The 194113-nt window shown below is 42.8% G+C and carries 174 protein-coding genes and 5 tRNA genes (1 of these 179 only partly in view); 57 read left to right on the top strand and 122 right to left on the bottom strand.

What is annotated here, in order from left to right; all coding sequences use genetic code 11:
• Positions 1-422 precede the first annotated feature (422 nt).
• A complete protein-coding gene (gene pssA / locus EYR97_RS02835; protein WP_131092304.1) occupies positions 423-1223 on the bottom strand; it encodes a CDP-diacylglycerol--serine O-phosphatidyltransferase in 801 nt (266 codons plus the stop codon).
• A 374-nt stretch (positions 1224-1597) separates the two neighbouring features.
• Here pssA and xdp1 (EYR97_RS02830) point away from each other — a divergent pair, with 374 nt between their 5' ends.
• The 3 genes from xdp1 (EYR97_RS02830) to prsT all read left to right on the top strand — a co-directional run bounded on the left by xdp1 (EYR97_RS02830) (position 1598) and on the right by prsT (position 6418).
• Complete coding sequence (xdp1, locus tag EYR97_RS02830) at positions 1598-2530, top strand: exosortase-dependent surface protein XDP1 (RefSeq protein WP_404840943.1); 933 nt, start codon at positions 1598-1600, stop codon at positions 2528-2530.
• A gap of 167 nt (positions 2531-2697) precedes the next feature.
• Positions 2698-3516 carry an exosortase-dependent surface protein XDP1 gene (gene xdp1, locus EYR97_RS02825; protein ID WP_131092303.1) on the top strand — a complete coding sequence of 273 codons (819 nt, stop codon included), beginning with the start codon at positions 2698-2700 and terminating at the stop codon, positions 3514-3516.
• 103 nt (positions 3517-3619) lie between these two features.
• The gene (gene prsT / locus EYR97_RS02820; protein ID WP_242634855.1) at positions 3620-6418 is read left to right on the top strand and encodes an XrtA/PEP-CTERM system TPR-repeat protein PrsT; all 2799 of its coding nucleotides are present in this window, start codon (positions 3620-3622) and stop codon (positions 6416-6418) included.
• Positions 6419-6423: 5 nt separating this feature from the next.
• Here the strand turns inward: prsT and dld are convergent, their stop codons facing one another.
• From dld to rluD, 4 genes are all read right to left on the bottom strand, one after another.
• On the bottom strand, positions 6424-8163 hold the full coding sequence (gene dld / locus EYR97_RS02815) for a D-lactate dehydrogenase (RefSeq protein ID WP_131092301.1): 1740 nt from the start codon (positions 8161-8163) through the stop codon (positions 6424-6426).
• A gap of 115 nt (positions 8164-8278) precedes the next feature.
• Positions 8279-10855: an ATP-dependent chaperone ClpB gene (clpB, locus tag EYR97_RS02810; RefSeq protein WP_131092300.1), complete on the bottom strand. Its 2577-nt coding sequence runs from the start codon at positions 10853-10855 to the stop codon at positions 8279-8281.
• Positions 10856-11094: 239 nt separating this feature from the next.
• Positions 11095-11823: a peptidoglycan editing factor PgeF gene (pgeF, locus tag EYR97_RS02805; RefSeq protein WP_131092299.1), complete on the bottom strand. Its 729-nt coding sequence runs from the start codon at positions 11821-11823 to the stop codon at positions 11095-11097.
• Positions 11824-11827: 4 nt separating this feature from the next.
• Positions 11828-12811, bottom strand: coding sequence for a 23S rRNA pseudouridine(1911/1915/1917) synthase RluD (gene rluD / locus EYR97_RS02800; RefSeq protein WP_131092298.1), 984 nt, complete (start codon positions 12809-12811; stop codon positions 11828-11830).
• A 189-nt stretch (positions 12812-13000) separates the two neighbouring features.
• Between rluD and EYR97_RS02795 the strand changes: the two genes are divergently transcribed.
• Positions 13001-13765 (top strand): outer membrane protein assembly factor BamD, encoded by a 765-nt coding sequence (locus tag EYR97_RS02795; protein ID WP_131092297.1) that lies wholly within the window; start codon positions 13001-13003, stop codon positions 13763-13765.
• 75 nt (positions 13766-13840) lie between these two features.
• Here the strand turns inward: EYR97_RS02795 and EYR97_RS02790 are convergent, their stop codons facing one another.
• From EYR97_RS02790 to EYR97_RS02780, 3 genes are all read right to left on the bottom strand, one after another.
• Complete coding sequence (locus tag EYR97_RS02790) at positions 13841-14626, bottom strand: cupin domain-containing protein (protein ID WP_131092296.1); 786 nt, start codon at positions 14624-14626, stop codon at positions 13841-13843.
• Positions 14619-15230 carry a sigma-70 family RNA polymerase sigma factor gene (locus tag EYR97_RS02785; RefSeq protein ID WP_131092295.1) on the bottom strand — a complete coding sequence of 204 codons (612 nt, stop codon included), beginning with the start codon at positions 15228-15230 and terminating at the stop codon, positions 14619-14621. Before EYR97_RS02785 ends, EYR97_RS02790 begins: the two co-directional genes overlap by 8 nt.
• A 127-nt stretch (positions 15231-15357) precedes the next feature.
• The gene (locus EYR97_RS02780) at positions 15358-15933 is read right to left on the bottom strand and encodes an LON peptidase substrate-binding domain-containing protein (protein ID WP_131092294.1); all 576 of its coding nucleotides are present in this window, start codon (positions 15931-15933) and stop codon (positions 15358-15360) included.
• 282 nt (positions 15934-16215) lie between these two features.
• Between EYR97_RS02780 and EYR97_RS02775 the strand changes: the two genes are divergently transcribed.
• Genes EYR97_RS02775 through EYR97_RS02755 form a run of 5 tightly spaced genes read left to right on the top strand, consistent with a single transcriptional unit; the run spans position 16216 to position 20639 of the window.
• Positions 16216-16626 carry a nuclear transport factor 2 family protein gene (locus EYR97_RS02775; protein ID WP_131092293.1) on the top strand — a complete coding sequence of 137 codons (411 nt, stop codon included), beginning with the start codon at positions 16216-16218 and terminating at the stop codon, positions 16624-16626.
• A gap of 16 nt (positions 16627-16642) precedes the next feature.
• A complete protein-coding gene (locus EYR97_RS02770; protein WP_131092292.1) occupies positions 16643-17371 on the top strand; it encodes an SDR family NAD(P)-dependent oxidoreductase in 729 nt (242 codons plus the stop codon).
• Between the two features lie 3 nt (positions 17372-17374).
• On the top strand, positions 17375-18640 hold the full coding sequence (locus EYR97_RS02765; protein WP_131092291.1) for an NAD(P)/FAD-dependent oxidoreductase: 1266 nt from the start codon (positions 17375-17377) through the stop codon (positions 18638-18640).
• Positions 18637-19380, top strand: a complete 744-nt coding sequence (locus EYR97_RS02760; RefSeq protein ID WP_131092290.1) for a DUF1365 domain-containing protein — start codon at positions 18637-18639, stop codon at positions 19378-19380. Before EYR97_RS02765 ends, EYR97_RS02760 begins: the two co-directional genes overlap by 4 nt.
• A gap of 2 nt (positions 19381-19382) precedes the next feature.
• Positions 19383-20639, top strand: coding sequence for a cyclopropane-fatty-acyl-phospholipid synthase family protein (locus tag EYR97_RS02755; protein WP_131092289.1), 1257 nt, complete (start codon positions 19383-19385; stop codon positions 20637-20639).
• A gap of 14 nt (positions 20640-20653) precedes the next feature.
• Here the strand turns inward: EYR97_RS02755 and EYR97_RS02750 are convergent, their stop codons facing one another.
• Together EYR97_RS02750 and pomA are read right to left on the bottom strand one after the other, a co-directional pair.
• The gene (locus EYR97_RS02750; protein ID WP_131092288.1) at positions 20654-21586 is read right to left on the bottom strand and encodes a flagellar motor protein MotB; all 933 of its coding nucleotides are present in this window, start codon (positions 21584-21586) and stop codon (positions 20654-20656) included.
• Positions 21586-22347, bottom strand: coding sequence for a flagellar motor protein PomA (pomA, locus tag EYR97_RS02745; RefSeq protein ID WP_131092287.1), 762 nt, complete (start codon positions 22345-22347; stop codon positions 21586-21588). The genes EYR97_RS02750 and pomA overlap by 1 nt, the downstream gene beginning before the upstream one ends.
• Positions 22348-22730: 383 nt before the next feature.
• On the opposite strand from pomA, the gene xseB reads away from it, so the two are divergent.
• From xseB to dxs, 3 genes are read left to right on the top strand one after another with little or no spacing between them, the layout of a single operon-like run.
• Positions 22731-22973 (top strand): exodeoxyribonuclease VII small subunit, encoded by a 243-nt coding sequence (gene xseB / locus EYR97_RS02740; protein ID WP_131092286.1) that lies wholly within the window; start codon positions 22731-22733, stop codon positions 22971-22973.
• A gap of 32 nt (positions 22974-23005) precedes the next feature.
• The gene (locus EYR97_RS02735) at positions 23006-23896 is read left to right on the top strand and encodes a farnesyl diphosphate synthase (protein ID WP_131092285.1); all 891 of its coding nucleotides are present in this window, start codon (positions 23006-23008) and stop codon (positions 23894-23896) included.
• A gap of 32 nt (positions 23897-23928) precedes the next feature.
• Entirely contained in the window at positions 23929-25806 is a 1878-nt protein-coding gene (dxs, locus tag EYR97_RS02730) for a 1-deoxy-D-xylulose-5-phosphate synthase (RefSeq protein ID WP_131092284.1), read from the top strand.
• 133 nt (positions 25807-25939) lie between these two features.
• Here the strand turns inward: dxs and EYR97_RS02725 are convergent, their stop codons facing one another.
• From EYR97_RS02725 to lpxD, 10 genes are all read right to left on the bottom strand, one after another.
• On the bottom strand, positions 25940-26440 hold the full coding sequence (locus EYR97_RS02725; RefSeq protein WP_131092283.1) for a phosphatidylglycerophosphatase A: 501 nt from the start codon (positions 26438-26440) through the stop codon (positions 25940-25942).
• 36 nt (positions 26441-26476) lie between these two features.
• Positions 26477-27442: a thiamine-phosphate kinase gene (gene thiL / locus EYR97_RS02720; RefSeq protein ID WP_131092282.1), complete on the bottom strand. Its 966-nt coding sequence runs from the start codon at positions 27440-27442 to the stop codon at positions 26477-26479.
• 48 nt (positions 27443-27490) lie between these two features.
• Positions 27491-27913 carry a transcription antitermination factor NusB gene (gene nusB / locus EYR97_RS02715; RefSeq protein WP_131092281.1) on the bottom strand — a complete coding sequence of 141 codons (423 nt, stop codon included), beginning with the start codon at positions 27911-27913 and terminating at the stop codon, positions 27491-27493.
• Positions 27914-27925: 12 nt separating this feature from the next.
• Positions 27926-28399 (bottom strand): 6,7-dimethyl-8-ribityllumazine synthase, encoded by a 474-nt coding sequence (ribE, locus tag EYR97_RS02710; protein WP_014998929.1) that lies wholly within the window; start codon positions 28397-28399, stop codon positions 27926-27928.
• A 278-nt stretch (positions 28400-28677) separates the two neighbouring features.
• Positions 28678-29778 carry a bifunctional 3,4-dihydroxy-2-butanone-4-phosphate synthase/GTP cyclohydrolase II gene (gene ribBA / locus EYR97_RS02705; RefSeq protein WP_131092280.1) on the bottom strand — a complete coding sequence of 367 codons (1101 nt, stop codon included), beginning with the start codon at positions 29776-29778 and terminating at the stop codon, positions 28678-28680.
• 22 nt (positions 29779-29800) lie between these two features.
• A complete protein-coding gene (locus tag EYR97_RS02700; RefSeq protein ID WP_131092279.1) occupies positions 29801-30463 on the bottom strand; it encodes a riboflavin synthase in 663 nt (220 codons plus the stop codon).
• Positions 30464-30483: 20 nt separating this feature from the next.
• Positions 30484-31623: a bifunctional diaminohydroxyphosphoribosylaminopyrimidine deaminase/5-amino-6-(5-phosphoribosylamino)uracil reductase RibD gene (gene ribD, locus EYR97_RS02695; protein ID WP_131092278.1), complete on the bottom strand. Its 1140-nt coding sequence runs from the start codon at positions 31621-31623 to the stop codon at positions 30484-30486.
• A 29-nt stretch (positions 31624-31652) separates the two neighbouring features.
• Entirely contained in the window at positions 31653-32102 is a 450-nt protein-coding gene (gene nrdR, locus EYR97_RS02690) for a transcriptional regulator NrdR (RefSeq protein WP_131092277.1), read from the bottom strand.
• 91 nt (positions 32103-32193) lie between these two features.
• Positions 32194-33450, bottom strand: coding sequence for a serine hydroxymethyltransferase (gene glyA, locus EYR97_RS02685; RefSeq protein ID WP_131092276.1), 1257 nt, complete (start codon positions 33448-33450; stop codon positions 32194-32196).
• Between the two features lie 159 nt (positions 33451-33609).
• Positions 33610-34638 carry a UDP-3-O-(3-hydroxymyristoyl)glucosamine N-acyltransferase gene (gene lpxD, locus EYR97_RS02680; protein WP_131092275.1) on the bottom strand — a complete coding sequence of 343 codons (1029 nt, stop codon included), beginning with the start codon at positions 34636-34638 and terminating at the stop codon, positions 33610-33612.
• A 314-nt stretch (positions 34639-34952) separates the two neighbouring features.
• Here lpxD and ettA point away from each other — a divergent pair, with 314 nt between their 5' ends.
• Both ettA and EYR97_RS02670 read left to right on the top strand, forming a co-directional pair.
• Complete coding sequence (gene ettA, locus EYR97_RS02675) at positions 34953-36620, top strand: energy-dependent translational throttle protein EttA (protein WP_131092274.1); 1668 nt, start codon at positions 34953-34955, stop codon at positions 36618-36620.
• 128 nt (positions 36621-36748) lie between these two features.
• Positions 36749-37156, top strand: a complete 408-nt coding sequence (locus EYR97_RS02670) for a PilZ domain-containing protein (protein WP_131092273.1) — start codon at positions 36749-36751, stop codon at positions 37154-37156.
• Between the two features lie 25 nt (positions 37157-37181).
• Here the strand turns inward: EYR97_RS02670 and radA are convergent, their stop codons facing one another.
• Entirely contained in the window at positions 37182-38549 is a 1368-nt protein-coding gene (radA, locus tag EYR97_RS02665) for a DNA repair protein RadA (RefSeq protein WP_131092272.1), read from the bottom strand.
• A gap of 186 nt (positions 38550-38735) precedes the next feature.
• Between radA and EYR97_RS02660 the strand changes: the two genes are divergently transcribed.
• The gene (locus EYR97_RS02660) at positions 38736-41240 is read left to right on the top strand and encodes a PilZ domain-containing protein (protein ID WP_131092271.1); all 2505 of its coding nucleotides are present in this window, start codon (positions 38736-38738) and stop codon (positions 41238-41240) included.
• Between the two features lie 184 nt (positions 41241-41424).
• Here EYR97_RS02660 and serB read toward each other — a convergent pair whose 3' ends face one another.
• Positions 41425-42417: a phosphoserine phosphatase SerB gene (gene serB, locus EYR97_RS02655; RefSeq protein WP_242634853.1), complete on the bottom strand. Its 993-nt coding sequence runs from the start codon at positions 42415-42417 to the stop codon at positions 41425-41427.
• A gap of 131 nt (positions 42418-42548) precedes the next feature.
• Here serB and EYR97_RS02650 point away from each other — a divergent pair, with 131 nt between their 5' ends.
• Positions 42549-43211: a hypothetical protein gene (locus EYR97_RS02650; RefSeq protein ID WP_131092269.1), complete on the top strand. Its 663-nt coding sequence runs from the start codon at positions 42549-42551 to the stop codon at positions 43209-43211.
• Positions 43212-43221: 10 nt separating this feature from the next.
• On the opposite strand, the gene EYR97_RS02645 is transcribed toward EYR97_RS02650, so the two are convergent.
• The 10 genes from EYR97_RS02645 to rpoE all read right to left on the bottom strand — a co-directional run bounded on the left by EYR97_RS02645 (position 43222) and on the right by rpoE (position 52287).
• A complete protein-coding gene (locus EYR97_RS02645) occupies positions 43222-44022 on the bottom strand; it encodes a TatD family hydrolase (RefSeq protein ID WP_131092268.1) in 801 nt (266 codons plus the stop codon).
• A gap of 41 nt (positions 44023-44063) precedes the next feature.
• Positions 44064-44702: a pyridoxamine 5'-phosphate oxidase gene (pdxH, locus tag EYR97_RS02640; protein WP_131092267.1), complete on the bottom strand. Its 639-nt coding sequence runs from the start codon at positions 44700-44702 to the stop codon at positions 44064-44066.
• A gap of 134 nt (positions 44703-44836) precedes the next feature.
• Entirely contained in the window at positions 44837-45781 is a 945-nt protein-coding gene (era, locus tag EYR97_RS02635) for a GTPase Era (RefSeq protein ID WP_242634852.1), read from the bottom strand.
• Positions 45768-46454, bottom strand: coding sequence for a ribonuclease III (rnc, locus tag EYR97_RS02630; protein ID WP_131092266.1), 687 nt, complete (start codon positions 46452-46454; stop codon positions 45768-45770). The genes era and rnc overlap by 14 nt, the downstream gene beginning before the upstream one ends.
• The gene (gene lepB / locus EYR97_RS02625; RefSeq protein WP_131092265.1) at positions 46454-47356 is read right to left on the bottom strand and encodes a signal peptidase I; all 903 of its coding nucleotides are present in this window, start codon (positions 47354-47356) and stop codon (positions 46454-46456) included. Before lepB ends, rnc begins: the two co-directional genes overlap by 1 nt.
• Positions 47356-49152: a translation elongation factor 4 gene (lepA, locus tag EYR97_RS02620; protein ID WP_131092264.1), complete on the bottom strand. Its 1797-nt coding sequence runs from the start codon at positions 49150-49152 to the stop codon at positions 47356-47358. The genes lepB and lepA overlap by 1 nt, the downstream gene beginning before the upstream one ends.
• 188 nt (positions 49153-49340) lie before the next feature.
• On the bottom strand, positions 49341-49790 hold the full coding sequence (locus EYR97_RS02615) for a SoxR reducing system RseC family protein (RefSeq protein ID WP_131092263.1): 450 nt from the start codon (positions 49788-49790) through the stop codon (positions 49341-49343).
• A gap of 65 nt (positions 49791-49855) precedes the next feature.
• Positions 49856-50953 carry a MucB/RseB C-terminal domain-containing protein gene (locus tag EYR97_RS02610; protein ID WP_242634851.1) on the bottom strand — a complete coding sequence of 366 codons (1098 nt, stop codon included), beginning with the start codon at positions 50951-50953 and terminating at the stop codon, positions 49856-49858.
• Between the two features lie 73 nt (positions 50954-51026).
• On the bottom strand, positions 51027-51611 hold the full coding sequence (locus EYR97_RS02605; protein ID WP_131092262.1) for a sigma-E factor negative regulatory protein: 585 nt from the start codon (positions 51609-51611) through the stop codon (positions 51027-51029).
• A 97-nt stretch (positions 51612-51708) separates the two neighbouring features.
• Positions 51709-52287: an RNA polymerase sigma factor RpoE gene (gene rpoE / locus EYR97_RS02600; protein WP_131092261.1), complete on the bottom strand. Its 579-nt coding sequence runs from the start codon at positions 52285-52287 to the stop codon at positions 51709-51711.
• Positions 52288-52484: 197 nt separating this feature from the next.
• Between rpoE and nadB the strand changes: the two genes are divergently transcribed.
• Complete coding sequence (nadB, locus tag EYR97_RS02595; protein WP_131092260.1) at positions 52485-54182, top strand: L-aspartate oxidase; 1698 nt, start codon at positions 52485-52487, stop codon at positions 54180-54182.
• 330 nt (positions 54183-54512) lie between these two features.
• Here nadB and EYR97_RS02590 read toward each other — a convergent pair whose 3' ends face one another.
• The 3 genes from EYR97_RS02590 to EYR97_RS02580 are packed head-to-tail and all read right to left on the bottom strand — an operon-like array spanning position 54513 to position 56172.
• The gene (locus EYR97_RS02590; protein ID WP_131092259.1) at positions 54513-55397 is read right to left on the bottom strand and encodes a MaoC/PaaZ C-terminal domain-containing protein; all 885 of its coding nucleotides are present in this window, start codon (positions 55395-55397) and stop codon (positions 54513-54515) included.
• A gap of 24 nt (positions 55398-55421) precedes the next feature.
• Complete coding sequence (locus EYR97_RS02585; RefSeq protein WP_131092258.1) at positions 55422-55886, bottom strand: protein YgfX; 465 nt, start codon at positions 55884-55886, stop codon at positions 55422-55424.
• Positions 55887-55920: 34 nt separating this feature from the next.
• Complete coding sequence (locus EYR97_RS02580) at positions 55921-56172, bottom strand: succinate dehydrogenase assembly factor 2 (protein WP_014950112.1); 252 nt, start codon at positions 56170-56172, stop codon at positions 55921-55923.
• Positions 56173-56379: 207 nt separating this feature from the next.
• Between EYR97_RS02580 and EYR97_RS02575 the strand changes: the two genes are divergently transcribed.
• Both EYR97_RS02575 and EYR97_RS02570 read left to right on the top strand, forming a co-directional pair.
• The gene (locus EYR97_RS02575) at positions 56380-57405 is read left to right on the top strand and encodes a folate-binding protein YgfZ (protein ID WP_131092257.1); all 1026 of its coding nucleotides are present in this window, start codon (positions 56380-56382) and stop codon (positions 57403-57405) included.
• 65 nt (positions 57406-57470) lie between these two features.
• Positions 57471-57956: a peptidylprolyl isomerase gene (locus EYR97_RS02570; RefSeq protein WP_131092256.1), complete on the top strand. Its 486-nt coding sequence runs from the start codon at positions 57471-57473 to the stop codon at positions 57954-57956.
• A 60-nt stretch (positions 57957-58016) separates the two neighbouring features.
• On the opposite strand, the gene EYR97_RS02565 is transcribed toward EYR97_RS02570, so the two are convergent.
• The gene (locus EYR97_RS02565; RefSeq protein ID WP_131092255.1) at positions 58017-58355 is read right to left on the bottom strand and encodes a P-II family nitrogen regulator; all 339 of its coding nucleotides are present in this window, start codon (positions 58353-58355) and stop codon (positions 58017-58019) included.
• Positions 58356-58357: 2 nt separating this feature from the next.
• The gene (gene nadE, locus EYR97_RS02560; RefSeq protein ID WP_131092254.1) at positions 58358-59194 is read right to left on the bottom strand and encodes an ammonia-dependent NAD(+) synthetase; all 837 of its coding nucleotides are present in this window, start codon (positions 59192-59194) and stop codon (positions 58358-58360) included.
• Positions 59195-59576: 382 nt separating this feature from the next.
• Between nadE and EYR97_RS02555 the strand changes: the two genes are divergently transcribed.
• Entirely contained in the window at positions 59577-60161 is a 585-nt protein-coding gene (locus EYR97_RS02555) for a GspH/FimT family pseudopilin (RefSeq protein WP_242634850.1), read from the top strand.
• Here the strand turns inward: EYR97_RS02555 and EYR97_RS02550 are convergent.
• Positions 60158-60553, bottom strand: coding sequence for a type II secretion system protein (locus EYR97_RS02550; RefSeq protein ID WP_131092253.1), 396 nt, complete (start codon positions 60551-60553; stop codon positions 60158-60160). The genes EYR97_RS02555 and EYR97_RS02550 overlap by 4 nt on opposite strands.
• A gap of 78 nt (positions 60554-60631) precedes the next feature.
• Between EYR97_RS02550 and EYR97_RS02545 the strand changes: the two genes are divergently transcribed.
• The 4 genes from EYR97_RS02545 to EYR97_RS02530 are packed head-to-tail and all read left to right on the top strand — an operon-like array spanning position 60632 to position 62939.
• A complete protein-coding gene (locus EYR97_RS02545) occupies positions 60632-61183 on the top strand; it encodes a GspH/FimT family pseudopilin (protein WP_131092252.1) in 552 nt (183 codons plus the stop codon).
• Positions 61177-61779, top strand: coding sequence for a potassium:proton antiporter (locus tag EYR97_RS02540; protein ID WP_131092251.1), 603 nt, complete (start codon positions 61177-61179; stop codon positions 61777-61779). The genes EYR97_RS02545 and EYR97_RS02540 overlap by 7 nt, the downstream gene beginning before the upstream one ends.
• Positions 61769-62629: a hypothetical protein gene (locus EYR97_RS02535; protein WP_131092250.1), complete on the top strand. Its 861-nt coding sequence runs from the start codon at positions 61769-61771 to the stop codon at positions 62627-62629. Before EYR97_RS02540 ends, EYR97_RS02535 begins: the two co-directional genes overlap by 11 nt.
• The gene (locus EYR97_RS02530; protein WP_131092249.1) at positions 62619-62939 is read left to right on the top strand and encodes a hypothetical protein; all 321 of its coding nucleotides are present in this window, start codon (positions 62619-62621) and stop codon (positions 62937-62939) included. Before EYR97_RS02535 ends, EYR97_RS02530 begins: the two co-directional genes overlap by 11 nt.
• Here the strand turns inward: EYR97_RS02530 and EYR97_RS02525 are convergent.
• From EYR97_RS02525 to murJ, 11 genes are all read right to left on the bottom strand, one after another.
• A complete protein-coding gene (locus tag EYR97_RS02525; protein WP_131092337.1) occupies positions 62916-63377 on the bottom strand; it encodes a type IV pilin protein in 462 nt (153 codons plus the stop codon). The genes EYR97_RS02530 and EYR97_RS02525 overlap by 24 nt on opposite strands.
• Before the next feature lie 4 nt (positions 63378-63381).
• Entirely contained in the window at positions 63382-67452 is a 4071-nt protein-coding gene (locus EYR97_RS02520; protein ID WP_131092248.1) for a PilC/PilY family type IV pilus protein, read from the bottom strand.
• Between the two features lie 8 nt (positions 67453-67460).
• A complete protein-coding gene (locus EYR97_RS02515; protein ID WP_131092247.1) occupies positions 67461-68024 on the bottom strand; it encodes a PilX N-terminal domain-containing pilus assembly protein in 564 nt (187 codons plus the stop codon).
• Complete coding sequence (locus tag EYR97_RS02510) at positions 68021-68905, bottom strand: PilW family protein (protein WP_181409123.1); 885 nt, start codon at positions 68903-68905, stop codon at positions 68021-68023. Before EYR97_RS02510 ends, EYR97_RS02515 begins: the two co-directional genes overlap by 4 nt.
• On the bottom strand, positions 68902-69552 hold the full coding sequence (gene pilV, locus EYR97_RS02505) for a type IV pilus modification protein PilV (RefSeq protein ID WP_131092246.1): 651 nt from the start codon (positions 69550-69552) through the stop codon (positions 68902-68904). Before pilV ends, EYR97_RS02510 begins: the two co-directional genes overlap by 4 nt.
• A 369-nt stretch (positions 69553-69921) precedes the next feature.
• Entirely contained in the window at positions 69922-70866 is a 945-nt protein-coding gene (gene ispH / locus EYR97_RS02500; protein WP_131092245.1) for a 4-hydroxy-3-methylbut-2-enyl diphosphate reductase, read from the bottom strand.
• A gap of 2 nt (positions 70867-70868) precedes the next feature.
• Positions 70869-71336 carry an FKBP-type peptidyl-prolyl cis-trans isomerase gene (gene fkpB / locus EYR97_RS02495; protein ID WP_131092244.1) on the bottom strand — a complete coding sequence of 156 codons (468 nt, stop codon included), beginning with the start codon at positions 71334-71336 and terminating at the stop codon, positions 70869-70871.
• Between the two features lie 14 nt (positions 71337-71350).
• Positions 71351-71893: a signal peptidase II gene (gene lspA, locus EYR97_RS02490; RefSeq protein WP_131092243.1), complete on the bottom strand. Its 543-nt coding sequence runs from the start codon at positions 71891-71893 to the stop codon at positions 71351-71353.
• Positions 71886-74705 carry an isoleucine--tRNA ligase gene (ileS, locus tag EYR97_RS02485; protein WP_131092242.1) on the bottom strand — a complete coding sequence of 940 codons (2820 nt, stop codon included), beginning with the start codon at positions 74703-74705 and terminating at the stop codon, positions 71886-71888. Before ileS ends, lspA begins: the two co-directional genes overlap by 8 nt.
• 178 nt (positions 74706-74883) lie before the next feature.
• Positions 74884-75804 carry a bifunctional riboflavin kinase/FAD synthetase gene (gene ribF / locus EYR97_RS02480; protein ID WP_131092241.1) on the bottom strand — a complete coding sequence of 307 codons (921 nt, stop codon included), beginning with the start codon at positions 75802-75804 and terminating at the stop codon, positions 74884-74886.
• A 128-nt stretch (positions 75805-75932) separates the two neighbouring features.
• A complete protein-coding gene (gene murJ / locus EYR97_RS02475; RefSeq protein ID WP_131092240.1) occupies positions 75933-77492 on the bottom strand; it encodes a murein biosynthesis integral membrane protein MurJ in 1560 nt (519 codons plus the stop codon).
• 483 nt (positions 77493-77975) lie between these two features.
• Between murJ and rpsT the strand changes: the two genes are divergently transcribed.
• A complete protein-coding gene (gene rpsT / locus EYR97_RS02470; protein WP_014950134.1) occupies positions 77976-78239 on the top strand; it encodes a 30S ribosomal protein S20 in 264 nt (87 codons plus the stop codon).
• Positions 78240-78330: 91 nt separating this feature from the next.
• Here rpsT and EYR97_RS02465 read toward each other — a convergent pair whose 3' ends face one another.
• From EYR97_RS02465 to EYR97_RS02455, 3 genes are read right to left on the bottom strand one after another with little or no spacing between them, the layout of a single operon-like run.
• Positions 78331-79083, bottom strand: coding sequence for an SDR family oxidoreductase (locus EYR97_RS02465; RefSeq protein ID WP_131092239.1), 753 nt, complete (start codon positions 79081-79083; stop codon positions 78331-78333).
• Entirely contained in the window at positions 79083-80210 is a 1128-nt protein-coding gene (locus EYR97_RS02460; RefSeq protein WP_131092238.1) for a phosphotransferase family protein, read from the bottom strand. The genes EYR97_RS02465 and EYR97_RS02460 overlap by 1 nt, the downstream gene beginning before the upstream one ends.
• Before the next feature lie 21 nt (positions 80211-80231).
• A complete protein-coding gene (locus EYR97_RS02455; protein ID WP_131092237.1) occupies positions 80232-81056 on the bottom strand; it encodes an SDR family oxidoreductase in 825 nt (274 codons plus the stop codon).
• 440 nt (positions 81057-81496) lie between these two features.
• Here EYR97_RS02455 and EYR97_RS02450 point away from each other — a divergent pair, with 440 nt between their 5' ends.
• Entirely contained in the window at positions 81497-82846 is a 1350-nt protein-coding gene (locus tag EYR97_RS02450) for a flagellin (RefSeq protein ID WP_131092236.1), read from the top strand.
• A gap of 238 nt (positions 82847-83084) precedes the next feature.
• On the opposite strand, the gene EYR97_RS02445 is transcribed toward EYR97_RS02450, so the two are convergent.
• Complete coding sequence (locus EYR97_RS02445; RefSeq protein ID WP_131092235.1) at positions 83085-85103, bottom strand: hypothetical protein; 2019 nt, start codon at positions 85101-85103, stop codon at positions 83085-83087.
• A gap of 244 nt (positions 85104-85347) precedes the next feature.
• On the opposite strand from EYR97_RS02445, the gene EYR97_RS02440 reads away from it, so the two are divergent.
• Entirely contained in the window at positions 85348-86145 is a 798-nt protein-coding gene (locus EYR97_RS02440; RefSeq protein WP_131092234.1) for a UDP-2,3-diacylglucosamine diphosphatase, read from the top strand.
• A 144-nt stretch (positions 86146-86289) separates the two neighbouring features.
• On the top strand, positions 86290-88008 hold the full coding sequence (locus tag EYR97_RS02435; RefSeq protein ID WP_131092233.1) for a lysophospholipid acyltransferase family protein: 1719 nt from the start codon (positions 86290-86292) through the stop codon (positions 88006-88008).
• Between the two features lie 138 nt (positions 88009-88146).
• Here the strand turns inward: EYR97_RS02435 and dapE are convergent, their stop codons facing one another.
• Positions 88147-89367, bottom strand: coding sequence for a succinyl-diaminopimelate desuccinylase (gene dapE, locus EYR97_RS02430; RefSeq protein WP_258313183.1), 1221 nt, complete (start codon positions 89365-89367; stop codon positions 88147-88149).
• 237 nt (positions 89368-89604) lie between these two features.
• Between dapE and EYR97_RS21815 the strand changes: the two genes are divergently transcribed.
• Positions 89605-89775: a hypothetical protein gene (locus EYR97_RS21815; RefSeq protein ID WP_181409122.1), complete on the top strand. Its 171-nt coding sequence runs from the start codon at positions 89605-89607 to the stop codon at positions 89773-89775.
• Positions 89776-89805: 30 nt separating this feature from the next.
• On the opposite strand, the gene EYR97_RS02425 is transcribed toward EYR97_RS21815, so the two are convergent.
• From EYR97_RS02425 to EYR97_RS02370, 12 genes are all read right to left on the bottom strand, one after another.
• Positions 89806-90699 carry a sensor domain-containing diguanylate cyclase gene (locus tag EYR97_RS02425; RefSeq protein ID WP_131092231.1) on the bottom strand — a complete coding sequence of 298 codons (894 nt, stop codon included), beginning with the start codon at positions 90697-90699 and terminating at the stop codon, positions 89806-89808.
• Positions 90700-91043: 344 nt separating this feature from the next.
• On the bottom strand, positions 91044-92936 hold the full coding sequence (locus EYR97_RS02420; RefSeq protein WP_131092230.1) for a SurA N-terminal domain-containing protein: 1893 nt from the start codon (positions 92934-92936) through the stop codon (positions 91044-91046).
• Positions 92937-93236: 300 nt separating this feature from the next.
• Positions 93237-93509, bottom strand: a complete 273-nt coding sequence (hupB, locus tag EYR97_RS02415) for a nucleoid-associated protein HU-beta (protein ID WP_012518978.1) — start codon at positions 93507-93509, stop codon at positions 93237-93239.
• Between the two features lie 306 nt (positions 93510-93815).
• Positions 93816-96170: an endopeptidase La gene (gene lon, locus EYR97_RS02410; protein WP_131092229.1), complete on the bottom strand. Its 2355-nt coding sequence runs from the start codon at positions 96168-96170 to the stop codon at positions 93816-93818.
• 656 nt (positions 96171-96826) lie between these two features.
• Positions 96827-98101, bottom strand: a complete 1275-nt coding sequence (clpX, locus tag EYR97_RS02405; RefSeq protein WP_131092228.1) for an ATP-dependent protease ATP-binding subunit ClpX — start codon at positions 98099-98101, stop codon at positions 96827-96829.
• A 74-nt stretch (positions 98102-98175) separates the two neighbouring features.
• The gene (gene clpP / locus EYR97_RS02400) at positions 98176-98805 is read right to left on the bottom strand and encodes an ATP-dependent Clp endopeptidase proteolytic subunit ClpP (protein WP_131092227.1); all 630 of its coding nucleotides are present in this window, start codon (positions 98803-98805) and stop codon (positions 98176-98178) included.
• Between the two features lie 98 nt (positions 98806-98903).
• Positions 98904-100208: a trigger factor gene (gene tig, locus EYR97_RS02395; protein ID WP_131092226.1), complete on the bottom strand. Its 1305-nt coding sequence runs from the start codon at positions 100206-100208 to the stop codon at positions 98904-98906.
• A gap of 338 nt (positions 100209-100546) precedes the next feature.
• Positions 100547-100623: transfer RNA gene (locus EYR97_RS02390), tRNA-Pro, on the bottom strand.
• Positions 100624-100665: 42 nt separating this feature from the next.
• A tRNA-Leu gene (locus tag EYR97_RS02385) sits at positions 100666-100750 on the bottom strand.
• Between the two features lie 6 nt (positions 100751-100756).
• Positions 100757-100832, bottom strand: a tRNA-His gene (locus EYR97_RS02380).
• A gap of 93 nt (positions 100833-100925) precedes the next feature.
• Positions 100926-101002: transfer RNA gene (locus tag EYR97_RS02375), tRNA-Arg, on the bottom strand.
• Positions 101003-101025: 23 nt separating this feature from the next.
• A tRNA-Pro gene (locus EYR97_RS02370) sits at positions 101026-101102 on the bottom strand.
• Positions 101103-101522: 420 nt separating this feature from the next.
• On the opposite strand from EYR97_RS02370, the gene folD reads away from it, so the two are divergent.
• From folD to EYR97_RS02340, 6 genes are all read left to right on the top strand, one after another.
• Positions 101523-102377 carry a bifunctional methylenetetrahydrofolate dehydrogenase/methenyltetrahydrofolate cyclohydrolase FolD gene (gene folD / locus EYR97_RS02365; protein WP_131092225.1) on the top strand — a complete coding sequence of 285 codons (855 nt, stop codon included), beginning with the start codon at positions 101523-101525 and terminating at the stop codon, positions 102375-102377.
• Between the two features lie 161 nt (positions 102378-102538).
• Positions 102539-103138: a DUF1415 domain-containing protein gene (locus EYR97_RS02360; RefSeq protein ID WP_131092224.1), complete on the top strand. Its 600-nt coding sequence runs from the start codon at positions 102539-102541 to the stop codon at positions 103136-103138.
• Between the two features lie 125 nt (positions 103139-103263).
• Positions 103264-103974 carry a tRNA (N6-threonylcarbamoyladenosine(37)-N6)-methyltransferase TrmO gene (tsaA, locus tag EYR97_RS02355; RefSeq protein ID WP_131092223.1) on the top strand — a complete coding sequence of 237 codons (711 nt, stop codon included), beginning with the start codon at positions 103264-103266 and terminating at the stop codon, positions 103972-103974.
• A 352-nt stretch (positions 103975-104326) separates the two neighbouring features.
• Positions 104327-106045: a proline--tRNA ligase gene (locus tag EYR97_RS02350; protein WP_131092222.1), complete on the top strand. Its 1719-nt coding sequence runs from the start codon at positions 104327-104329 to the stop codon at positions 106043-106045.
• A gap of 36 nt (positions 106046-106081) precedes the next feature.
• On the top strand, positions 106082-106924 hold the full coding sequence (locus tag EYR97_RS02345; protein ID WP_131092221.1) for an MBL fold metallo-hydrolase: 843 nt from the start codon (positions 106082-106084) through the stop codon (positions 106922-106924).
• 31 nt (positions 106925-106955) lie between these two features.
• Positions 106956-107975, top strand: coding sequence for a phospholipase A (locus tag EYR97_RS02340; RefSeq protein ID WP_242634848.1), 1020 nt, complete (start codon positions 106956-106958; stop codon positions 107973-107975).
• Positions 107976-108058: 83 nt separating this feature from the next.
• On the opposite strand, the gene EYR97_RS02335 is transcribed toward EYR97_RS02340, so the two are convergent.
• The 12 genes from EYR97_RS02335 to guaB form a co-directional block, all read right to left on the bottom strand.
• On the bottom strand, positions 108059-108958 hold the full coding sequence (locus tag EYR97_RS02335; RefSeq protein WP_131092334.1) for a histone deacetylase: 900 nt from the start codon (positions 108956-108958) through the stop codon (positions 108059-108061).
• Between the two features lie 155 nt (positions 108959-109113).
• Positions 109114-110736, bottom strand: coding sequence for a methyl-accepting chemotaxis protein (locus EYR97_RS02330; protein ID WP_131092220.1), 1623 nt, complete (start codon positions 110734-110736; stop codon positions 109114-109116).
• Positions 110737-111002: 266 nt separating this feature from the next.
• Entirely contained in the window at positions 111003-111125 is a 123-nt protein-coding gene (locus EYR97_RS22115) for a hypothetical protein (protein ID WP_258313182.1), read from the bottom strand.
• A 31-nt stretch (positions 111126-111156) separates the two neighbouring features.
• The gene (locus EYR97_RS02320; protein WP_165477961.1) at positions 111157-112416 is read right to left on the bottom strand and encodes an SGNH/GDSL hydrolase family protein; all 1260 of its coding nucleotides are present in this window, start codon (positions 112414-112416) and stop codon (positions 111157-111159) included.
• Positions 112403-113056, bottom strand: coding sequence for a carbamoyltransferase C-terminal domain-containing protein (locus EYR97_RS02315; RefSeq protein WP_207308034.1), 654 nt, complete (start codon positions 113054-113056; stop codon positions 112403-112405). Before EYR97_RS02315 ends, EYR97_RS02320 begins: the two co-directional genes overlap by 14 nt.
• Positions 113057-113068: 12 nt before the next feature.
• Positions 113069-114184: an SGNH/GDSL hydrolase family protein gene (locus tag EYR97_RS02310; protein ID WP_165477960.1), complete on the bottom strand. Its 1116-nt coding sequence runs from the start codon at positions 114182-114184 to the stop codon at positions 113069-113071.
• The gene (locus EYR97_RS02305) at positions 114171-116009 is read right to left on the bottom strand and encodes a carbamoyltransferase (protein ID WP_131092217.1); all 1839 of its coding nucleotides are present in this window, start codon (positions 116007-116009) and stop codon (positions 114171-114173) included. Before EYR97_RS02305 ends, EYR97_RS02310 begins: the two co-directional genes overlap by 14 nt.
• An 8-nt stretch (positions 116010-116017) precedes the next feature.
• Positions 116018-116167, bottom strand: coding sequence for a DUF5989 family protein (locus tag EYR97_RS22015; protein WP_219996016.1), 150 nt, complete (start codon positions 116165-116167; stop codon positions 116018-116020).
• A gap of 14 nt (positions 116168-116181) precedes the next feature.
• Entirely contained in the window at positions 116182-116580 is a 399-nt protein-coding gene (locus EYR97_RS02300; RefSeq protein ID WP_131092216.1) for an SxtJ family membrane protein, read from the bottom strand.
• A gap of 76 nt (positions 116581-116656) precedes the next feature.
• Entirely contained in the window at positions 116657-116875 is a 219-nt protein-coding gene (locus EYR97_RS02295) for a hypothetical protein (RefSeq protein WP_131092215.1), read from the bottom strand.
• A 721-nt stretch (positions 116876-117596) separates the two neighbouring features.
• Positions 117597-119174: a glutamine-hydrolyzing GMP synthase gene (gene guaA / locus EYR97_RS02290; protein ID WP_131092214.1), complete on the bottom strand. Its 1578-nt coding sequence runs from the start codon at positions 119172-119174 to the stop codon at positions 117597-117599.
• Positions 119175-119339: 165 nt separating this feature from the next.
• Positions 119340-120809, bottom strand: coding sequence for an IMP dehydrogenase (gene guaB, locus EYR97_RS02285; protein WP_131092213.1), 1470 nt, complete (start codon positions 120807-120809; stop codon positions 119340-119342).
• 100 nt (positions 120810-120909) lie between these two features.
• Here guaB and xseA point away from each other — a divergent pair, with 100 nt between their 5' ends.
• Both xseA and EYR97_RS02275 read left to right on the top strand, forming a co-directional pair.
• Positions 120910-122268 carry an exodeoxyribonuclease VII large subunit gene (gene xseA, locus EYR97_RS02280; protein ID WP_131092212.1) on the top strand — a complete coding sequence of 453 codons (1359 nt, stop codon included), beginning with the start codon at positions 120910-120912 and terminating at the stop codon, positions 122266-122268.
• Positions 122269-122367: 99 nt separating this feature from the next.
• Entirely contained in the window at positions 122368-123354 is a 987-nt protein-coding gene (locus EYR97_RS02275) for a hypothetical protein (protein WP_131092211.1), read from the top strand.
• 206 nt (positions 123355-123560) lie between these two features.
• On the opposite strand, the gene der is transcribed toward EYR97_RS02275, so the two are convergent.
• The 25 genes from der to trmJ all read right to left on the bottom strand — a co-directional run bounded on the left by der (position 123561) and on the right by trmJ (position 149578).
• Complete coding sequence (gene der / locus EYR97_RS02270) at positions 123561-125006, bottom strand: ribosome biogenesis GTPase Der (protein WP_131092210.1); 1446 nt, start codon at positions 125004-125006, stop codon at positions 123561-123563.
• Between the two features lie 266 nt (positions 125007-125272).
• A complete protein-coding gene (gene bamB / locus EYR97_RS02265) occupies positions 125273-126532 on the bottom strand; it encodes an outer membrane protein assembly factor BamB (RefSeq protein ID WP_131092209.1) in 1260 nt (419 codons plus the stop codon).
• 44 nt (positions 126533-126576) lie between these two features.
• On the bottom strand, positions 126577-127197 hold the full coding sequence (locus EYR97_RS02260) for a tetratricopeptide repeat protein (protein WP_131092208.1): 621 nt from the start codon (positions 127195-127197) through the stop codon (positions 126577-126579).
• Between the two features lie 14 nt (positions 127198-127211).
• Positions 127212-128492: a histidine--tRNA ligase gene (hisS, locus tag EYR97_RS02255; protein WP_131092207.1), complete on the bottom strand. Its 1281-nt coding sequence runs from the start codon at positions 128490-128492 to the stop codon at positions 127212-127214.
• A 77-nt stretch (positions 128493-128569) separates the two neighbouring features.
• The gene (ispG, locus tag EYR97_RS02250) at positions 128570-129688 is read right to left on the bottom strand and encodes a flavodoxin-dependent (E)-4-hydroxy-3-methylbut-2-enyl-diphosphate synthase (RefSeq protein WP_131092206.1); all 1119 of its coding nucleotides are present in this window, start codon (positions 129686-129688) and stop codon (positions 128570-128572) included.
• Between the two features lie 8 nt (positions 129689-129696).
• Positions 129697-130767, bottom strand: coding sequence for a RodZ domain-containing protein (locus EYR97_RS02245; protein WP_131092205.1), 1071 nt, complete (start codon positions 130765-130767; stop codon positions 129697-129699).
• A gap of 6 nt (positions 130768-130773) precedes the next feature.
• Positions 130774-131874: a type IV pilus biogenesis/stability protein PilW gene (pilW, locus tag EYR97_RS02240; RefSeq protein WP_131092204.1), complete on the bottom strand. Its 1101-nt coding sequence runs from the start codon at positions 131872-131874 to the stop codon at positions 130774-130776.
• 23 nt (positions 131875-131897) lie between these two features.
• Entirely contained in the window at positions 131898-133016 is a 1119-nt protein-coding gene (locus EYR97_RS02235) for a bifunctional tRNA (adenosine(37)-C2)-methyltransferase TrmG/ribosomal RNA large subunit methyltransferase RlmN (protein ID WP_131092203.1), read from the bottom strand.
• 526 nt (positions 133017-133542) lie between these two features.
• Positions 133543-133974 carry a nucleoside-diphosphate kinase gene (gene ndk, locus EYR97_RS02230; RefSeq protein ID WP_012519000.1) on the bottom strand — a complete coding sequence of 144 codons (432 nt, stop codon included), beginning with the start codon at positions 133972-133974 and terminating at the stop codon, positions 133543-133545.
• A 224-nt stretch (positions 133975-134198) separates the two neighbouring features.
• Entirely contained in the window at positions 134199-134609 is a 411-nt protein-coding gene (locus EYR97_RS02225) for a SufE family protein (RefSeq protein ID WP_131092202.1), read from the bottom strand.
• Between the two features lie 49 nt (positions 134610-134658).
• A complete protein-coding gene (gene sufT / locus EYR97_RS02220; RefSeq protein WP_131092201.1) occupies positions 134659-135192 on the bottom strand; it encodes a putative Fe-S cluster assembly protein SufT in 534 nt (177 codons plus the stop codon).
• Between the two features lie 38 nt (positions 135193-135230).
• Positions 135231-135587, bottom strand: coding sequence for an iron-sulfur cluster assembly accessory protein (locus EYR97_RS02215; protein WP_131092200.1), 357 nt, complete (start codon positions 135585-135587; stop codon positions 135231-135233).
• 9 nt (positions 135588-135596) lie between these two features.
• Positions 135597-136814: an aminotransferase class V-fold PLP-dependent enzyme gene (locus tag EYR97_RS02210; RefSeq protein ID WP_131092199.1), complete on the bottom strand. Its 1218-nt coding sequence runs from the start codon at positions 136812-136814 to the stop codon at positions 135597-135599.
• Positions 136811-138067 carry a Fe-S cluster assembly protein SufD gene (gene sufD / locus EYR97_RS02205; protein WP_131092198.1) on the bottom strand — a complete coding sequence of 419 codons (1257 nt, stop codon included), beginning with the start codon at positions 138065-138067 and terminating at the stop codon, positions 136811-136813. Before sufD ends, EYR97_RS02210 begins: the two co-directional genes overlap by 4 nt.
• Positions 138064-138825 carry a Fe-S cluster assembly ATPase SufC gene (sufC, locus tag EYR97_RS02200; protein WP_131092197.1) on the bottom strand — a complete coding sequence of 254 codons (762 nt, stop codon included), beginning with the start codon at positions 138823-138825 and terminating at the stop codon, positions 138064-138066. Before sufC ends, sufD begins: the two co-directional genes overlap by 4 nt.
• 3 nt (positions 138826-138828) lie before the next feature.
• Positions 138829-140265 (bottom strand): Fe-S cluster assembly protein SufB, encoded by a 1437-nt coding sequence (gene sufB / locus EYR97_RS02195; RefSeq protein ID WP_131092196.1) that lies wholly within the window; start codon positions 140263-140265, stop codon positions 138829-138831.
• A 303-nt stretch (positions 140266-140568) separates the two neighbouring features.
• The gene (locus EYR97_RS02190) at positions 140569-141735 is read right to left on the bottom strand and encodes an IscS subfamily cysteine desulfurase (protein WP_131092195.1); all 1167 of its coding nucleotides are present in this window, start codon (positions 141733-141735) and stop codon (positions 140569-140571) included.
• A gap of 19 nt (positions 141736-141754) precedes the next feature.
• The gene (iscR, locus tag EYR97_RS02185) at positions 141755-142240 is read right to left on the bottom strand and encodes a Fe-S cluster assembly transcriptional regulator IscR (protein WP_131092194.1); all 486 of its coding nucleotides are present in this window, start codon (positions 142238-142240) and stop codon (positions 141755-141757) included.
• A gap of 175 nt (positions 142241-142415) precedes the next feature.
• Entirely contained in the window at positions 142416-143531 is a 1116-nt protein-coding gene (locus EYR97_RS02180; protein WP_131092193.1) for a nucleotidyltransferase family protein, read from the bottom strand.
• Complete coding sequence (locus EYR97_RS02175; RefSeq protein ID WP_242634847.1) at positions 143528-144385, bottom strand: HprK-related kinase A; 858 nt, start codon at positions 144383-144385, stop codon at positions 143528-143530. The genes EYR97_RS02180 and EYR97_RS02175 overlap by 4 nt, the downstream gene beginning before the upstream one ends.
• Positions 144386-144393: 8 nt before the next feature.
• A complete protein-coding gene (locus EYR97_RS02170; RefSeq protein WP_131092192.1) occupies positions 144394-144597 on the bottom strand; it encodes a hypothetical protein in 204 nt (67 codons plus the stop codon).
• A 78-nt stretch (positions 144598-144675) separates the two neighbouring features.
• Positions 144676-145575 carry a hypothetical protein gene (locus EYR97_RS02165; RefSeq protein ID WP_131092191.1) on the bottom strand — a complete coding sequence of 300 codons (900 nt, stop codon included), beginning with the start codon at positions 145573-145575 and terminating at the stop codon, positions 144676-144678.
• Between the two features lie 220 nt (positions 145576-145795).
• The gene (locus EYR97_RS02160; protein ID WP_131092190.1) at positions 145796-147364 is read right to left on the bottom strand and encodes a hypothetical protein; all 1569 of its coding nucleotides are present in this window, start codon (positions 147362-147364) and stop codon (positions 145796-145798) included.
• Between the two features lie 617 nt (positions 147365-147981).
• Positions 147982-148806 carry a serine O-acetyltransferase gene (cysE, locus tag EYR97_RS02155; protein WP_131092189.1) on the bottom strand — a complete coding sequence of 275 codons (825 nt, stop codon included), beginning with the start codon at positions 148804-148806 and terminating at the stop codon, positions 147982-147984.
• A 4-nt stretch (positions 148807-148810) separates the two neighbouring features.
• Entirely contained in the window at positions 148811-149578 is a 768-nt protein-coding gene (gene trmJ, locus EYR97_RS02150) for a tRNA (cytosine(32)/uridine(32)-2'-O)-methyltransferase TrmJ (protein ID WP_131092188.1), read from the bottom strand.
• A 350-nt stretch (positions 149579-149928) separates the two neighbouring features.
• Between trmJ and suhB the strand changes: the two genes are divergently transcribed.
• Positions 149929-150705 (top strand): inositol-1-monophosphatase, encoded by a 777-nt coding sequence (gene suhB / locus EYR97_RS02145; protein ID WP_131092187.1) that lies wholly within the window; start codon positions 149929-149931, stop codon positions 150703-150705.
• 255 nt (positions 150706-150960) lie between these two features.
• On the opposite strand, the gene EYR97_RS02140 is transcribed toward suhB, so the two are convergent.
• On the bottom strand, positions 150961-152364 hold the full coding sequence (locus tag EYR97_RS02140; RefSeq protein ID WP_242634846.1) for an acyltransferase: 1404 nt from the start codon (positions 152362-152364) through the stop codon (positions 150961-150963).
• Positions 152365-152403: 39 nt separating this feature from the next.
• On the opposite strand from EYR97_RS02140, the gene EYR97_RS02135 reads away from it, so the two are divergent.
• Positions 152404-153219 carry a LytTR family DNA-binding domain-containing protein gene (locus EYR97_RS02135; protein WP_242634845.1) on the top strand — a complete coding sequence of 272 codons (816 nt, stop codon included), beginning with the start codon at positions 152404-152406 and terminating at the stop codon, positions 153217-153219.
• A gap of 58 nt (positions 153220-153277) precedes the next feature.
• Here EYR97_RS02135 and EYR97_RS02130 read toward each other — a convergent pair whose 3' ends face one another.
• The 7 genes from EYR97_RS02130 to EYR97_RS02100 form a co-directional block, all read right to left on the bottom strand.
• Positions 153278-154408, bottom strand: coding sequence for an acyltransferase (locus EYR97_RS02130; RefSeq protein ID WP_131092185.1), 1131 nt, complete (start codon positions 154406-154408; stop codon positions 153278-153280).
• 235 nt (positions 154409-154643) lie between these two features.
• On the bottom strand, positions 154644-155585 hold the full coding sequence (secF, locus tag EYR97_RS02125) for a protein translocase subunit SecF (RefSeq protein ID WP_131092184.1): 942 nt from the start codon (positions 155583-155585) through the stop codon (positions 154644-154646).
• A gap of 10 nt (positions 155586-155595) precedes the next feature.
• Positions 155596-157440, bottom strand: coding sequence for a protein translocase subunit SecD (secD, locus tag EYR97_RS02120; protein WP_131092183.1), 1845 nt, complete (start codon positions 157438-157440; stop codon positions 155596-155598).
• Between the two features lie 55 nt (positions 157441-157495).
• Positions 157496-157834, bottom strand: a complete 339-nt coding sequence (yajC, locus tag EYR97_RS02115) for a preprotein translocase subunit YajC (protein WP_131092182.1) — start codon at positions 157832-157834, stop codon at positions 157496-157498.
• A 24-nt stretch (positions 157835-157858) separates the two neighbouring features.
• Complete coding sequence (gene tgt / locus EYR97_RS02110; protein WP_131092181.1) at positions 157859-158971, bottom strand: tRNA guanosine(34) transglycosylase Tgt; 1113 nt, start codon at positions 158969-158971, stop codon at positions 157859-157861.
• A gap of 209 nt (positions 158972-159180) precedes the next feature.
• Positions 159181-160227, bottom strand: a complete 1047-nt coding sequence (gene queA / locus EYR97_RS02105; RefSeq protein WP_131092180.1) for a tRNA preQ1(34) S-adenosylmethionine ribosyltransferase-isomerase QueA — start codon at positions 160225-160227, stop codon at positions 159181-159183.
• A 371-nt stretch (positions 160228-160598) separates the two neighbouring features.
• Entirely contained in the window at positions 160599-160856 is a 258-nt protein-coding gene (locus EYR97_RS02100) for a DUF6471 domain-containing protein (protein WP_131092179.1), read from the bottom strand.
• A 343-nt stretch (positions 160857-161199) separates the two neighbouring features.
• Here EYR97_RS02100 and EYR97_RS02095 point away from each other — a divergent pair, with 343 nt between their 5' ends.
• The 9 genes from EYR97_RS02095 (at position 161200) to EYR97_RS02055 (ending at position 167842) form a co-directional block, all read left to right on the top strand.
• Complete coding sequence (locus tag EYR97_RS02095; protein ID WP_131092178.1) at positions 161200-161589, top strand: DUF2170 family protein; 390 nt, start codon at positions 161200-161202, stop codon at positions 161587-161589.
• Positions 161590-161612: 23 nt separating this feature from the next.
• Positions 161613-162293 carry a PspA/IM30 family protein gene (locus EYR97_RS02090; protein WP_131092177.1) on the top strand — a complete coding sequence of 227 codons (681 nt, stop codon included), beginning with the start codon at positions 161613-161615 and terminating at the stop codon, positions 162291-162293.
• 152 nt (positions 162294-162445) lie between these two features.
• On the top strand, positions 162446-163501 hold the full coding sequence (locus tag EYR97_RS02085) for a potassium channel family protein (protein ID WP_181409121.1): 1056 nt from the start codon (positions 162446-162448) through the stop codon (positions 163499-163501).
• 14 nt (positions 163502-163515) lie between these two features.
• The gene (locus EYR97_RS02080; protein WP_131092176.1) at positions 163516-164160 is read left to right on the top strand and encodes a YjfK family protein; all 645 of its coding nucleotides are present in this window, start codon (positions 163516-163518) and stop codon (positions 164158-164160) included.
• Between the two features lie 15 nt (positions 164161-164175).
• Complete coding sequence (locus EYR97_RS02075; protein WP_131092175.1) at positions 164176-164592, top strand: DUF350 domain-containing protein; 417 nt, start codon at positions 164176-164178, stop codon at positions 164590-164592.
• Positions 164593-164602: 10 nt separating this feature from the next.
• Positions 164603-165337, top strand: a complete 735-nt coding sequence (locus EYR97_RS02070; protein ID WP_131092174.1) for a DUF1190 family protein — start codon at positions 164603-164605, stop codon at positions 165335-165337.
• 2 nt (positions 165338-165339) lie between these two features.
• Complete coding sequence (locus EYR97_RS02065) at positions 165340-166506, top strand: glutathionylspermidine synthase family protein (protein ID WP_131092173.1); 1167 nt, start codon at positions 165340-165342, stop codon at positions 166504-166506.
• A 33-nt stretch (positions 166507-166539) separates the two neighbouring features.
• Positions 166540-167079 (top strand): rhomboid family intramembrane serine protease, encoded by a 540-nt coding sequence (locus EYR97_RS02060; RefSeq protein ID WP_131092172.1) that lies wholly within the window; start codon positions 166540-166542, stop codon positions 167077-167079.
• 61 nt (positions 167080-167140) lie between these two features.
• Complete coding sequence (locus EYR97_RS02055; RefSeq protein ID WP_131092171.1) at positions 167141-167842, top strand: VC0807 family protein; 702 nt, start codon at positions 167141-167143, stop codon at positions 167840-167842.
• A 176-nt stretch (positions 167843-168018) separates the two neighbouring features.
• Here the strand turns inward: EYR97_RS02055 and EYR97_RS02050 are convergent, their stop codons facing one another.
• From EYR97_RS02050 to EYR97_RS02040, 3 genes are all read right to left on the bottom strand, one after another.
• Positions 168019-168987: a trypsin-like serine protease gene (locus EYR97_RS02050; protein ID WP_131092170.1), complete on the bottom strand. Its 969-nt coding sequence runs from the start codon at positions 168985-168987 to the stop codon at positions 168019-168021.
• A 244-nt stretch (positions 168988-169231) separates the two neighbouring features.
• Complete coding sequence (locus EYR97_RS02045) at positions 169232-170713, bottom strand: alkaline phosphatase (RefSeq protein ID WP_131092169.1); 1482 nt, start codon at positions 170711-170713, stop codon at positions 169232-169234.
• Between the two features lie 147 nt (positions 170714-170860).
• Complete coding sequence (locus tag EYR97_RS02040) at positions 170861-171814, bottom strand: chemotaxis protein CheV (RefSeq protein WP_131092168.1); 954 nt, start codon at positions 171812-171814, stop codon at positions 170861-170863.
• Between the two features lie 443 nt (positions 171815-172257).
• Between EYR97_RS02040 and EYR97_RS02035 the strand changes: the two genes are divergently transcribed.
• From EYR97_RS02035 to EYR97_RS02025, 3 genes are all read left to right on the top strand, one after another.
• Positions 172258-173853 carry an isocitrate lyase gene (locus EYR97_RS02035; protein WP_131092167.1) on the top strand — a complete coding sequence of 532 codons (1596 nt, stop codon included), beginning with the start codon at positions 172258-172260 and terminating at the stop codon, positions 173851-173853.
• 393 nt (positions 173854-174246) lie between these two features.
• Positions 174247-175191 carry a LysR family transcriptional regulator gene (locus EYR97_RS02030; protein ID WP_131092166.1) on the top strand — a complete coding sequence of 315 codons (945 nt, stop codon included), beginning with the start codon at positions 174247-174249 and terminating at the stop codon, positions 175189-175191.
• A gap of 98 nt (positions 175192-175289) precedes the next feature.
• Positions 175290-177473: a malate synthase G gene (locus tag EYR97_RS02025; protein WP_131092165.1), complete on the top strand. Its 2184-nt coding sequence runs from the start codon at positions 175290-175292 to the stop codon at positions 177471-177473.
• 176 nt (positions 177474-177649) lie between these two features.
• On the opposite strand, the gene EYR97_RS02020 is transcribed toward EYR97_RS02025, so the two are convergent.
• Positions 177650-178666: an NAD-dependent epimerase gene (locus tag EYR97_RS02020; protein WP_131092164.1), complete on the bottom strand. Its 1017-nt coding sequence runs from the start codon at positions 178664-178666 to the stop codon at positions 177650-177652.
• A gap of 121 nt (positions 178667-178787) precedes the next feature.
• Positions 178788-179429, bottom strand: coding sequence for a S1C family serine protease (locus EYR97_RS02015; protein WP_242634844.1), 642 nt, complete (start codon positions 179427-179429; stop codon positions 178788-178790).
• Between the two features lie 156 nt (positions 179430-179585).
• Here EYR97_RS02015 and EYR97_RS02010 point away from each other — a divergent pair, with 156 nt between their 5' ends.
• Together EYR97_RS02010 and EYR97_RS02005 are read left to right on the top strand one after the other, a co-directional pair.
• Positions 179586-180335 carry a YdcF family protein gene (locus tag EYR97_RS02010; RefSeq protein WP_131092162.1) on the top strand — a complete coding sequence of 250 codons (750 nt, stop codon included), beginning with the start codon at positions 179586-179588 and terminating at the stop codon, positions 180333-180335.
• 15 nt (positions 180336-180350) lie between these two features.
• Positions 180351-181412: a GNAT family N-acetyltransferase gene (locus EYR97_RS02005; protein ID WP_131092161.1), complete on the top strand. Its 1062-nt coding sequence runs from the start codon at positions 180351-180353 to the stop codon at positions 181410-181412.
• A gap of 47 nt (positions 181413-181459) precedes the next feature.
• Here the strand turns inward: EYR97_RS02005 and EYR97_RS02000 are convergent, their stop codons facing one another.
• The 5 genes from EYR97_RS02000 to wecB all read right to left on the bottom strand — a co-directional run bounded on the left by EYR97_RS02000 (position 181460) and on the right by wecB (position 187193).
• A complete protein-coding gene (locus tag EYR97_RS02000) occupies positions 181460-182545 on the bottom strand; it encodes a glycosyltransferase (RefSeq protein ID WP_131092160.1) in 1086 nt (361 codons plus the stop codon).
• 147 nt (positions 182546-182692) lie between these two features.
• The gene (locus EYR97_RS01995) at positions 182693-183751 is read right to left on the bottom strand and encodes a FemAB family XrtA/PEP-CTERM system-associated protein (RefSeq protein ID WP_131092159.1); all 1059 of its coding nucleotides are present in this window, start codon (positions 183749-183751) and stop codon (positions 182693-182695) included.
• On the bottom strand, positions 183744-184787 hold the full coding sequence (locus EYR97_RS01990; protein WP_131092158.1) for a hypothetical protein: 1044 nt from the start codon (positions 184785-184787) through the stop codon (positions 183744-183746). The genes EYR97_RS01995 and EYR97_RS01990 overlap by 8 nt, the downstream gene beginning before the upstream one ends.
• Positions 184788-184815: 28 nt before the next feature.
• Positions 184816-186066, bottom strand: a complete 1251-nt coding sequence (wecC, locus tag EYR97_RS01985) for a UDP-N-acetyl-D-mannosamine dehydrogenase (protein ID WP_131092157.1) — start codon at positions 186064-186066, stop codon at positions 184816-184818.
• Positions 186066-187193, bottom strand: a complete 1128-nt coding sequence (wecB, locus tag EYR97_RS01980) for a non-hydrolyzing UDP-N-acetylglucosamine 2-epimerase (RefSeq protein ID WP_131092156.1) — start codon at positions 187191-187193, stop codon at positions 186066-186068. Before wecB ends, wecC begins: the two co-directional genes overlap by 1 nt.
• 259 nt (positions 187194-187452) lie before the next feature.
• Between wecB and EYR97_RS01975 the strand changes: the two genes are divergently transcribed.
• The 4 genes from EYR97_RS01975 (at position 187453) to EYR97_RS01960 (ending at position 192374) form a co-directional block, all read left to right on the top strand.
• A complete protein-coding gene (locus EYR97_RS01975) occupies positions 187453-187878 on the top strand; it encodes a polysaccharide deacetylase family protein (RefSeq protein ID WP_131092155.1) in 426 nt (141 codons plus the stop codon).
• A gap of 68 nt (positions 187879-187946) precedes the next feature.
• Positions 187947-188408 (top strand): polysaccharide deacetylase family protein, encoded by a 462-nt coding sequence (locus EYR97_RS01970; RefSeq protein WP_165477959.1) that lies wholly within the window; start codon positions 187947-187949, stop codon positions 188406-188408.
• A complete protein-coding gene (locus EYR97_RS01965; protein ID WP_131092153.1) occupies positions 188401-189648 on the top strand; it encodes a glycosyltransferase in 1248 nt (415 codons plus the stop codon). Before EYR97_RS01970 ends, EYR97_RS01965 begins: the two co-directional genes overlap by 8 nt.
• Positions 189649-189746: 98 nt before the next feature.
• Complete coding sequence (locus EYR97_RS01960; protein ID WP_131092152.1) at positions 189747-192374, top strand: hypothetical protein; 2628 nt, start codon at positions 189747-189749, stop codon at positions 192372-192374.
• A gap of 279 nt (positions 192375-192653) precedes the next feature.
• Here the strand turns inward: EYR97_RS01960 and EYR97_RS01955 are convergent, their stop codons facing one another.
• Positions 192654-194113, bottom strand: partial view of an acyltransferase family protein gene (locus EYR97_RS01955; RefSeq protein WP_131092151.1) — the 3' portion only. 508 nt of this gene lie beyond the right edge of the window; only the last 1460 of its 1968 coding nucleotides appear in the window; its start codon lies off the right edge, out of view — the gene reads right to left on this strand; it ends in the stop codon at positions 192654-192656.

The raw sequence follows: 194113 nt of genomic DNA, 5'->3' as shown, positions 1-194113 counted from the left end.
ATTACTAGCTTTGCTAGCTGCCTCTCCCGAAGCGGATGCGTATCTTACAGCGCATCTTTTTTTTGTCAACAACTAATTTAAAATATTTATTTCAATCAGTTATTGAGCCTTTCAAGTAACCCCATTGCTTCGGCGTTCCCTTGTAAGGAGGCGCGCATTTTACGTATATTCATGATTAGGTCAACAGCCTTTTTCAAAAAAACATAAAAAAAGCGACCATTCGGTCGCTTTTTACACACAACGGTCAAATAACCATCAAGAGACTGTGTGTTTAGCCATTCTCGATGCGATTTATCTTTAACTAGCTAACTATTAACACAGAAATCTAACACTCAGAAATCTTCACTTAAATAAACCGCTACTCGAAACAATAAGAACACTCATTACATGTCAATGCTTCTTTAATCAGCATTGACGTTGTCTTATTTGTTTTCGTCTACCTTTTCCTGTGCGCAGTTTTTGTTATTGATGAAGTCAGCGTCTTCTTCGTGATCGCCGACTACATCGTGTAGCGTGACTTTATCAACAGTTCTAAATGTGTTGATTGGGCCTGCTAATGCATAAAGAGCAAAAACTAAAAACAACACTAACGCCGGTTCAGTAGCTACAACCACAAAGATAAGTAATACCAATAAGAGTGCAACAAAAGGCACTTTGCCATGCCAGTTTACTTCTTTAAAGGAATTGTATTTGAAGTTACTTACCATCAATAGACCAGCAAGGCCTGTAACAGCAGCTACTATTAAACCGTAGTCGCTACCCACGGCATCGTATTCGACACCGACCCATACAAGGCCAGATACAACAGCAGCTGCTGCAGGACTGGCAAGACCTTGGAAAAATCGCTTATCAGCTATTCCAACTTGTGTATTAAAACGAGCTAAACGCAACGCCGCTCCAGCTACATAAATAAATGCGGCTAACCATCCAAGTTTACCTAATTCAGTCAACCCCCAATTATAAGCAACTAACGCTGGGGCCATACCGAATGAAACCATATCGGCCATAGAATCATACTCGGCACCAAAATCACTTTGCGTGTTAGTCATACGTGCTACACGACCATCTAAGCCATCAAAGATCATGGCAACAAAGATAGCAACAGCAGCAGCTTCAAAACGACCGTTCATAGATGAAACAACGGCAAAAAAGCCAGAAAACAAACCTGCAGTTGTTAACAAATTGGGAAGTAAGTATATCCCTTTACGTTTCTGTTCAGACATATGTCCTCGTACTTCTATATATAATGTAGTAATTATTTCATAGATATCGGCTAACGCATAGTAATGTAGACGACGCTATATTCATTACTACTTTCTCATTCGTCCTAACGCCTATTTGATCACATAATAACAAGGTATGCTACTACATACGTAAAATTGATCATTATTCATATATCCTAAAAGTCCATGTTGAAAATTAGTAAGTTATCTGTTCACTACGCAATGAGACGATTGTAAAACGACTGCGTAGTATAAGTTGCGAAATTGTTCATTAAGTTAAGCATAAAGCTAAATACTTAGGTCAATTTAATAACGTAGCTAGAAGAAGATAGCTTGCCCGAGAAGTGGTAACGCTTCAAAAGAGGAATGCAATGATGATCATTCTACAAAAACGTCTTTTGCTTACGTTGTTGATAACTAGTGGTATTTGCTTCACTGCTAGTTCGCATGCTACCTATAATCATCACGATTACTCACATTGCGGTGGTTCTAACAACAGTCAAAATTCAGATTGTAATTCCCCTCTTGGTGAAAATACTTATGACTTAGTTGATGATGGTGTCTATGAAGGAACTAATCCTTCTGTTTCTTCAATTAATATAAATGGCGTAAACATCTCACTGTCTGCATTTTCAGATACGCAAGGCCTATACAACGAAGCTGTTGTAGGCGCTGATTTACAGAAAATCTCAAACACATGGGCTTATGGAGTCACCAATAATGATGAAGCCTATTACAATGGCGGTGCTGATCATGCCATAGACAATATCAATTATTATTATCAGGGAAGCTATGCCTCACATCAAAGTGGCATGACAAACGTTGAGCGCGATTATGATTTCATTTTGTTGTCCTTTGACCAAGCAGTTACACTCACTGGGGCAAGCTTTTCGTGGTTGTATAGCGATAACGATAGTCAAGTTTCTGTCGCTGCGCTTAACAACATCTCAGGTTTAACTTCGGGTATTAACACTTGGAGTGATATCGTGGCGGATGCTCTTACTTCTGCGTCATTTGATATTGAAAACTGTGATTACTTGGATCATCGCTCTGACTTCAATTTCTCTGAATCAGCGCAGTATTGGTTGGTTGGCGCCTATAATACGGTATTTGGTAACATTGGTGGCTATGTGGGCAACGATGCGTTTAAACTAGCGAATATTGGCTTTGACATAACTCCAACACCTGATGCGAATGAAGGGTCTACCCCTGTAAATGCGCCTAGCACTATTGGCCTTTTAATGGCATGTTCACTTTTCGTTGCTTGGCGTCGTAAGACGCCCGGCCAGCATAAAGGTTATCGTTAGAGGCATCTTTATACACCTTTCGCTCTCTTTATTACTCTCGCTAACTGTCAATATTCTTTACGACTCTGTACTTTCTCCCTTTTTTATTGCGTAAAATCATGAACATAAAATCTGGCACAAAATTCGCATGAGAAAATATTAGTAGTGATGTAGTAGAGTCAATCATAATGTTTAGAATTTTGTTGTCGTGTCTTTTGCTTTGTGCTGGTAGTGCTTGGGCTACTGATTCTTCACTAGCAGAGCACAGTTACAGCTACGACTTTGACGAAGTAAATGTTAATGTCGACCCCACAATAGGCAACGTTGTTAACGTAAACGGTGTATCTGTGTCAATATCTGGTTGGGCAGATAGCGCGCAGCTTGTTCATGGCGATTCAGGTCAATTCGACCGCGTAATTAGTGCAAACTTACAAGAAGTTCCAGGGTATGGTTGGGCTGTTAGAAACTCCTATGAAGATGAAAACTGGCATCAAACCGTAGACAATACGAGCTCAAAAGGATGGCAAGACTATGACTTTATTCTTTTCAGTTTCAGTAGTGCTGTAACCCTCACTAATATAGACTTTGGATGGGCGCCTACACAAGAAGGTTCGCAAGAAGTTTCTGTGGCAGCCCTTGGCACTAGTGGATTGAATGCGTTAACAGGGCAACAATCTACATGGTCAAATATCATAGCTGATGCATTGAGTAGCTCGTACTCGCTCACGCATATTGGCAATAACCAGCACACCACTGAGCTTAATTTCACAGAAACTGCAAGGTATTGGTTAGTCGGTGCTTACAATACGGTATTTGGATCTGTAACGGGCGGCTCTACGTTTAATGACCGATACAAAATTTCTGGGATCAACTTTACCAAACCTTCAGTTTTAGATCCTGACGATAATTCGACGCCTGTTAATGCGCCAGGCACTTTAGCAATTATGTGCTTGAGTTTGTTTATCTTTGCACTAAAGCGCAAAAAAGTTTCGCGTCTTACTGTTTGAATATTTTGAAAAAGCACGTATTTTAAAAAGGTGGCCTTGGTCGCCTTTTTTTATATTTTTTCATGCAGTATCGTAATCTTTTAAGGTAAATATGGCTTTGCTAGTGAATAAAAGCGTGATTAAGCGCACTGTGTTCCCCCTCCTTGTCACTTCATTTATTGCGTCATTTACTTACGCTACAACATCAGAAGACTACGAGCTCGCCCTTACTGCATTCAACGATGCAGCTTACGACGAAGCCTACATTCATTTAAAAAACAGTTTACAAAAAGACCCTGAAAATTTATCAGCCAAAATTCTCATGGGCGAAATATTACTAATTAATGGTTATTTAAGTGCGGCAGAAATGGAGTTTGTGGAAGCGTTAGAAATGGGCGCTGACATCAATTTATTAGCAGAGCCGCTAGGAAACACCTGGCTGTTTCTTAATAAGTATCAAAGTATTGTCGACTTTTCTGATACAAATAAGCTTTCTGGTGATGCGTTGCGAGAATGGCTACTTATTCGAGCGACAGCATGCATTCGTTTAGAAAGATTAGAGTGTGCGCTACGCGACTACAATACCATTATTGCACGTTCACCTAATTTCGTTCGTGCTATCAATGGGTTAGCATCTATAGCGCTACAGCGAGAAGAGCTGGTCAATGCCGAGAATTTAATTGGGCAAGCCATGGCTGTAGAACCAGAAAACGCGATTACATGGCGTTTAAAGGGTCAGTTGGCGTACCGTAAAGGCAATCGCCAAGAAGCAACTGAGCATTTGCAAAAGGCACTCAATTTTAACCGTGATGACCCTATAGCTTTGCGAAATCTTGTCGATTTGTACTTAGAAGTTAAAGACTACGACTCAGCCAAGCTTTTCGTCGAAGAGATTATTGAGGATACTCCCAATGATCCACTGGCTATCCTTCTTAACAGCTGGTTGAAAAGCCGTGACAACCATCAAGCTATTGCCAATGATAAGTTAAAAGAACTTAATGAATTTATGGCTCAGCTTGATCCTGAACTTATTACTTCACAACCCATGTTGCTCTACATCAGCGGACTCACCAACTTTTTCAACAGTAACTTAGAACAAGCAACCAAAGACTTTAGTACTTACTTACAAAAAGAACCTGAAGATCTTCAAGCTGTATTAATGCTAAGTCAGGTCTACATGGCGACACAACAAGACAAACAAGCATTGATTTTATTAGAGCGCTACCAAAACGAACTAATGGAAAAAATTGATGCTGCCTTGTTACTAGGAGATCTATTTATAAGACAAGGCCAAGCATTTAAGGCTGATCGCTTGCTACGAAATTTAGTAGAAAAATACCCTGAAGAAGGAAAGTTGCAGCTTTTCAAAATAAAGCTGATGGCTGCAAGAGGACAACAAGACGAAGCACTGCGCATACTAGACCTTAATTTTCCTTCGTATCAGGATAATGCAGGCTTTCTCTTCACCTATGCTTTGATGCAATTGCAAGCGGGCAATTTTGAAGAAGCATTTCAAGGTGCTGAAAGATTATCAGCACTATTTCCCGAAGAAGCCGAAATTTACAATTTAAGGGCGGGTATTCTTATTCGACAGGAAAAGTTGGAAGAGGCAAAGCGCAATATTGAAAAAGCGCTCCTATTAAACCCTACGTTGTTTCCGGCTAAATTTAACTTGGCTGCTACTGAAAGCCGCCTAGGTAATATAAACACATCAAATACACTTATAAGCGAGCTACTAGCACTGTCACCACAGCACAGTGAAACGTTAATGTTAAGGGCATTTAACCACACTAAAGAGGGTGAGCTAGAACAAGCAAAACAAATTTACTTAGATTTATTAACGCTCTCTCCTTCCAATAGTGGCGCGAGAGAAAAGCTCTCTATGCTTTATCAGCAGATGGGTGATACCTCAGCGGCGCTCTACCACTTAGATCTTTTGTTAAAAGACAACTTTGACAACCCTAATTATTTACTACGCAAAGCAGCGTTACAAATCAGAGAGAAACACAACGTTGAGGCAGAAAAAACGCTAAATATTGCTAGGAATTTTATTAATTCTGAACCAAATAGATTGGTTACTTTTGCAAATCTAGCGCATGCCATAAAAAGCGATGACGCAGCCAAAAATGCCCTAGCGCGAGCTATGAGTCTTGCTCCTGACAACACATCAATAGCCTTACAATATACAAGCTTTTTATTAGATATTAATGACAACGAAGAAGCAGACAAAATACTTAAGTCATTAAGCGCTTCTCGCAGTAAGAGCCCTATTTATCATTTTCTTCAAGGCCGCCTTCAAGCCAATAGAGGCAATAGTGAGCAGGCTGTCAATGCGTATCAAAAAGCATTAGATATCGACCCCACTTTTGTACAAGCACTTTCCGCTATGTATAACTACGCCTTAGTAGAACAACATGTCGATATTTTCTTATCCACTGCACGACGTTTAGCCTCAGACGAAAGTGGCGCAGTATTAGCAAAGCATTTACTCGCTCAGTACTTGTTTTTTATTAGAGAGTTTGAAGAGTCTAGCACGCTGTATCTTGAGTTGATTGAGGAAGGCACTGTTTTAAACCCAGCGGAAGTGTACAACAGGCTCGCCATTATGAGCTTAGAGAATACAGTTACTGATGCTAAACAATACATTATTCAAGCCTATGAACTTCAACCTAATTCGGCAAAAATTTTAGATACTTTTGGCTATATCAAGGCGCTTGAAGGTGATTATGAAGGTAGTTTAAGGATGCTACGTGATGCTTTTGCACGAGATGCCAAAGATCCCAATATTCGCTATCACCTAGGTTACACATTGGCAAAGCTCAATCGAATTGATGAGGCCAAGAAAGAGCTTACTTTCGCTGTTAACGTAGAACGCCCTTTCTTTATGCGGCCTCAAGCTAAGCGCCTTCTTGATAGCTTATAAAACTGTTATAGACAGCACGAGCAATTTCGCTTGTGCTTTTCTAGCATGCCTACACCTGGGTTGAAGGTGTTGGTCGGATCTAAGCTTTCGTAGAAGCGTTGCAAGGCATCATCTGCCTTGTAAAGATGACCCACATTATGCTCCGCAGGGTATTTTGCCCCCTTGCTATCAAGTTGTTTCAGCATATCGGCTTTTACTTTCTTTGCGTCACTGCCTTTTTTGAGTATGTAATCTTGGTGAAATACATGACAGAAGAAGTGCCCATAATACAGTGACTTATCTATGTGTTTTTCTATATGTTCGGGTAACTGTTCCACCCATGCATCATCGTTGCGTCGAAGTGCAATGTCCAAAGCCAGTATATCACCCACCGTCTTGTAGTTGAGAGTTTGATACCTTACCGCGGCACCTGCAGCAGCAAATCGCAATAGAAATGCCTTACTCGCTTCTTCGGCAGTACAGCTTAGAAAGTTACCTAAATTGCTCTTTACTTCAATGCCTTTATCACTTCGACTGTCGTTAGCCTTCTGAAACAATGCTGTAAAATAGCGCTCAGCTTCTTCAATACCACCATCACTCATTTTCACAATAAGGTGGTGCTCATACTCGTCGCGGTACACACGTAAACGTGGGGGTAAATGATCGGGGAAAAGCTGACTAACGCCTTGTAAGATGCGGTCAGACAATGACGAAGGTAAAAAAGGCGCCTTCTCTAACAAAGCATCAATACGCCCTTTTGCCGCAAACATTTTGGGTAGGAATGTTGTACCCAGACGCTCAATACTCAGAAATGTGTCTTTACCGTATTTGTCTGCTATATCAAACATATCTCTATGCAAATATTCACCCACCTCAGGTAGATGTTTAAATTGTTGGAGCATGTCACGGCGAATTTGGGTTAATACTTGCGGGTTGTTCACACCAATATAGAAAGTCTTTTCCCGTTTGGGTATAGCAAATGTATCTAACATAACGGCAAAAACAGCTAATTTCCCTGCGCAGCCACTGGCTTCATATAACTTTGAAGGGTCGGCATTAAAACGACTTGGCGAGTGTGCATCTACATCTCGTACACGTTGTTCATAATCACTGGCTGAGGCTTTTTTTTCACCAAGTACTATTTGCTTATTAAAATTCTCCGAAGATAAATTATTGAGTATCTGCTCTGGGGTCTCCCCTAAATCAATACCCAAATGATTGACCAGATGCAGCTCGCCATGACAATCGACCTGCGCATAAAGTGCAAGCTCGGAATAAGCTGGTCCACGTTTGACTAAAGCGCCACCAGAATTATTGGCAATCCCACCCACTATAGATGCGCCCAAACACGACGAACCGATAACAGAATGTGGCGCTCTTTGAATTGGCTTTAATAGCCCTTCAAGTTTATGTAACGTAGCCCCCGGAAAGCTAAGAACCTGTAGCCCGTTGTTAATAAGAATAAGCTTATCCATAGCGAGGGTATTAATAATGACCACAGGTCTGTCGTAATCATCACCACTTGGGGTTGAACCTTCGGTTAGCCCAGTTTTGGCCGCTTGCATTATGATAATGCAGTTCGTTTGAACACAAGCTTTCAATACTTGCCAGTATTCCTGCAGGGTTTGGGGAAAGACCACGGCTAATGCACTGCCCTCTCCTGAGCGCCACCCTTTTCTGTAATGCTTTGTTCCCTGCTGTGAAGTTGTAATTCCCCGCTCTCCCACAGCCTGTTGTAACAGCTTAACAATATGGGAATGACTCATGGGGGAACTCCGTAGTAACGCAATGAAATGAAAAGGTAATACCAATCACAAAAAAAGAGCGACCCTTTCCTGTCGCTCTTTTTAGATTGCAATAGCTAGACGATCTTAAGAATGTTTACTCACTGACTACAAACAAGCCACTTTCGTCTGCATCAATACGTATAGTGGAATCAGGGAGCAATTCCCCTGCTAACAGTTTCTGTGCAAGTGGGTTTTCTACCTGAACTTGTATTGCACGTTTTAATGGACGGGCGCCAAATACTGGGTCAAAGCCAGCTTCTGCTAACGTGTCCATCGCGGCAGAAGACAATGTAAGCTTGTAACCCTTTTCAACCAAGCGCGCGCGTAGTGAAGCAAGTTGGATCTTGGCAATAGATTTAATTTGCTCTTTACCCAATGGATGGAACACCACTATGTCATCAACACGGTTAATAAATTCAGGTCTGAAATGCTGACCTACCACCTGCATGACAGATGACTTCATTTCATCATACTGATTTTCATTGTGTTTATCTTGAATGATGTCTGAACCTAAATTAGAGGTCATAATGACAACCGTGTTTTTAAAGTCTACCGTGCGCCCTTGCCCGTCAGTTAAACGACCATCATCAAGCACCTGCAGTAAAATATTAAACACATCAGGGTGCGCTTTCTCTACTTCATCAAGTAAGATGACCGAATAAGGTTTGCGGCGCACAGCCTCTGTCAAATATCCGCCTTCTTCATAGCCTACATAGCCCGGAGGCGCTCCCACTAATCGCGCAACTGAATGCTTTTCCATGAACTCAGACATATCAATGCGGATCATGGCGTCTTCTGTGTCAAACATAAAGCCAGCTAGCGCTTTACACAGTTCAGTTTTCCCTACCCCCGTTGGGCCTAAGAACAGAAAAGAGCCAATGGGCCTGTTCGGATCAGCAAGACCAGCTCGAGAGCGGCGAATAGCATTTGATACGGCTTGCACAGCTTCTTCCTGCCCTACCACACGCTTGTGTAACACGTCTTCCATTCGCAATAATTTGTCGCGCTCACCTTCTAGCATTTTAGCCACGGGGATCCCGGTCCAACGAGACAATACATCAGCAATTTCTGCCTCAGTGACTTTGTTCTTGAGTAGTATTGTTTCCCGCGTTTCATTTTCAGCCGCTTGTTCTAACTTGGCTTCCAGTTCAGGAATACGACCATACTGAAGCTCCGACATCCGATTGAGATCTGACGCTCTACGCGCAATCTCTAAATCCAACTTGGCTTGTTCCAGTTCGCCTTTAATGGTTTGTGTGCCCTGCATGGCATCTTTTTCATCAAGCCATACTTTTTCTAGTTCGGCGTATTTCGTTTCTGCTTGTTCCCGTTCTAGCTCAATCATTTCTAAGCGTTTATGACTGGCATCATCGGTTTCTTTGGCCAAGGCCTGTTCTTCTAACTTGAGCTGAATAATACGGCGCTCTAGCCTGTCCATATCTTCAGGCTTAGAATCAATTTGCAGCCGAATACTTGATGCTGCCTCGTCAATCAAATCGATAGCTTTATCAGGTAGCTGCCTGTCGCTGATGTAACGGTGTGACAAGCTTGCAGCGGCAACAATCGCAGGGTCAGTAATGTCAACAGAGTGATGAAGCTCATAGCGCTCTTTTAGTCCGCGCAATATGGCAATAGTGTCTTCAACACTTGGTTGTTCGACCAACACCTTTTGGAAGCGACGCTCAAGTGCTGCGTCTTTCTCGATGTATTGACGATATTCATCAAGCGTTGTGGCACCGACACAGTGAAGCTCACCGCGTGCGAGTGCAGGCTTTAACATATTGCCCGCATCCATCGCGCCGTCGCCTTTTCCTGCGCCCACCATGGTATGTAATTCATCAATAAACAGAATGACACGCCCTTCCTCTTTGGCCAGTTCATTCAATACCGCTTTCAATCTCTCTTCAAATTCTCCGCGGTATTTGGCACCGGCAACCAATGCGCCCATGTCTAAAGAGAGCACGCGCTTGTTTTTCAAGCCTTCTGGAACTTCACCGTTAATAATACGCTGGGCAAGTCCTTCAACAATGGCCGTTTTACCTACACCGGGCTCACCAATAAGCACTGGGTTATTTTTCGTGCGGCGCTGCAGAACTTGTACAGTGCGACGAATCTCATCATCTCGACCAATAACGGGGTCAAGCTTTCCTTGCTCCGCACGTTCGGTTAAATCCGTGGTGTATTTTTCGAGCGCTTGGCGTACGTCTTCTGCATTAGGATCGGTTACCGTTTGTCCGCCACGCATGTCGTCAATAGCCGCTTCAATGACATCTTTGGTGATATTCAGGCTTTTAAATATTTCCCCTAGACGCCCTTTGTCTTGTAGTGCCGCAAGCACAAAAATTTCAGACGTGATGTATTCATCTTTACGCTGCTGGGCAATTTTGTCGCAAAGGTTAAGTAATATCCCGCTGTCTTTACTTAGCTGAACATCACCACCAATACCGTCGACACGAGGTAAACGTTCAATAGCTTGACTAAGTGCAGAGCGCAATGCATTAACGTTGATGTTTGCTTGATCTAACAAAGGTCGTACCGAACCGCCTTGTTGATTTAGCATGGCCGTCATTAAATGAACGGGTTCGATATATTGATGATCTCGGCCCAATGCGAGTGATTGAGCATCGGAAATAGCGAGCTGAAATTTACTGGTAAATCTATCTAGTCTCATAATCTCAACCTAAAACATGAATCATTATTAATGTTCTATTTATGGGAGCTGGTGAATTATGATTCAAGTGTGAGATTGAAAAGTCGATGTAAAAAGTAGCAAATTCGCCCAAAAACTTGATTTAGAACAAACATAGCAGTAGCGCTAAAAATTTCAGCCTAACAAGCTCTTAGCCTGAGAGTACTGTTTTCTCCTTAGTAGAGGGGTTATCGGCAAAAATATCGAAAAGTCGTTATTTGCTATTTCAAACCAATAACACTGACAATACGCCCAGTGTTCGGCTTATGATGGTGTGTGGCATGTCGATGAGAGTAGAACAAATCTTCACGGCAATATGTACAAAGTTGACTTTGGGTTACATTAGACACCCCAAGCGCTTTTAATTGATATTCAGCAATTAAAGGCAAGTTGAGCAGATATTTATTGCTTGCTTGCCCTTGTTTGATTGCCGTTGGGTAGCGCTTGAACACGCTTGCCAAGTAGGCATCTACCTCGTAACACGCCCCACATATTGCAGGGCCAATCCACGCCATTAATTCACCCTGTGCAATATCAAAAGCTGTAACTGCATTCTCAATAATGTGGTTTTCCAGCCCTTTCCAACCAGCATGCACAACAGCCACCTGAGTTCCTTTAACATCACACAAGAGTATGGGAACACAGTCGGCGGTCATTACGGCACAAAAGTGCATACTTGATGTAGAAAACGCGGCATCAGCTTGTACGTTTTGGGTTGGCAGGCGCGCAACGCGGTTGCCGTGAACTTGTTCTAACCAAGTTATTTTTTCGCTATGTGGCAAAAGGCTTCTATTAGCCTGAACGTGATGCAAGTTATCGCCAACATGCGCGCCAACGTTCAAGCCAACAAAGTCGCCTTCACTCACCCCACCGGCTTTAGTTGTAGTATAAGCAACAATGCTTTCAGGGCATTGCCATTGTGGAGTGATCAAAGCCAGTGGTAACGTCATTGCCTTACAGCATATCTTGTGGGTTATCGATCGTGTCTTGCTTCACTGCTTTTAGCAAATCTTGCATATCTTGTGGCAATGGCGCCTTCCATGTCATCCACTCTTCTGTTTCAGGGTGAAATAACGAAAGCTGCGCAGCATGTAGTGCTTGACGTTGAAAGCCTCGCAAAGCAGCGATAAAGTCATCAGACGCCCCTTTCGGTAAACGCGGACGACCACCATAAACCTGATCACCAAGTAAAGGATGCTTAATGTGCGCCATATGAACACGAATTTGATGGGTACGCCCCGTTTCTAACTTAAGTCGTAAGTGCGTGTAAGCTCTAAACTTTTCAATAACGCGATAGTGCGTTACCGCGGGCTTACCCATTTCTCTAACAGCCATGTGCGTACGCTTTGTTGCATGGCGGCCAATTGGCGCATCGACAATGCCACCAGCAACCATTGTGCCCAGAGCAACGGCTTCATATTCTCGGCTCATTTCTCTGCGCTGAAGTTGATCAACAAGGTGTGTCTGCGCGGGAATGGTTTTCGCCACCACCATCAGACCTGTTGTGTCTTTATCGAGACGATGAACAATCCCTGCACGGGGCACTTTATCAATGTTTGGCACATGATTAAGCAGTGCGTTTAAAACAGTACCACTTGGATTACCGGCACCTGGGTGCACTACTAAGTCAGCAGGCTTGTTGATAACAAGAATATGCTCGTCTTCGTAAACGATATTTAGCGCAATATCTTGTGCTTCACTGGTAACTTGCACGTCCATTTCGGCTTGCACTGTAACCAGTTCATCCATCTGCATTTTGTGGCGAGGAATAGTAATTACCTCGCCGTTAACTGCTACGCAACCGTCTTGGATCCAAGTTTTTAACTTAGAACGTGAATATTCAGGGAACAAATCAGCTAAAACCTGATCTAACCGTAAACCAAAATGCGCAGCTTCTGTTGTAGCTTCTAATTGTATTGTGTTGAGCGACTGTGTCATAACACCATTGATTACGTCTAAAAAAGAGTATTATAACAAGTATTCACGCTGTACACTGCGTTGTTTACGTTTTTGTATGGTTTTTCTTACCGTTAGTACGTTAGAATGCATTCAAAGTGTTGTTGTTTAACACATGAGCTTAGACAGCGAAGTATTAAAAACACTGTTTAGCAGGAAAATAGAATTATTATGAAATCATTTCGTTTACTGGCCCCCGTACTATTAGGTGCCATGGTATCTGTTGCAGGATGCAGCTCTTCAGACCCAGAAGAGAAAGCCGTTTTAGCTAATATGGGTGCACAGCAACTGTATGACAGAGCGAAAACCAGCATGGAAGTGGGCAACTTCAGTGCCGCTGCTCAAACGTTGAGTGCTTTAGATTCACGCTATCCATTTGGCCCATTGTCTCACCAAGTGCAGCTCGATCTAATTTACAGCTACTACAAGTCAGGTAAGCCCGAAGAAACATTAGCGACTGTCGACCGCTTTATTCGCCTTAATCCAAATCACTCTGATGTAGATTATGCGTATTACATGCGCGGATTGACTAACATGGAATCTGACAGCAACTTATTCCAAGAGCTAATGAATATCGATCGTACAGATAGAGACCCTTCCAAGTCTCGCCAAGCGTTCGAAGACTTCCGTCGCCTTATTCAGCAATACCCTGAAAGTAAATATGCGGCCGACGCTAAACAGCGCATGGTTTATATCAAAGACCGCCTAGCCAGATACGAAATTGCTATTGCGCGCTTCTACATGCGAAGAGAAGCCTACGTTGCTGCGGCTAATCGTGGTCGTTATGTTATTGAACATTTCCCTAATACCACACAGGTTCAACAAGCACTTGAGATTATGGTCTCGAGTTACGAGCAACTAGGTTTAACCGAATTGCGTGATAATGCAATGAAGACATTAAAGCTTAACTACCCTGATAGCGATTTCATTAGCTAGTTTTGCCTTAGAATTTTGAATATAAAAAAACGCACTGTTTATCAGTGCGTTTTTGTTTGAACAATGTTATTTATTTTATCTAAAAAACAAATGACTGAATGGGTTTAACAACCTGGCGAGGCCCGAAGTGAAATGTAATGGCTGATCAACAATACTAAACACCAAACAACCCTCATTGCCTTCAGCTTTGGGAGTATGAGTTTTCTCTCCATCCATATAAATGAAGTCTCCGGTGTCGTAATGACTTAGTCCATCACTGAATTCACCGTCAATAACCAGCGTGTATTCGGTTCCGCGGTGCGTATGTTCAGGTACACTTCCGCCACTTCCCATAAATATAAAATTCGCCACGCCTTGGTTGCCTAAATCAACTGGCGCTTGCCATAACTTACCAACCAGACCTGACCAATTTCCTGTTTTCTCGATATACCTATGCAATGTTTTAGGTAGCGTGAAAACACGACCATCGAGTTCGATCGATGTCGTTCTTTCTACGCCGTTACTAACATCGACACCATTAATTCTGACAGTTTTTGAGGATGTTTCTTTTGATATTAACCTGTTCCCCGCGCTATCAAGCAAGCTCCTATTTAAGCCACCATCGGCTTGATGTGCTGCGGGCATTTGCATAATTTGAGACATCATCAATGACATTGCAGATGCAGAGTTGAATGAATCATCTAACGCTAAGGTCGGCTCTGTAAACGCTTTAGAAGCCACCTCTTCAGTTTCCTTTTCAACAAAAGCGCTACATTGGCTACACATATCACAATGGGCAGCCACCATTAACGCAATTGCTGGACTCAACTTACCTTCTACAAATTCTTTTAACTGTTCAGCAGTCGGGTGAAACTTAATCATCGTCGCTTAGCATGACCTTTAAACGTTGAAGCGCCAAACGGGTTCTAGACTTAACCGTACCTAATGGTATAGACAATTCGTCAGCAACTTCTTGTTGAGATTTTCCGTCTATATAGATTGCTTCAATCACTGCCTTTTGCTTTTTGGGCAGAGCTTCAAACAAGTGTCCAATCTGTTCTAACGTTACTTGCTCGTCGAGTGGCGCTTCATTTACATCAGCTGTTTGTTCGCACAATACTGGCCACAAATCGTCAGAACAAACATCCTCTTTGCGATTTTGAAGCTTGCGTAACATGTCGAAGCGGATATTTCGTGCGATAGTGAAAATCCACGTAGAAGGAGAACCTTTCTCAGCATTAAACAGGTGCGCTTTTTGCCAAACATTAGACATGGTGTCTTGCACCAGTTCCATCGCTAGTGCTTCGTTACCCATTTGTTTTAAGGCGTAAGAGCGCAAACGGGGGGCGAAGTAATTAAAAACGCGAGCAAAAGAAGGTTTGCATCGCTCTTGTGCTACAGCTACGAGGTAATCCGACATTTCATTAGCACAGTCTTTTGGTTTAACTGTGCTGTTACTCTGTTCCAATGGAATTCCAACTAACATATATTTTGTCCGCCTTTCCGTTTTGGTTCATTAATTCTACGACTTTTCGGCTTAGAGCGTTTGCAAATTTCGCGCAAATTAAATTACGATTTTGTAATGTTTGTAATCTTAGTTTTCTATGCACCTTCTAAGCAATTAATGCTGAAAGGTAATTAAGCAAGCTTATGCAATTTTTCTGCGACAGAAAATACTGCTTTTGTGCACCATCTACGGGAAGTAATTCCAACCATCTGTTCAATACCCAATTCGGGCATCCAAATTGTGGCGACTCGTAAAGCTTTGCCAGTTCATCGTAATTTTTGAATACCTCTTTAAGCCTTTCGTCCATAGGGGCCATCTGTTGAGCTGATATTTCACACTGCCAGGGCGTTAAATCTTTACACAACCCTGTACGTAAGCCATCTTCGTCAGAAGAAATGTGCGAAACCTCAACTAAATGTGAACCAGCAACCTTTATGCCAAGCAACCCATCTTCGAGTAAGTCAAAGTCTATAACGTGGGCGAATGTGCCTATGGGGTAAATATGTTCGTTTTTCGATTTGTCACCGCTTGAATTGAGCATGCACATCACAAACCCAGTGCCGTTAGCGCACGCGTCTTTCACCATTCGCACATAACGAGGCTCAAAAATGCGTAGCGCCATCCTCCCCTCCGGGAGAAGGTGAGCTGATAATGGAAATAAAGGAAAACGTTCTTCACTCATAATAAAAACTTCCGATAACACAAAAACATCTACGAGAGTGGGAATGAATTGGATCGAATGTGAAAAAATTTCACACTTTGTTTATTCGTCGTGATCTCTTCTATGAAAGCCAATGTAAATGTAAGAAGGGCGCATAAGTGTTTGTTCAAACACTTATCAAAATGCAGTTACTTTTAAAACACTACTATAGGCAATCACTGTATAGATATTCCATCCGCAACGTATTGAAGTTTGGGCTGCTGTGGAAATTGCTTAATTGCATATGAAGATAAGAGATAGAGTATGGATGTAATTACACGTTTTCGACACACCTACCGCGATTTATGTCAAGTTGAGCCTGACGCGCTAAATAAGCTCTATACAGATGACATTGTGTTTATTGACCCTATCACTACCCACCGAGGCTTACCTGAGGTACAAGAGTATTTTAGTAATCTTTTAGTGCACGCGAAATCTTGTGAATTCGATATTAGCGACATACTGGAAAGTAAAAGCAAAACATCGGAAATTACACATGTGGCCAACTGGACAATGACACTCGTTTCAAAACAGAAAAGCAAACTCATTACCTTGGACGGTACTACTCAGCTTAGTGTTAAGAATGATTTAATTGTTTATCACAAAGACTACTACGATTTGGGGGAAATGGTTTATGAACACATTCCCCTATTGGGATTTGTGATAAAAAAATAAAACGGAAATTGGCTTCATGAAGACAATACTCATTACAGGCGCTACGTCTGGTATAGGCAAAGCCCTAGCCATACATGCGGCAAGTCGTGGCTACAAGGTCATTGCGTGTGGACGAAATCAGGAAGCGCTAAATTCGTTAAAAGAAAATCCAAACATCGATATCGCTCAATTCGATGTAACATCACTTGAAGAGACACAAGAAGCCTTCACTTCTTTGCAATTCGACGTCGCCGTACTTAACGCAGGTACATGTGAGTATGTGGATGTTGACACCTTTGAATCTGACATGTTTCGACGTGTCTTCGAGCCAAATTTTTTTGGGGTAGTTCATTGTGTAGAGGCCATGCTTCCCACGCTGCGCAAAGGGAACAAAATAGTCATCGTTGACAGTATGGCACGTTTGCTTCCATTCACCCGTTCACAGGCATATGGAGCCAGCAAAGCCGCGTTGCACTATTTTACCAAGTCACTGGAGGTGGACCTACATCCAAAAGGCATTGAAGTGCAATGCATCTCTCCCGGTTTTGTAGAGACGCCATTGACTGACAAAAATGATTTTGAGATGCCAATGAAGATTTCCGCTGAGGACGCGGCCATCGCTATGCTTAAAGGCATTGAGAGCAACAGTTCATCCGTTTTTTTTCCAAGAGTGTTTGGCTTAATTTTGCGCTTCATGCACATTTTGCCTACACCAATTCAAAAGCGCCTTTCATTGGCAATGACAGATAAAAAACAAGAGAAGTAAACAATGACCAAAAAAATTGCCATAATTGGAAGCGGTATTTCAGGCTTAACTTGTGCGCACTTACTGAATAAACAACACGATATCACCGTTTATGAAGCCAACGACTATATTGGAGGCCATACTGCGACTAAAACCATTACCGATAATGGTGAAACCCATAACATCGATACTGGTTTTATTGTTTTTAATAACTGGACTTACCCAAACTTCATTAAACTTATCAATTCACTAGGCATAGATTATCAAGAAACAGAAATGAGTTTTTCGGTCACCGCCGAAAAAGCGAACCTTGAGTACAATGGAAACAACCTAAACAGTTTATTCGCACAACGAAGAAATATATTTCGCCCACGCTTTTGGCGGATTGTGAACGATATTCTGAAGTTTAACAAAGCCTGCAAAGCCATGGTGGCAGAAGAGCGCGACACATCGAGCCTTTCGTTGCAAGACATCATTGATGAACTAAAACTAAGCGACGATTTTGCAAATTACTATATTTTACCCATGTGCGCTGCGATTTGGTCGAGCAGTTTAGAGCAAACACGAGGGTTTCCACTGACCTTCTTCTTGAAGTTTTTTAATAACCACGGCTTATTAAATATCACTGATCGACCGCAGTGGTACACAATCAAAGGCGGTTCAAGCGCTTATATTCCTCCTTTAATCGCGCCATTCAAATCGAAAATTAAGCTTTCCACAGGTGTTACATTAGTTACGCGACAAAACGATCGTTGGGAAGTAACAGATACAAACGGCGAAAAATCGTTGTATGAGGATGTCATCTTTGCCTGCCATAGCGACCAAGCTCTTGCCATGCTTGCCATGCCTACCCAAAGTCATATCGATATATTGGGCGCTATTCCGTATGCCAGTAACGATGTAGTAATGCACAAAGACATTGGGCAACTCCCCAAACGTCCTCTGGCATGGGCAAGTTGGAACTATCGATTAAAAGAAGACATGAATGAAGAGGCACGTCCCGCCTCGGTAACCTACAATATGAATATATTGCAGCGCTTACAGGCTAACAGCACGTATTGCGTTACCTTAAATAATACCGACAGTATCAATGTATCAAGCATTTTAGGGCAATATGACTACGCTCATCCTCAATACAGTGCCAATATGGTAGAAGCACAGCAGCGTCGCCATGAAATATGTGGTGTTAATAATCTGCATTTCTGCGGTGCGTATTGGTATAACGGTTTTCACGAAGATGGCGTGAGAAGTGCTTTGGATGTGTGTCAGCGATTTGGTGAGTCACTGTGATAGAAAGCGCAATATATCAGGGCAAGGTGTATCACCAAAGGTTTAAGCCCACTCAACACAAGTTCGACTACGACATCTATTTGTTTTGGCTAAAGCTCACCGGAAATGAACTTGAGGAACTATCATGCGCGCTTACGCATTTTAGTCACGTCAAAAGAGCACGAGCACGTTTTAAACGAGAAGATTACTTAGGCGAAAAACATGTTCCTTTATCACAAGCGGTACTGGAAAAAATGAACACGCTAAGTGACTTTGAAATTATTGACGGCGATATCTTTATGTTAGGTCAACTTCGTATGTGGGGTTGGTATTTTAGCCCAGTAAATTTTTACTATCGTCGCAACCAAGAAGGTGTATATACCCATTTACTAGCCGAAGTAAGTAACACGCCTTGGAACGAACGTCATTACTATCTTGTCGACCTAGCACTTCAACACGATACCCGAAAGGCATTTCATGTATCACCCTTTAACCCTATGGACATGACCTACCAGTGGAAAATTGAACAACCGTCTCATACACTTACATTAACAATGAACTGCGTTCGAGAGGAAAAAGAGTTCAGTGCAGGTATAAAGTTAACAAAATTTAACTTAGATAATGTGAATCTAGCCCGTGCTATGAAACGTATACCCAGCATGACAATTAAAACAGTGTCGGGAATTTATTGGCAAGCACTTAAGCTTTTCCTCAAAAAAACGCCACTGTATACACATCCAAAAAAGGGTCAGGAACAATAATAATGTCTTTCGGTGAATCTGTTCTACTATCCACATCAGAGGTCTCTTTTATTGATAAGACCTGTCGAAGCCTATTTTTGCAGTGCTTAAAAAAGCTGCCCTTAGGTAGTCTAATTATTCAAGAACAGGGAGATCTCATTGCACAGTTTGGTGACAATAAAGATGACCTGCGTGCTACGGTGAACATTCTTGATGTTGGAGCGTATCGCAAGCTTCTTCTCGGTGGTAGTGTCGGTGCTGGTGAAGCTTATATGGATGGCTTGTGGGATAGCGATGATGTAACTGCAGTGATCCGCATTTTTGCTCGTAATCTTCCCACCCTCGATGAGTGGGAAAATAAGTTTAAGTGGTTGACCTTACCCATCAACAAACTTCAACACTTCGCCAGACGTAATACGAAAGACCAGGCGAAGCGAAATATAGAGGCGCATTACGATTTGGGCAATAAGCTTTACACCCGCTTTTTAGACCCGACCATGATGTATTCTTCCGCAATCTATCCTGATCACAATGCAACGCTAAACCAAGCGCAGAATTACAAGCTCAAGACGATTTGTGACAAGCTTCAGTTAAATAGCAACGATCACCTTATGGAAATTGGTACTGGCTGGGGCGGCTTAGCGGTGTATGCAGCGAAAAACTACGGCTGTCAAGTCACCACAACGACTATCTCTGAAGAACAGCACGCTTGGGCGAAGGCGTGGATTGCAAAAGAAGGACTTGAAGATAAGATTACGTTGCTCAAGAAAGATTATCGTCTTTTGGAAGGGAAATACGACAAACTGGTTTCTATTGAAATGATTGAAGCAGTAGGCAAGCAGTTCTTGGGCAATTTCTTTGAAAAATGTTCATCACTACTTAAAGAGGACGGATTGATGCTCCTTCAGTCTATCACCATTGATGATAGACGTTTTGACAGCTATGCAAGCAGTGTCGATTTCATCCAAAAATACATTTTCCCAGGCGGTTTCCTTCCGTCACAATATCAGCTTAATGCGCACCTTAAGAAGTATTCAAACCTGATGATACGAGATTTGCATGACATTGGTATAGACTATGCCAAAACATTAAATCACTGGTATGAAGAATTTATCACTGCAAAGGACGCACTACTTAAAGATGGGTACGATGAACGTTTTGTGCGTATGTGGACATATTACTTAAAATATTGCGAAGGTGGTTTTCTAGAGCGAACCATCAGTACCGTGCAGCTCGTATTATCAAAGCCACATTTTCGAGATGAGCTCGCCAGAGCGTAGTTGGGGTACATTATTCAATTTTCTTCCACCACCGAGATAGGTTTTGACAACATTGGCTTTCCTTGGTTGATGTTAATTTCAACCCGTCTATTTTTAGCCCTATCTTCAGATGTGACAGCATTTTCAACCACAGGGTCGGTATCTGCTTTACCGACCACCGACATTCTGCTCTCGTCAAATCCAGGCGCGGTGCGCATGGCCTCAGCCACTGCAACAGCGCGCTGAGCTGACAAGTCCCAATTTGAGCGATATAGCTCATTGGCAATGTGTTGACCATCGCTGTGCCCCGATATTTCAAGCTCTCCAGGAACTTCTGCGAGGATGACACCAATTTTACGCAAAATAGGTTGGAACTGAGGCTGCAAAAAAGCCGAACCTGCTGAAAACGATCCATTCTCTTGAATACGAATAGTTATCTGCTGGCCTAATGACTCCATTTCTACAGACCCGTCAAGTATTTGCTTCTGCAATTGTTGGGCAATTTTTTTCATTAGTTCGGCTGTTTGAGACTGATCAGAGCTTTGCTCAGCTGATGATGAAGACTCGTTCGCCGTTTGTTGCGACTGTCCACCACGTTGCTCACCCCGTTGCTTCTGACGACCGCCTGCAGAGTCTTCATCGCCCGCTTGAAACTCCAACATCTGTTGGGTCATTTCTATAGTTTGCTGCTGAATGGTTTCAATAGGCGTCGGGTCTGGCTTCCCGGGGCGAAATTCCATGGCGATGACGCTGGTGCCTTTGGGAATGTCTTTAACTTCGATTTTATTTTGTACGCCAAAAGCAAACTTCATCGAGCCGGCAATTTGTTTAAACTTCAACACATCCATTTCTGAAAATGCCAATAGCAATACGAAAAAGCACATCAATAACGACATTAAGTCAGCAAAAGTCCCCATCCATGCAGGCAGACCTTCGGGGGGACATTTGGGGCATTCTTCGTCGGCCATTACTCTTCCTCGGCAGCACCACGTTTACTGGCTGCTAGATAGTTTTTCAATATACCTTCGATTACCCGAGGGTTTTGCCCATCGGCAATACCTACGATACCGTCTAACACTAAACTCTGATTGAGTTTTTCCTCTGCTGCGCGGTTACCTAATTTAACGGCGATAGGCAGGCAAATAACGTTCGCGAGAAAGGCACCATATAACGTCGTTAACAAGGCTACGGCCATTGCCGGTCCTATCGCTTTGGGGTCATCCATGTTCGACAACATAGCCACAAGACCGATAAGTGTACCAATCATGCCCATGGCAGGTGCTACATCACCCATTCCTTTGAATATGGAAATACCAAAGTCGTGGCGGTCGGTGGTCATGGAAATATCTTTTGCTAAGGTTTCTCGCACGACTTCAATATCATGACCATCTACCAGCATATCTACGCCCTTTTGCATGAAAGGGTTGGAGATTTCAGCCTCTTCTAGCGCCAAAAAGCCACCTTTGCGTGCTGCATCTGCCATTTCCACAATTTTTTCAATCAATTCTTCTGGCGTATCAATTTTAAACATGAACGCCTTACCCGCTACTTTACCTGCACCAAAAAATTGGCCCAATGTAAACTGAGATAGGACAACAAATAGGGTTCCACCAAATACAATTAAGGTCGAAGGCACGTCGATAAACATGCTCATGCTGCCACCCATCAACATTGCCATCACAACAAAGCCGATGGCACCCAACATACCTATGACGGTTGCTAAATCCACTCACTCATCCCCATTTATGCGCAGTCAGTGCTATTAATGTTCATTTATTTTATCGGCAAAGTATTAAAATACTAAAACGACATTATTGAAAAATATCATATTTATACGACATTGATGAAGTTTACTCGTCGCTATAACAATTTTAACTTTACCCGATTACTATAGCCAACATTGCTCTATTACGAATATACCTATATTTAATTTTTTGCGTACTCTTTTTAATCTCATATTATTGAGTTAACGCAAACCTACCACATAGCAGGTTAACATTTGCACTCTCAGTAGGTCTTATCCGCAATATACAGACAAACCATTTGACCCCTGTGCTACCCTCGGTTAATGTGCGCGGTACACCTATTTTGGCCAATAAACTGAGTGTTTATATGACGACGGAAAAAAAATCAGCATCTTTTGAAGAAACCTTATCAGAGCTTGAAACCATCGTTAAAGAGATGGAAAACGGAGATTTACCGCTCAACCAAGCACTAGAAAAATTTGAGCGTGGTATTGCGCTTTCTCGCCAAGGCCAACAATCACTGGAACACGCTGAGCAAAAAGTTAAGATCCTGTTGAACGAACAAGGTGAAGAAACGCTTAGAACGCTTCCTGAGAGTGAACAACCTTAACAGGTTTACTTTTACATTATCCGGTTACTTTAATGAACTTTTCTGCTTTGCATCAGCAAGTGAAAACACAGACTGATGCGTCACTTCTGTCGTTAATTGATGATTTACCCGACTACGCACCACGTTTAAAAGAGGCCATGCGTCACGCGCTTCTCGCAGGGGGAAAGCGCATGCGTCCGTTGCTTGTTCAAGTGGTCGGCAACACATTAGACGTCCCTAAAAAAGATCAAATGGCCATCAGCATGGCCATTGAATGTATCCATGCTTATTCGCTGGTTCATGATGATTTACCCGCCATGGATGATGACGACTTACGTCGTGGTCTACCCACATGCCATATTGCATTTGATGAAGCCACGGCCATATTGGCTGGCGATGCGTTGCAGGCTCTTGCGTTTAGTATTTTAGCAGATTCCCCTCTCAGTGAAGTTGGAGAATCAAAACGCGGGCAGTTACTGTCTGTATTAGCCAAAAGTGCCGGTTATGTAGGCATGTGCGGTGGGCAAGCTATCGATTTAGCCAGTACAGGGCAAACTATTACCCTTGAACAATTAAAAACGCTGCACAAATTAAAAACGGGCGCGTTGTTGAAAGCCTGTGTTGAAATGGTGTCAATTGTAAGCGAAACCCTAAGTGAACAAGCCCAACAAGATTTAATGGCGTTTGCGTCCGATATTGGGTTGGCGTTTCAAGTTCAAGACGATATTTTAGATGTTGAAGGCAGTAGCGAGCAGTTGGGTAAACCAGCGGGTTCAGACGAAGCCTTGGGAAAAAACACATTCCCTGCTAAATTGGGCCTTGAAGGCGCGAAAAAAGAGTTAGACGCCCTACATCAGAATGCGCTTCAAGCATTGGCGCGTTTACCCTACAATACAGACAGTTTAATTGCGTTTAGCGAGCTATTGGTAAAACGAGACCACTAGCCACGCGCCATGTTGAAAAAGATAATAAGTAAATGAGTTTAGATCTCCAACATTACCCAACGCTTGCGCTTGCGCAAACACCGGACAAATTACGACAGTTACCACAAGATAAGCTACGAGAACTGGCTGATGAACTGCGTGAATACCTACTTAACTGTGTAAGCCAGACCAGTGGACACTTTGCTTCCGGCCTTGGCACGGTTGAGTTAACGGTAGCTTTGCACTATGTCTACAACACGCCATTTGACCGTTTGTTATGGGACGTCGGTCATCAGGCCTATCCCCATAAAATTTTAACAGGTCGCGCTGAGCGAATGAGTACCATTCGTCAAAAGAATGGACTACATCCCTTTCCCTGGCCGCCAGAAAGCGACTACGACACATTCGCCGTTGGCCATTCGTCCACCTCTATTAGTGCGGCATTAGGTATGGCTGTCGCCTCTGAAAAAGAAGGCAAAGACAGAAAAGTAGTTGCGGTAATTGGTGATGGGGCCATGACTGCGGGTATGGCATTTGAAGCGCTAAACCATGCTGGCGATATTAAGAAAGACATGGTGGTTGTTCTTAATGACAATGAAATGTCTATTTCTGAAAATGTAGGCGCACTTAATAGTCATTTAGCACGCTTATTAACCGGTAACTTTTTTAACTCTATTCGCGATGGCGGCAAGAAGCTTTTAAGCAATGTTCCTCCGATTAAGGAATTTGCAAGCCGTGCTGAAGAGCACATTAAAGGCATGGTCGTGCCAGGCACCATTTTCGAAGAGCTAGGTTTTAATTATATTGGCCCCATTGACGGTCATGATGTTAACGCGGTTGTCGATACGCTGCGCAATATGCGTAAGTTCGAAGGTCCTCAGTTGTTGCACGTGGTGACCAAAAAAGGCAAAGGCTATGCCGTTGCAGAAGAAGATCCAATTAAATTTCACGCAGTACCTAAGTTCAACCCTGCTGACAATGCGTTGCCAAAGTCAAAGCCTTCTGCCCCCACCTATTCTGCTATTTTTGGTCAATGGTTATGCGATATGGCGAAAAGTGATCCCAAACTTATGGCCGTTACGCCTGCCATGCGCGAAGGCTCAGGCATGGTTGAGTTTTCTCAGCGTTTTCCAGAGCAGTATTTCGATGTTGCCATTGCAGAACAACACGCTGTCACATTTGCCGCAGGTTTAGCTAAAGACGGATTGAATGCAGTTGTTGCTATTTATTCGTCATTTTTGCAACGTGCCTATGATCAGCTGATCCATGATGTAGCGATACAAAACCTCCCTGTTTTATTTGCTATCGACCGCGCGGGTATTGTGGGTGCTGATGGCCCAACACACCAAGGCGCGTTTGATATTGCGTTTTTGCGCTGCATTCCTAATTTGGTGATCATGGCACCTTCAGATGAAAACGAATGCCGCCAAATGCTCTACACTGGGCATATGTTGCAACAACCTGCAGCCGTGCGTTATCCACGTGGTGCAGGCATGGGGATCACGCCTGATGAGGAAATGACAGCTATCGACATTGGTAAATCACGTATTTGCCGCCAGTCAATCAAAGATTCTGAAAAGCGCATCGCTATTTTAAACTTTGGCTGTTTACTTCCCTATGCTTTAGAGGCAGCTGAAATACTAGATGCCACTGTAGTTGATATGCGTTTTGTCAAACCACTAGACGGTGAGGCGGTACTCAATGCTGCCGAAAAACACGCTGCACTAATAACACTAGAAGATGGCTGTATTATGGGCGGTGCGGGAAGCGCAGTGCTTGAGCATCTTCAGCAAAACGGCGTGTTAAAGCCTGTTAAGATGCTTGGATTACCTGACAGCTTTATATTACAAGGCACGCAGCAAGAAATGTATAAAGAGCACGGCATCGATGCCGACGGTATTGTAGAAGCTGCAAACAGCTTACTTAAATAGGCTGGCTTAAATAGGCTGGCTTAAATAGATTTGGGTTCAACAAATTTACTAAAGCAACTCTCTTTATTTTCTATAAGTAAACGACTACAAAAATGCCCGCAAACCGCGGGCAGTTTTTTGTACGCTCACAATATCATATAAAGCTTAATGCACTTGGCCATAACAAAGCGATAACATGCAAGCATCCGCAGGCCATTGCACCCGCTAATAAATCATCCAACATAATGCCTGTACCACCGTGTAAACGCTTGTCTATAATACCTATAGGCCAAGGTTTGAGAATATCGAACAAGCGAAATAGTACGAGGCCAATAAATAGGCTTGAGGCGGAAATAGGTACAAAAAGAAAAGTTACAAACATACCTGCTATTTCATCCCACACAATCGAACCGTGATCGTGTACTTGCATGTCATCAGCCGTTTTACCGCAAAGATAAATTCCAACAACAGAAAAGATAAGCGTGAGCGCGATAAACGACAGCGTTGAAACGTAAGCACTAGCTAGAAGTAAGGGAAGCGCAGCCAACGAGCCAAATGTACCGGGCATAACTGGCACTAAGCCGCTTCCAAAACCAAGAGCAAGAAAATGTACTGGGTTCTTCATACTGACTCTAGCTCGAAACTCAGGTTGCATTGTCCTTACTCTCAATAACTAATTTTAAATGGGTAGCTAAAAGCTATGCTCGTAACCCGAAGGGTTTTGCGGTGTAAACTTCTCGTTATTATGCATAAGTGATAGTACACCCGCCTGACCAGTTAATTGGCCAATACATGTGGCCTTAACATTGGTACTGGCTAATGACGTTTCTAAGCTACCACGCTGTTCCTCACCCACGGTAAAGATGAGTTCATAATCATCACCGGCTGACAGCGCATACTCAATGGCTTGTTCTGGTGAAACAGCACTGGTAAGTGCACGAGATAATGGCAATCGATCTACATGAATTTTTGCACCACACTCTGAAGCCTTAAGAATATGCTTAAGGTCAGACAATAAGCCATCAGAAATATCGATACAGGACGTCGCGATACGACGAATGGCCGTTCCCACAGCAACCCTAGGCGTAGGGAAATAATGGCGATTAATTAGCACATCTTTGGCTTCACCCGAAACGTTAAGCGCATTTTTGAGAATGTCTAACCCTGCCCCAGCATCGCCAAGTGTACCGGTAACGTATACCCAGTCGCCCGGCTTAGCATTGCTTCGTGTTAACTCTGAACCCGGAGGAATAAAGCCTTGTGCAGTAATAGTAAGCGCCATCGGCCCTTTTACCGTATCACCACCGATAAGTTCTACCGAGTAATATTGAGTTAACTCGTATAAGCCCGCTGCAAAATCATCAAGCCAAGTTTCATCTACTTCAGGTAATGACAAAGACAAGCTTATCCAAGCGGGCTCTGCGCCCATAGCAGCTAGATCACTTAAATTCACAGCGACGGCTTTGTAGGCAACAGACTTCGCAGGTGCATTATTTAAAAAATGCACTCCTGATACAAGCGTATCGGTAGTGACGGCTAGCTGTTGATTTTCTGGAACCGTTGTTACAGCACAGTCATCACCTATACCTATAACAACATCTTTGCGTTTGTGGCCACTGTTTGAAAAATAGCGGCCGATAAGATCGAATTCTTTCACGGTAATTATTAAACCCTTTCAGCGGCGCTCCCTGCCCCTATTTGAAGGTTAGTTGCGCTCGTCTTTACGCAACGTGCGCACGGCTTTATCCAATGCGCCATTAATGAACTTATGGCTTTCTTCGGCACCAAAAGCCTTAGCAAGTTCAATTGCTTCATTAATAATTACACGATAAGGCACATCCATGCGTTCGGTCAGCTCAAGTGTTGCAATGCGCAAGATCGCTTTTTCGATAGCGTCTAATTCTTCAGGCAAGCGACCTAGATACGGCTTGATGGTGTCATCTAGCTTACTAGCGTTGTGCGCGACACCACGCAGCAAAGCTTGGAAATAAGCCATATCTACTTTTTGCATGTCGTTACTGGTCGCAAGGGCCAGTTCAACTTGCTGAATATCATTGCGACTCATTTGCCATGAATATACACCTTGCAAGGCTAATTCACGGGCTTTACGACGAGCTGAAACTTTCACTTAATGTTTACCTTAAAGCTTTTCAACAGCATCAATAACGTTAACCATTTCCAGCGCGCCTAGTGCAGCTTCTGCACCTTTGTTGCCCGCTTTCGTACCCGAACGCTCGATTGCTTGTTCAATTGAATCTGTTGTGATGACACCAAACGCTACCGGTACACCGTATTCTAGAGATACTTGCGCTAAGCCTTTATTACATTCGCCTGCGACAAAATCAAAATGAGGTGTACCACCGCGAATAACCGCACCTAATGCGATGATAGCGTCAAATGACTTTTTCTCGGCAAGTTTCTTTGCCACAACAGGTAGCTCATAAGCACCAGGTACACGAACCAAGGTGATATCGTCATCACTTACTTCACCGTGACGCTCTAGTGTGTCTAATGCACCTTCTAGCAAGCTTTCTACTACAAAGCTATTAAAGCGTGATACAACGATAGCAAACTTTTTACCGGTTGCTCTGATATTACCTTCAATTACCTGCATGGATTCATTCCTCGAGAAAAAACGGCGCGAAGTATACCACAACTGCGCCTAAACTAAATCTATTGTTTGTTTAACTTTATTTTGTACTTTTGACTAAATCTGGTTGGGGTAGCAAGCTCGGTTGTGAACACGCGGTAAATACATCCCTGTACGCTCCGCCACCGCATCCATGCGGTGGAGGGTTCAAAACCGAGCTCGCTACCCCACTTTAATGCACTAAATGTTTACCGCGGAAATACCCTCTCCACTCTAGCTAACATCCCGCCTTCAGCTAAGCGCTAGTCGTGCACGTACTCTACTACTTCAAGGCCGTAGCCTGAGAGTGCATGATATTTAATTGGTTTACTAAGCAGACGCATTTTGTGTACGCCCATTGACGCCAATATTTGGCTACCTACGCCAATTGTGCGCGATGAACCTTGCCAATCAGCACCTGCTGGGCGTTCACCTCTATCCTCAGCTGCAAAGCGGCGAACTTGTTGTTCAATATGCTCTTCTTTGCCCAGTAAAACCAACACGCCACCTTCTTGTGAGATTTTTCGCATGCCATCTGCTAGCGTCATAGAGCGATGAATACCACGGGTCGAACCAAGCAAATCACTAAATGTATTGTGTAAATGTACACGCACTAACGTAGGAATATCAGAGGAGATCTCACCCTTTTTCAAGGCAAAATGGAGTTGGTTATCAATACTGTCTTTAAACGTGTGTAATTCGAAATCACCGTATTCTGTAGGTATGTTGCACTGCGCCACTTTCTCAATGGTCGTTTCGTTTAAATTTCTGTATTCGATAAGATCGGCAATGGTGCCTATCTTCAAATTGTGTTTCTGCGCGAATAGTTCAAGTTCAGGGCGACGGGCCATTGAGCCATCTTCATTGAGAATTTCAACGATAACACCCGCTGGCTCTAGCCCAGCCAATCGTGGAAGATCAACACCTGCTTCGGTGTGACCTGCACGGTTCAACACACCACCGTCTTTTGCAATAAGCGGGAAAATATGACCAGGCTGAACAATATCTGATGCTTTTGCATCTTTAGCCACTGCAGCTTTAATCGTTGTGGCACGGTCAGCAGCTGAAATACCAGTGGTTACCCCTTTTGCAGCTTCTATAGAAACTGTAAAGTTAGTTGAGAACTGCGCTTCGTTTTTATCCACCATCAAAGGCAGATTAAGTGTGCGACAACGCTCTTGCGTCATTGGCAAGCAAACAAGGCCTCTTGCATGAGTAACCATAAAATTAATAGCTTCCGGCGTGATATGCTCGGCCGCCATAATCAGGTCACCTTCATTTTCTCTGTCTTCATCATCCATCAAGATAACCATCTTACCTTGACGAATGTCTTCAATAATTTCTTGTGTCGTGTTAAATGCCATAGTGTGTGTGCTTCTTGTAGGGTTATTTTCTTAAAAATCCATTCTCGGCCAGAAAGGCCATATCAATGCCTTTACTTTTAGGCTCTGCGGCTTTCTCGCCTAACATCAAGCGCTCTAGGTAACGAGCAATGACATCGACTTCTAAATTAACCGCCGTACCGACTTTGTACGTTCCCATAATAGTTTCTTTCAGCGTGTGCGGTATTATCCAAAGCATAAACTCGGAACCGTTCACTTGATTCACCGTAAGGCTAATGCCATCTACGGTAATACTGCCTTTGTGGGCAATGTACCTCGCAAGCTCGTCAGGTGCTTTAACCCAAAACTCGATGTAATCGGTGTGTTTTATAATTTGTGTAACTTCACCTACACCGTCCACGTGTCCAGAAACAATATGACCACCGAAGCGATCAGTTGGTCGCATCGCTTTTTCTAAATTCACAACTGAGCCGGCAGAATAATGCGCAAACCCTGTTAGTTTTATGGTTTCGGCTGAAACATCAGCGCAGTAATAGTCATCACCCATATCGGTAACGGTTAAACAAACACCGTTTGTTGCAATACTATCCCCAAGTGCAACATCCGACATATCTAGGGTCGATGAAGCGACAGTTAAACGAATATCACTGCCTCGATTGTCTAACTTTTGAATTTTACCTAAAGCCTGAATAATTCCAGTGAACATAGATTTCCTCTTTGGCGCTTCTAGCGGCCCATATCGCGATAGTCAGGACGAAAGATAAACTTAATATCGTTACCCACTTGACGATTTTCAATAAGCGTTAGTGAAATAGATTGGTCTAGCGACGTAAATGCCGGTAATGTAACCATGCTTTGGCCCTTATCACCTAAAATTTTTGGCGCTTGATAGCAAATAAGCTCATCAACCAACTGGTGTTCCAATAGCGCGCCCACTAGCCCAGGGCCAGCCTCAACCCATACTTCATTAAATTGTTTATCGCCAAACGCTTGCATCAGAGATTCAAGATTAACTTTACCCGCATTTTCTGCGACCTGAAGGTACTTCTGTGACGCGGTATCTGGGTGTGCGGTTGGTGTTGCAATAAAAGTGGTGTGTCCGTCGTTGAGAATTTGATAATCGCCACGTATGGCATCATTGCTATCAATAATGACTCTGGCAGGTTGGCGTATTACCTCAAGTGGGTAAGCTTTAAATTGCGCTTCAGATCCCCTTACCAATAAGCTTGGATCATCTGCCTTTACAGTACCCGAGCCTGTCAGCACTACACAACTTTGAGCTCGGTAGCTTTGTACATCTCTTCTCGCTTCTGGGCCCGTTATCCATTGGCTAACACCATTTTGCAAAGCAATTTTACCATCTAAACTAATACCAAGTTTGGCGCGCACATAGGGCTTGCCCGTAAGCATTCGCTTGATAAATCCTAGATTAAGCGTTGCAGCTTCAGCCGCCATCACATCACTTACAACTTCAATCCCTGCATCTTGTAACTTTCTAATGCCGTTACCGCTAACGTTTGGGTTTGGGTCGGTCATCGCCACCACAACACGTGCTACCTGCGCATTTACCAGTGCCTCCGCACAAGGCGGTGTGCGGCCGTAATGACTACACGGTTCTAATGTGACATAGGCAGTTGCACCTTTTGCGCCTTGCGTACGGGCCTGTTTTGCTTGAGCGAGTGCATGAACTTCGGCGTGAGGAGTGCCTGCTTGAACATGGAAGCCTTCTCCGATGCATTCATTATTCTCATCAACAATGACACATCCGACGCGAGGGTTTGGTGAGGTGGTGTACCACCCTTTTTTTGCGAGTTGAATGGCTCTGGCCATCCACTTATAGTCGTTCTTTATGGTAGCCTGATCCACTGTTATTCCTGTGATAAGCGCAAACCGTTCTAATCGCCTAGTCGCGCTATCTCTTCGCCAAATTCACGAATATCCTCAAAAGAACGATACACTGAGGCAAAGCGAACGTATGCCACCTTATCGAGTTCCTTTAATGCTTTCATGATTAACGTACCGAGAAGCTCACTGGCGACCTCGCGCTCTCCGGTAGCGCGTAACTCAGATTTAAGCGATAAGATGCACTGCTCTACTTTTTCAGTGCTAACGGGGCGTTTTTCCAGTGCTCGTTGTAAACCTGCACGCAATTTATCTTCGTTAAACGGCTCTCTTGAGCCATCCCGTTTGATGACGCGAGGCATAACTAATTCAGCACTTTCAAATGTTGTGAAGCGTTCATGGCAAACGATGCATTCGCGACGCCTGCGCACTTGGTGACCTTCTGCAACTAAGCGAGAATCAATAACTTTCGTTTCTTGCGCTGAGCAAAAGGGGCAAAACATAAAAATTCCTTAACAATTGCGTACTTAGGTATTGAACCATACTTAGTTTTCATTACTACCAAAGTACGCAATAAAAGACAAACCTATTTACTTACTTGTAAACAGGGAATTGCGCGCAAAGAGCAACGACTTCGCCTTGAACACGCTTGATAACAGACTCATCACCCATGTTGTCAAGAATGTCACAGATCCACGTTGCAACCTTCTTCGCTTGCTCTTCTTTAAAACCACGGCGCGTGATAGCAGGGCTACCAATGCGAAGACCACTAGTTACAAATGGCGAACGAGGATCGTTTGGCACTGAGTTTTTGTTTACCGTGATGTTAGCAGCACCAAGTGCAGCGTCAGCATCTTTACCTGTAATGTCTTTATCGATAAGATCAAGCAAGAACAAGTGGTTATCAGTACCGCCTGACACGATGTTGTAGCCGCGCTCTTGCATTACAGACACCATAGCTTTGGCATTTGCGACCACTTGCTGTTGATACACTTTAAATTCAGGCTGAAGTGCTTCTTTGAACGCAACCGCTTTCGCTGCAATCACATGGCATAATGGGCCACCTTGATTACCAGGGAAAACCGAGCTATTAAGCTTCTTATAAATATCTTCATCGCCACACGCCGACAGGATAAGACCACTGCGCGGCCCCGCTAACGTTTTATGCGTAGTAGTAGTCACCACATGCGCATGTGGTAGCGGGTTAGGATAAACACCCGCGGCTACTAGACCTGCAACGTGTGCCATATCAACAAGAAGATATGCACCCACACTGTCAGCAATTTCACGGAACTTAGCCCAATCAACAATACCTGAATAAGCAGAGAAACCACCAATGATCATTTTTGGCTTGTGTTCTTTTGCCAATGCTTCTACTTGCGCATAATCAATTTCGCCAGTTTCTTTGTTAAGACCATATTGAATAGCATTGTAGGTTTTACCAGAGAAGTTAACGTGAGAACCATGCGTTAAGTGACCACCTTCAGAAAGGCTCATACCCAATACGGTATCGCCAGCATTTAACAATGCCATGAATACAGCTGAGTTTGCTTGAGAACCAGCGTGTGGTTGCACGTTAGCATAATCTGCACCAAACAACTCTTTAGCGCGATCGATAGCCAGTTGTTCTACCACGTCTACATGTTCACAACCACCGTAATAACGCTTGCCCGGATAACCTTCTGCATATTTATTGGTCAACTGTGAACCCTGCGCTTCCATCACGCGTGGACTACAATAGTTTTCAGAGGCAATCAGCTCGATGTGGTGTTCTTGACGCTCAACCTCTTTTGCCATTGCATCGGCTAATTCAGGGTCAAAGTCAGCTATGTTCATTTCGCGAGAAAACATGGGGGCTCCTTAACTGCGGTGTTTATGTGACGTTAAATTACGCACGGATAGCTTAATTTGAGGCCATATTCTAGTCATTTTCAGGGTCTTGTATACCGCTTTATGGCCAAATTAATGTAAATGGCGCAGGTTTAACGAAATACCTGCGCCAGAGTGAGATCAGACCTGTTTTTCAAGTGCCTTAACGCGGTCGAATAAACTGCCAATTTTTTGCAGTCTAACCGCATTCTTACGCCACTCTCGATTTGTCTGTGCTGGCTGCCCTGATGAATAGACACCAGGAGACGTAATATCCTGTACAATCATGGTATAACCCGTAACTTGTACGTTATCACAAATGCTGATGTGACCGTTAATGCCCACACCACCACCAATAATAACGTGCTTACCGATATGACAACTGCCCGCTATCCCCGTTGCACCGCAGATACAAGAGTGATCACCAATGATGCAGTTGTGGCCAATTTGCACCTGATTGTCAATAATAACGTTGGTTCCTATCAACGTATCTTCCATGGCACCTCTATCAATACTGGTACTTGCCCCAATTTGACTATCATCACCAATGCGCACTGTTCCCGTTTGAGGAATAGTCAACCAAACGCCTTTATCATTGGCAAACCCAAACCCTGCCGCTCCAATAACTGTTTGACTGTGAATAGTAACGCGCTTTCCAATAACCACATCGTGGTAAATGGTTACATTAGGATGAATAGTGGTGCCTTCACCAACATGTGTGCCCCTGCGAATAACAGTATTGGCACCAATTGAAACCCTGTCACCTAAAACCACATTATCTTCAATAATAACGTTGTGGCCCAGCGATACATCGCAGCCAATACGTGCTGAAGGCGCAATTACTGCGCTATCTGCAACGCCAGTGGCTACCGCAGGTGTAGTATCAAACAACTGCGCAATTCGGGCAAAAGCGGCATGAGGATTCGCCACCACTAGCGCAGGGACTGCGCAGGCACCTTGCAAGCTTTCGTGAAGAATAACTGCACCAGCGTTTGTATCTTTCAGTTTTGGCTTGTATTTTGGATTAGTTAAAAATGAAATTTGGTGTGTAGCTGCACCTTCAAGTGTGCCCACCGCAGAAATGACAACACTGCCATCTCCCTGAACAGCACCGCCAACATGATTAGCAAGCTCTTCCAAACTGTATGTACGTTTATTCATAGCAGTCATGCATTGTTACCTGTTCGGATCTATCGTTGATTGTTTTTAGGTGCATATCCATAGCGCTTCATTCAAAGATGGAATATCTAGGGTGTTTTAGCGCTACATCGGCAAATATGTCACCTTATATAGCGCTAAAGTGTACCTTAAATCGCGGTAAGCACCGACGGTTAAATCACACTTTTGACAGCAAGTGGTCAAAATACCAGCAAGAACAATAGTGAATGGCGTTCGCCACTGGCACAAACTATAGTCTTACGAGTAGAATACACTCCTAATTAATACCCTATTTCATTTTTACCGCTTTCTAGCGAGGATAGCGCATGGCTCAATACGTATACAGTATGCATCGCGTGGGAAAAATTGTTCCCCCGAACAGACATATTCTTAAAAATATTTCACTTAGCTTCTTCCCTGGCGCCAAAATTGGTGTGCTAGGTCTAAACGGTGCGGGTAAATCAACCTTACTTCGTATCATGGCTGGTGTAGATACCGACATTGAAGGTGAAGCGCGTCCACAACCAGGCTTGAAAGTTGGCTATCTACCGCAAGAGCCTCAATTGGACGAATCGAAAGATGTGCGCGGTAACATTGAAGAAGCGGTTGCTGACGTTAAGCACGCTTTAACACGTTTAGACGAGGTTTATGCAGCCTACGCTGACGCAGATGCTGATTTTGACGCACTGGCGAAAGAGCAAGGTGAGTTAGAAGCCATTATTCAAGCTAAAGACGGTCACAATCTTGAGAATGCATTAGAGCGCGCAGCCGATGCACTTCGCTTACCACCATGGGATGCCGACGTAAGTAAACTCTCTGGTGGTGAGCGCCGCCGTGTTGCACTTTGCCGCTTGCTGCTTGAAAAGCCTGAAATGCTTTTACTCGACGAACCAACTAACCACTTAGATGCAGAATCTGTAGCATGGTTAGAACGTTTCCTTCACGACTATGAAGGCACCGTTGTGGCAATTACCCACGATAGATACTTCCTAGATAATGTGGCAGGTTGGATTCTAGAACTTGACCGTGGTGAAGGTATTCCATGGGAAGGTAATTATTCATCATGGCTTGAGCAAAAAGAAAACCGCTTACAGCAAGAAGAACGCGCCGAAACTGCGCGAATGAAGAGCATGAAGCAAGAACTTGAATGGGTTCGTTCAAACCCTAAAGGTCGTCATGCCAAGAGTAAAGCGCGTATGGCTCGCTTCGAGGAATTATCAACTAGCGATTACCAAAAGCGCAACGAAACCAACGAACTATTCATTCCGCCGGGTGAGCGCTTAGGCGACAAGGTAATCGAAGTATCAAACCTGAAAAAATCCTATGGCGATCGGGTTCTCATTGATAATTTGTCATTTAACGTTCCCAAAGGTGCTATTGTAGGTATTGTCGGCCCTAACGGTGCGGGTAAATCAACCTTGTTTAGAATGCTAACGGGAGCAGAGCAGCCTGATTCGGGTACAATTGACTTAGGTGACACAGTGCAAATTGCCGCGGTTGAACAGTTCCGCGACCACATGAATGAAAATAACACCGTGTGGAAAGAAATCTCTGACGACCAAGACATTATTCGCATCGGCAATTTTGAGATAAATAGCCGCGCATACTGCAGCCGTTTTAATTTTAAGGGCACAGACCAACAGAAGTTCATTAAAGACCTATCTGGTGGTGAGCGCAATCGCGTTCATTTGGCCAAGCTCTTAAAAGCGGGTGGCAACGTGTTACTACTGGATGAGCCCACCAATGACTTGGACGTTGAAACACTGCGCGCACTGGAAAACGCGTTGTTAGAGTTCCCTGGCTGCGCCATGGTTATCTCGCACGATCGCTGGTTCTTAGACCGCGTTGCAACACATATTATGGATTACCGCGACGAAGGCAACATAAACTTCTTCGAAGGGAACTACTCTGATTACGAAAGCTGGCTTAAGAGCGAATTTGGTCATGATGTGGTTGAGCCACACCGCTTAAAATACAAGCGCATGACTAAATAACGCCGCAGCGTTACGCCTTCTTGACAAAGCATCTTAAAAAGCCCTCATTGATAAGGGCTTTTTTGTTGCCAAGCCAGGCTATTTAGCCAATACTGACAGAAATTTATCGCGGAAGGAGACAATTAAAAATGACGGACAAACGCCGATTTCAACGTGTTTTGCTGAACGTCAAAGGCACGCTCGCACACAACGACTCAAAAATTGATGTTGTGGTAAGTGATGTGTCGCTTCAAGGGATCAAACTGCATGCCTCTGAAGCAGCCCTTGAACATCTCCCATTCGATAGTCACGAACCATATATTGCGAATTTTCAAGCAAACGAAGATAGCCCACTGATTACGCTTTATATTTCGCAACTCTATCGACATGCAGATAGCAGAAAGGAAATGGTTTCTCTTGGATGTAAAGTTGAGCGTATGGAAGTTGAAAGTGTCAGTGCACTTCGCCGTTTGATTTCTCTGAACAGCGAAGACGAGAATATAGAAGAAAGGGACTTGACCGCGCTAGTCAATGCTGTTTATCAATCGCCGGTTTGAGTAAAAACGAGTAAACCTAAAAGGTTTACTCTAGTGCATCTAGTGCTTCGGTTAAACGGGCTACGGGCACAACTTTCATACCTTCAATAGTTTGTTTGGGTGCATTTGCTTTGGGCACTATAGCGCGCTTGAATCCATGCTTCGCCGCTTCTATTATGCGCTCGGTACCATTAGGTACTGGGCGAATTTCACCAGCCAACCCCACTTCGCCAAACACAATAAGGTCACGAGGTAATGCGCGATTTCTAAAGCTTGAAATCATGGCTAACAATAAAGCTAAATCGGCGCTCGTTTCAGACACCCTTACCCCGCCAACAACATTAACAAAAACGTCTTGGTCGTTCATCTGAACATTGCCATGACGATGCAATACAGCCAACAACATAGAAAGCCTATTTTGATCAAGCCCTACAGCAATGCGACGTGGGTTAGACATTTGTGAATAATCCACCAATGCCTGTATTTCAACGAGTAATGGTCGAGTGCCTTCCCAAATCACCATCACACTTGAACCTGGCGTCGCCTCCTCACCACGACTTAAAAAAATCGCTGAAGGGTTATTCACCTCTTTCAGGCCCCTTTCAGTCATGGCAAAAACCCCCAGTTCGTTCACTGCACCGAAGCGATTTTTGTGGCTGCGCAAAGTACGATAGCGACCATCACTATCACCTTCTAACATCATCGAGCTATCAATACAGTGTTCAAGCACTTTAGGCCCTGCCAAATTACCGTCTTTCGTCACATGACCGACGATAAACATTGCAATGTGGTTTTGCTTAGCGAAGCGCGTTAAATAAGCGGCACTTTCTCTAACCTGAGATACACTTCCAGGTGCGGATTGAACATCAGAAACATGCATTACCTGAATAGAATCGATAACCATAATTTTAGGCTTGCGTGTTAAAGCTAGATCACAAATGGTTTCTACGTTAGTTTCTGCCAATAGCATCAGTTTGTCGTCGGGTAAATTCAACCGTTTCGCACGCATGGCAACTTGCTGTAACGATTCCTCACCTGTTACATAAAGCGCGCTTTCAGTTTTGGCCATTTGACACATGACCTGAAGTAACAAGGTACTTTTACCCGCTCCTGGGGACCCACCAATGAGCATAGCTGCCCCCGGGACAATACCGCCGCCAAGGACCCTATCGAGTTCTTTGAAACTGGACGTAAAACGCGGTAATGATTCTAGGTCTATGGCGTTAAGCGTTTCAATTTTGGCAGCTGTTTGTCCCGCGTATCCTGACGTACCGTGACGCGCTGTTGACTTGGCAGTTGCAACCACAAACTCACTGATAGTGTTCCACGATCTACACTCAGAACATTGACCTTGCCATCGTGGAAATTCTGCCCCACAGTCAGAACATACATAAGCAGTCTTACGTTTTGCCATATTCCAGTTTTATCCGTTTCATAAAAGGAGTATTCTACCACCAAATAAGTGTTAATTAAGCAGAACCTACTTTGGGGCAACCAGTAAACACGCGAAAACAACGTCCAGTTTTATTAGGTTAATAAGTTTTGCTGTTTGGCCGATAAGAATTAAAATAATGATACTAAACAATAAAGTTGCGCATTCATGAGTCAAGATTTAAAGCAATACGCTGATATTATTGAACAGCTCAAACCTATGGTTGAAGAACCTGAATTTAACCAAGTGTTGCTACAGATCGCATCAGATGTTCCCAAAGAAAAACGTTTTCTGATCAAAATGGAAGTAAAACGCCTTGCGAAGCCATGCATGCGCATTATTGATTTGAGAGGAAACGTAGACGGTAAGTGCAATAAATATGTCCATGAGGGACGCACTCACTACATGGACGATGTAGCAATAGACAAATTCGAAGAGCAATTGCGCGTGTTTGGCCGTTACACTTACGGCGTGTACGAGGCCGTACAAAACACAGAAAATAACTTTCGATTAATGCGTGAGAAAGAGCTTCAACAAGAGCGAGTTGACAAAGAGCACCCCGAGTTAAAAAGGCGCTCTGCGGTACTTGAACAATTTAAAGTGCCTACCGTCAACTTACTCGACTATCAACAGCGCACCACAGAGCGTATGAACTTCGCTGTCGCTGTTGAAATATTTAACAGTGCTCATCAATCTGTTAGGGGCCTAAGTGTCGATATTTCACTTGAAGGGCTTCAAGTAAAGCTAGCCAAAGAGGTTATTTTTAACGTTGGTGAAACCCTTTTCATTTATTTTCGAGGGTTAGAAAACGAATTTGCGTTAGATACAAAAAACGGTATCGCGTATAAATTAGTTAAAATTATAGCTAAAAACGACGCAAACTATCTTGCACTGCAACGCGATAGCGACTTTCCCAATGTTGTTTTCGAGCGATTCCTAGAGAACTTTATTCACGGTAACAAGCGCCGCTATAAAGTTAATATGAACAACACGATTGAGGCAATCACCAGTAAGATTTGCGAACAATACTTCTCTCCGCGCAGCCCTACTCTTCCCGTCTTCGTTGATGACATTAGTGGTACATTGGTTCCACGCTTTGCCATGATGAACGAAGTCAACAGAGAAACCCTTCAATATTGGCAGGATGAAGAAAACGTATGTCGCTTAAACTTCTTGTTAACACCAGAGCGGTTGACTCGCCTATTGGGCAAATCAAATGAAGCAAGAGAAAGCTTTGTATTTAGCTTTACACACTTGCAAAACGATAAGGTGTATTTCTATTCAGCGTCATACGAAGAGCTTCTACAAAAAGAAGTGCTCACTCGCGTATTTTTAGGTTTTGGCTCAAAAAAGGCCAGTTGGCGTGTGTTTAAAATCACACTGACTAACATGTCACCTGAACAGGCACACATTCCCCTGTCTATTCCTGATTCGGTAGGTAGTAAAGTTAAAAAGTTAAACCACCCGCCCTCTGCGCGGTTAATGTCTAAGCTTAAAAACTTACGCTATCTATTACACATTACAGACGTGACTTCTGTAACAGGACAAGAAACATACAACGAGTTTAAATTTAACCGCGATAATCTTGCTCATCTTCGCGCTTTTGGACATCCTCGCAACCGTCCACCGTCGAATATACAAATTGTAAGGTTTAAGTACGAAGAGCAGCGTATCGAAAGTCGTTATCAATTACGAACCCAAATTGAAGCGCGTTTCAACTATCAAGATATCGTACACAAAGGTATTAGCGAAGATATCTCTGTCAATGGATTGGGTCTTAGGGTAGAGCTAAATAAGGAGTACACGGGTAGCTTAGAAGGCCGTGTTGAAGTAGCATTTCCACGGCTACAAAAAATCACGGCAAACTTCGATGTTATGAACCTGCAATACGACATTATCTATCACAATGTCCAAAAAAATATTCTACATCTTAAAGCCGTGCCCGGAGAGGAAGGAAAAAGTGCAAGACACTTTTTTGAAGAGCTGATTAAGAAGAATAGAGGCAACCTCAAAGTAGAATCTGATGAAGAAGAAGTCCCGGGAATGGGACATGCATTGCGCTGCATTAATGCGCGTAACGCTACATCATTATCTTTTTTAATGGGTAAAGAAGGCGCTCGTTATACGCCTCAAGCGTGTATTATCGGAAAACAAGATGAGCGTATTACCACACTAACCACTAATTTTGCTGAACGGGGCCAAGTGAATCTAGAATTTTTCTTTCGCGATAGGAAGCAAGACTCGCCTTTTGTTCAAAGCGGGATTAAGTCAGTAAAACTAGAAAATATGCCGTTGCGACAAGAACTTTTTATATCATTCGATATTTCTCAGCAAGATCCCCGCATGGCCATTATTCCTCGCTATGCTCACAAATTTGAAGACAATGATCAGCGCCGTGCTTTCATACGTGAAGCTATGGCGAGAGGACAGTTTATTGCCATACATGTCATGCTTACTACAACCGGTAAACCCGACATGACAATGCTCCAAACAGAGTTTAATTATGTCACCATGTATGCGGTACACAGAGCACGAGAGCTCGAAAAAAACATGTGGGCAATGGCGGCGTGTTCTCATCTAATTGATGTAACCGATGAAGTACTTGTACGCTACGGCTTTAGTATAGAAGACATCACCGCAAACAAAACGCTTAAAATGACAGGCTCGCATTAGCGAATTTTGTTAAACCACTAAGCGCGTGTGAGCTTGGCGTTGTATTATTTGAAGTGAGCTGATTGATACCGTGATATTACCTCAGAACTACGTTCAAAGACGTGTCTGCAAGGAATTTTAATTTCACATCGCGGGTAACATCGTTGCTTTATTTGAATTACCGGCAGCGATGTTACCTGAAAAACTATCTGCCTAAGAAATACAACATACTATGTAAACTACCTACCCGAATGGCGACGTCTGCTTTTTCATTCACCAAAGGTTTGCCATGACACGCCACACCTAAAGCAGCATGAGACATCATGTCTAAGTCGTTGGCACCGTCACCCATCGCAACTGTTTGTGATGGGGAAATTTGCCATTGCTCAGTCAACGTATCAACGGTTCTTGCTTTAACCTGTGCATTGACAATTTCGCCCTCTACTTTGCCTGTGAGTGTATCATTCTCGATAGCAAGCGTATTTGAAATAGCGTAATCCAAGCCCAACCTGTCTTTTAGATAGTTGGCAAAATAGGTAAAACCGCCTGATGCAATCGCGAGTTTCCAACCGTGTTGTTTCAATTGAGAAATAAGCGCTTGTATACCTGGCATAATTGGAATGCTATCTCTTATCGCCATTAAGTGAGCAAGAGGCACACCTTCCAGACACGCAACGCGGTGTATCAAGCTATCATTAAACGCAATTTCGCCACGCATTGCTTTCGCTGTTACTTCAGCCACTTGCTCACCTACATCGGCGAGTTTTGCTATTTCATCTATACATTCAATAGCAATTACGGTGCTGTCCATATCCATTACGAGCAAGCCCGGTGTTGAAAGCGACGGTCTATCTTTTTGAATGCCAGCATCAACATTAAAACGTTGGGTTACGTCGCTTAGCAATTGGTTGATATGCGTGTGATCACTACTGTTGCTGTGCCCTCTGATTTCAATAACATCATCCCCAAAAACGCCACTCAAATGGTGAAACGCTAGACTAGAAGGTTCGAACACATCAGATAACTTGTTAAGTATTTCACGCACAATATAGGGTGTTAGCGCTTGCCCAAAAAGGGTAAGTATATGCGTGAACGCGTTTTGGTTATGTTCGGTTTTGATCAATGACGTAAGCGCAGAAGCTGAATGAATCGTGTCACTGCTTTGGTTGCCCAACAACGTGTCAATATTAGTTTGCACAGGAGCATTTCCCATTTAAATTGTGTAAGCTAATGCTAACCAATTCAATGGGCGAATAAAATATACTCTTTCAAATTAATTGGAATTATCCTACTGTATTAGCATGCTCATATTTAAATTAGGCTTTGTAATTGGTACTTAATAGGGATAAAGCGATATCTGCGCTTCACAGTCATTCTCATTCGCTTTATACCGCTGTGAAAAGGCTTTTTCACACCTTCGTTGTGTGCATGGTCATTGTGTTATCGGTGCTGCTGCTTGTTTTATTTCAGCAATATCAAGAGGACTGGCTAAACGTTCAAACGCAGCAATCAGGTGAAAGTATTGCCCGCCAATACGCACAGCTACTCTCACCTGGCCATGGTACTACACCATCAGAGCAATCAATTTCTGTACTGCAGCGTTCTGTTATAGAGCCGATTGTAACCGTACTAGTAAAAGAACCTCACGTACTGGCTGTAGCTGTTTTTGATAAAGATGGTCGCTATATCGCGCCTTTGCCAAAAGCAGAAAGTGTAATTGCTATTAATAGAGATTATGACATTACGCCACTTACTTTTGTAGAAAGCATCAACAACGAAAACGGTGATGTATTGGGGTATGTGAATGTGCACATCGATACTTCGGCGCTTTTGAAAATGCCTTTAACACTTCGCTATCAACTGGTTTTTATCGCATGTATTCTAGTATTTTTAACATTAACCGTTGGCATTTATATTACCCGTGGTTTTTATAAATTTAGGCCTGTTGTGATTAAAGCCTTGGAGGCTAAGCGTATCAATCACAACGCTTAATAAAGCTATATTAACCTAAAAACAATCGCGTATAGTTGTTTGTTGTAGCAGAAATGATGTGCTGAGCACTGCAATCGCCAAGCCTGCAAAGTACATTCACTACATCAACCAAATATTCAGGTTTATTACACTGCCCTTGCCTTCCCCACATTGGCATATCCGGCGCGTCAGTCTCTAATAGTACACTGTCTAGCTGGTGTTTTAGTAAATATGCAACGGTATCGCGGGTTTTGCGTGCTCTTTGATAGGTAATAGTACCACCTATTCCAAGGCTAAACCCCATATTAATATAGCGCTTTGCTACATCAATACTGCCAGAGAAACCATGCACTACGCCACCGTACTTAAAGCGTCGCTTTTTAAGCGCTTCAAACAACAAATGGTGACTCTTTCTATGGTGCAAAATCACCGGTAGTTTGGCATTACTCGCAATAGCAAGGTGTTTGTCTAAAACGTCTTTTTGTATTTCTAGTGGTACATCGATAACCGCATCTAACCCTGTTTCCCCTACCGCCTTTACCGCATAGGTAGGATCGTCAATGGCTTGCTCCAATTGATGAATTTCATCGTTGCTACTATTTAGCTGAGACAGACGCGTTTTTGCAAGAAAGTAAGGGTGAAGACCAAGAGCAAGGTCGATAGGAAGTTGGTCGCAGTAACGCTGACAAATCTCTTTTTGTACTGCCCATGAAGAAACCGTGATACCCGGCAGTAAAATGCGCGTAATACCGTTTTGTTTGGCCGACGAGATAACCTCGTCGAGATCAACGTTTAAAGGAGGTAGGTTGAGATGGCAGTGGCTGTCTATCACGGTTACTCGTGCCTACAGAACCAACACCATCGCAGCATAATTTAAGGCATAAGGCGCTGAGTTACCCACGAGCCGTCGTCCTGCTTATTATATTCAAAACGGTCGTGTAGCCTGTCTTCACCACCTTGCCAAAATTCAATTTGATGGGGCACAATTCTAAAGCCTCCCCAAAAATCTGGGATGGGCAAATCTTTATTGGCAAATTTTTCTTTCAATTGTTTGAACTGTGTAAGTAACAGCGCTTTGTTGCTAATAGGTTTACTTTGTTTTGATGCATAAGCTGCGAGCTGGCTATCTTTAGGACGAGAGAAAAAGTAACTGGCATTTTCAGAAACAGAAAGCTTCTCTACACTGCCACAAACCCGTACTTGTCGTTCCATGAAAAACCACGGAAAGTGACAAGAGACCTTTGGATTAACCGATAACTCTTGTGCTTTGCGGCTTCCAAGGTTGGTAAAAAATACGAATCCCGCTTGGCTCACATCCTTTAACAACACAATGCGTTGAGAAGGTTGACCAGAGGCATCAACTGTAGCAACTGTCATAGCGGTAGGATCGGGAATACCAGCATCTATGGCCTCTTTAAGCCATTGATCGAACAAACTAAAAGGATTTGCGGTTATATCAGACTCATCCAAAGTACCCTTGGAATATTGTCTACGCATATCTGAGATTGCCATGTCACACTCCTATAAGGCTCTGTGCCAAACTCACATAAATACTGTAAGAGGATTACGCAGTGAAAAGCAAAAGAGGTCACCGTTTTAGGTTCCCCTAACCTTAGTAAGAGAAGCCGCCTTTCACTGCATTTGTATTAGAAATTACTGTCGTCGCCGTAGCCAAGTGAACGAAGTGCGCGCTCATCATCAGCCCAACCTTGCTTCACTTTAACCCATAGCTCCAGAAAAACTTTGTTATCAAACAAGTTTTCCATGTCTTTTCGTGCTTGCTCGCCAATGGTTTTAAGGTGCTTACCCCCTTTACCAATGATCATGCGCTTTTGCGTTTCACGCTCAACAAGAATAAGGCCACTGATGCGGTATACACCGTTCTCAGTCATTTTAAACTGTTCAATTTCTACGGTTGTAGAATACGGTAACTCATCGCCAGTAAAGCGCATTAGCTTTTCACGAATGATTTCAGCAGCCATAAAACGGCTTGAACGGTCTGTTATATAATCTTCAGGGAAGAAAAACTCACTCGGTGGTAAGGACTCAGCAACCAACTCTCGAATACCATCGATCATCTTTCCTTGCTTGGCGCTAATAGGAATCATGTGCTCAAACGGGTGCTTTTCACCTAATTTCTGCAGATGCACCATGAAGGCTTCTTTATCTTCAACTTTATCCATTTTGTTGATGATCAGATAACAAGGAAGGTTAGCTTGCTTTACTTTAGTCAGCACCATTTCGTCTTCGCTGTTGAAACGGTCGCCTTCAACAACAAACAAGACTAAACCTACTTCGGCAAGAGAGCTTGATGCTGCGCGATTCATGTAACGGTTTATAGCGCGCTTTTCATCTTGGTGAAGTCCAGGTGTATCGACATAAATAGCCTGATAATCACCATCGGTATCAATACCTAAAATGCGATGACGTGTAGTTTGAGGCTTACGCGATGTAATACTCACCTTTTGCCCTAACAGGCGATTTAGTAAAGTTGACTTGCCCACATTAGGGCGCCCAACTATAGCAACCAGACCACAGCGAGTATTTACTTCTGGCCCGTCATGCATGTCTGTCTCATTACCCGTTGTCATCTAGCTTCTCCAACGTTAATCGCGCAGCTTCTTGTTCTGCCTTACGGCGGCTATTACCTGATGCTTTAACAGGCTTTGCCAAACTTTCCACGGCACAGCTTACTTCAAACGTTTGTGCGTGATCTTTGCCTGATATCGATAACACTTCATAGGTTGGCAAAGGAAGCTTGCGTCCTTGTAGGAACTCTTGCAGGCGGGTCTTACTGTCTTTGGGGTGCGCATTAGGGTCAAGCTTTTCAATGCGGCTTTCCCATAATCTGTCAATGACACCACGTACTTCATCCATACCTGAATCAAGGTAAATTGCGCCTAGAATAGCTTCTATAGCGTCAGCCAAAATGGAGCTACGTCGATGGCCGCCACTTTTTAATTCGCCGGGACCAAGGTTTAACAATTCACCGACACTGGTTTCTTTGGCGAGCTCTGCCAATGTCTCACCTTTCACCAACGTAGAACGCATACGGGTGAGTTTACCTTCTGGCACGCTCGGGAAGCGTCTAAATAATGTCTCGCCAACAATCATGCCCAATACTGCATCGCCTAAGAACTCAAGACGCTCATTGTGTTGCTTTGCCGCACTTCGGTGAGTCAGCGCCTGTTCAAGCAGCGCTTCATTGTTAAAGGTATAACCTATCGCCTTGTAGAGGCGACGATATTTATCAATTCCCTGCATTAATGAATGCCACCTACTCGTTCAAAGCGAATACCTGTAGGTATCCAAGTGGGAAGTATGTCAGATGGCGTTCTTTCAAACTCAAAGGAAATCCAAATGGCAACAGCCTTACCTACAAGGTTTTCATCGGGTACAAAGCCCCAGAAACGACTGTCTCGGCTATTGTCGCGATTGTCTCCCAGTACGAAGTAATGTCCTTCTGGAACAATCCACTCGTTGCTGCGCGTACCAGGCTGAGTATAGAAATTAAGTGGTGAAATTTCACGAACAGGGTGGCGTAAAATATCATGAGAAACCGTACCCAAATCTTCGGTATAACGCATTAACTGCGCCATATCTTGAACAAACTCGCCACGCTCTTGAAAGGTTAGTGGAACCGCTTTAAGTTTTGGACAATCACTTCCCGATTCGCATTTAGGTTTTATGTAAACCTGCTTGTTCTGATACACCACTGTATCACCTGGCAAACCAATTACACGTTTGATGTAGTCGATTGACGTATCTTCTGGGTATTTGAATACCACAACATCACCGCGCTCTGGCACGCCGGTTTCAATCAGTTTACTTCTCACTACCGGGTCTTTTATTCCGTAGGAGAATTTTTCAACCAAAATAAAATCCCCCACTAAAAGGGTTGGCATCATCGAACCAGACGGTATTTGGAAGGGCTCGTAAATAAACGAACGCAACACTAATACGAAAGCAATAACGGGAAATATCTGTTGAGAGGTATCAACCAGATAAGGCAATTGTGGATCTTCTCCGTATTTTGCGCCTTGCGCCGCCGCAGCAGCTTGCAAACGCGCTTTGCGCTTTGGTGCAAACACCAGGCTATCCACTAGCCAAATTAACCCTGTAATAAAAGTGAGTGCCACCAAAATGAGGGAGAAGTAATTCGCCATTATTTACCTACCTTCAATACTGCTAAGAATGCATCTTGAGGTAATTCAACGTTACCCACTTGCTTCATTCGCTTCTTACCTTCTTTCTGTTTTTGAAGTAACTTTTTCTTACGGCTTACGTCACCACCATAACATTTTGCAATTACGTTTTTGCGTAACTGTTTAACAGTACTTCGCGCCACAATGTGGTTACCAATTGCCGCCTGAATAGCAATATCAAACATTTGACGTGGAATTAATTCACGCAGTTTTTCTACTAATTCGCGACCACGACCTTGAGAGTTCTCACGGTGAGTAATAACTGCCAATGCATCAACCCGTTCGCCGTTAATTAGGATATCTACACGCACCATATCTGAGCTTTGGAAGCGTTTAAAATTGTAATCAAGTGATGCAAAACCACGACTGGTCGACTTTAAACGGTCGAAGAAATCAAGTACTACTTCAGCCATCGGAAGCTCATAAGTTACTGCAACTTGTTTGCCGTGGTATGTCATATTGGTTTGCATACCGCGTTTTTCTATACACAGGGTAATGACGTTACCTAAGTATTCTTGAGGTACAAGAATATTGGCTTCAACCATAGGTTCGCGAATTTCCGCGATATCATTAACAGGTGGAAGTTTTGCTGGGCTATCAACGGTAATGACTTCGCCTTTGGTAGTTTCCACTTCATAGATTACGGTAGGCGCTGTGGTAATAAGACCCAAGTCATATTCACGCTCTAGTCGCTCTTGGATAATTTCCATGTGCAACATACCAAGAAAACCAATGCGGAATCCAAAGCCCAAAGCTGCCGAACTCTCTGGCTCGTAGAACAGAGATGCATCATTAAGGCTCAGTTTTGCTAGTGCATCGCGGAAATCTTCGTAATCATCTGAGCTGATCGGGAAAATACCCGCGTAAACTTGAGGTTTCACTTTCTTAAAGCCAGGCAGCATTTCAGTCGCAGGCTGCTTAGATAGCGTGATGGTATCCCCCACGGGCGCGCCGTGAATCTCCTTAATACCCGCGATTATAAAGCCAACCTCACCAGCTCGTAATAAACCTGTTTCAAGTGGTTTAGGTGTAAACACACCAATTTTATCAACCTGATGAACTTGGCCATTTGACATAATTTGAATTTTGTCTTTCTTCGTTAGCTGTCCTTCCACAATTCGCACTAACGACACAACTCCTTGGTAGTTGTCAAACCAAGAGTCAATAATAAGGGCTTTAAGCGGTGCTTCACGGTCACCCTCAGGTGGAGGAATTTTATTAACGATAACTTCAAGTACGTCTTCAATACCAATGCCGGTTTTTGCTGAGCAGCGAACGGCATCAACAGCATCAATACCAACAATATCTTCAATTTCTTCTGCGACGCGATCTGGCTCTGCTTGTGGCAGGTCAATTTTGTTAAGAACCGGCACTACTTCCATATCCATTTCAATGGCGGTGTAACAGTTCGCAAGGGTTTGTGCTTCAACTCCCTGACCCGCGTCGACTACCAATAGCGCACCTTCACAGGCAGCTAGCGAGCGAGAAACTTCATAAGTGAAGTCTACGTGCCCTGGTGTATCGATGAAATTCAATTGATACGTTTCGCCATCGCGCGCTTCATAATTAAGCGTTACACTTTGTGCTTTGATGGTAATTCCACGCTCTTTCTCCAAGTCCATTGAGTCTAGAACTTGTTCAGCCATCTCTCTATCGGAAAGCCCTCCACAATGCTGAATTAAACGGTCTGACAATGTAGACTTACCGTGGTCAATGTGGGCAATAATACTGAAATTACGAATGTGCGACTGTTGCATAATGCTGGAAATTACCTGCAGAAAAATTCATTAAACAAAATAAAAATAGCGACTAGCGAATGTGGATAAACGCAGCGCGAGCGGATTTTACCCATTTCTTTACCGAAAAGCGAATTAGCGTGGCCGAAATGTCAGAAAGCAACGTTAAAAATCTAAATCAAACCTTTAGCTGAAGCGGCAACAGTATTCTATTTTTCGTTAAGGCCATTGAGTATAACGGGCTGGTATTTAGCTTTGTCTATACGGCGCATCTTTCGCGCTATCCATTGATAACCTAAAACAGTAAGTGCAACGCTTGGCAAAAGCGCCAATAATTCATGGGTATAACCCAATTTAGCTAATAAAGCGAATGACCCAATATAGGTAGCGATAAATACTAACAAAGGCAATATATACAACCACGCAGATGCACTTAATACGCCTGCCTCAGGAATACCTACCGTTACTTGCTGTCCAATACTTACGGGATTAGGTGTTGAAAATGTCAACTGTTGTGTTTTAGGGGCAATTGCACGTGAAATAATACCCGTGCCACAATCGCTCTGTGCTTGGCAACTATTACACGTCGACTTTATCGCCGCTTCAACGGTTACCACATCGCCTTGAACCGCCACCACGATTGCTGTTTCTTTGATCATGTAGTCAAATGACCTTTCTGTTAAAAGATTATAGCTACGTAATTAAGGGGAAACCCGCTTCAACCCTAATTTTCTGGTCGAGGCCTCAATGACGTAGCAATTGCATTGGCCGTTTGTAGAGGAATTTCACCCACTACCGTCACTTGAGCCTTGCCATCAGTGAGCGTTAAGAATGTACTTAATTCATTGCGTAGCGCTAAATCGCCGCCAATGGCGTCGTCCGCCGGCTGTACGTAAACAGACACGTCCACTAATCCATCAGAAAAGAGTTTATAATCTACTACTTGCCCTGTTAAGGCTAATCGTCGCGTATCCTCTTTTACTTCTCGCATACCTAACGGTAAATAACCCACTTCCCAATTGTGATTACGCGTTTGGCTATTTCCCATCGCCATTGGCTTAGGTAACGAACTGGCGTTAATACGCGAAAAATACTCAGACGGCTCAGGCGTAATTGCAAATGTGGTGACTTGGATTTGTTCTAACAACCCACCTTGTAAGTCCAGCATGTTAAGCTTCAACAGCATACCTGTTTCTTCATCAAGCCATATCTGATAACCAAAGCGGGTATTGTCTCGACTTACGATACGAATTTGCTGTGCTGAGCGCCCAGCGACCCGAGCTCGTCCTACAGGCACAAATTCATAGGCTTCAAGCAACTGTGTAGGATGGTAAACCAACACTGTGGGTATCGGTCCATTGATATGTTCTGAATGTAAACTATAGGGCGCTACATCTGGCTCAAAAACACTAACAATGTCATTAACGCGAATAAGTTCACGCCCTGGGCCATTTTGAAGATTAAGCTGCTCTACTTCGCTGCCATTTGCTAACAAACCATGACGCCATAAGTAAGGCACGGTTTCTTTACCCGCTTTAGTTTGCACAAAGGTCACTTGGAAATTTGCGCCAGAGACAATGCGCTGCAGCTGACCTAACCAATGAGAGACATTTTTCTGCATGGTTAAACCCGCAGTGTTGCTAGCCGCTAGCGGGGGTAGTGTATTGTCCTCACTGTCTTGCGAGGGTTGAGTGGCTTGCTTCCCACTTTGTTCAGCATCGTTCAATGACGCATTTGATGTTTGCGCATTTGCTGAAAAGCCAGTAATTGATGATAGGAGGAGAAAAATAGATAAGAGTGCAATTAAAGAACTACTGCGCATTTTCATTGCCTTAGAAACAAACATACCAGCAGTATATGCTGGTATGCATTAAAAACGAAATAACAAGCAGGGCTTACTCTGGATTAACTTGCTCGACCTGCTCTTCTTCAGCGCTCGCCTCTTGTGCTTGCTTCAACCGAATTTGCTGTTCATGGTCAGCAATCAACGCGTTTATTTTGCGTTTTCTTTCAAGCACCTCGTTCATATCATTACGCGGTAATGCACGAGACTGCTCTAAGCTAACCGGCGCCAATCCACCTTGTGGTGCAATAGTAGGCGCAGTCATAAACGGTTCCGTTGGTGCTGGTTGGTTGTATTGCTGAACCCCAACAATAACGGCTAACGCTACTGACGCCGCTACAGCAAATTGACCCGATTGCTTCGCAAACGGTACAACACTGCCTAAAACAGGAATTGACCGCCAGCGCGATTGCTTCGGCGCAACAATAGCAGGTTCACTTTCCAATGCAGCAGCTACGCTTGCAGTAATATCTAGCTGAGGAGCCACGCTGGCTTCTTTGCGCATTGCACCGCGAATAACATGGTAACGTTGCCATTTGGCTTGAAGGTCTGCATCGTGCTTAATTGCATCGATGATGTCATTGCCTTCTATCTCACCATCCATGAATGCGGACAATTTTTCTTGCTGTTGCGTCATATATTCATTTCCAGATCAATTTGATCGTTAACTACCCTAACACAGCTGTTAGTCATCTATAAAAAAGAAAGTTCATCTTTTTTCAATTTTATTTTGATTAATTTTCTAGCAGCGGCTGAATTACTTTATCTATGGCTTCTCGCGCCCTGAAAATACGTGATCTTACCGTTCCAACTGGGCATGACATCACGCTCGCAATTTCTTCGTAGCTCAACCCTTCAATTTCCCTAAGCGTAATTGCCATACGCAAATCGTCAGGTAACTTCTCTACTACTTTAAAAAGCGTCTCTTCAATCTCTTCAGATAACAAACTTCGCTCTGGCGTTGACTGCTCTTTTAGCGCGTCACTGCCTTCATAAAAATCTGCTTCATCAGCATCTACGTCGCTCGCAGGCGGTTTACGCCCTTGCGATACTAGATAGTTCTTCGCGCTATTAACTGCAATGCGATATAACCAAGTATAAAACGCACTGTCACCACGAAAATTAGGTAACGCTCGGTATGCTTTAATAAACGCTTCTTGCGTTACATCTGCTACGTCACCCGTATTTTTCACATAACGAGAAACCAAATGCATCACTTTGTGTTGATAACGAGTTACCAACAAATTAAATGCATTTTTGTCGCCACGCTGTACTCTTTCAACCAATTGTTGGTCGGTTATCTGCTCGCTCATTCGAGCCGTTACTCCCTACTTCTACTACACACTAGCTCTCACAAGCATGGGTATAGACGTGTTCTTTTTTGAAAAGTTCTGTTTAAGCATTAAATATTTTAAAAAATGCGTGTCTGTGTGGCGAACAATCATTGTGTTTTGCCGCTCATCCTTTAGACTTGCCGAACCTTTGTTCATTTGAATTGTTATAAAAATACATGAAATCTGTATCGTCTTCACTAACTTCCACGTCAAATGCACTAGAACATCGCTGTGATGTCTTAATAATTGGAAGTGGCGCGGCTGGTCTTAGCTTGGCGTTAAAGCTTGCTGACCATTGCCAAGTTATCGTTTTAAGTAAAAGTGACAGAAATGAAGGTTCGACACGTTACGCTCAAGGTGGCATCGCTGCCGTATTCGATGAACAAGACTCTATTGATGCACACGTTAAGGATACACTGAAGGCTGGCGGTGGTCTATGTGATGAACCAGCTGTTCGTTTTACCGCTGAACGCGCAAAATCAGCACTAGAATGGCTAATTGGCTATGGTGTGCCATTTGATACCGAGAAAAATGAGTCTGGCGAAGAGCGTTTTCATTTAACCCGTGAAGGCGGCCACAGCCATAGAAGAATTTTGCACGCTGCCGATGCCACTGGTGAGGCACTTCAAATTACCCTGAACGACGCGGTTTCTACTCATCCAAACATTCATATTTTTGAGCGCTACAACGCCATCGATTTAATTCCTTCTAAATCGAAAAAGAATCACTGCGTTGGTGCTTATGTTTGGAACAGACAACAAGAACACGTAGAGGTTATCCGCGCACCATTTATTGCTCTTGCAACAGGTGGCGGAAGTAAGGTTTATCAGTATACCTCGAACCCTGATGTTTCTAGTGGTGATGGTATTGCTATGGCCTGGCGTGCGGGCTGCCGAGTTGCCAATATGGAATTCAACCAATTCCACCCCACGTGCTTATTCCACCCGCAAGCAAGAAACTTCCTGATTACCGAAGCACTGCGCGGAGAAGGTGCCAATTTATGTCACGCTGATGGCACCCGTTTCATGCACAAATTTGATGAACGGGGTGATCTTGCACCGCGAGACGTTGTTGCGCGCGCTATCGATTATGAAATGAAGCGTTTGGGTGCAGATTGCATGTACCTTGATATTAGTCACAAGCCCGCTGACTTTATCGTAAAACACTTCCCTAATATCTACCGCAAATGCCGTTCACTGGGTATCGATATTACCAGAGAGCCTATTCCCGTTGTACCAGCTGCTCACTACAGCTGTGGTGGCGTAATTACTGACTTTAATGCAAAAACTGATTTAGACAATGTTTATGCTATTGGCGAGGTCGCCTATACGGGTCTGCATGGGGCAAACCGTATGGCATCCAATTCATTATTGGAATGTGTTGTATTTGCATCGGCAGCTGCTGAACATATCATCAGCAAACTACCGAGCGCAGAATGCCAAGAAACTATAGCGCCGTGGGATGAGAGCCAAGTCTCTAACTCTGATGAAGAAGTTATTATTCAGCACAACTGGCACGAATTGCGATTATTTATGTGGGATTACGTAGGTATTGTGCGTACAGACAAGCGATTAGAACGTGCTATGCGGCGCATCAAACTATTAGAGCAAGAGATTGCCGAATACTATGCACACTTTAGAGTAAGTAATAACTTGCTTGAGTTGAGAAATTTGGTCACGGTGGCAGAACTTATTGTTCGTTGTGCTATGGCACGCAAGGAAAGCCGAGGGTTGCATTTTAACCTCGACCACCCTGAACAATTGGCTGAGCCATTACCAACCATACTAACGCCAAATAAACAGCTTTCTGGCGCTGAAGTGGGTTTGCTTATCACCGAAGGCAGCTTTTCGGATATGGATTTGCCAGAGGTGTAATACCAATCCGCATAGACCATTACCCACTCAGCGAGAGTTAAAATGTTCGTAATCGCGGCGTGTTACCGCAGGTATAGTGGTTCTACATCAAGGTGACACAACAAAGAGTACGGACATTTTAAACTCGCCCTTCGGGAAGGTCTGGCAAGCTTCCTAGCTTCATTCTGGGAATTTGAAAGGGAACAGCCATTCCTGCATTCCCACGCTTTGCTAGGAAACTTGCCAGCGCCTTCTGAGTGGGCAATTATCTATGCGGATTGGTATAATTTAAAAGAGTAAAGTCAAAAAAGGGAGCATTCGCTCCCTTTTTGGTTTTGATTTTGATTTTGATTATTGGAATTCAATACGCGCTGATAAATGCGTTGCCGATTCATCATCATTGGTAACATCCAGTAAAACATCACTGTCTGTTTTACAGTGCTGAAGAATATGTATGTCATTTGGTAGAAATACTGGTCTTTTAAAGCGACAGGCAATTTCAGTGATATGACATACTGATTCAGTTCCATTAGCGCTAGCTTTGCTATTGTGTGAAACAAATGCTGATAGCGCTCTTGCTAACGTCCACATACCGTGAGCAATGGGCTTTTTAAAACCGAAGGCTTTTGCAGTTAACGCAGATAAATGAATGGGGTTGTAATCGCCAGAAAGTGATGCATAACGACGCCCTGTATCGGGCGAAAGGCTCACCTCGCCTATCAGCGCTTTTTCTTCAACATCACATTCATTATGTGCTTCAGAAGGCAATGTTCTAGGGGCGACATGTACCGCTTTTACCTTAACTAAATAACTGCTCACTGCACGATAAACCAGCAGGCCGGCTTGCCGAGCTTCTAGCATAACATCAACTTCCCATCCTCGAGCATGCGGGCGAACATCGTGAAACCGTACTCGACATTCAAATGCTTCACTTAAATCGCAGTCGCCCAACACACTTACGTGATTACCAGCGTGAATTAAGCCTAGTAAAGGAAATGGACTTTGCTTGTCTAACAGGCATTGCATTTGTAGCGGCAAGGACATTGTCTGCAAATAAAGAGGATGCATTGATGCATTTGCTGGCCAATCGATCTCTTGGCAATAACGACCATAATGTATGTTATCGACAAGCAGTGCTTTAGTGTAGATACGCTGAGGTAATGTTGGAGGTTTGAATTGCATCAACTGTCGCGTATCTGTGCGCTTGAAAAGCGCCATGATGTACTCACGAAGCATCTTGTGTATTCCTAAAAAACATCTTTAAACGCATTCCTTTTTCGCTAATATAATCGCTCTGCACAAACGACGATAATCTGCTTGTGAACATTCGTTCTTTAGAACCCATCCCAAATGGGCATAGCTTTTACTAAAACGTTTATGACTAACCTTAGCCACGTTTAGATTCAGTCCCCACGGGAACAGTTGAGAAGAAGCGTGTATTTGCATTGGCAAGCTTTCGTCAATACCTGTCTGCGCTTCATGAAAAGTACCTTGCTTTGTGACGTTTTGGTTATCAACTACTCGTTGAATAATACCATTGCTAGTGAGTGAAAGTGCATAATTCAACGGCGCGTTTCGCGATAACAAGGCCGTAAAAATGATACCTAACACACTTACTAGTGCCCACAAAGCAACAACAAGTGGACCATTTATCCATGTCCATGTTGAGGCGGATAAACTAAATAGTGTCGCTGTGCTACAGGCAACTAAACAGCAAAAACCCATTAAGGGCCTATAAGCTGAATGCGTTACTACTATTCTATACTTTGACACGGTTGACGATGGTCGCCACCATAGCCGCTAGTTCTGGGTCTTCACACTTTTGATGCCCCATGATCCAAGCAAATAAATCAGGATCGTCACTGGTCAATAACCGTTCAAACGTTTCTTGATCTTCATAACTTAACGAATCAAACGCTTCTTCTACAAAAGGCAATAACAAAACATCTAATTCAAGCATGCCGCGACGGCATGCCCACTTCAATCGAGCTAATCTTTTAGGTTCAAACATAATATCTTTATTTATTGTTTTGAATTTACACTTAATAATACCATGTCATCCTAGTGCGGATCACTGCTCTTTTGGTCTGATGGTGTAACCATGTACTACAAGCATGGCATAAACACACTTTTTTTGCGCATTATTACTCGGTTTGCCCTTGATAAATGGCGCGCTTGCCATAAGTAGAGAGCAATATGCAATTTATGAGAGTTACCTATGACGTCGTTATCAGTTTTACGCGAATTACCCGACAAGTTTGCCGTTAATTTAACCGAAAGTATGCTCATTTCACTTAAAGGTGAACAAGCAGATAGCTATTTACACGGGCAAATTACGGTTAATATCAATAAACTTGATAATAATACTGCGCGTCATTACGCACATTGTGATAACAAGGGAAAAACTTGGTCAACTGGCTATGTAACCCGTTTCGCACAGCAACTACTCATGCTGACCAACGCCGCGTCAGGAAGCCACTCTTTGTTTCAACTCAACAAGTACAGTGTATTTTCTAAAGTTGATATCCTTGATACATCAAAAGACTTTGGCGTGTTTTACATTTCTCAAAGTGCGGTTGATGAGGTACTTGGCGCTTCCTTCCCGAATGCAGACTTCAGTACCCCAGTAGCGGCTGAAGATGTTGGCTATGCAAAATTTGAAAATTCAGAGCATGGCGTAGTGTTTAGCAGTGGTTTGGCTAGACAAGGCGTTATTGCCATTTTAACGCAAGAAGCAGCTAAAGAGCTTAAGAGCAAACTTTCTAGCGCTGATATCACATGCTATTCACGGCACGTTTTCGACGCACTACAAATTGAAAGTGCGCATCCATCTTTGGGAGAGCAAACGGTCGCTGAGTACATTCCTCAAATGATGAACGTACAAGCCCTTAATGGAATCGACTTTGACAAAGGTTGTTATATGGGCCAAGAGGTCGTTGCACGTACCCGCTTTCTAGGGAAAAACAAACGTGCTGCCTACAGTTTCAGTATCGATGAACCCGTTGACTTATGCGCTGGGGATACCCTAGAAAAACAATTGGGAGAAAACTGGCGCGTTGCAGGTACCGTGATAAGCGTTGCTAAACTCGACGGGGAGACCTGGTTTATGGCCGTACTTTCTAACGACACCACACCAGAAGATTTACACAGATTGGCTGATAATCATGCCATTACCTGTTACCCTTACAGCTTGCCGTACAGTATTGAGCAACAAGCGAGTAATATTGTTAAAAAACGTCGCTAAAGTACGCGTTTTTCGGCTTTACATTCATTGCCCAAAATTGACAAGGGCCTCAAATAGGATCTGCTATGACAATTACCTCTGACAGCGTTGTTACGCTTCACTACACCGTGTCTACCGAAGATGGCACTACGCTTGATTCTTCAGAAGGAAAATCTCCACTGGTAGTGTTGCTAGGGCGCCGTTTTCTTATTGAGGGATTAGAAGACGCACTAATTGGAAAGTCAAAAGGCGACAGTTTCAACGTTTCTGTTGAACCTGAAAGAGCCTATGGCGAACGCGCTGATGAACTGGTTCAAACCGTACCACGCTCTATGTTCGAAGGTATGGACGTAGAAGTGGGAATGTCATTTAGAGCAACCACGCCACAAGGTGAACAATCTGTGATTATCATTGAAACAACCGACGAAGAAGTCGTTGTTGATGGTAACCACCCACTGTCTGGTATTCCATTGACGTTTGACGTAAATGTTGTTGATGTTCGCGAAGCAACGGCAGAAGAACTACAACATGGGCACGCCCACGGCGCAGGCGGTTGTGGTCACGATCATTAATAAAGAAGTAGTAACAAGAAAGGGAGCCAAGCTCCCTTTTTTTAAATAAGTGAAAGCGCGTTATATGGCGTCTTCGTTTTGTTCACCAGTACGGATGCGAACGGCTGTTTCTACGTTGTAAACGAAAATCTTACCGTCACCAATTTTTCCTGTTTTCGCAGAATTTTGAATGGCTTCTACAGCTTGTTCGACACGGTCGTCGTCTAACACCAATTCAATTTTGATTTTAGGTAGAAAATCTACTTGATACTCTGCACCGCGATAGAGCTCGGTGTGTCCTTTTTGACGACCAAAGCCTTTCACTTCAGATACCGTCATACCCGCAATACCGACTTCAGCGAGCGCTTCCCTTACATCATCCATTTTAAATGGTTTAATGATAGCTTCGATTTTTTTCATGATTACAACTCATCATAAATTGTTGGAATTGGTACACGTTTGTGTTGAGTGCGCTCATAAATATAGAGCAACTTCTCTTCCACTTCTGCAGAAACTGACTTTCCTTCCAAAAAGTCATCAATTTGATCGTATGTCATACCCAAAGCCTGCTCATCCGCCTTTTGCGGCGAAAGACTCTCTAAATCGGCAGTTGGCGCTTTGGTGATAACATTATGCGGAGCTCCTAAATGCGCAGCAACAGCACGAACCTGGCGCTTACTTAAGCCAAATAAAGGGGCAAGGTCGCATGCGCCGTCACCATATTTTGTATAGAAACCTGTGATATTTTCTGCAGAGTGGTCAGTGCCAAGCACTAAACCGTCCACCATTCCTGCAATTTCATACTGAATAACCATACGTGTACGCGCTTTAACGTTACCTTTTACAAAGTCTTGCTTTGCCTCATCAGCAGGTAACAAATCAGCCTGCGTTAGTGCATCAACTGTAGACCCATGAATGGCATCAGCACCGGGCTGTACATTAACCGTGACCGCGTGAGTAGGTTGAATGAAATCAATCGATTTCTGCGCATCTTCTTCATCAGCTTGCGTGCCATAAGGTAGTCGCACCGCTATAAACTGGTATTTCTCGTGATGTTCTTGATTAAGTTCGTCTACCGCTAACTGCGCTAAACGCCCTAATGTACATGAATCTATTCCACCACTAATGCCCAATACAAGGGCGTTCAAACCCGATCTTAGTAACTGCTTTTTAATAAACGAGACTCGACGTGCAACTTCATATTCCACGTCAATTTCAGGCAGCACTTTCATTTCTTCGATAACTGCTTGTTTCTGCATCTTAATATCCACGTTTTGTTGGGGCATTCCAATGGTTGAGTGTACGACAATATGCATGTAAATGTTAGTGGTATAGCGTTCACTACATCGCTGATTTCACCGTTTTAATGTTACTATAATTAACACTCGTATTTAAATACACGTTGTTTGCGCATTCAACAGGCACTATTGAGTGTGTATGACTTGCCATGCGATATAGCAATAATACATACCCTAAACATTTTTATTTAGTCTACCCTAAACGATGAAAGTGTAACCGAGAAACTTCAAAACTGCTGAGCTATAAAACTCACTGACTTTTGCTCAATACGCATAAATATCGTTAGTGATGTGAACGAATTTTGCGAGATAGTTCGCGATAAAGAACGAGAAAACCGCTAATATGAATTGTCATTTTCGCCACATGCCACAGCATTCTGTTCTGTCGACACAGCGCGGCCTTACGCTATTGGAAATGTTAGTGGCAGTTGCTGTTTTGGCAATAATACTTACCTCGGTTGCCCCCAGTATTCAAAGCATCTTAATTAAGAACAGGATAACATCAGATTTAAATAGCTTAAGTGCTGTTGTTCAACACGCTCGCTTTACTGCCGTAAATGAACAAACCACTGTACTCATGTGCCCTACGGCAAATTACACCAGTTGTGTTACCAATTGGAAAAATGCCAAGATGGTATTCATTGACGATAATGGAAATGGCAGTAGAGACACAGACGAAGCCCTCATCATTACAAGCGATCCATTGAATGCCGCCAATGCAATTTATGGATTAACTGGCACACTTACCTTTGGTGAGCAAGGCAGTATTAGTGAATCGGCCACGATTACTATTTGTCCAAAAGACAACGATGCCACATATGCATCAGCGCTATTACTTTCCCTTTATGGCAGAATATCGGTGGCTATTGACAGTGATGGCAATGGCAAAAAAGAAGATCTATCGGGTTCCGAACTTAGTTGCAGTTAGAATAAACATGACTTGGGTATTATCCCTTCTTCGGTGATAGATAACGTTCTGCACGGCGCTTCTTTAGAGAGGAAGTCAATAGTTAGCTTTAGTGCAAACCCTGCATCAATGTCTTTATCCTCGGTAATTTTCACACCATCAATGTCTGGTAAAGGTAGCGCTGACAGAGATCTATACGTCCCTGAATTTAACCAATTACGAGACTGGATGGCCTGAACCTGCAATAGATAACTTCTAATTTGCTGCATTTTCACTGCTTCATAGCTATGTGTAGCGCCACTTACCAAACCAAGCATCACAATGTAAATTACCCCAATAGTAATAAGTATATCCAGTAGTGTAAAACCTTGAACACGGTATCTTTTATAAGTTTTCAATGAATTACTGTCCATAGTCCAGCTTCCTCGCATGAAGTTTGTCGATAAACTAACGCTATCAATTCATCAAATACGGTGTAACTGGACTTGGGCATGGTTTTATTTCACCAACATTTTTTGGCGCGTGGACCTCGGTATCTTCTGTTAAGAGGGCATACACTACTCGAACTCATGCTAGTGGTATCTATTATTGGTTTACTTAGCATGATGGCCGTACCATCTTTTGTAACATGGCGAGAAGAAAGCGAACTCAAGCACTTAGTTAGTACCGCTTCAGCCATGGCGAAATCTGCGAAAGTATATGCAATTACCCTCCAACAACCGATTTACCTCGTTGTTGATGTAACTACATCTAATTGCATAGCGATAAGTGAGAATGACGAGTGTTCTTGTAGCAACCTTCAAACATGTCATGTTGCAGGTCAACAGAACGTATTAAGCTTAAGTGACTTCTCTGCATCACTAGATACAACCTCAGGTAAAAATAGCACTATTACTTTCAACCCAGAGGGAACTGTAGATTTTGGCGGTAGTACATCACTTTTAGTGTCTAATGCGTCTCATAACGCAAAAATCATCATTAGTGCGCTTGGAAGAATCAAACCCTGTGCCATTCACCACATCAACGGTCTAGCACGATGTTAGCCGAAAAAGGGTTTAGCATAACTGAATTAATGATAAGCAGTGTTATTGGCATTTTGGTCATTATAACAGCCACCCGCTTTTCAGCGTCGTTGCATCACACACTACTAGATACACGACTAGCAAACGCACTTGAGGATGAACTTCGAAGTTTACAGGAACTCATCACACAGCAAGTAAGTCGTGCAGACTATCTTGCTTATCCACCCTTGGCGACTATGCCAAATTTAATGACCCCAGCGGTAAGTAGCACATTACAAATAAGCCATTTTGGCTCTGAACAAGCCAATAGCTGTATTACTTTTTCGTATGATAAAGATAACAGCGGCAGCTACGAACATGAACAAAATGAGTTGCTAGGTTACCGCCTACACAACAAAGCCATTGAATATCGGGTAGCGGGTAAAGCATGTAACAAAGGCGGCTGGCATGATCTCACTGACGCAAGAACAACCTCGATTACGCGCTTTCAGCTAGCGCTAATCTCAAATACGTCGTGGGGAAAAACAATACTCGTTTCTATTGATGCACACAGCGCAATTAACCAAGACATTGTGAGTCAACGACAATTCATCATAGGCATACCTAATGCGCGATAGTGGTTACAAGAAAGAAAGGGGCATGGTTACGCTAGCGACTGTGTGTATATTACTGGTTATCGTAGGGCTAACTGTTGTAAGTACAGCGCTGAGCATTAATCACTTTTATCATATCGAGAAAGCAACACGTGACAGTCATATTAAAAAGCTAGCGTTGAGGCAAGCGCTACGTGCTATCGCGGAACAATTACGCAGTGATCCGACACTTCAAGTTGTATTGGATAACACTGACATTACTCACACTATAACATCATTAGACCTGCGCGGTGAAAACAATCAGAAGCTACAGCACGTAACCATCAATGTCAGCAAAACCAATAATGACATTGTGTATAGCGCTGAGTTTTTGCGCTACCCGAGTTTACTGAGATTGCCTCAACAGACTCAGCACAATACCCATGACAGTAACATTACCAAATGGCTATTTAATAGAACCAGTGATGACCTGCAATTGCGCTTTTTTCCAGAACAAAAGCAATTTGCTTCCTGCGATAGTCTTAGCAGTACAACGGTACAATGGATCACCGGAGATTGTGTAATAGAAAGTACTATTAATACAGTTAGTAGTGATACAACGCCCCAATTGCTCATTGTGGAAAACGGTAATATCACCATTAAAAGTGGGGCAAGGTTTTATGGGTTAATTTTGCAACTTACTCGCTCATCACATACTTATGCATTTCATCTAGAAACGAACGCACTGTTAGTAGGTGCATTGACGTCAAATAAGCCAACGAACCGTTTTTTAAGCGGCTCATTGAGTTACTCAATATCCACTCTTACCACATTGCAAGATAACAAGGCACTATCGAAAATGATACTTATCCCAGGAACCTGGCGTGAGTTTTAAGAAAGAGGCAAATAATGTGAAAACGAAAACAATCCAAAGACAACGTAGCACGTTCTATTTGAAGCATCAGCATCAAGGCGTGGCCTTGGTAGAAGTACTCATTGCACTGCTACTATTAGTTGCGACATCTGCGGCATTCATTGAGACACACATTCAATCTAAGCACTTGAGTGAAACAATTAAATTAACACATCAAACCCATCAACAGCTGCTCGATTTACAGCACACTTCATTGCTTAGCGTACCTTACGACCATCAATGGGAAGATGTTTATGTCTTCGGGACATTAACAAGACCAACAATACTCTGACGATTCTATTGAGCCGTTATTATTCTTATCCCATGCTTTTCGACCATCGCTATAGTAGAACATTGAACCGTCACTTGCCTGCCCCGTGCCCGATACCGGTGTAGCTTTTAACTGATAAGCCGTCGCACTTGATTCAACAATGGTTAAATCGTAGCGCTTATTGGCAGCTGGCTCAGAGGAAGGTGAGTACGAAGCAAAAATAGCTGGTGAACCACTGTTTCCACCGCCACTACCAGCCCCTTCATAACTGAATGCACCACTGTGATGTCTTTCCATTGCCGACGCAAGAGCAAGTAAATCAGACTGCCCTGTACCTCGATAGCTATCAGCAATGACCCCTTGATAGGAAGGATACGCAACGGCTGCGACAATACCTATGATAGTAATAACTATCATAAGCTCAATTAACGAAAAACCACTGTGCTTTAAACCCGTCATGTTGTTACTCTCTTTCTGTCTCGGAATGCCAACTACCTCGGCGAATTCGCTCAAATCGTCCATAAATATTTTCTGCTAAACATTCAAACGACGATGTACATGCTTCGTTGTTGCCATCTTCGTCAACATCAATTACCGCAGACACGCACTCAGTACCCAAACACACCACAGGGCTTACAATATCCTCAATCAAAATTTTTGTTTCTGGAGCTATCCCTGTTTGTTTAAGCTCAGCGACGCGATCATCGCTGTCTAGCACCCCATTATTATTCAAATCGGTTACCGCATTACCATTAAACATGCTAACTAAGTACGCGCGGCTATTTCCCGTTGGTGGCGCACACGCACTGGTGCTGCTCACGGCTGGTACGTATGTGGTAAAGAATACTTTGTAGTCAATAATTAATGGTGATGCCAGTACCTTTTCGCCATTGGTTGTTAAATTTAAGAACCAACCAGATTTGTTGGCAAACGTTTTTGCTTCCAATTCTCGTGTACTATCAAGAGAGCTAGTAAGGGCGTGGCTAGTCGCATTATACAAATCACTCTCTGTTACCGTAGACATAAAGGTAAAGTTGCCACTGGTATCGCGCTTGAATACACCATCATCTTTTAACATATAAAAGTTATCTTCTACCACTGTATCTAATGGTGATGCACGCCAACCGCTACCTAGTGCCACACCATAATAAACTTCATCACCCAAAGCGATTTCTGATACATCAGGGCCATAATAGAAGCGGCGGTTAGTTTGTTCAGTGTTACCACCGAAGTCAGCTAAACGCGCTCCCTTTATAAAGTCATTCCCTGATTTTCCGTTATAAATATCGAAGCGGAATAGTTGCCCGCCCGTATCGGCGGCATACATATGGTCGGCAAAGCCGTCGTTATCTCTATCGATGACTGAGATTCGCCCAGGAATACTGTAATTCATACTAGAAATATTAAGGCTGGCATCTGCGTTACTGGCAGACCAAAGTAAGCCCCCCGTATCAGCATCAAACATAAAAATGGCATTGCCCACAGCATCATTGGCACGCACTAAGCGAGCATCTTGTGCTTCGTCGTAACCGCCCCCAACTATCATCACCGTTTTTTCTGTACCGCCCATTCGCACTTTTGTAATGGTTGGACGCGACCAAGTTTGACCTAGTTTAGCTAAATCACCCGTACCACCCTCTATTTTAAATTTCAGCGAAGGAGAGGTTTTACTCGTAATATCAAAAACATAATAGTTATTTCCACCACGTCGCATACCAACATATAGGTACTTACTGGTGCCGGTATCTCGCAAGATTAAATCGCCATCTAACCCGTATTTATGCTCATACGACGACACATCTTGATAGAAATGGTGCAAGTTTGGTAACAAAGATTTAGGCATTATCGCAAAGTTTTCTTCACCGGTTTGAGTGTCAAACGAGTGCAGCATGCCGTGATTGGTTGCCACAAATATGGATGAATCATTGGTGCCATAATTCACGATAATAGGCTGAGAATGGATAGGGTCGCCCATACTAGGGCGATAATCTGTTGCACTACCATCACCATCACTGTCTTTGACGTCAACACCACGTGCCCACTGAAGCAATGCTTCACGCAACGTATCGGCACTAGGCTCTGCATCAATGGCTAAATCTGATGTAGTGATATTACTGTTGTCTTCGTGTAAAGCGTTTGCAGTACGCACAATGCTTCCAACGCCATCAAAAACGTACAGATTTCTATTCGAACCCAATTTACTAGCAGCGCCACCTTCACTGACTTCACTGCCATCAGTTAACGTTGACCAAAAGCTATGTGAATTTTCAGAGAAGAATCCGGTAACGCTATCCACGGCGTTTAGACTGTTTTTGTCTAAAACCGTATCACCGCTTAAACGATAGCGTTTTAAGTTCCCCGGCCAAATAGCACCTTCGCTTGGTTTAAACAAAGCGAAATACAATTCATCACGGTGAGTTAAACGGTTTAGTTGGTTTACCGCGACACCGGGAGATACGAAAGTAGCATTAATGTCTTTCACAGAACGAAGGATAGTGTTAAACGCCTCTAACAAGTCGCTACTGTTACTGGCTTGATAAAAGCCGCCACCACTTTGTAATGCCAATTGATTCAAAAAGTTATTCGCATTGTTGTTGGCAGCGAAACCAATAGTATGAGTAATAACTCGTGAATCAATGACCGATGTATCAGACTTACTAATGTTCTTGACGAGGTCAATACCACATTTTTCACCTCCACTGCCCGTACAACTCTTCCCCAACAAATCTTGAATCTTGCTTACGCTGTGGTTGTTATTTGCTTCTCCATCAGACAAAAGAACAATATGGTTATTCGTTTGGCACTGTAAATCTGTTACTGGCGTTATATACGTTGCGCCAACGGGTATTTGCTCTGTTATACAATCACTGCTAGATAAATTGTCGTCGGTACACGTTGATGAACGAATAGGATCTTCCCCAAGATACGAACTTCTGTGGCTTACACGGGTACTGCGTCGAACAGAGCTACTCACACTGTCTTCACCACGTTTGCGGCCATAGTCAACTGCGCGGCCACCATAGTAATTGGTGGCTTCTAATAAAGTATCCACAATAGGCGTCAAACCATTCGCACTTAATTCATCAACTTTGCTTATTAAGTGCTCACGTACAGTGGCTGAAGAACCGGGTGTGGCAGAACCGTTAAACTTAATTATTAGCCTTGGCGCTTTAGAAGGCGAGCCACCATAAGAGTAGGCACCGCGATAAGACGAAAAATTATCTAGTACAAAGGCCATATCATTGCCAGATGCCCACCCTGAACGGTCGGTAATTTCTTTTACAATGGCGGCTATATTCGGGCTTTGATAATCTCGGTTGCTATAAAAATCGGGCATAGACCAAGTTAGGCCAGAGGTTTTCGGCAAGTTGTTAATGCGGTTACGGCGATTAGGGTGGAAGTCGTCAGCATCATCATCAGCCACACCGCGAATACGCATACTGGCACTGCCGTAGGTACGTGTGCTGTATGCCGTAAACTCTAAATACGCTTCGGTAATTTCCGCCCCTTGAGGAATATTTACATTGCGAAATCGAATACCGATATTGTCATTGTAGTAGGCGTTAAATGTAAGTTCATCACCGGTGTTTGGATAACCATTCGTATCTTCTTCAGAATTATCTTTTGAGTTGGCAACTTGATAAATACCGCCACCTTCAACACAACCTGTAGCAGTTGTATCGTCGTATGAAATTACTAGCTGTGGCGAACCACTTTGCCCAACATCACTGGCCCGCGCCTCTCGACTACTAACACTACTGCTGCTAGTGCCTTCAATTAAAATATTAAGGTCGGCACCACCACACCACGCTGTTAAATCGACAACTTCCTGAATAACACCACTGATGTCCGGTGACGATATCACTTCACCAGATGAAGGAAAGCCGTTGTCCTCTAACCACACTACATTCGCTGTGGTTTTAGTGCGTGAAGTCAGGTTATTGTTCGAATCAGAAAATGCCGCGCTAGACGCAGATGCCTCAGCAGAAATCGTCAGCGTAGTTCCGGCAATGTTGTACTTTTCAGAAGTAAACCGCAAACTTGCACTAACAATGGTAGCCCCTTGGGGAATATTCAAATCAGTAAACCGTAAGCCAGACGTCACCGTATCGGTTCCATTACTTAAGATGAGGTCGTTACTTTGTGTAATAACCGAACCATTGATTTCATGGGCATCGTGGTTATCTTCACTTGTAGATACAATAATTTCGGGTCTAACTGCTTCATCAATATTGCGTACAGGGTAAAGAATAGGCCCACCGAAATCAGAAAAACGCATTAAACCCGCATTGATATTGGTAGCGGACTGAAGCGCTGTTTTAAGCGCATTTTGCACACGTAGCATACGGGTTTGATCAGTACCATCATATGACCCCATGCTGCCCGACGAGTCCATAATAAATAACACATTCGGGTTATAGGTTACCGCACTTGTGGCGTTACCAAGGTAGATATCTAAATCGTCCCCCACCGCTGAAAACCCGATACAGCTAAACAGTGTAATTGAGGCGAAATAACTGGTAATTTTCTTCATGATGCCACCTACTGAGACGCTGGACCGAATACTGATGCAGCCAACGTATTAGCCACTACTGAAGCCTTCCCTGCTACTTTTCCGCACCCACGAATAACAAAAACGTGGCAATTAACATTACTACCACCAATCACATTGCTTGAACCGCGACATGCCTGTTCGCGAATAAAGGCGGTTTTAGACCAACTTTTTGATGACGCAGCGGTTTGGTATGTACCATCGGTGGTGTGCCTATCACCTGTAGATAATCCACCTTCAGTCATATATCTATCAGTCCACTCACCTTCGTCGAAACAACTCATGGTGTCGGCATCAGGGTCAAAAATATTACCTTGCCGCGCTTCAGACAAAGGGTCGGTTTTCGTGTCATCGGTTAGCAATATTTCGTCTTCTGATTCGAAAAACACACCAGCAATAGCAGATTCTGCCGCATCAAATGCCAATCCGCTTTGTTGCATAGAAACGGCCATTTTAGACTGCGATAAACTACTGGTTACCGCACTTACGCCGAGCACTGTAATTGATAACAGCACGAGCAGCGCAAATACCATCACAAGACCTTGCTGCTTCATTGTGAGCTCCTCACGAAGTTTTTCATATTTCTAAGTGCTAATGTCTTTGAAAAGACTTGATAATAATGGGAAGTATCAAGGGTTTTAGCCGTTTCATTTAGCATCGCAAACTGCTGGGCTTGAGTTTGCTGAACTTCATTTTGATAACTTTTCAATAGGACCGCCCAACGCAGTGAAACCACTTGCTGATTTGCATCGCGCAGTGCACTTAATACATCAGCAGTAACATACCTAACGGCTTGCCCTTGCGATGTAGTTATTTCATCCGTCACACCAAACTGTACTTGAAAACTTTCTATATTATCGAGCAGAACCACGGTAGCGGGAGAAGAAACTTGGGCTTTCAAACCACGTAACACGCGCCCATCATAACCGGTGCACTTAAGGGTACTTCCAGTTACAAAGTAATAATTCACAACGTGAAATTCATCATTAAGCGCGTAACCGTGACGATTACCTGTGCAGTCTGCTGTACCCAGTAAGCTGACAGCTAACTTATCACTGCCACCATTGCTGGTTTGCTCACTGCCTAAGGATGCGTTTGAAGCAAAATCACCAGGCAAAGCAATGGGTCGGTTTTGTACATAAGCCGCCTCGGCTACAATGTCTACTGAATCATCAATGGTGGCCATGACCAAATCGTAGCGTCCTACTTCATAAAACTCAGCGGACAAACGGCTCATAATAAAGCGTCCTGACTCCTGAACTTGAGCAACGGCTTGATTAAGCTTGTTGGTAACACTGCTGCTTACCAACACCTGAATAACCGCACCGGAAATAACAAGCCCTAAGGTGAGGGTTATCATGAGTTCGACTAGAGAGAAGCCTGACTGGGCCCGTGCATTAATGTGTGTAGGGCGTAGGCTGTGAGATAAGCTCATAACGTGATGTCCTTAAAGACACAAGCGCTATTGTCACCGTCAGTCGGGCTACACCGGTTATTTAGCGTGTACTTTTGATTGCCTGATGAAGACACTGGCCACTTTAGTAATATTTCAATACGCGACCCCGCACTACAGCTGTAAATATCGGCCGTATTGTTATCATCACATCCAATGCTAATGGTAGTTTGCGGGTTGGTTTGTACCGCAGAGCACGACAATGCCCACCCATCATAAGCAGACATATCTTGTTCATCACATGTTTGGCCTTCGCAGTTTGGCACGCTAGCAGGACGTGACAAACAAAAGCATTTGTAAGGGTGAGAAGACCCTGTACAGCTTAAATTAGCAAAATTATAGTTGTTGTTACTGAAGTAATTGTTATTTACTACCATACCATCACCCACCGTAGCAGGTCGCGCAGCAGCGCGTAGACGCTCTGCCACTTGTGAGGCAACCATTTCAGCTTGAGTTCGACTAATGGCATCTTTGTTCGCAAGAGAACCCGTAAATTGAAGCGCTGCAACACCCAATAGCCCCACAGCTAGAATAAACAGTGTAATTAAGATCTCTATAAGACCTACACCACGCTGTGTATTCATAGATGTTTTGACATTGCGCTGTATTGCTGCTCTGTGAGCTATCATACTTCTACCGTTTACCCGAGATTATTTTGGCGATACTGCCCCTGTAGTATAGTAAGACAATATGGTATTGCGCTGGGTATCATTGGTTATTAAAACGTATAATTTTGGTGCACATTAACGCTTTACCAAACAATTCTTACGTAACTCAAAAAATACAACAATATACTGTTCAAAACGAAGTTATGTGTGTCCATGCACTGCGTATTACACAGACAATAAGCATCAACTAATTAAACGAATTTTTAAAAGGATAGGTATTTCTATTTATTCCTTAAACCTTTATTTTTTGTTAAACAAAAAAGCACCGCTGTGAATAGCGGTGCTTTTAAAAACAAAGTTAAAGTAGTTAACCTGATTAACCAAAAAAACTTACACTACTTGTTTTACTCGAAGCTCTTTCGGTACAGCAAATTCAACATTTTCTTCTCGACCAAGGCGTTCAGATGCCGACACAGCACCCCACTCTTTCAGGCGGTTAACCACACCTTGAACAAGCACTTCTGGCGCAGATGCACCGGCAGTTACACCAATGTGTTCTACACCTTCAAGCCATGCTTTTTGAATACAGTTTGCATCGGCGATAAGGTGGGCTTTAGCGCCTATCTTTTCTGCCAATTCACGTAGTCTATTTGAGTTAGAGCTGTTTTGCGCACCGACTACCAACAATACTTGGCAGTCCTGTGCTAAGTCGCGAACCGCATCCTGACGATTTTGCGTGGCATAACAAATATCGTCTTTTCTTGGGCCGTTAATCTTCGGGAATTTTTCGCGCAACGCATCGATGACATCAGCAGTGTCATCCACCGATAAGGTGGTTTGGCTACAGTAATACAAATTGGTTGGATCTTTTACTTCAAGGGTGGCTACGTCTGCTTCAGACTCAACCAAGTAAATACCGCCTTCATCGTTACTGTATTGCCCCATTGTGCCTTCTACTTCTGGGTGTCCAGCGTGGCCAATAAGTATACACTCTGTGCCGGTTTTGCTGGCACGGGTTACTTCCATGTGTACTTTAGTCACCAACGGGCATGTGGCGTCAAAAACCTTCAAACCACGGCTTTCTGCTTCTTTACGCACTGCTTGCGATACACCATGCGCAGAAAATATCACAATGCTGTCATCAGGTACTTCGTGAAGCTCATCAACAAACAACGCACCCCGTTCACGTAACCCGTCTACCACAAACTTGTTATGCACCACCTCGTGACGCACATAAATAGGGGGTTCAAAAATCTCTAAGGCGCGTTCAACTATGGTGATTGCTCTGTCTACACCAGCACAAAAACCACGGGGGTTTGCTAAATGAATTTGCATAATTAGTTCTCACCTTGTGCTGATGCACTGGGTTTAACATCCACAATTTCTACGTCGAAGATCACCGTTTGGCCAGCCAAAGGATGATTAAAATCTACCGTTACCGAGTCACCCGCCACACTGCGAATGATACCAGGAATTTCTGAGCCATCAGGCTGTGCAAACGCTAAAATCATGCCTTCTTCAATACTGAGGTCAGCACCAAAACGGCTTCTGTCCATGTAGTGAATGTTATTTGGGTTAGGCTCGCCAAATGCGTCATTTGCCGCTAACGTGAACGCTTTTTTATCGCCCTTTTTAAGGCCCAATAAACACGCTTCAAAGTTAGGTGTTAGGCTACCGTCACCCATCACCATCTTAGCCGGTTTGTTGTTTACGCGTGTGCTGTCTGCTGCCGAGCCATCTTCTAGCTTTAAATCGAAGTGAAGAATAACTTCGCTATCAGCACCAATTACCAATGAATCTGTCATAACTAATCCGGTTTTTACTTTGATGTTTCGCTTTGTTGTGCACTGTCTGACGCTTTTGCCTTGCTGTGCTTATCGCCATTTTTCAGCATATCGATAAGAAGCAATGCCGCACCAATAAAAATGGCACTATCAGCAATATTAAACGCTGGCCAATGATACCCGTTTACGTAAAAGTCGAGAAAATCGATTACATAACCGTGTACAAGGCGATCGTACACGTTGCCTAAGGCGCCGCCTAAAATAAAGGAAAAAGCAATGGGTAACAGTTTTTGTTCACGTGGTGACTGCTTGAGCCACCATGTGATCACCACACTTACCACTACAGCAATAGCGGTAAAGAACCAACGCTGCCAACCACCTGCGCTATCTAGAAAGCTAAACGCGGCGCCATAATTGTGCACATAGGTTAAATTAAAGAACGGCAGAATTTGCTCCGATTGAAACAAAGACATACTGCCCATTACCGCATATTTGCTCCACTGATCAAGGATAAATGCGATGACGCTTATCCATAAGAAGCGCAAGCCAGTTTGGCGAAAAAGCGAGGCATTAAGCATAGTGACGCTCTTCTCCGTCTCCGTCGATATTCGTTACACAGCGGCCACACAACTCTTCGTGCCCGTCGTGAGAACCAACATCTTCACGGTGATGCCAGCAGCGTACGCATTTCTGGCCACTCGCTTTGTTCACGCTTAACCACAAGCCTTCTACTTCGGTGGCTGATGCTCCTTCTGGCGCGCTGTCTACTTTTGTCAGTGTGACACCTGAAGTGATCAACACAAAACGCAACTCATCTTCAAGCTTGGCTAATACGTTGTATAGCGACTCAGTAGCGTACAATTCAATGCTTGCTTCTAGCGAGCCACCAAGTGCACCGTCTTTACGCGCTTGTTCCATTGCTTGGTTTGCAGCATCTTTAACACTTAACACTTGATGCCACAGTGCATCGTTGAACGTATCGCTTTGCGTGAAGTCATTAAAGCCTTCGTACCAAGTTTCGGTAAACACAAACTCACTGCGCTCGCCCGGTAAGGTTTCCCAAATTTCTTGGGCGGTAAAGCTAGTAATAGGCGCCATCCAGCGTACTAACGCTTCTACAATATGGTACATCGCCGTTTGACAAGAGCGACGTGCTACGCCATCCGCTTTTGCTGTGTACTGACGATCTTTAATAACGTCTAGGTAGAACGAACCCAATTCGATTGAACAGAAATGCATAAGTTTCTGCATAACAACCAACAAGTCATACTTTTCATAGGCTTCGATAAGTTCGTCTTGTAACGATTTTGCACGTGCTACAATCCAGCGATCTAAGGCAACCATTTCATCTTCAGCTACCGCATCTTCAACGGTAAAGCCATTCAGGTTAGCTAACAAGAAGCGCGCAGTATTACGAACGCGGCGATATGAATCGGCAGCGCGTTTAAGGATTTCATCAGAAACCGCAATTTCACCACGGTAATCTGTTGATGCAACCCACAAACGCAGAATGTCTGCACCAAGTTTGTTGGTTACTTCCTGTGGTGCAACCACGTTACCTACCGACTTCGACATTTTTCTGCCGTGAGCATCTACCGTAAAGCCGTGAGTAAGTACTTCTTTATATGGTGCATGACCGTGCATTGCCGTTGATGACATAAGCGAAGACATAAACCAACCACGGTGTTGATCTGACCCTTCAAGGTACAAATCAGCAGACGCTGGAATATCATCGCGACGGTCGACAACAAAATAGTGCGTAACGCCAGAATCAAACCATACATCCAGTGTGTCGGTAACTTTTTCGTAATTATCAAGCTCACTGCCCAGTAACGTAGCGTCATCAATATCCCACCACGCTTGAATGCCTTTAGCTTCTACTTCAAGTGCAACTTTTTCCATTAACGCCGAAGACTCTGGGTGAATTTCCCCCGTTAGCTTGTGTACATACAATGGAATGGGTACACCCCATGTACGCTGGCGAGAGATACACCAATCTGGACGGCCTTCAACCATTTTCTCGATACGGTTTTGGCCCCAATCAGGGATCCACTTAGTTTGCTTAATTTGTTCAAGTGATTCAGCACGTAACCCTTTTTTATCCATGCTAACAAACCATTGTGGTGTTGCACGGAAGATAATGGGTGTTTTATGACGCCAGCAATGAGGATAGCTGTGCTCGTACTTAACGTTTAAGACAAGGTTGCCCTTTTCCTTAACTGTTTCAATAATTTCATCGTTCGCTTTAAATACGAACTGACCTGCAAACAGCGGCGTGTTTTCAAGGTAAACACCGTTGTTCCCTACTGGGTTATACACTTCGATGTCGTATTGTTTACCCACGTTAAAGTCGTCTACACCGTGCGCAGGTGCAGTATGAACACACCCTGTACCCGAATCGGTGGTAACGTGATCACCTAAAATTAGCGGTACTTCAAGGTCTAGGAACGGGTGATTAACGTTAAGTTTATCAAGGGCCGCACCGGTACAAGTTGCCACTTCACGGAAATCTTCTACACCGTAACGGGTCATACAACTTTCAAGTAAGTCTTGTGCTACCACTAACCATTCATTTGAAGGCTGAACTTCCACAATGGCGTAGGTTAACTCTGGATGTAAGCTAATTGCGCGGTTTGCAGGCAAAGTCCAAGGTGTTGTTGTCCAAATAACCACACCCGCTTTGTGTGCGCTTAAGTCACTTTCTGCTACGCCAAATGCCTCTGCAATAGCTGCACTATCGGCTACAGGGAATTTTACGTCAATGGCAGGTGATACTTTGTCTTTGTACTCTACTTCCGCTTCTGCAAGCGCAGAACCACAATCTGTACACCAATGTACTGGTTTAAAGCCCTTTTCCAAATGACCCGACTCAACAATTTTGCCCAGTGCGCGGATAATGTCGGCTTCCGATTTGAAGTCCATGGTTTTATACGGGTTATCCCACGCACCAAACACACCAAGGCGCTTAAAGTCGGCCATTTGGCCGTCAATTTGCTTTTGCGCATATTCACGGCACTTTTGACGAAACTCTGCAGCAGTCACCTTCTTACCTGGCTTGCCAACCTTTTTTTCTACCATCAATTCAATAGGCAAACCGTGGCAGTCCCAACCCGGCACATAAGGCGAGTCGAAGTCTGATAAGTTTTTAGACTTTACAATAATGTCTTTAAGAATTTTGTTAACCGCATGACCAATATGAATGTCGCCATTTGCATAAGGAGGGCCATCGTGAAGAATGAAAGGCTTTTTGCCTTTTTTCGCTTCACGAATTTTGCTGTATACCTCTTTATCCTGCCAGTCTTTAAGCATTTTAGGCTCGCGCTGAGCAAGGTTACCGCGCATTGGAAAGGCGGTTTCTGGAAGGTTCAATGTGGCTTTGTAATCACTCATAAAATTGTATTATCCGGTTACCTTAAGTTTTACCCAATACCGTTTAGGGCATTGCGAAGGCGTTGTATTTTGCGATTCTATTGTTTTAACTGCCATTGCACTTAAAACGCATACTTTTCATTAACACATCTGGGCTAACATTTGGTCTGTTTTAAGGCCAAAACTTTACCACGTTTATCTATGCTAATAACAGACGCGCTTGCGCCGCATCTGCCTGAATTTGGTCTTTTAATGCCTCAAACGAAGCAAATTTAATTTCATCTCTTATCTTGTGCATCGGAAACACAGTAATGGGCTTGCCGTATAAATTGGAAGATAAGTCAAATATGTGCACTTCTAGCTGGTTACGTTCGCCATTTAGTGTTGGTCTGCGGCCAATATTGGCAACGCCGTTGTAATGCTCGCCATCAACATCTACTCGTACTGCAAATACACCGTGTATTGGTGTTTTTTGCCGTTTAAGCATGACGTTAGCGGTTGGAAAGCCAATGGTTCGGCCTTTTTTCTCACCGTGAACTACGCGACCGTGTATCGCAAAAGGACGACCTAACATTTCTGTTGCCAAACTGAAATCGCTGTTGGCCAGTGCATCGCGAACACCCGTAGAGCTAATGCGATGTGCATGCATGGTAAAGCTGTGGGTACTTACGACATCAAAACCGTACTGCTTACCGGCCGCTAGAAGCATATCAAAGTCGCCTTGACGACCATTACCAAAGCGAAAGTCATCACCCACCACCAGAAACTTAACGCCTAATTTGTCGACGAGTAAATCGTGTACGAAGGTATCGGCACTTTGTTTGGCAAATTCCGCATTAAAACGCACCGCCAGTAAACGGTCGACACCTTGCTGGCTAAGCAATTCGTATTTTTCACGTAAAGGGCTAATTCGCGCAGGTGCCTTGTCTGGCATGAACACTTCTTCAGGCTGAGGCTCAAACACCATAACGGTAGCGGGCAATGATAGAGACTTGGCAGTTTCCAGCACATTTGCCAATACCGCTTGGTGGCCGCGGTGTACACCGTCGAACTTGCCAATAGTGAGCACACACCCTTTGTGGTGCGGTTTTACATTGTTGAGCCCGCGGATAAATTCCACTGTTAGCCACTACCTTTTAACTGCTAGAAATTCAAAGCTCGCGATTATAGCCGACCAAGCGCACAATACCAAGCGCAGGGCCAACTACGCGGATTAACAACGTGCTTTAGTGTAATTATTCACCAAAATCACTCTCCACCACTGCGAAAATGTCGGGGCCGCATACCAAGAACAACCATGCTAAAAATAAATAGCATGGCTGACATGGCAATGGTTAACCCAACCTCTACCATTTGTGTTGAAAGGGAGAGTGCAAAAAAGGCTTCGCCTTGGTCTCGATAATAGATAAGTGCGCCCATTGCTGTGCTGGCAACAATAACGCGAACAATGAACAACACCGATGTACGGCTTAACGCAAATACACCTTGTTTGTGCAACGTAAAGTAAAGCAGGCCTGCATTGAGGGTTGCCGACATACTTGTAGCGATAGCCAAGCCAATGTAACCAAATGGAATGGCTAAAATAACGTTGAACACCATGTTCGACACCATACACCATATACCAAATTTCACCGGTGTTTTCGTGTCTTGTCGAGAATAAAACCCTGGCGCTAACACTTTCACTAACATGAAACTTAATAAACCAAATGAATACGCCGTTAACGAATATGACGCCATGGTAGCCGTTTCAGCGGTAAATGCGCCTCGTTGGAAGATCACGGTTAAAATAGGCCGAGCCATAACGCCCAAGCCAACAGCAGCAGGAATGCCCAATAAACACACCATACGAAATGCCCAATCAATGTTGGCGGCAAAGGCTTTAGGGTTTTTACTCACGTGATTGCGTGACAACGCCGGCAAGATAACAGTAGCAATGGCAATACCGAAAAGGCCAAGTGGAAACTCTAGTAGCCGGTCGGAGTAATACAACCAGCTAATAGAGCCGGTAACCAAAAAGCTGGCAATAAAGGTATCGAACAACAGATTAATTTGCCCAACTGACACCCCAAATAAGGCAGGGATCATTAAGGTGCGTACTTTTACCACGTTTTCATCATGCCAGCCCCACTTGGGTTTAACCAATAAACCGGCACGAAACAAGAATGGTAATTGAAATAGAAATTGAACAATGCCGCCGATAAACACGCCCCACGCGAGGGCATAGGCAGGTTGTGAAAGTGAAGGAGACAAGAATATGGCGCAAATAATGATACATACGTTAAGCAATACGGGCGTAAACGCCGCAACAGCAAATTTGTTTAATGTATTTAATATAGCGCCCGCTAAGCCTGTTAACGAAATAAACGCCAAATAGGGAAAGGTAATTTTGAGCATAGTAGAAGCTAAGATAAATTTATCCCCCGCTTCATCGCCCTGTAACCACGCCATAAACCAACCGGTACCAAACAGTGCAGCGAGTACAGGAGATGCAACAACACCAATCAAAGACACCACAAACACAATAGCACCTAGTGTCCCACTGACCTTCGCCACAAACTCTCGTAGTTGCTGCTTGTCGTCGTTTTGATGCACTTCGGTTAAAACGGGAATAAATGCCTGAGCAAACGCACCTTCTGCAAATAATCGCCTTAGAAAGTTAGGAATCTTATTGGCGAAGAAAAAGACATCCGCTGCAGCACCATCCCCCATTAAACGTGCAACAACCACATCACGAATGAGTCCTAACACCCGTGACAACAAGGTCATTATGCTGACAATTAAACCCGATTTAATTAACTTCCGTGACACAGAACGCTTCCAATAGAGAATAGTTGAAATATATACGTTGGCAGGCTGCTGTTCTGCTGTGCATTATCTGTTGTGCGTTAATGAGCGCGTTTCACAATGAGCACAAGATTTTTTGTATGAGCCCTGCACGTGTAAGCTTGGCGCAAACTGCCATTATTGGTGTGAAGACAACATACATTATCTCCTCATGCCGACCATAATAACCAATGCAATGATCGGGTGAAACGATTTATTCAAAATAGTTGTGCACCTTTAATAAGTTTCTTGCTATAATCCGCGCCCGATATGGGATGCCACGGTTATGTATAGCGTTCTCCCTAATGTTGCTGAGAATGCGCAACGTGTTGAGCATGTTTTTGTGTTCAATGGCTTGCGTGTTTAAAAGCATTTCGAATTAAATTTTAATTCGTTTGACATTTGGGCGTTTGGTAGGCACAATCCGCACCCTCGTTTTTGACATGAATTTATTTTGGGAGTTACACCTTGGCTAACATTAAGTCTGCTAAGAAGCGTGCAATCCAAGCCGAAAAGCGTCGCCAGCACAACGCTAGCCGTCGTTCAATGACACGTACAAGCATCAAAAAAGTAATTGCTGCTATCGCTAGTGGCGATAAAGAAGCTGCACAAGCTGCACTTACTGCTGCTACTCCAGTACTTGACAGAATGGCTACTAAAGGCTTGATTCACAAGAACAAAGCTGCTCGTCATAAGAGCCGTCTAGCTGCACAAATCAAAGCACTAGGTTAATCTTTAAGATTAGTAGTTAAAAAAGCGCCCTCCGGCGCTTTTTTTGTATCTGCTTTTTATATGGTTTGTATGAGCTAGCAAGTTACAGTAACTAGCTCATTTTGCGAATACTGCTGGCAGGTGCAATACGCATAAGCCAATGCAAAATTGCCCAAGGCCAGGCTGGTACAAAAGCATTCGCTTTCTCTTTGTTGATGGCATTGACCATTGCACGGCAACCTACATCGGTATCAACAATAAAGGGCACTTTTTCCACTTTTTCGTTAATTTCACTGCGAATAAACCCTGGGTGGATACAGGTTACTTTAATTGGTGTGTTCATAACATCCATTCGAATACCTTCAGTCATAGATGTTAGCCCCGCTTTCGTTGCCGCATATACCGTCATTGCACGTCTAAAACCGCGTACCGCGCTTATCGACGATATAGTAACTAAATGCCCGCTATTTTGCGCTCTGAAGATAGCCATAGCCGCTTCACACTGTGCTAAAGCTGACACAAAATTAGTCACTGCAGTTTGCTTGTTTGCGTGGAAATACCCCGTACCAATTGATGCACCTTTCCCCATACCAGCATTAACAATAACGCGGTCTAATTGACCCATGTCTTCTTTAAAAGCGTTAAATACATCAAACACTGCATCGTGATCGTTTACGTCAAGTGAACGAATAAAAACCTCAATATTTGGGTTTAGCGCTTGTAGTTCTTCTTTTAGCGTTTCTAAATTTTCAAAGCGTCTGGCGCATAAGGCAAGGTTACACCCTTGCTTGGCAAACTCGATAGCCATGCCTTTCCCCAGCCCAGAACTTGCCCCAGTGATCAGAATGTTTCGTCTTGTTGTCATTATCGTTTTCCTGATGCTTTTATGGCTTTATTGCAACGCCACATTAAATAGTGAATGAAAACCCAGAAATGCTTAAATGCTGGGTTGTTAGTTTGATTGTGGTGATAGCGATAGTAAATTTGCTGTGCAATACCGGCTAATCGAAACAAGCCATACACTTCATAAAATGTAAAATCGTCTACTTCTATTTCCATTTGTCTACAATAATAGGCCACTACTTCGTCGCGGGTTAGCATACCCGGCAAATGTGTAGGCTGACGCCTTGTAGACTGGGCCATAAAGTCGTCATCTGCATTAACCCAGTAGGCCAATGTATTACCTAAGTCCATTAGCGGATCGCCCAGTGTTGCTAATTCCCAATCTAAAACACCTATAATTTTTGTGTAATCGTTTGGGTCTAGCACCACATTATCGAAGCGAAAATCGTTGTGCGTAATACAAATGCGCTCTTTATCTGGCATGTTGCTCTCTAACCAGCGCATCACTTTTTTGCCCGAGGGAACATTCCAGGTTTTTGCTTTACTATAGCGTGTACTCCACCCGCTGATTTGACGTTCTATATAACCAGTTCCTTTCCCTAGATGGGACAAACCTGCTTTTTCATGGTCAACCTTGTGCAGTTCAATCAAGCTATCTAGCACATTGGTACACAGCTTTTGCGTTTGCTGCTTGGTAACTTGTAAACCACGAGGCAAATTTTTCCGAGGAATTACACCGGTAAGTTTTTCCATTACATAGAATTCGGTGCCAATTACACTGTCGTCATCGCAGTAAGCGAGCATATTGGGTACGTATCGATACACGGGCTTTAGCGCATGCTGCAGGCGATATTCCCGCCCCATATCATGCGCGCCTTTTGCTTTTGTACCGGCTGGTGCGCGGCGCAAAATAAGCGATGTATTTTCATATTCTACACAGTAAGTCCAATTCGACGCACCACCAGAGTACTGGGTGACATTTGGGCTTCCCTTAAGCGCAGAAAGAGTTGGGCTTATATTTTTTTCGTTTGCGTTACTTGCATTGCTTGCGTTGCATGCATTGGCTTTAAACCAAGCATCGACAGACGCTATGTCGAGCTCTTCACCCTGTCTAACTGAATTTGCTGTATCTACCACATTATGAGACATGCTATACCGCCTACTCTTCTATCACTTGTCTGTTGCCTTTAGCATTGCGCGTTTCATTGATTTTGTTTGTGCCAACATCTTTTTAATGTAGCTTTCGCTGGGCAGTAACTTCTTCAATAAATAGGCACGCTTACCCAACTTATGAGTTAACACTAAAAAGCGCCTATCTTGGACTTGCTGATAAATAGATTCGGCAACTTGCTCTTTCGTTATGTCCGCTTTTTTGAAAAACCTATCTATCATTTTATGCGCCGCAGGATTTTCACTACGCATCGATTCATCAAGATTGGTTTTAAAAAAGCTAGGGCATACCACACTAACGCCAATATTATCTGGCGCGAGTTCTAACCTCATAGTTTCTGAAAACGACACTACAGCCGCCTTAACCGCATTGTAACTGCCCATGTAAGGAATTGGCGTTAACCCGGCTTGCGAAGCAATGTTGACAAAGTAGCCACTTCCTTGCGCTTGCATCAAAGGCAATAATGCTCTGCTAACACGTACCATACCCAATACATTAATATCAAACACCCATTGCCACTGTGCAATGTTCTCGTCTAGCAAACTGCCACCTGTCGCCACTCCGGCATTGTTAAACACATAGTCTACGCCTTGCCATTTAGCTTTTAATGTATTGGCTAACGCAGTAACGTCGCCATCATTGGTAATATCACAATGTAAATAGAAGGCATCTGCACCCAATTGCTTGAGTTGCAGAACGGTCTCATCACCCCGCGCTTCATTAATATCGGCGATACATATTTGAAGGTTTCTGTGTTCTTCAGCCCATTTTATTGCGAGGGCTTGACCTAGCCCTGTAGCTCCGCCGGTAATTACTACGCGCATGTTACTTTTCCATTTTCTTTGTTTTGACGTTTTGCCCACAATGCCACTAGCGCTGAACCTATGTACCCTATATAGATAGCAACACCATAGATACTAGATGCAATGGCATAATCAGGGCCTGTATTTCACGTTTCTTGTTTATAACTCACCCATAGACTATGCAGTTTACGTGGTTTGCCAATAAACGAAAATGATGGGTTGTTATAGAGAAGCATAAGTCACATGCATAATAAGCTATGCATAGTAAACTGGTTAAGCTGGTGAATAGGCTAGGACAGACACTTTTAAATTAAGCTTGAATAAGCTTTTTTAAGTAATTCCGCCAAAGACTTACGATCTGGCTCAATCCTTGCTGAGTATTTTAATGTGTGACCGCAATCGTCAATATTACGTTCGTTTTACTCGAAGTTTTTAACTCGTTATTCATAGCAAGGAAAGTTGTGTTAAACGTTTCATCATTTACTCAATCACTGACTTCTACACCGCTACTCAGCAAAAGCCTTTCTGCTGCCTATGAGAGGCTAAGTTCTGGTTTAAGAATAAACAAAGCTGCCGACGACAGTGCTGGCTTACAGATATCAAATCGCATGTCGTCTGAAGCAATGGCTTATAATCAGCTTCAGCGGAACTTAAATAACGGCATAAGCTACGCGCAAGTGGCAGAAGGCGGGCTGCAGGAATCTGCCACTATTTTGCAGCGTATGCGGCAATTAGCTATCCAATCACAAAATGGCATCAATAATAAAATCGATCGCGCAGCGCTTGATAAAGAATTCCAAGCACTAAAATTAGAGCTAAATGCTATTGCCTACGGCACCGAAGTATTCAACCGCCTACCATTGGTAGGTGACGCCAATTTGCTAAGTGATAATGTTCCTTCATTAGGCGACACATTTACACAAGGCGTAACTCAAAACCTTGGAAGTGGTTTGCGTTCTATCGCTTATATTCCTGCTGGCTCTAGCAACGTTCAAGTGACTATCAATGATAATGGTGCGAATGATGACATTCAGGTTTTTACGACAAGCGGTAAACATCTTGCCGGCACACCTATCACTAATGCTACATGGAGCAGTTCGCCGAACAATATCTCATCAGTTTCCGATTTGGAAAATCGCTTCTTTTTGACATCCAATGGCTACAATGGTGATGCGAGGTACGATGATAGCGAATTGCTGACAAGTGGTAGCGCTACTATCGACGGCACAGCCATCTCCTTCAGTGGGGATCAAAACCCAGGAAATCTGAATGAAGTACTTACCATTGCGAGCAATGCACAGCCATTAATCATTTCCGTTATTGGCAATGGCCGATTTGATGTAACCGCAACATGGAGTTCTCTAGGCGACGAAAATGATAGAGCCTTTACATTGGGACCAGCTGATATAACGGCAACCAATAAACTTCATGAAGGTACGCAGTACATAGAAGTAGGCAAAACCCCCGCTACCCTCGAAGATTTAAGTTTAGAAAATACCAGTATAAGTAGTGAACAAGGTGCACAGGATGCCTTAAGTCAAATAGACCAGGCGCTTGAAACGGTAAGCGCGAGTAGAGCTTTTTATGGTGCCAAAATTCACCAAATGACATCCGCATTAAACGTGAACGCTATAGCCAATGAAAATATTAGCCAAGCCCGTTCACAAATCACTGATACTGATTTTGCGAAAGAAACTGCTCGCTCGACGCAGAGCCAAATTGTAGAACAAGCTAGCATTGCGGTAAGGGCACAAGCACAATCTAGTGATGGCCAAGTATTAGAACTGCTTAATAGGACTGTAGAGCAATAAAAATACTAAATACAACACTGTGTAGTAGTTTCCATGTAGCCACATTTTTTTATAGCTCAAAAAGGTGATTTTAAAATCAATGCTCCCTGGGCTCTATGGCTCATCACTGGAAATATTCCCGAAAAAAGAGGCTCTCAACTCCAATCATTAAGAGCCTACACGTTAGCGATTATTTGACATTAAAACCAAAGGCTAATACTTAAATATCAGCCTTGCCAATTGCCTTAGCTGGGAATAATTACAACACAGGCAACGTCAATGTACCCGACGCATTTTCGCCCTGCTTCGTTTGATACTCGTAGCTAAAGGTTATGGTTACAGGGCTATCTGCGGTGTTGTCACCCAAATACTGCCCCGTGTGATTCCTGTAAACGTATGTGCCATCATTAGCCGTAGTCCCGACTAACATGGACATACCTGACTGATTAACTATATTCTCATTTTCTGCCACGTCAATTGCTAGCAGACGTTGTATGTGAACGGAGCCATTCCGAACCAATTCATACTGAGACATAATAACGTTTTCATTGCCGTATTCGTTGTAGCTGAGCAACGTAATAGTCAAATAATTCAGCGATTCTATTGAAGATGGTAGTAATGTATAAACCGATTGACTCCTCTCATACGCCGTATTTTCCATACCCGCCGTATTTTCACTTACAATAAGTTCGCCGTTTGAATAATAATTCGCGTTGTCAAATTTTAAGTCATTGATATTGAAATTTGCATTAGTATTTTCGCCAGTAGAGAAAGAAACGTCATCGCCGTAGATATCTCCGGCCTGACCACCTGCCAATGGCGTAATGACACCCACTGAGTACTGATAGGACGTGTTGCTATTAAGCGCTTCTATTGGCGAAAATGTATGTTTAATTCCCCCCAATGATTGAGTAAATGAAAGAGGTACTTGAGCTTGCTCTTCAACAATATAGGTGTACCCCTCGGGTACACCATCACTTTCGGAGTCGTTGCCTTTGGTAACGTTGATATCTTGATATACCAGTGACACTTCATTTTCAGCTATGTCTACAGCTTCACTGTAGAACACTGAATATGCATATTCAGGATACGTTAAATGAGAGGTAATTAACTCAGCACTTGCTTGGTTCTCGACTTCCTGCAATTTAAGTACAATTGTAAAGGATTCATCATCGTCTATTTCATACCAACTTGTAGATTCATAGCCATTCGAGTTTACTTGAATATAGGTTTCTTGTGTCTGAGTATTAGTTAAACGACTAAAAGAAACACTTCCCGTTGAATATGTTGTTTCATCAACAGTAAATGAAGGCATATACAAAGATGCACCTCCCGAGAATGGCACCGTAATGGTGTAGAGCTGCGACTCTTCATTGAATTGCGATTCAATAATGGTATCTGAGCTAGTGTTTTGAAAAGTAGCTCCTTCAACAACAGTGCCGCTTTCATCTACAAGTGCAATTGAAATTGTCTTTTCTTCTTCAGCAATTGCTTCACTCTGCTGTAATAGCACTTCGCTACCGGTGAAGGTGCTTGCTTGTGGGATATAAAGCCTATTGTCAGCAATACCTACCCCGTCCGTTAATGAATAGTCGAAGTCTGCAAAACCATCGTTGTCTAGGTCAATATCTGCGTTCAAGGTTAAGCTAAGATCTTTTGGCAACGTCACTTCATACTGTTGTGTTTCTTCATTGAATAAAGATGAGTGGACGAAATTATTGACAATACTTGTTGCGTTACCCGAGTAAGAATATCCGCGAAAACTCAATCCAGTCACTACTTCGTTAGTCGTTGAATCGATAACGCTAAAAGCAATATCTACTGGTTTTGATATCAATAATTTGCCAACATCATCAAATCCCTCACCTGTTATAACCGGCAAGGTTGAAATAAAAAATGCGCGTTCTAAATAGCTTTCATCAGACGAAGACACAACAACCGTTAAATCTGAACTGGCCGGTAAAGACTCAACCGTAAACGCACCGTTTTGAGCAGATACACTTTCTGCTATTACCGTCTCTCCTTGATAAATATCAATATTGGCAGATGAAACAGGAAGTCCGCTTTCAACATCTTCTACCAACCCCGTAATCGTGACGGAAGTCTCTGCATTTTCTAACTGTTCGGTGAGCAGATCATTCTGTTCGGACAATACGGCGTTTTGCTGGTTGAGTGCATCAACAACTCCATCGTTGCTGTCGTCATCAACTTCAATACAACCCGTTAGGGCAAGAGAGACTGTAAAGGGGAGCAGCGCAAGTTTTGTATTAATTTTCATTGGTATTCCTTCTGATAAAACATAACGAGTAGCAAGAGCTACTACTGAGATTCGAAGGACAAAGAAAAACGAGAAAGTAAAAGAATTGTAAGTGAGCACTTCTTGTACTCGATTAACTTCATCCTTGAAGACGATTGAAGGATAACGAATATAAACGTGTAACACAATGGTCAAGCAAGCGTCACGTTTCTGTCAATTAGCAAACATATAGTGGTGCGCCAAGGCATTGCTTTGGAACCTCGCTATGAACAAAACACATTACCGTACGCTTTGGTTGTCTGACATTCATTTAGGAAACCGAGACTGTAAGGCCGAATATCTTCTTTCATTTTTAAACAGCATTACCGTAGATACCTTATATCTGGTTGGCGACATTATTGATCTGTGGCAAATGACCAAACAGTTTCGTTGGCCTAATGCACACAATCAAGTCATGCATAAATTCATGCAAATGAGTCAAGAAGGTACACGTGTTGTTTATTTACCGGGAAACCATGACGAACCAATTCAATCGTATTCTGGTATGGCATTTGGTGATATTGAAATAGAACGCGAGTTAATTCACACCACAGCACAAGGAAAACGCTACTTAGTACTACACGGTGACCAGTTTGACGGCGATGTAACCATGGGAAAATTCCACGCCTGGATAGGTGATAAAGGGTATGACCTATTGCTGTTCCTAAACCGCGAATTTAATCGTTTCAGAGCCTGGCGCAAGCGAGAGTATTGGTCGTTGGCAGGATACATCAAAAAACATATAAAAGGCGCTAACGAAGCAATAGCTCGGTATCGCGAAGCATGCTGTCAACGTGCTGAGGATATGGGCTTAGACGGTGTGGTTTGTGGTCATATTCATCACCCCGAAAGTACAACGGAAAATGGCATACACTACATTAATGATGGTGACTGGATAGAAAATTGCAGCGCACTTGGTGAAGATACTCAAGGCAATCTTGCACTTATACATTACCTTGACATTATCGAGCGTGCCAGTGTTACGCCACTTAATGTTAAACCCGCGTCTTCTAGAGCTGCGTAATACGGCTTGTATCGTCCAAGCCGATAGCCCCTTACGCTTTTAACACACTATTAACACTGTCAAATAACTGCCATTAAAATGTGCCAAAAGCGTCACATTGGCCTGTTATTGTGCGGCGAACAACATAAGAAAGACAACAGGCCTATGTTTACCGTAAACGATGTACTGAACAAACATTACCCTCAGGTAGCAAGTAATCCATTTCTTTTTAAATCACTCTCATTTGTATTGCGTCATTTGTTACACGAACGAGAGATAACGGAATTTGGTGAAACTTATCCACATTACGAAGACATCGATTTTGTTGAGCAAGTGCTTGAATACTTCAATATTAGCTACTCTACGCGCGACGTAGAAAAAGAGCGCATTCCAAGCGAAGGACGTGTCGTTATTATTGCAAACCACCCCATTGGCTCATTGGATGGGCTTGCACTTATTAAATTAGTCAGTGAGGTACGTCATGACCTCAAGGTTGTGGCAAACCAAATGCTAATGGCCATTGAGCCGCTACACGACATGCTTCTGCCTGTTAACAACATGCAAGGTGGCACACCGAAGCAGCATTTGTCAGCTATTCAATCTCATTTAAATAGCGACGGTGCCATTTTGATTTTCCCAGCCGGTGAAGTCTCGCGTTTGCGTCCACAAGGTGTAAGAGACACCCGTTGGCACAATGGTTTTTTGCGCATTGCAAAACAAGCAAAGGCACCTATTCTTCCTGTTTATATTGATGCCAAAAATAGCCCCTTGTTTTACGGCGTTTCCATGATTTATAAGCCTCTAGCTACGGCATTGTTAGTAAAAGAGATGTTCAAGCAACGCCGTAAGCATTTACCCATGCGCATTGGCGAGATTATTCCTTTTGAGTCGTACAGCCAAAATACCATTCCACTCAAAGATCAGGTGAAGCTATTTAAACGACACCTTTACCGTATTGGTGGAAACAAGAAAGGCATATTTGAAACACAAACCTCTATTGCTAAGCCTGAAGACCGAAAGGAACTAAGCCGTGCCATTCGCGAGTGCGAACACCTTGGGCAAACCGGTGATGGTAAATCCATATACCTTTATCAACACAACAACTGCTCACCTATTATGCGAGAAATTGGCCGCTTACGAGAAGTCGCTTTTCGCGCAGTTGGTGAAGGTACCAATAAGCGCCGCGATATCGACCAGTACGATTCGCACTACTACCATCTAGTACTGTGGGACGAATCAGACTTAGAAATTGTTGGTGCCTATCGCTTTGGTGATGCAGAACTGTTAACCCAAGAAAATCACCCAACAGGCCTTTATTCTGCAACGCTGTTTAATTATGGTGAAGATAACCACACCTTGTATAAAGAAGGGCTCGAGTTAGGGCGTAGCTTTGTACAACCTCGCTACTGGGGCAAACGCAGTTTAGATTATTTGTGGTTTGGCATAGGGGCGTTTTTAAGCCGATACCCTAAATATCGCTACTTATTTGGTGCGGTGTCGCTGAGCAATGCCTACCCACAACCAGCGAAAGATCTTATCGTCCAGTTTTATTCTACCTATTTTCCAGCCAAGTTTGGACAAGCGTCGTGTAAGCGCCCATATCTAGTATCTCAAGAGAGCTTACATACCTTTAAAGGCGACGACTACAAGAAGGAATTTACTCAACTTAAGCACTTGTTAGCTAACATGGGGGTTAATGTGCCTACTTTATATAAGCAGTATTCAGAAGTTGCCAAAGAAGGCGGCGTAGCATTTCTAGGCTTTAATGTTGACCCCGACTTTAACGACTGTATTGACGGACTCGTGGTGGTTGATATGCAAGCATTGACTGATAAAAAGCGGAAACGATACTTAAGTGCAGCAGTTCTTAAAGCCACTGCGTAAACGAATCATCTATCTATTTCATACAACAACCTCGGTGTGTACTGCCTAGAGCTTGGTGTTTAACTGCCTAGAGCTTGGTATGTAACTGCCCAGCGCTCGGTATAAACTGCCTAAAACTAAGAGTAAACTTTCTAGAGCCTAGGTTGTTGTATGCCTCTCTTCTTTGTACTCTGTAAGGCTCAGCAATACATCTGTATAAATATCTTCTAACGTGACCAAATCAGACAAATGGATGTGCTCGTTAACTTGATGAATTGTGGTATTGGGCACACCAACTTCAACAACCTGAGTATGGGCAGAAGCGAAAAATCGCCCATCGGACGTGCCACCTGACGTGCTTATTACAGGGTATCGTCCTGTCGCTTTTTTAATGGCTCGCTCAACACTATTAATTAAGCAGACATCATTGTCAGAGGGCTTACTGATATATGACTCACACGGTCGAGAAAATGAAATGTCTGCGCGTTCGTCAACACTGTGAATAAGCTTGCTCAGTAACAGAATTAAACTTTCCTGAGTAAACTGCCAACTATATCGAACGTTAAACTCTATGCGCGCTGCACCAGGGACGATATTGTCTGTAAAGTCGCCCGTATAAAGGTGAGTTACTTGTAAGCTGGTCCCGGGAAAATCATCACTGCCCTCGTCAAACGGGTATTGAGTAAGTTTTTGTATAATGTTACTGGCCGTATGAATAGCGTTTGTGGCAGTTTTGGGGTATGCCACATGACCTTGTTTTCCTTTTACATTAACTGTGACGGATAACGAACCGCGACGACCAATTTTAATTGTGTCTCCCGTATGATGACTGGCTGTTGGCTCGCCAATTAAACACATATCAAGAGTAATGTTTTGCTGGTCCAAATACGTCCTTATCCAACGAGAGCCCCATTCTGCCTCCCCTTCTTCATCGCTAGTAATAAGCCACCAAAAGGTCACATCTTGTTTATTCATATAGGTTAGTGCGCGTTCGGTTGCAGCCAGCATGGCAGCAATTCCTGTCTTCATATCAGCGGCCCCTCTCCCATATAGCTTGTTTTGACTAATGACAGGACAAAAAGGTGGTGAGTGCCACTTTTCTAGCGGGCCGGGAGGGACTACATCCGTATGCCCAGAAAATGCAAAGTGCTGATCTCCTGTTCCCCATTTTGCAATGAGGTTTTTAACCCCTTCAACTTGGTGGATTTCACATTCAAAACCCAGCTTTTCTAACCGATGCATAAGATAGCTTTGGCACCCTGCGTCAACGGGTGTTATCGAGGGCCTAGCCATTAATACTTCTGCGAAATGAATACTGTGCGCCAAAGCAGATTGTACATAAGAAGACTTAGCCAAAGATGACGTTAAAGATTGAGTCAAATATTGAGAATTTACTTGAGCAGGCATAAAAAATAGCGAATGGGGTTTACATGCCACTATTAAATAAAGCTTTAGTGACAGAGCAATAAAAGTTTTGCTACAGAGTCATGACATCTTCTTAGCGTACAAAAAATGAAGATATAAAATAGGGCGGTACCGATGTGTGTATTTCCAATGCAATGGCATTTCCTCGCACACCTTGGTATAAATATAGATTAAATTGAACAAGGTATTGATGTGATAAAAATTATTGTCTTAATTCCGCTTATACTCTCACTGTTGTGGTTTGGGTATTTACAGGCGAACAAATACACGCTAGAACAAGGAAAACAAGGGTTTCTGTACATCTTTGTATTGTCTGGTGTTCTGGCGGCTTTCTACACAGTGATGCTTTTATTAACCCATTAGCGAGTGTGCTTGTTTAAATAGATGTCATTGCTATAGCGTTTTAAAGCAATTTCTACCTGCTTTCTTCGCTGCATAAAGTGCCTTATCTACACGTTGATAAACACTTTCAAACGTTCTATCAAGAGCGCAGTATTCCGTTACGCCTATACTCACCGTAAAGCTGACCTCTAAGTCATTTGTAACAACCGGCGTGTTGTTGACACTTTGTAAAATGTTTAAAGCAATCTCTTTAGCCATAGTGAGCGTTTTATTTGGCAATGCAATACAGAACTCTTCACCGCCAAGCCTGCCCAACAAATCGTTTTCTTTTAGTAGAATACGACAGCGCTGAGCTAAAGCGACAAGTACTTCATCACCTACATGGTGCCCATATTCATCATTAACTAATTTAAAGTAATCTATATCCAGCATTAAAACAGCAAACGGCTCATGCTGCTTTCTATGTTGCAAAATTAACGACTCAACTTGCTGAACAAAACTTCTTCTATTGAGCGTTTTGGTCAGAGGGTCTTCCTCTGATAAACTCTGTAAGTGGTTCTCGTATAATCGACTTTCTGTGATGTCTATATAACAAAATACATATAAATCTTCAGATAAACGTTTTACTCGCGTTTCGATAAGGCGGTCATTTTCAAACCAATCTTCCCGTCTGTGATGAAGGGGGTCTTGCCAATAACATTTCACTTGTTCGACAATAGGTAAGAATGCGGAAGGCGGTAACTCGTTTTGGTTTTCTACTGCAATTTTTTCAGCTAATGACATCCCCTTATACACCTGATCCTCAGTTAAGCCAGAGAGTGACAGGTACTGGTCGTTCCACATCAACAGTTCGAAATCTTTCGAATACACTGACACCGCCACAGGCAGAAGCTTTATTATTTCATCGTAAACAAATGTAGGGAACGTTACCTCAGAATTAGACAACCCATTACCTTCTCTTTCATCTTACAGCTTGTTCAGTATAAACAAATAGTTGGGTGAAAATCTCGAAGTTTTTCTGGACATTTTTTTCAAAGCGCCATTTTCATGATCTAGATAGCACGTTTTGCGAAACGATCTAGTATAGGAGACTATTTTATTCACCTGCCCCCTTACTGGTAGTCTCTTGCAGTTAAATAAATATAGAAGACAGCGTTGAAAATTAGGCAATAAAAAACCCCACTAACAATATGAAGTGAGGTTTTTTAATTTTAAAGCGATATGTCAGGCTTTAGTCAAAACACGTAAGTTGTGCTTACGTGCTCAGGCTAGTTGCTTTGTATATCAACTTATAACGATTGAGATACAGTAACGTCTGCCTGTGCACGCAACGCTTCCACATATTGCTCGTATACACGTTGCCCTTGAACTTGCGCTAGGCGCTGCTTCAGACTTTCACCTAATTCAGCTTCAAGTACCGGCGCTGGATTTACAGCAAGTAGCTCAACAACAGCGACGTCGCCGTTTACTGTAGTTGCTACATCTACTTTGCTATCGCCTTCTAGCGCCAAGGTAAACAATTTGTCTACTAATGCTCGTGCCAAGGTTCCACCTGCACGAGCAACAGCTTCGGCGGTTTCCCACGTTGCTGATTTTTCATCAAGCAATGCTGTTACATCTTCGCCAGCACGTACTTTCTGAGCAATGTCTTGTGCCCAAGCTTGTGCTGCTTCTCTGGCTTTATCAGCTTTTACAGACGCTTCAATACCCTCGCGAACTTCGTCTAGAGACTGGGTACGTTGAGGCTGATGTTCAACAACACGAACAACTACCACATTTTCATCATCTAGTTGAACGATATCACTGTTCAATCCCTCTTCAATAAGCTCAGATGAAAAGGCAACATCAAGTACAGCAGGTGAGCTTAAATCCGTTGGCGCAGTATTGCGGCTAAACAAAACCGACTCCTGTACAGGAAGGTTCACCGCGTTAGCAACATCTTCAAGAGTATCAGGAACTTCAAATGCAATTTCTGCCATTGTATTTTGTAGTTCAAAATATTTTTCCATTGCTGCGTCATACAATAATGTATCGCGTATCTCAGCAGCAACGTCTTCAAACGACTTTACTTCTGCGGCTTTAAGATCAGTCAGCTTGATAATATGGAAACCAAAATCAGTCTCTACAATGTCTGAAACATCGCCAACGCTCTCTAGCGCAAATGCTGCGGCATCGAAAGCAGGGTCCATCATTTCTGGTGTAATAAAGTCAAGATCACCACCATTCTCAGCAGAAAAAGTATCATCTGAATTGGCTTCGGCTAGCGCTGCAAAATCAGCACCGCCATCAAGCTGTGCTTTCAGCGACTCTGCTTTCTCGCGTGCTGCATCAACATCATCTCCGGACTCAATCAAGATATGCGAAACACGACGTTCTTCTTCTTTTCCATAGCTTGCAATGTTGTTTTCGTAGTAGGTACGTACCGCAGCTTCATCAACAGAAACACGGTCTTTCAACTCTTCAACACTCAACTTAACGTAAGCTAATTTCACCTGTTCTTCAGTGTCGAATGAAGCGATATTATTTCTGTAGAACGCTTCTACATCTGCTTCAGCTACTTCAACATTGCCTGCGAACTCATCAGAGCTTACTAATAAGTATTTGGCATCGCGAGTTTGGCGTTGTAATGCGTTTGCACGCTCTACTTCTGAGTCTAATGCGAATGCAGAATTACCCAACGCTGCCGCTAACTGGCTACGTGTCATTTGCACGCGCAGATAGTTGCGGAAATCGGCTACCTGGAACCCATTTTGACGCAAAATAGCCTGGAAACGTTCGTTGTCAAACTGACCACCGAACTGGAATTCTGGCATTTGCAAAATAGTTTCACGAATTTGTTGGTCGCTCACGCGTAAACCCATATCCGTTGCTTGCTGCTGAATAAGTTTTTCCGCAATAAGGCGATCTAAAACATTTCTTCTAAAGTCTGCTAAGTACTGCTCGCTAGAGAAAAGCTGTGCAATACTCTCGCCGTACTGAGACTCCATTTGTGCGCGCTGGTTTTGATATGCACGCTCTAGTTCCTGTGCCGAGATCTCTTCGCCATTGACAGTAGCCACTGCTGTAGTACCTGATGAGGTTAGATAACTACCCACACCTGCAAAAACGAAACTCAATACGATTAGCGCAATGATCGCCATCGCCCATGGGCCTTGAGAACCTTCTCTGATCCTTTCTAGCATGATTGTTCTTTAACTCCGTTGCTTACTTCTGTTACACCCTATGCTTATACGCCGATAAGCTGGAGGTAAAATAAGCGGTGATTATAACCTAATGCCGATGAATATGAACGACCAAAACGCACTATATGCGCTCTTTTCGTTTATCAATGCTTTTATTGATTACTACTGAACCGGCATACAACCAAGGTTTATCTAACTACATTTCGAAAATAGCAAGTTTCCAACGCAGCTAGTGTTAACTTGAGTGACAAATAAAAAAGGCGATGGACTAGCCATCGCCTTTTTCTTTAATTTTTTTGCTTAGTTACAAGCGTCTTTCAGTGCTTTACCAGCTTTGAAAGAAGGCACTTTCGCTGCTGAAATCTGAATAGTCTCACCAGTTTGTGGGTTACGGCCACTGCGAGCTGAACGTTCGCGAACTGAGAAAGTACCAAAGCCAACTAGTGCTACTTGGTCGCCGTCTTTAAGCGCTGCAGTTACTGAGTCAGTGAATGCGTCAAGAGCGCGGCCAGCAGCTGCTTTAGAAATGTCTGCACCAGCAGCAATTTGGTCGATAAGTTGAGACTTGTTCACAATTATGATCCCCTTCGATTGTTATTATACTGTTTTATCCAAAACGATTTTGATTGGACGTTATAGCAAGCTTGATTCTTAACATCAAGCCTCGTTCACAAATAATTAACTTTTTATGAATCGCTGCAATCCCTTTTGTGGCAAGGCTTCAAGCGAGTACCAGTTAAAGGTAACACAACTTTTGCGACTTGAAAGCCCATTTTTTAAAAAAAAAGGTATTTCTTTGCAATAACGCGCATTTTTTAAACAAATATTTCAAAAAAAAGGCTGTACGCCTTTAAAATCAGGCAGTACAGCACTTTAGTACTACTGTTTTTCTGCTATTTGAAAGCTTTCAACAGGCTCTTGAAGAGCAATATCCAAGACATCATCTATCCACTTAACCGGATGGATAGACAAATCTTTTTTAACGTTATCCGGAATTTCTTCCAAATCGCGTTCATTGTCTTTTGGAATAACCACTGTTTTTATGCCACCACGGTGTGCTGCAAGTAGTTTTTCTTTCAATCCACCTATTGCCAATACCTCACCCCGTAAAGTGATCTCACCTGTCATCGCCACATCACACTTCACTGGGTTGCCAGTTAACGATGAAACTAGCGCGGTACACATAGCTATACCTGCACTTGGGCCATCCTTAGGTGTAGCGCCTTCAGGTACGTGTACGTGGATATCACGTTTTTCGTAAAAATCTTCATTAATACGAAGCTTTTGAGCACGACTTCTGACTACTGTCATTGCAGCTTTTATAGACTCTTGCATGACATCGCCAAGAGAACCTGTTGAGGTCATTTTACCTTTACCTGGCACAGAGGTAGTTTCAATGGTAAGTAGGTCACCGCCAACTTGTGTCCATGCCAAGCCAGTTACCTGACCAATTTGGTTGTCTTTATCGGCCTTTCCGTAATCAAAGCGTTGAACCCCTAAATAATCTTTCAAATTATCTTGGGTGACTTTTACTTTACCTTTACTCTTTTTAAGTAAGATGTCTTTTACCGCTTTGCGACACACTTTAGAGACTTCACGTTCAAGCCCACGTACACCAGCTTCTCGGGTGTAATAGCGGATCATACCAATAACCGCAGAATCGGTAATCTCGAGCTCTTTAGCTTTTAAACCATTACGCTCCATCTGCTTACCGATAAGGTGCTTTTTAGCAATATTAAGCTTTTCATCTTCGGTATAACCAGACAGACGAATCACTTCCATTCTATCAAGTAATGGTCCGGGAATATTCATGCTGTTTGAAGTAGCCACGAACATCACATCAGATAAATCGTAATCTACTTCTAAGTAATGATCACTGAAGCTATTATTTTGCTCTGGGTCGAGTACCTCTAACAACGCTGAAGCTGGGTCGCCGCGCATATCTGATGACATTTTGTCGATTTCATCAAGCAAAAACAGTGGGTTTTTAACACCAACTTTCGCCATCTTTTGCACTAGTTTACCTGGAAGCGAGCCAATATAAGTACGTCGATGACCTCGAATTTCAGCTTCATCTCGCACACCGCCAAGCGCCATACGTACGTACTTACGCCCCGTTGCCTTGGCAATAGATTGACCTAGTGATGTTTTACCAACACCAGGAGGCCCGACTAAACAAAGAATAGGCCCTTTAAGCTTTTTAACACGTTGTTGAACGGCCAAATATTCTAGGATGCGCTCTTTAACTTTCTCTAGTCCGTAATGGTCTTCGTTTAACACACCTTCAGCGCGAGACAGATCCTTTTTAACAGGAGAGCGCTTATTCCACGGGACATTAGTTAGCCATTCGATATAGCTTCGCAGAACGGTGGCCTCGGCTGACATCGGCGACATCATTTTAAGCTTTTGCAATTCAGCCTTGGCTTTGTCTTCAGCCTCTTTTGGCATTTTCGCTTCAGCAATTTTCTTCGACAACGCTTCAAATTCGTCAGGCGCGTCGTCTAGCTCGCCCAGTTCCTTCTGAATAGCTTTCATTTGCTCATTCAGATAGTACTCGCGCTGGCTTTTTTCCATTTGCTTTTTAACGCGGGTACGAATTTTTTTCTCGACCTGCAGTAAATCGATTTCGCCTTCCATCAACGCCATCAGGTACTCAAGACGCTCATTCACACTTTGCATCTCAAGCACTTTTTGCTTTTCAGTAAGCTTAAGTGGCATGTGGGCTGCCATGGTATCGGCTAAACGCGCAGCGTCTTCGATGCCGTTTAATGACGTTAACACCTCAGGTGGGATTTTCTTGTTAAGCTTCACATAGCCTTCAAATTGAGATACCGCAGAACGAATAAGTACTTCTTGTTCATTCTCATCAATACCTTCATCTTCTAGCTTATCTACGCTGGCTACAAAATACGGGTCTTGCTGTTGATAACCATCTATTTGGCCTCGCACACTACCTTCAACAAGTACTTTAACCGTACCGTCGGGAAGCTTAAGTAACTGTAAAATAGTTGCAATTGTCCCTACAGTATAGATATCGTCAGCTTCTGGCTCATCTACACCAGCATCTTTTTGTGCCACTAAAAAAATCTGTTTGTCATTTTCCATTGCTGCTTCTAAACAGCGAATGGATTTCTCACGCCCAACAAATAGGGGTATGACCATATGCGGGTAAACAACGACGTCCCGCAAGGCAAGCACAGGAATTTCAATGCGATTTTCACGCTCAACTGTCATACTTGTTCTCAATTATTCTGAAATGTCATTTTTATATGGGGATGCAAGAGCAAAGTTCAATCTTAACCCTATTAAAGTGTTTTAATTCCTTAATCTTACTTCCCTGCTCTACCTATAACCATCATCGATTTTAAAGCGTAAGGCAACACTTAAGTACGAAATCTAACAGAAAGGATAGTGTGAACTAACACAAGCGCTTAAATAACCAGCAAATTAAAAATCAGTTTTACCAAAAGCACATTCGAAAAGTTATTTTTGAACAGCGTCAGCGAGCATGTTTTAGACAAGGCGGGAAATTTTGGGGAACCGGAGTTTACTTTTGGTAAATGAGGATTTCACAAAATTTACCTACAAGGGACTCAAAAAAGTTTATTAAAACATCGACCATAGTTTTTGTTCAGCGTCGTGAGCGAAGTTGGGCAAAGACGGATGTTGATGAAAAAATTGGGATTTAATGCTGAGTCAATTCTTAGACAACACTCGCCGTTTTTAGACCGCGTCAGCGAGCATGGTTTAGACAAGGCGGGAAATTTTGGGGAACCGGAGTTTACTTTTGGTAAATGAGGATTTCACAAAATTTCCCAACGCGGTATAAACCAGCGCAGTAGCGGTTTAAAAACAAAAAAGGCCCCTAGGGCCTTTTTTAGCTCTCTAGATCACTCAGAGGCTGCTTTCTTTTCGTTGCTATCATAAATCAAAATCGGCTTCGACTCTCCGCGAATAACCGTTTCATCGATAACCACCTTGCTGACATTTTCCATGGAAGGAAGGTCATACATGGTATCTAGCAGTACCGCTTCTACAATTGAGCGCAAACCGCGTGCACCGGTTTTACGCTCCATTGCCTTTTTCGCAATAGCGTTTAATGCATCATCACGGAACTCAAGCTCTACGTCTTCCATAGAGAAAAGCGCGCCATATTGCTTGGTAATGGCATTCTTTGGTTCGCGAAGGATTTGTATAAGCGCCTCTTCGTTCAACTCTTCTAAGCTTGTGACCACTGGTAAACGGCCAATAAACTCTGGGATCAAACCGTATTTCACCAAATCTTCTGGCTCAACTTGCTTGAACAATTCGCTAATTTGCTTACCATTGTCTTTTGACTTAACCGTTGCACCAAAGCCGATACCTGTGTCTTTCTGAGCTCGTTGGTCGATAACCTTATCAAGTCCAGCGAATGCTCCACCACAGATAAACAAGATTTTAGAAGTATCTACTTGAAGGAATTCTTGTTGCGGATGCTTACGGCCACCTTGTGGTGGTACTGACGCTACCGTACCTTCGATAAGCTTGAGCAACGCTTGTTGCACGCCTTCACCTGATACGTCACGAGTAATAGACGGATTGTCTGATTTACGAGAAATCTTATCAATCTCATCGATATACACTATACCGCGCTGCGCCTTTTCCACATCATAATCGCACTTCTGCAATAGCTTTTGGATGATGTTCTCAACGTCTTCACCAACATAACCCGCTTCGGTCAAGGTGGTAGCATCGGCCATTGTAAATGGCACATCTAATAACCTAGCAAGCGTTTCAGCAAGTAAAGTCTTCCCGCTGCCGGTAGGGCCAATAAGCAAGATGTTACTCTTGCCAAGCTCAACGCCATCGTGAACATCACCATTGCGCAGACGCTTATAATGGTTGTACACCGCAACTGACAATACTTTCTTCGCGTGTTCTTGACCAATTACATAATCGTCAAGATGCGCGTGGATCTCACTTGGTTTAGGTAGTGCATCCTGCTTTTGCTTTGGCGAAATTTCCTTGATTTCTTCGCGAATGATATCGTTACATAACTCAACACACTCGTCGCATATGAATACCGACGGGCCTGCTATTAATTTTCTTACTTCGTGTTGGCTTTTGCCACAAAACGAGCAGTACAGTAGCTTGTTATCACCGTCACCGCTTTGCTTATCACTCATTACTTTTGCCTCTGCCTTGCCCGAGCCTAAAACCAAAACGTGCAATGCACTGGCTCGGGTCTACTAATACTATACTACTTAGTTGCGGCTACGTCAGATCGATTTGTTAAAACTTGGTCAACAAGACCATATTCTTTCGCTTCTGTCGCACTTAAGAAATTATCACGGTCCGTATCGCGAGCTACTTTTTCGTAGTCTTGGCCAGTGTGGTCGGCCATCAGACGGTTTAATTTCTCTTTAATAGACAGAATTTCTTTAGCATGAATTTCAAAATCTGACGCTTGGCCTTGGAAACCACCAAGCGGTTGGTGGATCATGACGCGAGAATTAGGTAGACAATAACGCTTACCTTTTGCTCCTGCAGACAATAAGAAGGCACCCATACTGGCGGCTTGCCCCATACAAACCGTACTAACGTCAGGCTTGATGAAATTCATTGTGTCGTAAATTGCCATACCCGCCGTTACAGAACCGCCTGGTGAGTTAATGTAAAGGAAAATATCTTTCTCGGGGTTCTCTGCTTCTAAAAACAGCATTTGAGCAACGATGAGGTTGGCCATGTGATCTTCTACTTGCCCAACTAGGAAAATAACATTTTCTTTTAATAGGCGAGAATAAATGTCGTAAGAGCGCTCACCTTTAGAGGTTTGCTCTACAACCATTGGGACAAGTGCATTCATAGGGTCAAACGGGGTATTAGTCATAGCTACCTTGATTATCTAGCGTTAAAAACAAAAATGCTCGGAAGGCTCCGAGCATTTAAGCAGTTGCTGACAAGTATTGTCAATCAGACAGTAAAAATTTACGCCTGTTTGTTCATAACCTCGTCAAAAGCTTTAGTTACTTCAGTAACTTTTGCTTGCTCAAGAACCCACTCGATTGCTTGTTCTTCTAGCGCAACGTTTTGCATCTGCTGCATAAGCTCTTGGTTATTGTTGTAGTAGTCAATAACTTCTTGAGGATCTTCATACGCAGACGCTGCTGTTTCGATCATTTCGTTTACTTTCGCTTCGTCAGCTTTAAGTTCGTTGTTCTTGATCACTTCTCCTAGAAGTAGACCAATTGAAACGCGACGCTTTGCGTTGTCTGTGAACAATTCAGCTGGAAGTTCAGGTAAGTTTTGACCACCACCTTGCTGGCTGAAACGTTGCTTAGCTTGTTCGCGAAGTGCATTAACTTCTTGGTCAATTAGCGCTTGAGGAATATCAATCTCATTTGCTTCAACTAGCTTAGCAATAACGTTTTCTTTAACCTGTGCTTTAAGCGTTTGGTTTAGTTCACGCTGCATGTTCTTGCGAACTTCAGCTTTAAGCGCGTCTACACCGCCTTCTTCAACACCGAAAAGTTTCGCAAATTCTTCGTCAACTTTAGGAAGGTTTAGGCCTTCAACTTTTTTCACAGTTGCTTGGAATACTGCGTCTTTACCCTTAAGGTTTTCAGCGTGGTAATCTTCTGGGAAAGTCACTTCAATAGTCACTTCTTCACCCGCTTTCGCACCTACAAGAGGCTTTTCGAAACCAGGGATCATACGGTTTTGGCCAAGCTCAAGAGCAAAATCTTCCGCTTTACCGCCTTCGAATTCTTCACCGTCGATAGAACCAACGAAGTCGATGATTACTTTGTCATCTTTCTTCGCTTTGCGCTTCACTTCTTTCCAAGAAGCGTGTTGCTTTTGAAGCGTTTCCATCATGTTATCTAGATCTTCGTCAGTAATCTCAACTACTGGCTTTTCAATCTCGATATCGCTAACACCTTTCACTTCTACTTCTGGGTAAACTTCGAAAGATGCAGTAAATTCTAGGTCCTGACCGTCAACATCTTTAGTCAGTTCGAACTTTGGCATACCAGCCGGTTGAATTTTTTCTTGAATAACCGCTTGGTAGAAGTTCTGCTGCATAACATCGCCAGCTACTTCCTGACGTACAGCTTGGCCGAAACGCTTTTGAATTACGCTTACAGGAACTTTACCTGGGCGGAAACCGTTGATACGTTGTGTTTTTGCCAACTGCTGTAGGCGTGACTTAACTGCTGAATCAACCGTGTTAGCAGGAACGGTGATAGTAAGACGGCGTTCTAAACCCTGGGTCGTCTCGACTGAAACTTGCATTATGTTACCTCAACTATACGCCTTTACAGGCGTTTTGTTCTCAATCCCCTCTCCCGTCATGCATCGTTTGCATATCACTCCGGGGTAGAGGTCGTTATCTGACGTTAAAAGAATCATGGTTTGGACACATTATAAGTATGTGTAAAAACAACCTGAAACAAACGTACTGGTTAAAAAAACGACGCGGTAGTATACAGCTGCATATCACAAGAGTCGAGAGGGAAACACAAGTTTGTCGTCGCCATTTGCGTATAATATAGACAAACGAGCGCAAAACACGCATTAAGTTTTAATTAGATATGCATCAAGGATATTTTCGAAGAAAGAAGAGAGATAAATGGTCGGTGAGACAGGATTTGAACCTGCGACCCCTTGTACCCAAAACAAGTGCGCTACCAAGCTGCGCCACTCACCGACAGAGATATCTTTGGAAAGCTTTTGAAAAAGCTTGAAAACATGGTGCGGAAGGAGAGACTTGAACTCTCACGCCGTGAAGCACTGGAACCTAAATCCAGCGTGTCTACCAATTCCACCACTTCCGCAAAAAGTGGGGTGGACGATGGGACTTGAACCCACGACAACCGGAATCACAATCCGGGGCTCTACCAACTGAGCTACGCCCACCATAGAGGTGCTTGCATAGTTTACATGTGAATTGTAAAACATGTAAACTCGAAAATTCTGCCATCCGTACTGTCAGGACCTACCTGACCCGCATGGCGCGCCCGGCAGGATTCGAACCTGCGACCCACGGCTTAGAAGGCCGTTGCTCTATCCAGCTGAGCTACGGGCGCTCGGCGAATCTTCGCTGCAAAAGTGGTCGGTGAGACAGGATTTGAACCTGCGACCCCTTGTACCCAAAACAAGTGCGCTACCAAGCTGCGCCACTCACCGACTGTTGTAGCGGCTTTGCGAGTTGTTTTAACTCCGTGCCGTTACGGGGTGCGAATATTACTGACATCCCCCCACCTCGTCAAACACTTTTTTAAATAAAATTTCCAACCGCTCACAAAGCGCGCATTCTCGCGTTTTTTTGAACAAAAAGAGTGATAAACGAACAATTTGGCGTAAGTTTGATGTGGGAAAACCGCTTGTGATCAGTGATTGATAAATTGCATTCTATGATAGCCAGCACCCTATTTTTCATTTCAAGCACAATTTTATGAATAATAAACAGTAAAAAAGCGCTTTGAGTCAGAATAATCAACGCGCTTTTTATCTAAATGCCAAAAGACTAGTGCTGCTGTATCGTTTTGTGAAACAATATAGGCCACTTGTTGACCATCAATTTTTTTGAAAAGAATATATAAGCCTATGACCGCCCATCTCATCGACGGCAAACTTATTGCCAAGCAAGTTCGCCAGCACGTTACTTCTTACGTAGATTCACTTATTCAAGCTAAAAAGCGCCAACCAGGACTTGCAGTAGTCTTAGTAGGAAGCGATGCAGCATCACAAGTATATGTTGCAAACAAACGCAAAGCTTGTGAGGAAGTTGGCTTTATATCACGTTCTTTTGATTTACCTGCAGATACCACTGAAGAAACATTACTAAAGGTAGTAGACGAGCTAAATAACGATAGCGACATTGACGGCATCCTTGTTCAACTGCCACTTCCAGCGGGCCTAAATGCGGAAAAAATACTAGAACGCATTCATCCTCATAAAGACGTAGATGGCTTCCACCCATACAATATCGGTCGTTTAGCACAGCGTATACCTGCACTTCGCCCTTGTACGCCCAAAGGCATTATGACGATGATCGAATCGACAAAGCGTCCAATTAAGGGGTTAGACGCAGTTATTGTAGGTGCATCGAACATTGTTGGTCGCCCAATGAGTTTAGAATTACTACTTGCTGGATGTACGGTCACCACCTGCCATAAATTTACGCAAGACTTAAAGAATCATGTTTCTCGAGCAGACCTATTAGTGGTTGCCGTGGGTAAGCCTAACTTTATCCCTGGTGATTGGGTAAAACCCGGCGCAATTGTCATTGATGTAGGCATTAACCGTCAAAACGACGGCTCATTAGTTGGCGATGTGGATTTCGAAAAAGCACAAGAACGCGCGGGCTGGATAACCCCAGTGCCAGGTGGCGTAGGCCCTATGACGGTTGCCAGTCTTATTGAAAACACATTAGAGGCGTACGTTAAGTATCATTCTTAATTTATATCAGTGAAAAGAGCAGCCCCACAATTTTTGATATCACAATTGGATGGTTGTGGTGAGCTGCTTAAAAGCAGCTGAACGATACTACTGAAAAATAAGCCCTCACAAAATGTGGTGAAATCGCATTAGAAGAACAAACGTCAGAAAATAGAAGCGTCATGTCAAAATCAATCGAGCCTTTAGGCGCTACGCTGCCTGATGAGCACTATAAAGCGGTAACAATGAAGTGGGTGGATGATATTGTTATCAAACACAATTTTTGCCCTTTCGCGCGCTTTGTCAGAACCCCCAACCAAATACGCTGTGAAGTCGTTTATGGTGATGCAGGTGTTATTTTAGAAACCTTATACAATGAACTGACACATCTAGATTCTTCTACTGACACCGCCACGACCCTACTCATACTGCCTGCACCTGTGTTAGCGGATTTCGAGGAATATCTAGACATATTGTCAATTGCTGAACATATGCTACAAGAATGGGGATATGTCGGTATGTATCAGCTGGCAAGTTTTCATCCCAATTATGTCTTCGACGGCAATACCGACGATGACGCAGAAAACTTTACCAATCGTTCCCCCTACCCTGTTTTGCATTTAATCAGAGAAAGCGATATTTCTCGCTATATGAAAAATGAAGACGATGCTGAGAAGATTTACACTCACAATATTCAAAAAGCGAAAGATTTGGGCTGCCCGTACTTTAAAGAAACGCTTTTAACGATAAAAAGAACAGGCTTACCAAGCGGTAAGCCCTAAAGAGAATGGGTCCAGGGAGACCTCTTAATCACTTGCCCGCGTACTTTAACGGTCAAATATGAGAGTTATATGACAGTTCATTATTTTTCTTTGGTTTATTACTGCATTTTCGGTACATATTAACTATGTCTTCCACCTATACACTATCTCCAATCGCCTCTATTTCTACGCCATTCAAACAAAAATTTGCAATTCCTCGCCAACCTGGATTGGCAAAAGCACAAGGCAAAATTACGTTTGAAGACGGATACGATGGAAAGTCGATGCTAAAAGGAATTGAAGACTACAGTCACCTTTGGTTGCTATTTTTGTTTCATGAAAATATCGAGAAAGGGTGGAAAAATACTGTTAAAGCACCGCGATTCGGGGGCAATAAAACAGTAGGTGTATTGGCAACCAGAAGTACCCACAGACCCAACAGTATTGGTATGTCTGTGGTATCGAACAAAGGAATACACTCAGATGGCGGGAGTTTATATCTGGAGGTCGAAGGAGTAGACCTTGTTGACGGTACGCCTATTATCGATATAAAACCTTATCTGGCCTATGCGGATAGCCTTACGTCGGCGACGGACAAACTGGATAATTACCAGCCGATACCAAATCGTTGCGTATCCTTTGATAGTGGCATTGCTAATGTTGTACAACGTGTTGAGCAACAGAACAAAGGGTTTAAAGATTTGGTAATCAATGTTTTGGCTCAAGACCCCCGACCAGCTTACAAGCAGCACATAGATGACGACCCCAAAACCTATAAAGTTGCCTTGTATGACAAAGACATTGGTTTTGTTGTCCGGAACGGCCATGTTGTCGTTACTGAGATAAATCCACGATAAACTCACGTGTCTGTGGCGAAATTGCTCACAGTTAATTAGAATACGATAGAGCCTGTTTATCTTTGTTCATAAATTGTGCATGAGTCATTTTTTAGTCAGGCAATCGCAAATGTACGTGGTTTGGTGGGCCCAAATAAGTGCATTTGTGGGCAGTTTGACTAAAAAATGGCCATGCCCCAGTGGGGTTGGGGCCAAAATTGCCCCTCACTTTGTTATTACTGGCTTATTTGGGTCACCAAACTGCACCAGTAACGCCTTGTGATGGACAATTTTGACCGCCAACACAAAAAATGAACAAAGATAAACAGGCTCTAGATCAACGATAAATTTTATTACAGGAAACCTGCTTTACATGCGCACTAGTCAATATTTGCTTGCCACGCAGAAAGAAACACCTTCAGATGCGGAAGTTATCAGCCACCAGCTTATGCTTCGCGCTGGTATGATCAGAAAGCTTGCTTCAGGTCTTTATACCTGGCTTCCATCTGGCCTACGTGTACTCAACAAAGTTGCCAATATTGTTCGCGAAGAAATGAACAAAGCAGGCGCGATTGAAGTGTTGATGCCAGTGGTTCAACCTGCCGATCTTTGGGAAGAATCTGGCCGCTGGGAAGAGTATGGCCCAGAGTTGTTGCGCATCAAAGACCGCCATCAGCGCGACTTCGTGCTTGGTCCAACACACGAAGAAGTTATCACTGCGCTGGTTCGCAATGAAATTAGCAGCTACAAGCAATTGCCACTAAATCTGTACCAAGTGCAAACCAAATTCCGCGACGAAGTTCGCCCTCGTTTTGGTATTATGCGTGGACGAGAGTTCACCATGAAAGACGCTTACAGTTTCCATTTGGAAGATAGCTGTCTAGAAGAAACTTACCAGAAAATGTATGACGCTTATTGCAATATATTCTCTCGCATGGGGTTAGACTTTAGAGCCGTTATTGCAGATTCTGGTTCAATTGGTGGTAACCATTCACATGAGTTTCACGTATTAGCTGAATCGGGTGAAGATGACATTGTATTCTCTAATGAGAGTGATTACGCCGCAAATGTTGAAATGGCCCCTGCAGTAGCCCCTGAAAAAGCACAGGCTTCGGGAGCCCCAGCAGAAGTTAAAGATGCCAAAGGCAAAGACCTAGAAGGCATATTTAACAGTGTTGATGCCAAGATTGATAACGCGGTTAAGGTAGTTGTTGTTAAAGCAGCAAATGAACTAGACAGTAAAGGTCAAACCATCGAGGCCGATAACTGGGTTGCTCTTGTACTTCGCGCCGATCACACACTAAATGATGTAAAAGCAGAAAAAATTGATGGTGTGGCATCGCCGCTTGTTGAAGCTACATTCGAAAAAGCAAAAGAAGTGCTTGGCGTTTCACCATTTTTTGCCGACGCAACGCAACTTACGATTCCAACATTTGTTGATGCAAGTGCTGCTGCCCTTGCCGACTTCACCTGCGGTGCCGGTGTAGGCGGCAAAGTGACTATCAATGCCAACTGGTCAGAAGCACTGACAACTGTTGATATTCGCAATGTTGTAGCCGGCGACGCATCGCCAGATGGTAAAGGTACGCTTGATATCAAGCGCGGTATTGAGGTTGGTCACATTTTCCAGCTAGGCACTAAATATTCTGAGGCCATGAACTGCGGTGTATTAACCGAAACAGGAAAGCATCAAACGCTAACTATGGGCTGCTATGGAATTGGTGTGTCTCGTATTGTGGCGGCTGCCATTGAACAAAACCATGATAAATTCGGAATAAAGTGGCCAGATCCTATCGCGCCATTTAAAATTGCAGTTATACCAATGAACATGCACAAATCTCACCGCATTAAAGAAGCGGCCGAGAAACTTTACGAAGAGCTACTGGCACTTGGTGTAGAGGTATTATTCGACGATAGAAAAGAACGCCCAGGTGTTATGTTTAATGACATGGAATTAATTGGTATACCTCACAGTATTGTTATTGGTGAAAGAAACCTCGACAATCAACAAGTTGAGTATAAGAATAGACGTACTGGCGAGAAACAGCTATTGGATCTCAGTGCAGCAAAAGACTTTGTCGCCGCACTCTAATATTTGAACTTGCCTTCCAACTAGGAAGACTGGCGTATGCGGTTAACATTCTATGGCGTAAGAGGTTCCATTCCCACTCCAGGGGCGGACTATATCCGCTATGGAGGCAACACCGCATGCGTTCATGTTGCTTTAAAGGACGGTACTGATATCGTCCTTGATTCAGGAACGGGTATTCGTTTATTGGGCGAATTGCTCATTCAAAAAAGCTCCCCTATTCATATTTTGCTCAGTCACAATCATTGGGATCATATTCAAGGCTTTCCATTCTTCATGCCTATTTACCAAGACGGTCGTGAAATCAATATTTATCCCGGGCAAACGCTTCTCAATGAACCAACCCAAATACTGCAACAAATGGAAGGGTCGTTGTTTCCCGTCCCCAGCGCAGCATTAAAAGCCAACATTCAAATTCAAACCTTGCACACAGACCAGCACAAATTTGCTATTGGCGAAGCCTCCATTAGGCGCTTACCCCTTAATCATCCGGGTAGAGGCAGCGCTTATACCCTAGAGGTAGGAAACAGTAAAATTGCTTACATTACAGATAATGAGCTATATCCTCCTTACAAGAAAGAAACCGAATTTTTAGAGTTCGTTGAATTTGCCCGTGATGCGGATTTACTAATTCACGACGCACAATATATGGTTTCCGATATGCCCAAGAAAAATGGATGGGGCCACTCAGTTGCCGAAGAAGCGGTTAAATTAGCAATGGCATGCAATGCTAAGAAACTCGCTTTATACAGCCACGATCCAGAACGCACCGATGATGATATTGACAATGTGGTAACGCATTGCAAAGAGTACATCGCTGTCGCAGAGTCAACATTACAAGTATTTGCTTCAACGGAAGGCCAAACACTGGACTTCAATTAAATCACTACAACCCTTTTTATGGAGAACAAAGGTGTCCGTGTTAAAATTCATCGGCATTGCTATTGCAATATCCGTCAGCTTTTTTACTTATTCACAAGAGAATAGTGAGCATCAATCCAATCAACCTAATAAATCTGGGCAACCCGCACAAGTAGATGAATCAAGTTCAAAGGAAGAAGAGCAAGATAGTTCATCATCTCTCGGCATTGAAATTATCGATATTATTAAGCGTGATACCACCACACAAAGTGCTATGGATCAGCGTTTAGAAGGCGATAAAGAAGCCCTGGACAATGTGTTTGCAATTACGCAACACAGACAAAACTACTTACTGCCCATTACCTATGTTTCAAACCCAAACTCAGCAGGAAATGAAGAACTGACTGAAGACAACGTTGATAACAAAGAAGCCACATTTCAGGTGAGCATGAAATTGCCTCTATACCTTGAAGATACTGGCTTTGACGGTGTTTACTTTGGCTTCACGCTAAAGTCTTTTTGGCAGTTATACAACGAGGAAGTCTCAAAGCCATTTAGAGAAACAAACTACGAACCTGAAGTATTTTGGCAAGAAACCGCTGACTATTCCGTACTTGGCTATAAGTTCAACGCGTTTCAGGTTGGCTTCAACCATATGTCAAATGGACAAAGCGGACTGCGCTCTCGAAGCTGGAATCGCCTTTTTGCCTCTATTGTATTTAGTGATAACGACGATATCTATTACTTGAAGACTTGGTATCGTATTCCCGAAGATGAGAAAAAAGACCCCTTAGATCCTAAAGGCGACGACAACCCTGACATTTTGGACTATTACGGTCGCGCTGAATTTGGTTATGGTAGAAAAATTGGTGCCTTTAAGATTTTAGCGTTAGTGCGGAATAACCTTGATTTCGATACTAATCGCGGCAGCATTCAACTTGATTTGACCTACCCGGTTTCAGACCGTTATGAATTGCTATTCCAGTATTTTAACGGCTACGGCGACTCTCTCATTGACTATAACCGCTCCCAAGAACGCATAGGTATTGGTTTCCAACTTCTATTCCTATAACTGCATAGTCATTTCCAGCAGCAGATTAGTGCTGCTGGAAAGCGATATGTTCATAAAATGGCAATTCGCCAAGGCCAACAACCCTAAGCTATAACACCCGCTGCTCGATAGAGCTGTATATGGACATCAACTAGCGCGATAATATTTCGCTGATAACCACCACCGATGACCGCTGCTATAGGTACACCCAATTGGCTAGCAAGTTGGAATACTTGTTTATCGCGCTCAAACACCCCTTTGGTAGACACATGTAGATGGCCCAAATCGTCATTTACATGAATATCAACGCCGGCATCATAAATAATGGCATCGGGCTGGAACTGACGAAGTGATAACGTTAAGGCTTCTTCCAGCGTTGATAGATACTCATCATCTTCGGCACCTTTTGCCAGACCAATATCTATGTTTGACTGCTGTTTGCGATGAGGAAAATTCTTCTCGCCATGCAGAGAAAGTGTAAAAATATCGTTGTCGTTTTCTGCCAACTTCGCTGTGCCGTCGCCCTGATGCACATCGAGATCAACAATCAGCACATTGTCAATACCGTCATATTGCTGCATTTTTTTAGCGGCGAGGTATAAATCATTAAACAGGCAAAAACCTGAGCCAAAATCGGCAAATGCGTGGTGATACCCTCCTGTTAAATTCAACGCTTTGCCTTCTGTCACTGCTAACTCAGCCGTTAAACACGTTCCCGCTACCGCTGTTCTCGTGCGCTCAATGAGTTGCTCTGACCATGGAAAACCAATGCGTCGCATGGCTTGTTTTTCCAGTGTACCTTGCGTGAGCGCATTGACATAATCTGAGTGATAAAAGGACTTGAGTGTTTCAACAGATATTGGTGAAGGTCGAAAAAATTGGGAATCAGGCACGCCCCTTTTAATAAGTTCATCACGAATACCCACATATTTTTCGATGGGAAATCGGTGCCGCTCAGGTAAATTAAGCTGACTATAAATGGGGTGAAACACAAGCGGTATCATAAACAAACACACCTGAACAACAAAAGGAAGGCCAACGAATAATACCAACCCACACAGGAGCTTACTCACTCTGAAACGGCAGACTCCTCTGCGGCTTGGTATAAACACAAAAAAACGGAGCATTAAGCTCCTTTTTAGATACTGGCAGACGGGGGTTAACGGGTCAAACTATTCACCACTTTTTCCACGTTATGCGACATACTCTTCATTGAACGAGACATATCATCTCGTTGGGCCAACTGATGATATCGCTCAGACGACGACACCACATTGCTAATGATGGTTTCAACGTGGCGTAAGACTTCTTCTTGCTCATCTGCTGCGTCATTGAGGGCAACCACAACACTTGCGGTCTCTTGAATATCTCGTACAACATTATTGAGTGTTTCAAGCGCACTGGCTGCCTCTGTCGCATTGGTGTCAGATAGTTGCTTACCTGATGCCATAGCTGCTACAGCGCCTTTTGCTTCGGCTTCAAAGCTACTTAAAATATCGTTGATCTCTTTAGTGGATTGCTGTGTTTTAGCTGCAAGCGCACGTACTTCATCTGCAACTACTGCAAAGCCTCTTCCGTGCTCGCCAGCACGAGCAGCTTCAATAGCGGCATTGAGTGCCAATAGATTAGTTTGATCTGCAATTTCATTAATCACATTAACCACTTTTAAAATATTGGTACTGCGACTTTGAAGCTCTGACACAATATCACTAGACTCAGTGACCGTCTTAGCTAACTGTTTAAAACCTAGGTTTGCTTTTTGGAATGTAGCATAGCAACTTGCTACGTTTTGCTCGGAGTTATTGGTTGCAACCGCAACCTGATCAGTGATGGTAACTAGGTTTTGTACAATTTCTCTTAATTTATCAGTACTATTGTCTAGTGAGTGTGACGCATCGCGCTGCTCGTTTGCACCATCCATTATCGATTGGCTAACATTTCCTAACGTGCCAAATGCCCGTTCCATTTCAACTTCAGCTTCTTGTAACTGATCTACTGACTCTTTCAATTTACTTTGCAGAGCACGCGCTGAATCGGCCAATACACCCAATTCATGGTGACTCGAATACGTTAATGCGTAATCATAACGGCTATTAGCAAGGTTTGAGATACAAGATGCAATCTGCTTGGTTGGCTTGATAACTTGTTTGCGCAATCGCGAAATTACATAAACCATAGACAAAACAGAAAGCGCAATGGCCGCAACTAAAATGGTCCACAGCATGCTTCGAGTATTTGCTTTAAGCTCAGCAATAGAATTTGCAGATTCCTGGGCAATATCGTTTGCAATACTAGCAAGTAACTTAGCCGGCTCTCTATCAATACCACGAACGTAACTGTCACCGACTTTTGAGTCGAAATTAGCTGCAACAAAAGCGTCGTAGCCTTCTCGGTATTTCTGGGCCATTAAGGCATGTGCCTTTTGGAACTGTCGAATTTCATCTTTCGCTTTGCCGCTTACCACTTCATTTGTCAGCATTAAATTAAATTGCTTAGTTATTTCAGCTTCTCGCTGCTTAAAGCGCTCCCAATATTTTTCTCTGTCGGCTTGCTTGTGGCCGCGCAATAGCACGTTCTTCCATTCTTGAACTTGGGTTTTAAACGTACTTAGGGTTTCATTTACATCACGCTCTGACTGTACAAGTGTATTTTCTAAATCATCAAAGGCGTTTAGCAAAGTGAATGATTTATAAATAGAGGCACCATTAAGTAATACGAGAATAAAAAAGCTGGCTAGAACAGGCGTCATAACTAAACGACTAATGCTAGTGTAATTGAGCACAATAAACCCTTAACGATTGAGGTATGTCGAACCACGTCATTAGATGATATTTTTATGACATTGGTGTTACATAGAATGAGGATATAAAAATAATATGCGATTAGAGCGTGTTGCCTGAAAAACAATACATATATTGTACATAAAAAGAAAGAGCCCTAAGGCTCTTTCATATTTGGTTATTTAACAAACCGTAACCAAGCACGCATTATTCCCACTCCGCACGGTTTCTCCACGCTTGAGTTTGTCAGCTATCGCTTGTAGCCTTTCTAAGGCGCTTGGTTTCTTCGGCAGTCAGTTGGCGAACGCGGATTAGCTTTTTCAATTCGCTCTCGCAGCAACTTACTGAGTTTATTGCTTTGCTTATTTTGACTGTCAAACCACTCACTCATTCTCTCCTTTAAGCGTCTAACTTTCCTTCAATCATTCATTCAGAATCGTCGATAAACATCCATGTAATACCTCAGCAACTGCTGTGGAACCATTTTCATTAAAATGAACATCATCATAAAAATACTCGATTGTGGGAGGGATTTCTTTAGCAAGATCACAAAAATGAATATTATTCTCATTGGCAATTTCAAAAAGTTTTTGATTATACAGTTGGGATATAGCGATAAGAGATTTGAGATCTAATGTGTATTCCACATTTGGTGGAGTCATCCATAGCCTTTCCTTTAAATCCTTCGTTAACCGCGTTGAATATGCAGAAGGCTGGCTTACAAAAATGCAAAGATATGAGTTGTTGTTACACCGAGTTGCAATCCATCTTACATACGACTCATAGCTAGAGTCTATGTCCTCGGGGAAAAACTCTCTAACATCATTCCTCTCTAATGAGTTATTTTGTAGACTGTAATAAATACCGTATTCTTCACTCACACAATATTCTTCAGTTACACAGTATTCTTCAATCACATTGTATTCTTCTTCTGACATATCAAAATGTAGCGAACTAAACAGCATTTTTGCAAAACTTAAACCTTTCCAAATTAAAGTTTCACTGAGATCGATTGGTAATTCATTTTCGTCATTACCTATATAACCTTTAATATGGCTATTCCAATCATTTACTCCCATGAGAAAAATATATGCATTTGGATAATAATTCTCTGTTTGCATCATCGTGGCTAAGTGATGTCTCGCTCTTAGCCCAGAAACACCGGTGTTTATTACTTCGAATTTTTTGTTTTGTGAATTGTTGAGACTTATTTGGAGAAGACTCGTCCAAGTTTGATTATCATCAACAAATATTTCTTCCGTTGTACTTGCACCAATTGCAAAAATTCTGAAAGAATCATTGTTGTTGTAATCTATATCACTAAGGCTTCTAAAGCCCATTTCATCGGTAGATATAGTATTGATACCCTCAAAGTTTGGCATCACGTCACCACGTACAATTAACCTTTTGAAGAAATTGGGAGGCAAAGTCTTGTAGTCGTTAATCGGTAGAAAACTGGGTGTAAAAAAATTTGCACAAAGAAGTAAAATACAACTTACAGAAAACGTTTCAAATTTCTTTTTGAACAAAAATAGAACACTTGGTATTAAAAGTATTTGGAAAACGAAGAAAAATACAACATAGGAAGATTGTTGAGTCCAATTTTGCGGTAATGAAAAAAATAAAGTAATTTCAATAGCCAAAGTAATTATTGAAATAGGAATAAACTTAATACAATTCATAACGTTCCACATAATTATCTTTAAGCGTTTCGTCTTGCTGCTCTTTATAAAGCACGTAATTACCGACAGCTAAGACATCCATTTCCGCACCCATAAAGCACTTGAATGAATCTGTTGGTGTGCAAATTATTGGTTCGCCACGCACATTGAAAGATGTGTTTACAACAAGTGGACAGCCAGTCTTTTCTTTGAATTTCGAAATTACAGCGTGGTACTTAGGGTTTGAATCAGCGTGTACTGTCTGTATTCGTGCAGAATAGTCAACGTGTGTAATTGCTGGTATTGAAGAACGCGGTACATTTAACTTATCAATTCCAAACAAAGCCTCTTCATCTTCTGTCATTGGACGACGTTTATCTTTTTGTACGTCTGTAACCAAAAGCATGTAAGGGCTATCAGTCTCATGCTCAAACCAATCACCAACATCTTCTCTTAAGACACTTGGCGCAAATGGACGGAAACTTTCGCGATACTTTACTTTGAGGTTGAGTTGTTTTTGCATCACTGGTGAACGTGGGTCCGCAATGATACTGCGCCCACCTAATGCACGTGGACCAAACTCCATGCGTCCTTGCATCCAACCCACCGCTTTTTCATCAGCTAACGCGGATGCTACTGATTGATTTCTTTTGATTTTCATACCACTCACTCATCAATTGATGCTGTTGACAAGATTATCCACTAAAATCTGATGAGCTTGGGGACCGACGTGACAAAAATCAATATAACAGTTATTACAGCTGTCATAGGCTGTTGTTAAGTCAACAAAATCAATATTCGCATCAGCAGCAAGTTGTCTAATGAGAGGATAAACTGCTTGGTACTGCATACTCAATGCAGTATCGTTTGCACTGTTAAGATTTAAATATTCAATGTCGGCGCTGCCAATGAACGCAACGGGCTGTAATATTGCAGTAAACTTCCCGCCGCGATTTGTAACAAGGTCTGAAGCGACTTGCCAGGTTTCTACAAGCATTCTTGCAATTTCTTCAGCTCTGCGGGGATCTGATGAGCATTTGTAATTCTCCGAAGCGATAGAAGACGCCCCAGCCATACCTAACTTACGGGTTACTGCTTGTAAAAATTGCGTCAACTGTTCAAACAACTTTGCAAAACTATATTTTTCATTACTTTTGGTTGAAAGAATGCTTTGTATTTGTTGCTCACGTCCAGTACCAAGCCCAGATATTTCGCTTCTACACCGATGAGCTACGTCATTTACGCCATCATAAAAAACCACGTGCCTTCCAGAAAAATCCACCGATGAATTGGCTAATAAGTAATTTGTTAATAACGAAAGAGACTGTCTCGCAATGTAGCCAGGTTCTCCAAAGTTGGTGACACGAGTGTTTAAACGCTCTGCAAAGATTGATGGGTAGGTGTTATCGTCATTAACGCCCGTTCCCCAAGTGGTAGATCCACCAAAAAATAAGTATTTGTCAGCGTTGATGGTTGGATTAGTTGGCTCATAAGTTTCTCTTAATCCATCTGATATGTTGATTGTTTCACCTTCAAAATCGTCCATTCTCCACGTGATATAGTCGAAATATGTAACTGGGAGTTTTGAAAATTCAGCAAAGTGAATAGAAGCCCATTCTATGCCGTTATATAATTCTAAGCGAGCCCTAGTATCTTCCGAAGATTTTTTTGTTTGTTCACTAAATGATAGGGAATAGATCGAGTACGCTATTGGCGGTGTTAACAGAAGCATACCCAATAAGCCGAATGTGATAAAAAGATTAGCAAATAGTATTTTAATCCAGCTCATAGCGTTCCTCATAATTCTCTTTAAGTGCTTCATCTTGATGCTCTTTGTAAAGCACGTAGTTACCAACAGCTAAGACATCCATTTCAGTACCCATAAAGCACCTAAATGCATCTGTTGGTGTGCAAATGATTGGTTCACCGCGCACATTAAATGACGTATTTACTACCAACGAACATCCAGTCTTGTCTTTAAATTTTGAAATTACAGCGTGGTACTTAGGGTTTGTCTCAGCGTGTACTGTCTGTATTCGTGCAGAATAGTCAACGTGCGTAATTGCTGGTACGGAAGAACGTGGCACGTTTAGTTTATCAATACCAAATAGTTTCTCTTCATCTGTAGTCATTGAGCGACGTTTATTGCTATGTACGTTTGCAACCAATAGCATGTAAGGGCTATCAGTTTCGTGCTCAAACCATTCACCAACATCTTCTCTTAAGACACTTGGCGCAAATGGACGGAAACTTTCGCGATATTTAACTTTTAAATTAAGTTGTTTTTGCATCACTGGTGAACGTGGGTCCGCAATGATACTGCGCCCACCTAATGCACGTGGACCAAACTCCATGCGTCCTTGCATCCAACCCACCGCTTTTTCATCAGCTAACGCGGATGCTACTTCTTCAATCATTTCAGCTTCGGATAGCTTTTTGAATTCTGCACCACAAGCTGTAAGTTCAGCTTCAATTTCAGCATCTGTAAACTCGGGGCCTAAGTAAGCTCCCTTCATTGAATCACGTTCAGTTGAAGTAACACGCTCTTTACCATGATGTAGATACCATGTTGAAAGAGCAGCACCTAAAGCCCCACCAGCATCACCAGCTGCGGGTTGAATCCAAATATTGTCAAAGATTTTTTCGCGTAGCAAAATGCCATTTGCAACACAGTTGAGTGCCACACCGCCAGCAAGACATAGATTACGTTCACCAGTTTCTTTGGCTATTCCTCGCGCTAACTCAAGAACGATATCCTCAGTCACCTTTTGAACTGATGCAGCTAAATCCATTTCTCGCTGCGTAAGCTCTGTCTCAGACGTACGTGGTGGACCGCCAAACAATGCGTCAAACTTTTTATTTGTCATTGTTAAGCCAGTTGCGTAATCGAAGTAACTCATATCGAGCTGGAAGCTACCATCATCGGTAACGGCGATGAGTTTTTCTCGTATTAAGTCTGCGTAACGTGGCTCTCCATACGGAGCTAAACCCATCACCTTGTATTCGCCAGAGTTAACCTTAAACCCTGTGTAATAGGTGAATGCAGAGTAGAATAAGCCGAGTGAATGTGGAAAGTGTATTTCCTTCAAAACTTGTAAATCACTACCTTTACCAATCGCGAGAGATGTTGTTGTCCATTCACCTACACCATCTAGCGTTAACACTGCAGCTCTATCAAAGGGAGAAGGATAGTATGCGCTTGCTGCATGTGATAAGTGATGCTCAGAGAACAACAAACGCTCACGCCAATCAACACTATCACCAAGTGTTGACTTCAACTCTTTAATGAGTGCAGACTTTTGAAAAAGTTTGTCTTTAATCCAAACTGGCATCGCTTTAGCGAAGCTTGTAAAACCTTTCGGTGCGAATGCTAGGTACGTTTCAAGTAGTCTCTCAAATTTAACAAACGGCTTTTCATAGAACACGACATTGCCAATATCCTTTGCTGCTATTCCAGCTTCTTTTAAGCAATACTGAATTGCATGATTAGGAAAGCCAGCGTCGTGTTTCTTACGAGTAAAGCGCTCTTCTTGTGCTGCGGCAACAATCTCACCATCTTTAAGTAAGCATGCCGCGCTGTCGTGATAAAAGGCAGAGATACCTAAGATATACATACGCTGTTCTAAAAAAGTGTGTAAATGAAAGGTGCTACTACAGAACCTTGCGCAAGTACCAGCAAACCTCCAAGGATCAACATTACGATAATGATAGGAGCAAGCCATAGTTTCTTTCGTACACGTAAAAACGCCCAAAGTTCTTTTAAAAAATCCATTTCATTAACCTTTATTAAAATTGCTGTTTGAATGATTCAGGTTTGATTGGTTCACCGCGCGAAATCCAGTAACTAGTTTTCTGAGTAAACTTTAAACGTAGCTCATCTCGCCCACTGAGACGCATGAGAATTGCAATGGGTGTGAAGAGCCCAAAGAAAATAATCCCTAGTACGATTGGGCTAACTATCATGCCAAGTAAAAGCCCCAAACGCATCCATAGCTTGTTTAGAGGTAGAAGTGCATCGTTCTTTATCAGTGTGACAAGCAGAAATATCATTGCTGCTGCAACAAACACATATGCCAAAGTTGAATTGTCTGAGCAATAGAAATAAGCTGCTACCACTGCGAAGACGAACACAGAGAAAAAACCAAAATTTCGATTGGAAGGAAGTTCAATTTCAGAGAATTTCATCTTTTGTCTCTCGTTGCTTTCTGAATGCGGAGTAATTGGCTAAGATGCTCATACTGCTCACGCTCATCTACGCCATCTAGTTAGTTAAATGCGGGGCATTGCTCGCTGTCGATGGCTGTTGTAATTCAGCAGCGGCTACGTCATCAATTAAAAGCGCTTCGATATTACGTTTGCTACTCAAAGTAGATATAGCACTCTCGCCTAAATTAAGAATTGTGACGCCACCGTAATTAGTTGGCGCAGCAACAACATTCACTTCTTCTAATTCAAGCAATGGTAGCAACTGCAGTTTCACTGCATCTCTTTTGGAGGCTCTAAACGCAAGCTTAATTGCTATTACCCTTATTCTACTGCTTTTCCGCCCTTCAGCAAGTCAACCTTTCAATATACCGGCAGTTGTAACAGTATGATTTAACTAGAAACTTCGCTAGAGATAAAATTCAATTAACTAACCAGGTCAAAATGCCAAAGAAAACATTAACAGCTGTATTTAAACGTGAGTGTGCAGAGCTAGTCGTTTTTTATGGTTATAAAAACAAAGATGTAGTAGCGATGAATGTTGGATTATCTTTAATTCAATGCTGGTAAACCAATACAGAAAAGAGCAACATGGTATCACGCAAAAAACTAGTGCATTAACGCCTGAGCAAATTCGTACTCAGGAGTTAGAAAAAGAAGTTGAGTAACTAAAAAGTGACAATAGCCTGTTAAAAAAGCTTCAGCCTTTTCGCTATGGAAATGAACAGCGGGAAACTGTTTAGATAATATGGTTACAGAACGACTCTTCCGCAGTTTGAAATCAGAACGAATTAACTACCGTCGTTATCAAACAAGGCGTGAAGTAATGACTGGTATTATTGAATGCATCGAACAATTTTCAATCAAAAACAGCGGCATTATAAATTAGGAAATATCTCACCTACAGAGTACGAGATAAAATCAATAAATTACTTCTGTATGCAAAAGTGATGTGTAAGCCATCAACTCAATCAAATCAATGACTTACACAAGACAAACTACTCCCACTCAATCGTGGCAGGCGGTTTACCTGAAATATCGTAAACCACACGGCTAATACCGTCGACTTCATTGATGATACGGTTAGACACCTTTCCTAAGAAATCGTATGGCAAGTGCGCCCAATGTGCGGTCATAAAGTCAATGGTTTCTACTGCACGCAAGCTTACTACCCAATCGTACTTGCGCGCATCACCCATTACGCCCACAGAGCGTACCGGTAAGAATACTGTAAAGGCTTGGCTTACTTTCTGGTATAAATCGGCAGCGTAAAGCTCTTCAATGAAAATAGCATCAGCACGGCGAAGTAAGTCGCAATACTCTTTCTTAATTTCACCAAGTACGCGAACACCAAGGCCTGGTCCTGGGAAAGGATGGCGATAAAGCATGTCGTACGGCAAACCTAGCTCAAGGCCAATTTTGCGTACTTCATCTTTGAATAGCTCACGCAGAGGCTCAACAAGGCCTAGCTCCATATCTTCAGGCAACCCCCCCACGTTATGGTGCGATTTAATAACGTGTGCTTTACCCGTTGCGGAGCCTGCTGATTCAATCACATCAGGGTAGATAGTCCCTTGTGCTAACCACTTGGCATTTTCGCGTTTGCTCGCTTCTTCGTCGAAGACACGAACAAACTCGTTACCAATTGCTTTGCGCTTAAGTTCTGGATCTTCTACACCTTTCAATCGATCTAGGAAACGCGCTTCTGCATCAACACGAATAATATTTAAGCCGAAGTGGTCGCCGAACATTTCCATGACTTGGTCCGCTTCATTTAAGCGAAGTAATCCATTGTCTACAAATACACAGGTTAATTTAGGACCAATTGCACGGTGAAGTAACATGGCCGTTACCGATGAATCTACACCACCAGAAAGTCCAAGGATAACTTCTTCGTCACCCACTTTTTCTTTAATACGCTCAATAGCATCTTCAATAATAGCGCCAGCGGTCCATAATTTTTCACACTTACAAATATCCATGACAAAGTGTGTAAGTAGACGCATACCTTGACGGGTGTGAGTTACTTCTGGGTGGAACTGTACACCGTAGAATTGCTTCTCTTCATTGTACATTGCCGCATGGGGGCAAGATGGCGTTTGCGCTACCGTTTCAAAGCCAGCAGGAATAGACGCTACTTTATCGCCGTGACTCATCCATACATCAAGTAAAGCAGAGCCATTATCGCTAATAGCATCTTCTATTTTATCCAGTAGAGGACTTGGTTTGACAACTTCTACTTGCGCATAACCAAATTCACGCTTGTCTGAACCTTGTACAGCGCCACCAAGTTGCTCTGCCATTGTCTGCATGCCGTAGCACACACCTAGTACAGGCACACCGGCGTCAAATACGTATTGAGGCGCACGAGGTGAGCCTGTTTCAGTTACAGACTCTGGGCCACCAGATAAGATTATACCTTGTGGATTGAACTCACGAATTTGTTCTTCTGTGACATCCCAAGCCCAAAGCTCACAGTAAACACCGATTTCACGAACACGACGTGCTATCAACTGCGTATATTGCGAGCCAAAATCCAAAATAAGTATGCGTTGCGCGTGTATGTTTGAACTCATAAAAAGCCTTTTTTCTTTTTCCAACCACTGTGCAACATTTCACAATGACGCGTAAGCAAAGTGGTTGTAAACAACCTGTCCGAGGCATTACTGCCAAGGCCAAGTCCAAGGATGGGTTTACAGTGTGGTAGTGTTAAACACTAACACACTGAACGGTAACTCGCCTTAACCTAAACGGTAGTTTGGCGCTTCTTTGGTAATGCTTACATCATGTACGTGGCTTTCACCCATACCCGCTGATGTAACGCGCACAAACTGCGCTTTAGTATTGAGTTCTTCAATTGTTGCACAACCAGTTAGTCCCATAGCCGAGCGCAGACCGCCCATTTGCTGATGAATAATATTAGCAATTGGACCTTTATAAGCAACGCGACCTTCAATACCTTCTGGCACTAACTTTTCAGCATTGTTAGATTCTTGGAAATAGCGATCAGATGAACCATGACTTTGGTTCATAGCACCCAGTGAACCCATACCGCGATATGACTTGTAGTAGCGGCCTTGATAAAGCTCTACTTCCCCTGGCGCCTCTTCTGTACCTGCCAACATACTGCCAACCATGACACAACTTGCCCCTGCCGCTAGTGCTTTGGCGATATCGCCCGAGAAGCGAATACCACCGTCTGCAATTACCGGAATATCAGTACCTTTAAGTGCTTCAACAGCATCTGAAACCGCCGTAATTTGCGGTACACCACAACCTGTAACAATTCGGGTTGTACAAATTGAGCCTGGGCCAATACCCACTTTAACCGCATCAACACCTGCTTCAGCAAGTGCTTTTGCACCGTCGCCAGTAGCAACATTGCCCGCAATAATTTGCACGTCTGGGTAGTCAGCACGTACTTTTTTAACGCGTTCAATAACACCTTGAGAGTGACCGTGTGAGGTATCAATTAACAATACGTCAACCCCCGCGTCAACCAATAATGCAATACGCTCATCTGTGCCGGGTCCTACGCTTACTGCGGCACCAACACGAAGACGACCCAAAGAGTCTTTACACGCGTTTGGCTTATTTTCGGCTTTTTGGAAATCTTTTACGGTAATTAGACCCGTTAGTTTAAACGTATCGTCAACCACAAGGATCTTTTCAATACGGTGTTCGTGCATAAGGTCGAGTACTTCATCAGAACTTGCCCCCTCTTTAACGGTAACCAGATCATCCTTACCGGTCATAACGTTACTGATTGGCAATTCAAGGCGCTTTTCAAAGCGAAGATCACGACCCGTTACAATACCAATTAAGTTATTGTCTTTGTCGGTAACGGGGAAACCTGAGTAGCCAAGACGTTTCGAAAGGGCAATTACCTCGCCAATAGTAGCGTCTTTGGCAACGGTTACTGGGTCTGATACCACACCACTTTCGTACTTTTTAACTTCACGTACGTGCTTAGCTTGCTCTTCAGGCTTCATGTTTTTGTGAATGAAGCCAATGCCACCCTCTTGTGCTAGCGCGATGGCTAAACGGGCCTCAGAAACTGTGTCCATGGCAGCAGACACCATTGGAATGTTTAGCGTTACACCACGTGTTAGACGTGTTTGTAAATTTGCAGTGTGAGGGAGGACGGTCGAGTGGCCGGGAACCAGCAACACATCGTCGAACGTCAGGGCTTCTTGGATGATACGTAGCATGCAACAACACCTATTCAGTTGAGGGTTAATTGCGGCGCAATTGTAGTGTTTTTTACTTTTCAGGTAAACTCTAAATGCATTAAACCCAGTGATTTTTTTTATGTTTACAAATTCACCATCTACTTCGCGACAAATTTTAACAGTTACCAAGCTAAATCGCTTGGCCAGAACCGTGCTTGAAGGCGAAATTGGGCTTGTTTGGCTTTCTGCTGAAATCTCCAATTTTGTCTCTGCGGCATCGGGGCATTGGTACTTCACGTTAAAAGATAACAAAGCCCAAGTTCGCGCAGCCATGTTCAAAGGCGCAAATCGCAATGTACGCATTCGTCCGAAAGAAGGCGACAAAATATTAGTGCGTGCATCAGTTGGCTTATATGAGGCAAGAGGCGACTACCAACTTGTTGTTGAACATATGGAAAGTGACGGCGAAGGCGCACTCAAGCAAGCCTTTGAAGCTTTAAAATTCAAATTAAATAATGAGGGCTTATTTGATGTAACAAATAAACGCCCTTTGCCAGAACATATTCGCCGTATTGGCGTTATCACATCATCAAGTGGCGCTGCGCTTCATGATGTACTTAGTGTTCTTAAGCGCAGAAGCCCACAAACGGAAGTCATTGTATACCCATCAATGGTTCAGGGTGAGTTAGCCGTACAACAGTTAATTAATGCGCTACACCTCGCCAATGCCCGCAAAGAAGTTGACGTTATTTTGTTGACCCGCGGCGGCGGCTCTTTAGAAGACCTATGGTGTTTCAATGACGAAGGCCTTGCTAGGGAAATTGCCGCTAGCAGTATACCGATAGTGAGCGCAGTCGGTCACGAAATCGACTTTACCATAGCAGATTTTGTCGCTGATGTTAGGGCTCCAACACCTTCAGCCGCGGCAGAAATTCTAAGTCAGGACGCTAACGCATTGCTTGGAAATTTAGCTCAGCAGAAACAGCGTTTATCTCGAGCAATGCTGCATTATGTTCAAGCTAACAGGCAACAGCTTTTACTTTTGAAACAACGACTCGATAGCCTTCATCCCGAGAATAAAATTCGTTATCAATGGCAAGCGTTAGATGCGCTTCAAATAAAACTCGTCCACCAAATACAAAATCACATTGCGAAGCACGACAAGCGATTACAGTATGTAGAAGGTAAGTTGAATCAACAAGCGCCAACAGCCAAACTCGCTCGCGCTCGTGATACGCTGAATTATTTAACTACGCAACTCAATAATAACATTCAACGTTTGCTGGTAACCAAGAAACGTGAACTAGCAAGTAGCGCGCAATTGTTACAGTCGGTTAGCCCTTTATCCACACTTGCAAGGGGTTACAGTATTACTTTGCATGGCGATGAGACGGTAAGCAGCGTTGATGCGATAAAAATAGGAAATGAAATAAAAACACGAGTGACTGACGGTGAAATAACCAGTAAAGTAGTATCAATAAATAAGCGCTCGAATTAATAGTCGTTGATGCATTCACGTACGGAGGCGGCAAGATTGCATAGTACCTTTTTAAACGTTTTCCACAGCGTGGCGGTTTCAGTTGTGTTATGTAGCACAATGTTTTGTTCACAAGCCAAGGCCACTGCTATCTCGCCTATACACACGCCTCTTTCTGTATATTCGAGTTATCCCAGTGACTTACTGGAAACAACGTGTGCTGAACAATTCAAAAAAGAAAACTGCAAGGATGATGCAGTATCACCTAACGCATTTGTATTGGCACTTAAAAACTCAGATGCTTTTGTGTCACTACATCCTTTCAATGAAGGTAGTGACTACGAATTGTTAATCGCCAATGTTGGAACAAGTGATGGAAGTATGCAAAGCCAGTATGCCGAATTCACTATTCAGTGGCGTGGGTTAGAACTCGACTCATTTATCACTGCGTCGCAAACTCAAAACGAAGCAGATGTAAATATAGAAGAAGGCAGAGCCATCGCAGAGGTTCTGGTTTCTCAATGGCTAAAACACGTAGAGCAGTCTGCCCTTTTTTCTAGTCGCTTTTTATTTAATGCGCTAGAGGCGAGTAACTATGAAAATAGCTTACAAGTGCCTGAGACTGTGGGCGAATTTACCAAATTAGATACACAGTTATACGCAGACCCCTTCAGTGGAGTCATAACCCGCTACACTCACCCTACATTCGAAGATGCTTTATTGGATGTATCTGTATATCCCATATTGGAGCCGCTGAATACCGAAGTTGACGCGCTGTTAAATAAGCAGCTTGATGATGACTTAGAAAAAGCAAATTCCGTGGCAAATATGCAACATTTAACCTTAAGCTTACCCAACCCAGCATCACCTTATTTTGTAAATGGTGAAATAACAGGTTGGCGTTTAGGACTTAAAGCAGAGTCAGACAGCACACCCACTATCTATGCATCGACCTATGTATTTCGTCGGGAAGACAAAATTATAAAAGTCGCCACTACGTTTCCTACTGACTATTCAGATAAGTTGGTGAACGAATTAATTACCCGCGTAGAAGTACCGAAAGAATCTACCTTAATGAAGAATGTTCGCTCATTGCTGGAAGAGTAAACCCGCAAAAAGACGAGTTGTCTGTATGATGATGGTCACAGTGCCTTAACAGTACTGAGATCCAGTCACTAGAGCCAATTTATCTAATTTGAAAGCTTCTAATTTAGACGCTTCTGATTTGAACGCCTCTGATTTGAACGCTTCTAATTTGGACGCCTCATAGCAAAAAGCGCACATATCGTGCGCTTTGGTGTATTTTGAAACTTTTACTTTTTGTCTTTGTAGTACGACATCATACGACGGCGCTTACGCTGCTGTGCCAAAGTAAGGTTATTCTTTTTACCTTCAAAGGGGTTATTCCCTTCTCTAAATTCAATCTTTATTGGCGTGCCCATTATTTCTAATGCTTTTCTAAAGTAGTTCATCAAAAAGCGTTTATAAGAGCTTGGTAAATCGTCAACCTGGTTGCCGTGTATTACAATCACCGGAGGATTATATCCACCCGCATGGGCGTATTTCATTTTTACGCGACGTCCGCGTACCAGCGGTGGTTGGTGGTCGTCTTGGGCCATTTCCATAATTTGCGTGAGTAAGGCCGTATTGATTCGTTTAGTTGCACTTTGATAGGCTTCCTGCACTGATTCAAACAAATTGCCAACGCCCGAACCGTGCAAAGCAGATATAAAATGAATACGCGCAAAGTCGATAAAGCCAAGTCGTCTATCCATTTCTCGCTTAATTTCATCTTTAACGTCTGTATTCAAGCCATCCCATTTGTTCACGGCCAACACCAACGAACGACCAGAATTTAGTACAAAGCCAAGCAAGCTCAGGTCTTGGTCAGTGATCCCTTCACGTGCATCAATAACCAATAACACTACGTTAGCTTCTTCAATGGCTTGCAGGGTTTTAACAATAGAGAATTTCTCTATTGCTTCACTGATTTTTTTACGCTTTCTTACGCCAGCCGTGTCGATAAGAATATATTCGCGCTCATCACGCTCCATTGGAATATAAACACTGTCTCGGGTTGTGCCGGGCATATCGTATACAACGACCCTTTCTTCACCCAATATGCGGTTAGTCAATGTGGATTTACCCACATTCGGTTTACCCACAATGGCGAGTTTGATAGGCAAATCTTGCAAGCGTTGACGTTGCTCTTCAGCGTCTTCGTCTTCCTGTGTTACTTCATCAACCACTTCCATATCAGGAAAATCGGATTCAAGTGGTGCGAGGGCATCTTGCAACAACTGGCTTACGCCACGACCGTGTGCTGCAGCAATCTGTTTAATATCACCTAAACCTAAAGAGTAAAATTCTGCGCTCTCACTGTCGCCATCAATACCGTCAACCTTATTTGCAACCACAAACACCTTTTTATTGATACGGCGTAAATGGTCTGCAATCCCTTGATCAGCAGGCAATAAACCCGCTCTGGCATCAACCAAAAACATAACAACATCGGCTTCTTCAATGGCAAGCAAAGATTGCTGTGCCATTTCCGCATCAATACCTTCTTCGTCGCCCGTAATCCCACCTGTATCCACTACAATAAATTGGCGCTTCTCGAACTTAGCTTGGCCATATTTACGGTCTCGAGTAAGACCGGGAAAGTCAGCTACAAGTGCATCACGAGTATTGGTAAGACGATTAAACAAGGTTGACTTCCCAACATTTGGGCGGCCTACCAAAGCAACAACGGGTAACATTGATTAGATCCTAGGGGTAATGAAAGCACAAACCACAATGCCATAAACGCCAAATCAGCTTTTGGTGTTTATGGCATTGTGGTATTAATTAATGGTGTATTATACCTTGTTACCTACCTAATACCAATGACGTTCCATACCTCATCACGGTATTCCCAGTAAACTAACCTACACCACAGTATTTCAGTTAGATAAAAAAGAAATATTAAAAGAAAAACGGCGCACAAGACATAACTTGAGCGCCATTTTAGTGAAGATGTAATAGATTAATTTGATGCGCTAACTGAAGCAACTACACCATTTCGAGTAACAGTAACAATAGTGTCGTCCACTTTTAGCGGCGCAGCAAAAATAGCGTCGTCTTCATCGTCACCGCCTACATCAAGGCGCGCAACAATGGTACCGGTCTCTTGCTCTATCCAATGTAAAAAGCCCCAGTTATCGCCCACTACAACATACTCGCCTACTGGCGTAGCAGCAGTAACTGAACGCAACTTCAATCCACCTTGAGACCAAAGCTCTACGCCATTACGTCTGTCTAGTGCATACACGTTAGAACTATTATCAACAACAAACATTTTATTGCCGTCTATGGTCAAGTTTCTAAACGATGCATATTCACGGTTCCAAATAATACGACCCGAACGCAATTCAACCGCAGCCAAGGTTCCGTTATAAGAAACAGTATAAATAGTACCGCCAAATAAAACCGGCGTGGTATCTATATCAACAATACGCTCAAGTTCAGTCGCACCTGATGGTTTTGCAATCGCTGTTTCCCATGCTAACACGCCAGATTCAATAAGATTAACCTGTATTTTACCCGTAGGTGTTCCGACAATTGTTCCACCGTTTGACGCTATTGGACCTGAGATCCCTCTAAGCGTAAGCGGAGGGGTATCGCCTTCGTGACGCCACAACTGTTCACCTGTGCGCGTGTTGAAACCAAACAAGCTACCAGAGCCAGTATTTACTACTAATATGCCTTCGTCAGCAGCAGGCGCTGCAAGTACTTCACCAGGTACTGTTGCATCCCAAACTAATTCACCGGTTTGCGCATCTAGTGCTGCAACGTATCCGTTTTCAGTACCAATAAAGACATGTCTATCAGCGACAGCTATGCCACCGATACGCGCTGTTTCACCTGAGCGCCACAGCTTGGTGACAGAGCTCAACATGCCTTCAGAGCGAAACTGAGCAAAATTCTTTTCCCATAGAATTTTACCCGTAGCTGGCTCCATAGCCACTACTGCACCGTGACGGTCAGCAGCGTACAACTTGTCGTAAGCATATACGGGGCGCAGACGAGAGAAGTAATGCTCAACGCCATCGCCGATATCTCTTTCCCAATTAATCCTTGGCGTAAATTTCGCTTCAATTGGCTTTAATCGACGAATTTCAAGCTCTTCATCGTCAGTGAACCAATCTGAGACAGTTGAGCACCCCGACATTGTTAACGACAATGCCAGTGCCACACCTATCGTGCGAACAAATCGACCTTTCTGGCCACACGTCTTGTGAAACAAATTGCGTACCTCTTTATTCTTTATACCAGCCTGTTGGCCCGCGATTACTGCCCTGTAGCGACAGATAGATTATCTAGCTTCATTTGTAAAAGCGGATTATTGGCATTTTTTTCTAACGCACTAGAGTAAGCTAAACGCGCATCGTCAAACTTGTTTTGTTTCTGATATACATCGCCTTTTATTTCTGAAACTTCAGCGGCAAATGCGTCGTTTGTTACATTGCTAACCGTAGACAACGCAGCGTCCAGCTGGTTCATTTCAATTTGCACTCTAGCAAGGCGAAGTGACGCTAACGCTTTTAATTCATTGTTTTCAGCAAAGGTAACAACGGTATTTAAGTGCGATGCGGCTGCGTCTAAATCACCAGAATCAGCGGCTTGTTTCGCTGCTAGAAGGCTGGCAATACTGGCATAGCCACTGTCTTTGTTTGCATCAATGAAGGCGCTCACTTTCGCTTCACTGCCTTCTGTGCCGAAGGTTTCTACCGCTTCTTGGTATGCTACAGAGGCCGCTTCTTTACTTTGAATTTGCGACTCTGAATAGTAGCGCCATCCCCACAAACCACCTAGACCTAATGCCGCGCCAACAATAATGGCTGTGCCGTGTTCTTTCCAAAAACGTTTAATCGCTTCTACTTGTTGTTCTTCTGTTGCGAACTGTTCCATGATGTCCTCTTACTTTATACGTTTAGCATCTCGACAACCTTATCGCTTAAGGCATCGAAACTAACGGTTACTTGTTCTTGACCATCACGCAATGGCTTTACGCCTACTACGCGGGATTGCATTTCGTCAGAGCCTAAAAGTAGCGCCAGACGTGCGCCGGTTTTATCCGCACGCTTTAGTTGTTTCTTAAAGTTGCCGCCGCCACAATGCATCATCACACGGGTTGTAGGCAACGTATTGCGAAGGTGTTCTGACACTTCGATTGCATACGCTTGCGCGTCATCGCCCATTGCTGTGACATACACATCAACAAAACTAGTGTCCTGACCTTCTTCTGTCAGTGTGGTTAGCAACAGAACCAAACGCTCAATACCCATTGCAAAGCCTACTGCTGGAGTAGCTTTACCACCTAATTGCTCTACGAGGCCATCGTAACGGCCACCCGCACAAACGGTACCTTGGGCACCAAGACTATCTGTTACCCACTCAAAAACCGTTCGATTGTAATAATCAAGACCGCGCACCAAACGCGGATTGATTTCAAACTCAATTCCAGCTTGAGTCAAACGCGCACATAAGGTCTCAAAATGCGTTTTTGACTCTTCATCTAAATGATCTATCAGTGATGGGGCATCTTCAATAGCAGCTTGCACTTCTGGATTCTTGCTATCAAGTACACGCAACGGATTACTCTCTAGGCGACGTAACGAGTCTTCATCTAACTTATCAGCACGTGCCTTGAGGAACTCAACCAAAGTATCACGGTATGCCGCTCTTGCTTCATTCGAGCCTAGGGTATTAATTTGCAACTTCACGTGCTGCTCAATACCAAACGCTTTCCACAAGCGAGCACTCAGCAGAATAACCTCTAAATCGATATCTGGGCCATCCATACCATAGGTTTCAACGCCAAATTGGTGGAACTGGCGGTAACGGCCTTTTTGCGGACGCTCGTGCCTAAACATCGGCCCCATGTACCACAAACGCTGTTGCTGGTTGTACAAGAGTCCATGCTCATTACCCGCGCGTACACAGCTTGCAGTGCCTTCCGGGCGAAGTGTTAAACTGTCACCATTTCTATCTTCGAAGGTGTACATTTCCTTCTCAACGATATCCGTCACTTCACCAATTGAACGTTTAAATAAGTCGGTACTTTCAACAATGGGAGTGCGTATTTCTTGATAACCATAATTCGCCACAACCTGACGAAGTACAGATTCAACTTTTTGCCATGTGCCGGAAATTTCCGGTAGGCAATCATTCATGCCTCGTATTGCCTGAATTGTTTTAGCCACGTGAAATTCTCATACTGCTAAATAGTGAAAAGCCCCGCATTATAGGGGCTTTACTTGTAAACAACAACGTTACAGGTTTAGTCTTTCACCGATACCTGAATTTTGTTTTCTTCATTTAATCGAGCGGCCTTAGAACGTATCCTGGCTTCGAGCCTGTCAACTAAGTCGTCATTTGGCAAACGCTCTTTAACCCGCTTACCGTCTTCGTATAAACCACTCATGTTGCGCGCACCAGTCAGACCAAGATCAGAAACCTCAGCCTCACCCGGTCCATTGACCACACAACCTATAATAGAAACGTCCATTGGTGTAAGAATATCTTCAAGACGCTGTTCAAGGGCGTTCACCGTGCCAATTACATCAAACTCTTGGCGAGAACAACTTGGGCATGCAATGAAATTGATCCCGCGCGAACGTATACGGAGCGACTTCAAAATATCAAAGCCCACTTTAATTTCTTCAACTGGGTCGGCGGCGAGCGACACCCGTAGTGTATCACCAATACCTTCAGCTAAAAGCATACCAAGGCCTACCGCACTTTTTACTGCGCCAGCTCGCTGACCACCGGCTTCTGTTATTCCCAAATGAAGTGGCTGATCAATTTTCTGTGCTAACAATCGGTAAGCACCTACAGCCAAGAATACGTCAGAGGCTTTAACACTGACTTTAAACTGATCAAAGTTCAGCTTATCTAGAATATCAACATGGCGCATGGCCGACTCTACCAGGGCTTCTGGCGTTGGCTCTCCGTATTTTTCTTGCAAGTCTTTTTCTAATGACCCGCCATTTACCCCAATGCGAATAGGGATATTTTTGTCTTTTGCGCAATCGACAACTGAACGTACCCGCTCCATATTGCCAATATTGCCAGGGTTAATGCGCAAACAATCTACGCCATATTCAGCAACTTTAAGGGCAATTCGATAATCAAAATGAATATCTGCAACCAAAGGTACGCTTACTTGGCGCTTTATTTCTTTAAACGCTTCAGCAGCCTCCATGGTGGGCACTGACACACGAACAATCTCACCACCAACGGCGACAATGCGATTGATTTGATCAACGGTGGCCGCCACATCCGTAGTGCGTGTGTTCGTCATAGACTGAACAGCAATTGGGGCACCATCGCCAATAGGAACATTACCTACATTAATACGCGTAGATTTTCTACGCGTAATAGGACTCTCTGCAAACATCTAATTACCTACATGGGAAGAGTGAAACGAGCAGTTCTACCGTTTTGGTAGGAAGAAATATCAACGGGCTCGCCATTAACCGATATGCGCACATTATCCGGCGCACCAAGTGTAACTTCAACCGGTGGAATACCTTGAATTTCCATCACGCGCCCTTTTTGCTTTACACCATAAGCAATATCTTCATTAGTCGCGTCTTTAATATTAACCCAGCAGTCCTCATCAAAAGTAAACGTCATTGATATAGGCGCAGCGTTGTTTATATCATTTACCACCAAAGCATCAGTTTCAGGTTCGTTATCAGTCAATAGTTCAGTTAAATTGTTACTGTCATCTACATCAGAAGGTGGAGAAGGTATCGCACTCGTTGTGTCATCAAGACTTCCTGCTTGTGCTGTGTTAGAACTATCACTCGCCATTGTACCTGAGGATTGCTCTGTCTCCTCTAGCTCTCTTCCATCTGGCTCAATCGCTTCAGAACGCAAATTTCCCTCTTCTTCGCTACCGCCAAGTTCAACGTCATTGATTTGAATTGAGCCATTTTGGCTAGCAGCATTACTTTCGTTTGAAGATGATTCAATTGGAGTATTGGAAGCCTCTTGCTTTACAGATTCAGAAAGTGAAATACCTGACGTATCATCATCATTTGGTTGTTGATACCACCAAACAACAACACCGGCGACAATCAAAAGTAAAATGATGTAGGTCACCATCATCCATCTGTCATCATGTGTCTGTTTTGCAACACGCTTGGAAAAGCTCTGCAGCTTTGTTGATGAAGGCACAGATGTTTGATTATGGAAGCGTTCAAATGCGGCAATAACCTCTTGTGAATTCAGGCCTAATTGCTTGGCATAGTTTCTTACATACCCTTTAGTGAAAGTAACAGATGACTTCTCATCTATTACGTCACACTCTAAATCATTGATTTGATTTGCTTTTAAAAATAATTTCTCGGCAATTTGCTGTTGAGACAAACCCAAAGACTCTCTGCGAGCTTTAAGTATTGCCCCCGGACTTGGCGTGCTCTCTTGTTCTTGCGAATTTACTTCTTGGTTCGCGTTATCTTCTGACACCATTACCCCTTATTCCTCCTGCATGTTCGGTGGTACTAACCAAAGCGACTGACCAGCAATAATAGCGCCATTCTTTTCTAGGTTGTTCCACTTTCGCAGCGTTGCCATTTTAATATTGTGTAACAGTGAAATACGATATAAGTTTTCACCCGCTTTTACTACATGGATTTTAGGTGTTTGTGCCGATAAATCAGTATTTTCAGCCTGTTCCTGTGGTGAAGATGCTTTTGACACACTCGATATTGAAGTATTTTCGTTCACTTGCGAAGCAGTAGCTGAAACATCGTTAACAGATTCTTTTTGTTTGACAGTTCTGCTTACCTTACTTTGGAGTTCATTGCGCTTGGCAAGGTAGCGTTGAGTGAGTTCATTATCTGGATACATGGACACTAGCATCTCGCCATAGCTCTTTGCCGTTTCTATATCCTTTTGTCCCAGCGCAATCTGATAGGCCAACCAAAGTGAATCTGGCGTTATGCGGGCGACTTTTTCATACTTTGTCAGCGTTTCCTTGGCTACGTCCCATTGCTCGGAAATTATGTAAGACTCCGTGAGCAAAAATAATGTTTTGCCTCTTGCAGGCTGATGCTTCAATGCTTCTTTGAAATACCCAATTGCGTCTTCAAGTTTACCTTGGCTTTGCGCACACAGTGCAAGGTTTTCATAGGTCTGCGCAGCATTAGCATAAAGACGATTGTTAATTGCCTCGAAAAAATAAGCTTTTGCTTGCTCGTATTGTCCATTTTGACACTTAAATGCCCCGAAGCTGTTAGCAATATCACCATTTTCAGGTGCGAGATCGATGGCCCCTTCATAGAAGTCTTCAGCTCGCTGAATGTCACCAACAAGCTGATAATAGTAAGCCATTGCATATTGTACATCCGCTGAACGCGGGTTGAATTCAAGCGCTTTATCGAGGTTCTTCTTTGCTTGGGTATAGTTATTGTTTTGTAGATAGGTTAAACCAAGCGACATTCGGGTTCGGGCGGCCTCTTCTCTATCGAAATTGCCGCCATTAATACTCGATTGATTGCTACTTACGCACCCCGACAAGGCCAGTACTGCGCCAATTAAACTGACTTGTAATCCTGTTCGCAAAGTTTCAAGCATAGTTTTCCCCAATATCTTAATGATTATTGGGCTATTTTTACCGAAATTGACTCGCCCTTCATCTGTTTTTTCAATAATCTTTTCGTTCTATCAACAACATCACCCACTAATTGACCACAAGCGGCGTCAATATCATCACCGCGAGTCTTGCGCACAACGGTGGTAAAGCCATATTCCATAAGTACTTTTGCGAATCTATCAATACGCGAATTACTTGAACATGTGTAGGGAGAACCTGGGTAAGGATTAAACGGAATTAGGTTTATTTTGCTTGGCGTATCCTTTAATACTTTTGCTAGTTGGTGCGCCTGTTCGGTACTATCGTTAATGTTTGATAGCATAACGTATTCTACCGTAACGCGGCCTTGGTTCGCTTTAGACTTCGCCAAATAACGACGAACACCCGCTAAGAAAGCTTCGATATTGTACTTTTTGTTAATAGGCACAATTTCGTTTCGTAGCTCGTCTGTTGGTGCATGAAGTGAAATAGCCAGTGCAACGTCTATTTGATCGCCAAGCATATCAAGTGCCGGCACAACACCCGATGTACTTAGAGTTACACGGCGTTTAGACAAACCAAAACCAAAGTCATCAAGCATAATGTCCATCGCCGGCACTACGTTTTTAAGGTTAAGAAGCGGTTCGCCCATACCCATCATAACAACATTAGTGATTGGCCGTTTACTTGAGTCTTTAGACAAACCGAGGAAAGTGGCGACACGCCATACCTGACCGATAATCTCACTAACACTTAGATTGCGGTTAAAACCTTGCTGAGCAGTTGAGCAAAACGTACATTCTAGGGCGCAACCTACCTGAGAAGAAACACACAAGGTCGCTCGGTCTGTTTCAGGGATCCACACAGACTCGACCTCCTGCCCACCTTCAAGTGTCAATGCAAACTTAATGGTACCGTCACTCGCTTCTTGGTAGTAGGCAATTTCAGGGGCTTTTACTTCGCAGTTTTCAATTAACATGGCGCGCAGGTTCTTATTGAGATTACTCATCTGCTCAAAATCGCTAACACCTTGTTGGTATATCCATTTCATTACCTGGTCGGCACGAAATGGTTTCTCGCCCATTTCTTTGAAGAAATTGCGCAAGCCTTCGCGATTAAGATTTAATAAGTTAGTTTTTGCCATGAAAAAAACTGACCCTTTTACCTTCGAGGGAAATCCCTCTTACTACTGAAATTGGTGTAATAACCAGCTAATTGCACAAGCCGTAAACTGGCACTAAGCAAACAATTCACACTGATTAAAAATTGCGCGGATTTTACCACAGAAGAGATTTGAGAAAAAGTCGATTTAACGCAGACAAACGTTAATATTAGCGATGAACGAGAAGCCTAGTTTAGTTCGCTTGAATGAGCGCCGAGCAAAGCAGCATAAAGCGCGCACATGATCGTCCTTAGTGTCTGAACGCGTTTTAGGCAATGCGCGAGAAGCGCAGTTTAGTTCGCCTAAATGAGCGCCGAGCAAAGCAGCATAAAGCGCGCACATGATCGTCCTTAGTGTCTGAACGCGTTTTAGGCAATGCGCGAGAAGCGCAGTTTAGTTCGCCTAAATGAGCGCCGAGCAAAGCAGCATAAAGCGTGCTCAGACACTAAGAAGGGCTTAGAAACAAAAACAGGGCTTAAAAGCCCTGTTCTTCACTGCTTCTGTAATCTTAGCGAGTACGTGGGCAGATTTCTTCTTCAGAGAAGAAGTAAGCGATTTCGCGAGCTGCAGACTCTGGTGCGTCAGAACCGTGTACTGCGTTTTCGTCGATAGACGCAGCGTAGTCTGAACGAAGTGTTCCGGCAGCAGCGTCAGCTGGGTTAGTAGCGCCCATGATTTCACGGTTAGCTAGAACAGCGTTTTCGCCTTCTAGTACTTGAACCATAACTGGACCAGATGTCATGAAGTCTACAAGTGCGCCGAAGAAAGGACGCTCTTTGTGTTCTGCATAGAAACCTTCTGCTTGCTCTTTGCTCATGTGGATCATCTTAGATGCCACGATGCGAAGACCTGCAGATTCGAAACGGTTGTAAATTGCACCGATTACGTTTTTAGCTACCGCATCAGGCTTGATAATCGAAAAAGTACGCTCAAGAGCCATGTTCTCTCTCCAAACAAATAGTATGTATCTTTAAAAATTTTGGTCGCGAATTATAGGCAATTAATTACAGCTTTGCTAGACCTTTATAAAAACAGGCATAAAGCATTGTTTTAGCTTATAAATGTGGGTTTAGACTAGCTTAAACTGTGTGACAATATGATGACAATGTACACATTATGTTGCGAATGCAGACATTACTTGATGCAATATCTGCACATTGAATACTAAGCATTTGCTTTAGCAAGTTCTTGAATTTTGCCCACGATTGCACGTAAACCGTTACCCCGAGTTGGGGTTATATGACGCTCTAAGTCTAGCGCTTCAAAGTATCCGTCGATATCAAACGCCAAAATATCCTTTGGCGTTTGATTATTGTAAGCCGCCAAAACAAGCGCCAAAAGGCCTTGAACGATAACGGCATCACTGTCAACGTCAAAGGTAATCTTGCTGCCGTCATAAGATTCAACTAACCAAACACTACTCTGGCATCCTTTCACCAATCGTTCTGGTGTTTTCGCGTCTTCAGATAAACCAGGAATAGACTTACCTAAATCGATAATGTACTGATAACGCTGTTCCCAATCATCAAAGAACGCTAAATCATCAATAATGTCGTCGCTACTGGGTAATTGCATGACTATTTCCGTTTATTGCATGTACATATAATAATTACGAGATATAGGGTTAGAAGAACAACCCTGCTTCAAGCTGCGCTTCTTCGCTCATCATTTCCCGTGACCATGCTGGGTCGAAGACTAACTCAACATTCACATTCTTAACGTGAGGCACCATTGCAACACGATATTCCACATCACCGACAAGTACTGGTCCCATACCGCAGCCTGGCGCAGTGAGCGTCATATCAATGTTCACATCACCTGAAGCTTGGTCGATGTCTACTTTGTAGATAAGGCCAAGAGACACCAAGTTAATGGGTATTTCTGGGTCGAAGATGGTCTCTAACGCATCCCACACTTGCTGTTCGCTAATGTTGCCGTCTTCTGGTGCATCAAAGCTCAGCGTCATAGCTTTGCGGCCAATGGCCCCCGCGTCTGTACCGTCAATACGATACATGTTTCCACGCCACGTGACCGTATAATTACCACCGAGCTCTTGCGTGATATTCACAAACTCGCCTTCAGGAATAACGGTTGGGTTACCCGCGGGTACTAAACGCGCTTTACAGTCGCGCTCAGTAGTCACCATCTTCTGCTTCATATACTACTTAGTGCCTATTTTATTGCTGGCCTTAACCATTAACCTACGTTAAAGCTCTCGCCACAACCGCATTCGTCAACCACGTTAGGGTTGTTGTATTTGATAACGCCGTTAACGCCTTCCATTACGTAATCAATTTCTGTATTACGTAAAAGATCTGTAGCGTCTGATGCTACCGCGACATTTAGCTTTGGTGATATCTCGATGATTTCATCGTCCGCTTGTGCGCTGTCTGCGAAATCAAGTACATAAGCGTAACCTGTGCAGCCGCTTACTTTTGTCGATAAACGAATTAACTGACCGGGCTTGTCTTTAAGCTTACTTTCGAAATGCTTAACGGCACTGTCAGTTAGCGAAATGAGTTTTGTATTTGGTACAAAGGTTTCAACACTCATAATGCCTCCTTAGGCCAACATCATTTTTGCTTTCTTAAGTGCAGCAAATAAGCTGTCGACTTCTTCAAGCGTGTTATAAATTGAGAACGACGCACGCGCCGTGCCCGGAATACCAAAGCGCTTCATTAATGGCTGCGCGCAGTTATCACCTGTGCGAATTGCCACGCCCTGTCGGTCAAGAATAAAACCGACATCTGCCGGATGCGCGCCGTCCAGTAAAAAGCTTAGTACCCCAACTTTATTAGGAGCAGTACCAATAATGCGCATTCCCTCGAGGGACTGTGCTTGCTCGGTCGCGTAGGCAAGTAGCTGTTGCTCATGTGCATGTAGCGCTTGTACATCAAGTGCACTAAACCAATCTACCGCTGCGCCCATGCCGATGGCTCCAGCAATGTTTGGCGTACCAGCCTCTAGGCGGTTTGGTAATGCACCCCATGTGGCTTCATGATAGGTAACGTCTTTAATCATTTCGCCGCCTACCTGCCATACAGGCCACATCTCAAGCACGTCTTTTTTGCCCCACAAGCAGCCAATGCCCGTTGGACCAAATAGCTTGTGCCCTGAAAATGCATAAAAATCACAGCCGATGTCTTGTACGTCAACACCGCCGTGAGCAATACCTTGTGCGCCATCAACCAACACCCATGCACCAACCGCTTTAGCTTTTTGAGTAAGCTGTTTAATAGGGTTTATCGTGCCCAATGCATTGGATACATGCGGGAACGCCACCATTTTGGTGTTGTCAGACAGCAGCCTATCAAAAGCGTCTACGTCTAACTCTCCGCTGTCGAAAATAGGTACAACATTTAGCGTTGCACCAGAGCGGCGACACGCTTGTTGCCAAGTAACCAAGTTTGCGTGGTGCTCAAGCTCAGTCACCATCACTTCGTCACCTTCACTAAGAAGTTGACCAAGGCCATTAGCAACAATATTAATGGCTTCAGTGGTACCTGAAGTCCAAATAACCTCTTCGCGGGCACCTGCGTTGATAAAACTCGCAACACTGCTACGTGCATTTTCATAACGGCGTGTGGCTTCATCAGATAAATGGTGCGCACCACGGTGCACGTTTGCATTCGTACCCGTGTAGAAATCCATTAACGCGTCAATCACAGCCTGAGGCTTTTGCGTGGTAGCCGCGTTATCAAGGTATACCAACGGCTTGCCGTCTACCGTTTTAGATAAAATGGGAAACTGGGCACGAAGTGCTGCAACATCTAAGCTCATTTCACCTCCATTTGGGCGAAACGCTCACTTAAAATTGGCGCTAGCCATTCACGTACCGCAGTATTTGGTACGTCGTTAATAAGCTCTTGAATAAAGCCAAAGTTAAGCATTACTAGTGCCTTACTGCGCGACACACCGCGAGTTAGCAAGTAATACAAGGCTTCTTCTTCAATTTCAGCCACCGTTGCACCGTGGGCACATTTAACGTCATCAGCATAAATTTCAAGTTCAGGCTTGGTGTTAATAACGCCGCGACGAGAAAGTAATAAGTTACGGTTATTAAGCTCAGCCAATGTCTTTTGCGCGTCACGATGAATATGAATGCGACCATTAAAAACAGCCCGAGCTTTATCGCCTACGATCCCACGGGCATTCTCTTCTGTTGTGCCATTAGGCATGGCGTGCTCAATGGTTGAATGAAGGTCGAATAGCTCACCTTCTGCCAGAAGGTAAATGGCATTCATTTTCGCATCAGCAAATTCGCCAGCATGGTGAATATCTACGTCTAAGCGCGATAGTTCACTACCATAACCTACCATTGTACTATTTAGCGTGGTGCGGTTATGCAGTTTAAAGTGGCTGCCACCTAATTGCTTGGCTTTGCCCGTAAACATAGCAAAACGATAGTGCTCAAGATGCGCATCATCGGCCAAGTCGTATTCAGCGAAGGCAGTTGTTAAGCTTTCGGTATCACCAAAGCCTTGCTCAATAACCGTGGCTCTTGCGCCTTCGGCTAGCTTTACTACGACACGCGTGTGAGCATCTACATCTTGTGATGTCATGTTCACAATACGCACTGGCGTATCAATTTTCGCGTCAGCTTCTACATTGATGAATATACCGTGTTGACACAACGCGTCGTTGACTAAACCAAACATGTGACGGGTTGGTTTGACTTGACCGTATACACTGCTGATCGCTTGCTGTGTAGCGGCGTCATCGTTATTAAGTGACGTGATACTCATGCCAGCTGGTACATCAAGGGTATTAATCTGCGTGACTAATACACCATCTACAAATACAAGGTCGATAGCATTTAGGTTATCGATAGCAGGTATTGGTAAACTTTCTGTTTGAACCGCTTGCTTTGCTTCACGCTTTTCTACCGGCGTAAGCGGTGTAAAACGCCAGCTTTCGTTTCTACGCGCTGGCCAACCATCGGCTTTTAACTTTTCTAAGGCCTGCTGACGCACGGGCGCTAAGTAATCGGAGATTTGCGCCGCATCAATGACCTGTTCTAGCCATTGACTCATGCTTCAGCCTCCTCGTACGCTTTACCAAGGAATGCATATCCGCTCTTCTCTACTTCTAGCGCAAGTGACGCATCACCGCTTTTCACAATTTTGCCGTCGGCTAGAATGTGCACAAAGTCTGGCTTAATGTAGTCAAGAAGACGCTGGTAGTGGGTAACAACGATGAAGCTACGCTCACCGTCGCGTTGGCTGTTTACGCCATCTGCAACAACCTGAAGAGCATCTACGTCAAGGCCAGAGTCTGATTCATCAAGAATACAAAGCTTTGGTTCTAACAAAATCATTTGCATGATTTCGTTACGCTTCTTCTCACCACCAGAGAAACCTTCGTTAACACCGCGCTTTAAGAAATCCAGTGGAAGCTGTACTTGTTTACATGCTTCTTTGGCTTTCTTTAAAAACTCAGCGGCAGTTAACGGCTCTTCGCCGCGCTGTTCGCGCATAGCGTTAACCGACTCTTTCATAAATTCCATATTGCTTACGCCAGGAATTTCAACTGGGTATTGGAACGCAAGGAAAAGGCCTTCGCGGGCACGCTCTTCTACCTCTAGTTCAAGTAGGTCTTTGCCATTTAATGACACTTCACCATCGCTTACTTCATAGCCTTCGCGACCTGATAGCACGTAGCCTAGTGTACTTTTACCGGCACCATTGGGGCCCATGATAGCGTGTACTTCACCAGGTTTAACTTCAAGGTTAAGACCTTTAATGATGTTTTTCTCTTCCACGCTGGCATGTAAATTCTTGATACTAAGCATTGATTACCCCACTGAACCTTCAAGACTAATTTCGAGCAGTTTGCCGGCTTCTACGGCAAATTCCATTGGCAGCTCTTTGAATACTTCTTTACAGAAACCGTTAACAATCATAGAAACGGCTTTTTCTGTGTCTAAACCGCGTTGCTGACACAGGAATAATTGTTCGTCGCTCACCTTCGATGTTGTTGCTTCGTGCTCAACAATGGCTGAAGGGTTACGGCTTTCGATATACGGGAACGTGTGCGCACCGCACTTATCCCCAATAAGTAGCGAGTCACACTCGGTGAAGTTACGTGCACCGTCTGCGCGTGGGCCCATTTGAACCAGCCCGCGATACGCGTTATTACTGTTACCCGCTGAGATACCTTTAGAGATAATGGTCGACTTAGTGTTTTTACCCACGTGAATCATCTTGGTGCCAGTATCAGCCTGCTGACGACCGCGTGTTAGTGCTACCGAGTAGAATTCACCTACACTGTTGTCGCCTTTAAGTACGCAGCTTGGGTACTTCCACGTTACTGCTGAGCCCGTTTCAACCTGTGTCCAAGAAATTTTGGCATTGGTATGTGCTACACCACGCTTAGTCACGAAGTTGTAAATACCGCCTTTACCGTTCTCATCACCTGGGTACCAGTTTTGCACCGTTGAGTATTTGATTTGCGCGTCATCCATTGCCACTAGCTCAACCACTGCGGCATGCAGCTGATTTTCATCGCGCTGTGGTGCGGTACAACCTTCAAGGTAACTTACATAACTGCCTTCATCTGCAACAATCAAGGTACGCTCGAACTGCCCGGTGTTCATTTCGTTAATACGAAAATACGTAGAAAGCTCCATTGGGCAGCGTGTGCCTTTAGGAATATAAACAAACGAACCGTCGGTAAATACCGCACTGTTTAGCGCAGCGAAGTAGTTGTCTGTACGTGGAACGACCGAGCCAATGTATTTTTTAACTAGGTCTGGATATTTCTGTAGTGCTTCAGAAATCGGGCAAAAGATTACACCCGCTTCTTCAAGTTTGTCGCGGAAGGTAGTTACAACAGATACCGAGTCGAATACTGCATCTACCGCAACGCCGGCTAGCATTTCCTGCTCATGAAGCGGAATACCAAGCTTTTCGTAGGTGCGAAGAAGCTCAGGGTCGACCTCATCAAGAGACTTTGGCTTGTCTTTCATACTCTTTGGTGCCGAGTAATAAGAAATGGCCTGATAGTCAATTTTTGGATAGTCGACGTGCGCCCAGTCCGGCTCTTCCATTTCTAGCCATGCATGATAAGACTTCAAACGCCATTCAAGCATCCACTCAGGCTCGTTTTTCATTGCTGATATGCGGCGGATAACCGACTCGTCCAGGCCGCTTTCAAACGTTTCCGACTCGATTTCTGAATAGAAACCGGCTTCGTACTTTCTATCTAACGCCTGTTCGATCTGTTCACTCATGTTGGGATCTCACTTGTTTGCCTGCATTTGCTGCCAATTGTTTTGAAAACCTAATCTTAAAGCACCCCACGGTCTTGGTACTTTACATTTTCATCTACGTTAGTACTTGCCAATGCGCGACGTAAGGCGCGCGTAAACACAGTACAAACAGTTAGGCACATTGAAGGCAGCCTAAAAATTTGGTGCGGTAGTATATAATACCTGACTATTTCACTCAAATATTCAGACGTTTATTTCTAGCCGCTTAGCGATAAATATCGCTAACTAAATCTCTTTGCGCGAGCGCTTTTGCTATTGATAATGCTACGCACTCACAATGTCACGTAACCGCATGGTCACATCACTCACTTTTTTGATTACGTAATCAATGTCATCTTGGGTCGTAAATCGACCAACACTAAATCGAATGCCCGCGTGAGCCAGTACATTGTCTCTGCCAATGGCTTTTAGCACATATGACGGCTCAAGGCTGGCAGAAGTGCACGCAGAGCCCGATGAAACGGCAATATCATTTAAGCCCATCATCAAGCTCTCGCCGTCTACTCCCGCAAAGCTAACATTTAAAATACCGGGAACCCGTTGTGATGCATGACCATTTAGGTAAACATCATCTAGCTGCTTCAAGCCATTCCACAGTCTTTCCCTTAGCTCGAAAATACGAGTACTTTCCGCTTCTAAATTTGCTGTCGCCAATGTAATCGCTTCGCCCATACCCACAATTTGATGGGTTGCTAATGTGCCAGAGCGCATGCCTCGTTCATGGCCACCGCCATGAATTTGGGCAACCAAATTAATTTTCGGACGACGACGTACGTACAATGCCCCCATACCTTTGGGGCCGTACATTTTGTGTGCTGACATGGAAAGTAAGTCTATCGGTAAGCTAGATAAATCAATTGCCACTTTGCCTACACTTTGCGCACCATCCACATGAAACAGAACGCCTTTTTCACGACATAGCGCACCGATGACGTTGATATCTTGAATAACACCAAGCTCGTTATTCACATGCATGACCGACACTAAAATGGTGTCTTCACGTATGGCATCAACGAGTTGTTTAATGTCAATCAATCCATCAGGCTGAACAGGTAAATAGGTTATTTCAAACCCTTGGCTCTCAAGGTAAGCACAAGTATCCAATACGGCTTTGTGCTCCGTGTTTACGGTAATAATATGCTTACCTTTTTCAGCATAGCCTTCTGCTACACCTTTTATGGCCAAATTGTTTGACTCAGTCGCACCTGATGTAAATACAACCTCTCTTGGGTCGCAATTTAGTGCATCACTAATTTGGTTTCGAGCAACATCAACGGCTTCTTCAGCCATCCAGCCAAAACGATAGCTACGTGACGCTGGGTTTCCAAAATTTCCATCAAGTGTCAAACACTTCGCCATTGCCTCAGCAACCCGAGGGTCTACCGGCGTAGTTGCTGCGTAATCAAGATAAATGGGTGTTGATAAAGCCATGAATTAAAAACCAGCCGATTTATAGTTGAATACTTACTTCGATGTCATTAGCGATGTTGCGAAGCGACGCTGAACTGTCTTGACGTCCTGCCACTTCTTGTACATCTCGCTTCGCCATTAACTCACCGAGGGTGATAGAATTTAAGAATACCGAGATTCGATCGCTTAAGTCCTGCCATAAACTGTGCGTTAAACAACGATCACCACCTTGGCAATCAGCTTGCCCTTGGCAACGGGTTGCATCAATTGACTCATCAACAGCACGTATTACTTCGCCGATAGCAATGTCGCATGCGTTGCGCCCTAAAAGATAACCGCCGCCGGGGCCACGTACACTATCAACTAGTTGCTCTTTTCTCAGTCGAGAAAAAAGTTGTTCTAAATAAGATAAGGATATTTCTTGTCGTTCTGATATGTCGGCAAGAGGCACTGGACCACGCTTGGAATGCAAAGCAACATCAAGCATCGCGGTAACTGCATAGCGCCCTTTTGATGTAAGTTTCATTGAAATCTCCTGCCGTTTATAATGGCGAAATTTTCACATACCCGACTAAAATGGTCAAGTATAAAACCCAGTAATTTAGTCAAGTATTATGTGATTGCTATTCTAGACAGTTAGCTATTTTGTGCAGAGTGGTGAAAAAATGAAGACACGCCATAGAGGTAAGATGGCGTTTAAATTACCGATGCTCTTTTTCAAAAAATGCTTTACCCAATAAGGTTTCCATTGCATACCGATAAAGCTTGTGAGCTGTGTGATAGGACAAAACTCTTAATGGCATCTTTTTAAAGTGGGCTCTAGTGATAACAAGTAACTCAGCAAGGACTGCGAGTTTTCCTTTCACTAAAATATGTTTAGGGGAAAAAGCTGAAATAAACAACCTGTCTAAAATTGACTGGGATATACGCCCTCTAGCTTGCAGTACATCAAACTGAACCCTGATACTGGTGCCAATTTTGGTATCGAAAAAATGTCTGCTATATCGAAAAGCTAAATATAATTCATCAACGAACCCAGAGTTTTTAGCCAGTTCAAAAAGGTCCTGCCAGTAGTCGGGATGATTGAACTCTGTAAACATCAAGTGTAAATCGTTAAGATCTCGGTAACCATGAGATAAATCATCATTTAGCATGAGATGGATAATTGAATGCAAAGTCATGGCAGCGGGACGTAGAATGTAAAACCCGTTCAATTCATAAGCATCTCGCAGAAATAGTTCGATTTCAGGCGCTCGACCAGATATTGGCAGATATAGGTTGTGGTGAAGATCTATAACGGTTCCACGACCAGCGTGCTTCATTGGGGGCACCTCATGCGCCCATTCCCTAAAATAAGCTTCATCGTATTTAGACAAAGCCTCAGAAAGCCAACCATGTAACTTTAAAATAGACTCAATTTCTTGAATCTCATTTTTCGAAACTAACAAATCAATATCTGAAAAAATACGCCCTTTAGCAACCGAGGTATTCGCTAGGCAATAAGCGGCTCCTTTCAATATATAAAGTTTAGTGTCTTTCCCAGACAACGATGCTGCAATTTCTTTCGTTTCAAAATGTACAGAAGACGTTTGCCTATCTGCGACTTTTAGAGCATTCATCAAATGTTTTTTTGCATAATCTGGCAGCTCTTCTAACTTACCAGCATCATCCAGTTGGAAAGCAAAACGCGCCAACAAACCTTCCTGACGAAATACTCTTATCACTTTTGCCCAATCTTCCAGACTTAGGAGCTGCGCCTGTTCAACATCAGTCAACAAGGTTGACAACTGTTTTACTGAAAATTGTTTGTTAGTCACAACAAATCCTGCTCTATAAAGTCTTTTACCTCTTCAACATCACTGTAATGGACTTCAAACTGAAGTGTGTTTTCAATTAACTCCACTAATGTATTAAAGCCTAGTTGTGACTGTAATGTAAGGTTTATAGTATTTTCGGCTAACATCATAAATGCCTGATTTTTATCAAGCTTATAAATTTCCATTGACTTCGAAGGGCTGTAACGGGGAAAGATAACTGCTGTCGCCAAGGCAGGCCTATGACGTTGCTGCCAACTACTCTCAGGTGGCGATAAATGTGCAACATTCCCTTTAACCGTTGCGGTAGCGATAGTTGAAAAGCTGGTTTGTGGAAACCATGAACGAGCAAGATCAATTGAGTTGTTTTTTAAACAAACCGGTTTAACCAAAGGCGTGACTTCACGACTTTCAGGCATCAACAACGACATTTCATCAGATAATAATCGCCAGCCTTTTTGTGCCATTAAATACGTAGTTAACGTGCTTTTTCCCGAACCAGGAGGCGCGGGAAATATAATTGCTTTATCATTTTTGGCCACAACACCAGCGTGGATAGACAGGTAATTTTGTGCGAAATTTGAAACCACATAGTTAACACCCCATTCGAATGATGCATACGCGTGATTCTCTGGAACAGGCTTAAATGGGGCATCACCATCATGCTCGAAAACAACTTGTGGACGGATGTATTTGCGAATACCGCTGCCGTGTTTTACGGAAATGTAATAATCATTTGGTGAATTGTTTTGCTCAAGAATATAATGTGGATAAAGCTTTTTAATATTGTTGGCGACCAGATTCACCGAGCAATCCAAGTGAATACTGATGGCGCCGAAATCAATAGACGACTGCAATTTCTTCCCTAGTTCTCTTCTAAAGAGCCTTGTGCTTCTAAAAAGCCTTGTTTTTTCAGTTGATTGAGCAGTGAAGCATCTAGGTTATTACCCGTTAATAGATCTTCTTTGTAGCAACGCAATCCGATAACGGCACCGCTTTCTCTATTAAATAAAACGGTGCCACTTCCATCACTAAACTCATGTATGAGCGTACTTTCTGTCTGATTCAATAGTTCCAATATCCTCAGCAATATTTAGTTTTTTACCCTTACAAGGTAGAAAAGCTAACAAAAGTATTAAACTACACACTAACAGCTTTGCGTTAAACCACTAGAGCTAGAGTATGTTTCAAGAATAGAAACCAATTGAAGTTTCGATGATTTAATACTATTAACGAAATTCCCGAAGTCACTTGACGATCTTAAAATTGGATAGTAAATGCCGTGAGATCCTTCCCAAACGCTTACATCGGTGCCATTTCGGAAATAATAATCAAATCCCGCATTTAGATACATGGCTATCATCGCTACTGTGACTTCATCACCTTCACAGCTGCCTGAAAAAGTCGTGGGAGAACCCAAAATAGCCTTTCTGGCATCCATTTCACCGTCTATATCACCACCTCTAAAACCTGTATACCAAGAATGAGTGCCTGGCGAAACTTCCTCCCCCATAGGGTCGTAATATTTCCGTCCAGCTTTAATCACATAGTCTACAACAGTACAGCCAGGAAATTTCGTAAACTCTAGATAATTAATGTAACGAGTAGGGTCATTCGGATCTTTAACATCACCACCATATTCGTCTATCTTGAATCTTATGAATCCAGAACCGTCTTGGACTTTGAAAACTACATTACTGATACCGTGCCTTATTTTTTTGGGGCAAGAGCAATGGCAAGATAAGATTTTAGAAAACAATTGATTAGGGCCTTCACCAAAAATATGGCTGAAATTTTGGTCTAAATACGCGCTTTTATTTTCCTGTAAAAGAGTGAGTAAGGAGCATCCGCTTAACAGCTCTATATCTTTGCCTCCCGCAAAGTCAGAGCCGTGTCCTGATGCAACAATGGAATTAGTGATTCCATTAGCCCATACAGAGCGCGAAGGAATTGAACCCACCACCACAGCTGCAGCCGCTGATTTAGTTAAGAATTCCCTTCTAACTAACAACTGCTTTTCTATTTGTTTTGATTCGCGATCAGACACTTTATTAACTCCACTTCTCTACACTCATTCAGTGTACTACGGCTGCTCATTTTATCACCATGCGCAGATTTGTGCATGGTATATTAGCAAGCAATAATCAAACCAAGCCATTTAGCCATATTTTTCAAATAGTTAAAACTCTCAGCTGGCTCAGATGTAAGAATTTTTGACACCTATTATCTATTATAAAAAACTCTCCTCTAACCTTCACTGAAAATTTCTACTTCTGGGCATTATCGCTTATCGTACACAACATGTCATAAATTCGCTTAACTTGGCCTTTAGCATCAAGATGTGAAAAGAAGTGTTGTTTAAACATTTCACACTCACTGTCTAAAAATTTGCGATTTTCACGTAATTCAACAGCATAAGTTAAGTACTCGTCCCAACTGGCGTGACGGCGCTGCTCTGGCACTATAGCACTAATATGCCCTTCATCTCTGGTAACGATAGGCAAGCCATTAATAATAGCAGTTTGTGAACTGGTTCCTCCCCCTGTTCTTTGAGGGTTTAAGTAACAGTCACACATACGCGAAATCGCAGGCAAATCATTCTGAAAACCAATATTTTGAACCCGATTTTCTGTAATAAACTGCTCATCAAAGAACGACGATAACTCCAACTCTGGCGTACCCGCGAAAACTATACGAGTATGACCATCACTGCATAAAAGCGTTTTACATACTTCGATAAACTCACGATTGAGCTCATATTGAAGACGCGTTCCTACAATCAAGTAGACGAATTGTTCAGGGAAAAGTCCATAATCCTCTCGTGACGCAGGTTGCTCAGCAATACCTTCGGGTGTTACTAACATACTCTCCATCATGAAATTATCATGTCCATAGGACTGTGCAACTTTCTTTGCCGAGTCGTCAAAGAGGTGCTCAGGTATAAAATACGCATCACAATGGTTATTGGGAACCACTGCCCCTGTAGTGGCAAACAATGACGGCATCGTTTGATAAAGCGCCTCCATTACAACTAAGTTATCACCATGAGAAATCACGGCTTCTATCCCCAATTGATGTAAGGTATCGACTATATTGGCCACCTTTTGCGTTGTCATAGGACCGGTAGGAAAACTAACTACATTTAACGACGTATTAAAATGCAAATACTTCACGGGGATTGTTTGAACACCGTCGAGCTGCTCATTACTCCTAAATAAAATGGGTTGGATCAAACCCAAGCTATTTACGCCATTGAAACTCATCGCATTGGTGTTAATCACATAACACTGACAGCCGTGATATGTTTTCAGATGTAACGCCAAACTGTATGCTTCTCTGGTAGGCGAATGGCGCATGTTAAGCAATTGCTGGCTAAGGATTGCTATTTTTTTTGGGTGTGCAAGCGGGTATGCATTAGGGGTAAGTCCTCTACTCGATAGAAACCGCGTGAGTGTTTCCGAGGTATCTGTATGCCAATTTCTGATGGCAGTGCTTATTTTTTTACTTTTCACCGAAGAAGAAAATAATCGGTTACTTATATTAAGATAGACCTCGTAGAACATTTGTAGCGACAATCTCGAGGGTAAATAGTCTACTACGCGTTCCAAAAAACGTATGTCTTTAAAGCAATCATAGAGAAAGAAGTACATCGGCACGACATTATCATTTGGAAGCGTGCTATGTAGGAGATGTTCTACAAGTATTTGTTTAGAACTAGGTGACAGTTTTTGCGCTTCCTCAGCAATAGTCACCAGAATGACTTTATCTTCATCTTCTATCCGACAATGGCTGAAAATGGTGTCTATTGCACTTATGATATTTTGTTCAACGCTCATGTAATTTCCGTTACCGTGTTGGCGTTATCTGCGTAGTTTCATTTACTGATAAATAACCAGCTTACGCAAATCCATTTGAAATCTTCGTTTTAAATAAACCTTCCTTGAAAGTTTCCATCAAAAATATATCCAGAAATTTATCATTCACTACCCAACAATTCATTGCACCGCTGTAATCAAATGTATATTTGCGGTCCGGCAACGCACTTCTAAAAAGTCACCCGATTCAGGCGAATAGTCAAAATCGAAACAGCCATTGGGGCGATTAAGTTGACTTAAAATCTCCTCGTACTTTATATCGACAATGTACGGAGCATTAAATTCGCCAATGCTAAAAAAATGTGGCATCTTCCCTTTGCGAATTCTAAATAGCTCCCAATAGCTTTTTGATTTATCAATTTTTTCACTACAGCTACAAAATACTATATTTCCATTAAACTCACACATAGCAAACATCCTTTTTAAATGTATCGGCTTATGCCGAATTTGTAGACTAAATATAGATAACGAAAATAAAACCTAGCACTTTCCACTATCGGCGACTATGTAACACGCTCTAATATGAACTCATTTTATAGACTGTCCTCTTAGATAATGCGAGATTTATTGAGCAGTGACTAAATAGAAGGATCAAATGAAGTATGCGCACTTTCCTTTTTTTGAGCATCGGCGAGCTCAATCCCGGTATCTGCGAAATCCTCAACGCTGATATTATGAAGATTATCAGTACACACATCACCACCTAGCGATTGAATGACTTTGCACATCTCTTCCACTTTCGTATCCATTTGATGCATGTGTTCAAGCATTATACCCATAGCATTAGCAACAGGGTCTGGATTATCCGGTGCTACTGCATATGCATCAAAGCCATACTTTTGGGCTATTTTGTCACGCTGTGGAGAAATATTTGCCAACGCTCCTTGTTGCTTTGAAATGATAATACGCCCAGGGATGCCAACGGCTGTAGCACCATCAGGAATATCCTTCACAACCACAGAATTTGAACCTACTTTGGCATTTTCACCGATAACAATTGGGCCTAGCACCTTGGCGCCAGCCCCCACTACAGCTCCACTTTTGAGTGTTGGGTGACGCTTTCCAGCTTTCCAACTTGTGCCGCCTAGTGTAACACCGTGATACAATGTTACATCGTCACCAATTTCCGCAGTTTCGCCAATCACCACGCCCATTCCGTGGTCGATAAACACTCTTCTACCAAGCGTGGCACCAGGATGAATTTCGATTCCGGTTAGCCATCGATTAAATGTAGATAATGAACGCGCCAACCATTTCCATTGTGCTTTCCATAGCCGATGACTTACCCTATGTAGCCAAACAGCGTGTAAACCGGGATAGTTAGTTAATACCTCAAAGGTATTGCGCGCGGCGGGATCTCGGTGAAATACACCTTGAATGTCATCTTTAATGCGGCTAAACATACTGTTACTCTGTGTCTTCAACCTGAACAGACTCTATTTCCTTGTCACCCAACATATTGTGCTGAACTGACTTATCAATAGAGGCCAAAATACCGCGTAATATATTGAGCTCTTGTGATTCAGGACGAGCGCGATTAAATAACCGGCGTAATTTAGTCATCACCACGCCTGGATGGCTTTTGCGAATAAACGAAGTCTGCTCAAGTGTTGATTCAAGATGAACGTAAAAACGTTCTAAATCTTCATTAAGCGGATATTCTTCTTCAATGCTCGGATAACTTTCACGGCTAAGGTAAGCCATACGAATTTCGTAACATAAAGTTTGAACCGCTGCTGCCAGATTTAATGAGCTGTATTCAGGGTTTGCTGGAATGCACATGTGGAAATGACATTGCTGCAGCTCTTCATTTGTCAGACCGCTATTTTCTCGACCAAAAACTAACGCTACTGGGTAGTTAGCGACTTCTTGTACTAACTTTTCACCGCAGTCACGCGGTCCAAGCATAGGCCAAGAATGCGTACGTGAGCGCGCTGAAGTTCCCACCACCAATCCGCAATCTTTTACTGCTTCTTCTAGAGTACTCACTATCTTTGCATTAGCGAGTACATCACCAGCGCCCGCAGCAAGTGCACTAGCTTGCCCGTCAGGCTCTTTTACAGGGTCAACCAAATACAGGTTACTCAAGCCCATAGTTTTCATTGCTCTCGCTGTAGAACCAATATTTCCGGTATGAGATGTATTAACCAAAATAATGCGAATATTTTCTAGCATGGGTGTAGTACCTTGGTGCGAACGAAGTTGATGTGTTATCTGTATCGGGAAGATGACAATACAGACCCACTCGCACAACACTGTGCTGGGATCACTTTGTTCATGAAAATTTGATAATATAAGATAGCGCTGTAGTTTATCACAAGCGTCTCATGTAAGGCCATGTGCCTGAAGCATATACGCAAAACTACTAAGCATGTTTAATTAGCACAAATTTCCACCACATTTTATCGTGATTGTTCTAGGTTTCTTTAAACGATTCTGGTAGACTCCGCCCGTTTCCGCAAACAACTAGTTATTTTTTGTACAACTAGTCGTTTCATTGATCTTTTACAATTGGTGGTTTATCTATGCATCCTATGCTGAATATTGCGGTGCGCGCTGCGCGTGCGGCTGGAACAGTTATTGTTCGTGGTTTTGAAAAACACAATGAAGTTGCAACAGAGTCAAAAGGCTTGAATGACTTTGTTACTCAAGTAGACAAAGAAGCAGAACAAGCAATTATTGCCAAAATTCAGCAGTCTTATCCTAATCATTGCTTCCTTGGCGAAGAAATGGGTGAAGTACTCGGTACAGAAACTGATTATCAGTGGATTATTGACCCATTAGATGGCACCACCAATTTCGTAAAAGGCATCCCACACTTTGCCGTATCTATTGCATTACTGCACAAAGGCCGTTTAGACCAAGCTGTTGTCTTTGACCCTATCCGTAGTGAGCTTTTCACAGCAAGCCGTGGTCAAGGTGCTCAGTTGAACGGATACCGAATCCGAGCCTCTAAGCCACGTGACCTTTCTGAAACTATTATCGCAACAGGCCTTCCATTCAAAAATAAATCGTTGTTTGGCGAGTATGCATTAAGCTTAAATAAAATTTTCCACGAAGTAGGTGATATTCGCCGTGGTGGCAGTGCTGCACTCGACCTTGCTTACGTAGCGGCTGGTCGTCATGACGGTTACTGGGAGCGTGGGATTAAGTCTTGGGATATTGCAGCAGGTGAACTAATTGTTCGCGAAGCTGGTGGCTTGGTAACCGATTTCAAAGGCGGAAATGATCCTCTTCACAAAGGTGAGATTGTTGCAGGTAGCGTTAAGGTTGTACAAGGCCTTGTGAAACACCTAAAGTAAAAGCATATACAGTAATAACTTCCAATAGCAGTTTATTAGAAGTTATAGACTTATCGGAAAGAGGCGCTGTAAGCGCCTCTTTCACTCTGTTCACACCAACCACCTATTCATTTACTATAACCTCTACTCTTTTTCATTTTCTAGCTAGCTTTTCCTTGTAGTTTTTCCTTCTAGAATTCCTTTTAACCTTTTCTTCTAGCCTATGTCTCCACTCGCTTTCCATGGCTTTGTTTTTGGCGTCCACAATTCAACGCTTTATATCAACCCAACAAGCCTTAATGCGAGTGGTAACGTGACTATTGCAATAACCACTTTTGCCGAAGTACTGTTATAACATGATGACTGGGGTGGCTTTTTACCTAGAACCAAACCCAATAATGCACTGTTACGCGTAGCAAGTAGTAGCGCAGCACAAATGATGAAACTTACAATCATCGTCCCAAGCGCAGTTAGCTCGTTGGAAAGGGAAAGCCCTGATATATAAAAAGCTACGCCAACTATTACGCTTTGATGAAGGATATAAAGCGGAAATACGTAGCTGTTTGCTTTACTAACAAAAGCGCTAGGCTTAACAAATAAACGCTGTGCAATAGCGATAACGGCTAATAAGCTAACGATTTTTGCTATGTAATAGGAAGCACCGGTCGTAAACATCCACGCATCATTTTGAGGATAAATACGCATTAAGTAATAGGTTACTTCATAAGTGAAGATTAAAACCAGCGTACACAATATTATCCAAGAAAAGTGCCTTTTAACCCATTCCCAAAACTGGACACTTGCACCAAACAAGAAGCCAAATAGCAAACACACAAATCCGTATAGATCTCGGCTAAGGTCAGAATCCTCTACAAACATGGTACCCAAAGATGCGATAACGAATAATACTAACCACGTTATATTGAAGTGTTTAAAGCGGTTTCTTACAAGGGTTATTGGGTAGTGAAGTATTACCAGTATAAGTGTAAAGCGCCACAGAGAGCGCAAAAACCAAAGATGGTTAACATCAATATGGTGCCACACACCAGCATCAAAATTCTCAAAATAGTCATTAGTCCCGAACAGAAATTGATAGAAAAAGTCGCCCAAAGATGTATTTATGGCATTGCTTTGTGTCATTTCCACATACAACTGAACTGGCACAACAAACAACATTCCAAATAGCAAGGGTAATAAAATGGCGTTACTTCTGTGCGTGATGAGAAAAAGCGAACCATATTTACGCTGCATCATATAAAGTGATGTGCCTGAGATAAACCACAACAATCCCATTCTCCATGGAGAACTCAACATCATAGTATGTTGAAGCCAATACCAATTCGTTTCTTGTTTAAAATGAAACCCCCAATCAGGAACCCAAATCATGCCAAGGTGGTAAAAGAAAAGAATACCGATGGCGATTACTCTTAAATAGTCCAACGCAACAATTCTTTCCAAAGCGCTTTCATTGATATTGGAGCTACTGTATTTATCTATCATGTTGTATGTCTTTTCCCTTGCGTGACTGAGTGTTAAGTACCATGAAGTTTTATTAAAGTTATAGACGCGGTCAAAATATTCGATATCTTGTTGATATTCATATAAATTGTGATAAATGGCAGTAGATAGTGATAACTGGTAGTAACGAGAATGTTTAGCAAGACTCAATTTCAAAAGCATCAAACCGCGATTACCCTTGCTTTGCTTGGGGCTTTTTTCATGATTAACGCCCTAGTTAACGCAACCACTGAAATAATGGAAGCGATGCGAACTCCTCCTCTGTCTCATGCCCATTGGGAGCCTTTCGTTTGGGAATATACAAGCGCACTGAGTAGTTTCGTTGCAGTAATATGGCTTGCTAGAATGCTAAACGCATATCCTTGGAATTGGCAGCGACCAAGCAGAAGTGTGAGCCTCTATAGCTTGTTTGCGTTTACATTTTCTCTCATTCACATTGGGTTGATGATTTTTATGCGAGAGTCCATTTATTGGCTACTGGGAAGTAATTACACATTTGCATCAACACTTGAGCAATGGGCTTTTGAACTTCTTTACGAGTTACGCAAAGACGTTTGGTCTTTTGTCTTCTTTACCATACTAATTTGGAGTTACCGCTATATTGTTGCGCAATGGCTTGGGGATGCCACTGATATATCGTTAGAAAAAATGAAAAACAATTACAATGCTATCGATATCGAGCCCACAGCAAACAATGCAGGTAAACAAAACGATTTGTTGCTGATCAAAAAACATGGGCGCGAATTCTTGGTTAATAAGAATGACATCGAATGGATTGAAGCGTCAGGAAATTATTTAAATTTGCACATTAATGAGCAAGTTTTTCCTATGCGCGACACTTTTAAGTCATTTTTAGACAAAAATACACACCTTCCTATTCAACGGGTTCATCGCTCTTACGCGGTAAACGTGAACTTGGTGAACAACCTTTCTTTAACGGCAAGTGGTGATGGGACAATAGAATTACTTTCTGGGCAGACTGTTAAAATGTCGCGAAGGTTTAAATTAAAAGTATGACACGCTCTAGTTTTGTGCATTCCAATAAACTAATAACTGAAAGGTATCAAAAAAATATTTACTTATTTTTAGCGTCTAATGATAGTGGCCTTTCTATAAGAATATATAAAGTGAAAGATGTGAACAAAGTCGCAATGAACATTGGTATCCAAAGCCAATAGTAAATACTATTGCTGCTAAAGTGTATTGGCAATAGCATTCCCAGTACTAAAAAAGCACATTTAAGCGTAATCCCATGTAACAAATAGTATGAGTAACTCATATTGCCTAGCCACCTTAGTGACGAAATGGTAAGCCAGTTGAACATTGTTGATTTAGGATTGAACGCACATAGGCACATTGCCAAAAATAGTACATACACAGACATCAGCATAAATAAAAAACTGAACTCATAGATTGTCTGTAATCCAACAATACCAAGAGCCAAAAAAAACAATCGTGTTCCTCCCCTTTGTAGTAACAGTTGCTTATTTTTATGCAGCTCGAAAAGTAGTATACCTGAGACAAACATGAGTAATCGAATTGGCCCTCCAGTATATTTCCATAAAAAAGCACCAAACACTGTTACCGCGATCCATAAAAAAATACGTTGATTAACTCGCCACGTCTTGAGTCTTAATAGCGAAACTAAAACAGGGATAGTAATGTAATAAAAAACTTCATAACTTAAAGACCAAGCAACCGTAATAATGGGTTTAATATCAAACAACCCTGGTAGTAAAAGCGCGTTCTGAATAATGTAGATAAGCATCGGTCCAAAATCATTTGGCAGCTTACTTTCACTTGGAAATAGAAATGACGCTATTAAGTAAACAATCAGTACAACTAAAAAAGTTGGATAAATTCTTTGCAGCCTACGTCTAGCGTAAGTGAATGCATTAAACTTCTCTTTGTTGATAATTGTTCCGTATATCAAGTAGCCACTTAGCACAAAAAACAAATCAACACCGATGTTGCCCAAGCCGTGAATTAAGCTTGATAAAAATGTTGCCCCCCCAGCTACCCAGGGTTCAATTAGCGTACTGTAATGCACTAAAAACACCAAAAAAACAGCAATACCTCTTAATCCTTCCATAGATAAAAGCGGGGAATGGCCACCATGATCCAGTTCTAACTTTTCTTTTAGCGATACTAGAAACGACTTTTCACTCAATCTCATCATGTTTTTGCGCCCATCGAAGCTATCCATTGTGGACTATTCTTAGTCCTTTCCTCTATTATCTCAGTTTAATCTTACACAATTAACAAGCTTTGAAACTAACTGAACATACATATCACTCAATAACATAGTAATTCGTTAGTTCTCTACGACTCTTTTTTTGAAGATATAAAAAACCCCCAGAAATTAGAATGTCTAATTATCGGGGGTCACTTCATAAATACGGGCTTTTAGACCTCAAAATATGTTGTAGCTATCTCAGAGCCTAAGGCATTGGATCTAAGTCTGCGCCTTCTTTCTCAACTTGAGGTGGCATTAAGTCTTCTTTACTTATGCCAAGCGCAAGCGCAACAGAACTTGCAATATAAACAGATGAGTAAGTACCCACTATTACACCAAATAGCAGTGCTGTTGCGAAACCATGTATAAGCGCACCACCTTTGTAGAACAATGCAACTAAAACCAAAACAGTAGTCAATGAGGTTATAATTGTACGGTTAAGGGTTTGGGTAAGTGAAATGTTTATAATTTCAACAGGCTCACCTTTGCGAATTTTGCGGAAGTTTTCACGAATACGGTCAGATACAACAATGGTATCGTTCAATGAATAACCGATAACCGCCAATACGGCTGCCAACACGGTTAGGTCGAATTCGATTTGTAGTACTGAAAATAGGCCTAACGTAAGAATAACATCGTGCGCAAGGGCCGACACCGAACCAAGTGCAAAACGCCATTCAAATCGCATTGCTACATAAACAAGAATACATAGTAACGCAACAAGCATGGCCAAGCCGCCCTGCTCTGTAAGCTCCTCACCTACATTGGGGCCAACGAACTCAATACGGCGCATATCAACAGTTGTGCCATCAGCACGCAATGCGCTTAACACTTGCTCACCAATTGTCGCTGCTTTCACGCCATCCCGTGGGGCAATACGAATAAGCACATCTTGGCTGCTGCCAAAGTTTTGCACGATAGCATCTTCAAAATCTGCCTCATTCAATTGTGTACGAATAGATTCTAGGTTGGCCGAATCTGGATAACCCACTTCAATTAAGGTACCACCAGTGAAGTCAAGCCCCCAATTAAGACTGTTCACACCCAAAGATACAAACGACCCTAAAATTAGAATGGTAGATAGCACCATCGCAGGAATGCGAAGGCGCATAAAATTGACGGTGTCGGATAATTTTAATAATTGCATGTTACGCCCCTTAAATCGCCAATTTCTCAATACGTTTACCGCCCCACACTGCGTTAACGATAACGCGAGTAACCAAAATGGCGGTGAACATAGAAGTAGCAATACCAATCATTAGCGTAATAGAGAAGCCTTTAATTGGACCGGTACCCACTGCAAAAAGAATAAGACCAGCAATGAAGGTGGTGATATTAGCATCCAAAATGGTAGAGAACGCACTATCATAACCATGGTGAATTGACTGCTGAGGACTACGTCCATCACGCAATTCTTCACGTATACGTTCAAATATAAGAACGTTAGCGTCTACCGCCATACCTACGGTAAGAACGATACCAGCCATTCCTGGTAAGGTTAATGTAGCCCCAGGGATCATCGACATGATACCCACAATCATCACTAGGTTAGTGATTAGTGCAATATTAGCAACAACACCAAACGCTTTATAATAGACCAGCATAAAGGCCAAAACAGCAACCAAGCCGTACATGATAGCCTGCATACCAAGTTCAATATTTTCCTTACCTAAACTTGGGCCAACTGTACGCTCTTCAACGATTTGAATAGGCGCAATTAGTGCACCAGCGCGCAACAATAAGGCTAAATCGCGGGCTTCTTTTGGTGAATCAAGGCCGGTTATTTGGAACTTACTGCCTAGTTGAGCACGAATAGTGGCAACTGAGATAACTTGCTCGTGTTTTTCAAAAACAAGTTTACCGTCTTTATTGCGTTCACCCGTTGATTTATATTCGATAAATACCGTTGCCATTGGTTTACCAATATTGCCACGGGTTGAACGAGACATTTTATTGCCGCCTTCGGAATCTAGCGATATGTTTACGTTTGGCAAACCGTATTCATCAACGCCACTGTTAGCATCGATAATATGGCTACCAGTAAGCATGATGCGTTTTTCAAGTAACTGAGGGATACCTTGTTGATCATCAATCACTTGTGAGCCCGGAGGTACGCGGCCATTTAACGCATCGCGAATATCGTTTTTCTGGTCAACCATTCGAAACTCAAGCGTTGCCGTCGCATTAAGAATTTCTTTTGCTCTTGCAGTGTCTTGAATACCAGGAAGTTGAACGACGATACGGTCAGCACCTTGCTTTTGAACAAGCGGCTCAGCAACACCAAGCTGGTTTACACGATTACGTATAATAGTGATGTTTTGCTTTACTGCATTATCACGTATTTCTTGCAGTTTGCTCTCAGCGAAGACTGCGCGTAATGTAAGGTCGTCAATTTGATTAAAAGTAAGGTCGCGACTTTGATTGCGAAGAAAAAATTCCGCTTTGTCTAGTGCATCTTCATCGCGAAACGAGATGTCAATGTGATCATCAACTTGTTTCACTCCGCGATAACGAATGCCCTCTTCGCGTAGCGATGTGCGAAAGCCACTTTCTGCATCTTCTAAAGACTTCGCAATAACTTCTGTCATGTCAACTTCCATCAGGAAGTGCACACCACCGCGTAAATCTAAGCCTAATTTCATCGGTGCCCCGCCTAATCCTTCAAGCCATTCCGGCGTATCAGGAGCAAGGTTCATTGCAACGAAGTACTCATCGCCTAGCAATTTTTCGAGGGTTTCGCGAGTTACAAGTTGTGTGTCTGAATCAGAAACACGAACTAAAATTTGTTCGTTTTCAAATTCAACGCGTTTTGGTGTGATATTTTGTTCAGCAAGTGCAGCTTTGACTTGATCAACAGTCGCTTGTGTCACTACGGCGTCTCGGCCTGCTGAAATTTGAACGGCGTGATCTTCACCGTAAATATTGGGAAGTGCATAAAGTGCGCACATTGCTACGACGATGAGCGCACTCAATACTTTCCAAATTGAGTTTTTATTTAGCACTGGATAATCCTTTCGAGCCAGTTCCGGGTAGCGTCCCGGCCCCGGCGTTTGTTACTTACAGAGACTTCATTGTGCCTTTTGGCAACACAGCAGTAACTGAAGACTTCTGAACAACAATGTTATTCGCGTCGTTAAGCGCAACTTCTATAAAGTCTTTCTCTTCTGACACTTTAGTAATCTTTCCAACCAAGCCACCTTGGGTAAGTACTTCGTCACCTTTGCTCAATGATGAAACTAGGTCTTTATGCTCTTTTACGCGCTTAGCTTGTGGGCGGTAAAGCAAGAAGTAAAAGATCAAACCAAACACCGCTAGCATGATGATCATTTCCATACCACCACCTTGCGGAGCACCACCAGCAGATTGTGCGTATGCGTTTGAGATAAATAAGCTCATAAAATTCCCCAAATATTATCGTTGTTATAGTGCCGGAACCGGCAACCCTTTTTGTTCATAAAATTCTTGTACAAACGCGTCGAGCGTTCCCGCATCAATAGCGTCTCTCAGCCCTTGCATTACGCGCTGGTAGTAACGAAGATTGTGAATGGTATTTAAACGCGCACCCAAAATCTCATTGCATTTATCCAAGTGATGTAGATATGAACGAGAATAGTTTTTACAAGTGTAACAATCACATTTCTCGTCAAGTGGTGAAGTATCGTTTCTGTGCTTTGCATTACGAATCTTCACTACGCCTTCTGTTACAAACAAATGGCCGTTACGGGCATTACGCGTTGGCATTACACAGTCGAACATATCGATACCGCGACGCACAGATTCTACCAAATCTTCCGGTTTACCTACGCCCATCAAATAGCGCGGCTTGTCTTCCGGGATCTTCGGCGCAGTGTGGTCAATGATGCGGATCATGTCTTCTTTGGGCTCTCCCACTGAAAGACCACCAATGGCATACCCATCAAAACCAATCGCTTCGAGGCCTGCTAATGAAACATCGCGCAACCCTTCATACATACCACCTTGGATAATACCAAACAACGCGGCTGGGTTATCGCCATGAGCCTCTTTACTGCGCTTAGCCCAGCGCAAAGACATTTCCATAGAAACTCGCGCTTCTTGCTCAGTAGCAGGATACGGCGTACATTCGTCGAAAATCATAACGATATCTGAACCGAGGTCGCGCTGAACCTCCATTGACTTCTCTGGCGTAAGAAGAATTTTTTCACCATTAATAGGTGAACGGAAAGTTACGCCTTCTTCAGTAATCTTGCGCAAATCCCCCAGACTAAAGACTTGGAAACCGCCTGAGTCTGTAAGAATAGGCTTATCCCAGTTCATGAAGTCATGTAAGTCGCCGTGCTGACGAATGATACCAGTACCAGGGCGAAGCATTAAATGAAATGTGTTGCCAAGGCAGATATGGGCACCACTGTCTTTTAACTCTTCAGGGGTCATTCCCTTAACGGTACCGTACGTACCAACGGGCATGAACGCTGGTGTTTCAACTACACCACGTTCAAATACCAAACGACCACGTCGAGCGCGTCCGTCGGTTTTTAACAACTCAAATTGCATATGAAAGCTTTCCCACTGTATCGCGCTTTTGCGCTGGGTATAAAAATAAATTGGGCGGGATTATACCAGTAAATCAGCTGAGATCATGCCCTGTATCTATGTTTATCGCTTCTTATCTCTTAAGTTAGCAATGTAGTGGCAAAACAATTCACAAATTAAGATACGTTCGCAAACTGAATTGCCACTTTGTCACTACGATAAAAAGCGTACTAAGCGCGTTCAATAAACATAGAATCACCATAACTGAAGAAGCGATATTCTTCTTTTATAGCGCATTGATAGGCATTCATAACGTTGTCCTTACCGGCAAAAGCGCTGATTAACATCATCAACGTAGATTCAGGTAAATGAAAATTCGTGAACATGGCATCCACGACTTTAAACTCGAAGCCTGGGTAAATAAAAATTTCAGTGTCTTCATAAAACGGGGCTATCACGTCTTTGTGCCCGCTTTGTGCACAAACTTTTGCTGCTGATTCTAATGAACGCACAGACGTAGTGCCAACGGCAATAACACGCTTTCCATCAGCCTTTGTTTGCAATACTGCATCAACCACTTCTTGAGGCACTTCTGCATATTCGGCATGCATTTTATGCTCTTGAATGTTGTCAACGCGAACGGGTTGAAAGGTGCCAGCCCCAACGTGCAAGGTGACAAAAGCCAAATTAACACCTTTCTCTTTAAGCTCAGCAAGAATGCTGTCGTCAAAATGCAATCCGGCTGTTGGTGCTGCAACGGCGCCCGGCTTTTGATTGTAAACTGTTTGGTAGCGTTCTTTGTCTGAGTTTTCATCAGGGCGGTCAATATACGGGGGTAAAGGCATATGCCCATGTGCTTCAAGTAAGCTCAATACCGTTTCTTCATGGTCAAATTGCAACATAAATAACGCATCATCTCGACCCGTTACCGTCACATTCACTTTATCTTCTAGGGTAAGCTTAGTACCGGGTTTCGGTGCTTTACTGGCTCTGACGTGAGCTAATGCTGTGTTGTCTGAGGTGATTCGTTCAATAAGTACTTCAACTTGACCGCCGGTTTCCTTTTTACCTAAAAGACGCGCGGGAATTACACGTGTATTGTTGAAAACAAGGAGATCGCCTTGCTCGACAAAGTTCAGCATATTGGCAAACATGGTGTGTTCCACTTTTCCTGTTTTTCCGTCTAAATGTAATAGACGACTTGCCGCACGCTGCTCAGTTGGATACTTAGCAATTAATTTTTCAGGAAGCTCAAAGCTGAAATCAGATAGTTTCATAAATACAACGTAATTTTGACCACAAAGTTAGACTAAAGTAGCAACTTAAGAGAAATTTAAGTCGCAAAAATTTTAAACAAACTATTTTTTCGGTTTTCTTTATAGAGACGAACACAAAAAAACCACAATAATCATCAATAACTTAACAAAAAGTATAAATTCTAATAACATATTATCATGGCGTATACGCATATTCTTTTTACTGCATATAGCCTTTAATCGCTTAAACGGTTAAGATATAGTCAGATAGTGATGATGTTCTCCCATAAACAATCCTTATTATTCATGCCCAGTCTCGTGCTGGGTATTTTTTTGTCCTAAAAATATTAAAAACAACATACTGACGTAAAAAGTGCTTTAGTTTACGCGTTTTACTCCTGAAGATCAGTTAAGATTTCTTCAAGTAGTGCCCCATCAATAGGCCTAGCTTTTAATACATAGAGTATTTGTAGCAGTAAGTCTGCCCCCATTATTCCCTTGTTTACCTTGTTTCTCAGGTTATCAGCGCTTTGCTCAACGCCAATTTCCTCTAAACGTTGGCTTAACACTTGGTATTTAACACCGCGTACTGACATTTCAGATTTTACAACCCGAGCTACCGTTTGACGCCATACATTTTTCGCACTCAACTGACACCTCAAAATACACAAATGTGATATATATTTTACAAAAACACACTTTTTTACACTTATGAAGTAAAAAACCCGTTGACGATTATGGCATATTGAGACTACACTGCAAGCCTAGATATTGGCGTGTATGAAAATAACCGCTACAGTGAAGTGGCTTGAATGCACACTTGGACGCTTAGATTGAGAGCTTGTTTAGAGCAGTTAACTAGATTGGTTAACTCAAGCGTTTAAAAAGTTGTGCAGTATTTTCGAATTTAAACACAAAATACTGTTGAAATTTTTTCGAGCAACACGACATTCATATACGACAACATCGCTTCCATTATACAAGGAGACAAATATGAGCTGGGAACTAGAAAGCATCGAAGCTTTATTTAAAGAACACGATGACTTTGTGGTAACGCGTGAGGAAGGTTGCTTACTCATTGCGAACCAAGATGGTATTGACGCATGGCTTGCAATTAGCGGTGAGCAGATATTAGTTGAAAGCTTGCTGTTTGCAGCTTCAGAGGTTAAAGACAAACCTGCATTGGATCATGAAATCTTGTCATCTCATATGGTCTTCCCATTAACCACTGTTGGCATATCTACCATCGGTGGCGAAGAATATTACACCGCGTTTGGGGCACTAAGTGCACAATCCAAAGGCGAGAGTATTGTAATTGAAGTGGAAACCCTGTTTCAGAACGTTGCATCTTTCCTAGATGCTTACGAAACGCACCTTAACTAAAATTTACTTCTAAGGAGAAGCGAATGTCTGTGTGGAAAAAATTAGTAACAGCAGTGAAAGGTGGTGCAACCGAAGCTGCGCAATCTGTGGTAGATAGCCAAGCAATTCGAATTCTGGAGCAAGAAATCAGAGAAGCGAAAGAAGAACTACGCAAATCTGATCATGCACGTACGCAAATTTTAGCGAAGTGCAAACTTTCTCAGCAGAAAGTTGATAGTTTTAATAGCTCTATCGCGGAATACGAAGCACATGCGCGCAAAGCAATTGATACCGACCGTCAACTTGCACTTGATTGCGCGCAGAAAGTGTCTGAACTGAAAGAAGAGCGTGATCAAGAACAAGCTTATCTTGATCAGTTTACACAATCTGAAAAGCAATTAGCACAAAACATTCAGCAAGCGAAAGCCAATTTGCGTCGTCTTGAGCAACAAGTTGATATGGTGAAAGCAACAGAAAGTGTGCAAAAAGCGCAAGTTGCTGTGTCATCACGTCACATGGGCGCCAACAGCAAGATGAAAACGGCAACTGAGTCGCTATCACGCATTCAAGAAAAGCAGAAAATGCGTAACGCTGAACTTCAGGCCGCTGAAGAGCTGGCAAGTGACGAGTCAAGTAGCGATCTTGAAAAACGTCTCGCAGAAGCAGGAATCAAAGGCGGAAAGTCGTCTGCTGATGACGAACTAGCAAGAATTCTAGGCAATTAACTTAAAGGGAGCCCTGTGCTCCCTTTTTTTGCTACTTAACTAATCTAACAACCAATGGTGCTAATGACCAACGGCTTGTTACATATAAACATTAGACAATTCAACACGTTCAAGGCAGAGTAAAGGCTGGCACAGCAAGGGCTACTTCTTTTATGTCTCCATGGATAAAACTGCGTAAAATAATGATGCGATACTTTGCAGAGTCGCGCTGGTACACCATTTTAGGTGTTACCGCATTTTACGCAGTCACTACATATTGGTTGCTGTACGCAGCAGATGAACACGACTTAATCGCCGACGTAGACTTCGTATATTGGTTAGCCGTAACGGCATCAACGGTGGGCTATGGCGATCTCTCTCCTACCACTTCTGCCGGAAAGCTAATTGTCGCGTTTTACGTTATTCCTTTGGGTTTAAGTATCTTTGCCATGGTCATTGGTAGAGTTGCTGCATGGGTGTCACTACAATGGAAAAAAGGGTTGCTAGGTATGAATAGCTTACATCTGGACAAACATATTCTCGTCATCGGCTGGAATGAACAACGAACGATGCTGCTATTGGATTTGATCATTCGCGAGCGAGATGCAATGCCAGAACGCCCTGACATAGTACTGTGCGTAAAAGCAGATATAGCTAATCCGCTTCCCGGTGTTATCGAATTTGTTAAAGTAGACTCCTTTAATAAAGACGAAGACATGGACAGAGCATGCGTATCGAATGCCAGAACCATACTTATCGACAATCCTCAAGACGATGTCACCATGACGACGTCGCTATACTGCTCTAAACGCAACCCTGACGCGCATTTAGTGGCCTATTTTGACGATGAAAGCCTAGTTGGTTTACTTCAAGATCACTGTCCAAGAGTGGAATGCACACCAAGTGTAGCCGTTGAAATGCTGGCAAAGGCCGCCTTTGATCCAGGTTCAAGTATGCTACATCACGACCTGTTAAGTGTAGAAGAAGGTCAGGCACAGTTTTCTGTAAAAATACCTGAGTCAAGCCCAGCTATTTCAGTTGCAAAACTATTTACAAATTTAAAGCGTAAGCACGACGCTATTTTTATTGGTTACGCACCCAACTCACAAGTTAAAGAAATGGTGGTTAACCCGTCTCTTGATGTGACCTTACATGCCGGTGACACGCTTTTTTACATTGCAGAAAGACGAATTAATGCCATTAATTGGTCGTCACTAAATGCAGATTAAGAGGCACAACATTTATGTTCAGTAAACTATTTAAAAAGTCAGCGCCGAAGAAACCACAGGCGCCTGAAATTATGGGCCTTTATTTAGGTGGCTCATTTGAGTTGGATAATCTAAAGCTATCACTTATCGAGCCCGAACTCACAATCGAGCGTGCAGCTCGTTCACAGCTTATACAAGCAGTTGGTGAAGCGCCTTTGGATACGGGTGGAACTATACTTCGCTACTACACCGACGATGACGCATTTCTACAAGTGGTACTTGATGGTGGTCTTTCAGAAAACCACATTACAGATGTTAAGCTATGGCATTTTTACGACACCCAAACCATTGGTAGCGAGGCGCAGTGGAAAACGTGTCTAAATACGCTAATAAGCCAACCCACCTATGAATTAGACGGCAAGGTTTATACTCGCGTTTGGGGTGCAGTTGGCGATGAATCTCCACCTGTAGCAGTTACCGAAACTACCTACGAAGAAGACGGTGATGTTAGTAAAACGGATCAGTTCATGATGTTATATGAACGTCCAATTGACAATGATAGAGTAGAAACCCTCTTGGTGGTTGGAGAAGAAAAGCTAGTTGGCGCAAATCTAGACAGATGCTTAGTGCTATCGACGGGCTTTGACATTCAACCTGCTGATATAAATATAAACGGTTAAAACAAAGGAACTCACATGGAAACTATCTTGCAATCTCTCGCAGGCCTTGGCAGCTTTGCTATGTACTTCGGCTTGTCTATCGTTTTTTTGTTTGTTTTCAAATTGGTTTACGCCTTAGTAACTCCCCATGATGAATGGAAGCTAGTTAAAGAGGATAAAAATGTCGCTGCTGCGATTGGTTTTGGCGGCGCAATCATTGGTTTTTCAATTGCCTTGGGCAGTGCTGCTTCCAACTCTGTAACTGTGATTGACTTTGGTATTTGGGCTCTTGTGGCGTTAGTTGCGCAGTCGTTGGCGTTCGCTATTTTACGCTTTAGCTTCCTACCTACCATTGCTGAACGTATTAACAATAACGAAGTTTCGGCTGGTGTGATGTTAGCAAGCATGTCTATTTCAGTAGGCATGCTAAATGCAGCGTGTATGACCTATTAAGGAGGCCGCCATGACCGACTTCAATTCTTCATCAGACAACGCGCCCAGTGGTTTGACAAACAACACGCTAACCGAAGCGGATTCCACTGATTGCAAAAAGTCACCTGAAACGTTTTGTGAACCAACTCGCCAAGGAAAGCGCAAACGCAGCCAAAGTATAAACCTGCTGAGTATGCGCAAAGCGTTTCGCATCAAGCCACTCGCGCTGGGAGTAGCCAGCGTTATGTTGACAGCCTGCGGTGGTGATAAAGAAGAAGCCAAAATATATACGTCAATTGAAGACTGCCAACAAGACTTTCCCGACGCGCTAGAGCGATGCGAAGCGGCATATCAAACGGCAGTTGACGAGGCTATGCGCACAAGTCCACGGTTTTCTACAGAATACGACTGTGAATACGAATTCGGGCCAAACCAATGTCGCTCTGTAGATAATGGTTCAGGCAGCTTTTTTATGCCGTTCATGGCAGGTTACATGGTGAGCTCTTTACTCTCGCCTAGTCGCTACTATTCTCAACCGCTGTATACCTCATATTCTTATAATTCGCCTTTTCGTTCTCGCTGGATAACCGCTGATGGGTACGTATTCGATGGGGATATTCGAAAGCGAAACTACCGGGTAAGTAAAGATGCTTTTAAGCCCAAACCTACCGTCAACCGCACGATAAAGCGCGGTGGATTTGGTAGTAGCGTAAGAGCAAAATCCTCATGGGGCAGTAGTAGCCGTTCAGGAAGTTGGGGCAGCTAAGCATGTTTAGAGTGCCATGCCAGCCGAGGAGAAACTGGCAGTCGCTGGCCAATGAATATGGTTTTCACTTTCATACGATGTACGGCGAGCCGTACTGGGATGAAAGTGCTTACTACCAATTTTCGCTTAAGCAAATAGAAAACGACATTGAAGACCCCACCGCCGAGCTTCATCAAATGTGTTTGGCGGTTGCCGATGAAGTGATCAATAGTGAAGAGTTACTCACGCGTTTCTGCATTCCTCAAGCACATTGGGATCGTATTCGAACTAGCTGGGAACAGCGAGACCCTAGTTTGTATTCGCGACTAGACTTAGTATATGACGGCAAAAGCCCAGCTAAGCTTTTAGAAAACAATGCAGATACACCAACAAGCTTATACGAATCAGGGTTCTGGCAGTGGCTTTGGTTAGAGCAAAACGTTGATACAGGTATGCTCCCTCGACATGCTGACCAGTTTAATAGCTTACAAGAGAAGTTAGTTCACCGCTTTCGAGAAATAGCCCTGCATTACAATATTAGCCAACTTCACATGACCTGCTGTAAAGACACAGTAGAAGACAGAGGTACCGTTCAATACTTACAAGACTGTGCGAGCGAAGCCGGTCTTACTGCCGACTTTGTTTTTATTGAAGATATTGGCCTTGCCGATACTGGTGTTTTTACCGACTTACAAAACTCGCCTATCACAGATTGTTTTAAGCTGTACCCTTGGGAATTTATGCTGCGCGAAGAGTTTGGTAATGCACTTGATGAAGCGAGCGTTAATTGGCTAGAGCCGTCATGGAAATCAGTCATTTCTAACAAAGCCCTTTTGCCCCAGTTGTGGAAGCGCTTCAGTGGTCACCCTAACCTGCTCCCTGCCTACTTTTCCGATGACATGGATAAAAATAGTCTTTCTGGAAAGTGGATCAAAAAGCCGATATTTTCACGTGAGGGTGCCAATATTTCAATGCTCACTGATGGGAATGAAAATGTACTCAGTTCAGGCCCTTATGGAGAAGAAGGCTTTGTGGTTCAATCGTTTGCTCCACTTCCCGTATTTGACGGCAATCACACATTAATAGGTAGTTGGTTAGTAGACGATATGCCCGCAGGTATTTCAGTAAGGGAAGACAAATCGGCTATCACGCAAGATCTTTCTCGTTACCTACCGCATATTATTCTTTAAGCAGTAGTATTTAGTCGTAGCTAAGGAACCTACATGAAGCCCCTTTCTTTTCAATTGAGAGTACTGTTAACCCTAGGCGCATTGCTCATTGTTATCGAGGTCGCCAATTTATTAACGGGTAATTTTCTCAATCAATTTGGCGTAGTGCCCCGCTCGTTAGCGCATTTACCTTATATTTTCACTGCACCATTTTTACATGGCACACCCACCCATTTAATGGCTAACCTTATCCCTCTATTACTTTTCATGTGGTTAACCATGCAATGGGGTAAGCGAACTTTTGTCATTGCCACACTTTGTGCACTTATTGTTGGTGGTCTCGGTGTATGGCTATTTGGTAGAACCGCTACGCATATTGGGGCAAGTGGTATGGTGTACGGCTACTTTGGCTTTCTTGTTTTGGCGGGCTTTCGCAGCAAAAAAATACGTTATTTGCTTATTTCACTAGTGGTTGCAGCACTTTACGGCGGAATGCTAGTCGGCGTACTTCCCACATCAAAATTTATTTCCTTTGAATATCACCTATTTGGCTTTCTGGGTGGTTTAATTGCCGCATGGTACTGGGCACGCTAGCCAGTTTCCGTATAATTAGCGTCATAACATAATGTCAAAAAAATCATGTCGTAAATAATCTATGTCAGCAGTTCAGCAACCTACACAAAAAAACCAAGGCTTCTTTGGAAACCTCGCATTCAATATTGTCATTCCTGTCGTACTTATGAGCTATGCCAGCTCTGAAGATTACCTTGGCCCAGCTTGGAGTATTGTTGCTGCACTGAGCTTTCCCATTGGCTATGGTCTATGGGATTTAAAAAGCTCAGGTAAAGTTAATGGCTTTTCAATTTTAGGCATCATTAGTGTCTTGTTAACTGGTGGGTTTAGCCTATTGAAACTACCAGCAGAGTACATTGCCATAAAAGAAGCTGCCATACCGGGCATTATTGGCATTGCTGTGTTAGTTACACAATATTCAAACAAGCCGTTAGTGAAAATGCTCATATTAAACGATCAAATAATCAATTGGCCTCACTTAAATGCGGTTCTTGATGCAAAAGGCAAGCAGGCTGAGTTTAAGAAGAAAATAGCAGTTAGCTCTTACATAGTAGCTAGTTCATTTTTCTTATCTTCTGCGCTTAACTACATATTGGCAAAAGTTATTTTAGTGAGCGAGCCAGGTACCACAGCATACACTGAAGAGTTAGGTAGAATGACGGCATTGAGTTACCCCGTTATTGTGATCCCCAGTATGATTTTGCTTATTGCAGCACTGTGGTATTTATTTGCGCAAATTAAGAAGATAACTGGAGAAGAGCTCGATAATTTTATTAATCAATAATACGGTATAGTCTGACAAATTTAAGGTAGCACTAATGCTTTGCACGACAGCTGTATAGTAAGAAGGTTCTTAAGTGAATACGACTTGCGTAGTTTGTTTCACAAAATCCAACGCTCTCTCAAAAACATACGGCAGTCAAATTAAAGTGACTGCCATAACTCCCAATTCAGCATTTATCAAACTAATCGCCTTCGTCTTAACAACAGAATAGAAACGCCAAATAATATTAACGCAGTATTCGGTGTAGATACGACTGTCATCAAAGCCTGCGTATCACTAATCCAGTCAATAAAAGACGAAACGCGCGTAGAACCACTAAAATCACCATAAGTAGAATCAGCGCCGCTCGCATCGATAGATGCGGTGAAAGAATGCACTCCAGCTAAGTACCATTCATCATTTTCATAAATGAAAAAACCTCCACCGCTGTCACCGCTACCAATTGCATACTCAAGGTCAAGGGCAGTACCTGATTGACGGCCTTTGAGTGCATTTACCGGATTTTGCAGATAAAGAGCACTATTAAACAAGCCATTTCCATCTTCGGGTTGAGTACCCGCTGGAGCGTCAAAATCTGTCCACAAAATTCGGTCGTGCCCTTCGTCATTAAAGTTAACCTCATCGACTTCATTCTCGCCTGCTCTTTTTTTTCCTGATGAGGTCACGTCACCCGTTAAACCTGTACCAGAGGCACCAAACCCGACATGTGTGCCAATTTGACCTATTTCATTTGTTTCTTCATATAATGTCGCGGCTTGAACGTTTGAAACGGATTGGTCTAATTTGAGTAGAGCAATATCCCACCCTGTAAACAAATGACCTGAGGCGAATGGATCCCAGCTTTGATGTACAAACCAAGAAAGTGCGTTGTAAGCGGTACCACCAACAGAAAATTGTACATTGGTTGTAGAATTATCATCAAGACAATGCGCGGCGGTTAAAACAAACTCGCTCGATATTAACGTACCAGAGCAACGATAACGACCTCCGTTAGTTGAATATAAGAGATCTCCTACTGGGTCGAACTGCGACTGTTGGGCAAGTGCACGATATCGATTGTCGCTAACATCGTGTCGTATCACCCCTGCGTAAGCTGTGCTTACCGTAAATAGTGCAACAACTAAGCCTGCAAACTTTCTTTTCATTATTTGTACTTCGGCAATCAAAATAATTTAATGATCACTATGCCTAGCACAATCCACACCAATAAATTTTTATTTGGAAAATAGCTACTTAAAAGAGCATTAGGTATAAAATGTAAAGTAATCCGACACAATTATCGCTAATAAATTCTGTGTAAACAGACTTCGCATCGCTTTTTTTTGTTAACAAAAAAACGCGCCATTTGGGCGCTTTTCATCGAAAACTAAACTAGTGAAAGCTTAAGCATTAGTTACAACGCCAATCTTCCTTGAAGTCACATAGCTTTGAGTCTGTCTTTTCCTCATCAGAAGTAAACTCTATATTGCTCTTTGCTCTTTGTGCCTCAACCTTCTTTTTTTGAGGTTGTTTTTTATCAATAAAAGAAAAAATTGTCTTTGCTATGTCTGTGTTATCAATTTGTCCCATAAGACTTTGATAACCAGCCCCAAAAGCAAACACTTCAACATCTACACCAGTGTGACCACTGGTCGTCCATCCTGTATTCGTTTTTGTATCGAGAAACGCCGTTATCGCCCGAAAACGGGCTTCTTCATCTTGGTTGGCAACACTGTCTAATGTTGCAAGTTCCTCATCGGTCAATGATAAACCTAATTGTGTTGCAACATATTCACCAGGTTTCTCTTCTTTTTTCATGCCAAGGGCTATGGTCATCGCTGAAGCTGACATATTCTCAAGGAACTTTGGACTCCATCGATATTCGCCATTCGCGCCTAGGGTCAAGCCACCAGTGCTATGGTCTGCTGTCAGGATAACCAAAGTATCTGGGTTAGATTCCACATAACCGCGCAGATATTCCATGGTTATAGCGAGGTCGTGCATTTCAGCTACAACAGAACCAATATCGTTAGCATGTCCTGCCCAATCAACTTGACTTGCTTCGATGAGAAGGAAAAAGCCGTTATCATTTTCTAGGTGCTTTATGGCGTGTTGAGCAAGGTACTCAAGACGATTCTTTCGCTTGTCGTCAAGCACTGCCGGAAGCGCTACTGGTGCAAATAAACCGATAACATTGCTACCCGCCGGAACAGACGCTAGACGATTATAAGAATCCGCATACTCGTAACCTGCATCAATAAATTGGGCCAAAATATCGCGATCTTCGCGCTCAAAGTAAGACGTACCACCACCTAACATGACATCAGCAACGAACTCTCCATTTGCACGAACATCATAAAAGTCTTCAGCTATTTCGTTGTAATTTTTGCGACTCTCGTTGTGCGCAATGTAAGATGCAGGTGTGGCGTGAACAATCTGTGATGTCACCGCTAGACCTGTTCTCATGCCCTTCATCTTTGCGTGATACATAACGGAGTTTACCGGTTGCTTATTAGCATTTACCCCAATAGCACCGTTATAAGATTTCACACCCGTTGCAAGCGCGGTTGCTGCAGCGGCTGAATCAGTAACGTATCCTGACACAGGTGCAGGATAGGTTGACGCATTTCCCACTAATATATCGTCAAATACGACGCGCTCAATTTCTGGGGTGTTAGGATTATCGACAAAATTTCTATAGGCAGTGGTATACGCTGGGCCCATACCGTCAGCAACAACCATGATGATGTTTTTAGGAACACGAGTAGAATTATTTTCGTGTGATTGATTACTTGAAACAAGTTTTGCGGCTTCTTCTGTAATACCACAGCTAGCTAACAACGCCACTGACGCACAACTAACCAATGAGGTGCGAACAAATTTTCTAATCATCTAAACTTCCCTGAGTTTGAAGGTAACGCCCAGCTGGCAAATACACGTACAGATAGGCACAAAAAGAGTCTTTATGGGGTATAGTGTAAAACAGCCAGACTTTATCCTCAAAGTATTCCGATAAAATACTCTAGACCTAAAAACCGTTTATTTTTCGGCAAGATATTCTCGTAATCTTTGCTGCGCTACATCAACTAACATATCGGGTTGAAACTTAGAAATAAACCGATTACAACCTACTTTCTCAACCATTGCATCGTTAAAGCTGCCGCTTAACGATGTGTTAAGCGCGATGAATAAGTCTTCCATTCGAGGGTCATTTCGCACTTCTGCCGTCAATCGATACCCATCCATTTCAGGCATTTCAGCATCGGTAAACATAAGTAAGATTACATCTGAAGGTCTCTTCCCCTCACCTGCCCATTTTTGTAACAACAATAAGGCTTCAGCACCATTCTTACGTTCAATAATGGTAACACCCAGTTGCTCTAATGTGTCTCTAATTTGCTTTCTTGCCGTGGCGGAGTCATCAACAATCAATATTTTTTTGTCTTTAAAGTGCGAAACAATGTCATCATCAAGCACTTCTTGAGAAATCGTAATGTCATAATCGATAATCTCTGCCAGTACTTTTTCAACATCAATGATCTCCACCAGCTCAGATTTACCCTCACTATTCACCTGAGTTATAGCGGTTAGATAATTTGTTTTTCCAATCCCCTTTGGTGGAGGTTGAATATCGCTCCACGACATATTAACAATGGTTTTTACTTCACCAATAATAAAGCCCTGCACACTTCGGTTGTACTCGGTGATAATTATATTCTTGGCGAAATCCTCAGCTACCGCACTGCGCATTTTGATTGCTTGGCGTAAATCTATGATGGGTATTGATTTTCCTCGGTAGTTCATCACACCTTTTAAGTTACTGTGTGAGCCGGGCATAATATTCAATTTAGGAATATTTATCACTTCCTTGATTTTGAATACATTCATTGCGAAAGTGTGGCGTGTCCCCAATTGAAACATCAAAAGTTCTAACCTATTTTCACCAACCAGCTTTGTCCTTTGATCGACCGATGATAGTACGCTGTTACTCATAATGTTCACTTTTGTCTTTTTTCATTTACTTACGCCAAAAATTCGCCAGTATTCTTGTTCTAAATGACCACTGATTACTGGTATCTTCACCCAATGTGCCACCTGTTCAATCTACATTAGTATGTTTTTTAAGGCTATTCCCCTTTTTGCTAAAAAGGCCCATTAATTTTCCAATTTCCAGCACTAACTAAAAACTCTGCCTAGTGTTAACAGCAACGTAAAAACGCACGGGCATCGTGTCAGCAACCAATTATCCATTGCCTATTCCCTTAAACACGCATTCACCAAATAAATAACCACAATGAAATATATATATTTCTATTATTCTAAATCTCGCACTAGGATGAAATGGAACTAACGGGAACGCCCTACAGCGTAATCGCTAATAACGTCTAATTACGTAACATCAAGCATATTAATTATTATAGTCGGGAGAGACGCTCATGTCGCAATATCAACAAGACATTGATAACTTCGCCACATTAAAAGCAGCACAAAACGGAACTTGGGAAGGTATCAACCCAGAGTTCGCTGCCCGTATGAAAATTCAAAACCGTTTTAAGACAGGTTTGGATATCGCTCGCTACACAGCAAGCATCATGCGCAAAGACATGGCAGAATATGACGCAGATTCGTCTCAGTACACTCAGTCTTTAGGCTGCTGGCACGGTTTTGTAGGCCAACAAAAAATGCTTTCGGTTAAGAAACATCAAGGCACAACAAATAAAAGTTACTTGTACCTTTCAGGTTGGATGGTAGCGGCGCTTCGTTCAGAGTTTGGCCCTCTTCCAGACCAATCTATGCATGAGAAAACGTCTGTTTCAGCGCTAATCGAAGAACTATACACCTTCTTACGTCAAGCTGATGCTCGTGAGCTAGGGGACCTTTTCCACAAGCTAGACGAAGCAAAGAAAAACGGTGGTGACGTAGCGGCTATCCAGGCTGAAATCGATAACTATGAAACTCACGTTGTTCCAATTATTGCCGACATCGACGCCGGTTTTGGTAACGAAGAAGCAACTTACCTTCTTGCTAAGCAAATGATTGAAGCTGGTGCATGCTGTATTCAAATTGAAAACCAAGTATCAGATGCGAAGCAATGTGGTCACCAAGACGGTAAAGTAACGGTTCCACATGAAGATTTCCTAGCTAAAATTAACGCTGTTCGCTATGCATTCCTTGAACTTGGTGTTGACGAAGGTGTAATTGTTGCTCGTACAGACTCGCTAGGTGCTGGCCTTACCCAAAAGATCCCAGTATCAACGTCTGAGGGTGACTTAGCAGCGCAATACAACGCGTTCCTTAAAACTACGCCTGTTGCTGGCGCTGACGACTTAAGCGAAGGCGACCTAGTGCTGAAGCAAGGTGGTCAGCTGGTTAAACCAGAGCGTCTTCCTAACGGTTTGTTCCGTTTCAAAGACAACACAGGTTTTGACCGCGTTGTACTTGATTGCGTAACATCACTTAAGCACGGTGCAGATCTACTGTGGATTGAAACTGAAAAACCTCACGTTGGCCAAATTGCAGAGATGGTTAATGCTATCCGCGAGCAAATACCGAATGCCAAACTTGTGTACAACAACTCTCCATCGTTTAACTGGACGCTTAACTTCCGTCAGCAAGTATTTGATGCATGGACTGAAGAAGGTAAAGATGTATCTGCATATGACCGTGCGAAGCTTATGTCAGCCGATTACGACGATAGTGAGTTGGCTGCGGCAGCAGATGAGAAAATTAAGAGCTTCCAAGCAGACGCTGCGCGTGAAGCGGGTATTTTCCATCACCTTATTACTCTGCCGACTTACCATACTGCTGCATTGTCTACAGACAACTTGGCAAAAGGCTACTTCGGTGAAGAAGGCATGCTTGCATACGTTCGCGGCGTTCAACGTCAAGAGATTCGTCAAGGCCTTGCATGCGTTAAGCACCAAGCAATGGCTGGTTCTGACTTAGGTGACACACACAAAGAATACTTCTCTGGTGAAGGTGCACTTAAAGCGTCTGGTGAAGACAACACAATGAATCAATTCGACGTATAAGTGTTAGCCACTTTATAGCGAAAAAGGAAAGTATCCCAACCTTTCCATTTGGCACCTTCGGGTGCCTTTTTTGTTTCAAACACACACGAATTCGTTCTTGGCGGTATCTGCGCCTCCCCGAATACTTCCTTAGTTCCTTGCTTCCTTAGTTCCTTGCTTCCTTGCTTGGCAAATAAACACCACCTTACAACATTCAGAATATTTATTATCTAAACCAGTCCTAAACTTTCAATATAAAAATCCCATACTCATAAAAGCCAACTATAAAACATAAAATTCATACGGTTACGTAAAAATGAAACAAAAATTTAAGACTAAACGCTTATCTGACAAGCAAATAAAAAACCGATATAATAGCGCCGTACAATTAGATGAAGTGTGAGCATTAAAAATATGAATATAGCCAAGGTCGATCTAAATCTGTTGGTGTACTTAGATGTACTGCTTCGCGAAGGTAGCGTTACTAAAGCCGCGAACCAATTGAGTATTACTCAACCCGCCATGAGTAACGGGCTAAAGCGTCTTCGTGATTTATTCAAAGATCCTCTTTTGGTAAGAACAAGCGACGGTATGACACCCACAAAGCGCGCTCTTGAACTCCAACCTATAATTCGTGACGTGCTTAGTCGTCTTGAAAGTTCAATACAACCAGAAACCGACTTTGACCCGCTTACTAGCGATAGAACATTTCGTATCATGACCAGCGATTATGCTGAGAGTACTTTGCTATTGGAACTTGTCGGTCGCCTCGCTGATTTAGCACCAAACATCACACTAGATTTGATCACCCCAAGTGATGTTACATTCCACGATGTTGAACAAGGTAAAGTGGATATGGCAATTAACCGCTTTGATGAATTACCACTGTCTTTTCACCAAAAAGTCATTTGGTACGACACATTCAGCTGTGTCATGAGTTCTGACCATCCACTGGTTGAAAAATGTGACTTAGATGGCTATTTGAAAGCACAGCATATTTGGGTGAGCAAAACAGGTTTTGGTGTCGGTGTGGGTATCGATCCAAACGAAGTTCAAAAACTGGGTTGGGTTGATGCTGAACTGACAAAAATCGGCAAACAACGAGCCATTCGTGTTTTTACCCGCCATTATCACGCTGCACTGCAAATTGCCAAGCGACAAAAGCTTATTGCAACACTGCCTAGTAAAGCAGCAAGATTGTTTAAACACGACCCTGGCGTGGTTATCAAAGAGCCACCTTTTGATATTCCACCTATCGCATTGAAAATGGCGTGGAGTGCTTTACTTCATCACGATGCAGGACATATTTGGCTGCGCCGACTCATCAGTGATGTGGCCAGTGAAATGAACGCCGGCTAACCATTCATAAAATATATGGCAAAAATACAAACCATAAATTAAAAAACTATCTCTATACACACTACACTGAGTCATCAGATAAATGTATAGAGGTAGTTATGCAAGGATATATTACAAGAGGCCGATTACAAGTTGCTGAGCAACTCTTCAACTTCATCAATCAACAAGCTCTACCCGGAACAGGCGTCGAACAGGATGCATTCTGGCAAGGGACAGAAGCCCTCTTCGCAGAGTTTATTCCGCAAAACCGAGCACTACTGGAAAAGCGTGACCAACTTCAACTGGCAATAGATAATTATCACAAAGCCGGTAATCCAGTTAATTGCCCTGAGTATAATGCATTCTTAAAGAGCATTGGCTATTTGGTAGAACAGCCTTCACAAGTAAACGTAGATACGTCGAATGTTGATGCAGAAATTGCAACCATGGCAGGCCCTCAACTTGTTGTTCCTATCAACAATGCACGATACGCACTTAATGCCGTAAATGCGCGCTGGGGCAGTTTATACGATGCGCTTTACGGTACAGACGTAATTAGCGATGAAGATGGTGCTGAAGCAGGTAAAGGGTATAACCCAGCGCGGGGAGCTAAAGTTATCGCTAAAGCAAAAGCGTATCTAGATAATATGCTTCCACTTGCCAAAGGCAGCCATGCGAATGTTACCTCTTATCAAATAGAAACTGGAAAGCTATTGGCAACCCTTGCCGATGGTGATGTCACAACGCTAGCGAATACAGAACAGTGGTTAGGCTACCAAGGTGGAATTTCATCGCCATCAGCCCTGTTATTTGTGCACAATGGGTTACATTTTGAAATTCAAATAGACCCCGCACATCCAATTGGCGAAAGCGACGCTGCCAACGTTAAGGACGTATTAATTGAAGCGGCACTAACGACCATTATGGATTGTGAAGATTCAGTAGCCGCAGTAGACGCTGAGGACAAAACCTTGGTGTACAGCAACTGGCTGGGGTTAATGAAAGGCACCTTAAGTATTGAAATGACTAAAGGTGGTAAACAGCTAACACGCGCCATGCACGAAGATCGTGTTTACCAACCTTCAAAGCACGCGAACTCACAATCTGAAGTGACTCTCTCAGGTAGAAGTTTGATGTTTGTACGTAATGTTGGCCACTTAATGACTAACGATGCCATGCTATTTGACGGTGAAGAAGTGCCAGAGGGGATCATGGACGGGGTTGTTACTTCGCTTATTGCTAAACATGATTTACTCGGTAATAGTCAGTTCAAAAATAGTCGCGAAGGCAGTATTTATATCGTTAAGCCCAAAATGCACGGTCCTGAAGAAGTTGCCTTCTCGAATGCCTTATTCGGACGTATTGAAACCATTATTGATGTACCAGCAAACACCTTAAAGATGGGCATTATGGACGAAGAACGCCGTACCAGTGTGAATCTACAAGCCTGTATTGCGGCGGCTAGTTCACGGGTGGTGTTTATCAATACAGGGTTCTTAGACAGAACTGGCGATGAAATTCATACCTCTATGCTAGCAGGACCTTTTGCTGAAAAGGCGGCACTCAAAGCAATGCCTTGGATTAAAGCATATGAAACCGCCAATGTGGCCGTTGGTCTTCGCTGTGGACTATCTGGCAAAGCGCAAATCGGCAAGGGTATGTGGCCTATCCCCGATGAAATGCAAAACATGATGGATACTAAAATTGGCCATCCTAAATCTGGGGCGAATACTGCATGGGTTCCGTCTCCTACGGCAGCAACGCTTCACGCACTGCACTATCATGATGTAAATGTGTTTGATGTACAGAAATCGCTAGATGATCAGTTTGATGGTTTAGATGACATTTTAACGATTCCATTGTTGGAGGATGCTTCAACCCTTACTCGAGAAAGCATCAAACGAGAAATTGATAATAATGTTCAAGGTATTTTGGGCTATGTTGTCCGCTGGGTGCATCAAGGTGTGGGATGTTCAAAAGTACCAGACATCAATGATGTAGGCTTAATGGAAGACAGAGCAACATTGCGAATTTCGTCTCAACACATTGCTAACTGGTTGGAACACGGCATAGTGAGCGTCGATTTTGTAAAAGAATCATTGGCACGTATGGCGGTATTGGTGGATGAGCAAAATAGTGGTGACGCTGAATATATCCCCATGGCGCCAGACTTAGAAAACTCAATCGGATTTCTAGCCGCCAGTGACCTTATCTTCAAAGGTAAAGAGCAACCAAGTGGCTACACTGAACCTTTGCTACATGCAAGACGTCGTGAAATGAAAGCGAAACTCGCTAAACACTGATTGCTATTTTAAGGCACCTTACAAGCTAAAGCCGCCCTGCTTTATTTTAAACACGGCGGCTTTTTTGTATCCTCATTACTCTGCACATTTTACTGTTATTTACCTAATGAACTAAATTCTAAATAGTGTGTATGAGCAGGATTTTTGCTAACAATTAATGCAATCTATTATGATCATTAAACTTGGTAAAAATCGCGATACCAAGCAACAAATGCATTGACCCCCGTTTCAACATCGGTTGATGGTTTATATCCTGTATCTTTCGCCAAAGCAGAAACATCCGCGTATGTATCAGGTACATCACCAGGTTGCATGGGCAATAACTCTTTTTCCGCTTCAACGCCTAATGCTTTCTCTAAAGTTTCAATGAAGGTAAGTAAATGCACGGGAGTCTGTGCGCCAATATTATATACGCGATACGGCGCCTTACTTGTACTAGGATCAGGGTTACTTCCGTCCCACTGTTCATTTGGCTTAGCAATCTTGTCCAACGCCCGAACAATACCTTCAACAATGTCATCAATATAAGTAAAGTCGCGGCGGTGATTGCCATAGTTATACACTTGGATCGTTTTTCCTTCTAAAATGGCTTTAGTGAACTTGAACGGCGCCATATCTGGGCGACTCCACGGCCCGTACACGGTAAAGAATCGCAACCCTGTTGTTGGAATGTTATACAAATGGCTATAGGTGTGCGCCATAAGCTCATTGGCCTTCTTAGAAGCCGCATACAAGCTAACTTGGTGGTCCACATTGTGTTGTTCAGAAAATGGCATTGTTTCATTCGCGCCATAAACAGAACTTGATGATGCATAAACAAGGTGTTCAACGTGGTTGTGTCGACAGCCTTCCAATATGTTCATAAAGCCAACTAAATTGGAGTCAACATACGCGTTCGGGTTTTCAATGGAATAACGAACACCGGCCTGAGCAGCCAAATGCACAACACGGTCAAATTTGTGAGTAGCAAACAAATCGGCCATTTTATCTCGCTCTTCCACACCCATTTCAACAAATGAAAAAAGAGAAGCAGCTGGTGACGCCTGTAAATGCGCTAAGCGGGCATGTTTTAAATTCACATCATAGTAATCATTGATATTGTCGATACCAACAACTTCATCTCCTCGGTTAATGAGGTAATGTGAAACTGCTGCACCAATAAACCCTGCAGCCCCTGTAACTAGAATTTTCATTTTTTCCCTTAATCGAATTGATGACGTCCACGATGGCACGAATATATTACTTTCCCAGATGTGGAAAATAGTTCAGCTATGATATGAGAAAGAAAGTTAGCCTTGTTATATTTTTCATAAACTAAATCTTTTTCAGCAATTTGTGAACATATTCAACTGGAATAGCATAAGAAATTCCGCTTGGCGAAGACAATGCACTCTCTTTTGCATCCTTAACTAGCACTTTGTTAATCACACCTATTACTTCTCCAGTTACAGGAGAATAGAGCGGACTACCGCTGTTTCCCGGATAGGCCACTGCATCTAACTGATATATTAAACTTGCGTCGGAAAGCCGTTTCATCAAAAGAGATGACAATTCATTGGCATTGTTTGCAGGTATTGCATCAGGTGTAATTGCTGAAATATAGCCTCGGTGCGTTGCAGGGTACAAGCCTAAAACAGCGCCAATAGGAAACCCTGTAAATGCTACTTCTGTGCCTGGATGCATCATTTCAGGTTCGCTAAGTTTCATTGCAGGCAATGTAGCGTCTAACTTGAGTAGCGCCAAGTCATGCTTTATATCAATAGAATGAATTTCTGCCTTTACTTTTTTTACTATTTGTCCAGAACCGCTGAGTACCACATGATGCTCTACAATGCTTGGATCTAACACCTGTGAAACCACATGATAATTTGTGATGGCATATTGGCCATTGTGAATAATGAAACCCGTGCCTAACACTTTGGGGTTTGCATGCTTTATAGGTGCATCAATTGCCACTGCAACGATACTTTGGGATACTTGTTTTACTACATCAGGAAACGAGTGATTGGCGGCTTGTATGTTAGCTATAAAAAAACAAAAATAACAAACCAGTATTTGTTTGAGCGCAAAATTTACCTCACAAAATAGTCAGACAGTAGGACATATCCATCAATGGTTATCACAAAAAGTATTGTAATCGCCTTTACCAACCCTTTGATGATGTTCAGTGTACTAGTACTTGTAGCTTGCCTTCTACAACGCTTACAAAAAAAAGGATACAGACTGCTCTATCGTATTGCATTCATTTATATATTTTTGACTTCTCAGCCCTATTTCGCAGACCTATTACTTTACCCTTTAGAACATACGATTACTGTATCCGAGCTGAAAAGCGAAGCAATTGATGCCGAATTTATCGTGGTACCAGCGTGTTACTATTTTACCGAAGGCCAAATGACTGAAATTTCACGTTGGCCTCCCTGCGCCTTACAACGCTTGGTCGGTGCAAGTGAGGTATCAAGGGCATTTAATATCCCAACACTGGTAACTGGCGGCTACTTTTTAAACGACAAAAACGTTAGTTATGCTGAAAAAGCAGCTTCATTTCTAGTTTCATTAGGCGTATCGAAGGACAACATAATAACTATTCCTGAGGGAACAACCACAGTAAGTGAAGTTGAAGCTATCAAGAGTTTTATTTCAAACAAAGATGTTGTCTTAGTTACATCAGCTACACACATAGAGCGTGCTTCTGCTGTTCTGTCTAAATACAGCACGTCAGTATTAACTTTTCCTGTAGAGTATCATAGCAACGGCCGATTGATGCCTTATTTGTCGACGCCATCTATTACGGCTTTACATAAGGTACAACAAGCATTTTATGCCTATGGCGCTCAGGTTAAATACTACTTTACACATTAAGAAAGCATCACTGCTATGATATCAATACAACAAAAACACATAAGCACTTCTTTTGAGGTTACATCTTTCCTCAGAACGATGCATGAGAAAATAAGTAGCGACTCTCCTTTTACCTCTCTTTTATGGCAAGAATCTTGGGCATTATCACTCGAACATTTGCCACATCTATATACCTTTGTAAAACATGGAAACGAAATTGGCTATTTCTGGTTGGCTAGACAAAAGGCATCCCTCTTTCCTTTTATTCATACACAGTATCTAAACCAAACTGGCATTCCCAAGCAAGATCAAGTGTGGATTGAGCACAATGATATAATGTGTACAAAAGAAGATAGAACGGATTGCCTTAACGCGTTATTTAACTTTCTTGACAACCTAGTTACCGACAAACTTTATGTTTCAATGGCATTGGAAGATAAATGGAAACAAGAATCATCATCTACTTGCAGAAAATATCACAGTATCCCAATAAAAGGATATCGAACCTACCTCGCAGGTGAAAATTTGGAAGGGTGTTTTTCTAAGAATACCCGAGAACAGACAAGGCGCTCTAATAGACTATTACTTGAAACGTGCGGAAATTTAAGCATTAAGGAGGCGTCGAAAGACGAAGCGAGGGATTATTTCAACTTACTTGGTCAATATCACGTAAAGAGATGGGGACAGACACCCGAAGGAAGTGGTTTCAATAACCCCTTTTTCCTTGCCCATCACACCCATCTCATCAATTACTTTTTTGATGATGTCAGTTTAGTGAAAGTAACGGCTGGAAATACGGTTCTCGGCTACTCATACAATATTGCTTTTAAGAATAATATCTATTTTTACTGTTCAGGAATAAATTACGCTTTTCAGAACAAAAAAATTAAGCCCGGCTACAGCATGCACTTTCTTCTTATGCAATTTTACAGAAATAAAGGTTTTCAATGGTACGACTTTCTTGGTGGTGAAAGTCAATATAAAAAGAGCTTGAGTAGTGAGATTTACGAGTTTAGTAATTTAACCTTTTACCCTGCTTCCCTACTCGGAAATGCCAATTATCTTATGCAAATGCTCAAAGACAAGTTGGCACAATAAGGCATATAGACAATTCATATTGGTGTTCTTTGTTAGGACGGAATGTTTTAGGTACTTTGCGTAGTTGTGGAGTAGACTGATAAATAGCGCTCAGCCATTGCACTTATTGAATACTTATCGAATACTAATTTGTGCGCTTTCTCAACTTTATCTGCTGGAAACGTCGTAACGCAAGACAAGATTTCACAGGCCAACATTTCTTTGTTATCAGGCTCAACAAATGACACTACCGAATCATCTATAAAATGCCGTATGCCACCTACGTCAGTAGTTACAACAGGCCTTCCCACTGCCATGGTTTCTAATATTGTCATTGGCATGGCTTCATAGTGAGATGATAAAACAAACACATCGCACTGTTCCAATTGATGTCGAATATCCTCTCGATAGCCGAGAAATTCAACATGCTCTTGAAGGTTTAATTCATTAGTCAAGCTCTCTAGTTTGCTGCGCTCACTCCCATCCCCAATAATCTTAAGTTTTACAGGTACAGGGCACTTATCAACGAGCTCTTTAAATGCGCGAATCAACAAAGACTGATTTTTCACGGGGTCGAGCCTGCCAACAGTACAAACTACTTTTTCTTGGGCAGGAGCCTTTTCTAGAGCAGTGTAGCTGGGCTGTACCTCTACACCATTTTGAATAAGGTGTAATCGATGTGGCTTTACTTTTACGATTTTTGTCACCCAATCCATCAAGTCTTGCGAGACCACGACATAATCGTGGATGAAAAAGGATGATACTCTGCGAATTAGATTATTCTTCTTATTCAAGCCATCTTGTGCATCACCACCGTGTCCGTGATCACTGTGCACACGCAGCTTTACTCCAGCAAGAAATGCCGTTACATGATATTCAATGGTTCCAAAATTATAGGTATTGATTACATCAGGAGATATTTGCTTTAGTAGCTTATAAAGACGCAAATGACATCCTAAGTCTTTACCAGGGCGCTTTTCTAAACAAAAAACGTCTATGACAGGTACGATAACGTCGATCATTTCAAACTCAGGGGTGAGTGTGATTATGACATGCTCGACTTTTTCATGAGTGCCATTGATGAGATTAACTATTACTTTCTCTAACCCTCCACATCCCATGCTGTAAACAAGATGGACCAGCTTTTTTTTCATTGACTCACCGAATCATGTTTCCGTGTCGGGTTAGTGTAATGGGCAAATACTATATTCGATTTACTATTAGAAAAACATTTTTTTGGGAAAATGAAAAAGTTCATTGGGCAGACTTAGTAATATTAAAATATAAAAAGTGACGTAAACCTATGGAATAGCTTTCACAATGTGCGGGCCTATCGCTTGCGTAATAATTATGGGAAGTTTCTGCCATATTTTAATAGCAAGCCCAAAGCTTTCATTGTCGGGAGAAAGATCCGGCAATGTTTTTCCTTCTGGTACATAATGATACCAATAACAAGGCTGAGGTTGTGCTCCCCACTGTTTTTTAAATTTGTATGTACCGGCATCCACGGTAGAGCGTCCAAAGTCAAACTGCTTAAACCCCTGCTCTATTGCATAACTTAGTATTTGCCAATACAAATACATATTGACCGAAATTCGATTGGCATAACGAACCGTGCTTGCCCATGGGATCTCAAGTTTATCTTTATAGTGCATTAAGAAACCAGCTGATACTGGTTTACCTTCCCAGTAAACCACACAAATCTTGGTGTTATCTGGAAATGTTTCGAAAATATTGTCGAACAATTTTTTACTGTAAACGGGTGTCCCTAAGTCTCTCATGTTTATACAAAACACATCATAGAAATCACTAAGCAGTTCTTTGCCACCAATCTTGTGAGTCACGCCTTCTCGAATTGGGCGTTTTGCTTGAGAACGACGCTTTGACCCTATTGCACTTCCCAATGCCTCTTGAGACTCTGGTAGGTCTAAAACCATATTCACTTTATGTGTAGCAACTGGGAAAGATTCAGACATACATGGTATCGAACAACGGTATTGCACATGGGATACATCTAACTTGTCGGCTAATTGGGTAGATGCGTTAACAAGCCGCGTTGCAATTTCATCACTATTGGCAAGCACACCACCGTAGTTAAAATACGGCATTGACACTAGGAAATTACCAAATAATAGGCTTTTTAATTGTATTAACGGCAGAACACCTACTATTTGGCCTTCGGTGTCTGTTGCTTTTAAATAACGCGGTGTTTGACCTAATGCAGTTCGTATTAAGCTAGCCCATGCAGCCTTGTGATAAAGCGTCCCTTTTTCATGGTTATCGACGAAACCATCCCACGCTTCTATATCATCTTTATGCAAATCACTAATCACATAAGAAGTGTGTTTTCCATCAATCATTTTGTGCATCACCCAAAATTCTAATTCTGCTCATAACTAATTGTTTCTCGTGAATTTCAGGCAAATAAGGCGCTTGAGGTAGCTTTGCATCATTTCTTGTTAAAAACCACAAATTTCCCTCAGCAAACTCATTTGGATTATTAAAATCCCCTATAAACAAATTTCCACTAATAATTCGCTCGTCTTCTAGTCTGCTGCTTATGAGTACATTAGCCTGTCTTCTATCAAAAATTATTAAGTTGTCCTTGATAGATATTTTATTAGTTTCAAACACTTTCGAAACGTTTTTTTCTAAGCCATACGCTATTAACTGGCTATTTGATGACCCATTCCCTTGCTGCAAAATGCTGTTTCTAACAATCAATTCACCATAATTGGCCATATCGATCAGGCGACTATCAATGCTATTAAGCGAAGCAAGTTTACTGTTTTCCACAATGACTTTTTTAGAACGCGACTTAATGCCAGAACCTTGATGCTTTGTACTTAAAATAGAAGAGTAACGGAAAAAAAGTTCGTCGGCTTTAACGTATAATGCATGCGCATATCCATTTCGATTGCCCAGTGATTCAAAGCTGGAATACTCGACAACTACTAATCCAACATCAGACGATGTCATTAAGCCAGATTCAGAATTAGATACTGTGATACCACGAACGGTAAGGTTTTTTCCTTCAAAACGAATACAAGCGCCATTACCAGCAGGCGCTTTTATGTTTACACACGCGATAGACTCTACTTCAACATTATTACCGGAGAGCACTAGTGCAGCTTTAGCATCAGCAAGTGCGCCATCAAAAATAACGCCAGGTTCCCCTAATATAGAGATATCACTGGCTTTAATATAAGCGCCTTCGGTATAAACGCCAGCTTCTAAATAAACCCTACTTCCATTTTTAATACTTGATATTGCGCTTTTCAACGACGTAAAAAGTTTCCCATCAACCATTACGTTAGAAGCAACTGAAATTTCAGTAAAAAGGCTTATGCAAAGTACAAGGACAATGCGAAAAGCAAATCTTGATGATCGAATCATGCAGGTTTCCTTTTCGCGTTTAAACCCTTTACAAAATGCCGCGAGTATCAATGACAACCTTTCTAGCCAAGCTTGCTCTATCAGCAGCCTTAAACTCTTTGTGGTCAACTAATACAACGATGACATTGGCTTTTTCTATGGCTTGACCAAGAGAAACAAGCTCAACGCCTTGTTCGCTTAACGCAGAGGGCAGTTCTTTAATATTGGGCTCAACAGCCAATAGTGAAGCGTTAGCGTTTGCACTCAACGCTTTTACAATTTGAAGCGCAGGACTTTCCCTCAAATCGTCAATATCAGCTTTAAAAGCAAGGCCTAAACAAGCAATCACCGGCTTTTTAAATTCATCAGCAGCCGCAAGAACTTGATTTACGACATAATGAGGCTTTGCATCATTTACCAAACGTGCCTGCTTAATAATTTTCGCTTCTTCTGGGCAGCTATCAACAATGAACCACGGATCAACTGCAATACAATGCCCTCCCACACCGGGACCTGGATTAAGAATATTCACGCGAGGATGGCGGTTAGCTAGTTTAATTAGCTCCCAAACGTTAATTTGTAATTTGTCACAAATAACAGAAAGCTCATTAGCAAATGCAATATTCACATCCCGAAAAGAGTTCTCTGTAAGCTTTGCCATTTCCGCTGTACGCGCATTAGTAACGATACACTCACCTCTGACAAACGTACTGTAAAGCGCTTTGGCTTTTTCACTACACGCTGGAGAAATACCGCCAATCACACGATCGTTAGATACAAGTTCTTGTAGTACATATCCTGGCAAAACACGTTCAGGACAATGCGCTACATTGATATCAGCACTGTCACCTACATCCTGGGGAAAGGTGAGATCAGGACGCGCTTCTTTAAGCCAATGCGCTAATTTTTCGGTAGCTCCAACAGGACTAGTAGATTCAAGAATAACTAGATTCCCCTTCTCTAAAACAGGAGCGATGGCTTTAGCCGCACTTTCGATGTAACTCAGATCAGGGCTATTTTGCCCTGCATTTCCTGTTTTAAAAGGTGTGGGCACCGCAATCATGAACGCTTCCGCAGGCTCTACTTGTACCGTGGCTTTTAGTTTCCCCGTTGAGACGACACTTTGCACCACAATATCTAGATCTGGTTCGACAATGTGAATATCGCCCCTGTTTATAGTGTCAACAGCCTTTTGGTTAATTTCCACACCAATAACTTCTATACCACGGGAGGCAATCACTGCTGCCGTCGGAAGACCAATGTACCCAAGCCCGATGACTGATACTCGATTAAATGCCATTATTTTTTGTCCTTAACTAAAGTTGCTACGATCCTTGAACACGCTTTTCCATCACCATATGGATTGTGCGCGGCCGACATTGTCGTGTAATTGTCTTGATCATCGAGCAACGAAACGGTTTCATTTACTATTTTATCCACGTCAGTTCCCACCAATTTCACTGTACCTGCGGCTACAGCTTCAGGTCTCTCCGTGGTATCTCGCATTACCAACACAGGTTTTCCTAATGATGGGGCCTCTTCTTGTACACCACCAGAGTCAGTAATAATGATATGACTTTCATTCATTAGATAAACGAAAGGCAAATAGTCCTGAGGTTCGATGAGAAATACATTATCGTGGGAAGATAAAAGTCGATTAACAGGTTCTCTTACATTGGGATTAAGATGCATTGGGTAAACAATTTGTACATCTTTTCGCTGTTCGGCAATTTTACCTAGGGCTGTACAAATCCTCTCAAAGCCCCCCCCAAAACTCTCTCGTCGATGGCCTGTCACCAAAATGAGTTTCTTCTGGCTATCTAGGAAAGAAAACTTTTGCTCTAGCTCGCCCGATAACGCCTGGTCATTTGACAGCTTCTTTTGAACCCACAACAATGCATCAATAACGGTGTTGCCTGTAACAACAATGTGATCATTACTTACGTTTTCAGCAAGTAAATTATCGCGAGACAATGTGGTAGGTGCAAAATGATAGCGAGTTAGACTACCCGTCAATTTTCTATTAGCTTCTTCGGGCCACGGTGAATAAAGGTTTCCGGTCCTGAGTCCAGCTTCTACATGGCCAATATCTATTTGTTGATAAAAAGCAGCCAATGAGGCAGAGAATGTAGTGGTTGTGTCACCGTGCACTAAAACTACATCAGGTTTAAAATCTTCCAATACTGGCTTGATTCCCTCTAAAATACTGGTTGTAACAGAATATAAATCTTGCCCAGGTTTCATTATGTTGAGATCGTAATCAGGAACAATCTCGAATAGCGCCAATACTTGGTCGAGCATTTCCCTGTGCTGAGCGGTTACGCACACTTTAGATTCGATATTCGTGTCCTTTGCCAGCGCATGTACTAGCGGAGCCATTTTTATTGCTTCAGGTCTTGTGCCGAAAACAGTAAGCACTTTTTTCATTTTTCAGCCTTGTCTTTGCTTTTTGTTAGACGTATTCAAGAGATGACAATATTCTGCCCTACCTTCTTCCATAATTACAGCCAATTATGCATAAAGCATACACATATCAATTTACTTCAATTCAATTCGAGCAACATGTATTCTAGATCGTGATGATCTTTTCAGTACGTTTTTCAACAAAGGTCAAAAATACCAAATAAATAAACATGAAACGCGCAACTCTTGAATAAATAGCGTCACAACCTGGGAACAGTAATGTATGCTTTCTGTAGTATTAAATGTGATTGACGTAGTCAACAAAATTAAGCTTCGAGAAACAGCTCTTCCCGTATTGTATTTTCATCGTGTGTTAGCAGCGGATTGCGATTTTTGTCCGGATGACTGGCAAGCGAGTAATTTTGAGTTACTCATTGAAAAGCTGACCAAGTACTTTAGCTTACTTTCTCTAGAAGAAGCACTGTATAGACTAGAGAACAAAATACTTCCGCGGAACGCTCTGTGTCTAACATTCGATGATGGATATATTGACAACTACGAAATAGCAGCGCCAATAATTGAGTCTGCGGGAGGTAAAGCAAGTTTTTTCGTTGCGACACAAGGAACTGAAAAAGGCTACTTGTGGAATGATGAACTTATGGAAGTACTAAAAAAACAACAAAACACCAACTCCAACACGGCAGCATGAGTTTTGAACTTAGTTCGATCAAAAAAAAGGCAGACGCGTACCTCGCTCTTGTTGGAAAGTTAAAAGTATTGAGTAATCTCGAGCGAGACAGAGAGCTCCAAGGGTTAAAGCAATGCCTTGGCGATGTCAAAACCAATCGTTGTATGATGACTCCTAAACAACTCATTGATTTACAAAATAGAGGACACAGTATTGGTGCTCATACACATACTCACAGTATTCTCGCTTATCAAAGTTACGCTGTAGCAAATTCAGAAATTACCGCTTCAATTGATATACTCAATGCTTTACTTCCCAAAAAAATCAACTGCTTCGCGTACCCCAATGGTTGGTTGGGAAGAGATTTTACTGAAGCACATGAAGATATGATAAAACACTATGGTGTTAAATATGGATTTGCAACGAATGATGGCGGCGTTACAAGCAAAAGCGAAAAAACTAGGCTTCCTCGATTTATGCCGCATAGAAAAGAACTTAATCAATTTTGTATCGCAGTAAAGAAAATTGCAGGAGAGAAACTGAGTGACTAAACTTAACAAAACCCTGTTAATGGTTGCTTTTGAGTTCCCCCCAAGTAATGGTGCTTCCGTTCCCAGAATTGAGAGCTTTTATCGGTATTTGAAAAAATGGGGCTGGAGAGTGGTTGTACTCACCGCATCGGAACAAGCGTACGAAAGAAAAGACGATTCTTACGAAGATAAAACCGAGGACTTAATTTATAGAGCCATGGCATTGGATGTACCTCGCCACCTGTCTATTAAAGGGAAATACTTTTCATCTTTGGAATTTCCTGACCGATGGGGTTTAACGTGGATCCCCTGCGCATTACATAAAGGAAAGAAATTACTAAAAAAATATAAACCAGATGTCATTTGGTCCACATCCCCAATTCCAAGTACACACTATATTGCTCAAAAGTTGTCTTCTATCAATAGTACACCGTGGGTAGCTGACTACAGAGATCCTTTTCACTATATGAATGGCTCATTAGGTAAAAGTTTAGACAAACTACATAGAAAAATAGATGTAAAGACCTTAACGCAGGCTAGCAAACTTACTTTCGCCACAGAACAAGTGCGAGAACTTTATTGCCAAAAGTACGGTGAGTTAGTAAGAAAAAAACGTAGTGTCATTGAAAATGGTTTTGATGAAAGCAATTTCGAAAAACTTCAAGAAATGGCCGCCATTAGCTCACCATTTTCGTCTGAAAAATTTAGCTTGTACTATTCAGGAGTGCTCTATAATTACGGAAGAGACCCCGTTCCTATATTCAAAGCCATGTCCACTTTACTAAGCGAAGGGAAACTTTCGGAAAAAACATTTGAGTTAGTATTTCAAGGTGCCGGAACAGGAGATGAATTTAAGGAAGTGTTAGAAGAGCTAGGCATATCGAATTTGGTGAAATTTTTAGCTCCGGTTCCTTTTCTTCACGCACTATCTAATATGATGAATTGCAACGCGTTACTACTGATACAAGATGAGAGGTTCAATAAGCAGATACCAGGAAAGCTATACGAGTACTTAAGAACGCAGAAAAAGTTACTGGTTAAGTCACCCATTGGCAGTGCTACCGAGTGTTTAGCTTCACGCTATGACGGTGTTTACAGTTGTTATTCTGAAAACGAAGCGAAAACAGCGCTTTATGAACTAATTAAACAAGCAAATTATAGCTTCGAACGCAATTTGCAAGAACACAGTCGCGAATGCAAAGCTGAGCAACTACACAACACGCTCAAAACACTCTGCGCAATTGAGAATGAAAATACATAACTAACGTCTGATACATACACCCAAAGAGACTTGCTTATAAAATGTACATATCTACACTACTCATCAAGTTGGTATTAGGTGTTTTCAGGAGTAGATGTATGAAGAGCCTGTTGAGTATTTTATCTGCCGTCACAATTAGTAACGCGCCAGTTATCCATGCGGACCCTGAAGTTTTCATGTCGTTTGATTTTGAGAACGGTGAAATAGAACAGGGCTTCGAAGACTGGTACTATTCTGACGTAGGTGAAAACCCTTGCCAATTCTATAATGGTGATTTGCAATCAAAGCTCTGTAGAAATGATGGATTTAAATTATATCCTTACTATAACGGACGCAATTCAGACCACATGGGCTGGTTGCAATACGGATACATTGACGCTAGCTCTGAGTTTTCAGTAAATGGATCTTCGCTCCGAATTCACTTAACTGGTGGTATGTACAAAGGTGCTGATGATGAAGTTTTGTCTGATGGCAAACCAATTAGAAGTAAAAGTGAGTACCAGTCAACCGAAGACTTAGGTGAACAATCGCTTCTACCAGGTGATATATCTTTGTATTACAAAGGCCCTACTTCCACCGCAAAGATACCTGAATTAAGAGACAAAAATCGACTAAATCTGTGGGTCTTAATGCCCAAGGGAAGCGTTGATATAGAGAAGTACTCTACCGATTACCTGACCTCTCCTAGAAAGAGCTTTTCCTTCTACCCTTTCATCAATACAAGTAAAGGGGCGCATTATTACCATCATGTTGCCAATATAGCGTTAGGTGGTTGGACGAAAATACAATTTGATGCAAGCCCTACACATAAGAACAGTGGTGGGACAAATGAACTTCACGCTTTTTCAGAAGGGGGAACAGAATACTCAGGAAACGGCAAAGAGTATTTTTCAAATATTGCAGCATTCAATCTAAGAGCGGATTTTTCGAAATATTTGCCAGCAGACAGCGTGTACTACATAGACGAAGTAACAACTAGTTTTAAACCTTATGAAAATGAAGAAACTATCAAAAGCCTGTCTGTAGGTTTTTCTCCTAAATCAAAAATATTTGATATCTCGATTGAAGACAAATATCGCTGCCTAGATTGCGAAGCAACTTATGAGGTTAGATATTCGTTCGATCCGATTGATAATGCCAATTTCGATTCAGCTTACAAAACCGAAGTCGTAACTAACTTTGATCGCAGCAAGTCAAATAGCGATAGCCTCATTCACAAACCTACAAATGGTTATAATTTAATTTGGGCTGCATTGCAGCTCCAAAGTGAACATATCGACTATATTGAGCCTGGCACCAATATCTATTTTGCCGTTCGAGATGTAACTGAACGCGCCGAAGGTCGTTACTTTGAAGAAGATAATGTTAGTGTAGATGTGCCTGGTGTTGGCATACTCAGAAAGCGTGATCTTGTTAAATCAATTGACTACCAAATAATGGAAGTTGACTACCCCCTTACTATAAAAACTGATGAAATCCAGCAACCTGTTGTTGGTTACAACTATGAACAAGAAATAAACGTTGAAGGAGGTAAGGGTACATATCAGCTTCAAGCTTTAGGACTGCCTGACGGACTAAGCATAGATGGGACCAAAATCATAGGTGTTGCGTCTCAACCTAAGTCCGATGTTATCACTTTGACTGCGATGGATGAAATTGGTCAAAGCACTGATATTCAAGTTCAGCTAGATGTGGTTACTGAAGATCAATTACTTGTTTCTCAATGCAAAACTGTAGTTGCTTTTTCTGACTCTTATTTGCCAACTGTACACTACGACACCGTATTTAGTGATATCTATACTGGCTTTCACTTAAGCGGTATGACAACACTTTTAGGTTCAAACTCTCAATATAACTATCAAGGAATTTCAGGAGCAGGGATTCAGCTTGATAAAGGTGACAAACTTAGACTCACTTGGAAAAACATAGGCGACAGCCCCGCAACATTTCACCCACGCGTATCTTTTACTGAAGAAGGCCGCTACGACCTTAGTAAAACTGACAGCTGGAAAACCATGCCAGTGACAACCGTAAACAGCGATGAAATTACAGTTACAGAATATAACGTAAATGAAACTATCTATGCTACGCTTATAAATATAAACAGTAACTTTTCTAACAACAAAACGCTGCTACTTGAAAAAATCGAGCTTGTTAGTTCTCAGTTTAATTTGTCAGATACATGTCGTCCTCCTATTAGCTTCTCAAAAGCTGAAACTGAAGCGAAACTTTCCTCTGACATCTTAATCGCTGATTTTACTAGTCTTAGTCCAAGTATCTCACAAGATAATCTACATGAAGCGTTCTCTGAAATCTTTATGGATACATACACTGGCTTTCACGAAAGTGGACTAACAATTCTACATGGCGATAACAGTAACTATAATTATCAAGGCGTTAAAGGTACGGGCATAGAGGCTCCTCAAAATGCGGTAGTGAAGTTAACCTGGAAGAATTATGATAGTGGTAAGTATGTATTTACTCCCAACATCAGCGTTGATTTTGAAGGAAGACGAATAAACGGTGGTACTTGGTTCGGAATGACTGAAACATCAATAGAACCGTATGAAATAACGACATTCCAGCCTGGAGAAGCTTATAGTTACATAGCTCTTTCGGACTTGGGTACTTCTTGGTTTGATTTGGTTAACATCAATGCGAACGTGAAAAATAACAAAGGGATAGTTCTTGAAAAAATTGAGTTAGTATTCAGCGCAAATGATTAAAAATGACCTCTACCCCAAATTTAACACCATGACATTGATGAGATTTCCAATAAGTTGGAGACAATGGAGATGTCGAAATAAATCAGTAGCTGCACGCTTAGTGTAGCTACTACTTGTTAAATGAGTGTTTTTAGAGGCTCTTTAACTCGAGAAGAAACGAACTTATGGCATTTGGCATTTTCTTACCAAATCAACTGCTAAATTAAATTTGGTCACTCTTTTAATTAACAAACTGACATTAGAGTTATGGCCAGTTTCTTCGAATTTGGAAGCAAATACCTAATTGCGAGGGTATTTTTCGTTAATGATACTTTCGAAAGATTGCACTTGTTTTGGATACAGTTTTATAAGGTCTGCGCCAAGTAACCAAGAAGCCTGAATTTCTATATGACTTTGGTCAAAGTAGAGAGGGCTGTGCTTTTGGTAAGGTGAGCATTCGGGCTTACAGACTAAGCCATTGAAATCGATAAAGTGCACATTGGTTTGTGAGTTTGCATAGGCTCTTAAATCTTGGTTTATGCTTTCGATGAGGGTTTGATCAGATTGCGTATTATCGAAGCAGTCTGACATGGGATAATTTAGTGACTTGGCAAGGCACTGACGATCATATCCTTTAAAAACAGGTGCCTTCCCTATCAATACAACTTTTTTATCGTAACTTAACTCGCTGAGTGAAGCTTTAAATTTGGCTAGAAAATCATTATTACTCTTGTAATAAGAAGAGTATGCAGCTGATATGATAATGACATCGTATTTATCCAAATAGTTCGAAACAATCTCGGAAGAAGCGCGACAATCACTATATCGCACGTGATTTACAAAGCTTTCTGCCCCCTTTAATAATGGAGGACATGAAGCATGTGAAATATTTCGAAAAGACCAGCCCTGGCTCTTTGCAATTTGACCTAAAATTCCAATGTAATGAGCAGCATTTGAGTCTCCCCATAAAAGTACTTTAGGTTCAACGGCGTCGATACCAATGATGCAATTAGAATCGGACAAATGTTCGCTCTCAACTCGCCAATATTGGCACACAAAGTCGTATGAATTAGGTGCTTTGGCATGATTGTAAGTTGATGAAAGCTTTGTTTGGTATGATTCCGATAATAGTCTGAGCCCCAAACCATCTGACTTTATAACAGCAAAGGACAAGAGACAAATACATAAAATAGGAGTTAAGAATTGCTTGATTACTAACGGCTTAAACTCTATCTGATTATATCTAAACTTCTCTTCTATCCATTTCCAATTCAACCAAGCCAAAACCAATATAACAAGAAACAAAACTAACTCAGTGAGTAAGCTAGGCGAACCGTAACCATATCGATAAAACGCCAACACTGGCCAATGAACCAGATAAGCTGAATAGGATAATTTACCCACCCAAAGAATAGGTTTGCTAGTCATAAGGCGTAAGACTGGACTGTTGTTTTCAAACCCGCTGTAAATGAAAAGTGCTGAACCAATGGTTGGAATCAGATACAAAAAACCCGGAAATGTCATATCACTATCAATGAAAATTGATGCGCCAATTAATATAACGATCGACAGATAAAATAAGATGTGTGAATCAGTTCGTTTTTGTAACCAACCAAAATACATTAAGGCGGCGAGTAACCCACCAACTAACAGTTCTCCTGCTCGTGTAGGTAACATGTAGTACACAAAAGAGTGATGAGTACTTATTAACCACTCTGCTATTATTGCGGAGAATAGAATAGTAAGAATGATCAAAATGA

It is taken from the genome of Alteromonas sp. KUL42, assembly GCF_006538325.1.
Classification (GTDB): Bacteria; Pseudomonadota; Gammaproteobacteria; order Enterobacterales; family Alteromonadaceae; genus Alteromonas.
Note: the sequence above shows the minus strand (reverse complement) of the source record. Positions and strands in the feature narration are given on the sequence as shown.

What these genes read in the sequence shown, in the direction of transcription:
- EYR97_RS02540 (WP_131092251.1), top strand. Translation starts at nt 61,177, where the DNA reads ATGTTAGCCGAAAAAGGGTTTAGCATAACTGAATTAATGATAAGCAGT.
- trmJ (WP_131092188.1), bottom strand. Translation starts at nt 149,578, where the DNA reads ATGCTAGAAAATATTCGCATTATTTTGGTTAATACATCTCATACCGGA.
- pilV (WP_131092246.1), bottom strand. Translation starts at nt 69,552, where the DNA reads ATGATAGCTCACAGAGCAGCAATACAGCGCAATGTCAAAACATCTATG.
- EYR97_RS02565 (WP_131092255.1), bottom strand. Translation starts at nt 58,355, where the DNA reads ATGAAAAAAATCGAAGCTATCATTAAACCATTTAAAATGGATGATGTA.
- EYR97_RS02535 (WP_131092250.1), top strand. Translation starts at nt 61,769, where the DNA reads ATGCGCGATAGTGGTTACAAGAAAGAAAGGGGCATGGTTACGCTAGCG.
- wecB (WP_131092156.1), bottom strand. Translation starts at nt 187,193, where the DNA reads ATGAAAAAAGTGCTTACTGTTTTCGGCACAAGACCTGAAGCAATAAAA.
- EYR97_RS02765 (WP_131092291.1), top strand. Translation starts at nt 17,375, where the DNA reads ATGACCAAAAAAATTGCCATAATTGGAAGCGGTATTTCAGGCTTAACT.
- EYR97_RS02160 (WP_131092190.1), bottom strand. Translation starts at nt 147,364, where the DNA reads ATGAGCGTTGAACAAAATATCATAAGTGCAATAGACACCATTTTCAGC.
- EYR97_RS02245 (WP_131092205.1), bottom strand. Translation starts at nt 130,767, where the DNA reads ATGGTGTCAGAAGATAACGCGAACCAAGAAGTAAATTCGCAAGAACAA.
- EYR97_RS02670 (WP_131092273.1), top strand. Translation starts at nt 36,749, where the DNA reads ATGACGGACAAACGCCGATTTCAACGTGTTTTGCTGAACGTCAAAGGC.
- EYR97_RS02320 (WP_165477961.1), bottom strand. Translation starts at nt 112,416, where the DNA reads ATGAATTGTATTAAGTTTATTCCTATTTCAATAATTACTTTGGCTATT.
- EYR97_RS02305 (WP_131092217.1), bottom strand. Translation starts at nt 116,009, where the DNA reads ATGTATATCTTAGGTATCTCTGCCTTTTATCACGACAGCGCGGCATGC.
- EYR97_RS02460 (WP_131092238.1), bottom strand. Translation starts at nt 80,210, where the DNA reads ATGTCTCATAATGTGGTAGATACAGCAAATTCAGTTAGACAGGGTGAA.
- ispG (WP_131092206.1), bottom strand. Translation starts at nt 129,688, where the DNA reads ATGTTTGCAGAGAGTCCTATTACGCGTAGAAAATCTACGCGTATTAAT.
- EYR97_RS02275 (WP_131092211.1), top strand. Translation starts at nt 122,368, where the DNA reads ATGTTTTGTTCACAAGCCAAGGCCACTGCTATCTCGCCTATACACACG.
- EYR97_RS02190 (WP_131092195.1), bottom strand. Translation starts at nt 141,735, where the DNA reads ATGGCTTTATCAACACCCATTTATCTTGATTACGCAGCAACTACGCCG.
- EYR97_RS02085 (WP_181409121.1), top strand. Translation starts at nt 162,446, where the DNA reads ATGTCTCCATGGATAAAACTGCGTAAAATAATGATGCGATACTTTGCA.
- nadE (WP_131092254.1), bottom strand. Translation starts at nt 59,194, where the DNA reads ATGCAGAAACAAGCAGTTATCGAAGAAATGAAAGTGCTGCCTGAAATT.
- lon (WP_131092229.1), bottom strand. Translation starts at nt 96,170, where the DNA reads ATGACAGTTGAGCGTGAAAATCGCATTGAAATTCCTGTGCTTGCCTTG.
- EYR97_RS02735 (WP_131092285.1), top strand. Translation starts at nt 23,006, where the DNA reads ATGAACTTTTCTGCTTTGCATCAGCAAGTGAAAACACAGACTGATGCG.
- EYR97_RS02235 (WP_131092203.1), bottom strand. Translation starts at nt 133,016, where the DNA reads ATGGCAAAAACTAACTTATTAAATCTTAATCGCGAAGGCTTGCGCAAT.
- EYR97_RS02785 (WP_131092295.1), bottom strand. Translation starts at nt 15,230, where the DNA reads ATGTTAGTTGGAATTCCATTGGAACAGAGTAACAGCACAGTTAAACCA.
- EYR97_RS02020 (WP_131092164.1), bottom strand. Translation starts at nt 178,666, where the DNA reads ATGAAAATTCTAGTTACAGGGGCTGCAGGGTTTATTGGTGCAGCAGTT.
- queA (WP_131092180.1), bottom strand. Translation starts at nt 160,227, where the DNA reads ATGAAACTATCTGATTTCAGCTTTGAGCTTCCTGAAAAATTAATTGCT.
- der (WP_131092210.1), bottom strand. Translation starts at nt 125,006, where the DNA reads ATGTTACCCGTTGTTGCTTTGGTAGGCCGCCCAAATGTTGGGAAGTCA.
- dxs (WP_131092284.1), top strand. Translation starts at nt 23,929, where the DNA reads ATGAGTTTAGATCTCCAACATTACCCAACGCTTGCGCTTGCGCAAACA.
- iscR (WP_131092194.1), bottom strand. Translation starts at nt 142,240, where the DNA reads ATGAAACTTACATCAAAAGGGCGCTATGCAGTTACCGCGATGCTTGAT.
- clpX (WP_131092228.1), bottom strand. Translation starts at nt 98,101, where the DNA reads ATGAGTGATAAGCAAAGCGGTGACGGTGATAACAAGCTACTGTACTGC.
- EYR97_RS02585 (WP_131092258.1), bottom strand. Translation starts at nt 55,886, where the DNA reads ATGGGTTTTTGCTGTTTAGTTGCCTGTAGCACAGCGACACTATTTAGT.
- wecC (WP_131092157.1), bottom strand. Translation starts at nt 186,066, where the DNA reads ATGGCATTTAATCGAGTATCAGTCATCGGGCTTGGGTACATTGGTCTT.
- EYR97_RS02775 (WP_131092293.1), top strand. Translation starts at nt 16,216, where the DNA reads ATGGATGTAATTACACGTTTTCGACACACCTACCGCGATTTATGTCAA.
- lepB (WP_131092265.1), bottom strand. Translation starts at nt 47,356, where the DNA reads ATGGCGAATTACTTCTCCCTCATTTTGGTGGCACTCACTTTTATTACA.
- ispH (WP_131092245.1), bottom strand. Translation starts at nt 70,866, where the DNA reads ATGCAAATTCATTTAGCAAACCCCCGTGGTTTTTGTGCTGGTGTAGAC.
- EYR97_RS02770 (WP_131092292.1), top strand. Translation starts at nt 16,643, where the DNA reads ATGAAGACAATACTCATTACAGGCGCTACGTCTGGTATAGGCAAAGCC.
- secF (WP_131092184.1), bottom strand. Translation starts at nt 155,585, where the DNA reads ATGCAATTATTAAAATTATCCGACACCGTCAATTTTATGCGCCTTCGC.
- sufB (WP_131092196.1), bottom strand. Translation starts at nt 140,265, where the DNA reads ATGAGTGAACAGATCGAACAGGCGTTAGATAGAAAGTACGAAGCCGGT.
- EYR97_RS02615 (WP_131092263.1), bottom strand. Translation starts at nt 49,790, where the DNA reads ATGATCAAAGAAACAGCAATCGTGGTGGCGGTTCAAGGCGATGTGGTA.
- EYR97_RS02010 (WP_131092162.1), top strand. Translation starts at nt 179,586, where the DNA reads ATGGTTATCACAAAAAGTATTGTAATCGCCTTTACCAACCCTTTGATG.
- EYR97_RS02555 (WP_242634850.1), top strand. Translation starts at nt 59,577, where the DNA reads ATGAATTGTCATTTTCGCCACATGCCACAGCATTCTGTTCTGTCGACA.
- rluD (WP_131092298.1), bottom strand. Translation starts at nt 12,811, where the DNA reads ATGACACAGTCGCTCAACACAATACAATTAGAAGCTACAACAGAAGCT.
- tgt (WP_131092181.1), bottom strand. Translation starts at nt 158,971, where the DNA reads ATGCAATTTGAGTTGTTAAAAACCGACGGACGCGCTCGACGTGGTCGT.
- EYR97_RS01995 (WP_131092159.1), bottom strand. Translation starts at nt 183,751, where the DNA reads ATGATTGATGGAAAACACACTTCTTATGTGATTAGTGATTTGCATAAA.
- EYR97_RS02135 (WP_242634845.1), top strand. Translation starts at nt 152,404, where the DNA reads ATGATTAACGCCCTAGTTAACGCAACCACTGAAATAATGGAAGCGATG.
- pssA (WP_131092304.1), bottom strand. Translation starts at nt 1,223, where the DNA reads ATGTCTGAACAGAAACGTAAAGGGATATACTTACTTCCCAATTTGTTA.
- tig (WP_131092226.1), bottom strand. Translation starts at nt 100,208, where the DNA reads ATGCAAGTTTCAGTCGAGACGACCCAGGGTTTAGAACGCCGTCTTACT.
- EYR97_RS01960 (WP_131092152.1), top strand. Translation starts at nt 189,747, where the DNA reads ATGAAGAGCCTGTTGAGTATTTTATCTGCCGTCACAATTAGTAACGCG.
- xdp1 (WP_131092303.1), top strand. Translation starts at nt 2,698, where the DNA reads ATGTTTAGAATTTTGTTGTCGTGTCTTTTGCTTTGTGCTGGTAGTGCT.
- EYR97_RS22115 (WP_258313182.1), bottom strand. Translation starts at nt 111,125, where the DNA reads ATGAGTGAGTGGTTTGACAGTCAAAATAAGCAAAGCAATAAACTCAGT.
- EYR97_RS02445 (WP_131092235.1), bottom strand. Translation starts at nt 85,103, where the DNA reads ATGAAAATTAATACAAAACTTGCGCTGCTCCCCTTTACAGTCTCTCTT.
- EYR97_RS02780 (WP_131092294.1), bottom strand. Translation starts at nt 15,933, where the DNA reads ATGAGTGAAGAACGTTTTCCTTTATTTCCATTATCAGCTCACCTTCTC.
- EYR97_RS02510 (WP_181409123.1), bottom strand. Translation starts at nt 68,905, where the DNA reads ATGAGCTTATCTCACAGCCTACGCCCTACACACATTAATGCACGGGCC.
- EYR97_RS02525 (WP_131092337.1), bottom strand. Translation starts at nt 63,377, where the DNA reads ATGACGGGTTTAAAGCACAGTGGTTTTTCGTTAATTGAGCTTATGATA.
- EYR97_RS02050 (WP_131092170.1), bottom strand. Translation starts at nt 168,987, where the DNA reads ATGAAAAGAAAGTTTGCAGGCTTAGTTGTTGCACTATTTACGGTAAGC.
- pilW (WP_131092204.1), bottom strand. Translation starts at nt 131,874, where the DNA reads ATGCTTGAAACTTTGCGAACAGGATTACAAGTCAGTTTAATTGGCGCA.
- EYR97_RS02055 (WP_131092171.1), top strand. Translation starts at nt 167,141, where the DNA reads ATGTCAGCAGTTCAGCAACCTACACAAAAAAACCAAGGCTTCTTTGGA.
- EYR97_RS02065 (WP_131092173.1), top strand. Translation starts at nt 165,340, where the DNA reads ATGTTTAGAGTGCCATGCCAGCCGAGGAGAAACTGGCAGTCGCTGGCC.
- EYR97_RS02360 (WP_131092224.1), top strand. Translation starts at nt 102,539, where the DNA reads ATGTCAAAATCAATCGAGCCTTTAGGCGCTACGCTGCCTGATGAGCAC.
- EYR97_RS02070 (WP_131092174.1), top strand. Translation starts at nt 164,603, where the DNA reads ATGACCGACTTCAATTCTTCATCAGACAACGCGCCCAGTGGTTTGACA.
- ndk (WP_012519000.1), bottom strand. Translation starts at nt 133,974, where the DNA reads ATGGCTCTTGAGCGTACTTTTTCGATTATCAAGCCTGATGCGGTAGCT.
- EYR97_RS02545 (WP_131092252.1), top strand. Translation starts at nt 60,632, where the DNA reads ATGGTTTTATTTCACCAACATTTTTTGGCGCGTGGACCTCGGTATCTT.
- EYR97_RS02260 (WP_131092208.1), bottom strand. Translation starts at nt 127,197, where the DNA reads ATGGAACAGTTCGCAACAGAAGAACAACAAGTAGAAGCGATTAAACGT.
- lspA (WP_131092243.1), bottom strand. Translation starts at nt 71,893, where the DNA reads ATGCTTAATGCCTCGCTTTTTCGCCAAACTGGCTTGCGCTTCTTATGG.
- lpxD (WP_131092275.1), bottom strand. Translation starts at nt 34,638, where the DNA reads ATGACTGCTATGAATAAACGTACATACAGTTTGGAAGAGCTTGCTAAT.
- EYR97_RS02660 (WP_131092271.1), top strand. Translation starts at nt 38,736, where the DNA reads ATGAGTCAAGATTTAAAGCAATACGCTGATATTATTGAACAGCTCAAA.
- EYR97_RS02550 (WP_131092253.1), bottom strand. Translation starts at nt 60,553, where the DNA reads ATGGACAGTAATTCATTGAAAACTTATAAAAGATACCGTGTTCAAGGT.
- EYR97_RS02610 (WP_242634851.1), bottom strand. Translation starts at nt 50,953, where the DNA reads ATGCGCAGTAGTTCTTTAATTGCACTCTTATCTATTTTTCTCCTCCTA.
- EYR97_RS02590 (WP_131092259.1), bottom strand. Translation starts at nt 55,397, where the DNA reads ATGCTTCGTGAGTACATCATGGCGCTTTTCAAGCGCACAGATACGCGA.
- suhB (WP_131092187.1), top strand. Translation starts at nt 149,929, where the DNA reads ATGCATCCTATGCTGAATATTGCGGTGCGCGCTGCGCGTGCGGCTGGA.
- ribBA (WP_131092280.1), bottom strand. Translation starts at nt 29,778, where the DNA reads ATGGCATTTAACACGACACAAGAAATTATTGAAGACATTCGTCAAGGT.
- EYR97_RS02335 (WP_131092334.1), bottom strand. Translation starts at nt 108,958, where the DNA reads ATGATACCGCTTGTGTTTCACCCCATTTATAGTCAGCTTAATTTACCT.
- EYR97_RS02095 (WP_131092178.1), top strand. Translation starts at nt 161,200, where the DNA reads ATGAGCTGGGAACTAGAAAGCATCGAAGCTTTATTTAAAGAACACGAT.
- EYR97_RS02090 (WP_131092177.1), top strand. Translation starts at nt 161,613, where the DNA reads ATGTCTGTGTGGAAAAAATTAGTAACAGCAGTGAAAGGTGGTGCAACC.
- EYR97_RS02075 (WP_131092175.1), top strand. Translation starts at nt 164,176, where the DNA reads ATGGAAACTATCTTGCAATCTCTCGCAGGCCTTGGCAGCTTTGCTATG.
- sufD (WP_131092198.1), bottom strand. Translation starts at nt 138,067, where the DNA reads ATGAGTCAATGGCTAGAACAGGTCATTGATGCGGCGCAAATCTCCGAT.
- EYR97_RS02215 (WP_131092200.1), bottom strand. Translation starts at nt 135,587, where the DNA reads ATGAGTGTTGAAACCTTTGTACCAAATACAAAACTCATTTCGCTAACT.
- EYR97_RS02300 (WP_131092216.1), bottom strand. Translation starts at nt 116,580, where the DNA reads ATGAAATTCTCTGAAATTGAACTTCCTTCCAATCGAAATTTTGGTTTT.
- rnc (WP_131092266.1), bottom strand. Translation starts at nt 46,454, where the DNA reads ATGCAGGGAATTGATAAATATCGTCGCCTCTACAAGGCGATAGGTTAT.
- sufT (WP_131092201.1), bottom strand. Translation starts at nt 135,192, where the DNA reads ATGAAGCAGAAGATGGTGACTACTGAGCGCGACTGTAAAGCGCGTTTA.
- EYR97_RS02725 (WP_131092283.1), bottom strand. Translation starts at nt 26,440, where the DNA reads ATGCAACCTGAGTTTCGAGCTAGAGTCAGTATGAAGAACCCAGTACAT.
- guaB (WP_131092213.1), bottom strand. Translation starts at nt 120,809, where the DNA reads ATGCTACGTATCATCCAAGAAGCCCTGACGTTCGACGATGTGTTGCTG.
- EYR97_RS02350 (WP_131092222.1), top strand. Translation starts at nt 104,327, where the DNA reads ATGCGCACTAGTCAATATTTGCTTGCCACGCAGAAAGAAACACCTTCA.
- tsaA (WP_131092223.1), top strand. Translation starts at nt 103,264, where the DNA reads ATGTCTTCCACCTATACACTATCTCCAATCGCCTCTATTTCTACGCCA.
- EYR97_RS02210 (WP_131092199.1), bottom strand. Translation starts at nt 136,814, where the DNA reads ATGAGCTTAGATGTTGCAGCACTTCGTGCCCAGTTTCCCATTTTATCT.
- xseB (WP_131092286.1), top strand. Translation starts at nt 22,731, where the DNA reads ATGACGACGGAAAAAAAATCAGCATCTTTTGAAGAAACCTTATCAGAG.
- EYR97_RS02225 (WP_131092202.1), bottom strand. Translation starts at nt 134,609, where the DNA reads ATGCAATTACCCAGTAGCGACGACATTATTGATGATTTAGCGTTCTTT.
- ettA (WP_131092274.1), top strand. Translation starts at nt 34,953, where the DNA reads ATGGCTCAATACGTATACAGTATGCATCGCGTGGGAAAAATTGTTCCC.
- radA (WP_131092272.1), bottom strand. Translation starts at nt 38,549, where the DNA reads ATGGCAAAACGTAAGACTGCTTATGTATGTTCTGACTGTGGGGCAGAA.
- lepA (WP_131092264.1), bottom strand. Translation starts at nt 49,152, where the DNA reads ATGCAACAGTCGCACATTCGTAATTTCAGTATTATTGCCCACATTGAC.
- EYR97_RS02060 (WP_131092172.1), top strand. Translation starts at nt 166,540, where the DNA reads ATGAAGCCCCTTTCTTTTCAATTGAGAGTACTGTTAACCCTAGGCGCA.
- EYR97_RS02465 (WP_131092239.1), bottom strand. Translation starts at nt 79,083, where the DNA reads ATGACAACAAGACGAAACATTCTGATCACTGGGGCAAGTTCTGGGCTG.
- EYR97_RS02420 (WP_131092230.1), bottom strand. Translation starts at nt 92,936, where the DNA reads ATGCTAGAAAGGATCAGAGAAGGTTCTCAAGGCCCATGGGCGATGGCG.
- EYR97_RS02570 (WP_131092256.1), top strand. Translation starts at nt 57,471, where the DNA reads ATGACAATTACCTCTGACAGCGTTGTTACGCTTCACTACACCGTGTCT.
- EYR97_RS02000 (WP_131092160.1), bottom strand. Translation starts at nt 182,545, where the DNA reads ATGAAAAAAAAGCTGGTCCATCTTGTTTACAGCATGGGATGTGGAGGG.
- EYR97_RS02750 (WP_131092288.1), bottom strand. Translation starts at nt 21,586, where the DNA reads ATGGCCGACGAAGAATGCCCCAAATGTCCCCCCGAAGGTCTGCCTGCA.
- EYR97_RS02130 (WP_131092185.1), bottom strand. Translation starts at nt 154,408, where the DNA reads ATGGATAGCTTCGATGGGCGCAAAAACATGATGAGATTGAGTGAAAAG.
- EYR97_RS01990 (WP_131092158.1), bottom strand. Translation starts at nt 184,787, where the DNA reads ATGATTCGATCATCAAGATTTGCTTTTCGCATTGTCCTTGTACTTTGC.
- ileS (WP_131092242.1), bottom strand. Translation starts at nt 74,705, where the DNA reads ATGAGTGATTACAAAGCCACATTGAACCTTCCAGAAACCGCCTTTCCA.
- EYR97_RS02700 (WP_131092279.1), bottom strand. Translation starts at nt 30,463, where the DNA reads ATGTTCACTGGAATTATTCAGGCTTTAGGTAAAATTCAAAAGTTAGAC.
- EYR97_RS02040 (WP_131092168.1), bottom strand. Translation starts at nt 171,814, where the DNA reads ATGAGTAACAGCGTACTATCATCGGTCGATCAAAGGACAAAGCTGGTT.
- nadB (WP_131092260.1), top strand. Translation starts at nt 52,485, where the DNA reads ATGAAATCTGTATCGTCTTCACTAACTTCCACGTCAAATGCACTAGAA.
- guaA (WP_131092214.1), bottom strand. Translation starts at nt 119,174, where the DNA reads ATGAGTTCAAACATACACGCGCAACGCATACTTATTTTGGATTTTGGC.
- EYR97_RS02605 (WP_131092262.1), bottom strand. Translation starts at nt 51,611, where the DNA reads ATGACGCAACAGCAAGAAAAATTGTCCGCATTCATGGATGGTGAGATA.
- xseA (WP_131092212.1), top strand. Translation starts at nt 120,910, where the DNA reads ATGTTTACAAATTCACCATCTACTTCGCGACAAATTTTAACAGTTACC.
- EYR97_RS02795 (WP_131092297.1), top strand. Translation starts at nt 13,001, where the DNA reads ATGAAATCATTTCGTTTACTGGCCCCCGTACTATTAGGTGCCATGGTA.
- yajC (WP_131092182.1), bottom strand. Translation starts at nt 157,834, where the DNA reads ATGAGCTTATTTATCTCAAACGCATACGCACAATCTGCTGGTGGTGCT.
- EYR97_RS02030 (WP_131092166.1), top strand. Translation starts at nt 174,247, where the DNA reads ATGAATATAGCCAAGGTCGATCTAAATCTGTTGGTGTACTTAGATGTA.
- rpoE (WP_131092261.1), bottom strand. Translation starts at nt 52,287, where the DNA reads ATGAGCGAGCAGATAACCGACCAACAATTGGTTGAAAGAGTACAGCGT.
- EYR97_RS02440 (WP_131092234.1), top strand. Translation starts at nt 85,348, where the DNA reads ATGAACAAAACACATTACCGTACGCTTTGGTTGTCTGACATTCATTTA.
- clpP (WP_131092227.1), bottom strand. Translation starts at nt 98,805, where the DNA reads ATGACTAATACCCCGTTTGACCCTATGAATGCACTTGTCCCAATGGTT.
- EYR97_RS02575 (WP_131092257.1), top strand. Translation starts at nt 56,380, where the DNA reads ATGACGTCGTTATCAGTTTTACGCGAATTACCCGACAAGTTTGCCGTT.
- clpB (WP_131092300.1), bottom strand. Translation starts at nt 10,855, where the DNA reads ATGAGACTAGATAGATTTACCAGTAAATTTCAGCTCGCTATTTCCGAT.
- EYR97_RS02515 (WP_131092247.1), bottom strand. Translation starts at nt 68,024, where the DNA reads ATGAAGCAGCAAGGTCTTGTGATGGTATTTGCGCTGCTCGTGCTGTTA.
- EYR97_RS02310 (WP_165477960.1), bottom strand. Translation starts at nt 114,184, where the DNA reads ATGAGCTGGATTAAAATACTATTTGCTAATCTTTTTATCACATTCGGC.
- EYR97_RS02315 (WP_207308034.1), bottom strand. Translation starts at nt 113,056, where the DNA reads ATGAAAATCAAAAGAAATCAATCAGTAGCATCCGCGTTAGCTGATGAA.
- ribE (WP_014998929.1), bottom strand. Translation starts at nt 28,399, where the DNA reads ATGCAGGTAATTGAAGGTAATATCAGAGCAACCGGTAAAAAGTTTGCT.
- EYR97_RS02790 (WP_131092296.1), bottom strand. Translation starts at nt 14,626, where the DNA reads ATGATTAAGTTTCACCCGACTGCTGAACAGTTAAAAGAATTTGTAGAA.
- EYR97_RS02005 (WP_131092161.1), top strand. Translation starts at nt 180,351, where the DNA reads ATGATATCAATACAACAAAAACACATAAGCACTTCTTTTGAGGTTACA.
- folD (WP_131092225.1), top strand. Translation starts at nt 101,523, where the DNA reads ATGACCGCCCATCTCATCGACGGCAAACTTATTGCCAAGCAAGTTCGC.
- sufC (WP_131092197.1), bottom strand. Translation starts at nt 138,825, where the DNA reads ATGCTTAGTATCAAGAATTTACATGCCAGCGTGGAAGAGAAAAACATC.
- EYR97_RS02140 (WP_242634846.1), bottom strand. Translation starts at nt 152,364, where the DNA reads ATGCTTTTGAAATTGAGTCTTGCTAAACATTCTCGTTACTACCAGTTA.
- glyA (WP_131092276.1), bottom strand. Translation starts at nt 33,450, where the DNA reads ATGTTTTCTCGCGAAATGAACATAGCTGACTTTGACCCTGAATTAGCC.
- EYR97_RS02580 (WP_014950112.1), bottom strand. Translation starts at nt 56,172, where the DNA reads ATGTTTGAACCTAAAAGATTAGCTCGATTGAAGTGGGCATGCCGTCGC.
- xdp1 (WP_404840943.1), top strand. Translation starts at nt 1,598, where the DNA reads ATGATCATTCTACAAAAACGTCTTTTGCTTACGTTGTTGATAACTAGT.
- pgeF (WP_131092299.1), bottom strand. Translation starts at nt 11,823, where the DNA reads ATGACGTTACCACTGGCTTTGATCACTCCACAATGGCAATGCCCTGAA.
- EYR97_RS02345 (WP_131092221.1), top strand. Translation starts at nt 106,082, where the DNA reads ATGCGGTTAACATTCTATGGCGTAAGAGGTTCCATTCCCACTCCAGGG.
- EYR97_RS02455 (WP_131092237.1), bottom strand. Translation starts at nt 81,056, where the DNA reads ATGCGCGTAGTAATTACCGGCGGAGCTACAGGGCTAGGTCAAGCCCTC.
- EYR97_RS02045 (WP_131092169.1), bottom strand. Translation starts at nt 170,713, where the DNA reads ATGATTAGAAAATTTGTTCGCACCTCATTGGTTAGTTGTGCGTCAGTG.
- EYR97_RS22015 (WP_219996016.1), bottom strand. Translation starts at nt 116,167, where the DNA reads ATGGATTTTTTAAAAGAACTTTGGGCGTTTTTACGTGTACGAAAGAAA.
- EYR97_RS02755 (WP_131092289.1), top strand. Translation starts at nt 19,383, where the DNA reads ATGTCTTTCGGTGAATCTGTTCTACTATCCACATCAGAGGTCTCTTTT.
- EYR97_RS02435 (WP_131092233.1), top strand. Translation starts at nt 86,290, where the DNA reads ATGTTTACCGTAAACGATGTACTGAACAAACATTACCCTCAGGTAGCA.
- nrdR (WP_131092277.1), bottom strand. Translation starts at nt 32,102, where the DNA reads ATGTTTTGCCCCTTTTGCTCAGCGCAAGAAACGAAAGTTATTGATTCT.
- EYR97_RS02025 (WP_131092165.1), top strand. Translation starts at nt 175,290, where the DNA reads ATGCAAGGATATATTACAAGAGGCCGATTACAAGTTGCTGAGCAACTC.
- cysE (WP_131092189.1), bottom strand. Translation starts at nt 148,806, where the DNA reads ATGTTTAGCCGCATTAAAGATGACATTCAAGGTGTATTTCACCGAGAT.
- pdxH (WP_131092267.1), bottom strand. Translation starts at nt 44,702, where the DNA reads ATGGCAATCTCAGATATGCGTAGACAATATTCCAAGGGTACTTTGGAT.
- EYR97_RS01975 (WP_131092155.1), top strand. Translation starts at nt 187,453, where the DNA reads ATGCTTTCTGTAGTATTAAATGTGATTGACGTAGTCAACAAAATTAAG.
- era (WP_242634852.1), bottom strand. Translation starts at nt 45,781, where the DNA reads ATGACAACGGGTAATGAGACAGACATGCATGACGGGCCAGAAGTAAAT.
- EYR97_RS02520 (WP_131092248.1), bottom strand. Translation starts at nt 67,452, where the DNA reads ATGAAGAAAATTACCAGTTATTTCGCCTCAATTACACTGTTTAGCTGT.
- dld (WP_131092301.1), bottom strand. Translation starts at nt 8,163, where the DNA reads ATGAGTCATTCCCATATTGTTAAGCTGTTACAACAGGCTGTGGGAGAG.
- fkpB (WP_131092244.1), bottom strand. Translation starts at nt 71,336, where the DNA reads ATGACAGATTCATTGGTAATTGGTGCTGATAGCGAAGTTATTCTTCAC.
- EYR97_RS02035 (WP_131092167.1), top strand. Translation starts at nt 172,258, where the DNA reads ATGTCGCAATATCAACAAGACATTGATAACTTCGCCACATTAAAAGCA.
- EYR97_RS02080 (WP_131092176.1), top strand. Translation starts at nt 163,516, where the DNA reads ATGTTCAGTAAACTATTTAAAAAGTCAGCGCCGAAGAAACCACAGGCG.